The organism is Blastococcus mobilis (assembly GCF_900188025.1).
GTDB classification, from domain to species: domain Bacteria; phylum Actinomycetota; class Actinomycetes; order Mycobacteriales; family Geodermatophilaceae; genus Blastococcus_B; species Blastococcus_B mobilis.
Genome location: NZ_FZNO01000011.1, coordinates 1 through 166,534 on the forward strand (window position 1 = coordinate 1; position 166,534 = coordinate 166,534).

General features: G+C 72.0%; 156 protein-coding genes, 4 tRNA genes and 4 pseudogenes. 114 read left to right on the forward strand and 50 right to left on the reverse strand.

What is annotated here, in order from left to right; translation table 11 throughout:
- Both CHB94_RS11270 and CHB94_RS11275 read left to right on the forward strand, forming a co-directional pair.
- A partial coding sequence (locus tag CHB94_RS11270) for an HAD family hydrolase (RefSeq protein ID WP_497006391.1) occupies positions 1 to 273 on the forward strand: 273 nt, incomplete at its 5' end.
- Positions 274 to 316: 43 nt separating this feature from the next.
- A complete protein-coding gene (locus CHB94_RS11275) occupies positions 317 to 865 on the forward strand; it encodes a DUF421 domain-containing protein (RefSeq protein WP_089336675.1) in 549 nt (182 codons plus the stop codon).
- A gap of 71 nt (positions 866 to 936) precedes the next feature.
- Here the strand turns inward: CHB94_RS11275 and CHB94_RS11280 are convergent, their stop codons facing one another.
- The 4 genes from CHB94_RS11280 to CHB94_RS11295 form a co-directional block, all read right to left on the reverse strand.
- Complete coding sequence (locus CHB94_RS11280) at positions 937 to 1,608, reverse strand: haloacid dehalogenase type II (RefSeq protein WP_089336676.1); 672 nt, start codon at positions 1,606 to 1,608, stop codon at positions 937 to 939.
- Between the two features lie 179 nt (positions 1,609 to 1,787).
- Complete coding sequence (locus tag CHB94_RS11285) at positions 1,788 to 2,042, reverse strand: OsmC family protein (RefSeq protein ID WP_089336677.1); 255 nt, start codon at positions 2,040 to 2,042, stop codon at positions 1,788 to 1,790.
- Complete coding sequence (locus CHB94_RS11290; protein WP_254920581.1) at positions 2,043 to 2,267, reverse strand: hypothetical protein; 225 nt, start codon at positions 2,265 to 2,267, stop codon at positions 2,043 to 2,045. It lies immediately after the preceding gene.
- Positions 2,268 to 2,857: 590 nt separating this feature from the next.
- A complete protein-coding gene (locus tag CHB94_RS11295) occupies positions 2,858 to 3,622 on the reverse strand; it encodes an SDR family oxidoreductase (RefSeq protein WP_089336679.1) in 765 nt (254 codons plus the stop codon).
- Positions 3,623 to 3,765: 143 nt separating this feature from the next.
- On the opposite strand from CHB94_RS11295, the gene CHB94_RS11300 reads away from it, so the two are divergent.
- A complete protein-coding gene (locus tag CHB94_RS11300; protein WP_089336680.1) occupies positions 3,766 to 4,539 on the forward strand; it encodes an IclR family transcriptional regulator in 774 nt (257 codons plus the stop codon).
- On the opposite strand, the gene CHB94_RS11305 is transcribed toward CHB94_RS11300, so the two are convergent.
- The 5 genes and pseudogenes from CHB94_RS11305 to CHB94_RS26950 form a co-directional block, all read right to left on the reverse strand.
- Positions 4,470 to 5,441: an amidohydrolase family protein gene (locus tag CHB94_RS11305; protein WP_303395984.1), complete on the reverse strand. Its 972-nt coding sequence runs from the start codon at positions 5,439 to 5,441 to the stop codon at positions 4,470 to 4,472. The two genes, CHB94_RS11300 and CHB94_RS11305, sit on opposite strands and share 70 nt — an antisense overlap.
- A gap of 52 nt (positions 5,442 to 5,493) precedes the next feature.
- Entirely contained in the window at positions 5,494 to 7,482 is a 1,989-nt protein-coding gene (locus CHB94_RS11310; RefSeq protein WP_089336682.1) for an acetoacetate--CoA ligase, read from the reverse strand.
- A gap of 26 nt (positions 7,483 to 7,508) precedes the next feature.
- A complete protein-coding gene (locus CHB94_RS11315; protein WP_089336683.1) occupies positions 7,509 to 8,852 on the reverse strand; it encodes an MFS transporter in 1,344 nt (447 codons plus the stop codon).
- Positions 8,755 to 9,561 (reverse strand): annotated as a pseudogene (locus tag CHB94_RS11320) (hypothetical protein); the annotation flags it as partial. The pseudogene CHB94_RS11320 and the gene CHB94_RS11315, both read right to left, overlap by 98 nt.
- Before the next feature lie 109 nt (positions 9,562 to 9,670).
- Positions 9,671 to 9,776: pseudogene (locus CHB94_RS26950) on the reverse strand (IS5/IS1182 family transposase); the annotation flags it as partial.
- A gap of 214 nt (positions 9,777 to 9,990) precedes the next feature.
- Between CHB94_RS26950 and CHB94_RS25690 the strand changes: the two are divergent.
- From CHB94_RS25690 to CHB94_RS11335, 4 genes are read left to right on the forward strand one after another with little or no spacing between them, the layout of a single operon-like run.
- Complete coding sequence (locus CHB94_RS25690; protein WP_217899269.1) at positions 9,991 to 10,677, forward strand: nucleotide sugar dehydrogenase; 687 nt, start codon at positions 9,991 to 9,993, stop codon at positions 10,675 to 10,677.
- Positions 10,674 to 11,339 (forward strand): nucleotide sugar dehydrogenase, encoded by a 666-nt coding sequence (locus tag CHB94_RS25695; protein ID WP_217899270.1) that lies wholly within the window; start codon positions 10,674 to 10,676, stop codon positions 11,337 to 11,339. Before CHB94_RS25690 ends, CHB94_RS25695 begins: the two co-directional genes overlap by 4 nt.
- Positions 11,336 to 12,718, forward strand: a complete 1,383-nt coding sequence (locus CHB94_RS11330) for a glycosyltransferase (protein WP_089336685.1) — start codon at positions 11,336 to 11,338, stop codon at positions 12,716 to 12,718. Before CHB94_RS25695 ends, CHB94_RS11330 begins: the two co-directional genes overlap by 4 nt.
- Entirely contained in the window at positions 12,715 to 13,749 is a 1,035-nt protein-coding gene (locus CHB94_RS11335) for a polysaccharide deacetylase family protein (protein ID WP_089336686.1), read from the forward strand. Before CHB94_RS11330 ends, CHB94_RS11335 begins: the two co-directional genes overlap by 4 nt.
- A 306-nt stretch (positions 13,750 to 14,055) precedes the next feature.
- Here the strand turns inward: CHB94_RS11335 and CHB94_RS11340 are convergent, their stop codons facing one another.
- Together CHB94_RS11340 and CHB94_RS11345 are read right to left on the reverse strand one after the other, a co-directional pair.
- Entirely contained in the window at positions 14,056 to 15,189 is a 1,134-nt protein-coding gene (locus tag CHB94_RS11340) for a site-specific integrase (protein WP_089336687.1), read from the reverse strand.
- A 41-nt stretch (positions 15,190 to 15,230) separates the two neighbouring features.
- Positions 15,231 to 15,446, reverse strand: a complete 216-nt coding sequence (locus tag CHB94_RS11345; RefSeq protein ID WP_089336688.1) for an excisionase family DNA-binding protein — start codon at positions 15,444 to 15,446, stop codon at positions 15,231 to 15,233.
- Between the two features lie 81 nt (positions 15,447 to 15,527).
- Here CHB94_RS11345 and CHB94_RS11350 point away from each other — a divergent pair, with 81 nt between their 5' ends.
- The 3 genes from CHB94_RS11350 (at position 15,528) to CHB94_RS11360 (ending at position 17,539) form a co-directional block, all read left to right on the forward strand.
- Positions 15,528 to 15,779: a hypothetical protein gene (locus CHB94_RS11350; protein ID WP_141137464.1), complete on the forward strand. Its 252-nt coding sequence runs from the start codon at positions 15,528 to 15,530 to the stop codon at positions 15,777 to 15,779.
- On the forward strand, positions 15,776 to 16,189 hold the full coding sequence (locus CHB94_RS11355; RefSeq protein WP_089336690.1) for a type II toxin-antitoxin system VapC family toxin: 414 nt from the start codon (positions 15,776 to 15,778) through the stop codon (positions 16,187 to 16,189). Before CHB94_RS11350 ends, CHB94_RS11355 begins: the two co-directional genes overlap by 4 nt.
- 327 nt (positions 16,190 to 16,516) lie before the next feature.
- Positions 16,517 to 17,539 carry an IS110 family RNA-guided transposase gene (locus CHB94_RS11360; protein WP_217899271.1) on the forward strand — a complete coding sequence of 341 codons (1,023 nt, stop codon included), beginning with the start codon at positions 16,517 to 16,519 and terminating at the stop codon, positions 17,537 to 17,539.
- On the opposite strand, the pseudogene CHB94_RS26725 reads toward CHB94_RS11360, so the two are convergent.
- Positions 17,482 to 18,045, reverse strand: a pseudogene (locus CHB94_RS26725) (DUF4238 domain-containing protein); the annotation flags it as partial. The gene CHB94_RS11360 and the pseudogene CHB94_RS26725 sit on opposite strands and share 58 nt — an antisense overlap.
- Before the next feature lie 357 nt (positions 18,046 to 18,402).
- On the opposite strand from CHB94_RS26725, the gene CHB94_RS11370 reads away from it, so the two are divergent.
- The 4 genes from CHB94_RS11370 (at position 18,403) to CHB94_RS11385 (ending at position 25,380) form a co-directional block, all read left to right on the forward strand.
- Positions 18,403 to 19,632, forward strand: a complete 1,230-nt coding sequence (locus tag CHB94_RS11370) for a sensor domain-containing diguanylate cyclase (protein WP_176445514.1) — start codon at positions 18,403 to 18,405, stop codon at positions 19,630 to 19,632.
- A gap of 119 nt (positions 19,633 to 19,751) precedes the next feature.
- Positions 19,752 to 21,923 carry a putative bifunctional diguanylate cyclase/phosphodiesterase gene (locus tag CHB94_RS11375; protein ID WP_089336692.1) on the forward strand — a complete coding sequence of 724 codons (2,172 nt, stop codon included), beginning with the start codon at positions 19,752 to 19,754 and terminating at the stop codon, positions 21,921 to 21,923.
- Between the two features lie 494 nt (positions 21,924 to 22,417).
- The gene (locus CHB94_RS11380; RefSeq protein ID WP_089336693.1) at positions 22,418 to 23,590 is read left to right on the forward strand and encodes an HD domain-containing phosphohydrolase; all 1,173 of its coding nucleotides are present in this window, start codon (positions 22,418 to 22,420) and stop codon (positions 23,588 to 23,590) included.
- Between the two features lie 65 nt (positions 23,591 to 23,655).
- Positions 23,656 to 25,380 (forward strand): ATP-binding protein, encoded by a 1,725-nt coding sequence (locus CHB94_RS11385; RefSeq protein ID WP_089336694.1) that lies wholly within the window; start codon positions 23,656 to 23,658, stop codon positions 25,378 to 25,380.
- Positions 25,381 to 25,472: 92 nt separating this feature from the next.
- On the opposite strand, the gene CHB94_RS11390 is transcribed toward CHB94_RS11385, so the two are convergent.
- The 3 genes from CHB94_RS11390 to CHB94_RS11400 form a co-directional block, all read right to left on the reverse strand.
- Positions 25,473 to 28,070, reverse strand: a complete 2,598-nt coding sequence (locus CHB94_RS11390) for a putative bifunctional diguanylate cyclase/phosphodiesterase (protein WP_089336695.1) — start codon at positions 28,068 to 28,070, stop codon at positions 25,473 to 25,475.
- Between the two features lie 4 nt (positions 28,071 to 28,074).
- Positions 28,075 to 29,976, reverse strand: coding sequence for a S8 family serine peptidase (locus CHB94_RS11395; protein WP_141137465.1), 1,902 nt, complete (start codon positions 29,974 to 29,976; stop codon positions 28,075 to 28,077).
- Positions 29,977 to 30,360: 384 nt separating this feature from the next.
- Positions 30,361 to 30,434 (reverse strand) — tRNA-Gly (locus CHB94_RS11400).
- 121 nt (positions 30,435 to 30,555) lie between these two features.
- Here CHB94_RS11400 and CHB94_RS11405 point away from each other — a divergent pair.
- From CHB94_RS11405 to CHB94_RS11435, 7 genes are all read left to right on the forward strand, one after another.
- On the forward strand, positions 30,556 to 32,007 hold the full coding sequence (locus CHB94_RS11405) for an amidase (protein WP_217899272.1): 1,452 nt from the start codon (positions 30,556 to 30,558) through the stop codon (positions 32,005 to 32,007).
- Positions 32,008 to 32,101: 94 nt separating this feature from the next.
- A tRNA-Pro gene (locus CHB94_RS11410) sits at positions 32,102 to 32,175 on the forward strand.
- 95 nt (positions 32,176 to 32,270) lie between these two features.
- Positions 32,271 to 33,719, forward strand: a complete 1,449-nt coding sequence (gene tig / locus CHB94_RS11415) for a trigger factor (RefSeq protein WP_089336696.1) — start codon at positions 32,271 to 32,273, stop codon at positions 33,717 to 33,719.
- A gap of 245 nt (positions 33,720 to 33,964) precedes the next feature.
- A complete protein-coding gene (locus CHB94_RS11420) occupies positions 33,965 to 34,603 on the forward strand; it encodes an ATP-dependent Clp protease proteolytic subunit (protein WP_438264939.1) in 639 nt (212 codons plus the stop codon).
- A 20-nt stretch (positions 34,604 to 34,623) separates the two neighbouring features.
- Positions 34,624 to 35,253: an ATP-dependent Clp protease proteolytic subunit gene (locus tag CHB94_RS11425; RefSeq protein ID WP_089336697.1), complete on the forward strand. Its 630-nt coding sequence runs from the start codon at positions 34,624 to 34,626 to the stop codon at positions 35,251 to 35,253.
- A 310-nt stretch (positions 35,254 to 35,563) separates the two neighbouring features.
- Complete coding sequence (clpX, locus tag CHB94_RS11430) at positions 35,564 to 36,838, forward strand: ATP-dependent Clp protease ATP-binding subunit ClpX (RefSeq protein ID WP_089336698.1); 1,275 nt, start codon at positions 35,564 to 35,566, stop codon at positions 36,836 to 36,838.
- A gap of 188 nt (positions 36,839 to 37,026) precedes the next feature.
- Positions 37,027 to 37,950, forward strand: coding sequence for a DUF559 domain-containing protein (locus tag CHB94_RS11435; RefSeq protein ID WP_089336699.1), 924 nt, complete (start codon positions 37,027 to 37,029; stop codon positions 37,948 to 37,950).
- 42 nt (positions 37,951 to 37,992) lie between these two features.
- Here CHB94_RS11435 and valS read toward each other — a convergent pair whose 3' ends face one another.
- Positions 37,993 to 40,605: a valine--tRNA ligase gene (gene valS, locus CHB94_RS11440; protein ID WP_089336700.1), complete on the reverse strand. Its 2,613-nt coding sequence runs from the start codon at positions 40,603 to 40,605 to the stop codon at positions 37,993 to 37,995.
- Between the two features lie 105 nt (positions 40,606 to 40,710).
- Between valS and CHB94_RS11445 the strand changes: the two genes are divergently transcribed.
- From CHB94_RS11445 to CHB94_RS11505, 13 genes are all read left to right on the forward strand, one after another.
- Complete coding sequence (locus CHB94_RS11445; RefSeq protein WP_089336701.1) at positions 40,711 to 41,166, forward strand: YccF domain-containing protein; 456 nt, start codon at positions 40,711 to 40,713, stop codon at positions 41,164 to 41,166.
- A 22-nt stretch (positions 41,167 to 41,188) separates the two neighbouring features.
- On the forward strand, positions 41,189 to 42,556 hold the full coding sequence (locus tag CHB94_RS11450) for a bifunctional folylpolyglutamate synthase/dihydrofolate synthase (RefSeq protein ID WP_089336702.1): 1,368 nt from the start codon (positions 41,189 to 41,191) through the stop codon (positions 42,554 to 42,556).
- Positions 42,553 to 42,960 carry a DUF4233 domain-containing protein gene (locus CHB94_RS11455; RefSeq protein ID WP_089336703.1) on the forward strand — a complete coding sequence of 136 codons (408 nt, stop codon included), beginning with the start codon at positions 42,553 to 42,555 and terminating at the stop codon, positions 42,958 to 42,960. The genes CHB94_RS11450 and CHB94_RS11455 overlap by 4 nt, the downstream gene beginning before the upstream one ends.
- Before the next feature lie 11 nt (positions 42,961 to 42,971).
- Positions 42,972 to 43,382 (forward strand): nucleoside-diphosphate kinase, encoded by a 411-nt coding sequence (gene ndk, locus CHB94_RS11460; RefSeq protein ID WP_089336704.1) that lies wholly within the window; start codon positions 42,972 to 42,974, stop codon positions 43,380 to 43,382.
- 221 nt (positions 43,383 to 43,603) lie between these two features.
- The gene (locus tag CHB94_RS11465; protein WP_089336705.1) at positions 43,604 to 45,526 is read left to right on the forward strand and encodes a TIGR03960 family B12-binding radical SAM protein; all 1,923 of its coding nucleotides are present in this window, start codon (positions 43,604 to 43,606) and stop codon (positions 45,524 to 45,526) included.
- Positions 45,526 to 46,287, forward strand: a complete 762-nt coding sequence (locus tag CHB94_RS11470) for a TIGR03936 family radical SAM-associated protein (protein WP_089336706.1) — start codon at positions 45,526 to 45,528, stop codon at positions 46,285 to 46,287. The genes CHB94_RS11465 and CHB94_RS11470 overlap by 1 nt, the downstream gene beginning before the upstream one ends.
- A 362-nt stretch (positions 46,288 to 46,649) precedes the next feature.
- The gene (locus CHB94_RS11475; RefSeq protein ID WP_254920582.1) at positions 46,650 to 49,646 is read left to right on the forward strand and encodes an Rne/Rng family ribonuclease; all 2,997 of its coding nucleotides are present in this window, start codon (positions 46,650 to 46,652) and stop codon (positions 49,644 to 49,646) included.
- Between the two features lie 247 nt (positions 49,647 to 49,893).
- Positions 49,894 to 50,205 (forward strand): 50S ribosomal protein L21, encoded by a 312-nt coding sequence (rplU, locus tag CHB94_RS11480; protein ID WP_089336707.1) that lies wholly within the window; start codon positions 49,894 to 49,896, stop codon positions 50,203 to 50,205.
- A 7-nt stretch (positions 50,206 to 50,212) separates the two neighbouring features.
- Positions 50,213 to 50,470 carry a 50S ribosomal protein L27 gene (gene rpmA, locus CHB94_RS11485; protein WP_089336708.1) on the forward strand — a complete coding sequence of 86 codons (258 nt, stop codon included), beginning with the start codon at positions 50,213 to 50,215 and terminating at the stop codon, positions 50,468 to 50,470.
- 133 nt (positions 50,471 to 50,603) lie between these two features.
- Entirely contained in the window at positions 50,604 to 52,121 is a 1,518-nt protein-coding gene (obgE, locus tag CHB94_RS11490) for a GTPase ObgE (protein ID WP_089336709.1), read from the forward strand.
- Entirely contained in the window at positions 52,118 to 53,239 is a 1,122-nt protein-coding gene (proB, locus tag CHB94_RS11495) for a glutamate 5-kinase (RefSeq protein WP_089336710.1), read from the forward strand. Before obgE ends, proB begins: the two co-directional genes overlap by 4 nt.
- 24 nt (positions 53,240 to 53,263) lie before the next feature.
- A complete protein-coding gene (gene def / locus CHB94_RS11500; RefSeq protein ID WP_089336711.1) occupies positions 53,264 to 53,746 on the forward strand; it encodes a peptide deformylase in 483 nt (160 codons plus the stop codon).
- Position 53,747: 1 nt separating this feature from the next.
- Entirely contained in the window at positions 53,748 to 54,353 is a 606-nt protein-coding gene (locus CHB94_RS11505; RefSeq protein WP_089336712.1) for a GNAT family N-acetyltransferase, read from the forward strand.
- On the opposite strand, the gene CHB94_RS11510 is transcribed toward CHB94_RS11505, so the two are convergent.
- Positions 54,341 to 54,985 carry a maleylpyruvate isomerase family mycothiol-dependent enzyme gene (locus tag CHB94_RS11510; protein ID WP_176445515.1) on the reverse strand — a complete coding sequence of 215 codons (645 nt, stop codon included), beginning with the start codon at positions 54,983 to 54,985 and terminating at the stop codon, positions 54,341 to 54,343. The genes CHB94_RS11505 and CHB94_RS11510 overlap by 13 nt on opposite strands.
- A 72-nt stretch (positions 54,986 to 55,057) precedes the next feature.
- On the opposite strand from CHB94_RS11510, the gene CHB94_RS11515 reads away from it, so the two are divergent.
- Positions 55,058 to 55,504: a MarR family winged helix-turn-helix transcriptional regulator gene (locus CHB94_RS11515; RefSeq protein WP_089336714.1), complete on the forward strand. Its 447-nt coding sequence runs from the start codon at positions 55,058 to 55,060 to the stop codon at positions 55,502 to 55,504.
- On the opposite strand, the gene CHB94_RS11520 is transcribed toward CHB94_RS11515, so the two are convergent.
- From CHB94_RS11520 to CHB94_RS11535, 4 genes are read right to left on the reverse strand one after another with little or no spacing between them, the layout of a single operon-like run.
- Entirely contained in the window at positions 55,495 to 55,923 is a 429-nt protein-coding gene (locus CHB94_RS11520) for a Fur family transcriptional regulator (protein WP_089336715.1), read from the reverse strand. The two genes, CHB94_RS11515 and CHB94_RS11520, sit on opposite strands and share 10 nt — an antisense overlap.
- Entirely contained in the window at positions 55,920 to 56,948 is a 1,029-nt protein-coding gene (locus CHB94_RS11525) for a metal ABC transporter permease (RefSeq protein ID WP_089336716.1), read from the reverse strand. Before CHB94_RS11525 ends, CHB94_RS11520 begins: the two co-directional genes overlap by 4 nt.
- 1 nt (position 56,949) lies before the next feature.
- Positions 56,950 to 57,783, reverse strand: coding sequence for a metal ABC transporter ATP-binding protein (locus CHB94_RS11530; protein WP_089336717.1), 834 nt, complete (start codon positions 57,781 to 57,783; stop codon positions 56,950 to 56,952).
- Positions 57,780 to 58,760: a metal ABC transporter substrate-binding protein gene (locus tag CHB94_RS11535; RefSeq protein WP_089336718.1), complete on the reverse strand. Its 981-nt coding sequence runs from the start codon at positions 58,758 to 58,760 to the stop codon at positions 57,780 to 57,782. The genes CHB94_RS11530 and CHB94_RS11535 overlap by 4 nt, the downstream gene beginning before the upstream one ends.
- A gap of 85 nt (positions 58,761 to 58,845) precedes the next feature.
- Here CHB94_RS11535 and CHB94_RS11540 point away from each other — a divergent pair, with 85 nt between their 5' ends.
- The 10 genes and pseudogenes from CHB94_RS11540 to holA all read left to right on the forward strand — a co-directional run bounded on the left by CHB94_RS11540 (position 58,846) and on the right by holA (position 70,067).
- Positions 58,846 to 60,099 (forward strand): glutamate-5-semialdehyde dehydrogenase, encoded by a 1,254-nt coding sequence (locus tag CHB94_RS11540; RefSeq protein ID WP_089336719.1) that lies wholly within the window; start codon positions 58,846 to 58,848, stop codon positions 60,097 to 60,099.
- 127 nt (positions 60,100 to 60,226) lie between these two features.
- Positions 60,227 to 61,114 carry an AAA family ATPase gene (locus CHB94_RS11545; protein ID WP_089336720.1) on the forward strand — a complete coding sequence of 296 codons (888 nt, stop codon included), beginning with the start codon at positions 60,227 to 60,229 and terminating at the stop codon, positions 61,112 to 61,114.
- Positions 61,114 to 62,544 carry a vWA domain-containing protein gene (locus tag CHB94_RS11550; protein ID WP_089336721.1) on the forward strand — a complete coding sequence of 477 codons (1,431 nt, stop codon included), beginning with the start codon at positions 61,114 to 61,116 and terminating at the stop codon, positions 62,542 to 62,544. The genes CHB94_RS11545 and CHB94_RS11550 overlap by 1 nt, the downstream gene beginning before the upstream one ends.
- Before the next feature lie 326 nt (positions 62,545 to 62,870).
- Positions 62,871 to 63,539 carry a nicotinate-nucleotide adenylyltransferase gene (gene nadD, locus CHB94_RS11555; protein WP_254920583.1) on the forward strand — a complete coding sequence of 223 codons (669 nt, stop codon included), beginning with the start codon at positions 62,871 to 62,873 and terminating at the stop codon, positions 63,537 to 63,539.
- Complete coding sequence (rsfS, locus tag CHB94_RS11560; RefSeq protein WP_089336722.1) at positions 63,536 to 63,967, forward strand: ribosome silencing factor; 432 nt, start codon at positions 63,536 to 63,538, stop codon at positions 63,965 to 63,967. The genes nadD and rsfS overlap by 4 nt, the downstream gene beginning before the upstream one ends.
- Positions 63,964 to 64,686, forward strand: a complete 723-nt coding sequence (locus CHB94_RS11565) for a histidine phosphatase family protein (protein WP_089336723.1) — start codon at positions 63,964 to 63,966, stop codon at positions 64,684 to 64,686. The genes rsfS and CHB94_RS11565 overlap by 4 nt, the downstream gene beginning before the upstream one ends.
- Before the next feature lie 65 nt (positions 64,687 to 64,751).
- Positions 64,752 to 65,642, forward strand: coding sequence for a DegV family protein (locus tag CHB94_RS11570; RefSeq protein WP_089336724.1), 891 nt, complete (start codon positions 64,752 to 64,754; stop codon positions 65,640 to 65,642).
- 141 nt (positions 65,643 to 65,783) lie between these two features.
- Positions 65,784 to 66,644, forward strand: coding sequence for a ComEA family DNA-binding protein (locus tag CHB94_RS11575; RefSeq protein WP_089336725.1), 861 nt, complete (start codon positions 65,784 to 65,786; stop codon positions 66,642 to 66,644).
- A gap of 524 nt (positions 66,645 to 67,168) precedes the next feature.
- Positions 67,169 to 68,737: pseudogene (locus CHB94_RS26730) on the forward strand (ComEC/Rec2 family competence protein); the annotation flags it as partial.
- A gap of 370 nt (positions 68,738 to 69,107) precedes the next feature.
- Positions 69,108 to 70,067 carry a DNA polymerase III subunit delta gene (gene holA / locus CHB94_RS24510; RefSeq protein ID WP_368073859.1) on the forward strand — a complete coding sequence of 320 codons (960 nt, stop codon included), beginning with the start codon at positions 69,108 to 69,110 and terminating at the stop codon, positions 70,065 to 70,067.
- A gap of 109 nt (positions 70,068 to 70,176) precedes the next feature.
- On the opposite strand, the gene rpsT is transcribed toward holA, so the two are convergent.
- On the reverse strand, positions 70,177 to 70,437 hold the full coding sequence (gene rpsT / locus CHB94_RS11585; RefSeq protein ID WP_089336727.1) for a 30S ribosomal protein S20: 261 nt from the start codon (positions 70,435 to 70,437) through the stop codon (positions 70,177 to 70,179).
- Positions 70,438 to 70,657: 220 nt separating this feature from the next.
- Between rpsT and lepA the strand changes: the two genes are divergently transcribed.
- Both lepA and CHB94_RS11595 read left to right on the forward strand, forming a co-directional pair.
- Positions 70,658 to 72,502, forward strand: coding sequence for a translation elongation factor 4 (gene lepA, locus CHB94_RS11590; RefSeq protein WP_089336728.1), 1,845 nt, complete (start codon positions 70,658 to 70,660; stop codon positions 72,500 to 72,502).
- Positions 72,499 to 73,155 (forward strand): MOSC domain-containing protein, encoded by a 657-nt coding sequence (locus CHB94_RS11595; protein WP_089336729.1) that lies wholly within the window; start codon positions 72,499 to 72,501, stop codon positions 73,153 to 73,155. Before lepA ends, CHB94_RS11595 begins: the two co-directional genes overlap by 4 nt.
- Before the next feature lie 16 nt (positions 73,156 to 73,171).
- On the opposite strand, the gene CHB94_RS11600 is transcribed toward CHB94_RS11595, so the two are convergent.
- Entirely contained in the window at positions 73,172 to 73,582 is a 411-nt protein-coding gene (locus CHB94_RS11600) for a VOC family protein (RefSeq protein WP_089336810.1), read from the reverse strand.
- A 127-nt stretch (positions 73,583 to 73,709) separates the two neighbouring features.
- On the opposite strand from CHB94_RS11600, the gene CHB94_RS11605 reads away from it, so the two are divergent.
- Both CHB94_RS11605 and CHB94_RS11610 read left to right on the forward strand, forming a co-directional pair.
- The gene (locus tag CHB94_RS11605; protein WP_176445516.1) at positions 73,710 to 74,411 is read left to right on the forward strand and encodes an LppX_LprAFG lipoprotein; all 702 of its coding nucleotides are present in this window, start codon (positions 73,710 to 73,712) and stop codon (positions 74,409 to 74,411) included.
- Positions 74,380 to 76,167, forward strand: a complete 1,788-nt coding sequence (locus tag CHB94_RS11610; protein WP_089336731.1) for an MFS transporter — start codon at positions 74,380 to 74,382, stop codon at positions 76,165 to 76,167. Before CHB94_RS11605 ends, CHB94_RS11610 begins: the two co-directional genes overlap by 32 nt.
- Here CHB94_RS11610 and CHB94_RS11615 read toward each other — a convergent pair.
- The 3 genes from CHB94_RS11615 to CHB94_RS11625 form a co-directional block, all read right to left on the reverse strand.
- Positions 76,145 to 76,711, reverse strand: a complete 567-nt coding sequence (locus CHB94_RS11615; protein ID WP_089336732.1) for a Clp protease N-terminal domain-containing protein — start codon at positions 76,709 to 76,711, stop codon at positions 76,145 to 76,147. The genes CHB94_RS11610 and CHB94_RS11615 overlap by 23 nt on opposite strands.
- A 2-nt stretch (positions 76,712 to 76,713) precedes the next feature.
- The gene (locus CHB94_RS11620; RefSeq protein WP_089336733.1) at positions 76,714 to 76,947 is read right to left on the reverse strand and encodes a helix-turn-helix transcriptional regulator; all 234 of its coding nucleotides are present in this window, start codon (positions 76,945 to 76,947) and stop codon (positions 76,714 to 76,716) included.
- 175 nt (positions 76,948 to 77,122) lie between these two features.
- A complete protein-coding gene (locus tag CHB94_RS11625; RefSeq protein ID WP_089336734.1) occupies positions 77,123 to 78,088 on the reverse strand; it encodes a zinc-binding dehydrogenase in 966 nt (321 codons plus the stop codon).
- Between the two features lie 72 nt (positions 78,089 to 78,160).
- Here CHB94_RS11625 and CHB94_RS11630 point away from each other — a divergent pair, with 72 nt between their 5' ends.
- On the forward strand, positions 78,161 to 79,024 hold the full coding sequence (locus CHB94_RS11630) for a hypothetical protein (protein WP_217899273.1): 864 nt from the start codon (positions 78,161 to 78,163) through the stop codon (positions 79,022 to 79,024).
- Between the two features lie 29 nt (positions 79,025 to 79,053).
- Here the strand turns inward: CHB94_RS11630 and CHB94_RS11635 are convergent, their stop codons facing one another.
- The 3 genes from CHB94_RS11635 to CHB94_RS11645 form a co-directional block, all read right to left on the reverse strand.
- Positions 79,054 to 79,647 carry a hypothetical protein gene (locus tag CHB94_RS11635; protein ID WP_141137468.1) on the reverse strand — a complete coding sequence of 198 codons (594 nt, stop codon included), beginning with the start codon at positions 79,645 to 79,647 and terminating at the stop codon, positions 79,054 to 79,056.
- Between the two features lie 163 nt (positions 79,648 to 79,810).
- The gene (selD, locus tag CHB94_RS11640) at positions 79,811 to 80,818 is read right to left on the reverse strand and encodes a selenide, water dikinase SelD (RefSeq protein WP_089336737.1); all 1,008 of its coding nucleotides are present in this window, start codon (positions 80,816 to 80,818) and stop codon (positions 79,811 to 79,813) included.
- Positions 80,819 to 80,828: 10 nt separating this feature from the next.
- On the reverse strand, positions 80,829 to 81,410 hold the full coding sequence (locus CHB94_RS11645) for a helix-turn-helix transcriptional regulator (protein WP_176445517.1): 582 nt from the start codon (positions 81,408 to 81,410) through the stop codon (positions 80,829 to 80,831).
- Positions 81,411 to 81,523: 113 nt separating this feature from the next.
- On the opposite strand from CHB94_RS11645, the gene CHB94_RS25135 reads away from it, so the two are divergent.
- From CHB94_RS25135 to CHB94_RS11660, 4 genes are all read left to right on the forward strand, one after another.
- A tRNA-OTHER gene (locus CHB94_RS25135) sits at positions 81,524 to 81,619 on the forward strand.
- Positions 81,620 to 81,650: 31 nt separating this feature from the next.
- Positions 81,651 to 82,961: an L-seryl-tRNA(Sec) selenium transferase gene (gene selA, locus CHB94_RS11650; RefSeq protein WP_089336739.1), complete on the forward strand. Its 1,311-nt coding sequence runs from the start codon at positions 81,651 to 81,653 to the stop codon at positions 82,959 to 82,961.
- A complete protein-coding gene (gene selB, locus CHB94_RS11655; protein ID WP_254920585.1) occupies positions 82,958 to 84,724 on the forward strand; it encodes a selenocysteine-specific translation elongation factor in 1,767 nt (588 codons plus the stop codon). Before selA ends, selB begins: the two co-directional genes overlap by 4 nt.
- A gap of 40 nt (positions 84,725 to 84,764) precedes the next feature.
- Positions 84,765 to 85,139, forward strand: coding sequence for a PH domain-containing protein (locus tag CHB94_RS11660; RefSeq protein WP_089336740.1), 375 nt, complete (start codon positions 84,765 to 84,767; stop codon positions 85,137 to 85,139).
- Between the two features lie 63 nt (positions 85,140 to 85,202).
- Here CHB94_RS11660 and CHB94_RS11665 read toward each other — a convergent pair whose 3' ends face one another.
- Positions 85,203 to 85,970, reverse strand: coding sequence for an enoyl-CoA hydratase-related protein (locus CHB94_RS11665; RefSeq protein ID WP_089336812.1), 768 nt, complete (start codon positions 85,968 to 85,970; stop codon positions 85,203 to 85,205).
- Between the two features lie 48 nt (positions 85,971 to 86,018).
- Here CHB94_RS11665 and hemW point away from each other — a divergent pair, with 48 nt between their 5' ends.
- The 4 genes from hemW (at position 86,019) to CHB94_RS11680 (ending at position 89,306) form a co-directional block, all read left to right on the forward strand.
- Positions 86,019 to 87,257, forward strand: a complete 1,239-nt coding sequence (gene hemW, locus CHB94_RS11670) for a radical SAM family heme chaperone HemW (protein WP_089336741.1) — start codon at positions 86,019 to 86,021, stop codon at positions 87,255 to 87,257.
- 185 nt (positions 87,258 to 87,442) lie between these two features.
- The gene (locus CHB94_RS25140; protein ID WP_176445518.1) at positions 87,443 to 87,619 is read left to right on the forward strand and encodes a hypothetical protein; all 177 of its coding nucleotides are present in this window, start codon (positions 87,443 to 87,445) and stop codon (positions 87,617 to 87,619) included.
- Between the two features lie 84 nt (positions 87,620 to 87,703).
- On the forward strand, positions 87,704 to 88,024 hold the full coding sequence (locus tag CHB94_RS11675; protein WP_089336742.1) for a TraR/DksA family transcriptional regulator: 321 nt from the start codon (positions 87,704 to 87,706) through the stop codon (positions 88,022 to 88,024).
- A gap of 1 nt (position 88,025) precedes the next feature.
- On the forward strand, positions 88,026 to 89,306 hold the full coding sequence (locus CHB94_RS11680) for an NAD(P)/FAD-dependent oxidoreductase (RefSeq protein WP_089336743.1): 1,281 nt from the start codon (positions 88,026 to 88,028) through the stop codon (positions 89,304 to 89,306).
- Between the two features lie 14 nt (positions 89,307 to 89,320).
- Here CHB94_RS11680 and CHB94_RS11685 read toward each other — a convergent pair whose 3' ends face one another.
- Positions 89,321 to 89,698 (reverse strand): type II toxin-antitoxin system VapB family antitoxin, encoded by a 378-nt coding sequence (locus CHB94_RS11685; RefSeq protein WP_141137469.1) that lies wholly within the window; start codon positions 89,696 to 89,698, stop codon positions 89,321 to 89,323.
- Positions 89,699 to 89,917: 219 nt separating this feature from the next.
- On the opposite strand from CHB94_RS11685, the gene hrcA reads away from it, so the two are divergent.
- The 4 genes from hrcA (at position 89,918) to CHB94_RS11710 (ending at position 93,492) form a co-directional block, all read left to right on the forward strand.
- Positions 89,918 to 90,940 (forward strand): heat-inducible transcriptional repressor HrcA, encoded by a 1,023-nt coding sequence (hrcA, locus tag CHB94_RS11690; RefSeq protein ID WP_217899274.1) that lies wholly within the window; start codon positions 89,918 to 89,920, stop codon positions 90,938 to 90,940.
- A 15-nt stretch (positions 90,941 to 90,955) separates the two neighbouring features.
- Entirely contained in the window at positions 90,956 to 92,089 is a 1,134-nt protein-coding gene (dnaJ, locus tag CHB94_RS11695; protein ID WP_089336745.1) for a molecular chaperone DnaJ, read from the forward strand.
- Between the two features lies 1 nt (position 92,090).
- Positions 92,091 to 92,852, forward strand: a complete 762-nt coding sequence (locus CHB94_RS11700) for a 16S rRNA (uracil(1498)-N(3))-methyltransferase (RefSeq protein ID WP_089336746.1) — start codon at positions 92,091 to 92,093, stop codon at positions 92,850 to 92,852.
- 151 nt (positions 92,853 to 93,003) lie between these two features.
- On the forward strand, positions 93,004 to 93,492 hold the full coding sequence (locus CHB94_RS11710) for a hypothetical protein (protein WP_141137470.1): 489 nt from the start codon (positions 93,004 to 93,006) through the stop codon (positions 93,490 to 93,492).
- Between the two features lie 63 nt (positions 93,493 to 93,555).
- Here the strand turns inward: CHB94_RS11710 and CHB94_RS11715 are convergent, their stop codons facing one another.
- Together CHB94_RS11715 and CHB94_RS11720 are read right to left on the reverse strand one after the other, a co-directional pair.
- Positions 93,556 to 93,768, reverse strand: a complete 213-nt coding sequence (locus CHB94_RS11715) for a YbdD/YjiX family protein (RefSeq protein ID WP_089336749.1) — start codon at positions 93,766 to 93,768, stop codon at positions 93,556 to 93,558.
- Positions 93,765 to 96,008: a carbon starvation CstA family protein gene (locus CHB94_RS11720; protein ID WP_089336750.1), complete on the reverse strand. Its 2,244-nt coding sequence runs from the start codon at positions 96,006 to 96,008 to the stop codon at positions 93,765 to 93,767. The genes CHB94_RS11715 and CHB94_RS11720 overlap by 4 nt, the downstream gene beginning before the upstream one ends.
- 449 nt (positions 96,009 to 96,457) lie before the next feature.
- Here CHB94_RS11720 and CHB94_RS11725 point away from each other — a divergent pair, with 449 nt between their 5' ends.
- The 10 genes from CHB94_RS11725 (at position 96,458) to CHB94_RS11770 (ending at position 106,725) form a co-directional block, all read left to right on the forward strand.
- Entirely contained in the window at positions 96,458 to 97,633 is a 1,176-nt protein-coding gene (locus CHB94_RS11725; protein WP_089336751.1) for an ABC transporter substrate-binding protein, read from the forward strand.
- Positions 97,630 to 98,586 (forward strand): branched-chain amino acid ABC transporter permease, encoded by a 957-nt coding sequence (locus CHB94_RS11730; RefSeq protein WP_254920586.1) that lies wholly within the window; start codon positions 97,630 to 97,632, stop codon positions 98,584 to 98,586. The genes CHB94_RS11725 and CHB94_RS11730 overlap by 4 nt, the downstream gene beginning before the upstream one ends.
- Entirely contained in the window at positions 98,586 to 100,427 is a 1,842-nt protein-coding gene (locus tag CHB94_RS11735; protein ID WP_089336753.1) for a branched-chain amino acid ABC transporter ATP-binding protein/permease, read from the forward strand. Before CHB94_RS11730 ends, CHB94_RS11735 begins: the two co-directional genes overlap by 1 nt.
- The gene (locus tag CHB94_RS11740) at positions 100,424 to 101,173 is read left to right on the forward strand and encodes an ABC transporter ATP-binding protein (RefSeq protein WP_089336754.1); all 750 of its coding nucleotides are present in this window, start codon (positions 100,424 to 100,426) and stop codon (positions 101,171 to 101,173) included. The genes CHB94_RS11735 and CHB94_RS11740 overlap by 4 nt, the downstream gene beginning before the upstream one ends.
- Before the next feature lie 106 nt (positions 101,174 to 101,279).
- Positions 101,280 to 102,029, forward strand: a complete 750-nt coding sequence (locus CHB94_RS11745; RefSeq protein WP_089336755.1) for an SDR family NAD(P)-dependent oxidoreductase — start codon at positions 101,280 to 101,282, stop codon at positions 102,027 to 102,029.
- A 78-nt stretch (positions 102,030 to 102,107) separates the two neighbouring features.
- On the forward strand, positions 102,108 to 103,154 hold the full coding sequence (locus tag CHB94_RS11750; RefSeq protein ID WP_089336756.1) for a phosphotransferase family protein: 1,047 nt from the start codon (positions 102,108 to 102,110) through the stop codon (positions 103,152 to 103,154).
- Between the two features lie 95 nt (positions 103,155 to 103,249).
- Positions 103,250 to 104,230 carry a TIGR03617 family F420-dependent LLM class oxidoreductase gene (locus CHB94_RS11755; protein ID WP_089336757.1) on the forward strand — a complete coding sequence of 327 codons (981 nt, stop codon included), beginning with the start codon at positions 103,250 to 103,252 and terminating at the stop codon, positions 104,228 to 104,230.
- A complete protein-coding gene (locus tag CHB94_RS25700; protein ID WP_217899275.1) occupies positions 104,227 to 104,562 on the forward strand; it encodes a MaoC/PaaZ C-terminal domain-containing protein in 336 nt (111 codons plus the stop codon). The genes CHB94_RS11755 and CHB94_RS25700 overlap by 4 nt, the downstream gene beginning before the upstream one ends.
- Before the next feature lie 270 nt (positions 104,563 to 104,832).
- The gene (locus CHB94_RS11765; RefSeq protein ID WP_089336758.1) at positions 104,833 to 105,864 is read left to right on the forward strand and encodes an MBL fold metallo-hydrolase; all 1,032 of its coding nucleotides are present in this window, start codon (positions 104,833 to 104,835) and stop codon (positions 105,862 to 105,864) included.
- Between the two features lie 72 nt (positions 105,865 to 105,936).
- Positions 105,937 to 106,725, forward strand: coding sequence for an SDR family NAD(P)-dependent oxidoreductase (locus CHB94_RS11770; RefSeq protein WP_089336759.1), 789 nt, complete (start codon positions 105,937 to 105,939; stop codon positions 106,723 to 106,725).
- A gap of 31 nt (positions 106,726 to 106,756) precedes the next feature.
- On the opposite strand, the gene CHB94_RS11775 is transcribed toward CHB94_RS11770, so the two are convergent.
- Complete coding sequence (locus tag CHB94_RS11775) at positions 106,757 to 107,428, reverse strand: TetR/AcrR family transcriptional regulator (RefSeq protein WP_176445519.1); 672 nt, start codon at positions 107,426 to 107,428, stop codon at positions 106,757 to 106,759.
- Positions 107,429 to 107,527: 99 nt separating this feature from the next.
- On the opposite strand from CHB94_RS11775, the gene CHB94_RS11780 reads away from it, so the two are divergent.
- From CHB94_RS11780 to CHB94_RS11850, 16 genes are all read left to right on the forward strand, one after another.
- Positions 107,528 to 108,556, forward strand: coding sequence for an LLM class flavin-dependent oxidoreductase (locus CHB94_RS11780; protein ID WP_089336761.1), 1,029 nt, complete (start codon positions 107,528 to 107,530; stop codon positions 108,554 to 108,556).
- Positions 108,557 to 108,673: 117 nt separating this feature from the next.
- Entirely contained in the window at positions 108,674 to 109,489 is an 816-nt protein-coding gene (locus CHB94_RS11785; protein WP_217899276.1) for an ABC transporter ATP-binding protein, read from the forward strand.
- Positions 109,486 to 111,486: an AMP-dependent synthetase/ligase gene (locus CHB94_RS11790; RefSeq protein WP_089336763.1), complete on the forward strand. Its 2,001-nt coding sequence runs from the start codon at positions 109,486 to 109,488 to the stop codon at positions 111,484 to 111,486. The genes CHB94_RS11785 and CHB94_RS11790 overlap by 4 nt, the downstream gene beginning before the upstream one ends.
- A complete protein-coding gene (locus CHB94_RS11795) occupies positions 111,483 to 112,367 on the forward strand; it encodes a branched-chain amino acid ABC transporter permease (protein WP_089336764.1) in 885 nt (294 codons plus the stop codon). The genes CHB94_RS11790 and CHB94_RS11795 overlap by 4 nt, the downstream gene beginning before the upstream one ends.
- Positions 112,368 to 113,426, forward strand: coding sequence for a branched-chain amino acid ABC transporter permease (locus tag CHB94_RS11800; RefSeq protein WP_217899277.1), 1,059 nt, complete (start codon positions 112,368 to 112,370; stop codon positions 113,424 to 113,426).
- 66 nt (positions 113,427 to 113,492) lie between these two features.
- Positions 113,493 to 114,764: an ABC transporter substrate-binding protein gene (locus tag CHB94_RS11805; protein WP_089336765.1), complete on the forward strand. Its 1,272-nt coding sequence runs from the start codon at positions 113,493 to 113,495 to the stop codon at positions 114,762 to 114,764.
- Positions 114,758 to 115,648: an ABC transporter ATP-binding protein gene (locus CHB94_RS11810; protein ID WP_089336766.1), complete on the forward strand. Its 891-nt coding sequence runs from the start codon at positions 114,758 to 114,760 to the stop codon at positions 115,646 to 115,648. Before CHB94_RS11805 ends, CHB94_RS11810 begins: the two co-directional genes overlap by 7 nt.
- Positions 115,645 to 115,863 (forward strand): hypothetical protein, encoded by a 219-nt coding sequence (locus CHB94_RS25145; RefSeq protein ID WP_176445520.1) that lies wholly within the window; start codon positions 115,645 to 115,647, stop codon positions 115,861 to 115,863. Before CHB94_RS11810 ends, CHB94_RS25145 begins: the two co-directional genes overlap by 4 nt.
- A 35-nt stretch (positions 115,864 to 115,898) precedes the next feature.
- Entirely contained in the window at positions 115,899 to 116,156 is a 258-nt protein-coding gene (locus tag CHB94_RS25150) for a glycine/sarcosine/betaine reductase selenoprotein B family protein (RefSeq protein WP_176445521.1), read from the forward strand.
- 123 nt (positions 116,157 to 116,279) lie between these two features.
- Positions 116,280 to 116,567, forward strand: a complete 288-nt coding sequence (locus CHB94_RS11820) for a hypothetical protein (protein ID WP_141137471.1) — start codon at positions 116,280 to 116,282, stop codon at positions 116,565 to 116,567.
- A 117-nt stretch (positions 116,568 to 116,684) separates the two neighbouring features.
- Entirely contained in the window at positions 116,685 to 117,830 is a 1,146-nt protein-coding gene (locus tag CHB94_RS11825; RefSeq protein ID WP_089336769.1) for an acyl-CoA dehydrogenase family protein, read from the forward strand.
- Positions 117,827 to 118,585 (forward strand): SDR family NAD(P)-dependent oxidoreductase, encoded by a 759-nt coding sequence (locus tag CHB94_RS11830; RefSeq protein WP_176445522.1) that lies wholly within the window; start codon positions 117,827 to 117,829, stop codon positions 118,583 to 118,585. Before CHB94_RS11825 ends, CHB94_RS11830 begins: the two co-directional genes overlap by 4 nt.
- Before the next feature lie 24 nt (positions 118,586 to 118,609).
- Positions 118,610 to 119,815 (forward strand): thiolase family protein, encoded by a 1,206-nt coding sequence (locus CHB94_RS11835; RefSeq protein ID WP_089336771.1) that lies wholly within the window; start codon positions 118,610 to 118,612, stop codon positions 119,813 to 119,815.
- A 53-nt stretch (positions 119,816 to 119,868) separates the two neighbouring features.
- Positions 119,869 to 121,440, forward strand: coding sequence for a class I adenylate-forming enzyme family protein (locus tag CHB94_RS11840; protein ID WP_176445524.1), 1,572 nt, complete (start codon positions 119,869 to 119,871; stop codon positions 121,438 to 121,440).
- A gap of 1 nt (position 121,441) precedes the next feature.
- Positions 121,442 to 122,626 (forward strand): CaiB/BaiF CoA transferase family protein, encoded by a 1,185-nt coding sequence (locus CHB94_RS11845; RefSeq protein WP_089336773.1) that lies wholly within the window; start codon positions 121,442 to 121,444, stop codon positions 122,624 to 122,626.
- A 4-nt stretch (positions 122,627 to 122,630) separates the two neighbouring features.
- Positions 122,631 to 123,278, forward strand: coding sequence for a nitroreductase family protein (locus CHB94_RS11850; protein ID WP_089336814.1), 648 nt, complete (start codon positions 122,631 to 122,633; stop codon positions 123,276 to 123,278).
- A gap of 38 nt (positions 123,279 to 123,316) precedes the next feature.
- On the opposite strand, the gene CHB94_RS11855 is transcribed toward CHB94_RS11850, so the two are convergent.
- The 9 genes from CHB94_RS11855 to CHB94_RS11895 form a co-directional block, all read right to left on the reverse strand.
- A complete protein-coding gene (locus tag CHB94_RS11855; RefSeq protein WP_089336774.1) occupies positions 123,317 to 124,462 on the reverse strand; it encodes a thiolase family protein in 1,146 nt (381 codons plus the stop codon).
- 13 nt (positions 124,463 to 124,475) lie between these two features.
- Entirely contained in the window at positions 124,476 to 124,877 is a 402-nt protein-coding gene (locus CHB94_RS11860; RefSeq protein WP_089336775.1) for a Zn-ribbon domain-containing OB-fold protein, read from the reverse strand.
- A gap of 22 nt (positions 124,878 to 124,899) precedes the next feature.
- A complete protein-coding gene (locus tag CHB94_RS11865; RefSeq protein WP_089336776.1) occupies positions 124,900 to 125,667 on the reverse strand; it encodes an SDR family NAD(P)-dependent oxidoreductase in 768 nt (255 codons plus the stop codon).
- A gap of 52 nt (positions 125,668 to 125,719) precedes the next feature.
- A complete protein-coding gene (locus CHB94_RS11870) occupies positions 125,720 to 127,345 on the reverse strand; it encodes an AMP-binding protein (RefSeq protein ID WP_089336777.1) in 1,626 nt (541 codons plus the stop codon).
- Entirely contained in the window at positions 127,345 to 128,106 is a 762-nt protein-coding gene (locus tag CHB94_RS11875; protein WP_089336778.1) for an enoyl-CoA hydratase/isomerase family protein, read from the reverse strand. The genes CHB94_RS11870 and CHB94_RS11875 overlap by 1 nt, the downstream gene beginning before the upstream one ends.
- Positions 128,103 to 129,311 carry a phenylacetate--CoA ligase family protein gene (locus tag CHB94_RS11880; protein ID WP_089336779.1) on the reverse strand — a complete coding sequence of 403 codons (1,209 nt, stop codon included), beginning with the start codon at positions 129,309 to 129,311 and terminating at the stop codon, positions 128,103 to 128,105. The genes CHB94_RS11875 and CHB94_RS11880 overlap by 4 nt, the downstream gene beginning before the upstream one ends.
- Complete coding sequence (locus CHB94_RS11885) at positions 129,308 to 130,483, reverse strand: acyl-CoA dehydrogenase family protein (RefSeq protein WP_217899278.1); 1,176 nt, start codon at positions 130,481 to 130,483, stop codon at positions 129,308 to 129,310. The genes CHB94_RS11880 and CHB94_RS11885 overlap by 4 nt, the downstream gene beginning before the upstream one ends.
- 26 nt (positions 130,484 to 130,509) lie before the next feature.
- Positions 130,510 to 131,331, reverse strand: a complete 822-nt coding sequence (locus CHB94_RS11890; RefSeq protein WP_217899279.1) for an enoyl-CoA hydratase/isomerase family protein — start codon at positions 131,329 to 131,331, stop codon at positions 130,510 to 130,512.
- Between the two features lie 107 nt (positions 131,332 to 131,438).
- On the reverse strand, positions 131,439 to 132,596 hold the full coding sequence (locus CHB94_RS11895) for an acyl-CoA dehydrogenase family protein (RefSeq protein WP_089336780.1): 1,158 nt from the start codon (positions 132,594 to 132,596) through the stop codon (positions 131,439 to 131,441).
- 185 nt (positions 132,597 to 132,781) lie between these two features.
- Here CHB94_RS11895 and CHB94_RS11900 point away from each other — a divergent pair, with 185 nt between their 5' ends.
- The 9 genes from CHB94_RS11900 (at position 132,782) to CHB94_RS11940 (ending at position 141,150) form a co-directional block, all read left to right on the forward strand.
- Positions 132,782 to 133,141: an HIT domain-containing protein gene (locus CHB94_RS11900; RefSeq protein ID WP_089336781.1), complete on the forward strand. Its 360-nt coding sequence runs from the start codon at positions 132,782 to 132,784 to the stop codon at positions 133,139 to 133,141.
- A 59-nt stretch (positions 133,142 to 133,200) separates the two neighbouring features.
- Positions 133,201 to 134,019, forward strand: coding sequence for an enoyl-CoA hydratase/isomerase family protein (locus tag CHB94_RS11905; protein WP_089336782.1), 819 nt, complete (start codon positions 133,201 to 133,203; stop codon positions 134,017 to 134,019).
- Positions 134,020 to 134,303: 284 nt separating this feature from the next.
- Positions 134,304 to 136,358, forward strand: coding sequence for a PhoH family protein (locus tag CHB94_RS26955; protein ID WP_254920587.1), 2,055 nt, complete (start codon positions 134,304 to 134,306; stop codon positions 136,356 to 136,358).
- 5 nt (positions 136,359 to 136,363) lie between these two features.
- Positions 136,364 to 136,867 carry an rRNA maturation RNase YbeY gene (gene ybeY, locus CHB94_RS11915; protein ID WP_089336783.1) on the forward strand — a complete coding sequence of 168 codons (504 nt, stop codon included), beginning with the start codon at positions 136,364 to 136,366 and terminating at the stop codon, positions 136,865 to 136,867.
- Positions 136,864 to 138,222 (forward strand): hemolysin family protein, encoded by a 1,359-nt coding sequence (locus tag CHB94_RS11920; RefSeq protein ID WP_089336784.1) that lies wholly within the window; start codon positions 136,864 to 136,866, stop codon positions 138,220 to 138,222. The genes ybeY and CHB94_RS11920 overlap by 4 nt, the downstream gene beginning before the upstream one ends.
- A 15-nt stretch (positions 138,223 to 138,237) precedes the next feature.
- A complete protein-coding gene (locus CHB94_RS11925; protein WP_254920590.1) occupies positions 138,238 to 138,576 on the forward strand; it encodes a cytidine deaminase-like protein in 339 nt (112 codons plus the stop codon).
- A 149-nt stretch (positions 138,577 to 138,725) separates the two neighbouring features.
- Entirely contained in the window at positions 138,726 to 139,643 is a 918-nt protein-coding gene (gene era, locus CHB94_RS11930) for a GTPase Era (RefSeq protein ID WP_089336785.1), read from the forward strand.
- Complete coding sequence (gene recO, locus CHB94_RS11935) at positions 139,643 to 140,389, forward strand: DNA repair protein RecO (RefSeq protein WP_089336786.1); 747 nt, start codon at positions 139,643 to 139,645, stop codon at positions 140,387 to 140,389. The genes era and recO overlap by 1 nt, the downstream gene beginning before the upstream one ends.
- Positions 140,386 to 141,150 (forward strand): isoprenyl transferase, encoded by a 765-nt coding sequence (locus tag CHB94_RS11940; protein ID WP_089336787.1) that lies wholly within the window; start codon positions 140,386 to 140,388, stop codon positions 141,148 to 141,150. The genes recO and CHB94_RS11940 overlap by 4 nt, the downstream gene beginning before the upstream one ends.
- 85 nt (positions 141,151 to 141,235) lie before the next feature.
- Here CHB94_RS11940 and CHB94_RS11945 read toward each other — a convergent pair whose 3' ends face one another.
- Positions 141,236 to 141,661 (reverse strand): Fur family transcriptional regulator, encoded by a 426-nt coding sequence (locus CHB94_RS11945; protein ID WP_089336788.1) that lies wholly within the window; start codon positions 141,659 to 141,661, stop codon positions 141,236 to 141,238.
- Between the two features lie 64 nt (positions 141,662 to 141,725).
- Here CHB94_RS11945 and CHB94_RS11950 point away from each other — a divergent pair, with 64 nt between their 5' ends.
- The 9 genes from CHB94_RS11950 (at position 141,726) to CHB94_RS11990 (ending at position 151,955) form a co-directional block, all read left to right on the forward strand.
- Positions 141,726 to 142,031, forward strand: coding sequence for an antibiotic biosynthesis monooxygenase family protein (locus tag CHB94_RS11950; protein WP_089336789.1), 306 nt, complete (start codon positions 141,726 to 141,728; stop codon positions 142,029 to 142,031).
- 75 nt (positions 142,032 to 142,106) lie between these two features.
- Positions 142,107 to 142,541, forward strand: coding sequence for a hypothetical protein (locus CHB94_RS11955; RefSeq protein WP_089336790.1), 435 nt, complete (start codon positions 142,107 to 142,109; stop codon positions 142,539 to 142,541).
- Between the two features lie 106 nt (positions 142,542 to 142,647).
- Complete coding sequence (locus tag CHB94_RS11960) at positions 142,648 to 144,069, forward strand: glycine--tRNA ligase (protein ID WP_089336791.1); 1,422 nt, start codon at positions 142,648 to 142,650, stop codon at positions 144,067 to 144,069.
- A 136-nt stretch (positions 144,070 to 144,205) separates the two neighbouring features.
- Positions 144,206 to 145,366 carry a tRNA dihydrouridine synthase DusB gene (gene dusB, locus CHB94_RS11965; RefSeq protein WP_089336818.1) on the forward strand — a complete coding sequence of 387 codons (1,161 nt, stop codon included), beginning with the start codon at positions 144,206 to 144,208 and terminating at the stop codon, positions 145,364 to 145,366.
- On the forward strand, positions 145,363 to 145,806 hold the full coding sequence (locus tag CHB94_RS11970) for a hypothetical protein (protein WP_089336792.1): 444 nt from the start codon (positions 145,363 to 145,365) through the stop codon (positions 145,804 to 145,806). The genes dusB and CHB94_RS11970 overlap by 4 nt, the downstream gene beginning before the upstream one ends.
- A 166-nt stretch (positions 145,807 to 145,972) precedes the next feature.
- Positions 145,973 to 148,681, forward strand: coding sequence for a pyruvate, phosphate dikinase (ppdK, locus tag CHB94_RS11975; RefSeq protein WP_089336793.1), 2,709 nt, complete (start codon positions 145,973 to 145,975; stop codon positions 148,679 to 148,681).
- 167 nt (positions 148,682 to 148,848) lie between these two features.
- Positions 148,849 to 149,478, forward strand: coding sequence for a YdcF family protein (locus CHB94_RS11980; protein ID WP_176445525.1), 630 nt, complete (start codon positions 148,849 to 148,851; stop codon positions 149,476 to 149,478).
- Positions 149,479 to 149,493: 15 nt separating this feature from the next.
- Positions 149,494 to 151,383, forward strand: a complete 1,890-nt coding sequence (dnaG, locus tag CHB94_RS11985) for a DNA primase (RefSeq protein WP_089336795.1) — start codon at positions 149,494 to 149,496, stop codon at positions 151,381 to 151,383.
- A complete protein-coding gene (locus tag CHB94_RS11990; protein ID WP_089336796.1) occupies positions 151,380 to 151,955 on the forward strand; it encodes a hypothetical protein in 576 nt (191 codons plus the stop codon). The genes dnaG and CHB94_RS11990 overlap by 4 nt, the downstream gene beginning before the upstream one ends.
- A 28-nt stretch (positions 151,956 to 151,983) precedes the next feature.
- Here the strand turns inward: CHB94_RS11990 and CHB94_RS11995 are convergent, their stop codons facing one another.
- Positions 151,984 to 152,193, reverse strand: coding sequence for a hypothetical protein (locus CHB94_RS11995; protein ID WP_089336797.1), 210 nt, complete (start codon positions 152,191 to 152,193; stop codon positions 151,984 to 151,986).
- A 137-nt stretch (positions 152,194 to 152,330) separates the two neighbouring features.
- Between CHB94_RS11995 and CHB94_RS12000 the strand changes: the two genes are divergently transcribed.
- Together CHB94_RS12000 and CHB94_RS26140 are read left to right on the forward strand one after the other, a co-directional pair.
- A tRNA-Asn gene (locus CHB94_RS12000) sits at positions 152,331 to 152,403 on the forward strand.
- 110 nt (positions 152,404 to 152,513) lie between these two features.
- Positions 152,514 to 153,758: a tyrosine-type recombinase/integrase gene (locus CHB94_RS26140; protein ID WP_089336798.1), complete on the forward strand. Its 1,245-nt coding sequence runs from the start codon at positions 152,514 to 152,516 to the stop codon at positions 153,756 to 153,758.
- A 72-nt stretch (positions 153,759 to 153,830) separates the two neighbouring features.
- On the opposite strand, the gene mobF is transcribed toward CHB94_RS26140, so the two are convergent.
- Positions 153,831 to 157,436: a MobF family relaxase gene (gene mobF, locus CHB94_RS12010; protein ID WP_254920588.1), complete on the reverse strand. Its 3,606-nt coding sequence runs from the start codon at positions 157,434 to 157,436 to the stop codon at positions 153,831 to 153,833.
- A 386-nt stretch (positions 157,437 to 157,822) separates the two neighbouring features.
- Here mobF and CHB94_RS26735 point away from each other — a divergent pair, with 386 nt between their 5' ends.
- From CHB94_RS26735 to CHB94_RS12025, 4 genes are all read left to right on the forward strand, one after another.
- Positions 157,823 to 158,005 carry a helix-turn-helix domain-containing protein gene (locus CHB94_RS26735; RefSeq protein WP_368073858.1) on the forward strand — a complete coding sequence of 61 codons (183 nt, stop codon included), beginning with the start codon at positions 157,823 to 157,825 and terminating at the stop codon, positions 158,003 to 158,005.
- Complete coding sequence (locus CHB94_RS12015; RefSeq protein ID WP_141137473.1) at positions 158,002 to 158,535, forward strand: helix-turn-helix domain-containing protein; 534 nt, start codon at positions 158,002 to 158,004, stop codon at positions 158,533 to 158,535. The genes CHB94_RS26735 and CHB94_RS12015 overlap by 4 nt, the downstream gene beginning before the upstream one ends.
- 386 nt (positions 158,536 to 158,921) lie before the next feature.
- Positions 158,922 to 159,959: an SEC-C domain-containing protein gene (locus CHB94_RS24515; RefSeq protein ID WP_141137474.1), complete on the forward strand. Its 1,038-nt coding sequence runs from the start codon at positions 158,922 to 158,924 to the stop codon at positions 159,957 to 159,959.
- Positions 159,923 to 161,047, forward strand: coding sequence for a plasmid pRiA4b ORF-3 family protein (locus CHB94_RS12025; protein ID WP_254920589.1), 1,125 nt, complete (start codon positions 159,923 to 159,925; stop codon positions 161,045 to 161,047). The genes CHB94_RS24515 and CHB94_RS12025 overlap by 37 nt, the downstream gene beginning before the upstream one ends.
- Before the next feature lie 23 nt (positions 161,048 to 161,070).
- On the opposite strand, the gene CHB94_RS12030 is transcribed toward CHB94_RS12025, so the two are convergent.
- From CHB94_RS12030 to CHB94_RS12040, 3 genes are all read right to left on the reverse strand, one after another.
- A complete protein-coding gene (locus CHB94_RS12030; RefSeq protein WP_089336800.1) occupies positions 161,071 to 161,448 on the reverse strand; it encodes a PIN domain-containing protein in 378 nt (125 codons plus the stop codon).
- The gene (locus CHB94_RS12035; protein ID WP_089336822.1) at positions 161,445 to 161,690 is read right to left on the reverse strand and encodes a type II toxin-antitoxin system Phd/YefM family antitoxin; all 246 of its coding nucleotides are present in this window, start codon (positions 161,688 to 161,690) and stop codon (positions 161,445 to 161,447) included. Before CHB94_RS12035 ends, CHB94_RS12030 begins: the two co-directional genes overlap by 4 nt.
- Before the next feature lie 300 nt (positions 161,691 to 161,990).
- Positions 161,991 to 163,247, reverse strand: a complete 1,257-nt coding sequence (locus CHB94_RS12040; RefSeq protein WP_089336801.1) for an IS110 family RNA-guided transposase — start codon at positions 163,245 to 163,247, stop codon at positions 161,991 to 161,993.
- 792 nt (positions 163,248 to 164,039) lie between these two features.
- Between CHB94_RS12040 and CHB94_RS12045 the strand changes: the two genes are divergently transcribed.
- Both CHB94_RS12045 and ubiG read left to right on the forward strand, forming a co-directional pair.
- The gene (locus tag CHB94_RS12045; protein ID WP_089336802.1) at positions 164,040 to 164,486 is read left to right on the forward strand and encodes an SRPBCC family protein; all 447 of its coding nucleotides are present in this window, start codon (positions 164,040 to 164,042) and stop codon (positions 164,484 to 164,486) included.
- Between the two features lie 104 nt (positions 164,487 to 164,590).
- On the forward strand, positions 164,591 to 165,373 hold the full coding sequence (gene ubiG / locus CHB94_RS12050; protein WP_089336803.1) for a bifunctional 2-polyprenyl-6-hydroxyphenol methylase/3-demethylubiquinol 3-O-methyltransferase UbiG: 783 nt from the start codon (positions 164,591 to 164,593) through the stop codon (positions 165,371 to 165,373).
- A gap of 291 nt (positions 165,374 to 165,664) precedes the next feature.
- On the opposite strand, the gene CHB94_RS12055 is transcribed toward ubiG, so the two are convergent.
- Positions 165,665 to 166,054 (reverse strand): VOC family protein, encoded by a 390-nt coding sequence (locus tag CHB94_RS12055; protein ID WP_089336804.1) that lies wholly within the window; start codon positions 166,052 to 166,054, stop codon positions 165,665 to 165,667.
- Between the last annotated feature and the right edge of the window lie 480 nt (positions 166,055 to 166,534).

The window sequence follows — 166,534 nt, forward strand, 5'->3', positions numbered from 1 at the left end:
GCGCGACTCGTGGAGCCGGACGACGTGGTGACCAGCGGGCGGCTCCATGCCTACGAGCCGCACCCGGCGACCTACCGGAGAGCGCGGCAGGCAGGTGTCGACGTGCACGTGCCGGCCTCCGCGCGTGATACTCGCGGAGCACTCGAGGCGGGCATGTGCGTGGTGCGTGGGCGACGGCCGGGACACTCGGTGGACCCGGACGGCCCACAGCCGGGCCTGGAGATCCCCGACCCGGTCGGGCTGCCGAACGCGGTCGCCACGGTGGTGGGGTGACAGCGCCTGCGTGCGCCGGGGCATCGCAGCGAGGGAGGAACCGATGTCCTGGTTGACCAGTCCGTGGCCCGATCTCGCCGTCGTGGCCGCCAAGGCGGGACTGATGTACGTCACAGCGCTGGTGTGTCTGCGGCTCGCCCAGCGCAGGACCTTGGCGCAGTGGACGATCATCGACTTCGCCGCTGCCGTGGCGGTCGGTGCGATCGTGGGGCGTACCGCCATCGCGGAATCACAGTCCTATGCGACGGGAGCGGTGGCCCTCGTCTCGATCGTGGCGGCCCACCGAGTGGCGAGTCTGCTGCGGTTCCAGCCGCTGCTCGGCAAGCTGGCCGACTACCGCATCCGGGTGCTCGTGGCCGACGGGAAGGTCCGGCGGGGACAGCTGAGGTCGTGCGGGCTGACCGACAACGACCTGTACGCCGAGCTGCGCCAGCGAGGGGTCTTCGACATCGCTCAACTGCAGTACGTGCTGTACGAGGCGAAGGGTGGCCTCACCGTGGTTCCCCGCCAGACGACGTCGCCGGCCCCACTGGTCTCCGAAGGACTCAGGGCTTCGGTCGGCTATCAGAAGTTTCCGCCGTCCCGCGATTGACCCCGCGCGCCCGTCAGGCCCACCTGCACGTCCCAGCCGCCGATCGCGGGCCGGCCGGCCGCGCGGGCCGATCAGGCCAACCGGTCGACGAGATCCGTGAGCGACGGGACGGTCTGGGTGGGCGGGGTGAAGTAGTCGGGATACGGGGCGCCGGTGCGGTTGATCCAGACCGTTTCCATGCCGGCGCGTCCAGCCCCGTCGATGTCCCAGGGGTGCACGGCAACGAGCATCATGTCGGTGAGTTCCGCCTCGCAGACTCTGGCGGCGTACTCGTACGCTGCCCGCGCCGGTTTCCATGCTGCGGCGTCCTCGACCGACAGGAGCCGGTCGAAGCAGTCGCGGATGCCGGCGCTGGTCAACAGCTGGTCGGCCACCTGGCTCGCACCGTTGCTCAGGGTGACCAGCCGCAGCCCGGCGTCCCGCAGGCTCCTCGCGCCGTCAGCGACGTCGCCGTGGACCGGAAGCCGGCTGAAGCCCGTCAGGATGTGGTCGACGGCCGCGTCGAGGTCCTGCTCCAGGTCCAGGTCGCTGAAGAGTGTCCGCAGGGCTCCGGCCGCCAGCTTTGCGAACGGCTGTTGCGAGCGGGCAGCGGCCAGGGCGAACCCGTCTCGCAGCACCATGGTGAACCACAGCTTCGCGAGGTGTTCCGGCGCGCCGACGTCCGCGAAGCGCTGTGCCATGGGCTGCATGTCGGAGAGCGTCTCGTTGACGTCGAACACGACGGCGGACGGGCGACTGCTCATCGGTGCTCCTCCGGTCGCGGCGCCGGCACTTCAGGAAGGCCCGTCAGCGCGCCACCACTGCCCGCAGCAGTGCCCGCAGAGGCCAGGGACCAACCGCGGGAGAGGCGGCTGTGCCCCGTCGGCCGGCGCCACCACCGACTGGCCCTGCGCACCACCCGGTCCGGAAAGGTCCGGGTGGATCACCCGAGCTGCGTGGTGATGTCGATGGCACCTCTCAGGCTTCGTGCCACCGGACAGCCGTCGGCGTGGAACGCGAGCACCCGCTGCACCTTCTCGGCATCCTCCGCGGCGATGCTCAGGCCGGTATAGGTCACCTTGATGCGCTTGACCACCAGCACCTTGCCTTCGAGCTCCACCTCACCGCGCGCGTGCCCCACCAGACCGGTGGGGTCGATCCGCCGGGCCGCCAGGGCACCGGCGAACGTCCCGGTCAGCTAACCGAGGGCGGCTCCGACCAGGTGATCGATCGTGCTGGCATGACTGGGGCCCGTCCCTGGCTCCACCCCGTAGTGCTCGGCAATGGCCCCGTGCATGCCGTAGACCGTCGCCTCCTCCTCGCCCGGCAGGTACGCGGCGCGCAGTCGTCCACCCAGGCGCTCGACCCGGACTTCCGAGACGTAGGCGATGTCGGCCACCGGGTCCCTCCTGTCGTCGGTCACGGGCATCAGCTTCCCAGCCGATGCCGGTCACCACCACGCGGACGCTGGCGCAGGACGGTCCCGCTGTCGCGCGGGCGCGGTCCTCCACGCCCGCGTCAGTCGTTCACGTCCACCGGGGCGTCACCGAGTGCGAGGGCTGGCCGGCGCGTTCGACAGCGGCGCGTCGCAGCCCGCCCGAGGCCAGTCGCTTGACGAGTACGAGCAGCGCGGGTCCGCCCCGCTGCCCGCGGTGGGGCCCGGGCCAGCCGCAGGAGGGCGGCGGCCACGGCACCGACCCGGCGCCCCCGCCGTTCCGTACGACCCAGCGAACAGGCCTGGCACATCCTGAGCGCAGCTGACATCGATGGCTGGGCCGGGCCGCTGGTCCAGGAGGACAGACCCCCTGCGTCGTGCTGCCCCGACCCGACCGACCTACGGAGTGTAGGCTCCCCGAGAGGGGGCGAACAAGGGCCTCTACCTGGCCGTATCGAGCCGCCCGGCGTGACCAATCCATGACCAATGGAGCGGAAAAGCGCGTATTGACCAGCCGTTCGGGGTTGTCCGTGGCGGCGACCAGAAGAGCGCCGGGGCGACGCCGGGTCCAGCCGTTCTCACTGGGCTGCTCTGGAGTCCCCGTCGATCGGGAACGCCTGCCCGGAGATCGTGCGACCGTGTGGTCCGGCGAGGAAGATCGCGAGGGCCGCGATGTCCGCAGGGTCGACGAAGTCCCTGATGGCCTGGTTGGCCAGCGCCAGCTCGGTCTCCTCCTCCACCGTGCGTCCGGAGATCGCCGCTCGTCCCTGCATCACCTGTTCGATGCGCGGTCCCCGGACAGCTCCGGGATGGATCGTGTTCGCGGTGATGCCGTGGGGCCCCAGTTCCAGGGAGAGGGTCTTGGTGAAGCCGACCAGGCCCCACTTCGTGGTCGAGTAGGCGATGCGGTTGGGATAGCCGAAACGGCCGGCGATGGAACTCATGACGATGATCGAGCCCCGGCTGGACTGCTTGAGCAGCGGGATCGCCCGCTGCGTCACGAGAAGCGTGCCCGTCAGGTTGACGGAGAGCACCTGCTGCCACGCCTGCAGATCGAGCTCCTCCGCCGGCTGAGTCAGGCCGGCGATGCCGGCGTTGTTGACCAGGACGTCCAGGCCGCCCAGCGTCTCCTCGACGTCGGTGAACATCCGCTGGACGGCCTGCGGGTCACTGACGTCGCAGACGGACCCGCTGATGCTCTCCGATGCGGCGGTCGTCCGGCGCAGGGCATCGGCGTCGACGTCGCCGACGTGGACCCGGGCCCCGTCGGCAGCGAAGGCCTCGGCGATGGCCAGGCCGATTCCACTGGCTCCGGCGGTGACCAGGACTCGTTGCGCTGCCATGGTGGACGTCCTCTCTCGGGAATCGGGTTCGTGTTCGTCGGCGCAGGTCGAGCTGTCCTCGGAGACCGTGGTGACGGTGCACGGCTCCCTCGGAGGGTGCCATTCCATCCCGGGTGCTGGAATCGCCATGTCATCATTCCGGCATGCGGGACGCTCGTGAGACTGCTCCGCTCCAGTCGGTGGACCGGGCCCTGCACCTCGCGCTGATGCTGCGGGACGGTCGCCAGTTCTCCGTCCAGGAGGCCGGTGAGCTGCTGGGGACGGCGCCCTCCACCGCCCACCGCCTGCTCAGCGCTCTGGTGCGCCGTGGGTTCGCCGCCCAGGACCGGAACCGCCGGTACGTGGCCGGTCCGGTCTTCGTGCCGCAGGCTGCGCAGGTGAGCGCCGGCCTGCTCCGTCGGCTGGCGTATCCCGTGCTTCAGGGCCTGCACGAACGCCTGGGAGAGACGGTCCAGGTCATGGTGCTCAGCGGCAACAGCATCCTGTTCGTCGACGGTATCGAGGACGTGGAGCGGACGCTGCGGGTGGGCATGCGCATCGGGGACACGATGCCGGCCTACTGCTCGGCCGGTGGCAAGGCGATGCTGGCCGAGATGAGCAATCCCGACCTCGAGCACCTCTACCGAGGCGGGCTGACGCCCTGGCCTTTCGCTCGGTTCAGGACCCTGAATGCCCTCAAGCGCAACCTGGCCAGGGTGCGCCGGGTCGGCTACGGCACCAGCGTCGAGGAGACCGAACGCGGCGTGCACGGCTTGGGGGTCAGCGTGCACGCGCCCTCGGGCACCGCCGTGGCGGCGCTCACCACGGCGGTGCCGAGTGTGCGGTTCCGGCGCCAGGACGTCCCCGGTTATGTGGAGGCTCTGTCCGAGGCGAGGGCCTCGCTGGAGGAGCTGCTCGCCGCAGAGGCGCCCGGCTGAGTCGCAGGGAGGTCGTCGGACCGGGCGCCGGTGAGCTGGAGCAGCTCGATGGCGTTGTCCTTCATGATCCGGGGCCGGACCTCGGGCTTGATGTCCAGCTTCGCGAAGTCGGCGATCCAGCGGTCCGGGGGCAGCAGCGGGAAGTCGGAGCCGAAGAGGACCTTGTCCCGGAGCAGAGTGTTGGCGTATTGCACCAGGGACGGCGGGAAGTACTTCGGGGACCACCCGGACAGGTCGATGTAGACGTGGGTGTGCCGTGAAGCGACCGCCAGGGCCTCGTCCTGCCACGGAAACGAGGGGTGGGCCATGATGATCTTCAGGTCGGGGAAGTCGACGGCGACGTCGTCGAGGGCCAGAGGGTTGGAGTACTTCAGGCGTATCCCCCCGGAGCCGGGCATCCCGGCGCCGATTCCGCTCTGGCCGGTGTGGAACAGGGCGGGGACACCGAGCTCCTGGATCTGCTCGTAGAGCGGGTAGGCGACGCGGTCGTTCGGGAAGAAGGCCTGCAGGTTGGGGTGGAACTTGAAGCCCTTGACGCCGTGGTCCTCCACCAGGGTCCGCGCCTCCCGCACCGCCTCCTCCCCTCGGGCCGGGTCGAGGCTGGCGAAGGGGATGAGCACGTCGGCGTGCTCGGCCGCCTGGGCGGCGATGTCCCGGTTGGAGATGGGCGGGTGACCGGTGGTCGACTCGTGGTCGACGGTGAACACGACGGCGGCCATCCGGCGTTGCCGGTAGTGCTCGGCCACGGCCGTGACGTCCAGCGGCGTGTGCGCGGCGCCGAAGTGCCGTTGGGCCGCTTCCCGGAACTCGTCGGGCATGTCGGTGTGGCCGTGGCCGTCGGACTCGATGTGGACGTGCATGTCGACGGCCACGAGGGCGTCCAGGTCCATGGATCTGGTCATGACAGTGGATTCATCTCCGGTTCGGATCGTCGGGTGTTCGAAGGGGAGTGGCTCAGCCCGGTTGGAGCACTCGGCTCACCCGGCGGGCGGTCTCGAGGACATCCTCAGGGTGGACGACCACCCCGGAGTCGAGCACGTCCCCGGGTGCCGCTCCCCGGACGATGCGCTTGAGCGGGACCTCCAGGCGCTTGCCGTTCGGATTGCGGGGGATGCTGTCGACGAAGACGACGTGGTCGGGCACGTGCCGGGGGGACAGCTCGGTGCGCAGCGCCGTCCGGATGGCGGCCTCGAGTCGTGCGCGATCGACCGCCTCGTCGGCGGAGACGAGGAGGACCAGCTTCCCCATCCCGCTGCCGTCCTCGAAGTGCAGCACCATGCTGTCGTCGACCTGCGGCAGCCCGTCCAGGACGGCGTAGAACTCGGCCGTGCCCAGCCGCACCCCGCCGCGGTTCAGCGTGGCGTCGGAGCGCCCGGTGATGACCCAGGTGCCGCGCTCGGTGTGGGTCAGCCAGTCCCCGTGCCGCCACACCCCCTCGTAGACGTCGAAGTAGCTGGCGCGATAGCGCTCGCCGTCCTCGTCCCCCCAGAAGAAGACCGGCATCGAGGGCATCGGCGCGGTCGCCACGAGCTCGCCCGGCGCCCCGCGCAGCGGGCGCCCGTCGGTGTCCCAGGAGTCGACGGCCACGCCCAGCGGCCGGCACGCCATCTCCCCGGCGTGGACGGCGGTCAGGGGACTCGCCCCCAGGAAGGCGGCGCAGATGTCGGTGCCGCCTGAGGTGGGGGCGAGCACCAGGTCTGCGCCAACCTCGGTGTACACCCACCCCGCCACGTCGGCGGCCAGGGGGGATCCGGAGCACTGGATCTCCCGGAGCCGGCCGAGGTCCCAAGTTGCGCCCGGTCGCAGGCCGGCGTGTGCGCACGCCGCCAGGTACGCCGACCCGGTGACCAGGTAGGTGGCACCGGTCTCGGCGGCGATCGCCCACTGCGACCAGGGGCCGTCCAGGGTCGGCCAGTTGGGGTCGCCGTCCACGAGGATCAGCGCCGCGCCCGTCAGCAGGGAGGAGATGCTCAGGGTCCACACCATCCACCCCGTGGTGCTGAACCAGAAGGCGGTGTCGTCGGGCCCGAGGTCGAAGTGCAGGCCCACGGCCTTGAGGTGCTCCAGCAGCAGGCCCCCGTGCGAGTGCACGATGGCCTTGGGGCGGCCGGTGGTCCCCGATGAGAACAGCACGGTCAGCGGGTGGTCGAACGGCACCGCCTCGAAGCGGATCTCGCCCTGCTCGCAGGTGAACTCGGCGTAGGGCAGGGCGCCGTCGGGCGCGGCGCAGTCTTCGTCGAGGTAGGGCAGGAGCACGACCGGGACGCTGGGCAGCGCGGCACGGATCGCGGCCAGTTCCCCGGCGCGCGACAGGTCCTTGCTGCCCCACCGGTAACCGTCGACGGCCAGCAGCAGGGACGGTTCGAGCTGGCCGATGCGGTCGAGCACGCTCCGGGGCCCCATCTCGGGCGGCACGGCGCACCAGATGGCGCCCATGGCCGTGACGGCCAGGTAGGCGGCCAGGGTCTGGGGGGTGTTGGGCAGGTAACCGGCCACCCGGTCGCCCGGCTCGATCCCCTGGCGGCGCAACCCCTGCTGGATGCGGCCGATCTCCTCCAGCAGCCGGGCGCCGGTCCAGTCGATGCTCCCGTTGGTCTGGCTGCGGGACCGGATCATGACGTCGTCCGTGCGTTCCCGGAGCGTGCGGACGACGTGCTCGGTGTAGTTCAGTCGCGCCCCCGGGAACCACTGGGCGCCCGGCATGGTCCGCTCGCGCAGGACGGTCTCGTAGGGCGAGTGCGTGATGACCCCGAAGAAGTCCCACACCCGCCCCCAGAACTCCTCCAGGTGGTCGACCGACCACTGCCAGGCGGCCTCGTAGTCGGGGAAGACCTGTCCGGTCTCCTCCTCGATGCGCTGCAGGAACCGGCCCATGCGGGAGCGGGGCCAGTCCTCCTTGGCGGGGGCGGGCCGCAGCAGGGTGCCGGGATCGACGCGGTCCATGGTGCTTCCTCTCGCTGTGGTCTTGGTCAGTGCGTGGCCGCGGGCACGGGCTGGGGGACCACCGGCGACGGCGTGCGCTTCATCGAGGCGTTCAGGGCGACGATGCTCAGCGCCGCGGCCGCCAGGGGGACGGCGAACAGGAAGAAGATGCTCTGCGGCGCCAACCCACCGGAGATGAGGTAGCCCACCAGGATGGGGGCGACGATCGAGACCAGCCGTCCCAGACCGATCATCCAGCCCACCCCGGTGGCCCGGGCGCGAGCGGTGTAGACGCCGGGCGAGGTGGCGTAGAAGCCGGCGATGCCCGCGGTGGTCAGGATGCCCAGGAACAGGGCCAGGACCATGGCGAGGCCGATGAAGGAGAAGACCAGGCCGAAGACGACGTAGGCCAGGGCCGCACCGACCAGGGTGACCACCAGCAGCAGCTGGCTGCGGAGTTTGACGGCCAGGGCGCTGAAGATGAAGCACCCGATGATGCCGCCCGCGTTGGCGATGACCCCGGTGGTCACCCCGAGCGAGTCGTCGCCCGAGGCCGTGGCCATGATCTTCGGGGTCCAGGTGTTGGCGAAGTAATAGGCCGCCACCAGGCACGCGTAGCCGGTCCACAGCATCAGGGTCCGGAAGCGGACCGGGCGCGTGAGGACCTCCCGCACCGCTCCCTGCTCAGCGACCGCCGTCTCCACCGGGGGCAGGCTGTCCACCGGGGACTTGCCGATTCCCGTCAGGATCGCGTTGATCCTCTCCAGGGCCCGGGCCGGCCGGCGGGTGAGCAGGTAGTCCAGCGACTCGGGCAGGAACCGCCACGAGACGACGAGCATGAGGACGGTCAGCGCGGCCCCGATGGCGAAGACGGACTGCCAGCCGAACTGCGGGATGAGCGGGCCGGCCGCGAGGCCGCCGACCGTGGCGCCGATCGGGTACCCGGCGGTGTAGATGCCGATGATCGACCCGCGCCGCTTGTCCGAGGCGTACTCGGCCACCAGCACGTTGAGGTTGGCCATCATCCCGCCCACCCCCAGGCCGGTGAGCACGCGGAAGGCCATCAACTGGGCGACCCCGGTGCTGGTGACCGACAGCACCATGCCGGCGCTGATGATGACCAACGAGATGATCGTCAGCTTGCGGCGCCCGATCCGGTCCGCCAGCGGGGTCAGGAAGATCGACCCTGCGGCCATCCCGAAGAGGCTCGCGCTGAGCAGAAACCCGAGCGTGACCGGGTCGATGTCCCACTCCCGGGACAGGACCGGGGCCGCGTAGGCCATGACCGCGACGTCAAAGCCGTCGATCAGGATCAGAGCAAGGGCGATGGTCACCGCCACCACCTGGAACCGGCTCATCCGCGACTGGCGGATCTCCGAGAGAACGTCCATGTCCACTTCCTCGTCGCTCGTGGCGAGGAGGCCACCTCACGACCGTGACGCTAGTTACAAGGCGGGACGAGGAGAAAGGACTTTGTCCTTCATTCCGTTGTGCGGAATCGCGGTGGGGCCAGACCGCCGCCAAAGGGCGGGCGGATCGGACGTAGAAGTGCCTGGTCCACCGGTCGCTGCATCGGCCGGCAGGCTGTCTATTCCGCCCTGCGGAATGTCCTGCATAGGCGTCACACCCGCGGACGGGACCCGCTCCCGTATGGGGTACGGCGTCTCCCGCTCGGCGAGGGGATACCGGTTCGGCCATAGGACCTCGCCAGCCTCGGTGGAGGAGATCGCCCCGCGGATCGCCGCTACGCACGGACTCGAGCTCACCACGTGACCAGTGGTGGTCACGATGGAGGGCCCCGGAGGGGCGAACGGCGTCTCTCGCCTGGCCGTATCGAGCCGCCCGGCGTGACCGATTCATGGGGTCTTCGTCCGGCGTCTCGGTAGTTGCGCCGAGCATGGCGTCGAGGGCTCGGGCGATGTCGGCGTCGCGGTCGTCGGCGGCGTGCTGGTAGAGGGGCGCGGCGGCGGGGGAGGAGTGGCCCAGCCGGCGCATCAGCTCCTTGGTGGTCGCGCCGGTGGCCGCGGCCAGGGTGGCACCGGTGTGGCGCAGCTCGTGCGGCCGGACCGCGGGCAACCCGATGGCCTCAGCGGACCGGCGGAAAGTCTGGTTCCACTATCTGCGGGCCAGGTAACCGCCGGAGCTGGTGGCGAACCGGGGCGCTCTCGGAGGTTCGGGGACCTGCCGGTCGCGGTGATCCACCAGCACTGCGGCCGCGGACCCGCTTGCCGGCGTCATAGCCGATCGCTTCACCATCCCTCGGTGTTGCTGGCCGACTGGGAGTGCAGCACCGCCGACGAGGACTGAACGTCACGCCGTTACCTGCCCGGACCGCCGATCAGGCGAAGTCGGTCACCCACAGGCCGTAGCATTCGGTAACGCAGTGATTACCCCTCGTAAGGGCGGGCTATGTCGCCCTCGCCGCGTGGTCCCCCTCCGGTGGGCCACCGAAATGGCCGCGCGATCCCCGTTCGGCCGTGGCGACATCGCGGGCGCACCAGCCCGCCAGTGACGAGGAGCCGCTCTCGCATGTCCACTGCCGCGCCCCCCGACAGCCCGACCCTGAGCCACTCCGACCCACTGGCGGACCTGGCCACTGCCATCAGCGAGCGCACCGCGACCATCGCCGTCGTCGGTCTCGGATATGTCGGCCTGCCCCTCGCCCTGGCCGTAGCTCAGGCCGGTTTCGACGTGATCGGGATCGATGCCGTGCCGGACAAGGTTGCAGCACTACGGGCAGGCCGCAGCTACATCAGCGATCTGAGCGACGCCGACCTCGCTCCGCTGTCCACCGGCAGGTTCACGACCGACCCGGCTGCGGCAGGCGACGCCGACGTGGTCATCATCGCCGTTCCCACCCCCCTTCGGGACGGCGCCCCCGACCTGTCGCTGGTCGAGCAGGCCGGTGCCACCATCGGTCGGGTCCTGCGCCGCGGTGCGCTGGTCATCCTGGAGTCGACCACCTACCCGGGAACCACGGACGAGCTCCTGGTCCCGCTTCTCGAGCGTGGGGGGCTTCGCGCTGCTCGCGACTTCGCCGTCGCGTTCTCTCCTGAGCGGGTCGATCCCGGGTCGAGGCACACGCTGCGCGCCACGCCGAAGGTCGTCGGTGGGCTCACCCCCTCGTGCACCGGACTCGCGGCCGCCTTCTACGCGACCGTCGTGGACGAGGTCGTCACCACCCGTGGCCCGCGGGAGGCGGAGATGGCCAAGTGATCGAGAACACCTTCCGCCAAGTGAACATCGCCCTGGTCAACGAGCTGGCCACGATCGCTCCGGACCTCGGCGTGGACATCTGGGCAGCGCTCGACGCCGCGGCCACCAAGCCCTTCGGGTACATGCCGTTCTGGCCCGGTCCTGGCGTCGGCGGCCATTGCATCGCGGTGGATCCGAGCTACCTGTCGTGGCGGGCCGAGCAGCAGCTCGGCTACGGCATCGGGTTCATCGAGCATGCCCGCGCCGTCAACAACCGCATGCCGGCGCACGTCGTGAGTCGGGTCCGGGACGTGCTGGGCGAGGAGGGCAGAGCGCTGCGCCGGGCTCGGATCCACGTCCTCGGTGTGGCCTACAAGCCGGACGTGAACGACGCCCGTGAGTCTCCGGCGGTCAGCGTCGCCGAGCGGCTCCTACGCGGTGGTGCCGACGTGTCGTACACCGACGCCTACCTGCGCCAGATCGAGCTCGACGGCCGGATGTTCGTCTCCGTCGACGCCACCGCCGACCTGGTCGCCGGATGCGACCTCGTGGTGCTCCTGACTGCGCACCGCGGCCTCGACTACGACGCCCTCCTCGACGCGGCACCGCGGCTGCTGGACGTCACCGGCACTCTCCGGAACCGGACCGACGCAGTCGACGCCGGCCGGTTGGTGCTTCTGTGAAGCTCCTCAACGTCTCACTGGGCACGGTGCTGAGACTCGTGATCCTCGGCTATGCAGTCGCCATTCTCTACATGATCTGGATGGCCCGTGAGCTCACGATCGCGAGCCTGACGCGGGACCCCCTGTTCGCTACCTACTCCATCGCGGTGCTGTGCTACGTGCTCGGTCGCTTCGCGGTCGCGCTGTTCTACCGGCCGACGAAGGACATCGGATACCGCCGCTGGGTCAGCGTGATCATCCCCGCGTTCAACGAGGAGGAAGGCATCCTCGGCACGATCGAGTCGATCGTGCGCTCCGACTATCCCGCCGCGCAGGTCGAGGTGGTCGTCGTCAACGACGGGTCCACTGACGGCACCTGGTCGCAGATCCTGGCCGCCAAGGCGCGCTGGCCCCAGATCCGGGCGATCGATCTGAACGCGAACTACGGCAAGCGGGCGGCGATGGCCGAGGGCATCCGCCGGTCCGGCGGGGACGTCCTCGTTTTCGTGGACTCCGACTCCTACCTCCGTTCCGATGCGCTCGCCAATCTCGTCGCGCCGTTCACCGACGACCGGGTCGGTGGCGTGGTCGGCCACGCCGAGGTCAAGAACCGGCACGCAACATGGATCACCAAGATGCAGCAGGTCCGGTACTACGCCGCGTTTCGCATCATCAAGGGCACGGAGTCGCTGCTGTCCGGCACCGTCATCTGCGCCTCCGGATGTTGCGCCGCCTACCGCCGCGACGTGCTCACCCCGTTCCTGCACGAGTGGGAATTCCAGACGTTCCTCGGTCGGCCGGCGACGTTCGGCGACGACAGGGCGCTGACGAACCGGGTGCTGCAGACCCACCGAGTCGTCTACCAGTCGACGGCCCGCGCGGAGACGGTGGCTCCGGACACGCTGCGGCGTTTCCTGCGCCAGCAGCTGCGGTGGAAGAAGTCGTGGCTGCGCGAGTCGCTCTACGTGGTGCGGTACTTCTGGCGCAAGAACCCGCTGGCGGCGCTCTTCACGTACGCCAGCATCGGATTTCCGCTGTTCGCGCCGATCGTCGTGGTCCACGCCGTGTGGTCCGGGCTGTCCGGTGGCGCCGGCACGCTGTGGTTCTACGCCGTCGGGTCCTACGCGATGGCGGTCCTGTACTCCCTGTATTACGCCTTCGTGCGCCGCGACGGGTTGTGGTTTCACGGGATGACGTTCGTGGCCATCTACATGACCACGCTGGTGTTCCAGACGTACTGGGGCATGCTCACGATGCGCGACACCCGCTGGGGCACACGTGACTCCACGGTCGAGCACCGGCCGGTCGACCAGCAGCGGGTCACGGACCTGGCGCCAGGCACGACGCCCGTCCTCGACGTGACCGGCGGGGATCTCGACCTCGTGGAGACAGACGCATGAGCCGCTCTTCCCGGAGGGGCAGGGGCAAGCGTTCCCCCTTGCGCCAGGTCCTCGTCGGCGTGCTGGCGATCCCGCTCTCGATGCTCCCCATGGTCGCTTACGGGCAGTTCACCCCCGAAGGGCAGCTGTTGGCCGCGCAAGCGCGGGTGCAGATCGCGCCACCGTCCCTCCCACGGTTGACCGACGCGCAGACTGCCCGGTACGAGGAATCCGCGCCGTCCTGGTCCGGGAAGGCCGCCGTGCTCGTCTACCACGGCCTGGGCGCCGGCAACGGTGAGCAGCGGTTCAACGTCTCGGTGGAGGCGTTCGCCGAACAGCTCGCGGCGATGCGGGCCGCCGGCATGAACCCCATCACCGCTGCGGAGCTGGCCGCGGCCCGTCGTGGCGAACGGGAGCTGCCCCCGAATGCCGTGATGATCACGTTCGACGACGGCCGAACCGACGCCTTCGTGTGGGCGGACCCGGTCCTGGCCGACGCGGGCTGGCGGGCGACGATGTTCGTCATCACCGACGAGGCCTCCCGGCGCGGGCTGTACTACGAGGGCTGGGACACGATCGCTGACCTCGCTGCGACCGGCCGGTGGGACATCCAGTCGCACACCGCCGGTCTTCACCATGAGCAACCTGTCGCAGGAGGCGACCGGCTGCCCGCGCTCACCAGCCTGCGGCCGAACGAGACGCTGGCGGAGTACCGGGAGCGGGTCAGTGTCGACCTGGACGACTCGCGGCGGGCCATCGAGCGACACATCGGGGTGGAGCCGGTCGCGTTCGCCTACCCGTTCGGCGCCTACGGCGGGGACCGCACGAATGATCCGCGGGTCCAGGACGTGCTCGCCGAGGTGCTCGCCACCCGCTTCGACGTGGCGTTCCAGCAGGACGTCCAGGACGAGGTGCCGCTGGCCGGCTGCGGCGATTCGCCCCTGCTTACCCGCCGTGTCGAGGTGGGTGATTGGTCGGGCGCCCAGCTCTTGGAAAGACTGACGCAGATGGTCGCTGACACCGCACCTGGAGGGGACTGTCCGGCGGGCTGACGCGCATCGGCATGCGTTCCGAAAGGTCCGCTCTCGTCCCGAGCGGACCCGGCCCATGGTTGGCCTCGCCCGACCGCTCCGGACGCCGTCCGCTGCTGGCGGTAGCCGGTGCGGTCAGGCCCGGCGGCGTCGCAGTGCGCGTCCCGCCGTCGTTCTGCCGACCGACCTGCACAGCGGCAGGTCGGCGCAGACGCGCGCCGAACATCTGCTCCGCCGGCTGCGGGAGACGCCCGTCATGGCGCACGGGATCGACCTGAGCGGCGCTGCCAGCATCGGCGTGGCCCTGGCCCCGCTGCACGACCACCACTACTCCGGCCGCTCGTCGACGTGGTCGTCCGGTGCCTCCGTGATCGCGCCGAGCATGGCGTCGAGGGCGCGGGCGATGTCGGCGTCGCGGTCGTCGGCGGCGTGCTGGTAGAGGAGGGCGGTGGCGGGGGAGGGGTGGCCGAGCCGGCGCATGAGCTCCTTGGTGGTCGCGCCGGTCACCGCGGCGAGGGTGGCGCCGGTGTGGCGGAGCTCGTGGGGGCGGAACGCCGGTAGGCCGATGGCGCCGGCGGCTCGCCGGAACGTCGCGTTCCAGTTGCTGCGGGCGAGGTAGCCGCCGGAACTGGTGGAGAACAGGAGGGCGTCCGGAGCAACGGTGACGTGCTTCTCCAGGTGCTCCTCCAGTACGGCCGCGATGGCGGCCGGAAGGGTCACGGTCCGGTGTCCGGCGTCAATCTTGGGTTCGCCGACCACCCAGCGGCCGCCGACGCGCCGGACCGATCGCTCGACGCGTAGCAGGCCGCCGGGCAGGACGTCGGACCGGCGCAGCGCGGTCGCCTCACCGAACCGGAGCCCGCCGAAGGCGAGGACGAGCAGCAGCGCGCGGTAGCGCTCGGTCCTCCTGTCCCGCCCCAGTTGCTCTGCCAGCTGCAGAGCCTCGGCCGTGGTGAGTGCACGGGACGGCCGGGTGGCCTTCGGCGTGCCGGCACCGCGTAACCGGCACGGGTTCGAGGCGATGGCTTCGTCGGCGACCGCGACGTTGAGCATGGCGCGCAGGAGCCGGTAGGACTGCGCCAGCGCTGTCGGGCCCGTTGTTCGGCCGGCCTTGGCGTGCCAGGAGCGGACGGCGGCCGGGGTTACTTCGTCGACGGGGACGTCGGCCCATGGCTCGGCGAGGTGGTGACGCCACAGCCCCGCGTAGAGGACGCGGGTGCTCCCGCGGAGGTCGTTGCGGGCGAGGTAGTCCTCGGCGTACTCGCCGACGGTGCGGCTGCTGAGGTTCGGGGCTCGCCAGCTCTTGCGGAGGAGGTCGGTCTGCTGACTCGCCAGCCACGCCCAGGCGTCCGCCTTGGTGCCGAAGATTTTGGTGTGGCGTCGACCATCGGGGCCCAGGTACCGGGCCCGGTAGCGGCCACTCGGGAGCCGGTCGACCGAGCCGAACGTCCGCTTCGCCACGCGGCGACCCTGGCGGGAGTGTCAGCGGTTGTCCGCCGTCGTTACCGCTGACTGTGGATGCGGCCGGCGTCCGCAAACGCGTCTAGCGTCGTGCGCTCCAGGCGCACATACTTGCCGACTTTGACGTAGCCGATCCGGCGCTCGGTGATGAGTCGGCGGACGAACCGCTCGCCGGTGCCGAGGTACTCACCGGCCTGGGCGACGGTCAGCAGCGGGTCGCGGTCGAAATTCTGACCCTGTGCCGCACGCGTCGTCATGGGATCGAGCGTCGCAGGCGTCCTCCGGTGCTCCTCCGGTCGTCCTTCCTGTCACCGTCTCACCGTGTGATCATGGGCGCGATGAGCGCGGATGCGGGTTTCGAGGTCGTGGTGGGTGCTGACGGCGGCATCGCACCCGAGGAGCTGGCGCGCCACGGTGTCCGGCCGGGCGCGCACCTGACCATCGTGGCCCAGGTCGAACGCCCGCTGATCCGTCCGGTCTATGGCGTACTCCGGGGGCAGGTCCGTGAGGTGTCCTGGGAGGACTTCGAAGCCGCCAGCCGCCTGGCCGTGGAGGACGTCGAGTCAGGCCCGACCCCTGACGATCGGTGAGGATCGTCGGTGACACGCATGCACTCGTGTGGTTCCTAGAGGGCGACGAGCGCCTGAGTGCGCGAGCCCGGGAGGTACTCGAGCAAGCCCAGCAGGACCCCGACGACGGCATCGTCCTCTCGTTGGCGAGCCGCCTCGACCTGCACTATCTCCACCGGAAGGGTCGGTTGAGCTCGGACGACGTCCGGCGGATCTGGGCGGTGACAGAGGACCTGAGCTCGAACATCAGCTCGGGCCCGATCACGGCGCCAGTCGTGGCGCACTTCGACGCTGCCGAGTTGGCCGCGCTCCGCGACCCGTGGGACCGGCTGATCACCGCTACGGCGATCGACCTCGGGCTTCCGCTGGTCACCAAGGACCGCGCCATCACCACCATCGGAGAGGCCGGCGCAGTCGAGATCATCTGGTAGCCGCCGGCGGCTTCGAAGGTGGTCCGCACCGTGGGCCCAAGCGACTGCTGATCCGCCGTAGGCGGCTCGCTGGCACTCGTCACAACGAGTTCCCGACCCGGCGGTGCATGAGGTGTAACCGTTGGCGATCTTGAATCGCCGCACTTGGGGATGAGAATGCAGGGGCCGTCCGGTGACGTCGTTACACACTGGCGCGGGCGAGCCCGTTGAGGTGTATGGCGCGGGGTCCTCGGGTGCCCTTGATTGCTGCCGTCGAGCGCGTGGGTCTGTGTCCTGGCAGAGGTCCCTCCGGACGGTGTCCACCCGCTGTCGTAGGAGGTGATCGGGGTGGAGGTCCTGTTCGAGCGGGTCGCCGGGCTGGACATCGGCAAGGAGTCCTTGTGCGTCTGCGGGCGTACTCCCGGGCCGCGGGGCCGCCGGGTGAGCCAGACGCGGACGTTCAAGACGACCACTCGCTCGCTGGTGGTCATGCGGGACTGGTTGGTGGAGTCCGGGGTGACGATCGCGGCGATGGAGTCGACCTCGACCTACTGGAAGGCGCCGTTCTACTGCCTGGAGGAGGTACTGGAGGTCTGGCTGCTCAACGCTGCGCACATGAAGGCGGTGCCCGGACGTAAGACCGACGTCAAGGACGCGGAGTGGATCGCGCAGCTGCTCGAGCACGGGCTGCTGCGCCCCTCGTTCGTGCCTCCTCCAGAGATTCGCCGGTTGCGGATGCTGACCCGCTATCGGGAGCAGCTGATGGGCGACCGTACGCGGGAGGCGATGCGGCTGGAACTGATGCTCGAAGACGCCAGCATCAAGCTCTCCACCGTCGCCTCCAGCCTGACCACGGTCTCCGCGCGGGCGACGCTGACCGCACTCATCGAAGGGGAACGGGATCCGCGGGCGCTGGCGGACCTGGCCAAGGGCCGGATGCGGGTCAAGATCCCGGCGCTGACCGAGGCGCTGACCGGGCACTTCGACGCCGGCCACGCCCGGTTAGCCCGCTCCATCCTGAACCGACTCGACGCGGTCGAGGCCGCACTCGCCGAACTCGATGCGGTGATCGCCGAAGCCTGCGCCCCGTGGGCGCACCAGCTGGAGCTATTGCAGACCATCCCGGGAGTCGGGGAGAAGGTCGCCCAGGTCATCGTCGCCGAGACCGGCGCGGACATGCCCCACGTCACTGTTGGAGTCGAAGGGGTGGGGGGAGTGGGTGCCAGCACCAGGTATGGGAGCCAGTCCATCGAGGGGTGCGTGAACACCGCGTCGTCGGCCCCGCGGGCGAGGGTCTGGTTGACGACGTTCGCCAGGGGCGCGTCGAGTGAGCAGTTCGAAGCGCTGGCGAGTGGATGCTTCGCCGCGTAGAGCAGGTGCCGCGGGCTGACGCGCAGCATGAACGGCGATCCGGCGGGGAGAATGCCGTGCCGCCCTGTCGGTGCTGCGGTGAAGGTGGCCACGGGAGCGTCTGACGTGATGAGGACGTCGTCCGGTGACACCTGCAGGCTCCACACCCAGTCCGTGACCTCAACGACCAGTTCGTCGAACTTCCGGATCATCGTCCGCAGTCTCGCCCCGGGGTCGTTTCGAGTGACGCGCTGCCATGCGTCAGTCGCTGCCTGCTGCAGGAGCTCCATGTCGGTAGGTGACAACGAAGCGGGGTCGATCTCCTGGCGAACGAAGACGCCGTGAGCAAGGAGGAAGGGTCTCAGGTGGCTGGGCATCTGCTGCAGGTAGGACGCGACAGTGGCTGTGCGGAGAAGGCCCGCGACCGCCAACCGAGCAAGGGCAGGACGGTCCTCCGAGGTTGGCTGCTGCCCCTCGCATAGGCGCTGAAGAACCGGGCCAGCACTGTCTTCGACCTGTTTGTTGAGCCAGTCTTCGACTGCGTTCGAAGGCTCCCCCGACGCGTCGTGGAACGTGTAGAACCGTCGTGGAACGTGTAGAACTTCGTGCGGACCGTCGCGCCGCTGACGGGGACCTCCTGCACCAGCCCGTTCCTTCGTCGCATCGTCACGAAGCCGCGTTCATCGCTGAAGCCGCGCAGCAGCGTCCGGGGAACCGTGTGCTGGTGCCTCTTCAGCTTGTCTGCCATGGCGCTCGATCCTCCCCGGTGTCCCGCCCCGGGTCTGATGGAGTGGTCGGCCCCGGCTCCACTGAACCCGGGGCGGGACACTCCAGGGGGTGAGGAGGGCTCAAGTGCCCACGGAGTTCGGGCCGATGACCGGGGCATGTCCACTCCTCTGGCGCCGAACGTGGCCAGGGCCGTCGCCTATCCGGCGCGGCTGGCCGCGGTAGAGACGTACCGGCTGGCAGGTCATGCCGGTGACCCTGATTTGGACGCGGTGGTGGCCCACATGGCCCGGTTGCTGCGCGCCCCGATGGCGGTGATCAACCTGGTCGGCCCGGATCTGCAGTGCTATCCCGCCGAGCACGGGGTGGGCGCGCCCAGCACGTCGGTCCCCGACGCGCTGTCCTTCTGCGCTTACGTAGTGGCCGACCGGGCGCCGCTGACGGTTCCCGACGCCGCCGACCATCCGGTGTTCGCGGGCAATCCGCTGGTGGCCACGGGCGCGGTGGCGGCCTACCTGGGTGTGCCGCTGATCTATGAAGACGGCTTCGTCCTCGGTGCCCTGAGCGTCTTCGACACCGACCCCCGGCAGTTCACCGCGGACGATCAGGAAGCCCTGCAGACTCTGGCCGGTCTGGTCCGGGCGGTGCTGTCGTTGCGGCGGCGGGTGCTGCGGCAGGAGTGGGATGCCCGGCTGCTGGCCGTCCAGGGCCAGGTGCTGGAGGAAGTTGCCACCGGGGGGCCCTTGCTGCCGATCCTGGGCATGCTCGATGCCGCGGTGGCCGAGTTGTCCCCGGGCGCGGACCCGGCACGCCGGCAGGCGCTTGCTGACACCGTCGACCGGCTGACCGCGATCGCCACCGAGTCCGACACCTGGCGGTCGACGATCAGACGGATGGCCCACCACGACCCGCTCACCGGCCTGGTCAACCGTGCCCAGTTCCACCAGCAAGGCGCCGCAGCACTGGCGGCTGGCGGCGGTGCGGTGCTGTTCATCGACGTCGACCGGTTTAAAGACGTCAACGACCGAGGCGGCCACGCCGTCGGTGACCAACTGCTCGTCCAGCTGGCTGAAGAGCTGCGCAGCCGGCTCACCACCGCCGTCCCTGCAGCGGTCATCGGCCGGCTGGGCGGGGACGAGTTCGCTGCCGTCCTACCCGGCCTGGACCGCGAAGCGGCGACGGCGCTGGCCGCGGAGCTGGTGACCGCACTGACCGCTCAGGCGACGGTCGGGCGACGCACCGTGCAGGTGTCGGTGAGCATCGGGCTGGCAATGAGCCGCCCCGCGGCGGATTTCCACGACGTCCTCCACGCTGCCGACGAAGCCATGTACACCGCCAAGAGCAACGGCCGTGGACGCCTCCACTACGACGGGACCTTCGAGCCGTGAGCATCTTCCGAGGTCCTCGGCGACGGTCCTGCGCCGGATGTCACCGCATCGGGGGTCGTTCCTCACTCTGGCGGAGCAGGGCACCTGAAGATCGAGCAGGCGGGTGCCGATGCGTTGACATGGTCGAACAAACGGCCCCCGAGCCACCGCCGAGCGGTGTGTACGAGTCGATGTTTTTGCACGGCATCGACGGGTTCCTCTTCGCAACGGAGGACGGGCGCATCCTGCGGGCGAACCCGCGGGCGTGCGAGCTGCTCGGCCGGTCCGAGGCCGACCTGATCGAACACGGGCGCGACGGACTCACCGACCCTCGTGACCACCGCTGGGCCGAGGCCGTGGAGCGTCGGCGCCAGACGGGCGCCTTCCGCGGAGTACTGCGCCTCCTGCGCGGGGACGGATCGACCTTCTCCGCCGAGGTGAGCAGCGCCGTTCTCCCTGACGCCGCGGGTGTCTATGTCAGCTTCCGGGACCTGACGGCCGAGGAGGCCGAGGCCGCGAGGACGGCGGAGACGAGGCGGGCCGCGGCGGAGGTGATCGACAGCCTGGAGTCCATCAGCGACATGTACGTCGGCGTGGACGCCGACTGGCGGGTCACATACATCAACGCCCCGGCCGAGACCCGCGTCGGGGTCTGCCGCGAGGACGTCGTGGGCGGGGATCTGTGGGAACAGTTCCCGACGCTGGTCGGGTCGGTCTTCGAAGCCCCGTACCGGCGGGTGATGGACACCGGCGAGCCGGTGACGTTGGAGAACTTCTACGCCGCAGCCGACCTGTGGACCGAGGTGCGGGTCTATCCGCTGCGCCGCGGTGGCATCGGGATCTACTTCCGCGACATCGCGGAGCGCAAGGCCCTGGAGTTGGAGCGCGAGCAGCTGCTGCTGGCCGAGCAGGAGTCCCGGCGAGCTGCCGAGCAGGCGAGGGTGGAAGCCGCCTACCAGGCCGTGCACGACGAGCTGACCGGCCTGCTCAACCGAGCCGGGCTCATCCAACAGGTCGACTCGTACCTGGCGTGCTGGCCGGCATCGTCCCTGACCGTCCTGGTGATCGATCTGGATCGCTTCAAGGTGGTCAACGACAGCCTGGGTCACCGCACCGGAGACGAACTGCTCACCGTGTACGCCCAGCGCCTGGCGACTCTGGCCGGCCCCACCGACCTGGTGGCCCGGTTGGGCGGGGACGAGTTCGTCGTCGCGATGTTCGGCGCCTCGGCGGCTGAGGCCGATCGGATGGCCGAAGCGGTCCTCGCCGCTGCCCGCCAGCCGGTGGAGGTGGGGGCGTCCCTGCTGGTTACCGCTAGTGTCGGCCTGGCCGGCACCGCCGACGCCGGTGCGGCCGACCCGCCGGTCGTTTGGGACGTCCTGCTGCGCGAGGCCGACGCGGCGATGTACCGCGCCAAGGAGACCGGTCGGGACCAGGCTGTGTGGTTCGACGAGCAGATGTACCTCCAGTCGATGCGCCGTATGCAGACCGAGCATGACCTGCGGCTGGCACTGCAGCACGACGAGCTGTTCTTGGACTATCAGCCGGCCTTCGACCTGCGCTGCGAACGGATCGACCACGTCGAGGCACTGGTCCGCTGGCGTCACCCGACGCGTGGCCTCGTCCCGCCGCTGGACTTCATCCCCGTCGCCGAGGACAGCGGCCTGATCCACCAGTTGGGCGAGTGGGTCCTCGCACGCGCCGTGGAACAAGCCGAACGCTGGGCGCACATCCCGGACATGCGCGTTTGGATCAACGTCTCCCCGCAGCAACTGGCCCACTGCGGGTTCCCGGAGCTCATCGCCACCCACCTCAACCGCGTCGGCCTGCCCGGCTTCCACCTCGGGATCGAGGTCACCGAGTCCACGCTCGCCGACCGGGACAGTCTCACCACGGTGCTGCAGGAGATCCGCCAACTGGGGGTGGCGGTCGCCATCGACGACTTCGGCACCGGCTACAGCTCACTCGCCCGGCTCAGCACGTTCCCCGTCGACGTCATCAAGATCGACCGGTCCTTCGTCGCTGACGTGGAGACGCCCCGTGGCGAGACCGTCCTCGCCGGCATCGTCACCCTCGCCCACGCCACCGGCGCGCACGTCATCGCCGAAGGCGTCGAGACCGAGGCCCAACTCGCCGCCCTCAGCGCCCTGGGCGTGGACTCCGCCAGCGGCTATCTGCTGGCCAGGCCTGCGGCGCCCGAGCACCTGCCCCTCCCCGATGCCGGTCACTCCCCGCTCGAGCAGCGTCATGGCCTGCACCCGCGACTGCAGTATCTCCTGGGCGAGCTCGCCACCCCCAGGCCCGGAGAGTGAAGAGCGGTGGCGTCCGCGACCGACATAGCTAGCGAAGAGGCCCTATAAAAGAGGCCCTATAAACTGGGCATACGTGCTCTCCCGCCGGCGAGTTTCGGCCACGGGGCGCGGTCTTCGCAGGCCGCACGATGAAGTGATGCCGTGCTCGCTCGCACCATCTGCACGGCCTCAGCCCTGAACTGCGGGCTGAACCCCCACCGCTGCTCTGGCATGGACAGATCCTGCTCAAGGAGCGAGTCACTGTCCAAGATCGTTGGTACACCCCAGTCAGTCCCTCTCGATCTTGGCTGCTTTCGCAGTGGCTGTGGCGGCGCTTCGCTCGCGCCGCGGACCGCTGGGGAGAGGGGACTGGGCGGGGCGCTGGTCACCACTGCAGCCGGCTGGCCTCGGCAGGTGGAGAGACCCGGCTACGCCTTAAGTTGAGGCGTACTGCTGCCGAAACCGGTGGTGAGCTCCTGCCGAGGAGCCCAAAGCCGTGATCACCGGAGTGCCGCATGACTTCCTTCTCTGCCGCGCTGCCCAAGCCGGGCGGCGACCTTGCCTCGATCCTCCTCGTGGACGATGAGGTGGCGATCCTGGACGGCCTGCGCCGCCAGCTCCGGAAGCGGTTCACCGTCCACACGGCGAACAGCGGGGCCGCCGCGCTTGAGCTGCTGGAGACCACCCCCGTGGCCGTCGTCGTGTCCGACATGCGCATGCCGCAGATGGACGGCGCGACGTTCCTGGCGAAAGTGCGCGCGACGCACCCCGACGTCGTCCGCATACTTTTGACCGGCCAAGCGGACACGCAGTCCGCCATCAACGCGGTCAACCAGGGGCAGATCTACCGGTTCCTCACCAAACCCTGCCCACCGGACGTGCTACTGGACGAGATCGGCAGCGCGGTGGAGTTCAACCGCCTTGTGACCGCGGAGAAGGAACTGCTGCGGACGACGCTGCGCCGGACCGTCGAGGCGCTCATCGAGACGCTGTCACTGGCGCAGCCGGCCGCTTTCGCCCGCGCCCAGCGCGTCACCCGCACGGCCGCCGAGCTGGCCAGCGAGCTGGAGATGGAGGAGCCCTGGGAGGTCGAGATCACCGCCATGCTCGCCCATCTCGGCACGGTCACGCTTCCGCCGCGGCTGCTCGAAAAGCTTGAGGCCGGTCGCCCCCTCGACGAGGACGAGCGCGAGATGGAACGTCGCGTGCCCGGCTTCAGCCGCGACCTGGTTGCTGGCATCCCGCGGCTGGAGTCCGTGGCCGAGGCAATCGGCTGGCACCGTGCCCGCTACGACGGCACCGGGGCGGTCGGCGACGTCCCCCGCGGGGAGGACCTGCCCATCGCCGCCCGAGTCCTGCGCGTGGCGGTCGACTTCGACGCAGGCATGACCCAGCGTCCGTCGGTGCAGGACACCATCCAAGCGCTGCGTGCCGACGCCGGTGCCCATGACCCCGCCGTGCTCGACGCGCTGTCCCGCATCCACAACACAGAGGGGGCCGAGCCGGCCCCGAAGGCGCTGTCGATCGCGGACCTCGTGCCCGACATGGTCGTCTTCGACGACGTCTCGACCACCGATGGGCTGCTCCTCGTCGGCCGCGGCACAGTCGTCACCGAGGCGCTCATCCGCCGCCTCGAGAACTTCATCAGCCAGGACCGGGCGCGCGACGAGGTCTGGGTGCGCGGCTGATCACCCGTACCACCCTGGCCGCTCACCACCCGCACCGCCGCGCCCCGACGTCCGATAGGTAGGTCATGTCCATCCCCACGAAGACCCCGATCTCCCTCATGTCCTTCGAGGAGGCGAGCACCGCCGTCGTCGCCTTCCTCAAGGGCGCCGTGCCCCTGGGGCTCTGGTCGGTCACCAAGGCCGGCGACGGCCGTCAGACCTTACTGACCGTGGACGACGACGCCTACGGGCTCGAGGTGGGGGACTACGGCGCCTGGTCGGACTCCCTCTGCCAGCACATGGTCAACGGCGCGGCTCCGCAGATCGCCCCGGCGGCCATGGCCGTCCCTGCGTACGCGTCGGCGGAGGTTGCCCGACGCATGGAGATCGGCGCGTACGTGGGCGTCCCGATCCGGGACGGCGACGGGACCCTGTTCGGGACGCTGTGCGGGCTGGACCCGGCCGTGCAGTCCCCGCAGCTGCTGGAGCAGGCGCCGGTGCTCCGCCTGCTCGCCGACCTGCTCGGCCGTGTGCTGGAGGCCGAGCAGATGCGCGCCGACGCGGAGGAGCAGGCCGCCGAGCTGCGCCGGCGGAGCGGTGCACTGGCTCGCTCGGAAACCCTGCACCGCTTGCTGGCCGAGGGGAGCGCGGACGTCATCAGCCTGCACGCGCCCGACGGCCGGTTCCTCTACGTGTCGCAGGCGTCGCAGGACCTGGTGGGCACACCGCCGGAGGAGCTGCTGGGCACCTACCCGGCCGAACTCGTACACCCCGACGACCGAGCCGACCTATTCGGCGACGACGGCGGCGGTCCGAGCGAGGATGTGCCGGGCGAGCTGACCTTCCGGCTCCGTCACCGGGACGGCCACTGGGTTTGGGTAGAGGCGACGCAGTCAGTGGTACGTGACCCGTGGGGCGAGGTCAGCGAGGTCCAGATGGCCACCCGAGACATCACCCAGCGGCGTGCCCGGGAAGCCGAGAATCAGCGGGAATCCAAGCTCGAGTCGCTGGGACGGCTCTCCGCGGGGCTGGCCCACGAGATCAACACGCCCATCCAGTACGTCGGTGACAACGCGCGCTTCCTCGAGGAGGCATACCAGGAGCTCATCCGAGTCGTCGAGGTCTACCGCACCCTGCTGGACACGTCCAACCCGATCGGCTGGGCCGAGCGCCAGGAGCGGGTCCGCGAGGCCGAGGCCGGCATCGACTTCGAGTATCTCGAGGAGGAGATCCCGAGCGCTGTCGCGCAGACGCTGGAGGGGATCGACCGGGTTGCCACCATCGTCCGGGCCATGAAGACCTTCAGCCACCCCGGCCACCAGGAGCAGACGCCGGCCGACCTGAACGAGGCGCTGGCGGCCACGATCACCGTCACCCGCCACCAGGTCAATGACGTCGCCGACCTCAGCCTTGAGCTCGGCGAGCTCCCGCCGGTGCAGTGCAACATCGCCGACTTGAACCAGGTCTTCCTCAACCTCATCGTCAACGCGGCCGACGCGATCGAGGAGACCGGGCAGCGGGGCTCGATCAACGTCTCCACCGCCGTGGAAGACGGCGACGCGGTCGTCCGCATCACCGACACCGGTGACGGTATCCCGGAGGAGGTCCGTGCCCGGATGTTCGACCCGTTCTTCACCACCAAGGACGTGGGCCGGGGTAGTGGACAGGGCCTGCCTCTCGCACGCGGCGTCGTGCAGGAGGGCCACGGCGGCAGCCTGGTCTTCGACTCAGTCATGGGCGAGGGCACCACCTTCGTCATCCGTATCCCCGTCGGGGGTCGGGCGTCGGCGGCCGAGCACGTCCAAGCCTGACCACAAAGCGCTGGGCCCAGTGCCCGGCCGCGCACCACGAACGGGCCGCCGCCCGGGAGGACACCACCTCCCGTGCGGCGGCCCGTCCGCGGTCAGGCGGTGGGGACGACGACCCCCGCGGGCGCCGCCTCGCCGGTCATGACCGCGAGCACCGTCTCCGCGTCCACTGGGCGAGAGAACAGGTACCCCTGTGCCAGGTCGCAGCCGAGCTGGGCCACGTGCTCCTGCTGGTGCGCGGTCTCGATGCCCTCGGCCACCGTGAGCAGTCCGAGCGCGCCGGCCAGGTCGACGACGGCGCGGGTGACCACGTCGGCGTTGGCGTCCCGGCCGAGGCCGTCGACGAACTCGCGGGCAACCTTGAGCATGTCCAACGGGAAGGTGCACAGGTAGGCCAGCGAGGAGTAGCCGGTCCCGAAGTCGTCGATGGCGACGCGGACCCCGAGGGCCTTGAGATCGCGCAGGTTGCGGGTCGCGGCTTCTCGGTCCTGCATGAGCACCGTCTCGGTGATCTCCAAGACCAGCCGGTACGGGTCGAGTTTGGCCTCGGCGAGCGCGGCACGCACCTGCTCGACGGTCCGCGGGTCGGTGACCTCCTGGGCGGACAGGTTCACCGTGACCATGGGAGCGGGGCCGTCGTCGTCCGGGCGGGTCCACCGAGCGGCCTGCCGGCAGGCGTCGCGCAGCACGAAGGCGCCGATCTCGGCGATCAGGCCGGTGTCCTCGGCCAGCGGGATGAAGGTGTCCGGCGGGCGGAACCCGTCGGTCGGGTGCTCCCACCGGACCAGCGCCTCCGCGCCGGCCGCCCGCCCGGTGCGCAAGTCCACCAGCGGCTGATAGTGCACGGTGAACTCCCCGCGGGCCAGCCCGGCGGCCAGCTCGGCACCCGGGTCGGGCCGGGTCGACCCGTCCTCCCCGAGGCCGGGCTCGTAGAACCTGGAGATGCCGCGGCCGCCGCGCTTGGCCGCGTACATCGCGGCGTCGGCGTGCTGGACGAGGGTCCCCACGTCGATGGCGGCGTCGGCGATGGCCACGCCGATGCTCGCGCCGACGGTCGCGACGCGCCCGGCGCCGAGGTCGATCGGCAGGGTCAGCTCTGCGCGGATGCGATCGAGCACCCGCTGCACCCCGGACTCGTCGATCGGCCCGTGCAGCAGCACCGCGAACTCGTCGCCGCCCAGTCGGGCGGCGGTGTCGGCCGCCCGCAGGCAGCCGTGCAGCCTCTCGGCGAACGCGCGCAGCAGGACGTCGCCGGCCTCGTGACCGTGGGTGTCGTTCACCGGCTTGAACCCGTCGAGATCGATGTAGAGCACCGCTGGCCACAGGCCGTTGCGGCCGGCCAGGGCGAGGGCGTGCTCAGTCCGGTCCAGGAACAGGGTGCGGTTGGGCAACCCGGTCAGCGCGTCGTGCATCGCCTGGTGGCGCAGCTTTTCCTTGAGGTCGGTGACCTGGCGCAGGTCATGCTCCAGGCGGCCGCGCTCCAGGGACGTCGCCACATGACGGGCGAAGGTCTCCAGCAGCGCCAGGTCGTTCCGGTCGAAAGTGGCCACGTCACCGAGCCGGTCACCCACGAGCAGCAGGCCGTGCGTACGGCCCTCGGTCCCCAGCACCGACACCATCGCGTCCTTGAGGCCGCGGTCGGCCGCGTAGCGGTCGAGGGCCTGGCCGCCCGCGGCCCCCGTGCGGGTCGTCGAGGTCCCCGTGGCAGTCGCGCAGCAATCCACCAGTCGAGTGGCCTGCTCGGGGTCCTCGAGCGGGGCCAGCGCCACTGGCTCCTGACCGTCGCGGCTGCGGCTCAAGGTCGCCGAGCCGTCTTCGCCGAGCAGCACCAGCTCAGCGACCCCGGCGGCGAAGGCGTTGCGCACGGCGGCGAGGAACTGCCCCAGCGCAGTGTCCGCGTCACCGGTGTAGAGCAGCGACGTGGTCTCGTGCAGCACGCGCAGGTTCTCCTCCTGCTTTCGGGCCCGCGTGTAGGCCCGATAGGCCGCGAAGACCAGCCCGGTGGGCACCGCGAGCAGGGCGAGGGCCGCGGGGTCGTCCATGGCCGTCCGCTCCACGACGAGGCCGACCGCGCCGGCGCCCAAGCTGAAGGGGAGGGAGAGAGTCAACATGCCTGGCAGCCGACGCCAGTCGGCGCGCCCCTCGGACAGGCTGATCACGGCGAAGATGCACACGTCGGACGTCACGGTCAGCACCAGGACAGCGACCAGGGCAGCGAGCCAGTGCCACGGGTTGCTGCCCGCCTGCTCGTCGGTCAGTGCGGCGAACACGATGACCGCCAGAGTGCTACCCAGTAGGAGCGCGGCCGCGTTGAACGCCAGCTTGGTGCCCCGTTGCCGCCGGTACAACAACAGGGCGACACCGGCCCCCACGACCTGTGCCAGGACGAGGTCCGCCGGGGCAATGACGAGCATCCCGGCGGCGAGCAGCACGTCGCCGAGGGAGAAGGTGTGTGCCTCACGCTGGAAAGGCACGTGCACCACGATGACCTCGCTGATGGCAAAGGCCACTGCCCACCCGACCCAGGGCAGCGCGACCGTCGTCGCGGGAGTCGGCAACGGCTGGACGACGATGACGAACAGCGTCGCTGCGGCCGTGGCCAAGCTTGCCGTCAGCACCCAGACCCGCTGGACGGAGCCCATGCGGAACCTCCGGATGTCGGCGGCGAGGCCGCCGTTCGTCATCGTCGTCATGGGGTTACGCCCCCCAGGCAGCGGCCGACCAGGTCTTTGCCGACCAGGTCTTTGCTGACCAGGTCTTTGCTGACCAGGTCTTTGCTGACCAGGTCTTTGCTGACCAGGTCTTCGCTGACCAGGTCTTCGCCGACCAGGTCTTCGCCTCGAGCGTGCTGTCGCCGCCCTCGCTCCACGGCCCGATCCACTGCGTGCCGTCCCAGAACTGGCCGTAGAAGCCGTCGGAGTTCCAGGTGTGGCCGGTCCAGGCAGCCCCGTTCCAGGCGCCCGCCGTGAAGCCGGTGCTCTTCTTCTCCTCAACGACGGTGCCGCCCTGCCAGGTCCGGCCAGCCGCGGCGGCCGGCGCCCACGTGGCCGGCGACCAGGTCGTGCCCGTCGCGTCGGTCTCGCCGGCCAACTCGACGCCGTCGATGGCGATGTGCGCGCTGCCGCGGGCGGCCTCCAGGGAACCGGTGCCGGTGGCGCGGGGCCACGTCTGCACCGACTCGGGGGTGGCCGCGTCACGGGCGTTGACCAGGTCGAGCATCCCCTCGCCCTGGGCGATCCGGTCGGCGACCGGCAGCGTCTCGGCGGTGCTCATGAGCAACGCCTTCAGCTGGTCGGGCGTCATCTGGGGGCGCTGCTGGAACAGCAGGGCCGCTGCACCGGAGACGACGGCGGCCGCCTGTGAGGTGCCGCTGCCGCGGAAGAACCGCTCCCCCTGGCGCGCAGCGGGGTACTGGGTGTCCAAATAGGACCCCGGACTGCGCAAGCTCACGACCGACGCGCCAGGGGCGACCAGGTCGGGGTTGCGGGTGCCGTCACCGGTGCTCGACCACGACGGGACGACGTCGTCCTGCACGCCGTAGGTGCCGCGGCTGTCCGCGCCGCCGACGGCGATCAGGTACGGGTCGTAGGCCGGGTTGTTCAGCTTCGCCGTTCCGTACCCGCCGTTGCCGGCCGCGACGACGACGGCGATGCCGCTGCGCCAGGCCACCTCAGTGGCGTAAGTGAGCGGGTCCAGCTGGTAGGACTGCACGCCGTCGGTGCCGAATGAGAGGTTGAGCACCCGGATGTTCAACCCGTTGCGGTCTTTGTTCTGCACAACCCAGTCGATCGCGGCGATGACCTGGGAGACGTCGGTTGCACCCGTGGCGTCGGCGACCTTGACGCTGACGATGCGGGCATCCGGCGCCATGCCGGCGAAGGTGTCGGGGTTGCGGTAGCTGCGCGGATTCGCGTTCGAGTCCCGACCGGCGATGATGCCGGCCATGTTCGTGCCGTGACCGTAGGAGTCGAGGTTCTCCGCTGGGCCCGCGGTGCAGCCGGCTTCAGCGCAGACCTCGGCCTCGAAGGAGAGGTCCGGGCCGTAAACGACCTTGTCCTTGGTGTTCAGGCCTTCGACCGGCACGATGCCGGAGTCGATGACCGCGACATCGACGCCCCGGCCGGTGATACCCCGCTCCCAGAGGGCCGTGGCGCCGGTCACCTCATGGGTGATCCGGTACATCGACCCGGCCTGGCCAGTGGTTGCGGCGGTCTCGCTGCTGTGCAGCCGGACGGAGGCGTCCTCGGTGACCGAGGCGACGCCGGGCACCACGCGCAGCGCATCCAGTCGCGCGGCCGGGAGGGTGGCGCTGAAGCCGTTGATGATGCCGAGGGGCTCCCCGACGGTGCCGCCCAGTGCGGTGACCGCACCCTCAGGTGCGGTCGCGGCGCCCGGGACCTTTTGCACGATGACCTCGACCGGCTCGGCCGGGTGGTCCGTCGACGCCTGCGCGGCGGCCGGACCGGCCAGTCCCACGGCTACGGCCGCGGCGGTGGCGAGCGCGATGACCCGGTGGGAAATGTGGGACAGCCCGCCCCGCGTTCCTCCGGACGGGAGTCCGGCCAACAGCAGTCTCTTCGTTGTCGTGTTCCTGCGCATGGCTTTCCTCTCTGCCTGGGGTGCTTCAGCAGAGAGGTCGGCACGGAGCGGGACCGCCTTGAACGCCGGGCGCGGACGAGGGGCGTGCTTCACCCCCTAGTGGGAGACCATCCGGGACGGTGTTAGCGCGCCATCGCCCCGCCTTGCCCGGGGACCGGGAGACACTTGGCGGTCCGTGCCCGGCGCCGCTCGTGGGCTAGCGGCCCGTGCCCTACAGCTGCACGACGTCGAGGTTACTCACGGCCAGGGCGTGCCTTATCCGTGCCTTAAGCACCGGCCAAAGCCGGTGGTCAGCGGTCAGCAGGGGTCAGCACCCTTAAGGCACGAGAGCGGCGCCAAGGCCGCGCTGAGCTGCGCCGACGGGCATACGAGCTGGTCAGTAGGTGGAGCGGGTGACCGGGATCGAACCGGCATGGCCAGCTTGGAAGGCTGGGGCTCTACCATTGAGCTACACCCGCGAGGTGCTCCGACAGCCTAACGGGCAGAGCCCACCCGCCGTGCGTCACCCGCCGATCAGCGTGGCCGGCCGGTACCAAGCCGAGGCCCGTGGTCCTGCAGTCGCCGATACGGTGCCGTCCCGTGATCGACACCACATGGCTGGACGCGACGGCGCAGGCAGAGCTGGTCCGCAGCGGGGCGGTGACCCCTAAGGAGCTGGTCGAGGCCGCCATCGACCGCATCCAACGGGTCAACCCCGAGCTGAACGCCGTGGTCCGCGAGCGTTTCGACGCGGCCCGCACGGAGGCCGCCGGCGAGCTGACCGACGGCCCCTTCCGCGGGGTGCCCATGCTGCTGAAGGACCTCGGGTGCCACGTCGCGGGCGAGGAGACGCACTACGGGACGTCGTTCCTGCGTGAGATGTCCTGGCGATGGCCCACGGAGAGCTATCTGGCGCGGCACTTCCGCTCCGCCGGCCTGGTGTTCCTCGGTCGCACGAACGTGCCCGAGTTCGGCACCACCGTCACCGCCGAGCCCCTCGCGAACGGGCCGGCGCGCAATCCGTACGACCTCCGCCGCTCCACCGGTGGTTCCAGCGGAGGGTCGGCGGCTGCCGTGGCGGCCGGACTGGTACCGGTGGCGCACGCGAACGACGGCGGGGGATCGATCCGCATCCCGGCCAGCGAGTGCGGGCTCGTCGGCCTCAAGCCCACCCGGGCTCGCGTGAGCCAGGGTCCCGACATCGGCGAGAGCTGGGCGGGCGCCACGATCGACGGGGTCGTGACCCGGTCGGTCCGGGACACCGCAGCCGTGCTCGACGTGATCGGCCGCCCGATGCCCGGCGACCCGTACATCGCACCCCCGTTCGTCCGGCCGCTGGCCCAGGAGGTCGGCGCCGCGGTGGGGCCGCTGCGCGTCGGCGTGCTCGACACCGACCCGGGGGAGCCCTATCTGGACCACCCCCAGTGCCGGGTGGCGGTCGAGCGCGCCGGGCGACTGCTGGAGGAGATCGGCTGCATCGTCGAGACGGGCACCCCCGACGGCATGTTCGACTCCCAGTTCCCGCGCTTCTTCACCACCACCATCGCCGGCGACACCGCTCTGACGATCTCCGCCTTCGAGCGAGTCCTCGGCCGCCCCGTGCGCGACGACGAACTGGAACCGCGCAACGCGATGTACCGCGCGGTGGGCAAGCGGATGACCGCGGAGGACTACCTCGGGGCCAGGTTCATGCTCGGCTCATGGGTCCGGCGCATGGCGGCGTGGTGGGCTCCTCGCGAGCTCGACGGCCAGGGCTTCGACCTGCTGGTCACGCCGACCGTCGGTGCGCCGCCGCCCGAGCTGGGATGGTTCACCGAGGCGGGTCCCGAGCAGGAGGGCCGGCGGATCAACAGCTTCATCCCGTACACCGCCCAGTTCAACGTCACCGGACAGCCGGCGATCAGCCTGCCGCTGCACTGGACGGAGGAGGGGCTCCCAATCGGCGACCAACTGGTCGCCGCGTACGGCCGGGAGGACGTCCTGGTGCGGGTTGCCGCCGCCCTGGAGGAGGCGGCGCCATGGTCGGATCGGCGTTCCTCGGTCTCCGCCTGACCGGTCCGCCGAGCGGACAGCACGGCCGATTCCGACCGCCGGAGCCCCGCGCCCGTCAGGACCGGGTACGGACCGGCCTAGACTCGGGCGGCCACGGGGTGTGGCGCAGCTTGGTAGCGCACCCGCTTTGGGAGCGGGGGGCCGTGGGTTCAAATCCCGCCACCCCGACAGAGCCCGCGACGTCTCTAGACTCGTGGGTCCACCCGGCGTCGGCGATTCACCCAGGCGCCTAAGCCACTGTCTTACCGAGGAGCACTGCCGCTGTGAAGAGCACCATCGAGGAACTGGGCCCCACGCGGGTCCGGATGGCGATCGAGGTGCCTTGGGGGGACCTGGACCACGCCTTCGGCGAGGTCTACAAGGAGCTGGGCAAGCAGGTGCGCGTGCCCGGCTTCCGCCCGGGCAAGGTGCCCAATCGCGTGCTCGACCAGCGCATCGGGCGGCCGGTCGTCCTCGAGCAGGTCATCCAGCACGCGATCCCGGAGGTGTACTCCCAGGTCGTGCGCGAGAACCAGGTGCGCGTGCTCGGCCAGCCCGACATCGAGGTGACCCGCCTCGACGACAACGACACCCTCGCCTTCACCGCCGAGGTCGACGTCGCGCCGCAGCTGGAGCTGCCCCCGCTGGAGAACCTCGCCGTCACCGTGGAGGACGTCGAGGTCACCGACGAGGAGATCGACAAGCAGATCGACGTCATGCGCGAGCGCTTCGGCATGCTCACCGGCGTCGAGCGGCCCGCCCAGGACGGCGACTTCGTCTCCATCGACCTCGAGGCGAAGCTCGACGGCGAGGTGCTGGAGGACGGTTCGACCACCGGCATGTCCTACGAGGTGGGCTCCGGCAACCTCATGGCGGGCCTGGACGACGCGATCCGCGGGCTGTCCGCCGACGAGAGCAAGACGTTCACCACCGCGCTGCTGTCCGGGCCGAACGCGGGCCAGGACGCCGAGGTGACCGTCACGGTCCGCTCGGTGAAGACCAAGGACCTCCCCGAGCTCGACGACGAGTTCGCCCAGACGGCGAGCGAGTTCGACACCCTGGCCGAGCTGCGCGACGACGTCCGCACCCGGCTGGCTCGCACCAAGACGCTGGGCCAGGGCGCAGAGGCACGCGACAAGCTGGTCGACCACCTGATCGAGGTCGTCGAGGTCCCGATCCCGGAGAACCTCGTCGAGCGCGAGATCGAGTGGCGCAACCGCGCCTTCGAGCAGGAGCTGCAGCAGGCCGGCATGGACTGGGACAGCTTCCTGTCGATGTCCGGTGTCGAGAACCGCGAGGCCTACGACGCCGACCAGCGCACGACCGTCGAGCAGGCGGTGAAGACGCAGTTCATCCTCGACGCGATCGCCGACGCCCGTGAGGTCACCGTCGACAACGACGACCTCTCCGCGCAGATCATGGCGCAGGCCCAGCGCAGCCGGATGAGCCCGGAGCAGTACGCCCAGCAGCTGCAGCAGGGCGGCAACATCGCCGAGTTCGTCGCCGACGTCCGCCGCACCAAGACGCTGGCCCAGCTCCTGGAGGAGACGACGATCACCGACGCGTCGGGCAACGTCGTCGACCTCGAGGCGCTGCGCCCGCAGACCGTGCGGGCCGCCCAGCCCGCCGCCGACGAGACGACCGAGGACGCGGCCACCGAGGACCCGGCCACCGGGGACGCGGCCACCGAGGACGCGGCCACCGAGGAGTCCGGGGACGCGCCGAAGGCCTGACAGAAGACCCGTCCGACGACGCCGTCCTGCCCCGACCGGGGCGGGGCGGCGTCGCTCGTTTCCGCGACTTTCGCTGCGCCGTCGGCGAACACTGCCCCGAGCGGGAGTGTGTCGTCGGGGGTCCGCGTTAGGGTCGACAGGACTCAGGCGATCGCCGGGGGGTACCGCCTCCCGGGGGGCCGTTCAAGCCCGCACCACCCACCGAGACCGACCGCTCAGACAGTTCTACGGAGGTCACCGCACCCGTGAGCATTACCGACCCGAACCTGGCGGGCGCGCCCTTGATGCGCGGCGCCGGCGGAATGATGAACCTCGGCGACTCCGTCTACGAGCGCCTGCTGCGCGAGCGCATCATCTTCTTGGGCAGCCAGGTCGACGACGTCATCGCCAACCAGCTGGCCGCCCAGATGCTGCTGTTGTCCGCAGAGGACCCCAAGCGCGACATCCACCTGTACATCAACTCGCCCGGCGGTTCCGTGAGCGCCGGCATGGCGATCTACGACACGATGCAGTTCATCGACTGCGACGTCGCCACCTACGGCATGGGCCTGGCCGCCTCGATGGGCCAGTTCCTGCTCACCGCCGGCACGGCGGGCAAGCGCTACGCCCTGCCGCACGCGCGGATCATGATGCACCAGCCGTCCGCGGGCGTCGGTGGTACCGCCGCCGACATCGCCATCCAGGCCGACCTGTTCCGGCGGACGAAGACCGAGCTGAACGAGTTGCAGTCGCTGCACACCGGCCAGTCGGTCGAGCAGATCGAGAAGGACTCCGACCGCGACCGCTGGTTCACCGCCCAGGAGGCCCTCCAGTACGGCATGGTCGATCACGTGGTCAGCCGCGCGGCGATGACCGGCAGCGCCAACCCGGTCACGGACAACTGACGGTTCGGAGGAACTGACCCATGAGCTTCGAGATGCCCTCCAGCCGGTACATCCTGCCTTCCTTCGTGGAGCGCACGAGCTACGGCATGAAGGAGTCCAACCCCTACAACAAGCTCTTCGAGGAACGGATCATCTTCCTCGGCGTGCAGATCGACGACGCGTCGGCCAACGACGTGATGGCCCAGCTCATCACGCTGGAGTCCGCCGACCCCGACCGTGACATCACGATCTACATCAACTCGCCCGGTGGCTCGTTCACCTCGCTGATGGCGATCTACGACACGATGATGTTCGTCCGCCCGGACATCCAGACCGTCTGCATGGGGCAGGCCGCCTCGGCCGCCGCCGTCCTGCTCGCGGCCGGGACGCCGGGCAAGCGACTGGCCCTGCCGTACTCCCGCGTGCTCATCCACCAGCCCTCGGGCGAGGCGGGCGGCCAGGTGTCCGACCTGGAGATCCACGCCGCCGAGATCCAGCGCGTGCGCTCGCAGATGGAGGAGATTCTGGCGCGGCACACCGGCCGGTCGGTCGACCAGGTCCGTGCCGACATCGACCGCGACAAGATCCTCACCGCCCCGGAGGCGAAGGAGTACGGCATCGTCGACGAGGTCATCCAGAGCCGGAAGCTCAACGCCCTTCCCGCGCTCTGACCCGTCGGGACGGGTCGAGGCCGCGACACGCGCGGCCTCGGCCCGTACCGTCCTAGGAGCCGGGGATCGAGGGACAGAGGGCGCCTGGGGGACAGAAGTGGGACGGTCGCCGCAACCGGGTGAGTCATTGCCCGTCGACGTCGACAGTCGGGGTTACGGTCTTCGAGAGCCCGATCCCCGGCAGCGCAGTGCCGGGAGATGACCCTCGCGGGGCAGCCCGGACCATGAGGCCGATCAGGGGCAGAGCAGCCAGAATCAATCCGCAGGCTCCTGGGACCAGGACCAGCGATTCACAGGTGGAGGTCAGCAGGTGGCACGAATCGGTGAGAGTGGTGACCTGCTCAAGTGCTCGTTCTGCGGGAAGAGCCAGAAGCAGGTCAAGAAGCTCATCGCGGGCCCCGGGGTCTACATCTGCGACGAGTGCATCGACCTCTGCAACGAGATCATCGAGGAAGAGCTCTCGGAGTCCTCTGATCTGAAGTTCGACGAGCTGCCGAAGCCGAAGGAGATCCACGACTTCCTCGAGCAGTACGTCATCGGCCAGGACAAGGCCAAGCGGACCCTGTCGGTCGCCGTCTACAACCACTACAAGCGAATCCAGGCCGGTGGTGACCGCGCCTCCCGTGACGAGGGTGTGGAGCTGGCCAAGTCCAACATCCTGCTGATGGGGCCGACCGGGTGCGGCAAGACGCACCTGGCGCAGACCCTCGCCCGGATGCTGAACGTGCCCTTCGCGATCGCCGACGCCACGGCGCTGACCGAGGCCGGCTACGTGGGTGAGGACGTCGAGAACATCCTGCTGAAGCTGATCCAGGCCGCCGACTACGACGTCAAGCGGGCCGAGACCGGCATCATCTACATCGACGAGGTCGACAAGATCGCCCGCAAGAGCGAGAACCCGTCGATCACCCGCGACGTCTCCGGTGAGGGCGTGCAGCAGGCTCTGCTGAAGATCCTCGAGGGGACGACGGCGTCGGTGCCTCCGCAGGGTGGTCGCAAGCACCCGCACCAGGAGTTCATCCAGATCGACACGACGAACGTGCTGTTCATCGTGGGTGGCGCGTTCGCCGGCCTCGAGAAGGTCATCGAGCAGCGCACGAGCAAGCAGGGGATCGGCTTCGGTGCCGAGATCCGCGGCAAGGCAGAGATCGCCGAGGCCAACGCCTTCGCCGAGGTCATGCCGGAGGACCTGCTCAAGTTCGGCATGATCCCCGAGTTCATCGGCCGGCTCCCGGTCATCACCAGCGTGCAGAAGCTCGACCGTGAGGCGCTGATCAACATCCTCACCGAGCCGAAGAACGCACTGGTGCGCCAGTACCGGAAGCTCTTCGAGCTCGACGGCGTCGACCTGGAGTTCACCGACGACGCACTCGAGGCGGTCGCCGACCAGGCCATCCTCCGTGGCACCGGCGCCCGCGGCCTCCGCGCGATCATGGAGGAGGTGCTCCAGTCGGTGATGTACGACATCCCCAGCCGGGAGGACGTCGCCTCCGTGGTGATCAGCAAGGAGGTCGTCCTGGAGCACGTGAACCCGACGATCGTCCCGCGCAAGCCCACCCGCGAGCGCCGCGAGAAGTCCGCCTAGCCGTACGCGGCAAGCGAGCCCGTCCCCGGCCAGGGGGCGGGCTCGTTGCCTGTGTGGGTGCTGAGCGTGTGCGCTGACGCCCGGTTCGAGGGCCGAAAACCGGGCGGCAGCGCACACGCCGAGGTGGGGCTGTCCACAGATTCCGGCTGAAGCGGCCACCGGAGGCCACAGCTGGACACGCTCCGTCCGTGGCGCACGAGGTCGAGGCGGTCGTCGGGCCGGACGGGTGGATCACCTGGGACGCGCTGACCGCGCGGGTCGACCGGAAGACGGTGGCCAGTTGGGTCGGTGGTGGACGCCTCCATCGCATCCAGCCAGGCGTCTACGCCGTTCCCTCCGCCGCCGGTGATTGGCGGATCCGGTTGGCGGCCGCCGTCAGGGCCTGTGACGGCGTGGCCAGCCACCGGACCGCGCTGACGCTGTGGGACCTGCTGCCGCCCGAACCTCGGGCGCCGATCCATCTGACGGTGGCGCACAGCCGGAGCGGCCGCGGCACCAGTGGCGTCGCCCTGCACCGGACGCGCTGTCTCGACCAAGCGGTCCGCCGGGTCGACGGCCTCCCCGTCACGTGCGTCGAGCGAGCGGTGCTGGACTCGTGGGGTCGGCCCGCTGGCCTCACGCGGTCGGAAGTTCGCGCGGCCGCGATCGACGCCGTCCGTCGGCGACTGTGCTCCCCTCGGGACCTGCTGCGGGAGGTGGAGCGGAGGCCGTGCCTGCCCGGGCGCGCCGCGCTCGTCGACCTCGTCCGCCTGCTCGCCGAAGGATGCCGGAGCGAGCTGGAGATCTGGGGCTGCCTGCACGTGCTGCGCGGACCTGGCATGCCGGCGTTCACGCTGCAGCGGCCGGTCGAGGTAGCGGGGGAGCGGTTCGTGCTCGACGCCGCGTGCGATGAGGTGCTGCTCGCGGTGGAGATGGACGGCGCCAGCTTCCACGGCTCCCGTCAGCAGCGGGAACGGGACATCCGCCGGGACGCGCTCCTGGCCTCCGTCGGCTGGCAGACCCTCCGGTTCGGCTTCCGGCGCCTGACCGGCTCCCCGGACGCCTGCCGTCACGACATCCGGTCGACCTACCACGCCCGGCGACAGCTGCTGCGCCTGGACGGAGTGCGCTGACGCCCGGTTCTGAGCACCAGAACCGGGCGTCAGCGCACCCGCTCAGTCCGCGACCGGTGCCAGGACGACGTCGACCGTGAGCGGGCCGGTGCCGGCCACCACCGACAGCGTGGCGATGCGGCCTGCGTCGACCAGGTCCGACCGGGCGGCGTCCACGAGGGCGACCTGCGCCTCCGGGGCGATCACGGTCACCGTCTCGACGTCGGCCCGCATGGAGACCTTGGCGTCGGACTTCGCCTTGCGCACCCCGGCCAGCGCCTCGGCCGCCGCCGTCACCACGGCGGGGTCACCGCCGGTGGGCAGCTCGGAGGTCACCGGCCACGGCGCGCGGTGCACCGAACCCGCCTGCCACCACGACCACACCTCCTCGGTCACGAACGGCAGCACCGGCGCGAACAGGCGTAGCTGCACCGCGAGCGCCAGCGCGAGAGCCGCCTGAGCAGACTCCGCCGCCGCGTCGGACCGGTACGCCCGGGACTTCACCAGCTCGACGTAGTCGTCGCAGAACGACCAGAAGAACGTCTCGGTGACCTCGAGGGCGCGCGTGTAGTTGTAGGCGTCCATCGCGGCGGTCGCCTCGTCCACCACGGTGGCCAGCGACGCCAGCAGTCCCTGGTCGATGGGCTCGGTGATCTTCCCGGCGGCCGCCTGCAGGTCGACCGAGCCGGCGCCCAGCCCCAGCACGAACTTGCCGACGTTGAGGATCTTCATGGCCAGCCGCCGGCCGACCTTCATCTGCGCCTCGTCGAACGGCGAGTCCGCCCCCGGCCGGGCACCCGCGGCACGCCAGCGGACGGCGTCGGTGCCGTAGCGCTCGAGGACGTCGATCGGCGTGGTGGCGTTGCCCTTCGACTTCGACATCTTCTTGCGGTCCGGGTCGACCACGAAGCCGGAGATCGTGGCGTGCGTCCAGGGCACCGTGCCGTGCTCGAAGTGCGCGCGGACGACGGTGGAGAACAGCCAGGTCCGGATGATGTCGTGGGCCTGCGGCCGCTGGTCCATCGGGAAGACCTTCGCGAACAGCTCCGGGTCGGTGTCCCAGCCCGAGGCGACCTGCGGCGACAGCGACGACGTCGCCCAGGTGTCCATGACGTCGGGGTCGGCCATGAACCCGCCCGGCTTGCCGCGCTGGTCCTCGGTGTAGCCGTCCGGCACGTCGGACGACGGGTCGACCGGCAGCGCCGACTCGGGTGCCAGCAGCGGGTCGGAGTAGTCGGGCTCGCCCTCGGCGTCCAGCCGGTACCAGACCGGGAACGGCACCCCGAAGAAGCGCTGGCGGCTGATCAGCCAGTCGCCGTTGAGGCCCTCGACCCAGTTGTCGTAGCGGTGCCGCATGTGCTCGGGCACCCACTGGATCTCCCGGCCACGCGCGACGAGGGCGTCGCGCAGGTCGGCGTCCCGGCCGCCGTTGCGGATGTACCACTGGCGGGTGGTGACGATCTCGAGCGGGCGCTCGCCCTTCTCGAAGAACTTCACCGGGTGGGTGATCGGCTTCGGCTCACCCTCCAGGTCGCCGGACTCGCGCAGCATTTCCACGATCCGCTGCTGGGCACTGAAGACGGTCTTGCCCGCCAGCTCCGCGTAGGGCTGCGCGGGCACGTCGGCCGGCGGTTCGGCGAGGAGCCGGCCGTCCCAGCCGACGATCGCGCGGGTCGGCAGCTGCAGCTCCCGCCACCAGGTCACGTCGTTGAGGTCGCCGAAGGTGCAGATCATCGCGATGCCGGAGCCCTTGTCGGGCTCCGCGAGCCGGTGCGCGAGGACCGGCACCTCGACGTCGAACAGCGGCGTCCGCACCGTCTGACCGAACAGCGGCTGGTAGCGCTCGTCGTCGGGGTGGGCGACCAGGGCGACGCAGGCGGGGATCAGCTCGGGCCGGGTGGTCTCGATGAAGACCGGGCCGGAGGGGCCGGCGAAGGCGATCCGGTGGTAGGCGCCGGGGCGCTCGCGGTCCTCGAGCTCGGCCTGGGCCACGGCGGTCCGGAAGGTGATGTCCCAGAGGGTCGGCGCCTCCTGGGCGTAGGCCTCACCGCGGGCGAGGTTGTGCAGGAACATCCGCTGCGCCGTGGCCCGCGAGGACTCCGAGATCGTCCGGTACACGTTCGACCAGTCGACCGAGAGCCCGACCCGGCGCCAGAGCTTCTCGTACTCGGCCTCGTCCTCCTCGGTCAGCCGCATGCACAGCTCGACGAAGTTCCGCCGGGAGATCGGGAGCTGGTCCTTCGACGGCTTCTCCGGGGGCTCGAACGACGGGTCGTAGGGCAGCGCGGGGTCGCAGCGAACGCCGTAGTAGTTCTGCACCCGGCGCTCGGTCGGCAGCCCGTTGTCGTCCCAGCCCATCGGGTAGAAGACGTGCTTGCCGCGCATCCGCTGGTAGCGGGCGACGAAGTCGGTGTGGGTGTAGCTGAAGACGTGTCCCACGTGCAGCGAGCCGCTCGCCGTCGGCGGGGGAGTGTCGATGGAGTAGATCTGCTCGCGCGGCGTCGCGGGGTCCAGCGCCGCGGCCCGGTCGAAGGCGTAGGTGTCGTCGGACGCCCAGCGCTCGACCCACTTCTCCTCCAGCCCGTCGATCGACGGCTTCTCGGGTACGCCGACGGTCGCTCCCGGGTCGGCCGCAATCTCGACGGCACCTTCCGGGGTCGCGATGCGGGTATCCATGCCTCGCATCCTAGAAAGGCACGGCAACGCGATCGCCGTCGGCGCTGTGGCCCGACCCACGGCCCGGGTGGGAACCGCCGGGCACTCCCCGCGCGTGGAACTGGTGTGAACACGTTGCGGCTGCTGCTGAACGTCGTCTGGCTGGTGCTGCAGGGCTGGGTGCTGGCCCTGGCCTACGCCCTGGCCGGCGTGCTCGCCTGCCTCCTGGTCGTCACCATCCCGTTCGGGATCGCCGCGTTTCGCCTGGCGTTCTTCGTGCTCTGGCCGTTCGGGCGGACCACCGTGCGGGCCCCGGACGCCGGGGTCCCGTCGGCGCTGGGCAACCTGCTGTGGTTCCTGGTGGCCGGCTGGTGGCTGGCGCTGGTCCACATCGTCGCCGGCATCGGCTTCTGCCTGACGATCGTCGGGATCCCGTTCGGGATCGCCTCCTTCAAGCTCGCCGCCGTGGGGCTCTTCCCGCTCGGGAAGCGGGTGGTGGAGGCGGCTCCGCCGCGCGACTGGATGCACGCCGGCGGAACGGTCGTCCACGGCGGCGCCCGGGAGCCTGCGTTCGTCCGGTGACCGGGCTGGCATCCTGAGCAGGATGAGCAACAGCAGCACCGGTGACAGCTCCCGGGACATGGCCCGGGTGGAGAAGGAGCTGCTGGCCCGCTGGCCGGAGAGCCGGCTGGAGCCCTCGCTGACCCGGATCACCGCGCTGGTGGACCTCCTCGGCTCGCCGCACCGGGCGACCCCCGTCGTCCAGGTGGCCGGCACCAACGGCAAGACGACGACGGCGCGGATGATCGACGAGCTGCTGCGCGGGTTCGGTCTGCGGGTCGGCCGCTTCACCAGCCCGCACCTGCAGTCGATCCGGGAGCGGATCGTCCTGGACGGCGAGCCGGTGAACGCCGAGCGCTTCGTCGAAACCTACGACGACATCGCCCCGTACGTGCAGATGGTCGACGCGGCCGGCGAGCACCCGATGTCCTTCTTCGAGGTCATGGTGGGCATGGCGTACGCCCTGTTCGCCGACGCGCCGGTCGACGTCGCTGTCATCGAGGTCGGTATGGGCGGTACGTGGGACGCCACCAACGTGGCCGACGCCCGCGTCGCCGTCGTCACGCCGGTGGCCCTCGACCACGCGGAGTACCTCGGGCCCGACGTCGCGACGATCGCGGGGGAGAAGGCCGGGATCATCAAGGCCGACGCGATCGCGGTGCTCGCCCACCAGCAGCCGGGGGCGCTGGACGCCCTGGTCCGGCGGGCCGTCGACGTGGAGGCGGTCGTCGCGCGCGAGGGCACCGAGTTCGGCGTCCTGGAGCGGCGGGTCGCCGTCGGCGGGCAGCAGGTGCGCCTGCAGGGTCTCGGCGGGGAGTACGAGGAAATCTTCCTGCCGCTGTTCGGGGCCCACCAGGCGCAGAACGCCGTCACCGCCCTCGCGGCGGTCGAGGCCTTCCTCGGCGCGGGCGCGGCCACCGGCCCGATCGAGCAGGAGACGGTCCGCGCCGCCTTCGCCGGTGTCCGGTCCCCGGGCCGCCTGGAGCGGGTGCGCACGTCGCCGACAGTCCTCGTGGACGCCGCGCACAACCCGGCAGGCATGGCCGCGACCGTCGACGCGATCAAGGAGTCCTTCGACTTCACCCGGCTGGTCGGCGTCGTCGGCTGCGTGGCCGGCAAGGACGTCGCCGGGATGCTGACCGCGCTCGAGGACGTCTGCGCCGAGCTGGTCGTCACCCAGAACAGCTCCTCGCGGGCGATGCCCGCTGACGAGCTGGGCGCACTGGCCGTCGACGTCTTCGGCGCCGACCGGGTCAGCGTCTCGCCGCGGCTACCCGAAGCCCTGACGGAGGCGATGGAGCTGGCCGAGGCCGGTCCGGACGACGCTCTCGGCGGGTCGGGCGTGCTGGTGACCGGCAGCGTGATCACCGCGGGGGAGGCCCGCACGCTGATGGCGGGACCCCAGGCATGACCGCCCCGGATCCGGTCCGCGCCGGGCGGGCGCTGAACGGTGCCGCGGCCGGGATCCTCGTGCTCGAGGGCATCGCGGCACTGTTCGTCCCGCGCGGCATCGCGCAGAGCGGCGACGGGCTCACCAGCGGACGGCTCACCTACCTGCTCGTGCTGGCCGTCGTGCTGATCCTGGCCGCCGGCATCCAGCGTCGTCCGCGTGGGCTGGTGATCGGCACCGCGCTGCAGCTCCCGCTCCTGCTGACCGGTCTCTTCTCCGGCGTCATGTGGCTGGTCGCCGGCGCCTTCGTGCTGATCTGGCTCTACCTGCTGCAGGTGCGCAAGGAGCTCCTCGGCTCACCCTTCGGAGCCCCCCGGGTACCCGAGCATGGTCATGACGACGGCGGGCCGGCGACCACCCCGTAGGCTGCCGCCCCGTGACCGAACGCACTCTTGTCCTCGTCAAGCCGGATGGCGTCGCCCGTGGCCTGGTCGGCGAGGTGATCACCCGTCTCGAGCGCAAGGGCCTGCGCCTCGTCGCCGCCGAGCTGCGCACGCTCGACCGTGAGGTCGCGGAGACCCACTACGCCGAGCACCGCGAGCGGCCGTTCTTCGGTTCACTGGTCGAGTTCATCACCGGCGGCCCGCTGATGGCCCTGGTGGTCGAGGGCCCGCGCGCCATCGAGGCGTTCCGCGGCCTGGCCGGTGCCACCGACCCGGTGAAGGCCGGCCCCGGCACCATTCGCGGCGACTTCGCCCTCGAGGTGCAGAACAACATCGTGCACGGCTCGGACTCGCCGGAGTCCGCCGAGCGCGAGGTCAAGCTCTTCTTCCCCGACCTGGGCTGAGGCGCCGCGAACGAGTGAGCAGTTGTGGTCGCCGACACCGGCGGACACGCCGCGACGGAGGACCACAACTGCTCACTCGGCCGGGGGAAGTGGTTCCAGGACCCCCGGCTCAGCCAGTCCGCCGGGACGAACGGCCGGACCTCCACGGGTGCAGGCTAGGCGGGGGAGCCCGCTCGATCGATCGGATTGCCCGGCGACCCGGCGGCTACCCTGGACAGGTCATGACTGGTGAGACCCTGTACCCCCGCCTCGAGCCCCTGCTGGCTCAGATCCAGAAGCCGATCCAGTACGTCGGCGGTGAACTGAACTCGCAGGTGAAGCCCTGGGAGGACGCCGCGGTCCACTGGGCGCTGATGTACCCGGATGCCTACGAGGTGGGCCTGCCCAACCAGGGCCTCATGATCCTGTACGAGGTGCTCAACGAGCGCCCGGACGCCCTGGCCGAGCGCACCTACGCCGTCTGGCCGGACCTCGCGGCCCTCATGCGCGAGCACGGCGTCCCCCAGTTCACCGTCGACGGGCACCGCTCCGTCGCCGACTTCGACCTGCTCGGGGTCAGCTTCGCCACCGAGCTCGGCTACACCAACCTGCTCGAGGCGCTCGACCTCGCGGGCGTCCCCATCCACGCCGTCGACCGCGACGGGAGCCACCCGGTCGTCGTCGCCGGCGGGCACGCCGCGTTCAACCCCGAGCCGGTCGCCGACTTCGTCGACTGCGCCGTCCTCGGTGACGGCGAGCAGGTCGTCGGCGACATCACCGACGTCGTCAAGGCCTGGAAGGCGCAGGGGAGGCCCGGCGGCCGGATGGAGCTGCTGGCCCGCCTGGCCCGCGTCGAGGGTGTGTACGTCCCACGCTTCTACGCCGTCTCCTACGGCCCGGACGGCGCCATCGCCGGCGTGCAGCGCACGCGGGACGACGTCCCGGCCACGGTCGGCAAGCGCACCGTCATGGACCTCGACGAGTGGCCCTATCCGAAGACGCCGATCGTGCCGCTGGCCGAGTCGGTGCACGAGCGGATGAGCGTCGAGATCTTCCGCGGCTGCACCCGGGGCTGCCGCTTCTGCCAGGCCGGGATGATCACCCGCCCGGTGCGCGAGCGGACCATCACCGGCATCGGCTCGATGGTCGAGCAGGGGCTCAAGGCGACCGGCTACGAGGAGGTCGGCCTGCTGTCGTTGTCCAGCGCCGACCACTCGGAGATCGGGCAGCTCGCCAAGCAGCTCGCCGACCGCTACGAGGGCACCAACACCAGCCTGAGCCTGCCGAGCACCCGCGTGGACGCCTTCAACGTCACGCTGGCCAACGAGCTGTCCCGCAACGGACGGCGCTCCGGCCTCACGTTCGCCCCCGAGGGCGGCAGCGAGCGGATCCGGCGGGTGATCAACAAGACGGTGTCCAAGGAGGACCTGGTCCGCACGGTCACCACCGCGTACGCCAACGGCTGGCGCCAGGTGAAGCTGTACTTCATGTGCGGTCTGCCCACCGAGACCGACGAGGACGTGCTGGAGATCGCCGAGCTGGCGGTCGAGGTGATCCGGGCGGGCCGCGAGGCCAGCGGCTCCAAGGACATCCGCTGCACGGTCTCCATCGGCGGGTTCGTGCCCAAGCCGCACACGCCGTTCCAGTGGGCGAGCCAGGCCAGCGCCGAGACCATCGACCACCGGCTGCGGGTGCTGCGGGAGGCGATCAACGCCGACCGCCGCATCGGCCGCTCGATCGGCCTGCGCTACCACGACGGCAAGCCTGGCGTGATCGAAGGCCTGCTCTCCCGGGGCGACCGGCGTGTGGGCCGCGTCATCGAGCGGGTCTGGCGCGAGGGCGGGAAGTTCGACGGCTGGAGCGAGCACTTCTCCTACGACCGCTGGACGGCGGCCGCCGCCGAGGAGCTCGCCCCCTTCGGCGTCGACCTCGACTGGTACACCACCCGCGAGCGCACCGAGCACGAGATCCTGCCCTGGGACCACCTGGACTCCGGGCTGGACAAGGAGTGGCTCTGGGAGGACTGGCAGGAGGCCCTGTCCGAGGAGGAGGTCGCCGACTGCCGGTGGACCCCCTGCTACGACTGCGGTGTCTGCCCGACCATGGGCACCGAGATCCAGATCGGCCCCACCGGGCGCAGCCTGCTCCCGCTGACCGTCGTCTGATGGCCCGCCAGCCCGAGGGCCCGCCCCCGCCGCCCACCGTCCAGAAGCTGCGCCTCCGCTACGCCAAGCGGGGCCGGCTCCGGTTCGCCTCGCACCGCGACCTCGCCCGCACCCTGGAGCGGGCGCTGCGGCGGGCGCAGGTGCCGATGGCGTTCTCCGCCGGCTTCAGCCCGCACCCCAAGATCTCCTACCTCGGCGCTGCCCCTACCGGTGCGGCGAGCGAGGCGGAGTACGTCGAGATCGGCCTCTCCGTCCGGTGCGACCCGGAGGCCGTGCGGGCCGGGCTCGACGCCTCCCTGCCGGACGAGGTCGCGATCCTGGAGTGCGTGGAGGCGGGGGAGGGAACCGGCTCGCTGGCCGACCGGATCGACACCTCCGTCTGGCGCGTGGAGCTACCCGGGGTGACCCTGGCCGAGCTCCGGCCGGCGGTCGAGGAGTTCCTGTCCCGGGACGTCGTGACCGTCGCCAAGCGGACGAAGAACGGCCTCAAGGACATCGACGCCCGGGCCTCGGTCGCCAGCGCGTCGGCGGGCGAAGAGGCAGGTTGTGCCATACTGCACATGGTCGTCCGGCAGCTGACGCCCGCTGTACGACCTGACGACGTGTTGGCCGCCCTGGCTGCCGTCGCCGACCTGCACCCGCCGTTGCCCCCTCGGGCCGTGCGTGAGGCGCAGGGCCGGCTCGACGACACCGGGACCGTGGCCGATCCGCTCGGTCCCGACCGCGCGGCGCGCATCCCCCGGGAGCACGCGGCGATCTGACCGGCGGGTCCCCGGAGGCCTCGCGCCGTCGAGCGCCACGGCTGCCAGACGTGACGCAGACCGATCCGGGCCACCCGGCCCGGACCACGCAGACCCTCGCTCCACCGACAGACCAGCACCCCCACCAGACAGTACGAGAACGACCAGCACCACCGGACCGGCGTTCTGCGCCGGTCCGGGCACCGCCGGCATTCCGGTCTCCGCCGTGGCAACCGCCGCGCGGTGGCCGACATCAGACTTCCGCAGGACGAGCCACCTTCGCCGTACCCCGTGCGACGGCCCGTCCCGCCCTACCCGTGCTCCTGCGCGGCCGCCAGTCCTCACCGATCGGCGCCCGGGAGCACATGAGGAGACGAGCCCTCGTGGCCGATCACGACAGCACCAGTACCGACACCACCGACGCGACCCCGGAGGATTCCCGGCGGGCCGACTCCGGCGGCCGCCCGGATGGCGAGGTGGCCGAGGTTCCCGCCGTGTCCGAGGTTCCCGCCGTGTCCGAGGACTCCGCCGTTCCGGCGGACCCGGAGGAAGAGGAAGAGGTCGAGGCCTCCGCCGAGGAGGTCCCCGCAGGGGCCGAGCCCGAGGCTGAGGCCGAGCCGGAGCCCGCTCTGCCACGGTTCGCGACCGCGTTCAGCTCCCCCGAGCCCACCGCCGTGGTCGCCCGCCCTCGCCGGCGCGCCACCCGTTCGGTGATCGCGGCCGACCCCGACTCCGTCGAGGCGCCCGTCCCGGTGGCTCCGGCGATGCCGGCCTTCGTCAGCTTCGTGGCGCCCAGCGAGACCGACGCCTCGCCGCCCCGCCGCCGCAGCCGGCGCCCCGTCGAGGCCCCGGAGCCCGAGGTCGCGGACGAGGTCACCGCCGACGAGGACACCGAGGACGCCGCCGAGCCCGCCCGTCCCCGGCGCAGCCGCTCCCGCCGTCGTCCGGCCGAGCAGGCCGACGTGGTCGAGGACGCCGACGACATCGAGGACGTCGAGGCCGACGTCGAGGCCGACGACGAGGACGCCGAGTCCGCCGACGAGGGCACCACCGGCAGCCGGCGGCGCCGCCGCGGTCGCCGGGGGCGTGGCCGTGGCCGCACCGGCGAGGACAGCGGGGACGAGGACGTCGTCGACGAGACCGGCGAGGAGACCGGCGAGGCCGCCTCGGACGAGGACGACGAGGACGGCGAGTCCGCCCAGGACACGGCCGAGGCCGACACCGACGAGGCCGAGGGCGGTTCGAGCACCCGCCGCCGGCGCCGCCGTCGTCGCCGCAGCAGCGGTGGGGGCGGGGGCGACGCCGTCAGCGACGACTCCGACGACGACGACCGCCCCGAGCGGGCCGGACGCAACGGCCGGACCACCAGCGACGACGACGTCCGCGGGGTGGCCGGGTCGACCCGCCTGGAGGCCAAGCGCCAGCGCCGCCGCGACGGCCGGGACACCGGACGCCGCCGCACCCCGATCCTGACCGAGAGCGAGTTCCTCGCCCGCCGCGAGGCCGTGGACCGCAAGATGGTCATCCGCCAGCGCGGCGAGCGGACGCAGATCGCCGTCCTCGAGGACGACGTCCTCGTCGAGCACTACGTGACCCAGGCGTCGGCCACGTCGTTCGCCGGCAACGTCTACCTCGGCCGGGTGCAGAACGTCCTGCCGAGCATGGAGGCGGCGTTCGTCGACATCGGCAAGGGGCGCAACGCCGTCCTCTACGCCGGTGAGGTCAACTGGGACGCCGCCGGCCTGTCGGGCAAGCAGCGCTCCATCGAGACGGCCATGAAGTCCGGCGACAAGGTGCTGGTGCAGGTCACCAAGGACCCGATCGGCCACAAGGGTGCCCGCCTGACCCAGCAGATCAACCTGCCCGGCCGGTTCCTCGTCTTCGTGCCCGGCGGGTCGATGACCGGCATCAGCCGCAAGCTGCCCGACACCGAGCGCCAGCGGCTCAAGGACATCCTGAAGAAGATCGTCCCCGACGACGCCGGCGTGATCATCCGGACCGCGGCGGAGGGCGCCTCCGAGGAGGAGCTCACCCGCGACGTCAACCGGCTGACCGCCCAGTGGGACGTCATCCAGAAGAAGGCCGAGTCCCTCCAGAACGGCTCGGGGAACGCTCCCGCTCTCCTGTACGGCGAGCCCGATCTGGCGATCCGCGTCATCCGCGACGTCTTCAACGAGGACTTCAAGGAGCTCGTCGTCCAGGGCGACGACGCCTGGGACACCGTCGAGGCCTACGTCGCGCACGTCTCCCCGGAGCTGACCGGCCGCCTGACCCGGTTCACCGGCGAGGGCGACGTCTTCCGCGACCTGCGCATCGACGAGCAGCTGGCCAAGGCGCTCGACCGCAAGGTGTGGCTGCCCTCGGGCGGCTCGCTGGTCATCGACCGCACCGAGGCGATGACCGTGGTCGACGTCAACACCGGCAAGTTCGTCGGCTCGGGCGGCAACCTCGAGCAGACCGTCACGCGCAACAACATGGAGGCGGCGGAGGAGATCGTCCGCCAGCTCCGGCTGCGCGACATCGGCGGCATCATCGTCATCGACTTCATCGACATGGTCCTCGAGAGCAACCGGGACCTCGTGCTGCGGCGGCTCACCGAGTGCCTGGGCCGGGACCGCACCAAGCACCAGGTCGCCGAGGTCACCTCGCTGGGCCTGGTCCAGATGACCCGCAAGCGGGTGGGCCAGGGCCTGCTCGAGGTCTTCTCCGAGTCGTGCGAGCACTGCCGTGGCCGCGGCGTCATCGTCAGCACCGACCCGGTGGACGAGAAGCGTCGTGGGGGCGGCACCAGCGGCAGCAACGGCGGCGGCAACGGGAGTGGCGGCGGGGGTGGCGGCGGCAACAACCGCCGGGACCGCTCCGGCGGCTTCCGGGACAACGCCAAGGACGCTGACGCCGCGGCCACGGAGGTGGCCGAGGAGCCGGCGGCCGAGGTCGTCACCGGTGACGGCGAGCCCACCGAGGGCGCCCGCAGCGGTGGACGCCGCAACCGGGGCCGCCGCAGCCGCGGCCAGTCCGGGGAGGAGCGCGCGGCCGAGGACGCCGCCGTCCTCGCCGGAGTCGGTGCCCCGGCGGAGGGGATCGGGCCGACTCCTGCCCAGAGCAATGCCGTGCAGGTCCTCCCGGTCACGGACGAGCCGTCGGGCGACGAGTCCTCGATCGAGGCGGCACCGGGCGAGGCCGTCGCCGTCGAGGTGGCACCGGTCGAGTCGGCACCGACCGAGGTGGCACCGGCCGAGGCGGCGGCCGTCGAGGAGTCGGCCGCCGAGGCGCCGGCGGCGGAGGAGCAGGGCGTCGCGGCCCCCGCCGCGGCCGAGGCCACGACGCGGCCGCGCCGCCGCCGGGCGGCGAGCCGACCGGCGGGCCCGCCCGTCTCGTGACAGCGGACCCCGTCCTCCCCGCCACTCGCGCGCGTGCGGCGGTGCCCTGGACGGGGCCACGGTCGTCGGACCACGTTCGACCCGGCGTTGATGCTTCGGGTACGCTGGTCGGGTTGCATCGCCACCGCGCGGGCGCCTTCGGGTGCCGCCGGGTCAGGCGTCCGCAGCCCGTCCAGCACCCGGCGATCGCTCCGGTCTGTGCCGGAACACAGAGCTTGGACATTACGAGCGATACGAGGAGTCAGTGGTGTACGCAGTGGTGAAGGCCGGTGGCAGCCAGCACAAGGTGGCCGTGGGCGACACGTTCACGATCAACCGCCTGGCGGGTGCGGCGGGCGACACCGTCGCTCTCCCGGCCATCCTGCTGGTCGACGGCGACACCGTCACCAGCGACGCGGCGGCCCTGGCCAAGGTGACCGTGACGGGTGAGATCGTCGAGCACGGCAAGGGCCCGAAGATCCACATCCACAAGTTCAAGAACAAGACCGGTTACCACAAGCGGCAGGGGCACCGTCAGCCCCTGACCAGCGTCGTGGTCCGCGACATCTCGAAGGGCTGACGCCGACATGGCACACAAGAAGGGCGCCTCGTCGTCCCGCAACGGTCGCGACTCGAACGCTCAGCGCCTCGGCGTGAAGCGCTTCGGCGGCCAGGTCGTCAAGGCCGGCGAGATCATCGTGCGGCAGCGCGGCACTCACTTCCACCCGGGTCTCGGCGTCGGTCGCGGCAGCGACGACACGCTGTTCGCGCTCGCTCCGGGTGCGGTCACCTTCGGCACCCGGCGGGGACGGAAGACCGTCTCCATCGCCGCGGTCGAGGCCTGAGAAAGTAGAAGGACCCCGTCCTCCTCATCCCTCGCGAGCTCGGGACGAGCCTCGGGACGGGGCCGATCCGCGCACGAGCGCACGGGCATTCGCCCGTGCGCTCGTCGCGCTCGACAGGTAAGGGGCGGCGGAGATGGCCGCTTTCGTCGATCGAGTAGTCGTGCACGTGGCCGCCGGCAACGGCGGGCACGGCGTCTCGTCGATCCATCGGGAGAAGTTCAAGCCCCTCGGCGGTCCCGACGGGGGGAACGGCGGCGACGGCGGCGACGTCGTCCTCGAGGTCGATCCCAGCGTGCACACGCTGCTGGACTTCCACCACCGGCCGCACCAGAAGGCCGGCAACGGCCGGCCGGGTGAGGGCAGTAACCGGCACGGCGCCAAGGGCGAGGACCGGATCCTCAAGGTCCCGGCCGGCACGGTGGTCAGCACCCCCGACGGCCGGGTGATCGCCGATCTCGTCGGCGCCGGCACCCGCGTGGTGCTGGCCAGGGGCGGCAAGGGCGGGCTCGGGAACGCCGCGCTCGCCAACGCCCGCCGCAAGGCGCCCGGCTTCGCCCTGCTGGGCGAGGAGGGCGAGGCGTTCGACGCCGTCATCGAGCTCAAGAGCGTCGCCGACGTCGGCCTCGTCGGTTTCCCCTCGGCGGGGAAGTCGTCGCTGATCGCGGCGATGTCGGCGGCGCGTCCCAAGATCGCCGACTACCCGTTCACGACCCTGGTGCCCAACCTCGGGGTGATCCGGTCCGGCGACACCGTCTACACGATGGCCGACGTGCCGGGGCTGATCCCGGGCGCCTCCACCGGCAAGGGCCTCGGCCTGCAGTTCCTGCGGCACGTCGAGCGGTGCGCCGTCCTGGTGCACGTCGTCGACATGGCGACGATGGAGCCCGGCCGCGACCCGGAGAGCGACATCGAGGCGCTCGAGCACGAGCTGGCCGAGTACTCGGGAGCGGCGGTCGGCGGCGACGAGCTCGACCTCGTCAGCCGGCTGCGGATCGCCGTCCTCAACAAGATCGACGTTCCCGACGCCCGGGAGCTGGTCGACCTCGTCCGTGCCTCCCTGGAGAAGCGTGGACTGGACGTCTACCCGGTCAGCGCCGCCACCGGCGAGGGCCTCAAGGAGTTCGGCTTCGCCCTCGCCGCCGCCGTCGAGGAGCACCGGGCGGGCCTGCCGCCCATGGAGCCGGCCCGCGTCACCCTCACCCCGAAGGCCGTGGACGACTCCGGCTTCACCGTGGAGCGCGATCCGGAGGGGGCGGGCGGGGACGACGAGAGAGCGTTCATCGTGCGGGGTGTCCGGCCAGAGCGCTGGGTCCGCCAGACCGATTTCACCAACGACGAGGCCGTCGGCTTCCTCGCCGACCGGCTCAACCGGCTCGGGGTCGAGGAGCAGCTCGCCAAGGCCGGTGCGCGCGAGGGCGACGCCGTCACCATCGGTGGCGTGACCTTCGACTGGGAGCCCACGCTGCCGGCCGGGACGCTCACCGTCGAGGAGTCCGCGGGCCTCGGCGGTCGCGGCACCGACGCCCGCATCGACTCGCCGCACCGAGTGCGCGCCCAGGAGCGGCTGGCCGCCAAGAAGGCCCGCCGGACGCCCTACGAGCTCAGTGAGGACGGCTGGACGGACGACGAGATCCCGGACGACGTCGAGTGACCGCGCGTCCGCAGATCGCCGGAGCCCGCCGGGTCGTCGTCAAGGTCGGTTCCTCGTCACTGACCACGCTGCCCGGCGGGCTGGACGCCGAGCGGCTGTCGGCGCTGGTCGACGTCCTCGGCGCGGTGCGGTCCGCCGGCCGGGAGGTCGTCCTCGTCTCCTCGGGGGCGATCGCCGCGGGCCTGGCTCCGCTGCAGCTCGACGGCCGCCCGCGTGACCTCGCGACGGCGCAGGCCGCGGCCAGCGTCGGGCAGCTCCGGCTGGTGCAGACCTACGCCGACGCCTTCGCCCGGCACGACATCACCGTCGGCCAGGTCCTGCTGACCGCCGACGACCTGACCCGCCGCAGCCACTACCGCAACGCCCACCGGACGATGGAGCGGCTGCTGGCCCTCGGGGCCCTGCCGATCGTCAACGAGAACGACACCGTCGCCACCGAGGAGATCCGGTTCGGCGACAACGACCGGCTCGCCGCCCTGGTCGCGCACGTGGCGCAGGCCGACGCCCTGGTCCTGCTCTCCGACGTCGACGGCGTCTACGACGGCGATCCGCGCGTCGGCCCCGCCCAGCTGGTGGACACCGTCACCGGCCCGGCCGACCTCGCCGCCGTCACCCTCGGCACCGCCAAGCGCAACGGTGTCGGCACCGGTGGCATGGCGACCAAGGTCGAGGCCGCGTTCATCGCCGCCCACGCCGGTGTCCCGGTCGTCGTCACCTCGACCCCGCAGGGTGCCGCCGCGCTCGCGGGGGAGCGGGTGGGGACGCTGTTCACCCCCATGGGCCGCCGGCCCAGCGCCCGTCAGTTCTGGTTGCGGTACGCCAGCCGGCCGCGGGGGCGAGTCCTGCTGGACGAGGGGGCGGTCCGCGCCGTCCGCGAACGGCACGCCTCGCTGTTGGCCGCCGGGATCACCGGCGTCACCGGTGACTTCCTCGCCGACGACCCGGTCGAGCTGGTCGGACCCGACGGCGCCGTCGTCGCCCGCGGGCTGGTCGCCTACGACGCCCGGGAGATGCCGGCCCTCCTCGGCCGCAAGACCGGGGACCTCGCCCCCGAGTACCGCCGGGAGGTCGTCCACCGCGACGAAATGGTGCTGGTCGGCCGCCACGTCGGCCGCTGAACACCGGTTGAGAGACTGCACGGCGTGACGATCCGTCCCATCCGCGAAGTCGGTGACCCGGTGCTGCGCACCCCGGCCGACGAGGTGCGTGCCTTCGACCGCGACCTGGCCGCCCTGGTCCGCGACCTGCTGGAGACCGTCGACCACCCGGGCCGGGCCGGGCTGGCCGCGCCGCAGATCGGGGTCGGCCTGCGGGCGTTCTCCTACAACGTCGACGGCGTCATCGGGCACATGGTGAACCCGGTGATCGTCGAGCTGTCGGAGGAGACCCAGGACGGCGACGAGGGCTGCCTGTCCGTGCCCGGCATCTGGGCGCCGACGGTGCGCGCGATGCACGCAGCGGTCGAGGGCTTCGACGTCGACGGCAAGCCCCTGCGGCTGGAGGGCAGCGGACTCATGGCGCGCTGCCTGCAGCACGAGGTGGACCACCTCGACGGCAAGCTGTTCCTCGATCGGCTGACCGGCGAGGCACGCAAGACCGCGCTGCGCGCCCTCCGGTCCCGCTGAGGTGGCATTCCTCGAACCGGTGAGCCTGACCGGCGATCTGGTCTCCCTGGAGCCGCTGCGCCCCGACCACCACGACGAGCTGGTCGCTGCCGCCTCCGACGGGCAGCTCTGGGAGCTCTGGTACACGTTCGTGCCGTCACCCGCGGAGATGGCCGACGACGTCGCGGCCCGGCTGGCGCGGCAGGCGGCCGGGACGATGCTGCCGTTCGTCGTGCGCCGGTCCGCCGACGGAACGGTGGTCGGCTCGACCACCTACTGCAACGCGGACGCCGAGGCGCCGCGGCTGGAGATCGGCTACACCTGGACCGCGCAGTCGGCGCAGCGCACCGGCGTCAACGCCGAGAGCAAGCTGCTGCTGCTCACCCACGCCTTCGACGTGCTCGGCTGCCTGGCGGTGGAGTTCCGGACGCACTGGCACAACCTGCAGTCCCGGGCGGCGATCGAGCGGCTGGGGGCCAAGCAGGACGGCGTCCTGCGGCACCACCGGCGGATGCCGGACGGCACGCTGCGGGACACGGTCGTCTACTCGATCCTGCACGCCGAGTGGCCGGCCGTCCGCAACGGGCTGCGCGCGCGGCTCGGCAGGGAACCGGGTCAGTCGCGGTAGCTGCCGGCCGCGGCAAGCCGCAGGGTGTCGGCGCCGTCGCCGGTGAGCTGGTCGAGGGCAGTGCGGCGCCCGGTGACCAGCAGCAGGAGAGAGGCGATCGGGCCCTCCACCGCGGCCCCGGAGCCGACGGACCAGTCGGTGTCCGTGGCGGCGAGCCGGAACCCGGCCAACCGCCGCCGGGCGCGGAAGGGGAACCCCATGTCCCACACCCGCTGTGCGGCCGCGGCCGCGGCATCGGTGGGCATCGGTCGGGCCCGGCCCAGGGGCAGGGACATGTCCTGTCCGTGCACCAGCACGTCGATGAGCGGCTCCATGGGCGTGATGAAGGGTGCCGTGCGCCGGGAGCCCACCATGGTCCGCAGCCGCCGCGCGTACTCCTCACGGGGCAGGCCGGCGGCGCGCAGGGCGGTGTCCCGGATCATCCGGTCGAAGTCGCCCCTGGCCCGCACCGCGCCGACGACGGCCGCGCGGTAGCCCATGTGCGCGAGCGTGAGGTGGGCGGCGACGTCGCGCACCAGCCAGGCGTCGCACAACGACGGGGTCTGCCACTCGTCCGGGGACAGATCCTCGACGAGGTCCGCCACGCCGGCCCGCTCGGCGTCGATCGTTCGCCAGACGTCGTCGAGGTCCATCACGCCTCCCCACGGTTGGTACGATGCTCTGACCATTTTCGTCAGATCATCTGACCATTGTCAAGAGGTGGCATGACCGAGGATCCCGAGGAGCGGCAGAACCTGGCACTGCTCTGCTTCTATCCGGCCCGGGCCATGGAGGCCCGCCTGTACGCAGCGCTGGCCGCAGCCGGCTTCGACGACATGACCCCCGCCCAGGGCCGCATCGCCGCGCGCATCGGCCCCCACGGCACCCGGCTCACCGACCTCGCTGAGCAGGCGCTGGTCACCAAGCAGACCGCCGGTCACCTGGTCGACCAGTTGGAGCGCGCGGGCTACGTCCGCCGGGTGCCGGACCCGACCGACGGACGTGCGCGGCTGGTCCAGATGGCAGAGCGCGGGCGGGAGGTCGTCGCGCTGGCCCGGAAGATCGAACACGAGGTGGAGGCCGAATGGACGGCGCACCTCGGGGACAAGACCGCCGCCCAGCTGCGCGCCGCCCTCGAGCGACTGCGCGAGGTGACCGACCCCTACCGCTGAGGTTCGCGGGCGGCGGCGCAGGCGGCGCAGGTCCCGAAGACCTCGAGCTGGTGCTGCACGTCGGCGAACCCGTGCTGGTCGGCGACGCGGGCGGCCCAGCGCTCGACGGGGGAGTCGGCGAGCTCGACCGTGCGGCCGCAGGAGCGGCACATGAGGTGGTGGTGGTGCGCCGTGGAGCACCGGCGGTAGGTCGCCTCCCCGTCGGCATTGCGGACGACGTCGACCTGACCCTGGTCGGTCAGCGCCTGCAGGGTCCGGTAGACCGTGGCCAGGCCCACCCCGTCGCCCCGCGCGCGGAGCAGCGCGTGCAGCTCCTGCGCGCTCCGGAAGCCGTCGGTGTCGCTGAGGACCGCGAGCAACGCGCTGCGCTGGCGGGTGGGCCGGCGGCTCGCCGCCTCGGCCGGTTCCGGTCGCGTCACGGCCGGCTCGCCTCCTCGATGGGCGGCGTCGCCACCGCATGCGCGCCGTGCTCGTCGTAGTGCAGTCCGGCGCCGGTCCGGTGCGGGGCGTGGAGATGTCCGTCGTGGTCGTAGTCGACGTGGTCGCCGTGGGGCACCGGCACGTGCCCACAGCCCTGGCCGTGCTCGTGCGGATGCGCGGCATGCACGTCGGCCCGTCGGCGGTGCCGACGGCGGGCCGAGGTGTCCCGCACGGCCAGGGCGGCCGTCACCAGGAGGAACAGCGCGATGGCCAGCAGGACGATCGTGCCGCCCGAGGGGGTGCCCGCGTAGTAGGACGCGGTCGTGCCGGCCACGCTGACGACGACACCGATGGCGCAGGCCAGGTAGACCGTCGTCCGGAAGCTTCGGGCCACCAGTTGGGCGACGGCGCTGGGCACGATCATCAGCGCGCTGATCAGCAGCAGGCCGACGACCCGCATCGACAGCACGACGGTGCAGGCGACCAGCGTGGCCAGCACCATGTTGAGGGCGAGGACGGGGAGCCCGACGGCCCGGGCGTACTCCTCGTCGTCACTGACCGCGTACAGCCGTCGGCCGAGCAGTGCGACGACGCCGAGGACGATCAGGGTGATGACCAGGAAGACCGTGACGTCGGCGGTGCTCGTGGTGGTGATCGCGCCGAACAGGTACGCGTCGAGATTGGTCGCCTGGCCGCGCGGAGCGAGGCTGAGCAGGACGACGCCGCCGGCGATGCCGCCGTAGAACAGGACGGCGAGGGCGACGTCGCCGCTCGTCCGGCCCCGGGCGCGGACCAGCTCGATCAGGACCGCGCCCAGCACGGCGGCGACCAGCGCGGTCCCCACCGGAGCGGTCGCCGTCAGGACGCCCACGGCGACGCCGGTGAGGGCGACGTGCCCGAGCCCGTCGCCGAGGAGGGAGAGCCGGCGCTGGACGAGGAACACGCCGACGGCGGGAGCCACCAGGCCGACCATCAGGGAGGCGAGGAGTGCGCGCTGCATGAAGCCGTACTCGAGGATCTCCATGTCAGCTGCCTCCGAGGCGGGCGCGGGCGGCGTCCGGGGTCACCCGGAGCTGGTCCAGCCGGTAGCCACGGCCCTCCGGCTCGACGGGGTCGTCGGAGTGGTGGTGACCACCGGTGCCGGGTTCGGCGCCGGCGAGCGGACCGTCGTAGCTGATGCGTCCGTGGTCGACCACGACCGCCCGGCGGAGGACGCCGGCGAGGGGGCCGGTCTCGTGGGTCACGACGGCGAGCGTCGTGCCGGTCGCCGACACGTCGGCGAGGACGGCGGCGAGCGCTTCCTGGCTGGCGGCATCCACGCCCGCCGTCGGCTCGTCCATGATCAGCAGCTCCGGTTCGGCCGCCAGGGCCCGCGCCACGAGCACGCGGCGCTGCTGGCCTCCGGAGAGGGAGGCGACCGGGTCGTTCATCCGGTCGCTGAGCCCGACGGCGGCGACGGCGTCGGCGACGACGGACCGGTCGCCCGGGCCGAGCCGCCGGAAGAGGCCCAGCCGCGCGAGCCGGCCCACCCCGACGACCTCACGGACCGTCGCGGGGACCGCGCCGCTCACCGTGTGCCGCTGGGGGACGTATCCGACCCGGCCGCGCGGGCCGGGCAGCCGTCCGACCGGCGCGCCCAGCACCTCCACCTCGCCGTCCAGCACCGCGGCGAGACCGAGGAGACCGCGGGCGAGCGTCGTCTTGCCCGACCCGTTGGACCCGAGGACGGCCACGGCCTCGCCGTGCCCGACGGTCAGGTCGACGTGCGCCACGATCGACACGTCGCCGTAACCGATGCTCGCGTCGCGCAGCCGGATCGCGGGCCCGCGACCCGGCCCAGCGCCCTGCGTGCCGGTCATGGACAGGACTGCCCCTGCTGCAGGACGGCGAGATTGCTGCGCATCACCTCGAGGTAGTCCTCTCCCGCGGAATCGTCGGTCAGGCCTTCCAGGGGATCCAGCACCGCAGTCCGCACGCCGGCCTCGGCTGCCACGGTCTCGGCGACCGCGGGGTCGATGAGCGTCTCGGTGTACACCGTGGTGACCCCTCGATCGTTCACCAGCTCGGAGATCTCGGCGAGCTGCGCGGGGTCGGGTTCCTGCGACGGGCTGAGGCCGCTGATGCCGACCACCTCGAAACCGTAGCGGTCGGCGAGGTAGCCGAAGGCGTCGTGGCTGGTGACGAGGGTGTCCACCGCGCACCCGGTCAGGCCCGCCTGCATCTCGGCGTCCAGTTCCTCGAGGTCCGTCCGCAGGGCGGCGGCGTTGTCCCGGTAGGCGGCCGCACCGTCCGGGTCGATCTCGGCGAGTCGCCCGGCCAGTGCGTCGCCCACGGCGGCGAGCCGAGTCGGGTCGAGCCAGAAGTGCGGATCGGCGGCCTCGTCCGCTTCGTCCACGGAATGCGCTTCGTCCCCGGCGTGCGCTTCGTCCCCGTGCGCACCGTCCTCGTGCGCTTCCTCATCGTGGGCCGGGGCGGTGAGGGAGAGGTCCGCGGCCTGGCCGGCGTCCCAGGCCCGGTCCCCGGCCTCCGACCGGGCCGCTTCGTCGACGGCGGGCTGGAAGCCCTCGAGGAACACCACCAGGTCGGCCTCGGCGACGGCGGCCACGTCCTGGGGCGCCAGCTCGAGGTCGTGCGCCTCGGCGCCCGGCGGAGTCAGCGAGGACACGGTGACGGCATCCCCTCCCACCCGCGAGGCCACCCACTCCAGCGGGTAGAAGCCGGCGACGACCGTGACGCCGTCCTCCCCGCCGTCTTCGCCGTTCTGGCCCGCGCACCCCGCCAATAGGGTGGCGGCCGCGACGGCGGCAGCTACGGCATACCGCGTCTTAACGTTCATGAGAATCATTCTCGCACAGTTTCGGACGACGGCGGCGCCCGCCGAGGCGCCGGGGGAGCGCGCGCACCCGCGTACCCTCGCCTGCGTGTCCGACGTCACCGACCTGCCACTGATCGGCGCCGCAGCGCTCCGCGCGCGGTCGGCCGCCCGGGTGCTGCGCACCCTGCCGACGGACGTGAAGGACGCCGCTCTGGCGGCGATGGCCGACGCGCTCGTCGCCCGCAGCGACGAGGTGCTGGCCGCCAATGCCGCCGACATCGAGGCCGCCGCCGCTGCGGGAACGCCCGACTCGATCCTCGACCGTCTCCGCCTGGACGCCGGGCGGGTGGCCGGCGTGGCCGCCGCCTTGCGCGAGCTCGTGGCGCTGCCGGACCCGGTCGGCGACGTCGTCCGTGGCTCCCGGCTGCCCAACGGTCTCCAGTTGCGGCAGGTGCGGGTGCCGTTGGGCGTCGTCGGCATCGTCTACGAGGCCCGTCCGAACGTGACCGTCGACGCCGCCGGCCTCTGCTTGAAGAGCGGGAACGCAGCACTGCTGCGCGGCTCGGCGTCGGCCTTCCGCACCAACACCGCGCTGGTCGCCATCCTCACCGAGACGGCCGAGAAGTCCGGTCTGCCCGCCGGCTCCGTGGAGCTGCTGCCCGCCGACCGTGCGTCGGTCGGAGAGCTCCTCAACGCCCGCGGGCTGGTCGACGTGGTCATCCCGCGCGGTGGGGCCTCCCTCATCGAGCGCGTCGTCCGGGAGTCGACCGTGCCGGTCATCGAGACCGGGGTCGGCAACTGCCACGTGTACGTCGACGCCTCCGCCGACGCCGCGATGGCCGAGGCGATCGTGCTGAACTCCAAGACCCACCGTGTGAGCGTCTGCAACTCCGCGGAGACCCTGCTGGTGCACCGCGACGTCCCGTTCCTCCCGCGCCTGCTCGGCGCGCTGGCCGGGGCGGGCGTGGCCCTGCACGGGGACGAGTCGGCGCGGGCGGCCCACGAGGGCGTGGTCCCGGCGACCGACGAGGACTGGGCCACCGAGTACCTGTCGATGGACATGGCGGTGCGGGTCGTCGACGACCTGCCCGCCGCGCTGGAGCACATCGCCCGGTGGGGGAGCGGGCACAGCGAGGCGATCGTGGCCGACTCCGCGAGCGCGATCGCCGACTTCACCGCCGGTGTGGACGCCGCCGCGGTGCTGGTGAACGCATCGACCCGGTTCACCGACGGTGGCGAGTTCGGCTTCGGCGCCGAGATCGGCATCTCCACCCAGAAGCTGCACGCCCGCGGCCCGCTGGGCCTGCCGGAACTCACCTCCACCACCTACGTCGTGACCGGCAGCGGCCACACCCGCTGACCGCCGCCGCTGCGCCAGCCACCCCGCCGCCGCTGCGCCGGCCACCCACCCCGCCGCCGCTGCGCCAGCCACCCACCCCGCCGCCGCTGCGCCAGCCACCCACCCCGCCGCCCCAGCAAGGAGCCGCATGCCCCGCCCGCCGTCGCAGTCCCCGCAGTTCTCCTCGGTCGCGGACGTCAGCAAGCGGCTGTCCACGGCCGGGTACCTGCCCGACGCCCAGATCGCGACGACGGTGTTCCTGGCCGACCGGCTGGGCAAGCCGCTGCTGGTCGAGGGCCCGGCCGGCACCGGCAAGACCGAGCTGGCCAAGGCGCTGGCGACGGCGACGGGGTCCGGGCTCATCCGCCTGCAGTGCTACGAGGGCCTCGACGAGGCACGGGCGCTGTACGAGTGGAACTACAAGAAGCAGCTGTTGCGCATCCAGGCGTCCCAGGGCACCGACGGCGCGGACTGGAACACCGTCCACGACGACATCTTCGGCGAGGAGTTCCTGCTCTCCCGCCCGCTGCTGACCGCGATCCGGCGGACCGAGCCGACGGTCCTGCTCATCGACGAGACCGACAAGGCCGACGTCGAGGTCGAGGGCCTGCTCCTGGAGGTGCTGTCGGACTTCCAGGTGACCATCCCCGAGCTCGGCACGATGACCGCGACGCGTCGTCCGATGGTGGTGCTCACCTCGAACGCCACCCGCGAGCTGTCCGAGGCGCTCAAGCGGCGCTGCCTCTACCTGGCGCTGGACTACCCGTCGGCCGACCGGGAGCGGGAGATCGTGCTGTCCCGGGTGCCCGATCTCGCGCCCGGCCTGGCCGAGCAGCTGGTCCGGACGGTCCGGGCGCTGCGGGCTCTGGAACTGAAGAAGTCGCCGTCGATCTCCGAGACCCTCGACTGGGCCCAGACGCTGCTCGAGCTCGGCCTGGACACCCTCGACGAGTCGGCGATGCGGTCGACGCTGGGCGTGGTCCTCAAGCACGCCAGCGACCAGGACCGCGCCGCGGCCGAGCTCCGGCTGAACTGATGACCACCCCGGTCGCGGCCGGCGGGCTCGCCGGGCATCTCGACGGGTTCGTGCGCGCCGTGCGTGAGGCAGGCATCCCGGTCGGGATCAGCCAGGCCGTGGATGCCGCCGAGATCCTGACGGTGGTCGACCTGCTCGACCGGGAGCAGCTCCGGCACGGGCTGGCCGCGGTGCTGCTGCAGCGCGCAGCCCAGCGCCCCACCTACGACGTCCTCTTCGACCTGTGGTGGCCGCTGTCGGACCGCCCGCCGGCTGCGTCCGACGGGGAGGGGACGGACGGCAGCCCCGATGACGAGGCGGGGGAGTCGACCCTGGACGTGCCGGGGTCCGACGACGCCGACCTGGCCGCGCTCATGCGCGAGCGGCTGCTGCGGCTGCTGCTCGACGGGGACGAGGAGGCGCTGCGCCGGTTCGCGCGCGAGGCCGTCGAGCTGCTGGGGCGCGGTCAGCCCTCGCCCTCGGGGCAGTCGTACTTCAGCTACCGGGTGCTGCGCGCGCTGTCGCCGGACACGCTCGTCTCGCAATTGCTGGCCGGGCTGCTCGCCGAGGGCGATCGCGGCGGACTGGGCGAACAGGTGGCCCGCCAGACGATCCGCGAGCGGCTGTCGGCGCTGCGCTCCGCGATCGAGTCCGAGGTGCGCCGGCGGACGGCGGCGGAGAAGGGGCGGGACAAGGTCGCGAAGAACGCCGTCCGGCCGCTGGTGGACCAGGTGGACTTCCTCCGTGCGCAGTCGACCGACCTGGCCGAGCTGCGACGGGCCGTGGCGCCGCTGGCCCGCCGGCTGGCGGTACGGCTCTCCGCGCGCCGCCGGCTGGGGCGCGAGGGCCGGCTGGACTTCCGCAAGACGGTGCGGGCCTCGCTGGGCACGGGCGGCGTTCCGGTGGTCACCCACCACCGGCCGCGGAAGGTCCACAAGCCCGAGCTCGTCGTGCTCTGCGACGTGAGCGGATCGGTGGCGGGGTTCAGCCACTTCACGCTGATGCTGACCCAGGCCCTGCGGGAGCACTTCACCGGCGTGCGGGCCTTCGCGTTCGTCGACACCACCGACGAGGTGACCCGCTTCTTCAAGCCCGGTGCCGACGTCGTCGACGCGATCGCCCGGATCGGGCGCGAGGCCGACGTCGTGGGTTTCGACGGGCACAGCGACTACGGGACCGCCTTCGAGGTGTTCGCCGACCGCTGGGCGTCCGCGGTCGGCCCGAAGACGTCGCTGCTGGTCCTCGGCGACGGTCGGACGAACTACCGGCAACCGGGCCTGCCCGTGCTGGCCGACCTGGTCCGGCGGTCGCGGTCGGCGCACTGGCTCAATCCCGAGCCCCGGCGGTTGTGGGGCAGCGGTGACTCGGCCGCGAACCGTTACGGCGAGGTCATCGACATGGTGGAGTGCCGCAACGCTGCCCAGCTGTCGGAGTTCGTCACCACCCTCTGAGCGTCCCGGTGCGGCGCACTGTCGACGGGGCGACACGTCGGCCGGTCGACAGGTCGATCCGGCGCCTCGTCGCCTGCCGTCGCGACACGCCGGGGTTCCGGAGCGCCGCCGTAACCGATGTCGTCCCCGAGCGTTGGTCAGGGCGGCGCCGCACCAGGTGCGGACGTGCTCAATCGGGGCAGCGACGCACGGTGTCGATCGCGACCGGCTGCACGGGGGAGCCGGTCGCGGCGGTCGCGGGTTCTCCACCTCCGGGTGGGGCCCCGGCCGCGGCCGGCGCCGATCCTGACGGGGCCCGTCCCGGTGGTCCCCGATAGGCTCGTCCGGTGGCAGGTGGCCGGGTCGGGATCATGGGCGGGACGTTCGATCCCATTCACCACGGTCACCTCGTCGCCGCCAGCGAGGTCGCGGGCCTCTTCGGTCTGGACGAGGTCATCTTCGTGCCGACCGGCGAACCGTGGCAGAAGAGTGAGCGCGCGGTCAGCCCCGCGGAGGACCGCTACCTCATGACCGTGATCGCCACGGCGTCCAACCCGCGGTTCTCCGTCAGCCGGGTCGACATCGACCGGGGCGGCCCGACGTACACCATCGACACCCTCACCGATCTCCATCGGCAGCGGCCCGACGCCGAGCTGTTCTTCATCACCGGCGCCGATGCCCTGGCCCAGATCGTCAGCTGGCGGGAGAACCAGCAGTTGTTCGACCTGGCCCACTTCATCGGAGTCACCCGGCCGGGATTCCACCTCGCGGACTCCCACCTGCCCGAGGGCGTCGTCAGCCTCGTCGAGGTGCCCGCCCTGGCGATCAGCTCGACCGACTGCCGCGAACGGGTCGGCCGGGGCATGCCGGTCTGGTACCTCGTTCCCGACGGCGTCGTGCAGTACATCGACAAGCGCGACCTCTACCGCGAGGTGCCGCGTCGACCCGGCGCCGAGGTCATCCAGCACCCCGCTACCCAGCCCCCGACCGACCACCTCCAGGAGGTACCCCGATGACCGCCTCGGCCGAGGCGCGGGACACCGCGCTGCTCGCCGCTCAGGCGGCTGCGGACAAGCTCGCCACCGACGTCTCCATCGTCGACGTGAGCGACCGGCTCGCCATCACCGACGCCTTCGTCCTGGCCTCGGCGCCCAACGAGCGCCAGGTCCAGTCGATCGTCGACGAGGTGGAGGAGCGACTCCGCGAGCACGGCATCAAGCCCGTCCGTCGGGAGGGCGTCGCCGAGTCGAGGTGGGTCCTGCTCGACTTCGTGGACGTCGTGGTGCACGTCCAGCACGCCGAGGAGCGGGCGTACTACGCCCTCGAGCGGCTCTGGAAGGACTGCCCGACCATCCCGTTCGTCGACAACGCGAACCCTGCGCCGACCGGCGACACCGCGGCCGAGGGCGGCAGGTCCCCCGACGGGGAGACGTCCGGCCGGTGACGGGCAGAGCCCTGCCGGTGCCGCGGCTGGTCCTGTGGCGACACGGGCGGACCGAGTGGAACGCTGCCGGCCGTTTCCAGGGCCAGCTCGACCCGCCGCTGGACGACAGAGGCCGGCGACAGGCCGCCCAGGCGGCCCCGTACATCGCCGCCGGGCTGACGCCGGAGGACACCGTGGTGGTGTCCAGCGACCTCGTCCGGGCCACTGAGACCGCCCGGGCCCTGACGGCGGTGCTCGGAGTGCAGGTCCGGCTGGACGAGCGCCTGCGAGAGCACGGCATGGGCTCCTGGGAGGGGCTCACCCGGGCCGAGGTGGCCGACCGGTTCCCCGAGCAGTACGCCGCCTGGATGGCCGGTCGCCCGGTGCACGGCCGGGGCGGTGAGGACCCTTCGGCGGTCGCCGACCGTGCGCTGGAGGCCCTCGCGGACCTGCCCCCTGCCGGCGTGGCCGTGGTCGTGACCCATGGCGGCACCGCCGGACGGCTGATCGAGCGGCTCCTCGACCTGGGCCCGGAGCACCGCCGCATGTTCGGGCCTCTCGGCAACTGTGCGTGGAGCGAGCTGGTGGTGCAGGGCAGCCGCTGGCGGCTGCTGCGCCACAACAGCTCGGTGCTGCCCCAACCGGTGGGGCGTGTGGAGGGCGTGGGCCCGGGACCGACCGGAACGGTGGCGCCGGAGGGCGCACCGCCTCCCCCCGGCGACGCCGACGCCGTTCTGTAGGTCCGCTGGACACGGCCGGTGAGTACCGCCGATGGTCGGCGACAGTGGCGGGCTAGCCTCGCCGGGTGTCCGTCGCCGTAGTCACCGATTCGACGGCCTACCTCCCCGATGAACTCATCGAGGGCTACGGCATCCACGTCGTGCCCCTGTACGTGGTCCTCGCCGGGCATTCCGGCCGCGAAGGCTGGGACATCGGCCCGGGGGACGTCGCCCGGGCGCTGGCAGCCCGCGGGCACAGCGTCTCGACCTCTCGCCCGACGCCCGGGGACTTCGTGGCGGCCTACCGGCGTGCGCTGGCCGAGGGCGCCGACCGCCTCGTCTCCCTCCACCTGTCGTCGGAGCTGTCGGGGACGTGGGACGCCGCGCGGCTGGCCGCCTCCCAGGTCGGGGAGCACATCGTCACCGTCGTCGACACGCGGTCGGCGGCCATGGGAGCCGGGTTCGCCGTCCTCGCCGCTGCCCGGTCGGCCGCGGCAGGTGCCGACGCGGCGACCGTCGCGCGGACGGCGCAGGAAATCGCGGACGCGACGCGGACCTTCTTCGTCGTCGACACCCTGGAGCACCTGCGTCGCGGTGGGCGCATCGGGTCCGCGGCCGCCGTCCTGGGATCGGCGCTCGCCGTCAAGCCGGTGCTGCACGTGCAGGACGGCCGGGTCGTTCCGCTGGAGAAGGTGCGGACGACGACCCGAGCGCTGCACCGGCTGGTCCAGCGCGCGGTCGAGGCTGCCGGGCAGGGGCCGGTCTCGATCGCCGTCCACCACCTCGCCGCTCCGGAGAAGGCCGCACGGCTCGCCGCGGAGATCCGCGAGCGGCTGCCGCAGGTGCGCGAGCTCCACGTCAGCGAGCTCGGCGCAGCGATCGGGGCACACGTGGGCCCCGGCGCGGTCGGGATCGTCGTGGCGCCGTTCTGGCGGGAACCGGACGAGGAGACGCATTCGGAGCCACCGGAGGACTGAGGGCAGCACGTGGCTCGGCATGCGCGCCAGGCTGCCGCCGGCTGCCTCTGACGCGGCTGCGGTCGTCCACAACCCGCCTCAGCGTCCACAGATGTGTCGGGGGACCGGTCGAGCGGTTCCGCTCTCCCTAACGTCCGGTCGGTGCGCCTCCCCTCCCGCCGCAGCGACGACGCCGACGTCATCCGCCAGCGCCTGCGGCTGCTGCTGGACGAGCGCGACCGGCCGGGTGGGTGGATCCCCGATGACCTCGACGACGAGGAGCAGCGTTCCTCCGCCACGGGTCCGGGCTGGACCGGGGACGACACGGCCACCGCACCACTGGCGGATGACGAACCGGAGACCGGTGCGGGCCTTCCGGTGGGCGTCGGCCGGCACCGGGCGCCCGGTCCGGCGGCGCGCTGGGACCCAGGGCGGTACGGGGCGTCGTCCCTCTGGCTCGCGGGGCTGCTGGCCGCCCTCGTCCTGATCGGCTGGACGTGGCTGGACCGCCCGCGCGTGGCCGCGGTGGACGGCGCGCCCCCCGCGTCCACCGCGCCGCCGACCCCGCCGGTCGGTGAGGCCGCCGAGACCTCGGCGACAGTGGTGGTCGCCGTCGTCGGGCAGGTCGCCCACCCGGGACTGGTCACCCTCCCGTCCGGCTCGCGGGTGGCCGATGCGATCGCGGCCGCGGGCGGACTGCTGGCCGAGGCCGATCCCGCCGCGGTGAACCTGGCGGCGGTGGTCTCCGACGGGGAACAGGTGGCCGTCGGATCGTCCGCCGCGATCCCGGCGGGAGGGGCGCCGGCGGGCACCGGGGCGGCCGGTGGCGGCGGCCTGGTGGACCTCAACGCCGCCGGCGTCGCGGAACTGGATGCGCTGCCCGGCATCGGCCCCGTGCTGGCCCAGCGGATCGTCGACCATCGCAGCCGTCACGGGGCGTTCCGGAGCGTCGAGGAGCTCGACGACGTGCCGGGTATCGGTCCGGGGACTTCGGCGGAGCTGGCCGAGCTGGTGACCGTGTGAACGGTCCGCCCGCCCGATGGAGCTGGGTGGACCTCCGGCTGGCGCCACTTGCCGCGGCGGTGTGGCTCACCACCCTGCTGGCGCCGGTGACCGCGCCGTTCCTGCTGGGGTCGGCCGCCTGCGCGGCGTGCGTCCTCGCAGTCGCCCTCCACCGTCACCGAGGACCGGCCACGGCGCTCGTTCTCACCGTCCTGGCCGGCGTCGCGGTCGCCGCAGCGACGGGGGCGGTCCGCGGGGTTGCACGGGAGGGCTCGCCCCTGCGCGCGGTCGCCGAGGCGGACGGGACGGCGTCGGTCGTCCTGGAGCTGGACGGCGATCCCCGTCTGCTCCGCGGGGCCGGGCCGCCCCGCGTCGTCGCGGACGCGACCGTGACCGTGCTCGTCGACGGGTCCACCACGCACCGGCTCCGGGCCGAGGTGCTGTTCTTCGGTCCTGCCGAGGAGTGGCGTCGCGTGTCCCCGGGACAGCGGGTACGTGTCCGTGTCGGCCTCTCCCTCCCCGAGCGAGGGGACGACGTGGTCGCGGTGGTCTCGGCCCGTGGCCCGCCCGCGGTCGTCGGCGAGCCGGACGTCCCTCAGCGGCTGGCCGGCGCCCTGCGGGAGGGGTTGAGCGGGTCGGCTCGGCGCGTCCTGGAGCCGGGACCCGCGGGGCTGCTGCCGGGCCTCGTCGTCGGCGACACCCGGGCGATGGACCCGGTGCTCGAGGAGGACTTCCGCCGCGCCGGGCTGGCGCACCTGACCGCGGTGTCGGGAGCCAACGTCGCCATCGTGCTGGCCGGGGTGCTCGGGCCACTGCGCCGGCGGGCGGTGGACCGGAGGGTCCAGGCGGCCGTCGCCGGTCTGGCGCTCATGGGGTTCGTGGTTCTCGCCGGTCCCGGCCCGAGCGTCGTCCGCGCGGCGGCCATGGGCGCGGTGACCCTGCTGGCCCTGGCCTCCGGGCGCCCGCGGGCGGCTCTCCCGGCGCTGGGGGCCGCGGTGTGCGTGCTCCTGCTGGTCGACCCGGGGCTGGCCGGGGACCCCGGCTTCGCGCTCTCCGTCGCGGCCACCGCCGGCATCGTCCTGCTGGCGCCGGGCTGGTCCCGCCGGCTGCGGCAGCGGGGCTGCTGGGCGCCGCTGGCCGACGCGCTCGCCGTCAGCGCTGCGGCCGGAGTGGTCACCGCGCCGATCGTCGCGGGGCTCTCGGGGACGGTCAGCCTCGTCTCCCTCCCCGCCAATCTGCTCGCGGGGCCGGCGGTCCCGGCGGCCACCGTGCTCGGCTTGGCCGCGACCGTCCTGGCGGTGCTCGTGCCGCCGCTGGGCGATGCCCTGGTCTGGCTGGCCGGCTGGCCGACACGATGGCTCGTCCTGGTCGCCGAGAGCGCGGCGGCCGTACCGGACGGTGCCGCGGGGTGGCCGGCCGGAACCCCCGGCGCCGTCCTGCTGACCGTCCTCCTGCTCGCCGGCGGCTGGATGCTGTGGCGCTTCCGGCGACTGCGACCGCTGGCGGTGGCTGCGGTCGTCGGCCTCGTGGTCGTGGGCTGGCCCGTGCGCCAGGCGGTGCGGGGCTGGCCTCCGGCGGGAAGCGTGGCGGTCGCCTGCGACGTGGGGCAGGGCGACGCCTTCGTCCTTCCCGCCGGGCCTGGTGCGGGGGTGCTCCTCGATGCGGGGCCGGACGTCGGGGCCGTGGACCGCTGCCTGGACCGGCTCGGGATCGATGCGCTGCCTCTCGTTCTCATCTCGCACCTGGACGCCGACCACGTGGGTGGGCTGGCCGGGGCCCTCGGCGGCCGAGAGATCGGAGTGGTGGCGACGGGCACCCTGTCGCCTGCCGACGATCGGGCGCACGCGTTCGACGGACTGGTGCACCGTGCCGGCGGGACGCGGGCCGTCCTGGTCCCCGGCGACCGCCGCCGCACCGGCGGCGTCGCCGTGCAGGTGCTGGCGCCGGCACCGGAGCGGGCCACCGGGGCGGCCGAGGCCAACGACCTGTCACTCGTCGTCCGGGTGGAGGTGCGCGGCCTGCGGATCCTGTTCAGCGGCGACCTGGGCGCGGAGGCGGAGGCGCGGCTCGTCGCGGACGGAACCGATCTGCGCGCGGACGTGCTGAAGGTGCCGCACCACGGCAGCGGGGACGCCGACCCGGAGTTCCTCGCAGCCAGCGGCGCCCGCGTGGCCCTCATCTCCGTGGGTGCCGACAACACCTACGGTCATCCCGCCGACCGGCTGCTGACCTGGCTGGCGCGGGCGGGGATGCGGGTGCACCGCACCGACCGCGAGGGCGACCTGGCCGTGGTCGGTTCCGCCGATGGATGGGGTGTCGCCTCCCGGGAGGGGGACGGCGCGGCGGCGGCTCACCCCGGCGGCGTCGGTGGAGGCGCAGCGGGACGGCACCCGGCCGCGGCCGCCGGGCGTCGTCGGTCCTCCGTGACACGATGCAGACGTGCCGGCCCGACCAGTGGAACCCACCTCCCGGCTGCGCGTCGTGATGGGGGAGGAGGAGCTGCTGCGCGCGCGGGCGGTCAACGCCGTCCGCACCGCCGTGCTCGCCCGCCACCCCGACACCGAGGTGCACGAGCTCGCCGCCGCCGGCCTCCCGATCGGGCAGCTGGCCGACGTGCTGGCGCCGTCGCTGTTCGGCGGTCACCGGCTCGTGGTGGTCGTCGGCGTGCAGGAGGCCGCCGGCGCACTGTCGGACTCGTTGATCAGTTACGCCAAGGACCCCGACCCCGACCTCACCCTCGTCGTGGTCCACTTCGGGGGTAAGCGCAACGAGGCGCTGGTCAAGGCCTTCACCGCCGCAGGAGCGGCGGTGGACGAGTGCCCCAAGCTGAAGTCGCCCGGCGACCTGGCGGCGTTCGCCCGCAACGAGGTCCGTCAGTTCGGCGGGCGCATCACCGCGGACGCCGTGGCGGCCCTCGTCGACGCCATCGGCAACGATCTGCGGCAGCTCTCGGCCGCGGCGAGCCAGTTGGTGTCGGACTTCGGCGGCACGATCGACGGGGACGCCGTCGCCCGGTTCCATCGCGGTCAGGCGGAGGTCACCGGGTTCACCGTTGCCGAGCGGGTCCTGGTCGGTGACCGAGCGGGCTCCATCGAGATGCTGCGCTGGGCCCTCGAGCGCGGGGTGCCGCACGTGCTGATCGCCGACGCCATCGCCGACGGCGTCCGGACCGCGGCCCGGGTCGCCTCGTTGAGCTCCACGAACCCCGGCGAGCTCGCCCGCACGCTGAAGATGCCGCCCTGGAAGATCAAGAAGGCGCAGACCCAGAGCCGGGGCTGGAGCATCGACGGGCTCCAGCAGGCGATCGCTGTCGCCGCCGAACTCAACGCCCACGTGAAGGGTGCCGCGGCCAGCGCGGACTACGCCCTCGAGCGTGCGGTCCGCCGGATCGTCACGATCCGCGCTGAGACCGGCCGCGGCAGCCGGGCGCGCGCCGGCTACTGACCGCCCGTCGCGGACGGTGCGGCACCGTCACCGGCTCCGAGAACGCGACGAGCCCCGTCCCGGAGGGGAGGGGGCTCGTTCGGTCCGCGCCGGAGCGCGGCGCACCGGCTCAGAGGCCGGCGACCTGCTTGGCCAGACCCGACTTGCGGTTGGCCGCCTGGTTCTTGTGGATGACGCCCTTGCTGGCAGCCTTGTCGAGCGCCTTGGAGGCGGTCGCCAGAGCGGTGGCCGCGGCGGCGGCGTCCCCGGACTCGGCAGCCGTGCGGACGCGCCGGACGGCCGTCTTGAGGGCGGACTTGACGGCAACGTTGCGCTGGCGCGCCTTCTCGTTGGTCTTGATCCGCTTCATCTGGGACTTGATGTTCGCCACGCGTGAGCCTCGGTGTCTCGCAGGAGGGAGTACTTCTGACAGTGCGTCCGGGCGCAGAGCAGGAAAGGGCAGTACCTCAGCAGCGCCGCGCCGGCGGACCGGTCTGCCAAGATACCAGCGTCGTCCCGGAGACCCCAACCCGCCGTCCGATGCCCTCTCGGCACGGGGTGGCACGGCGGTCGCCCAGCCCACCCCGGTGCCGTGGGACGATGGCGGCACTGTGACGACTCCTGCCACCACTGATCCGGCCCGTATCCGGAACTTCTGCATCATCGCCCACATCGACCACGGCAAGTCGACGTTGGCCGACCGGATGCTCGAGGTCACCGGGATCATCGAGGCACGGCAGATGCGCGCCCAGTACCTCGACCGCATGGACATCGAGCGTGAGCGCGGCATCACCATCAAGGCGCAGAACGTGCGCCTGCCGTGGAAGCCGCGATCGGGCGAGCATGCCGGTGACGAGTACGTCCTCGACATGATCGACACCCCGGGGCACGTCGACTTCACCTACGAGGTGTCCCGGTCGCTGGCCGCCTGCGAGGGCGCGGTCCTCCTGGTGGACGCCGCGCAGGGGATCGAGGCCCAGACGCTGGCCAACCTCTACCTGGCGCTCGAGAACGACCTCACGATCATCCCGGTCCTCAACAAGATCGACCTGCCTGCAGCTCAGCCGGAGAAGTACGCCGCGGAGATCGCCCACATCATCGGCTGCGACCCCGACGACGTCCTGCGGGTCAGCGGCAAGACCGGTGAGGGCGTGCCGGAGCTGCTCGACCGGATCGTGCAGGAGATCCCCGCCCCGACCGGTGTGGCCGAGGGGCCCGCCCGGGCGATGATCTTCGACTCGGTCTACGACATCTACCGCGGTGTCATCACCTACGTGCGCGTGGTCGACGGCCGCATCTCCGCCCGCGACAAGATCAAGATGATGTCGACCGGCGCGACGCACGAGTTGCTCGAGATCGGCGTCATCTCGCCGGAGCCCAAGCCGGTGGAGAGCCTCGGGGTCGGGGAGGTCGGCTACTTCATCACGGGTGTGAAGGACGTCCGGCAGTCCCGGGTCGGCGACACCGTCACCCTGCAGCGCAAGCCGGCGGCGGAGTCGATCGGCGGCTACCGCGACCCGAAGCCGATGGTCTACTCCGGCCTCTACCCGATCGACGGCAGCGAGTACCCGTTGCTGCGCGAGGCGCTGGACAAGCTGCTGCTCAACGACGCCGCGCTGACCTACGAGCCCGAGACCTCGGCGGCGCTCGGGTTCGGCTTCCGTGTCGGCTTCCTCGGCCTGCTCCACCTGGAGATCGTCCGGGAGCGGCTCGAGCGCGAGGCCGGTATCAGCCTCATCTCCACCGCACCCAACGTGGTCTACCGCGTGGTCATGGAGGACGGCTCGGAGATCACCGTGACCAACCCCAGCGACTGGCCGATGGGGAAGATCTCCACGATCTACGAGCCGGTCGTCAACGCCACGATCATCGCGCCCAGCGACTACACCGGCGCGATCATGGAGCTCTGCCAGGGCCGCCGCGGCCAGCTGGGCGGCATGGACTACCTGTCGGAGTCCCGGGTCGAGCTGCGGTACACGCTGCCGCTCGGCGAGATCATCTTCGACTTCTTCGACGCCCTGAAGTCGCGCACCCGCGGCTACGCGTCCCTCGACTACTCCGAGGCCGGGGAGCAGGAGTCGTCGCTGGTGAAGGTCGACATCCTGCTCCAGGGCGAGGCCGTCGACGCGTTCAGCGCCATCGTGCACAAGGACAAGGCCTACAGCTACGGCGTCATGATGGCCGGCAAGCTGCGCGAGCTCATCCCGCGGCAGCAGTTCGAGGTGCCGATCCAGGCAGCCGTCGGCTCGCGGGTCATCGCCCGCGAGACCGTCCGCGCCATCCGCAAGGACGTCCTGGCCAAGTGCTACGGCGGTGACATCACCCGCAAGCGCAAGCTGCTGGAGAAGCAGAAGGAGGGCAAGAAGCGGATGAAGATGGTCGGCCGCGTCGAGGTCCCCCAGGAGGCGTTCGTCGCCGCCCTCTCCACCAACGAGTCGACCGCTTCCAAGAAGTGAGCGCGCGGCTGGAGGCCGTCTGCGTCTCCGGGGCCGAGCTGCTGCCGCTACCCGGCCGGAGGCCGAACCGCAGCGGGATCGACAAGAAGCCGGTGGCCGGACGCGTCGCCGTCCACCAGCTGGGCCTGGAGGGCGACGTCCAGGTCAACCGCAAGCACCACGGCGGCGAGGGCCAGGCGGTCTACGCCTACGCCCAGGAGGACGCCGATTTCTGGATCGCCGAGCTCGGCCGCGAGCTTCCGCCCGGCCGGTTCGGCGAGAACCTGCGGGCCAGCGGTCTGGACCTGACCGGCGCGCTGCTCGGGGAGCAGTGGCGGATCGGGACGGCGCTGTTCGAGGTGACCGCGCCGCGTATCCCGTGCGCGAACTTCGCCCGCTTCTGGGACGAGCCGCAGCTGGTCAAGCGCTTCAGCGACCGAGGCGCGACGGGCGCGTACCTGCGGGTCCTGGAGACCGGCGAGATCGGCGCGGGGGACGCGATCGATGTCGTCCACCGTCCGGACCACGCGGTCACGACCGGCCGCACGTTCCGGATCCTCACGACGCAGAAGTCCCGCGTGGCCGAGCTCGCCCCGGCCCTGCACCACCTCCCGGTGAAGGACCAGCCCAAGCTGCGGGCACGCATCGACGCGCGGACCGGCGTCAGCGCCTGAACGCGGGTGCTGAGCCTCAGTGGAGCCAGGGAGCGTGGGACAGGCCCACGATCAGTCCCTCCGCCGTCTGGAGCCGAGCGACCGTCTGTCCCCAGGGCTCGGTCCGCGCGCCGTGCAGCAGACGGAACCCGCCGCCCTCGAGCTCCGCAGCCCCCTCGGCCACGGCTTCCGGGTCGGCGAGCTCGAACTCGATGCTGACCTGGGGTACTGGTCGGTCGGGCGGCCAGGTGTCCGTACCGCAGCAGGCCCGTGCCGCCTCGGCGAGGGGCCAGACGCCGAAGTGCTTGCTCCCGTCGATCCGCTCGCTGGCGAAGTAGTCCCCGTCCAGCCGCTCGAGGGGGAGCCCGAGGGCCGACACGTACAGCTGTCTGCTCGTGGCCGGGTCCGGCGCGATGACGCTGACGCTGGCGATGAACTGCACGTCCACGACCCACAGACTGGCATCGATCCAGCGGGTTCGGCGTTCTCGCCGCCTCCGCCTGCTCGCGGCGGCGACGCGCTACTGTCCGCCGCGGTACGCCGGGGACCCCACCCGGCCCCACGGGAGGGTTCACATGCGCCGCACGGCCGCGCCACTGCTCGCGTTCGCGCTGTTCGTCGTCCCTGCGCTGTCGGCCTGTGGCGGAGCCGCCACCGAGACGGAGTCGCCCGCCGACCTGCTGGCGCACGCCAAGCACACCCTCGACGAGACCGAGAGCCTGCACTTCGTCCTGGACAGCGAGGGTGCGCCGGAGACCGGCACCGAACTCGTGGGCGGCGAAGGGGACATCGCCCGGCCGGCGTCCTTCGAAGGCACCCTGAAGGTGCTCGCGATGGGGTCCACCCTCGATCTGGCGGTGGTCTCGGTCGACGGGACCGTCTACGCCCAGCTGCCCTTCGCCTCCGGGTTCAGCGTCGTCGACCCGGCGCAGTTCGGTTTCGGTGACCCGGGCGTGCTGATCGACCCCGACACCGGCATCTCCCAGCTGCTGGCGGCAGCCGAGAACGCGGAGCTGGGGGAGGAGCGCCGGGTGGACGGCGAGGTCGTCCGTGAGGTGACCGCCGACCTGCCCGGTGAGCTGGTGGAGCAGATCCTCACCAGCGAGGACCCGGCGCGCGCCGTCCGCGCCCGTTTCTCCATCGCGGAGGAGAGCGGGGAGCTGCTCCGCGCCGAGCTGACCGGGCCGTTCTTCACCGCCGAGGAGGACGCCACGTACACCCTCGAGCTGAGCGATTTCGGGGCCGATGTCGAGATCACCGCACCGACCACCGGCTGAGCCGGCGCCGGGCGCGGTCCAGCGCTCCGCGCCCGGCCTCCCGGTCGTCGTCCTCGCGACCCTGGCGGTCCTGGTCACCGCGGCCGACACCTACGTCGTCGTCCTGGCGCTGCCCGACATCCTCACCGGTGTCGGCGTCGGGCTCGACGAGCTGCAGCGGGCCACCCCCATCGTCGGAGGCTTCCTGCTCGGCTACACCGCGACGCTGCCGCTGCTGGGACGGCTGGCCGACCTGCGCGGGCGGGCCCCCGTGCTGGTCGGTTGCCTGCTGCTGTTCGCGCTGGGGTCGCTGCTCACCGCCACGGCCGACGCGCTGGGTCCCGCCGTCCTCGGCCGGGGCCTGCAGGGCATCGGCGCCGGAGGCCTCGTGCCCGCGACGCTCGCGCTCGTCGCGGACCGTTGGCCGCCGGAGCGGCGGGCGCTGCCCCTCGGCGTCGTCGGCGCGGTGCAGGAGGCCGGCGCCGTGCTGGGGCCGCTGGCGGGCGCCGCCGTGCTGGCGTTCGCCGACTGGCGGGCGATCTTCTGGCTGAACCTGCTGCTGGGGCTCGGGCTGGCGGCCGGCGTCGCGGTGGCGGCGCGGACGCGGCGTCCCGACGTCGTGGGCCTGGCCCTGGCCGCCCTCTCCGGCCTGGCCGTGGGCCTCCAGCTGGCCGAGCCGGCGGTGCTGGCCGAGGACGTCACCCTCGGGCTGCTCTACGTGCCGCTGGCCGAGCCCTGGCCGTGGACGACGCCGCTGGTGCTGGTCGCGCTGGTCGCCGCCGCGGGCCTGGTGGCGCGCAGCCTCGCCCACCCGACCGGCGCACTCCTGCCGCTGCGAGGACTGGGCGGACGCGCGCGCGAGGTCGACGCGCTGGGGTCGGCGCTCGCGGTGGTGGCGCTGGGGTCGCTGGTGTGGGCGTTCGCCGCTGCGGACACCGCCACGCAGGTGGTCGCCCACGGCTGGCTGCTGCTGCCGGTGGCCGCCGTCGCGGCGCTGCTGTTCGTGCTGCAGGAGCGGCGGGCGGCCGACCCCGTGCTGCCGCTGGACGCGCTGCGCCCGGTGGGTGCCTGGGGTGCGCTGGTGGTGAACCTGCTGGTGGGCGTGGCGCTGGTGGCGGCGCTGGTGGACGTCCCGCTGTTCGCGCGTGCCACCACGACGCCGGGTGACCAGCTGGGCGCCGCGCTGGTGCTCCTGCGGCTGCTGATCGCCGTCCCGGTGGGCGCGGTCGCCGGCGGCTGGCTGTGCCGCCTGGTCGCGCCCAGGTGGGTCGCCGCGGGCGGGATGGCGCTGACGGCGGTGGCGTTCGTGGCGATGACCGGATGGGGGGAGCGCTCGCTCGACGGTGCGGGGTCGACCGTCGTCCTGCTCGCCGCCGGCCTGGGGTTCGGGCTGGCCATCGCGCCGGTCAACGCGGTGCTGCTGGCCGTGACCGCGTCCGCGGTGCACGGCAGCGCGAGCGCGCTGGCCGTGGTCGCGCGCACCGTCGGGATGCTGGTCGGGCTCTCCCTGCTGACCGCGGTCGCGCTGCGGCGGTTCACCGCGGCGATCGACGCGATCGGCTCGCCCTTCGAGCTGTGCCCGCAGACCCCTGCCGACTGCCCGGCCTACGACACCGCCACCGACGCGGCCCTGCTCACCCAGCTGCACACCGTCTTCGCCGGCGCGGCGATCGCGGCCGCGCTCGCCGCCGTCGCCGCCGTCGTGCTGCTCCGTGGCGCTGCGGTCGGGGCCGCGGCGGTCAGGGGCGCGGCGGTCAGGGGTTCAGCGCGAGCCTGAGCTCGGCACGGAGGGCGGGCAGGTCGACGCCGCGGTCGTGCAGCACCTTCATGGCCAGTCCCTCGCCGTCGCGGATCAGGCCGAGCAGGATGTGCCCGTCGGTGATGCTGCGCGACTTCATGGCCAGCGCCTCGCGCAGCGACAGCTCCAGCACCTTCTTCGCCCGGGGCGAGAAGGGGATGTGCCCGCCGCGCCTGCCACCCGGGCCACGCGCGCCGACGGAGCGGTCCTCCGAGCGCTTGTCCAGGGCGCCCGGGCCGAACGCCTCCTCGACCTTGTCCCGGATCGCGTCCAGGTCGATGCCCAGGCTGCCCAGCGCGTCGGCGTCCAGGTCGTCTCCCGTCACGAGGGTGCGCACCGCCTCCACCACCGCTGCGTGGCTGATGCCGTGGCCGCTGAGGGCCCGTGCCGTCGTCGCCCCCGGATGGGCCAGCATGCTCAGCAGGAGGTGCTCGGTGCCGATGCGGGGGTGCCGGAGTGCCCGTGCCTCCACCTGGGCCCCGATGACCACGTTCCGGGCCTCGTGCGTGAAGCGTTCGAACATCGTCAGTCCCTCCGTCGGAGCGGCCCTCGGCCGCGGGCGTACTTCTTGTGCACCGCCTGCCGGCTGACGCCGAGCTGCTCGGCGATCTGCTCCCAGGTCCAGCCCTGGTCGCGCGCGTTGTCGACCTGCAGCGCCTCCAGGCGCTCGACGAGGACGCGCAGCGACCGGACCGCCTTCAACCCGATCGACGGGTCGCGGCTCGCGGCGGCGGCGGCCACCTCTGCTGTGTCGACCATGGCTGTCAACCTAGGTTGCCTTCACGGGCTGGTGTCAACCGAAATTGACACCGGCAGTGGAAGACGCGCTGAGCGCCCTCATCCGGGCGGGTCGAGGGCGCTCAGCGTGTGTTGATCATGGAGCGGGTGGGCCGGGATCGGCGGCCGGGCTCAGGACCCGGGTGCAGCGCGACCCTCAGAGCGTGAAGACGATCTTCCCGGCGGTGCGGCCCTCGAGCATCCGCTCGAAGCCCTCGCGGGCCTGCGTCAGCGGCAGCTCGACATCGATCTGCGGCCGGATCCCGGTGGCGCTGCACAGCTGGATGAGCGACTCGAGCTCGGCACGGGTGCCCATGGTCGAGCCGATGACCGAGAGCTGGGTGAAGAAGATCCGGTTGAGCTCGGCACCCGGGTTGAAGCCGGTGGTCGCGCCGGAGATGACCAGCACGCCGCCGGGCTTGAGCGACTTGATGCTGTGGCTCCAGGTGGCCTCACCGACGGTCTCCATGACCCCGTCCACCCGCTCGGGCAGCCGGGCGCCGGTCTCGAACGCCTGGTCCGCGCCGAGGGCGAGGGCCGCGGCCCGCTTCTCCTCGCTGCGCCCGGTCACCCACATCCGGTAGCCGGCGGCCTTCCCGAGCACGATCAGCGCCGTCGCGACGCCGCCGCTGGCACCCTGCACGAGCACGGTCTGCCCAGGCCGCAGCCCCGAACGGACGAACAGCATCCGGTAGGCGGTGAGCCAGGCGGTCGGGAGACAGGCTGCCTCGGCGAAGGACAGGTCGGCGGGCTTGGGCAGCACGTTCCGCTTCGGGACGACGACCTTCTCGGCCATCGTGCCCTGATGCAGTTCGGAGAACAGCGTCCGCTTGGGGTCCAGCGTCTCGTCGCCGGTCCAGCCCGGGCTCGCGACCACGCCGTGGACGACGACCTCGTTGCCGTCCTCGTCGAGGCCGGCGGCGTCCGTGCCGAGGATCATCGGCATCCGCTCCTGCGGCAGGCCGATGCCCTGGAGGCTGAACAGGTCGTGGTGGTTGAGCGAGACGGCCCTGACCTGGATCGTCGTCCAGCCGTCGGGCGCCTCCGGCTCCGGTCGGTCACCGACCTCCAGGACGGAGAGCGGGTCCTTCGGGGCGGGCGTGGAGACGAAGGCAGCAAGCATGGTCGGACGCTAGCCGAGCGTGATCGCGACGGCGACGGGAGTTCCGGCCACCGCGTCCCTATGCTCCGCCGCGTGATCACGACGCGGGTGGCCGGGCGGGGCATCGACGCCGTGACCCGTGGCTGGGTCAGGCTGACCGGACGGCGGGTCGACCTCGGTCGCGAGGCGTGGCTGGCCGGCCCCACCGGCGACGTCGATCGGATCGGCGACGCCTGGCTGGAGCGCGAGATGGCCCGCTGCGACGGCCGGGGCGGCGAGCAGGCCGACGGTGCGGGCCTGCTCCCGTCCCTGTCGGTGCTCGACGGGATCGGGTTCGACGCCGCGGCACTGCGCCCGGAGGTCCGCGACTTCTACGAGCACACCTCCTGCTGGCGGCTGCAGGTCTGGGCGCAGTGGTCGTCGGCCGCCTGGCCGTTCGGCTGGCTCGTGTCGGCGGTCTTCGCCCGCCGGCTGGAACAGCTGAGCCTGCCGCTGCGCCCGCTCGACGTCGCCCACGGCATGAGCAGCGACGTCCGCACCGTGGTCGGTCCCGACGGCCGGCTGATCGGCACGTCGTGGCACCGCCGGCTGCGCTCGACCGGCGACACGGTGTTCAGCGGCTGGTACGGGACGGTCACCCCGCCCGGCGCCGCACGACCGAGCGTGCGGGTGATCTTCCCGCTGCCGCACGGGCGGCTCGTCGTCCTGCTGCGTCCGACGGCAACCGCCGACGGGGCGCTCCTGCTGACCTCGGGGCCCGGGGCCTGGGGTGAGGACGGCGCCTACCTGGTGGTGCAACCGCACGGAGGTGACCGCGCCTGGGCCCGCCGCATCCCCGTCCACGAGCGGTTCGACGTGCACGTCGACGGTGAGGGCGTGCTGCGCACCGACCATGCGATCACGCTCTGGCGGCTGCCGGTGCTCCGGCTGCACTACCGCCTGGACCGGGTGGACTGACGTCGCCCGGGCGTGGCCCAGAGCTGCCCTCAGCCGCGTGCCGGCGGGCAGATCCCTGTCACGTGGCGGAGCTCGCCCCGTTCGCCGGTCGCCTCCGCGTCGATCCTCAGCTCCGGGATGGTCACCTGGACGGTCCCGGTGACGGCGGCCTCGCGGGCGATGACGGACAGGAGGCAGCGCACCCCCGGCCCGGGCGGGATGACCTCGAAGCGCAGCGGTCCCTCGCCGTCCCAGACGACCCCCTCGACCACGGCCGTACCGGAGACGTCCGGCCCGGTGGGGGAGGAGCACGCCAGTGGCAGCGTGCCCGCCGTGGAGGCGAACGTGAGCGTCCGCACGGTGGCGGGGATGTTGTCCTCCTCGCCGGTCACGCACTCGTATCCCGCGACGAAGACCTCCAGGTCGGCGAACGGGGCACGATCCTCGGGAGCGAAGACATCGAGGAACACCGTCATGCCGGGCACCTCGGCCGAGGGCAGCGCCGCCAGCGCGTAGTCGTCGTTCGTCACGGTGACGCCACCGCCCGCGGGCGGGGTGGCGCCGGCCGTGGCAGCACCGCTCCACCCCAGCGCGGCCGCGACCACCCCGACGGTCATGACCCGGACCGCTCCTGTGCTCCTCATCGCAGGTCCCCCTTCCTCGGCGGGCGCACCGGCGCGCGCCCGCGGGAGCACCGTGGCACCCGCGCCCCGCGGCGTCATCCGGCCCCCGCGCTGCCGCGCTCCGCCGTCGGCGCGTCGGCCGGACACGCCGGATCATCCGCCCCGCGAAGACCCGCCGAGGACGTCAGCGGACGACGACGACGAACTCCTCGCGGGGGACGAACTCGCCGATCACCGGAGCTCCGGGCACCTCGCCGCCCAGCAGCAGCCCACCGGAGGTCTGGGCATCGGCCAGCAGCAGCGCCTCGTCCTCCGACACCGCGGACAGGTCGGTGTGCGGGCGGACCCAGTCGAGGTTGCGCCGCGTCCCACCGGACACGAACCCCGCGGCCAGCGCCTCCCGGGCCCCGGCCAGGTAGGGGACGGCGGCGGCGTCGACCACCGCGGTCACGCCGCTGGCCCGCGCCATCTTGTAGAGGTGCCCGAGCAGACCGAACCCCGTCACGTCGGTGCCGGCGCGGATCCCGGCGCCCACCGCGGCCTGCCCGGCGTCGCGGTTGAGCGCGGTCATGGACGCGACCGCCTCCTGCGAGACCTCCCCGGTCGCCTTCATCCGGCTGTTGAGGACGCCGACCCCCAGCGGCTTGGTCAGGGAGAGCGCCGTCCCGGCCACCGCGGCGTCGTTGCGGATGATCCGGTCGAGGTCCACCAGGCCGGTCACGGCCATCCCGTACTTGGGCTCGGGGTCGTCGATCGAGTGCCCGCCGCCGACGTGGCAGCCGGCGTCCTGCGCCACCTCCAGGCCGCCGCGCAGCACCTCGGCCGCGAGCTCGGCGGGCAGGACGTCGCGCGGCCAGCCCAGCAGGTTGACGGCGACGACCGGGGTGCCGCCCATCGCGTAGACGTCGGACAACGCGTTGGCCGCGGCGATCCGGCCGAAGGCGTACGCGTCGTCGACGACGGGGGTGAAGAAGTCGGTGGTGAGCACCAGCCCCTGGCCGGTCGCGATCCTGACCACTGCGGCGTCGTCGCCGTCGTCCAGGCCGACGACCAGTTCGGCGTTCGGTGACGTCGGGCCGGTGAAGGTGAGCCCGGCGACGACGGACTCGAGCTCGCCGGGCGGGATCTTGCAGGCGCAGCCGCCGCCGTGCGCGTACTGGGTGAGGCGGGTGTGGGTGGGGGCGGTAGTCACGTCCCTGAATCTAGGCGCGACCCCCGGGGAGGACGACCAGCCGGGCAGGCCTTGCCGCGGACGTCCTGCCCGGTGCCCGGTCCTCCGGGTGCGTGTCGACCGGCGGGCGGCCGAGATCGGTCACGTCCCGCCGCGGCGCCGTCTCGTCGGTGATCTCTGCGCTCTCGATGCGGTCCACGCGGAACCAGCGCAGCGCCTGCCGCTCCCGGCACCACGCCACCAGGAACCAGTGCCTGCCGCTCCGCGCCAGCAGGACCGGTTCGACCTGCCGGCGGGAGGCGCTGCCCCTGCTGTCCCGGTAGCGGAGGACCAGCACGCGGGAACGGGTCACGGCCCGCTCGACGACCGACCGGATCTCGGCGGAGTGGCCTGCCTCGGCGCTGACCCACAGGCTCGTGGCGAGCAACTGGGCGCGCCGGCCCGCGTCGGGCTCGAGCGCGTCGAGGACCTTCTCCAGCGCAGTCCTTCCGTCGGGGGCGTACGGGCCGTCGGGCTGGGCTGCGAGCGCGACGGCGACCGCTGCCGCCTCCTCGGGCGTGAGGGTGGCCGGCGGCAGGATCGCAGCGGGGTGGCGGGGCTCGGTACGGCTCACGTCGCGGATGCTGGCAGGGGCCTCCGACAGTTCTCGGCGGCGGCGGCGGCGGCGGCGACGGCGACCGGCGACCGACGCCTGGCGCCTGGAGGGCAGGCACGTAAGCTGCCCGCGGAGGCGTCAGGGTGTCTGGTGACCCCCGCGGCCTCTAAAGCCGACGTGACCGAGTACCTCGGTCAGGCGGGTTCGATTCCCGTCCGCCTCCGCCACATTCCCTTCCCGGACCTACGCTGCGGAGCGATGAGCGCCGATCCCCGCCGGCAGGTGCCGCGCACCGACACCCTGCTCGCCGACCCCCTGCTCGCCGCCGCCGGCGAGCGGCTGGGGCGCGGCCTGGTCAAGGGTGCCGTCCAGCAGGTGCAGCAGCGGATCCGGGACGGCGAGGTCGCGCCCCCCGACGCGGTCGGCGCGGTGCTCGCCTCGCTCCCGGGCACCGCGAGCAGCCTGCGCCCGGTCCTGAATGCGACGGGCGTGCTGGTGCACACCAACCTGGGCCGGTCGCCCCTGTCGGCCGCGGCCGTCGAGGCGATCACCGCGGCGGCCGGTACCACCGACGTCGAACTGGACCTGACCACGGGACGGCGCGGCCCGCGGGGCGAGGCCGCCATCGCCGCCCTGCTCGCCGCGGTACCGGCCGCCGAGGCCGCGATCGTGGTCAACAACTGCGCCGCCGCGCTCGCCCTGGTGGCCACCGCACTCGGGCAGGGACGCGAGCTCGTCCTGGCTCGGGGCGAGCTGGTCGAGATCGGCGACGGCTTCCGCATCCCCGAACTGCTGGCCTCCACCGGCGCCCGGCTGCGCGAGGTCGGGACGACGAACCGGGTCACGCTCGCCGACTACCGCAGCGCCCTCGGCCCCGACACCGGCGCCGTCCTCAAGGTGCACCCGTCGAACTTCGTCGTCCGCGGATTCACCCGGCAGGTCGAGGTCGCTGAACTCGCCGCCGCCCTGGCCGGCACCGGCACGCCACTGGTCGCCGACATCGGCTCCGGCCTCCTGCGCCCGCATCCGCTGCTGCCCGAGGAGCCGGACCTGCAGAGCACGCTCGCCGCAGGCGCGGACGCCGTCGTGGCCAGCGGCGACAAGCTGCTCGGTGGTCCCCAGGCGGGACTGGTCCTGGGCCGCGCCGAGCTGGTGCAGCGGCTGCGACGGCATCCGCTCTACCGCGCCCTACGGGTGGACAAGACCACCCTCGCGGCGCTCGAGGCGACGCTGCGCGGCCCGCTGCCGCCGGTCCAGGAGATGCTCGCCGCCGACCTCGACGGTCTGCGCTCGCGCGCCCGCTCTCTGGCGGCGCGCCTCACGACGGCGGGGATCGAGGCGGTGGCCGTGGACGCGGACGCCCGGGTCGGCGGGGGAGGCGCGCCGGAACAGCCGCTGCCGAGCGCGGCGGTCGCGCTGCCGGCGTCCTTCGCGGAGCGCCTGCGCCGCGGCGCCCCACCGGTGGTGGGCTACGTCGAGGGCGACCGCACGCTGCTGAACCTGCGCAGCGTTCCGCCGTCCGCCGACGACGACCTCGCCGCGGCCGTCCTGGCGGTGGCCGCGCCGTGAGCAGCGACGTCGACCACATGGACGTCATCGCGACCGCGGGGCACGTCGACCACGGCAAGTCCGCGCTGGTGCGTGCGCTCACCGGGATGGAGCCCGACCGCTGGGCGGAGGAGCGCCGCCGCGGGCTCACGATCGACCTCGGTTTCGCCTGGACGACGCTGCGGTCCGGGCGCCGGGTCGCGGTCGTCGACGTGCCCGGCCACGAGCGGTTCGTCGGCAACATGCTCGCCGGGGTGGGCCCGGTGCCCGCCGCGTTGCTGGTGGTGGCGGCCGACGACGGCTGGTCGGCGCAGACCGCGGAGCACGTCGCGGTCCTGGACGCGCTGGGGGTGCGGCACGCGCTGCTGGCGGTGACGAAGTGCGACCTCGCCGACCCCCGCCCGGTCATGGCGGACGTCCGCGAGCGGCTGGCCGCCACGTCCATGGGGGAGGTCCCCGCGGTCGCCGTGAGCGCCCTGACCGGTGCCGGCGTGCCCGGGCTCGATGCCGCGCTCGAGACACTGCTGGCCGCGCTGCCCCCCGCCGACCCCGCCGCGCCGGTGCGGTTGTGGATCGACCGGGCCTTCACCATCCGCGGCGCCGGCACCGTGGTGACCGGCACCCTGGCCGCCGGCAGCGTCGCCGGTGGGGACCGGTTGCTGCTCGGCGACCGCGAGGTCGTCGTCCGGCGGGTCCAGTCCCTCGGCGCGCCGGTCGAGCGGGCCTCGGCCACCGCCCGCGTGGCGCTCAACCTCCGGGACGTCGCGGTCGAGGAGCTGGCCCGCGGCGATGCCCTCCTGACCCCCGGCGCGTTCCGCCGGACCGAGGTCGTGGACGTCACCCTGACCGCCGAGCCGGAGGAGCGGCTGCCGGCCCAAGCGATGGTCCACGTCGGCTCGGCGACGGTCGGCGCCCGGCTGCGGCCGCTGGACGGTGCCGTGGTGCGGCTGCGCCTGCTGTCGCCCCTGCCCCTGCGGGTGGGGGACCGGTTGCTGCTGCGCGACCCGGGGGCCCGACGGGTCCTCGGCGCCGACGTCCGGGACGTCGATCCGCCAGAGCTGCGGCGGCGGGGGGCCGCCCGACAACGCGCAGCAGAGCTCGCCGCCCAGCCGGAGGGGGTGGCCGGCGCCGCGGCCGACCTGGCGCGGCGGCGAATCGTCCGGGCCGACGACTTCGCGGTCATGGGCTGGCCGGTGCCCTCCGACGCCACCCTGCACGGGCCCTGGCTGATGACGGCCGGGCTCGCCGACGAACTCGCGGCCCGCGTACCGGACGTCGTCACCCGTTACCGGAGGCTCCGTCCGCTCGAACCGGGTCCGCCGGTGGAGGTCGTGCGCCGGGCACTGGAACTGCCGGACGTCGAGCTGGTGAGCGCGGTCGTCCGACCGCCGCTCGTGCTCCGTGAGGGCCGGGTCGTCGACGGGACGGCGGGGCTGCCGGCGGAGGTGCAGCGCGCGGTCGACGGCATCCGGGCCCGCCTGGCCGAGGACCCGTTCGCGGCCCCCGAGGCGCCCGAACTGGTGGCCGCCGGGCTCGGGGTGCGGGAACTGGCGGCCGCCGCGCGCAGCGGACAGCTGGTGCGGATCGCCGACGGCGTCTATCTGGCGCCGGGGATCGCGGAGGAGGCGCGCAGACGGCTGGCGACGATCGCGCAGCCGTTCACCCTCAGCCAGGCCCGGCAGGCGTGGGGGACCAGCCGCCGGGTCGCCGTCCCGCTCGCGGAGTGGCTGGACGCCCAGGGCGTCACGGTCCGGCTGCCGGACAACACCCGCCGCCTGCGCTGACCCGGCGCGATAGCGTTTCGTGGTCGCTCAATGGCCTAGCGTGAGCGACTTCTCGAACGGCTCCGTCTTCAAGCTCAGTGCCATCCATCCGCAGGAGATCGGACCGGCCGTGGCACCGCTGATGATCCAGGGCGAGCAGATCGTCGCCTGCTTCAAGGCGATGCGGGACTTCGTCGTCTTCACCGACAAGCGCCTGATCGCGGTCAACGTGCAGGGCATGACCGGCAAGAAGCGGGACTTCACCTCGCTGCCGTACAGCAAGGTGCAGGCCTTCTCGATCGAGACGGCGGGAACGTTCGACCTGGACGCGGAGCTCGATCTCTGGTTCAGCGGCCTGGGCAAGGTCCGCCTGGAGTTCAAGGGCGACGCCGACATCCGGCAGCTCGGCCAGATGATCGCCACCTACGTCCTCTGACGGACCGGGTCCTCGCTGCGTCCCCGCCCACCGCAGCGGGCAGGGACGCAGCGCCGGCCGAGGTCAGTCGGCGGCGGGCACCCAGCGGGCGGGCCGCTTCTCGCGGAACGACGCGATGCCCTCCTGGCCCTCCTCGCTCGCGAAGAACCGCGCCGAGAGCTCGAGCAGGTCGTCGAAGTCGAGGCTGGAGCCGGCCCGCAGCAGGCGCTTGGTCTCGGCCAGCGCGGCGGGGGCGCCCGCGGCCAGCGCGGTGAGCTGACCGGCCAGGACGTCGTCCACCTCGTCGTCGGGCGCCATCAGGTCGATGAGCCCACCGGTGGCGGCCAGCTCCGCGCCGAACACCTCGCCGGTCAGCATCAGCCGGTGCGCCACGTGCGGCACCATCCGCGGCAGGACGACGGCGGAGATGACCGCCGGGACGATCCCGAGCCGGACCTCGGAGAAGGCGAACGTCGCCGAGGCGCCGGCGACGACGACGTCGCAGGCGGCCAGGAGCCCGACGCCGCCCGCCCGGGCCGGACCCCGGACGACGGCGACCACCGGCTTCCCGGACGACCAGATCAGCTCCAGCAGCTCGGGGAACTCGCGCACCCCCTGGTCCTCGGTGCTGCCACCCGCGGCCTCTGCGAGGTCCATGCCGGAGCAGAACACCCGGCCGGTGTGGTCGAGCACCACGACCCGCACCGCGTCGTCGGCGAACGCGTCGGCCAGCGCCGCCCGGAGCTGCGTGCGCATGGCGCGGGAGAGGGCGTTGCGGTTGGCGGGGGAGTCGAGGGTCAGCGTCGCGACTCCGCGCGCCACCTCCACGTGCACCACACGATCGGAAGTCACAGCGGCATCCTGCCGGTCGCCGGCGGCGGCGCGGCACACTGGGACCAGATGACCACCGTCCTGCCGCTGCTGCCGGCCCCAGGGCCGCCGGCCGGATCGCCCGGGCCCGACCGGCTACCCGAGAGCGCCCGCGAGCACCTGGCCACCACGCCCTTCGGCCTCTACGTGCACGTGCCGTTCTGCGCGACCCGCTGCGGCTACTGCGACTTCAACACCTACACCTCCGACGAGCTCGGGCTCGGCGCCAACCGCGCGGAGTACGCCGGAACGGCGATCGCCGAGCTGCGCCGCGCCGCCGAGACACTCGGGCCGGACCTGCCGACGGTCTCCACCGTGTTCGTGGGAGGGGGCACGCCGACCCTCCTGCCCGCGAACGACCTCGCCGCCGTCCTGGCCGAGATCCACCGGCTCTTCCCGGTCGCCGACGAGATCGAGGTGACGACGGAGGCCAATCCCGAGACCGTCGACCGCGCCTACCTGGGCCGACTGCGCGAGGCCGGCTTCACCCGCGTCAGTCTCGGCATGCAGTCCGCGGCCGAGCACGTGCTGGCGGTGCTCGACCGCCGGCACACCCCCGGCCGGGCGGTCGAGGCCGCGCGGGAGGCCCGCGCCGCGGGGTTCGAGCACGTCAACCTCGACCTCATCTACGGGACGCCGGGCGAGACCGACGCCGACTGGGCGGCCTCCCTGGATGCCGTGCTGGCCGGTCCGGTCGACCACGTGAGCGCCTATGCGCTCATCGTCGAGGAGGGCACCCGGCTGGCCCGCCGGATCAACCGCGGCGAGCTGCCGATGCCCGACGACGACGTGCTGGCCGACCGCTACGAGCAGGCCGATGCCACGCTGCGGACGGCCGGCTTCGAGTGGTACGAGGTGTCGAACTGGGCGACGTCCGACGCCGCCCGTTGCCGGCACAACGAGCTGTACTGGGCCAACGCCAACTGGTGGGGGGTGGGTCCGGGCGCGCACAGCCACGTCGGCGGGCTGCGCTGGTGGAACGTCAAGCACCCCGCCGCCTACGCCGACCGGCTGAGCGCGGGGCTCAGCCCGGCCCAGGACGCCGAGCTGCTCGACGACGCCGACCGTGCTCTCGAGACCGTCATGCTCGGACTGCGGCTGCGGGAGGGGCTCGCACTCGGGCTGCTGTCGGAGGCCGGCCGGGCACGGGCCGCGGACGCCGTCGCCCGGGGGTTGCTGGACCCGGTCGCGCACACCGCCGGGCGGGCCGTGCTCACCGACCGCGGACGGCTGCTCGCCGACGCGGTCGTCCGCGACCTCACCGACTGAGCAAGGTTCCCTCTGCCCCCCACATAGAAGGACCCCGTCCTCCTCACGGCTGTCAGCGGGCTGCCCGCGCGCACTGGCGACGGCGCGACGCCCCGCTCACCCGAAAGAGCCGCGTAAGCTGGCTCTTTCTGGGTTATGGTGCCCGTTCCGGCAACGGCGCCGGATCGGTGAGGGGGTGGTCGACGATGGACGCGTACGCGTTCCGCGATGCGGGCTCCCCGCCCGGCCCCCCTGCCGCTTCCGTCCCCGCCCTCTCCGGCGGGATGCTGCTCGCCCTGGCGATGAACCGGCGAGCACGTGGCCTCCGAGGACTCGACGTCCTCCGCCGCAGCCAGGACCGGGCCCCGCCGCAGTTCTCCTGACTCCCTCCCGGAGTCGCAACCGCCCGTCCTGACGCGCCACCAACCGGTGACCGCGTCTTCCCGTGTTGCCTGAAGGAGTTCCGCATGTCCACCAGCCTCGACACCCCTCTCACCCCGGCCGGCTCGCACGACCGCTTCCGCAGCCTGCTCGCGGAGCAGCGCGCCGACTGCGTCCGTGAGCGTGAGGCCGCTCTCGCCGAGTGCGCGCAGTCCGTCCCCGACCCGGTGGCGCAGCGCCGCAGCGCCGACCTGCTCCTGACCATCGAGCAGATCGACGCTGCCCTCGCTCGGATCGAGGCGGGCACCTACGGCCGCTGCACCGGCTGCCAGCGCCAGATCCCGGAGGAGCGCCTCGAGCTGCGCCCGTTCGCCGGCACCTGCGTGGCGTGCACCGCGGCACGCTGACATGTCCCCCCGTCGTCGCGCGCAGTACCCGTCGCCGGCACGGACGCCGCAGGACGTCGCCGTCATCGGCGCCGGGATGGTCGGGCTCGCCACCGCCTGGTTCCTGCAGGAGGGCGGTGCGCGCGTCACCGTCTACGAGCGGGACAGCGTGGCCGCCGGTGCCTCCTGGGGCAACGCCGGCTGGCTGACCCCCAGCCTGACGGCGCCGCTGCCCGAGCCCGCCGTGCTCCGGTACGGGCTGCGGGCCGTGCTCAGCCCGAGCTCGCCGGTCTACCTGCCGCTCCGGGCCGACCGTGGCCTGCTCCGTTTCCTCACCTCGTTCGTGCGGCACAGCACGCCTCGGCAGTGGCGGCGGGGGATGGCCGCCTACGTGCCGCTCAACGAACGGGCCCTGGACGCCTTCGACGTCCTGATCGCCAGTGGCGTCGAAGCGCAGACGCACCGCAGCGAGCCCTTCCTGGCCGTCTACCGCTCCGAGCGGGAGCGCGAGGGTCTGCTGGCGGAGCTGCGCGCGATACGGGAGACCGGTCAGCCGGACGTCCTCTTCGGGCCGATGACCGGCGAGGAGGCCCGCGCCCTGGAGCCGACGCTGACCGACGAGGCCGGCGCCGCCGTCCAGGTGTACGGGCAGCGTTACCTGCATCCCCCGGAGTTCGTGCGCTCGCTCGGGCTCGCGGTGCGGGCTCAGGGCGGTGCCGTGCTGGAGGGCGCCGGCGTCACCGGCCTGCGGGACACCGGCGCCGGCGTCGTCGTGACGACGGGTGCCGGTGAGCGGCGGCACGACGCGGTGGTCGTGGCGACCGGCGCGTGGCTCGACGCGCTGGTGCGGCAGTTCGGCGTCCGGCAGCCGGTCCAGGCCGGCCGCGGCTACAGCTTCAGCGTCCCGGTCGAGCGGTTGCCGGCCGGACCGCTGTACTTCCCGCAGCAGCGGGTGGCCTGCACGCCGTTGGGCAGCAGGCTGCGCGTCGCCGGGATGATGGAGTTCCGGCGGCCGGACGAGCCGCTGGATCCCCGCCGGATCACGGCCATCGTCGATGCCGTGCGGCCCTTCCTGGCCGGCGTCGACCTCGACGACCGGCAGAACGAGTGGGTCGGTTCCCGCCCGTGCACCGGTGACGGTCTGCCGCTGCTGGGGGGCACGCGCTCCCCGCGTGTCTTCGTCGCCGGCGGACACGGCATGTGGGGGATCGCGCTCGGCCCGATCACCGGCATGCTGATGGCGCAGGCGGTGCTCAAGGGCGAGGTCCCGGCGGAGCTGCGCCCCTTCGACCCGCTCCGCTGACCGGTGGGGACCGGCTAGACCTTGCGGGGGTTGGGCACCGGCGGCTGCGCGGGGATCGAGGCGGTCGCCGGGCCCGACGGCGCCTGCACGGGGGTGAGCGCGTCGAGGTCGAGCACGCGGACGTGGATGACGTTGCGCTGCTGCAGCGCGGCACGCAGCGCGCGGTGCAGCCCGTCCTCCAGGTACAGGTCGCCGTGCCACTGCACCGCGTGGGGGAACAGGTCTCCGTAGAAGGTCGAGTCGTCCGCGAGGAGCGCGTCGAGCGCCAGCTCCTTCTTGGTCGTCGTGAGCGTGTCCATCCGCACCTGGCGGGGCGGGATCATCGCCCAGTCCCGCGTGGACAAGCCGTGGTCGGGATACGGGCGACCGTCACGTACCGCTTTGAAGATCAGGGAACCGACCCTCCGCTCTCTGCCCCTGGACGAGGGCGCCGACGGCCCACCCTAGCCGCCGGGCACGCGGAGCGCCGCCGTCCAACGGTGGGGGTGGGACTGCCCGCGAGCCCCGCGACGCACTGGCACGACGGACGTATGCTGGTCTGGCACTCTGGCCGTGCGAGTGCCAGTCCGAGGCGCTGCGCGGCCCGTCGACCGGTACGGGGAGGTGGCACCGTGGCGCACGACGAACGCCGCCTGGAGGTCCTCCGGGCCATCGTCCAGGACTACGTCTCCACCAACGACCCGGTGGGCAGCAAGGCCCTGGCCGAGCGCCACGACCTCGGTGTGTCCCCGGCGACCATCCGCAACGACATGGCGGTGCTGGAGGAGCAGGGCTACATCACCCAGCCGCACACCAGTGCCGGCCGGGTGCCCACGGACAAGGGCTACCGCCTGTTCGTCGACCGGCTGTCGGCGGTCAAGCCGCTGTCGGTGGCCGAGCGGCGGGCGATCGAGCGCTTCCTCGACGGCGCCGTCGACCTGCACGACGTCCTCAGCCGCAGCGTCCGGTTGCTGGCTCAGCTGACCCGCCAGGTGGCGGTGGTGCAGTACCCCACGCTGTCCCGCAGCGCGGTGCGCCACCTCGAGGTCGTCCACCTGGCCGCGGCCCGACTGATGCTGGTGCTCATCACCGACACCGGCCGGGTCGAGCAGCGGGTCGTCGACAGTCCCGTGGACGTCGACGCCGAGGCCGTCGCCGAACTGCGCACACTGCTCAACTCCGCGTTCGGCGGCGCCAAGCTCGTCGAGGCCGGCGACAAGGTGCCGGACCTGCTGAACACCGCGCCGCCGCACCTGCGGGGCCTGATCGCCACGGTCAGCGCCACCCTGATGGAGACGCTCGTCGAGCCCAGCGAGGACCGGCTGGTCATCGGCGGGACGGCGAACCTGGCACGCGCCAATGCACTGGACTTTCCGGGCACCCTCCGGCCGTTGCTGGAGGCGCTGGAAGAACAGGTGGTCGTCCTGCGGTTGATGAGCCAGGTGGACGCGAGCACGGTGCTGGTGCGGATCGGTGAGGAGAACGCCCACGAGGCGCTCACCGGGGCGTCGTTCGTCTCCGTCGGCTACGGCTCGGGCGACCGAGCCCTGGGCGGGCTCGGGGTCGTCGGGCCCACGCGCATGGACTATCCGATGAACATGGCCGCGGTTCGCGCCGTGGCCCGCTACGTCGGCCACCTGCTGGCCGAGAGCTGAGGCTGAGACTTCTCGATGGCAACCGACTACTTCGGCGTGCTGGGCGTGTCCCGCGATGCCAGTGACAGCGACATCAAGCGCGCCTACCGGCGGCTGGCTCGGGATCTGCACCCCGACGTGAACGGGGATCCGGGCGCCAAGGAGCGCTTCCAGGAGGTCACCCGCGCCTACGAGGCGCTGACCGACCCCGACAAGCGCCGCATCGTCGACCTCGGCGGGGACCCGTTCGACCCGGGGAGTGGTGGCGGGGCCAGTGGCTTCGGCGGCGCCGGGTTCGGTGGTCTCGGCGACATCATGGACGCCTTCTTCGGCGGGGCGGCGACCCGCGGTCCGCGCAGCCGCACCCGTGCCGGGCGGGACGCGCTCATCCCGGTCGAGCTGGAGCTGGACGAGACGGTCTTCGGCACCACCAAGGACATCACCGTCGACACCGCCGTCCTGTGCACCGTGTGCACCGGTGCCGGCACGGCGCCCGGCACCCACCCGACGACCTGCACCACCTGTTCCGGCCGCGGCGAGGTGCAGAGCGTCCAGCGGGGCTTCCTCGGCCAGGTCGTCTCCAGCCGGGTCTGCCCGACCTGCTCCGGCACCGGCCAGGTCATCCCCGAGCCGTGCCGGGAGTGCGGTGGCGACGGGCGGGTCCGAGCGCGCCGCACCCTGCAGGTGAAGGTGCCCCCGGGCGTCGAGGACGGCATGCGGATCCGGCTCACCGGCCAGGGCGAGGTCGGCCCCGGCGGTGGCCCGGCCGGCGACCTGTACGTGGAGATCCACGAGCGGCCGCACGAGGTCTTCACCCGTGACGGCGAGGACCTGCACTGCCGGGTCACACTGCCGATGACCTCCGCCGCCCTCGGGACGACGCTCAGCCTCAAGACGCTGGACGGCGAGGAGGAGCTCGACATCCGGCCGGGCACCCAGTCCGGCAGCGTGCTCACCCTGCGGGCGCACGGCGCACCGCGGCTGCGGTCCACCGGGCGCGGCAATCTGGTCGTCCACGTGGAGGTCTCGACGCCGACCCGCCTGGACGCCGAACAGGAGAAGCTGCTCCGCGAGCTCGCGGCGCTGCGCGGGGAGGACCAGGCCGACTCGCACCGCGAGGCGCAGGGCGGGCTCTTCTCCCGGGTCCGCGACGCGTTCAACGGGCGCTGACGTGAGTGGCCCGGGCGTCGGCGTCCCGGAACTGGACGGCGCCCCGCTGTTCCTGCTGGAGACCCTGCCCGACACCGAGCAGCTGCTGGTCACCGGTGCAGAGGGCCGGCACGCGGTCGAGGTGCTGCGGCTGGCGCCCGGTGAGCGGGTGCGCGTGAGCGACGGTCAGGGCGCCGTCGCCGAGGGCGATGTCATGGCCGCCGGGTCCGAGGGGCTGCGGATCGCCGTCCGGGCCCGTTTCGAGGTCCCCGCGCCCAGCCCCGAGTTCGTCCTGGTACAGGCCCTGCCCAAGGGGGACCACGGGCCGCTGGCCGTCGACCTGGCCACCGAGCTGGGGGTGGACCGGATCGTGCCGTGGACGGCCGCCCGCTGCGTGACCCGCTGGCGGGAGAACCGCGTCGCCAAGGGCGTGGCCAAGTGGCGGTCGGCGGCCCGGGCGGCCAGCAAGCAGTCCCGGCGCCCCCGGGTCCCCGAGGTGACCGAGCCGATGACGACCCGCGAGGTCTGCGGGATGCTCGCCGACGTGGACCTCGCGGTGGTGCTGCACGAGCGGGCCCGCCGTCCGCTGGCCGAGCTGCAGATCCCGAGCGACGGCGTGATCGCCGTCATCGTCGGCCCGGAGGGCGGGCTCACCGACGGTGAGGTCGTCGCCTTCCGCGCCGCCGGCGCCGAGGCGGTCCGCCTGGGCCCGGAGGTGCTGCGCACGTCCACGGCCGGCGCCGCCACGCTGGCGGCGCTGTCCATGCGGACCCGCTGGGTCTGAGTTCTCTGCTCTGAGCCTCCTCGTCACCGGCCCCGCGGACCAGGAAGCGGACAGAGCAGCTCTCGCACCACCCCAGATGCGGCGCACCCTTGACCGGACCGGACCGGACCGGACCGGACCGGACCGGGTCCGTCTGTCCGGGAGGGCGTCCGTGGGTACCGAGCCGACGAGACGAGCCGCACGCGACGGCAAGGTGCTCCGACGGCGCACGCTGCTCATCGCCTGGATCACGATCGTTCTGGCCAGCCTGCACTTCATCGACCACGTCATCCGCGGCTACTACGTGATCGACCACGGGCTCGACCCGTCGTGGAACCACAGCGGCTGGCCCTTCCTGCCCGACGTCACTCCGTTCACCGCCAGCCTGGTCGGGGTCTACGGCCTGCTGGGCGTCGGGATCTGGCTCACCAGCCGCGACCGGGTGGGGGCCCGCTACTGGTTGACCGCGGCCGTGCTGCTCGCCGCTCTGGTGATCGTGGTGCACTTCGTCGGTCCCCGGGCGGAGACTCCGACGGTGATCTACCGGAGCTGGGACGACCCTGTCCTCGGCGTCCTGGCCGTCCTGGACACCGTCGCAATCATCGCGGCAGTACTCGCCATGGGCCTCAACGCCGTCCTGTGGGTGCGCCGATCGGGATGAGGGGCGGGAGGGGACCCGCGGCGCAGCGGGGGTCGATCGTGGAGCTCCTGGGTCCGGCCGGTTCTAGCAGCAGCGGCTGATCGGGTTCTTCTCCGCGGCGTCGGCCCGGGCGCGCTCGAACTCGCGCCGGCTCATGGGTGTGTGGCCGTGGGCGGTGCAGTGCACGAGGTAGTCGTCCCAGCGGGCTTCCCCGGTCAGTTCGCGCAGGTACCAGCGCACGTTCCGCAGGGCCCGGGCGATCGCGCGACCGCCTCGGGCGTAGGCGGTATCCGTCACGACCGCCCCCTGTCAGAGCCACTGTCGAAGGTGCCGTGGGTACCCGCGCCGGCGCCGACCAGCCGCTCGTGCTCGGCGATGGCCTGCTTCTCCTCGGCCGTCGGGAAGATGCCGGCGGGCTCCACGAGGTTCGACGGCACGGCCGGTTCCTCCGTCGTCGGCAGCTGTCCCACCCGGATCGCCCGCGTGATCACCACGGCGGCGTGCACGACCACGACCAGCACCAGCAGTGCGAAGAATGCCTGCAGGACGCCGTTGAGCGTGGAGTTGAAGATGATCTGGTCCATCTGCCCCTGGTCCTGCGCGGGAGCCAGGACCTCGCCGGCGTCCCGGGCCTCGCGGTACGTCTGGGCCTGGGTGAAGTAGCCGACCCTCGGGTCCCCGGAGAAGACCTTCTGGAAGCTCGCGGTCATGGTCACCACGAGGTCCCAGGCCAGCGGAATGGCGGTCACCCAGGCGTAGCGCAGCTTCCCGTGCTTGATCAGCAGCACCGTGCACAGCGTCAGCGCGATGGCGGCGAGCAGCTGGTTGGCGATGCCGAACAGCGGGAAGAGCTGGTTGACCCCGCCCAGCGGGTCGGTGACCCCGATGTAGAGGACCGAGCCCCAGAGGCCGACGACGATGGCGCTGGCGATGATGTTGCCCGGCCGCCACGACAGGTCGCCGAAGCGCTTCCAGACGTTGCCGATCGTGTCCTGCAGCATGAACCGGCCCACCCGGGTGCCGGCGTCGACGGCGGTGAGGATGAACAGCGCCTCGAACATGATCGCGAAGTGGTACCAGAAGGCCTGACCGCCGCCGCCGAAGGCCTGACTGAAGATCTGCGAGATGCCGACGGCCAGCGTCGGAGCACCGCCGGTGCGCGAGACCAGGGTGTCCTCCTGCACGGCCGCCGACGCCGCGGCGAGGGTCTGGGCGGAGGTGTCGAACCCCAGCCCGTTCACATAGGCGGCGGCGGACTCCGCGGTCCCCCCGGTGGCACCGGCCGGGCTGTTCATGGCGAAGTAGAGGCCCTGGTCGATGACGGCGGCGGCGATCAGCGCACTGATGGCCACGAAGGACTCCATCAGCATGCCGCCGTAGCCGATCAGGCGGACCTGGCTCTCCTTGGCCACCATCTTCGGGGTCGTCCCCGACGAGATGAGGGCGTGGAACCCGGACAACGCCCCGCAGGCGATGGTGATGAACACGAACGGGAAGAGCGAGCCGGCGAAGACGGGGCCGGTCCCCTCGCGCGCGAAGTCGGTGATGGCCTCGGCCTGCAGCACCGGCCGCGCGATGAGCAGGCCGAGCGCGAGCAGGACGATGACGCCGATCTTCATGAAGGTCGACAGGTAGTCGCGCGGCGTGAGCAGCAGCCAGACCGGCAGGACCGAGGCCACGAAGCCGTAGACCACCAGCGCCAGGACCAGCCACTCCTTGGACAGGGTCAGCGCGTCGCCGAGCCCGGTGTCCTGGATCCAGCCACCACCCACGATCGCCAGCAGCAGCAGGGCGACCCCGATGCCGGTGGCCTCGAGCACTCTTCCTGGTCGGATCGTGCGCAGGTAGATGCCCATGAAGATCGCGATGGGGATGGTCAGCGCGATCGAGAAGACACCCCAGGGGGACTCGGCCAGGGCGTTGACCACGATGAGGGCGAGCACCGCCAGGATGATGATCATGATCGCGAAGACGGCGATCAGGGCGGCGATCCCGCCGACGATCCCGATCTCCTCGCGGATCATCTGGCCGAGGCTCTTCCCGTTGCGGCGCATCGAGAAGAACATGACCGTCAGGTCCTGGACGGCCCCGGCGAAGATGACGCCGACGACGATCCAGATCGTCCCGGGCAGGTAGCCCATCTGGGCGGCGAGGACCGGACCGACGAGCGGGCCGGCGCCGGCGATGGCGGCGAAGTGGTGGCCGAAGAGGACCCGGCGGTCCGTGACGTCGAAGTCGACGCCGTTCTGCAGCCGCTCGGCAGGGGTGGCTCGCTTGTCGTCGGCCCGGAGCACCTTGTACGTGATGAACCGGGCGTAGAAGCGGTAGGCGATCGCATAGGAGCAGAGCGCGGCGAACAGCATCCACAGCGCCGATACCGTCTCGCCGCGGGCCAGGGCCAGCACCGTCCAGCAGACCGCGCCGACGGCGGCCACCGCCGTCCAGATCAGGACGGACTTCATCGATCCCCGGCCGCCGGTGGCCGGACCGGCCGACGAGCTCCCGCCGGAGTCCTCGGTGGTGATCGTTCCGGACATGAGCGCCCCCTCGCACTGCTGCCGGCGCCGGGTCGCGCCTGCCGGTTGGCAGCTTAGGGAGCGGGCACCGTTTCCGGCGCCTCGGGCGTCCCGACCGTTATGACCGTCAGCGGAGCGCGGAGCGGTCCCGCGCGCTGATCGGGGGAGGCGAACCGGTCGAGCATCCGGGAAGAGGGCGAGGAATCGCCACGATCAGGAGTCCGATCCTGAACGGCACGGTTGCCGAACCGGTGGCCGGGCGCCGGTGCGATCACGTTCTGGAAACGGTGGCCCCGTCCGGCGGCGAGGAGCCGAAGCCGTGTGCTTACTGTGACGCCTGCGACAGGCCGGCATCACCCGTCGGCCGCCAGCCATCCGCCGCCGGGCGGATGCCGGATCGTCGCCGGTCCCGGGCCCGTCGCGCGCCCGGTGGCCGAACACGGTCCGGGTGCCCTGACAACGGGAGAGACATGCGCACCAAGCTCACCACCGTCGCCGCGGCCACAGCGGCCACCGTCATCCTCGCCTCCTGTGGCTCCGGCGACGGAGACGGCGGAGGGGACGCCGCGGCCGAGCGGACCGGCGAGGGCACCGGCGACTCCTGCACCATCGAGGGTGCGGTGCCCATCGGGGCCGTCCTCAGCCTGACCGGCGCCGCAGCCAGCTACGGCGAGTCGCAGCAGCGCGGGCTGGAACTGGCGGCCGAACAGCTGGCCGAGAAGGGCGGCGTCACCTACGACCTCACGATCGAGGACGACCAGACCGACCCCCGTCAGGGCATCACGCTCTTCGACCAGTTCGTCTCCCAGGACGTCAGCCTGATCATCGGCCCGACGTTGTCCAACGCCGCGGTGCAGGCCGACCCGATCGCGCAGGAGGCGGGGGTCCCGGTCCTCGGCATCTCCAACACCGCCGCCGGTGTCACCGAGATCGGCGACTACATCTTCCGCAACTCGCTCACCGAGTCCGCGGTGATCCCGCAGACCATCGCCAAGGCCACCGAGGAGTACGGCCTGGAGAACGTCGTCGTCATGTACAGCAACGACGACGCGTTCACCGAGTCCGGCTACGAGGCCTTCGCCGACGCGCTCGAGGACGAGGGCGTCGAGGTGGCGGAGGAGATCAGGTTCTCCAAGTCCGACACCGACTTCCGCGCGCTCCTGACCCAGGCGCAGGAGAGCGATCCGGACGCGCTCGTCGTCTCGGCGCTGATCGAGGCCGCCATCCCGCTGGTCACGCAGGCCCGGGAGCTCGGCATCGACGTGCCCATCATCGGTGGCAACGGCTTCAATAACCCGCGGCTGATGGCCGACGCGGGCGACGCGGCCGAGGGCGTCGTCGTCGGCGCCGCCTGGAACTCCTCCTCGGACAACCCGGAGAACCAGGCGTTCCTGAAGGACTTCGAGGCCAAGTACGACGCCCGGCCCGACCAGTTCGCCGCGCAGGCGTACGCCGGTCTGATGCTCGTGGACCAGGCCGTGCGGGCGAACTGCTCGGCCGACCGTGAGGACATCAAGGCAGCGCTCGGCGAGCTCGAGGACATCCCGACCGTGCTCGGCGAGTTCTCCATCGACGAGAACCGCGACGCCGTCCACCCGGCCGTCGTGCAGGTCGTCCAGGACGGGGCGTTCGCCGTCCTGGAGTGACCCGGCGTCCGTGCCCGGCCGGGGAACCGGCCGGGCACGGCGCCTCGGCCTGCATCCACGACGAGTTAAGGACCGCTGTGCAGCAGCTGCTCAACGGCATCTTCATCGGTTCGATCTACGCGTTGTTCGCCATCGGGTTCACCCTGGTGTTCGGCATCCTGGACCGGCTGAACCTTGCCCATCCCGCCGTCTTCGCCGCCTCGGCGTTCGTGGGCATCGAGCTCGTCGAGCGGGGCGGGCTGTCGCTCTGGGCAGCACTTCCGATCGTGTTCGTGTTCGGCGCGGTGCTGGGTCTGCTCATCGAGCGGCTGGCGTTCCGCCCGCTGAAGGGCCGGGCCGACGCGCACTTCGCGGGGCTGATCTCGTCCATCGCCCTGGCCGGGATGGTCATCGCCCTGCTCCAGTGGCGGTACGGCCCCGACACCCGACGGTTCCCGGCCGGATCGTTCCCCGACACCCGGTACGAGGTGGCCGGCGCACAGGTGACCCTCGTGCAGGTGGTGATCCTGGGCGTGTCCCTCGCCCTGATGGTCGGCCTGACCTACATGGTCACGAGGAGCCGGCTGGGCCGCGGGATGCGGGCGGTGGCGGAGAACCCGACGGCGGCTCGCGTGCTCGGCGTGAACGTCGACCGGATCACCGCCGTCACCTTCGCCATCTCCTCGGCGCTGGGCGCGGTCGCCGGCGTCCTGTTCGCCATCAACGTCAACACCGCCCAACTGGGCATGGGCTCGGCGATCGAGCTCAAGGGGCTGGCCGTGATCATCGTCGGTGGCATGGGATCCCTGCCCGGCGCGCTCATCGGGGGCCTGGTGCTCGGGCTGGCCGAGGTCTTCGCGGTGCAGTACATCGGCTCGTCCTGGCGTGACGTGATCGCCTTCGGCCTGCTGTTCGTCATCCTGCTGCTGCGGCCCCAGGGCCTGCTGGGCGCCCGGAAGGTGCGGGAGGTCTGATGCTCCTCGAGTACGCGACCCCGCTGACCTTCATCGCCCTCGGGGCGATCTTCGCCTACTCCTTCTACGCCGTGCTGATCGCCGGCCAGCTCAGCCTCGGCCAGGCGGGCTTCGCCTCCGTGGCGGCGTTCTCCGCGGCAGCCCTCGCCCCCAGCGGCAACGACGTCGGGGAGGTGCCCGCCCTGCTGATCGCGGTCGCGATCGGCATGACGCTCGGGGCCCTGGCCGCCGTCGTGCTGGGTCTGCCGACGATGCACCTGCGCGGGGTCTTCCTCGCCATCGCGACCCTCGGGTTCGCCGAAGCCGTGCGTGTCGTGCTGCTCAACTCCGAGTGGACCGGCGGCGCCCAGGGGCTGGCGGTTCCCCGGATCCTCACCGTCGGCATGGCGTGGATCGCGCTCGCCGTCGTCGCGTACTGGTTCTGGCGGATGGGCCGCTCCCGCTACGGCCGGGCGCTCGAGGCCATCCGCGAGGACGAGCTCGCCGCCCGGTCCATGGGCATAGACGTGGGGCGCCACCGCCTCGCCGCGTTCGTCACCGCCGGTGCGGTCGCCGGCCTGTACGGGGTGCTGTTCGCCTACTACGTGCGCCTCATCGCACCGGGCGACTTCGACTTCGCCGCCGCCGTCGAGGGCCTGGTCACCGCTGTGGTCGGCGGTTCCACCATGTTCCTGGGCCCGCTGCTGGGCAGTGGCTTCCAGACGATGATCCCGGAACTCCAGCGGGCCGTCGGGGTCGAGGCCGGCTGGATCCGCCCCTTCCTGGCCAGCCTGCTCCTGCTCGTGGTGATCCTCTTCCTCCCCGGAGGACTGGCCAGCCTCCTCCCGCGGCGCACCCGCCTGCCGGCGGCGAGCGGCGACGGGAACGGCGCCGGGGACGGCAACCGGCCGTCGCACCTCGCCGCCCGCCGCCACCCCGCCGCCGGCGAGACCGTGGTCACCCTCGTGGGACTCGGCAAGGAGTACGGCGGGGTCCACGCCGTCCGGGACGTCGACCTGGAGGTCCGCAGCGGCGAGGTCGTCGGCCTGATCGGGCCCAACGGTGCCGGCAAGACCACGCTGGTCAACATGATCAGTGGGCTGGTGCCGCCGAGCTCCGGCCGCGCCACCGTGCTGGGCGTGCCGGTCGGTCGCACCCCGGTCCACAAGGTCGCGGCGGCCGGAGTGAGCCGCACCTTCCAGCACTCCAAGCTGTTCAACCGGCTGTCGGCGCTGGAGAACGTCCTGGTCGGGGCCCACCTGGTCAGCCGCCCGACCTTCCTGCGCCGGCTGCTGTGGCTGCCCTCGGCCCGCCGGGACGAGCAGGCCGCGCTGGAGCAGGCAGCCCGGTGCCTGCACCGGGTGGGGCTGGCCGATGCGGCCGGCACGCGGGCGTCGGCCCTGTCCTACGGCGACCAGCGGCGGCTGGAGATCGCCCGGGCGCTCGCATCGGAACCGTCCCTGCTCATCCTCGACGAGCCGGCCGCAGGCATGAACCACGTCGAGGCCTCGACCCTGTCGGCACTGATCAGGTCGCTGGCCGCGGACGGGCTGACGATCCTGTTCATCGAGCACAACGTCGGCATGGTGCTGGAGACCTGCACCCGGGTGGTCGTCCTCAACTTCGGTGAGGTGATCGCCAGCGGCACGCCGCAGGACATCGCCTCGGATCCCGCCGTCATCGAGGCCTACCTGGGCACCGAGGACGACGAGCCGGTCACCGGTTCGGTCGCCGAGGGAACCCTCGCCGACCCGACCGGGGGCAGCGCGGAGGTCATGGCGGCGGACTCCGTCGCCAACGTGCGCCCGGGCGCGGCCGACACGCTAGAGCCGCCGGACACGACCCCGAGGAATGCGTCATGAGCGACCCTATCCTCACCGTGACCGACCTGCGGGTCAGCTACGGGCGCGTCGAGGCCGTCCGCGGGGTCTCCTTCTCGGCCGAGCCGGGCTCACTGGTCACGCTGGTGGGCGCCAACGGCGCCGGGAAGTCCTCGGTCATCAACGCCGTATCGGGGATGCTGCGGCCGGCCGGCGGGCGGATCACCTTCGAGGGCTGCGACATCACCCGGACCCCGGCGCACAAGCTGGTGGCCCAGGGGCTGGTCCAGGTGCCGGAGGGCCGGCAGATCCTGGCCACCCTCACCATCGAGGACAACCTCCGGATGGGCGCGTGGCACACCGGCGGCACGGCGCAGCAGTCCATGGACGCGATGTACGAGCGCTTCCCGGTGCTGGCCCAGCGGCGCGCCCTGCCCGCCGGTGCGCTCTCCGGCGGTGAGCAGCAGATGCTCGCCATCGCCCGAGCCCTGGTGGCCAAGCCGACCGTGATGCTGATGGACGAGCCGTCGATGGGCCTGGCGCCCAAGATCGTCGACGAGGTGTTCCGGGTGATCGGGGAGATCCGGGCGTCCGGCACGACTGTGGTGCTCGTCGAGCAGAACGCCCGGCGGGCGCTGCGGGCGGCCGACCACGGGTACGTGCTGCAGAACGGGGCGGTCGTGCACTCCGGGCCGGCGGTCGGGCTGCTCGCCGACGAACGGATCGTCCAGGCCTACCTGGGCGTCGAGACGGGGCGGGCCGGCGAGGACGGCCGCGCCGGGCCCTAGCTAGCTAGGGGCTGCGGAAGCCGGCTCGGCCAGGCACCTCCGCAGCGGTTGACGTCGGTGTCATTTTCTCGGCAGTATCGCTCCCTTGTGACGAGGAAGGCATCTGATGGGCGGGTTGGCAGGCTTCACGGGCAAGGTCGCGCTCGTCACCGGCGGCAGCCGAGGTCTCGGTCGCGAGATCGCGCTGGCGTTGGCCGCAGCCGGGGCAGACGTGATCGTCGCCAGCCGGAACATGGACGCCTGCCGTGTCGTCGCCGACGAGGTGAAAACACTGGGCGGCTCCGCCCTCCCGTACGCATGCCACGTCGGGAGGTGGAATGACCTCGACGGTCTGGTGGAGGCCTCGTACGACCGTTTCGGCCGGGTCGACGTGCTAGTGAACAACGCCGGGAAGTCGCCGCCCTATCCATCGCTCACGGGAGTCACCGAGGCGATGTATGACAGCGTCGTCGGCCTCAACCTGAAGGGTCCCTTCCGGCTCTCGGTGCTGGTCGGCACCCGCATGTTCGAGGGCGCCGGCGGCACGATCGTGAACATCTCCAGCGTCGCGTCGCTCCGCCCCCGACCCGATGTCGTGCCGTACGCCGCGGCGAAGGCGGGGCTCAACGCGACGACGATCGCGCTGGCCCACGCCTTCGCCCCCAAGGTCCGGGTCAACGCGATCGTCCCCGGCGGCTTCCGCACCGACATCAGCAAGCACTGGACGCCGGAGTTCGCCGCTGACCTGGCCGGGCAGGCGGCGCTGGGACGGCTGGGCGAGCCGAGGGAGATCGTCGGCGCGGCGCTGTTCCTGGCGGGGGAGGCGTCCAGTTTCACCACCGGCGCGCTGCTCACCGTGGACGGCGGGACGGCGTGAGCCGGGCACGCCGGTCGCTCCCCCCGGCCGGCCGTCCCCGGCACCGGGCGGTCCGGGCGCCGGAGACGGAGGCCGCCGATGCCCGGGCCGCCTAGCACCCTGGACGCACGGGCGATCCAGCCTCTCCTCCAACGGTGGGCACGGGCCGTCGTCCGGCCGGACGCCCGCGTCGAGGCGGTCCGCCCGATGCCCGGCAACTCGGGCCTCAGCTTCGGGTTCACCGCGGTGGGGGACGCGGGCGGGGAGGAGTCCTTCGTCGTCCGGCTGGCGCCTCCCGGGGTGCGCCGTCGGGGCAACACGGACGTCCTCCGTCAGGTGCCGCTCCTCCGAGCCCTCCACGAGCACGCGGTGCCCATCGCCCCGGTGCGGTGGTGGACCGACGACCCGGAGTGGTTCGGGACGGATGCGCTCGTCCAGGAGTACGTCCCGGCGCTGCCGCTGCACATGACGGACGCCTCCCTCGGTGTCCGCGTGCCCGAGGCCGAGGTGCCCGTCCTGCTCGACCGCGCGGTGGACACGCTCGTCGCGATCCACCGGGTCCCGGTCGAGTCGCTGTCCGGCTGGGAGGCGCCCCGGTCCATCGACACGGAGCTCGCCTTCTGGGACGACGTGCTGCGGTCCGCCGACGACGCCGACTGGCTCGCGGCAGGCCGGGACCTGCGGGCGCACCTGGCCGACGCCGCACCGGCCGGCCCGCGGACGGGCCTGTTCCACGGGGACTACCAGACCAACAACGTCCTCTTCGACGAGCGCGCGCAGGTGGCCGCGGTGGTCGACTGGGAGATCGCGGGCCTCGGACCCCAGTGGCTCGACCTCGGGTGGCTGATGATGATGTGCGACCCGGCGTGCTGGCACCCGAGCTACCGGGGACGGATGCGCGTCGTGGCGCGGCCGCGGGACCTGCTGCGCCGGTACGAGGCCACGTCCGGCGCTCGGGTGGACCAGCCCCGCTGGTACCAGGCGCTCGCGTGCTACCGCTTCGGCGCGATCGCCGCCTTCAACTACCGCCTGCACCGGACGGGCCGGCGGGTCGACGAGTTGTACGCCGCCATGGCGCCCTCGGTCGGCGCCCTGTTCGAGCGGGGCGTGCACCTGCTGCGCGAGCCCGACGGCCAGGTGGACTGACCGGTGAGCCGCCGGTCGGACGTCCCCCGTCGACGGGGGCCAATCCTTCGGATCCGGAGCCCGCGGGCCCCGGTCCCTCACGCCTCGGAGGGCAGATGAAGGTCGACCTCAATCTCGTCACGGCGACGCTGGCCGAGATGCCGGAGCGCGTCGAGCAGGCGCGGTCGGCCGGCTACGACGGGCTCTTCGTCGCCGAGACGCGCCAGGATCCGTTCCCCGCCCTGGCCGTCGCGGGCAGCCGGGCGGACGACATCGATCTGGGCAGCTCGATCGCGCTCGCGTTCACGCGCAGCCCGATGACGACGGCGGTCACCGCGTGGGAGCTCCAGCGCGCCAACGGACGGTTCATCCTGGGATTGGGCAGTCAGGTCCGCAAGCACGTCGAGCGCCGCTTCTCGTGCGCCTACGACCCCCCGCTGCCTCGGCTCCGCGAGTACGTCGCCGCGGTGCGCCACATCTGGGAGGCCTTCCAGGGCGCGCACCCGCTGGACTTCCACGGCGAGTTCTACGAGCTGGACTTCCTGCCCGAGGCCGTCAACCCGGGGCCGATCGAGCACCCGCAGCCCAAGATCTACCTGGCCTCCCTCGGGCCGGGCATGTACCGGACGGCGGGGGCCGTGGCCGACGGCGCGTTCGTGCATCCCCTGCACACGGTGAACTACCTCAAGGACGTGGCCGAACCCGCGGTCGCCGAGGGGCTGGCGACGCAGGGCAGGGAGCGGGACGACTTCGCGCTGTCGGTCACCGTCTTCACGGTGGTGGGGTCCGGCGAACCGGCTGATCGCATGCGTGAGACGGTGCGCGGCCAACTGGCCTTCTACAGCTCGACACCCACGTACCGGCGCGTGCTGGAGCACGCGGGTTGGGAGAGGGTCGGGGAGCGGCTCCAGGGCCTGGTCAAGGCCGGTCGGCATGCCGAGATGCCGGCCGAGGTGCCCGACGACATGCTGGACGACTTCTGCATCGTCGCCGGGACGTGGCCGGAGGCGGCAGAGATCGCCCGCGCCCGGTACGCGGGTGTCGCGGATCGCATCTCGTTCTACAACCCTCCGGCGCCGGGGAAGGCCCTCACGTGAGCGGCGATCGGACTGCGGCCCCGGCCGGCCGCCCGCGGGACCTCTACGGGGAGGACCTCGAGGTGGGGGTCGATCTCCCGACGGGTGCGTACATCATGACCGCGGAGGAGATCGTCGAGTTCGCCAGCGCATGGGACCCGCAGTTCTTCCACGTCGACGCGGACGCCGCGGCAGACGGCTACTTCGGCGAGCTCATCGCGAGCGGGGTCCACACGCTGGCCGTCTTCCAGCGGCTCGCCGTCGATGCGCACTTCGCGCGCTGGAACATCATCGCGGGCCGGCGCATCCACGACCTGCGCTTTCTCGTGCCCTCCGCGCCGGAGACCGGCTGACCGGCCGTCTCGTCGTCGACTCCATCGAGCGGGACGGCCGCGGACGGGCCGCCCTGCAGATCCGCGGCGAGCTGACCAACCAGCACGGTCAGGCGGTGATGGGGCTGACCATGGACTCGCTCATCCTCACGAGGCCCGGGACGTCCTAGCCGGAGCCGGGCCACCGCCTCCGCCGAACGCGGCCCGCCGGGCTCTCGCGCACCCCAGGCAAAAACTGATACACATGTCAGCATGACTCCGGTGGTGGCCTCGGGCCTCGGTGCGTGACCCGTGACGGGACGCACCGGCAGGGACGGATGGGCGGACGAGGGCGTCTTCGAGGTGGCCTCCGGGGTGCACCGGATCCCGCTTCCGCTGCCCAGTGACGGACTGCGCGCGGTCAACGTCTACGTCGTCGCGGGGGACGACGGGCCCGTGCTGATCGACTCGGGCTGGGCGATCGCCGCCGCCCGCGAGCAACTCGGGAACGGCCTGCGCGAGCTCGGCTACGAGCTGCCGGACGTCCGCCGGTTCCTGGTCACCCACGCCCACCGCGACCACTACGAGCAGGCGGTGCACCTCCGCCGGGAGTTCGGCGCGTCGGTCAGCCTGGGTGCCGGTGAGCAGCCGTCGCTGGAGCTGCTCCAGCGCGCGGACGGCCACCCCTTCGACCCGCAGCTGCGGCTGCTCACCGCCCTGGGCGCCGCATCGCTCGCCGAGACCATCGCCGCCCAGGTGGTCGACGTGGGGGCCGACCCCGAGGACTGGCAGTCGCCGGACACCTGGCTCCAGGACGGCGACATCGCGATCGCAGGGGACCGCGCGCTGACGGTCGTCCCGACGCCCGGCCACACCACGGGTCACGTCGTCTTCCACGACCGGGCGGACGCGCTGCTGTTCACCGGTGACCACGTCCTCCCCACCATCACCCCGTCGGTGGGCTTCGAACCGGTGCTGTCCCCGACCGCGCTGAGCGACTTCCTGGGGTCCCTGGCCCGGGTCCGTCAGTTGCCGGACGCCCTCCTGCTCCCGGCGCACGGGCCGGTGTCGCCGAGCGTCCACGCGCGGGTCGACGAGCTGCTCGAGCACCACGACGTCCGGCTGGCGCAGACGCTCGGGTACGTCGGGGCCGGTGCCGACACCGGCCTCGACGTCGCGAGCTCCCTCCGGTGGACCCGTCACGAGCGCCGGCTGGACGAGCTGAACCCGTTCAACCAGCTGCTCGCCCTGGCGGAGACCGCTGCCCACCTCGACCTGCTCGTCGCACAGGGCCGCGTGACCTGCGCGATCGAGGACGGCGTCCGCCACTACCAGGCGGCGTGACGACTCCTCCTCGGTGGAGCACGGCCGCACCACACACGTCACCGCCCGGTGGCTTCTCGGAAGGGGCACCGCATGTCGGATCTGTTGGACCTCAAGGGGCGGGTGGCCATGGTCACCGGCGCCGGTCAAGGCGTCGGCAGGCAGGTCGCGCTCGACCTCGCCGCCCACAACGCCGGCGTCGTCGTCGTCAACGACTTCTTCCCTGATCGGGCGGCGGCCGTCGCCGAGGAGATCAGGGAGGCCGGGACCAAGGCCGTCCCGGTCGCGTTCGACGTGACCGACCACGACGCGGTGCAGGCGGGCATCGCCGCGGCGGCCGCGGAGGCCGGCTCCGTCGACATCCTGGTCAACAACGCCGGCAACGCCGGGCCCGAGCACTCGATCTCCGATGCCCGGCCGTTCTGGGAGACCGGACCCGAGGAATGGGCCCCGTGGATCGGCTCCAACTTCTTCGGTGTCCTCAACTGCGCCCGAGCGGTGGTCCCCGACATGGTGTCCCGGGGATACGGGCGGATCGTCACGGTCATCTCCGACGCGGGCCGCGTCGGCGAGCCGAATCTCGTCGTCTACTCCGGCGCAAAGGCCGGTGCGGCCGGCTTCACGCGGGGGCTGGCCAAGGCCGTCGGGCGGCACGGGATCACGGCCAACGGCATCGCCCTCTCGGCGATGCGCACCCCAGCCAGCGAGCCGCTGCTCGGCGACCCGGAGATGGTGCGCAAGATGCTGCGCAACTACGTGGTCAAACGGCTCGGCGAGCCCTCGGACGCCTCCGCGATGGCGCTGTTCCTCGCCTCCGACGCGGCGTCGTGGATCACCGGTCAGACGTACCCGGTCAACGGTGGGTACGCCTTCGCGCAGTGAGGGTCCCGGTCCTTCCTGTCGCCCGGGGGCGCTAGTCCGCCAGGGCTCCGGCAGGACCGGCCGGGACCCCGTTGGACAGGTACCCCACCGCGCGGCCCCACACGGTCACGATGTTGTCGACCATGACGTCCTGCGGCCACGTGCGGCCCCTCAGGAACCGTGCGGTGCAGGCCTCGTCCACCATGCCGGCGAGGAGCTCGGCCACGATCTCCGGCTCCATGCCGTCCATCCGGGCGTGGGCCCCCGAGCTCTCGATCCCGCGCTGGATCTTGTGGACGAACTGCCGTCGGTAGTCGTCACGGAGCCGGGTGAAGCGCGGATTGGACGCCGACATCTGATCGAGCAGCAGCCACAGGTCCACGTTCTCGGCGAAGCCGGACACGTACCGGGCGACGGTGGCGTGGACGCTCTCGAGGGGGGTATCGCGCCGCCAGACGCTGCGCGACTGCTCCTTGAGATCGGCCCACATGTTCTCGAGCAGGGTCGAGTAGATGTCTTCCTTGTTGTCGAAGTAGAGGTAGAACGTGCCGTGCGCGCGGCCCGCGGCGCGAGCGATCTGGGCGACGGTCGCGCGCGCGTAGCCGTGCTCGCTGAGGACCGCCCGCGCGGCCGCCAGCAGCGCCCGCCTGGTCGCCTCCGTGCGTCGCTGCTGGCCCGTCGGCGGTGGCCGCTCCGTCAGGCTCGCGCCTGGCCGAGATGTCATCGCGTTCCCAATCCTCGTGAAACCTGAGCTGTTTCGCTCGCGGTCACGTCCCATCCCGGCGGGGCCGCCCCCACCCACCAACGATGACAGAGGTTACTGATGTTGCAGAGTCCAGCGCGGGCCGGCATCACCCTCGGGGTGCAGAACGGCCTCCGGGTGGAGCACCTTCCCGAGGTCGCCAGGCAGGCGGAGGCCCTCGGGTACACCGAGCTCTGGAGCGAGGAGGCCGGGGGCGGCGATGCGGTGACGGGCCTCGCCGCGGCCGCGGTGACCACGCGCTCGGTGGGCCTCGGCACCGGGATCATCCCCGTGTTCGGGCGGGCGCCGGCGGTCGTCGCCATGGAGGCGGCGAGCCTCCAACTGCTCTCCGGCGGGCGGTTCCGGCTCGGTCTCGGTGCGTCCACGCCCACGATCGCCACCTCCTGGCGCGGTGAGGCCTACGAGCGTCCGCTCGAGCGGCTCGTCGAGTACGTGGACGTCGTCCGGCGGCTGTTGGCGGGCGAGAAGGTGACCCACCACGGGCAAGTCCACCTCGACGGGTACCGACTGCAGCTGCCCGCCCCGCTGCCCCCGGTGCCACCGGTGTACCTGGCGGCGCTGGGGGAGCGGGCGCTCACCCTCGCCGGCCGGCATGCCGACGGCGTGATCCTCGGGAACATGACGCCGCGGGGCGTGGCCCAGAGCGTGGAGACGGTGCGCAACGCGGCCGCCGACAGCGGTCGGACACCGGAGGCCGTCGACATCATCGGCCGGGTCACCGTGCTCGTCGAGGAGGATCTCGACCTCGCCCGCGCGACGGTGGGCCGCATCGCCGGGTTCTACCTCAGCACCGACGTCTACCGCCGGTCGCTCACCCGGCAGGGGTTCGGCGCCGAGGTGGACCGCTTCGCGGCGACGTGGGACGGCGGCGAGCGGGCCGCGGCGGTGGAGCAGCTGAGCGACGAGATCCTCAACGCCTTCGCCGTGTTCGGGGACGAGCAGACGGTCACGCGCGGGATCGCCCGGTTCCGGGAGGCGGGGCTGCAGGCGCCCATCCTCTACCCGATCGTCCAGGGCGCGACGCCCGCCGACGGGGACGGTGCCGTGGAACGGCTGGTCGCGGTAGCCTCCCGGCTCCGTGCCTCGTGACGTGGCGAGGGTTACGAGATGGCCTCGTTTCGAGCCGACGGACCCAAACTCTTGACACGCATGTCAGTTGTGCCAGAGCCTCCTGTGAGCCACCTCACCCGACAGGGGGATCGCTTCGTGCAGCCAGCCACCGCGAGCCAGCCGATCGCCGCCGACCGCCCACCGCCGCCCGCCCTGAGTGCCGAGGGGCTCTCGCTCTCCTTCGGCGGTGTGAAGGCCCTGCAGGACGTCACGATGGAGCTCCGGAAGAGCGAGCTGCTCGCCGTCATCGGGCCGAACGGAGCGGGGAAGACCTCCCTGCTGAACTGCCTCACCGGGTTCTACCGGCCTCAGCAGGGCCGGGTCGTCCTCGACGGCGCGAAGGTGATCTCCGGCCTGCCGACGCACAAGATCGCGCGGCTGGGCGTGAGCCGGACGTTCCAGGGGACGCACCTGTTCACCGGCATGACGGTCCTGGACAACATCATGATCGGCCGCTACGCCCACATGCGGACGAACCTGGCGCAGGCGTTCCTCTACGTGCCGTGGACGCGCCGCGAGGAGGTGCAGCACCGCGAGTTCGTCGAGGACATCATCGACTTCCTCGAGATCACCACGGTGCGCAAGCGGGTTGTCGGTGAGCTGGGCTACGGCCTGCGGAAGCGGGTGGACCTCGCCCGGGCACTCGCGATGGAGCCCTCGGTCCTCCTGATGGACGAGCCGATGGCCGGCATGAACCTCGAGGAGAAGGAAGACCTCGCCCGGTTCATCCTCGACGTCCGCGAGGCACGCGGCATCCCCATCGTCATCGTCGAGCACGACATGGCCGTGGTCATGGACATCGCCGACCGGATCGTCGTCCTCGACTTCGGCCGCAAGATCAGCGAGGGCACTCCTGCCGAGGTCAGCGGCGACCCGGTCGTCATCAAGGCCTACCTCGGGGAGGCGCATTGAACGCGCACGGCTCGACCGCGACGGCCACCGCCGCCGAGACCGGGACCGAGGCCGCGGTCCGCACCCTGCCGCAGATCCTGCTCGAGCAGGCGCGCCGCCGGCCGACGGAGGTCGCGCAGCGCGAGAAGGACTTCGGGCTGTGGCGTCCCTACACCTGGTCGGAGGTCGTGTCCCAGGTCCGGAATCTCGCCCTGGGCCTCCGGGAACTGGGGCTCCGGCGGGGCGAGACCGTCGGGATCATCGGCGAGAACGAGGTCGAGCACTTCTGGACCGAGTACGCGGTCCAGGCCCTCGGCGGCAAGGTCGTCTCGATGTACCCCGACCTCACGTCGGAGGAAGCCAAGTTCCTGCTCGAGGACTCCGAGGCCGTCGTCGTGGTCGCGGAGGACCAGGAGCAGGTGGACAAGATCCTCGAGATCCTCGACGAGCTGCCGGCGGTCCGCGCGGTCGTCTACTGGGACGACCGCGGCATGTGGGCCTACCGCGACGCGCGGCTGCGGACCCTCCAGCAGGTCCAGGCCGCGGGGGAGAAGGTGCACGAGGCGCAGCCCGAGCTCTTCGAGAGCATCGTCGGCGAGGGCGACCCCGGCGACGTCGCCGTCCTCAGCTACACGTCGGGCACCACCGGCCGCCCCAAGGGCGTCGTGACCACCCACCGGATGCTCCTGGACAACGCGTACCGGGTGCTCGACGCCATCCCGCTCAAGCCTGGGAGCGAGTACCTCAGCTACATCTCCCCGGCGTGGGCGACCGAGCAGATCTTCGGCGTCACGATGGGGCTGGTCGTTCCCTTCGTCCTCAACTTCCCCGAGGAGCCGGAGACCGTCCGGGAGAACATCCGCGAGCTGGCCGTTGACGCGCTCGTCTTCAGCCCTCGGCAGTGGGAGAGCCTCGCCGCCTCCGTGCAGGGGAAGATGGCCGAGGCCGGCCGGGTGCGCCGGGCGATCTACGGATGGGGTCTGAAGGCCGGGCACACCTACAAGGTCGCCCGCCTCGAAGGCCGGCAGCCGGGTGTGTTGGCGCGGCTGAACCACGCGCTCGCCCACCGGGTCGTGCTCCGTCCCGTCCTGGACCAGCTGGGCCTGATCAAGGCCCGCTTCGCCGTCTCCGGCGGCTCCTCCATGGCGCCGGACGTCTTCCGCTTCTTCCACGCCCTGGGCGTCCCCCTGCGCAACATCTACGGCACCAGCGAGATGGGGCTGTTCACCCTGCACCAGGGCGACACCTACAACGTGGAGACGGTCGGCCACTGGATGAAGACGCGGCCCGCCATCGGGCCGCCGCTGGAGTCGCGCATCAGCGAGGAGGGCGAGCTCCAGGTGCGCGGCGGCGCAGGCTTCTCCGGCTACTACAACCAGCCGGAGAAGAGCGCGGCGAAGTACACGCCGGACGGCTGGTTCCAGACCGGCGACGCGGTCACCGTCACCGACGACGGCGAACTGGTCTTCCTCGAGCGGCTGGAGGACATGCGCCGGCTGGCCACCGGCGTGCCGTTCCCGCCCCAGTTCATCGAGATCCGGCTCCGCTTCAGTCCCTACATCCGGGACGTGATGGTGCTCGGTGACGAGACCCGCGACTTCGTGGCGGCGCTGGTCAACATCGACGGCGAGATGATCGGCAACTGGGCCGAGGAGCGGGGGATCGGCTACACGACCTTCCAGGACCTCTCCCAGAAGCCCCAGGTCCGGGAGCTGATCCGCCGCGAGATCGACCGGATCAGCGAACTGCTGCCCGAGGGCAGTCGAGTACGGCGCTTCATCAACCTGCCCAAGGAACTCGACGCCGACGAGGGCGAGCTGACCCGCACCCGCAAGCTCCGCCGCGACTTCCTGGAGGTCCGCTACAAGGACCTCATCGAAGGCATCTACGACGGGAGCTCCACCGTCGACGTCGAGATCCCCATCACCTACCAAGACGGGCGCAAGGGCGTGCTCCGCGCGAAGACCGTCGCTACCGACGTCGACCAGCCCGTTCCGGGCGGAGAGGAGGTCCGGTGATCCAGCTCATCGAGTACGCGCTGAACGGGGCGCTGCTAGGCCTGTTGTACGCGCTCATCGCCATGGGCTTCGTGGTGATCTACCGAGCATCGAAGGTCTTCAACTTCGCCCAGGGCGAGCTGGTGGTGGTCGGCGCCTTCCTCGTCTGGTTCTTCACCCTCGACCTCGGCCTGCCGCTCTACGTGGGCCTGGCGCTGGCGCTCGCGGGCGCGGCGATCTTCGGGCTCGTCATCGAGCCCCTGCTGTTCCGGCGCCTGGTGGGGCAGTCCACCTTCGCGATGGTCATGGTGACGATCGGCCTGCTGATCCTGCTGCGCGGGCTGGTCCTCGTGATCTTCGGGCCGTCGGTCCGTCCCTTCCCGGCACTCATCTCCACGAGCCCGGTGAACATCGGGGACATCACGCTCAACCGGGGCCTGCTCTTCGGCGGGATCTTCACGATCGTGCTCGCGATCGGCGTCTCCCTGTACTTCTCGCGGACCCGGCCCGGACTGCGCATGACGGTGGTCGCGGAGGACCACCAGATCGCCCAGTCCATGGGCATCTCCGTCCGGCGGTCCATCGCCTACGCCTGGGCCATGGGCATGGTGCTCTCGACGTTGGCCGCCGTGTTCTACCTGAACGGCAAATCGGTCACCTTCCTGGTCTCCGAGATCGGTTTCGCGGCGCTCCCCGTGGCGCTGCTGGCCGGCCTGGAGTCGGTGGGTGGCCTTATCCCGGCCGGGATCATCGTCGGGGTGGCCCAGGGGCTCGCCGCCGGCTACATCGACCCGCTCATCGGCGGGAGTTTCTCGGCCGTCTTCCCGTACCTCGTCATGGTGACCATTCTTTTCCTCCGGCCGTCGGGTCTCTTCGGCTGGCGGATCGTCGAGAGGGTGTAGATGTCCATGCAGCCGGCGGGCGTCTTCGCCCAGAGCTACGTGCGGGACATGGCGATATTCCGCACCTGGAAGCAGGGACTCGCCCTGGGCATCTTCCTGCTGGCACTGCTCCTCGTCCCCGCAGTGCTCGGTGCCCGCTACGTCGCCATCGCCAACATCATGCTGATCACCGCGGTCGTGGTCCTCGGACTGCAGATCACGACCGGCTTCGCGGGGCAGGTGAACCTGGGTCAGGCGGCATTCATGGGAATGGGTGCCTACACGGCCGGGGCGTTGTCCTCCGGGCAGCAGTGGCCGTTCCTGGTCACGGTCCCGATCGCGGGCATCGTGGCGGCCCTGTTCGGCGCCATCTTCGGACTGGCGGCCGTCCGGATCCGCGGCTTCTACCTCGCGTTGACGACCATCGCCGCGCAGTTCATCTTCGTGTTCGCCGTCCTGAACCTGCCCACGTCCTGGACCGGCGGGGCGCAGGGCCTGCGCGTCGAGACGGCGTCGATCTTCGGCTTCGTGTTCAACACCGACAACCGCATGTACTACCTGATCCTCGCGATCACGGCGATCATGACGATCGGGGCCTACGGGATCGTGCGGAGCCGGCACGGGCGCGCCTTCGTCGCCGTCCGGGACGACGACCTGGCGGCCGGCTTCACCGGCGTGAACGTGGTGGGCACGAAGGCGACGGCGTTCTTCGTCGGAGCGTTCTACGCCGGCGTCGGTGGTGCGCTCTGGGCCTACTACATCCGGTTCGTCTCCGCCGACCAGTTCACCTTGTTCAACTCGGTCTACTACATGGGAATGGTCATCGTCGGCGGCCTGGGTTCCATCGCGGGCGCATTCGTGGGCGTGTTCCTGATCCGCGCCGCCCAGGAGATCCTCACCGCCGTCGGCCCCTCGATCGCCGACGTGTTCCCGGCGCTCGGCAGCAGCGTCGTCTTCGCCAGCGTGAACATCGTCCTGGGCGCGGCGATCGCACTGATGCTCATCCTCGAACCCCGCGGCGTGATGCACCGCTACAACGTCCTCAAACGCGCCTACCGATTGTGGCCCTATCCGCATTAGCCGGGCCCACCTGTCCGTCGCTCCTCCGATCCGCATCCTGGCTACCTCCTAGAGATGGAGAAAGAAATGGCGAGCAAGAGAAACGGCCGTGTCCTCGCGGCCTCCGTGGCGGCGGCAACCCTGCTCACCGCCTGCGGCGGCGACGACGAGGGCGGTGGCGGCGGTGGCGGCGGCGAGGGGGCGTCGGGGGGCGCGACCTACAACCAGGCGTGGCTGGTCGACTTCTCCGGGCCGTACGCCGACGTCTACGACGAACTGCAGGCGGCCCGCGAGGCGACCAACGAGTGGTGGAACGACCAGGTGGGCAGCGAGATCGGCGTCCAGCTGTCGGGCGAGGTGTACGACCACCGCTACGACGCCGCCCAGGTCGCGAGCCTCTGGCCGGGCATCCTCTCCGAGATCCAGCCGATCATGGCGATGGGCGTCGGCGGTCCCGACGTCGCCGCCCTCCAGCAGCGGCTGCCCAGCGACAAGGTGCCGATGCTGATGAACACGGCCGGCTACGGCTACGCCTGGGAGCCCGACCAGTGGGTGTTCAACCCACGGGCCACCTACGTCCACGAGGCCGCCGGTTTCGTCGACTGGTTCAAGGAGGCCCAGAAGATCGACGGGCCGGTGAAGGTCGCCATGATCTCCTCCGAGGCGTCCCCCGCCTACGTGGACATGGTCGACGGCATCGAGGGCTTCGCGGAGGCCAACCCGGACGTGGCCGAGGTGGTCGCGGTCGAGTTCGCCGAGGTGCAGCCGGCCGACCTGAGCAGCCAGGTGCGCCGGATCGTGGGCGCCGAGGCGGACGTGATCCTCATCCAGACCAACACCACGCAGGCCGTCGTCACCATGCAGGCCCTCGAGTCGCTCAACCAGGACATCCCGATCATGTTGAGCTCGCACAACAGCCTGCAGGCCACGGCCGACGCCGCCGGTGGGCTGGAGAAGCTCGAGGGCGACTTCGAGTCGTTCGGCTTCGTCGTCCCCGCCGAGGAAGAGGGCGAGGCGTACGAGTTCTACAAGATGCTGACCGAGGACTACGGCCTCGAGGCGGAGTGGACGGTGCCGACGGTCCAGGGCATCGCGCACCAGCTGTACGCCAACCGGGTCGTCGAGCAGGCGGTCGAGATGGTGGGTGCCGAGAACCTCACCGGCCAGGCCATCTACGACGCGATCCTCGAGGTCCAGCTGACCTCCGAGGACCTGTTCGGGTTCCTGCCCGACCTCGACTGGACGCCGGAGGCGCCGTTCCCGACCAGCGGGCTCACCACCAGCATCGGGACGGTGGCCGACGGCACGTACGCGCGCGCCGAGCTCAACCACGAGATCCCGGAGCTCGAGAAGTGGTAGCAGGTCCCGCGGCACGGTCCGGGGGTGCCCTCGCCGAGGGCGCCCCCGGGTCGGCCCCGTCCACGGCTGACCAGGGCGGCCCCGGCGGGTCGCCGCTCCTCGAGCTCAGCAACGTCGAGGTGACCTACAGCGGGGTCATCCTGGTCCTCAAGGGCATCAACATCACGGTGCCCCAGCGGGGCTGCGTGGCGCTCCTGGGCCCCAACGGCGCCGGCAAGAGCACCACCCTCAAGGCGGTCTCGGGCGTGCTCAAGACCGAGGAGGGCCTCGTCAGCGCCGGCCAGGTGCGCTTCGCCGGCGAGCGGATCGACACGCTGGCGGCCGAGCGGACCGTCCGCAAGGGCATCCTGCACGTGATGGAGGGCCGCAAGGTCCTCGAGCACATGACGGTCGAGCAGAACCTCGTGGCCGGTGGGCACCTGCAGCGGAGCAAGGACGCCAAGGAGTCGCTCGAGCTGACCTACGAGTACTTCCCGCGGCTGGCCGACCTGCGCGGCCGGACGTCCGGTTACCTCTCCGGCGGCGAGCAGCAGATGCTCGTCATCGGCCGCGCGCTCATGGCCAGGCCGAAGCTCATGATGATCGACGAGCCGTCCCTCGGCCTGGCGCCGCTCATGGTCGAGGAGATCTTCTCGATCCTGCACCGGCTCCGGCAGGAGGACCTGGCGCTGGTGATCGTGGAGCAGAACACCGCCGCGGCTCTGGCGCTGGCCGACTACGGGTACGTCCTGGACAACGGCCGCATCGTGCTGGACGGCACGGCCGAGAGCCTGCGGTCCAACGAGGACATCCGCGAGTTCTACCTGGGCCTCGGCGCCACGGGGGAGCGCAAGAGCTTCCGCGACATCAAGCACTACCGCCGCCGGAAGCGGTGGCTGGGGTGAGCCGCGACGGCGGGGCCGGCGGCGACCGGGATCCGATCGACTACATCGCCCGCACGCGGGACACGTACACCAAGCTGGGCTACCAGCCCTATGCGTGGGTGCACAGCGACGAGGACCCGCCCATGGCGGAGCTTTCGAAGCCGCTGTCGGAGTGCCGGCTCGGCCTCGCCTCCTCTGGTGGCGTGTACCGCGTCGGTCAGGTGGCCTTCCACTAAAGGACGACACGTCCTTCCGGGCGATCGACACGTCGGTGCCGACCTCGGAGCTCCGGGTCACGCACTTCGCGTACGACACGACGGATGCGCGCCGCGATCCCAACTGCGTCCTGCCGCTGGACCCGCTGCGGGACCTCGTGTCGGAGGGGCGGATCGGAGCGCTCGCGCCCACCGCGTTCGGTTGCATGGGCGGCGTCTACTCCGCGCGCCGGGTGCGGGAGCAGCTCGCTCCCGAGCTCGCCCGGCACATGCTGGCGGAGGGGATCGACGCCGCCCTGCTGGTGCCCGTCTAGCCGGTGTGCCATCAGTCAGTTGGACTGATCGCGCGTCATCTGGAGGCCGCGGGCCTCCCCACGGTCACGCTGTCGAGCGCGCGGACGATCACCGCCGCCGTCCGTCCGCCGCGGAGCGTGTTCGTGGACTTCCCCCTCGGCCACACGGCGGGACCGCCCGGCGACCCCGCCGCGCAGGCGGCCGTCGTGAGTGCGGCGCTGGACTGCCTGGAGACGGCCGCGAAGCCGGGGACGATCGTCGATCTCGACCTGACCTGGCCCGGTGGTCCGGGCTGGAAGCGCGAGGACGCCGGCGAGACCCGGAAGCCCCGCGACGACACACCGCAGTACCAGCACGACGACGACCGGGTGGCCGCCGAGGCTGCGCACCGGGCCGGACGCTGCCGCGCCTGCATCGGCATCGACGGCTGACCCCGCGGACGCCCCCGGGGAGGCGCGGGGCTATTGACTGCCCGGTCGCGCGTCGGCAAAACTGATACGAACGTCAGAAGCGCTGTTTCCGCAGACCTCACGAATGGTCAGGTGAGCATGGACGCCACGTCGTACGAGAGCTTCAGGACCGGCCTGTTCGAGGCGATCTGGCGGGATCTCGACCCGCTCGAGGAAGAGATCGAGAACACCGAGAGCCTGCCGTACGACCGGCTGATGCCGCTGCTGCGCGGGATGCGGGCGTTCGGGCTGACCATCCCGGAGGAGTACGGCGGCGTCGGGCTGTCGATGTCGCAGTACCTGCCGGTGCTCGGCGAGTTCGCGAAGGTCCAGGGCGGCATCCGCGTCGTCGTCCACGTCCACAACTCCATGGCGCACGCCCTCTGGGAACTGGGCAACGAGGAGCAGCGGAAGGCGGTCCTCCCCGGCTGCGTCGACGGCACGAACTCGGTGGCCTTCGCCCTGACCGAGCCCGACCACGGCAGCGGGGCGGACCTCGGCACGACGATCGTGCGCGACGGCGACGACTACGTGATCAACGGCCGCAAGTGGCTGATCACCAACTCCGACTTCGCCACCCACTTCATCGTGTTCGGCAAGACCGACCCCACCGGCGGCGAGGAGGCGGTCAGCGCCGTCCTCGTGGAGCGGGACACCCCGGGATTCACCATCGAGGCGCTGCCGGAGACCATGGGCTGCAAGGGCGGGCAGCACGGTCTGCTGACCTTCGTCGACGTCCGCGTGCCGGTGGCCAACCTCCTCGGCGAGGAGGGGCGGGGCCTGGCGCAGATGGAGCAGGCGCTGGAGATCAGCCGGGTCTTCATCGCGGCCACGTCGCTGGGCACCGCCGAGCGGTCGCTGGAGCTCGCGCTGCAGCACGCGAAGGAACGGGTGACCTTCGGCAAGCCCCTCGCCGCCCGGCAGGGCATCCAGCGCTACCTGGCCGAGATGGCCACGGACGTCTACGCGCTCCGGAACATGATCAGCGACGCCGCCGAGAAGTGGGACCGGGGGCTGCGCATCCCCGCCGAGGCATCGATGTGCAAGCTGTTCGGTCTCGAGGCCGTGGGGCGGGTGACCGACCGGGCTCTCCTGGTGTTCGGGGGCATCGGCTACACCCGCAAGCACCCGATCGAACGGCTGTACCGCGACGCGCGGCTGAACTGGCTGGAGGAGGGGCCGCCCACCATCCAGTACATGGTCGCCGCGGGCGCGCTGCTGAACGGTTACGAATGGGACCGGTGACGGGCTCGTGCGCCGGCAAGGTGGTGCTCGTCGTGGGCGGCACCCGGGGGATCGGGCGCGCCTGCTGCCTGGACCTCGCCCGCGCCGGCGCGACGGTCGTGGTGTCGGGCCGTTCGGAGAAGAATGCCGAGGAGGTCGCCCAGGCGGTCCGTGACCTCGGCGCCGAGGCGAGCGCGGCCATCCACGACGTCAGTGACGTCGACGCGACCACGGCGGTGGTCGACGACGTGCACCGGCAGTACGGGCGGATCGACGGGCTGGTGGCCAACGCCGGCATGAACCCGTACTTCATCCGCGCGGAGAAGCTGACCCCCGAGGAGTGGGACGATTCCATGGCGGTCAACCTCCGGGGCCTGTTCTTCGCGATCCAGGCCGTCGGCAGGCACATGCTGGCGGCGGGCCGCGGGTCGATCGTCACCATGTCGTCGGTCACCGCGCAGCGCGGGGTCCTGCGCGGTCTGCCGTACGTGGCCGCGAAGGGTGGCCTCGATGCCATGACGCGCACGCTCGCCGTCGAGTGGGCCGACCGTGGGGTGCGCGTCAACGGTGTGGCCCCGGGCTACATCGAGACGGACCTGACCGAGGGCGTGCGGCAGAACGACAGCCTCCGGGACATGGTCCTGCGCAAGGTGCCCGCCGCCCGGTTCGGCGCGGCGGACGAGGTGGCCGCGCTGGCCACCTTCCTGGTCTCCGACGCGGCCGCGTACATGACCGGCCAGGTCGTCACCGTGGACGGCGGCTACGCCGTCTCCTAGCAGCACCGGATGAGGGAGCGCACCATGAGAGACGTCTTCGTCGGCGGCGTGGGCATGACCGCCTTCGGCAAGTTCCCCGACCGCACGGTGGGGGCGCTCGCGACCGACGCGACCACCGGCGCACTCCAGGACGCGGGCCTCGGCGTCCCCGACGTCGAGACGGTCTTCTACGCGAACGCGACGGCCGGGCTGATGACCGGTCAGGAGATGGTCCGCGGCCAGATCGCCCTGCGCGAGACGGGGCTGCTCGGCAAGCCGATCGTCAACGTGGAGAACGCCTGCGCGTCCGCGTCGACGGCGGCCAACCTGGCGTGGCTGTCCGTCGCGTCCGGGCAGGTCGACATCGCCCTCGCCGTGGGCGCCGAGAAACTGTCGCACCCCGACAAGACCCGGGCGTTCACCGCGCTGGCCGCGGCGGTCGACCAGGAGCGGCTGGACGAGCTGAAGGCCGCGCTCTACAACGAGCAGGCCGATCCCGCCGCGACGGGTGACCGGTCGTTCTTCATGGACGTGTACGCCGACATGGCGCAGAAGTACATGGCGCGCAGCGGTGCGACGGCCGAGGACTTCGCCGCCGTGGCGGTCAAGAGCCACCGGCACGCCGCGCTCAACCCCCGGGCGCAGTACCGCAACCAGGTGACCGTGGAGGAGGTGCTCGGGAGCCGCCGGATCAGCGGTCCGCTCACCCTGCTCATGTGCTCGCCCATCGGTGACGGGGCGGCGGCGATCGTGTTCTGCTCCGAGGAGGTGGCGTCCCGGCTGGAGACGCCCAAGGTGCGCGTCCGCGCGTCGTCGCTGGTGTCCGGCCGCGAGGGCCACTCGTCCGAGACGGCCGCCGAGCGCGCCGCCCAGCGAGCCTACGAGGTGGCCGGCCTCGGGCCGGAGGACGTCGACGTCGCGGAGGTCCACGACGCGGCCGCCCCGGCGGAGCTGATTATCTACGAGGAGCTCGGGCTGTGCGCGCCCGGCGAGGGGCCGAAGCTGCTGGCCTCCGGTGACACGGCGCTCGGCGGCCGGATCCCGGTCAACACCAGCGGCGGGCTGATCAGCAAGGGGCACCCGGTCGGCGCCACGGGCCTCGCGCAGCTCGTCGAGCTCACCGAGCAGCTCCGCGGGACCCTGGGGGAGCGGCAGGTCGAGGGCGCGCGGGTCGCCATCGCCGAGAACGGCGGCGGCTACCTGGGGCCCGACCCGGCCGCGGTGTGCGTGACGATCCTGTCCCGGGACTGATGGGCGCCGGCGGGCCCGCGGTGGGAGCGCCGCGGCCGGTTCCCAGCGTCACGGTGGCCGACCTCCTGCGGCGGAGCTACGAGCAGTTCTCGGCCCGCTCCGCCGTCGTCCAGGACGACCGGGTGGTCACGTACGGGGAGCTGGGCGCGCGCGCCCTGCGGGTCGCGGCCGCGCTGCGCGCCCACGGGCTCGTCCACGGTGACCGGGTCGTGCTGCTGACCTCGAACCGCGCCGAGTTCTTCGAGGTCGAGCACGCGGCCTTCCGGGGCGGGTTCGTCCGGCTGGCGCTGAGCCCCCGGCTGCACCCCAAGGAGGTCGCGCACATCCTGCGCGACGCGGGGGCGCGTGCCCTGTTCGTCGACCCGGAGTGGGCGGCCCGGATCGGCGACGTCCTGGCCGGCTGTCCCGACGTCACCCTGGCGGTCGGGTTCGGGGAGCCGCCCCCGGACGCGCCCCTGCACCTGTCCTACGGCGAGCTCCTCGCCCGGTCACCGGATGCCGAGCCGGTGCCCTGGCTGGTGGAGCCGGAGGACATCGCCGCGCTGCTGTACACGTCGGGCACCACCGGCCTGCCGAAGGGCGCCGCGCTCAGCCACCGCAACTGGGCGGCCATGATGCGCAACTGCCTGGTGGAGATGCCCCCGCTCGACGAGTCGGACCTGCTGCTGCACGTCGCGCCGCTGAGCCACTTCTCCGGGTACACCGCCAGCCCCTGCTTCGTGCGGGGAGCGGGGAACCTGGTGCTGCCCCGGTTCGACCCGCGGGAGACGCTCCAGGCGCTGCGCGACCACCCGGTCACGATCCTCCCCATGGTCCCCACCATGATCAACATGGTGACCGCCGCGGCGGAGGACGAGGGCGCCGAGGTCCGGACGTCGCTGCGGGCGGTCATCTACGGCGGCGCCGCCATCGCCCCCGACCGGCTCCGCCGGGCGACGCGCGTCTTCGGGGACGTGTTCCTCCAGTTCTACGGGCTGTCCGAGACGCCCATGCCGCTGACCTCGCTGTCCCGGGCGGCGCACGTGTTCGACCCGGCCGGACCGGTGCCCGAGCGGCTGGCCTCGGCCGGCCGGGTCAACCCCTTCGTCGAGCTGCGGCTGGTGGGGGACGACGGCGCGGACTCGCCGCCGGGCGAGGTGGGGGAGATCGTCGTCCGCGGGGACACCGTCATGCGCGGCTACTGGGACAAGCCCGACGAGACCGCGCAGATGATCGACGGAGAGGGCTGGGCCGCCACCGGTGACCTGGGGCGGATGGACGCCGAGGGCTACCTCTACGTCGTCGACCGCAAGAAGGACATGATCGTCACCGGCGGCTACAACGTCTACCCGACCGAGGTCGAGAACGCGATCTCCACGCTGCCCGGCGTCGCCGAGGTGGCCGTCGTCGGTGCCCCGGACGAGCGCTTCGGCGAGTGCATCGTGGCGGTCGTCGCCCCGCGCCCCGGCCACACGGTCACCGACCGGGACGTCGTCGGTGTCTGCACCGACCAGCTCGCCGACTACAAGAAGCCCCGCAGGGTCCTGTTCGTGGACGAACTGCCCAAGACGGGCTCGGGGAAGATCCAGCGCAAGCGAATCCGGGAGCCGCTGTGGGCGGCGGAGACACGACGGGTGGGCGGTTGACGTGACGGGCACGGACACGGGCGGGCGTGGTCCCCTCAGCGGGATCGTCGTCCTGAGCCTCGCGGAGCAGTACCCCGGGCCCTACGCCACGTTGCTCATGGCGGACATGGGCGCCGACGTGATCCTCGTCGAGCGCCCCGCAGGGGGAGATCCGGCCCGGCAGTTCCCGGCGTTCCACGAGGCGCTGAACCGCAACAAGCGGTCGGTGACGCTCGACCTGAAGTCGTCCGAGGGGCGGGAGGCCCTGGTGCGGCTCGCGCGCACCGCCGACGTGCTGCTCGAGGGGTACCGGCCGGGGACGATGGGCCGGCTCGGACTCGGCCCGGACGTGCTGCACGAGGCGAACCCACGGCTGGTGATCGCCTCCATCAGCGGGTTCGGGCAGGACGGCCCCTACCGCGACCGGCCCGCGCACGACCTGTCGTACCTGGCGACCGCCGGCATGCTCCACGAGTACGTGTCGGGGGACCGCACCGGGCCGGTCGGCCAGCTCGCCATCGGCGACCTGGCGAGCGCCATGTTCGCCACGGTGGGGGTCCTCGCGGCGCTGCTGCAGCGCGCCACCACCGGCTCGGGCGCCCACGTCGACGTGTCCATGACCGACGGCCTGGTCTCCTGGATGAGCACCCAGCTGGTCCCCGTGCTCAACGGCGAGCCGCTGGCCGGCATCGAGCACGAACCGGGGTACGGCCTCTACCGCACCTCCGACGGCCTGATCACCCTGAGCGTCGCCCACGAGGACTGGTTCTGGCGGCCGCTGTGCGACGTGCTCGGGATGCAGGACGTGGCCGCCCTCACCGGGCCGGAGCGGATCGCCCGCGAGGACGAGCTGCGGGAGCGGATCGGCACGGAGCTGGCCACGCGGACCCGCGACGAGTGGGTGGCGGTGCTGGACGCGGCCGGGGTGCCGGTCGGGCCAGTGCACACCCTCGAGGAGGTCGGCGACGACCCGCACGTGCGGGCACGGGGGCTGCTGGTCGACATCCCGGCCGACGGCGTCCGACCGCGGCGCCAGCACGTCCGCCAGCCGTTGCTGTTCGACGGGGTGGCCCCGGCGCCGACGCGGCACGTCCCGGCTCTCGGGGAGCACACCGAGGAGGTGCTGGCCGCCGTCGCCGAGGAGGTCGCCGGCGCGCACGGGCCGGGCACGCCGGACGGTGCCCTCCGACCGGTGGCGGGGAGCTGACGGCATGGAGCTCTACGAGGTCATGCGGACCGCCCGGACCGCCCGGTCCTTCGATCCGCGTCCCGTCCCCGACGAGGTGCTGCACCGCATGCTCGACAACGCGCGGTTCGCCCCCAGCGGCGGCAACCGGCAGGGCTGGCGCGTCGTCGTCGTCCGGGACCAGGAGCGCAGGACCGCGCTGAAGGACCTGTACATGGGGCCGTGGCGGGCCTACAGCGGCAAGGCGCGGGCGCTCGCGGGCAACCCGGACGCCGACGCCCTCTACGACCGTGCCGACCGGTTCGCCGAACGCCTCGACCGGGCGCCGGTGCACGTCCTGGTCTTCGTGCGGCTCAACGCCCTCGCCATCGCCGACGCGGACCTGGACCGGCCGAGCATCGTCGGCGGCGGCTCGATCTACCCGTTCGTGCAGAACTTCCTGCTCGCCTGCCGCGAGGAGGGCCTGGGGGCCTCGCTGACCACGATCCTGTGCATGGTGGAGCCGGAGGTGCTCGCCATGCTCGGGGCCCCGGAGGGCCTGGCGCTGGCCGGGTTCATCGCCGTCGGCTACCCCCCGCCCGGGTTCACCGGCAAGCCGCTGAAGCGGAACCCGGTCGAGGACTTCGCCTTCTCGGAGACGTTCGCCGAGCCCTTCGTCGTCCCCGCCTCGTAGCGGAGAGCCGGCCGGCTGGGGCCGGCCGGCTCCTCGCGCTACACGGTGAGGATGTGGACGCTCGCCGCCCCGGCGTCGAGCCCGGTCGCGGCGCCGCCGAGCATCTGCGCCAGGCCGACCCGGGCGCCGGGCACCTGCCGGTCGCCGGCGCGGCCGCGGAGCTGATCGGTGAGCTCGCAGATGATCCGGACCCCGGAGGCGGCCAGCGGGTGGCCCAGGGAGAGCAGCCCGCCGCTGGGGTTGACCGGGATGCGGCCACCCAGGGACGTCGCGCCGGAGCGCAGCAGGCCCACCGACTCGCCGCGCGGGCACAGCCCCAGGTCCTCGTAGTGCACGAGCTCCTCGGTGGCGAAGGCGTCGTGCAGCTCGACCACGTCCACGTCCTCCGGACCGATGCCCGCCTGCTCGTACGCGGCGGCAGCGGCCTGGACGCCGAGCGGCATCGTCGTGAGGTCGGCCCGCTTGAAGTCGTAGTCGCCGGAGATCAGCGACGACCCGGTGATCCGGACCGGCTTCTCGGTGTACTTGCGGGCGAAGTCCGCGGATGCGAGTACCACGGCAGCGGCGCCGTCCGTGTTCGGGCAGCACTGCAGGAGGGTGATGGGGTCCGCGATCATCCGCGAGCCCAGCACCTCCTCGACGGTGAACCGCTTGCGGTACTGCGCCTTGGGGTTGAGCGCGCCGAACTCGTGCGCCTTCACCGAGACCTGCGCGAAGTCCTCCTCCTTGGCCCCGTGGGTCTCCATGAGCCGCTTGGCCTGCAGGGCGAACAGCACCGGCATCGACAGGCCCATCTGGCCGTCCAGGTCGTACCTGTCCGGCGGGATGAGCTTGCCGGCGACCGGGCTGGTGGTCATCGACTCCACCCCGATGGCGATGCCGACGTCGACGTAGCCGGCGGCGATGTCCTTGTACAGGCTGCGGACGGCGGTGGACCCGCCGGCGCAGGCGTTCTCGACATTGACCATCTCGATCCCGGTGACCCCGAGATCCTTGAGGATGGTCTGGCTGGTGATCATGGCCTCGTACACGCGGGAGGAGAACGCCGCCTGCAGGTCACCCGGGTCGATGCCGGCATCGGCGATGGCGGTGCGGGCAGCGGCGCCGCCCATCTCCGCGATGCCGCGCTCCGGGAACTTGCCGAACTCGCTCTGGCCCACGCCGAGGACGACGACGTCATGCATGGTGGAACCCCTCTCAGGCCGGGACGAAGCGGTAGGCGAGCACGTCGGCGTCGTCCTCCCGCCACAGCGGGGCGATCTCGAGCTCCATGGGCATCCCCGACCGGAACGGCTTGTCCTCGACCGGCCGCAGCTGGGTGAAGATGCGCACGCCCCCGGGCAGCACCACGAACCCGACGGCGTGCCCGGGCGGGAAGTGCCGGTTGGGCATGTGGACGGTCGTCGCGCACAGGAGCTCCGCCTCGCCGCCCAGTTCGACCGTCTCGAGCTCCCGGCCCCGGCAGTCGAGGCACATGTCGGGGGCCGGGAACGAGACGCGACCGCAGCGCGTGCAGCGGCCCGCGAGCAGGGCCGGCCCGTCGGGGCCCTCCCGGAAGAGGCCCTCGCGGAACGGGGTGGAGGTGGTGGACGTGGTCATGGCCGCTCTTCTCGGGAGGGGATCACGACGGGCTGAGGATCATGCCGCCGTCGAGGCGGATGGTCCGGCCGTTGTGCATGGGGTTGCGCACGATCTCCTCGACGAGCATGGCGAACTCGTCGGGGTGGCCCATGCGCTTCGGGAAGAGGGACTGGGCGATCAGGCCCTCCTTTACCGAGGGCGGGACCTGTGCGTACATGGGTGTGTCGAAGGCGCCCGGGGCGATGGTCATGACGCGGATGCCGTGCGCCGCCAGCTCCCTGCTGAGCGGCAACGTCATACCGACCAGGGCCGCCTTGGAGGCGCTGTAGGAGACCTGGCCGATCTGCCCCTCCCACGCGGCACCGGACGACACGTTGATGATGACGCCGCGCTCGCCGTCCTCCTGCGGCTCGTTCTCCGCCATCCCCGGAACGGCGGCCCGCATCACGTGCACCGGGCCGTAGAGGTTGACCTTGATCCCCTTGTCGAAGGTCTCCAGCGGGATCGGGCCCTTGCGGCTGAGCAGCTTCGCCGGAGCGGCGATGGCCGCGGCGTTGACCACGATCCGGATCTCGCCGATCTCCCGGGCGTCGGCCAGGACGGCCTCGACCTCCTCGGGGTCGGTGATGTCGGTCCGGGCGAACCGGTAGCGGTCGCCCAGTTCCGCGGTGAGGTCCTTGCCCCGCTCGGCGTTCACGTCCAGGGCGACGACCGCCCGGGCGCCGCGGTCGAGCAGGCGACGGGCGGTCGCCTCCCCGAGCCCCGACGCGCCACCGGTCACGACGGCGACCGAGTCCTCGATCCTCACGGCTGTCTCCTTCCGGTGCGGGGCCGGCCGGCCCCGCGGGTCCAGGGCGTGGTCACGGCGAGCTGCCGGGCGGCCGCGGGGCGGCCGTGCCGCCGGTCGGCGCGACCTGCGGGACGTCGAGGGCGCGCAGCTTCTTCTTGTCGATCTTCCCGACCAGCGTCATCGGGAGGGCGTCGAGGACGACGACGTCCTTCGGCGTCTGGTGCGCGCCCTTGGCGCGCTTCACCAGGTCCTTGAGCTCCTCGCCGTCGAGTTCGGCCCCCGGCCGGGGGACGACGTACGCCGTGACGGCCTCGCCCCACTTCGGGTCTGGCCGCCCGACCACCGCCACCGAGGCCACGTCGAGGTGACCGCTCAGGACGTTCTCGATCTCCTTGGGGAAGACGTTGAAGCCACCGGTGATGATCATGTCCTTCTTGCGGTCGACGATGTGGAGGAAGCCCTCCTCGTCGCGGATGCCGATGTCGCCGGTGTGCAGCCACCCGTCGCGCAGGGTCTCGGCGGTCAGGTCGGGCAGCTTCCAGTAGCCGGACATCACCGCCTGCGAGCGGACGCAGATCTCGCCGGGGGTCCCGGGCGGCACCTCGCGGTCGGACTCGTCGAGGACGGCGACCTTCGTGCCCAGCGCCGGCCGCCCGCAGGAGGTGAGCAGCTCCGGCCGGTCGACCGGGTCGTGCTCCTCCCGCAGCAGGCTGGTCGTGATCCCGGCGCACTCGGTCTGCCCGTACAGCTGCACCAGCTTCCGGCCGAACCGCTCCAGCGCCTCGGAGAGGCGGCCCGGCGCGATCGGCGCGGCGCCGTAGAGCATCACCTCGAGCGAGCTGAGGTCGTGCTCGCCGGGCGCGGTGTGGTCCAGGAGCGCGTAGATCATGGTGGGCACCACGAGCGTGACGTTGACCCGTTCCTGCTCGATGGTCCGGAGGAAGGACGCCGGTTCGAAGCCCTGCAGCAGGACGACGGTGCCGCCGCGGGCCAGCGTCGGGAACAGCGGCATCACACCGGCGTGGGTGATCGGGGGCGCCACCAGGTACCGGGGGTGGGTGGGCAGCTGCCATGCCGACAGCCCCGCGCGGGCGAGCTCCACCATGGCGCGCTGGGGGAGCATGACGCCTTTCGGCCGGCCGGTCGTCCCGCCGGTGTACTGCAGCCACGCGATGTCCTCCGGGCCCGCCGGCCCGGGCTCCAGCGGCCTCGGTTCGTGGCGCGACATGGCCGCGGAGAGGTCCTCGCCCACCTCGGACTCGCCGAAAACGAGGAGGTGCCGGACGGTGCTGGCCCGCTCCAGGATCTGCCGGCCGGCCGCGGCGAAGTGCGGGTGGACGACGAGGACCTCGATCTCGGCGTCGTCGCAGATCCACACGTGGTCGTCGACCGAACCCAGGGGATGCAGCCCGGTGTACCGCCCGCCGAGCAGGTACGTGGCGGCCTGGGTGAGCCACACCTCGGGCAGGTTGACGCTCAGCGCACCGACCGCCCCGCCGTGCCCGATCCCGAGCTCCGCGAGGACCTGCTGGATCCGGCTCATGGACGCCGCGCCCTCGGCGAACGTCATCCGCCGGTCGCCGAGGACGAACGCCTCCCGCTCGGGGAACCGCTGGAAGGCCTCGACGATCGCCGCGCTGTAGACCGCGCCGCCGGTGTAGAGGTCGGATCGGCCGTCCGCGGGGGAGGTGACCATCAGCGCGGGCCTCCCGCCAGGAAGGCGCGGACGCGCTCGGCGACGGCCGGGGCCGCGGCCAGCGACGTGAGCGACCGGATCTCCTCGGAGAGGTGCGGCTCCAGGGCGTTGGTCGAGTCGATCAGCGCGCGGCTGGCGACGGCGGCCTCTCGCGGGGCCCTCCCCAGCGAGGCGGCGAGCGCCCTCGCCGCCTCGAGCACCGTGCCCTCCGGTGCGATCTCGTCCACCAGGCCCCACGCCAGGGCCCGGTCGACGTCGATGCCGGCCGGGTCCAGCAGCAGCCGCAGTGCCCGCGACCGGCCGACGGTGCGGGGGAGGAAGTACGACGTCGCCGTGTCCGGTGACAGCCCGAGCGCCGCGAAGCCTCCGACGAACCGCACGCCGGGCGCGCTGATGCGCACGTCGCAGCTGAGCGCGAGACCGAGACCGGCACCCGCCACCGTGCCGTTCACCGCGGCGACGACCGGCGGGCCGGCGTGCAGGACGCGCACGGCCTCGGCCGCCGCGTGCGCCGTCTCCGACAGCGTCTCCAGCACGAGGGTGTCGCCGTCGACGAAGCTGCCCAGGTCACCGCCGCCGCAGAACAGCCGCCCCTCGCCGGTGAGCACGATCGCCCGCGCGGAGCCGACGGAGCGCAGGGTCTCGGCCAGCGCCTCGCAGGTCGCGGTGTCGACCGCGTTGGCGGGCGGGTGGTCGAGCCGGACGACGGCGACCTCGTCGGTGCCGACCTCGGCGTGGACGAGGCCGGCCACGGCGGTCATGGCTGCCGCCGGTCGACCACGAGGGGCTCGTCGGCCGGGATGGCGCCCGGCGCCTCGCAGCGGACCTCGTCGGGACGCATCCGCGACAGCGCGAGGAAGGCCTGCGACGCCTGCTCGACCAGTCCGGGCGCCGCCTCTTGGGTCTCGAGCCGGAGCAGGACGTGGTCCCGCGAGCCGTTCCGGGTCACGACGACCTGGGCCCGGTCGACCCCCGCGAGCCGCAGCCCGGTCTCCTCCGCCTGGCGCGGGTAGATGAAGATCTCCTTCGCCTTGACCGCCTGGCCGACGCGTCCCTGCAGGGGTGCCAGCCGCATGGCGGGGTCGCCGCAGGAGCACGGCGGCAGCGCGTAGGAGACGTCGCCGGTGCCGAAGCGGACGAGTGGGTACGCGCGGTTCGACGTGGTCACCACCACCTCGCCGCGCTCGCCGTCGGGCAGCGGCTCGCCGCTGGTCGGGTCGCAGACCTGGACGACCAGGTTGTCCCCGACGTGGTAGCCCTCCTGCGCCGCGCACTCGTAGCCGATGAGGCCGACGTCTCCGGTCGCGTAGGCCGACGACGTCGTCAGGCCGTACTGCTGCTCCAGCCGCTTGCGCTTGGCCATCCAGTCGCCGAACTCGCCACCGAGGAAGGCCAGGCGCACCTTCCACTCGTCGGGCAGCCGGTGTCCCCGTCCCGTCAGCGTCTCGGCCAGGGTGATGAAGAACTGGGTGCTGCCCAGGACGACGGTCACCCCGAGCTTCAGGATGAGCTCGGCCTGCGTCTCGCTGTTGCCGACGCCGCCGGGGACGACCGTGGCGCCCACGTCGAGGAGCGCCTCGTCCATGACCAGCCCGGCTGGCACCAGGTGGTAGGACCACGTGTTCAGCACGATGTCACCGGGGCCGACGCCCGCCGCCCGGAAGGCCCGCTGGAAGCCCAACCCGAGCTCGTCGGGGCCCTGCGGGTCGAACAGGGGACCGGGGGAGACGAAGACGTGGCGGAGCTCCGCCGGGGGCACGGCGAGGAACCCGCCGAACGGCGGATCGGCGTGCTGCAGCTCGAGCAGCCGGTCCTTGGTGGTGACCGGGATGCGGACCAGGTCGTCGGTGGTGCGGATGTCCTCCGGCGCGACGGGCACCTGATCCATGAGCCGCCGTACCGCCGGCGCGTTGTCGTAGGCGTGCCGGAGCTGGGCGGGCAGCCACTCCGGCAGACCGGCGGTCATGCCGTCGCCTTGGGGGCGCCGTAGGGAAGGTACTCGCGGCCGAACATCTCTCGGGCGACGATCATCTTCTGGATCTGCGGGGTGCCGTCGCCGATCTCCAGGCCGCTCACGTCGCGGAGCATCTGCTGGAGGGGGAGGTCCTCGGAGTACGCGACGTGGCCGTGCAGCACGATGCAGTCGTGGATGGCCCGTACCGCCGTCTGCGGGCCCCACCACTTGATCATCGCGGCCTCCTTGGTGTGCGGTCGTCCGGCCATGCGCAGGGCCAGCGCGTGGTAGGACAGCCACTTCACGCCCTCGAGGTAGGTGGCGTGCTCGGCGAGGGGGAAGGACACCCCCTGAAACCGGCCGATGGGCTGCCCGAACGCCGTGCGCTGCTTGGCGTAGGCCACGGTCATGTCGATGGCGGCCTGGGCGCTGCCGTAGCAGATGAGCCCGAGCAGCGATCGGGTGTAGTCGAACTCGCCCATGACCATCTGGAAGCCGCGACCGATCTCGCCCATCACGTTCTCGTCGGGGACGAAGACGTCCTCGAAGGCCACGGCGGCGCGCCCGATGGGCTTGAAGCCGATGTCGTTGAGGGCGTGGCGGCTGATCCCGGGCGTGTCCAGGGGGACGAAGAACGCGGTGACGGAGCGGGTTCCGCCGTCCGGGGACGTCTTGGCGAACACGACCAGGCCGTGCGCGTGGGCGGCGAGGCTCGACGACGTCTTCTCGCCGTTGAGCAGCCAGCCGCCCTCCACCTTGGCCGCCCGCATGTGCATGGCCTGCGCGTCGGACCCGCTCTCCGGCTCGGTCAGCGCCAGGCCGGTGAGCAGCTCGCCGCTGATCACCCCTGGCAGCCACTTCTCACGCAGCCCCGGCTGGAGGTTCTTCTCCAGCATCCCGCCGGCCACCGAGGCGTTGAACACGGTGAACGCGGCGTTGTAGTCGGCGGCGGCCGTCTCCTCGCAGGCGATCCCGACGGTGATGAGGTCGGCGCCCTGGCCGCCGTTCTCCTCCGAGACGCCCAGGCCGAGCAACCCGTGCCGGCCCAGCTCTCGGTAGGTGTCCCAGAAGAAGTCCGAGGACGTGGCCCGTGCCATGTACCCCGGGGCCAGCTGGCTCTGGCTGAAGCTCCGGACGGAGGCCCGGAAGTCCTCGTGCTCGTCGGTGAACAGGAAGTTCGACACGTCTACCTCTCGGCGGGGGGGTGTGGTCAGCGGCCGGAGAACTGCGGCGAGCGCTTCTCCTCGAAGGCCCGGAGTCCCTCGGTCATGTCCTCGGAGTGCTGGTGGAGTGCGGAGGCGAGCAGTTCCAGTCGCAGGCCGGTGTCCACCGGCTGTTCGAGCCCGTCGTTGACCAGGTGCTTGGCGCGGCGCATGGCCAGGGGGCTGCGGGTGGCGAGCTTGTCGGTCAGCACGGTGACGGCCTGGTCGAGTTCACCGTCGGGCACCACGGTGTTGATCAGCCCGGCCCAGGTGGGGTCGGTCGCCGGCAGGAAGTCACCGGTGAAGATGAGTTGCTTGGCGCGGTTGACGCCGATCTTGCGGGGCAGCCGGATGGACGCCCCGCCGCCGGGCAGCAGCCCGTAGTTGGCGTGCGCGTCGCCGAGCTGCGCGCCCGCCGCGGCGACGACGATGTCGCAGCAGAGCACGGTCTCGAGCCCACCTGCCAGTGCCAGCCCGTTGACCGCGGCGATGACCGGCTTGGGGAACGACTCGATGCGGCTGAGCAGGACGCCGACCCGTTCGAGGAAGCGGTTCTGCTCGTCGCCGGAGCCGTTCCCGGCCCGGCGGACGAACTTCAGGTCCGCACCGGCGCAGAACGCCCGGCCCGTCCCCGTCAGGACGACGCAGCGGATGGCCGTGTCGGACTCGGCGCGGTCGAGACCCTGCTCGAGGCCGGCGACGACGTCCGGGTTGAGGGAGTTCAGCGCGTCGGGCCGGTTGATGCGGAGCCACGCCGCGGCCCCGCGCTGCTCGACGACCACCGCCCCCGTTCCGGCGCCCGCCTGGTCCAGTGCCACGCCTTCAGTCACGGATCCTCCGCCCACGCCGGAATACTGATACCGGTGTCATCTTTACTCGCTCCGGGTCGGCAAGTCGAGAGCGGGACGCGCCCCGATGTGCGTCCGACCGGCGCGGCTCAACTCGTCCGCGCCCGTCGGACCAGGTCGCGGCCGATCAGCAGGCGCTGCACGTTCTGCGCCCCGTCCGCCATCGTCAGGAACTGCGCGCCGGCCAGGATCCGGGGCAGGCCGCGGTCGGTGCGGATGCCGCGGGCCCCCATGACGCGGGCGCACACGACGGCGGCGTCCACCGCGGCGTCGGTGGCGAACCGCTTGGCGTGGGCCGCCGCCAGGGCGCCCTCCCGCGTGCCCACGAGCTCGGCGGCATGCCGGTACATCAGCCTGCTGGCGTGGGCGTTCGTCTCGACGTCGGCGAGGGGGAAGAGGTTGCCCTGCAGCTCCAGGAGGCCGGATCCGAACAGCCGCCGGCCCGCGGCGTCCGGCAGGGCCGCCCGGAGGGCGGCCGTGCACAGCCCGGTCGCCCCCGAGGCGACGTGCACGCGCGCCATGTCGAGGGTGGCCATCACCGCGGCGAAGCCCTGCCCGGGCAGGGCGAGGACGCGGCCCTCGTCCAGGTGGACGTCGTCGAAGACGACGTCGGCGACCGGCATGAACGACGCCGAGGACTTCTCGTACACCGGGCCGACGGTGACGCCGGAATCGTCGGCCTGGACCAGCACCACCATCATGTCGTCGGTGCCGGTGGTCGCGTCCCCGCTGCGGCAGAGGACGACGTAGACGTCGGCCTGGCCGGCGAAGGTGGCCCACGCCTTCGTGCCCGACAACCGCCACCCGCTGCCGTCGCGGACCGCGCGGGTCGTCATCTGCCCCGCGACGTCCGAGCCGCCGCTCTCCTCCGTGATCAGGATGCCGGCCAGCGCCCGCCCCGCGGCGAGCTCCTCGATCCAGGCCTCCGCCGACGAGCCGGGGGAGGCCAGTGAGACGGCGCGGGTGGCGAAGTTGTGCACGGACAGGCACAGCGCGTAGAAGCCGTCGGCCTGGCTCAGGACTTCGAAGATCGGGGCGACGTCGGCGCACGACAGGTCCTGGCCGCCGTACCTGCGCGGGACGTAGTAGCCGGCCAGGCCGAGCTCGCCGGCGGCCCGGAGGGCGTCCCGGGGGAAGACGTCGGACCGGTGCCACGCGTCGGCCGCTGGCAGCACGGTGTCCCGCGCGTGCACGCGGGCCGCCTCGACGATCGGGGTCTCGGTGAGGGTGGGTGCGGCAGTCGGCATGGACGTCACCTTCCGGAGGTCGGACGTGCGGCGCCCGGACGGTTTCCGGCGCCGGCCGGACAAACTGATGCCTGTGTCATCTTTGTCGACGGGGGCGCCCACGTCGAGTGCCGACGCTCCGGGGGAGAGGTGGGCCGGGCGGTTGCCCACGCCCGCCGGACGGAGGGGTGGCTAGGGTCGGCCGGGTGAGTGAGTGCCTCTTCTGCCGCCTGGGCTCCGGGGAGATCCCGGCGGACGTCGTGTGGGAGACCGATCGCGTCCTCGCGTTCCGCGACATCGACCCCCAGGCCCCGGTGCACGTGCTCGTCATCCCGCGGGAGCACCACGCCACGCTGGGTGCGCTGGCGACAAGCGATCCCGGACTGCTCGGCGACGTCATGGCCGGTGCGCACGCCGTGGCCCGCCAGGAGGGCCTCGTCGGGGCCGACGGTGCGGAGCCGGGCTGGCGGTTGGTGGTCAACACCGGCCCCGCCGGCGGTCAGGTCGTCCACCACGTGCACCTGCACGTGCTCGGCGGTCGGTGGATGAGCTGGCCGCCCGGCTGAGCGCCCGGCCACGGTGGTCACGGTGGCCGCCGGGTGGTGTGGGTGACAGGCTCGCGGGCATGAGCGATACCGCACCGGTCCGGATCGAGCCGGACGGCGACCTCGCCGTCGTCGTCCTGGACAACCCGCCGCTGAACCTGTTCGACCAGTCCGTCTTCGACGCGCTGGAGGCGGTGGCCGGCGAGCTGGTCGGGCTCACCGACCCGGCGAACCCCGACCGGGCGCGCGCGGTGCTCGTCGAGGCCCGGGGCAAGGTGGTCTCGGGTGGGGTGGACGTGACCTTCTTCCGCGACATCGCCGAGGGGCCCGAGCCGGAGCAGCGGGGGGCCGAGCTCTGGGCGCGGCTGCTGGAGGTCGCGCACACGTTCGAGGACCTCCCCGTCCCGACCGTCTTCGCCGCCCACGGGCTCACGCTCACCGCGGCGTTCGAGCTCTCGCTGGCCTGCGACATCCTCCTGGCCGCCGAGAAGGCCAGCTTCGGGCTGGTCGAGATCGTCGTCGGACTCACGCCGTCGATGGGCGGGCCGCAACGGCTGGCGGAGCGGGCCGGACCGGCGCGGGCCCGGGAACTGATCTTCACCGGCGAGCGCTACCCGGCCGCCGTCCTGGAGCGCTGGAACGTGGTCAACAGGGTGCTTCCGGACGAGGGCTTCGCCGCCGCCGCCCGCGAGTACGCCCACCGGGTCGCCGCCGGGCCCACCGTTGCGCATGCGGCCACCAAGCAACTGGTGGCCGCGACCGTCCGCGACGGTGCCCGCGCGGCCGACGCCCTGGTGCCGACGGTCTCGGGCGCGCTGTTCGCCACCGACGACCTCCGCGGCGCAGTCGCGTCGTTCCTCACCGACGGACCGGGGAAGGCGACCTACGCCGGACGGTGACCGACCGCACCCGGGAGGAGGTACGAGCTGGGGGAGAAGCAGGGATTCGGGGGTGCCGACGCGGGTAGACTCGACCGGTCCGCTTCTCACTCTCAGGAAGGCAGGGTCGAGGGTTCTTGCCCGACACCTCCCCAGGCGTTCCCGCGCCGGGTGCCCACACGTCTCGTGAGGCCTCCGCGCAGGCCGCCGCCGCGGACGTCGCCCGAGTCGGTTCGCCCGCTCCGTCAGCCCGGTCGGCGCCACCGCCGGTCCGGACCACCATCACCGTTCCCGACTCGGTCTCGATGGTCGCCCTCCTCGGGTCGGCCGACGAGCTGCTCCGCCTGATCGAGGCCGAGGTCGACGCCGACGTGCACGTGCGCGGCAACGAGATCGCCGTGACCGGGCAGCCCGCCGACAACGCGTTCGCCGTCAGCGTCTTCGACGAGCTCATCGCCCTGCTCGGCACCGGCCAGGCGCTGCGGCCGGACTCCGTCCGCCGGGTCATCGGCATGCTCCGCAGCGGCGGCTCCGAGCGTCCGGCCGACGTCCTCAGCCTGGACATCATCAGCCGTCGCGGCCGCACGATCCGGCCCAAGACGCTGAACCAGAAGCGTTACGTCGACGCGATCGACGCGCACACGATCGTCTTCGGCATCGGCCCGGCCGGCACCGGCAAGACCTACCTCGCGATGGCGAAGGCCGTGCAGGCGCTCCAGACCAAGCAGGTCAACCGGATCATCCTCACCCGGCCGGCGGTCGAGGCCGGCGAGCGGCTGGGCTACCTGCCCGGCACGCTCTCGGAGAAGATCGACCCCTACCTGCGGCCGCTGTACGACGCACTGCACGACATGGTCGACCCCGAGTCGATCCCGCGGCTCATGGCGTCGGGCACGATCGAGGTGGCGCCGCTGGCCTACATGCGCGGGCGCGCGCAGCCGTACTCCGCGCCGGTGCTCACCCCCAACGGCTTCATGCCGATCGGCACCGTGCAGGTCGGCGAGCTGGTCATCGGGTCCGACGGCACGCCTACTCCCGTGCTCGGCGTGTACCCGCAGGGCAGGAAGCAGGTCTATCGCGTCACCACGCAGGACGGCGCATCGACCTTGGCCTGCGGGGAGCACCTCTGGACTGTGACCACGCCCGAGGACCGTCGCCGCGGGACGACGCGCACACTGGAGACGCAGGAGATGATCGGCCGCCTGCGGAGGGCTCATGCGCACCGGTACGAGCTCCCGCTGGTCGACGCGGTCCAGTTCGAGCCGCAGGAGGTGCCGCTCGATCCCTACGCACTCGGACTCCTGCTCGGCGACGGTTGTCTGACGACGTCGACGACCCCGTCGTTCGCGACCGCCGATCCTGAACTGGCCGTCGCCCTCGAGTCCGCCCTCGACGGCATCGCCGTGCAGCACAAGGCCGGGCCCGATTACGTGCTTCGTCACGTGGATGGCGGGCGTGGTGGCCTGCGTGTCGCGAACCCGGTCACCGAGGCGATCCGTGAACTGGGACTGGCGGGTACGCGGTCGGAGACCAAGTTCGTGCCCTGGGTTTACACGCACAATTCGCCGGAGGTTCGCATCGCGCTGTTGCAGGGCCTGCTCGACAGCGACGGGGGACCGGTGTCCCAGCATGGACGGCGGTGCCGGGTGCAGTACGCGACGACGTCGGCGCGCCTACGTGATGACGTGACGTTCCTGGTGCGATCCCTCGGCGGGGTGGTCTACACCCGCACGCGAGCGGCTGCGGGCCGCCGTCCCGGTCGCGTTCTCGGGCGGCCCGTCCACCACCGGAACGATGCCCATGTGCTCGACCTCCGCCTGCCCGCCGGCCTGCAGCCGTTCCGCCTCGAGCGGAAGCGCAGGGCTTACGACGCTGCCGGTGGCGGTCGACCGATGCGCTTCATCGACCGCATCGAGCCGGTCGGGGAGCAGGAGACCATCTGCATCGAGGTTGCCGCTCAAGATTCCCTCTACGTGACCGACGACTTCCTGGTCACGCACAACACGCTCAACGACGCGTTCGTGATCCTCGACGAGGCGCAGAACACCACCGCCGAGCAGATGAAGATGTTCCTCACCCGGCTCGGCTTCGGGTCCAAGATCGTGGTCACCGGCGACGTGACCCAGGTGGACCTGCCCGGTGGCGCGCAGAGCGGGCTGAAGATCGTCCGCGAGATCCTCGACGGGATCGACGACGTGCACTTCGCCAACCTGACCAGCTCCGATGTCGTCCGGCACCGCCTGGTCGGCAACATCGTCGACGCGTACGAGCGCTGGGATGCCACCCGGCAGCCCCCAGCGGCCCGACCGGGTGCCGGCGCACCGGTCCGGACGTCCCGACCGCGCCGTCAAGGGAGTTGACCGGCGTGCCCGTCGAGGTGGCCAACGAGTCCGAGATCGCGGTCGACGAGGCCGAACTGGCCGGTGTCTGCCGGTTCGTGCTCGGGGAGATGCAGGTCAATCCGCTCGCCGAGCTGTCGGTGCTGTGCGTCGACGTCGAGTACATGAGCAGCCTGCACGAGCGCTGGATGGGGGAGAAGGGGCCGACCGACGTCCTGGCCTTCCCCATGGACGAGTTGGACACCGCCCGTCCCGACGACCCCGAGCCCGGCCCGGCGCTGCTCGGTGACGTCGTCCTGTGCCCGGCGGTGGCCGTCCGCCAGGCGCGGGCCGCCGGCCACTCGATGGACGACGAGCTGATCCTGCTCGCCACGCACGGCGTGCTGCACCTGCTCGGGTACGACCACATGGAGCCCGACGAGGAGAAGGAGATGTTCGGTCTCCAGCAGAAGCTCATCGAGGGCTGGCGTGCCGCGCCGAGGGAGCCGGTGACCGGGGCCGCGGCCCGCGGGGAGTCGGGCACCCGATGAACTCCGGGGCGATCACCTTGCTGGTGGTCGCGATCTGCCTCGTCGCGCTCGCCGGGCTGTTCGCGGCCATGGACGCGGCGCTGCAGCGGGTCTCCAAGGCGCGGGTCGAGGAGCTGCGCCGGGACGGGGTCCAGCGCGCCGGTGCGCTGGAGGAGGTGACCGTCGAGCGGGCGCGGCACGTGGCCCTCCTGCTGCTGTTGCGGGTCGTGTGCGAGATGGTCGCGGCGGTGCTGGTCACGGTCGTCCTCTACGACCTCTGGGGCGGCGGCTGGCAGACCTTCCTGACCGCCGCCGGGGTGATGACCGTGGTGAGCTACGTGCTCGTCGGCGTCGGCCCGCGCACGCTCGGCCGCCAGCACGCCTACGGGGTGGCGCTGGCCACCGCCGGCGTCGTCCGGCTGCTCGGGCGGGTGCTCGGCCCGGTGGCGACGCTGCTGATCCTGATCGGCAACATGATCACCCCCGGCCGCGGCTTCCGTGACGGCCCGTTCTCCTCCGAGGTGGAGCTCCGCGAACTGGTCGACATGGCCGAGGAGCGCGGCGTCGTGGAGTCCGGCGAGCGCAACATGATCCACTCGGTCTTCGAGCTGGGCGACACGATCGCCCGCGAGGTCATGGTTCCCCGGACCGACGTCGTCTGGATAGAGCGCACCAAGACCGTGCGGCAGGCCCTGGCCCTCGCCCTGCGCAGCGGGTTCAGTCGTATCCCGGTCATCGGCGAGAACGTCGACGACGTCGTCGGGGTCGTCTACCTCAAGGACCTGGTCCGCCGGTCGCAGGGCAACAACGACTCCCGTGGCGGCCCCAAGGTCGAGGAGCTGATGCGGCCGCCGACGTTCGTGCCGGAGTCCAAGCCCGTCGATGAGCTGCTGCGGGACATGCAGGCCGCCCGCATCCACATCGCGGTCGTGGTCGACGAGTACGGCGGTTTCGCCGGGCTGGTCACCATCGAGGACATCCTCGAGGAGATCGTCGGTGAGATCGCCGACGAGCACGACGCCTTCCAGCGGCCGCCGGTGGAGGAACTGCCCGACGGATCGGCGCGGGTCACCGCGCGGCTGTCGGTCGACGATCTCGCCGAGCTGTTCGACGTCGAACTGCCCGAGGACGACGACGTGGAGACCGTCGGGGGTCTGCTCGCCCGCGAGCTGGGGCGGGTGCCGATCGAGGGCGCCTCTGCCGAGGTCGGCGGGCTGCGGCTGGTCGCCGAGAGCACCGGGGGACGGCGCAACCGGATCGACACGCTGCTGGTCTGCCGCGTGGAGGAGGCGTCGGAGGACGAGGGCGAGGAGCTGCGCGCACCGTCGGGGCGGGGGGCCACCCGCTGGGAGGAGCCGGCCCCCGTGGAAGGCTGACGCTCCGTGCCCGCCATGGATGTGCCCGACCTGCAGCCCGAGGACGCCAAGCTCGTCATCCTCGCCCGTTCCGCCCGTGGCCGGACCGGCGCGCCGGAGGGTGCGGCCGTCCGCGACACCGACGGGCGCACCTACCTCGCCGCGACGGTGTCCCTGCCCTCGCTGAAGCTGTCGGCGCTGCAGGCTGCGGTCGCCGCCGCCGTCTCCAGCGGCGTGGAGGGCCTGGAGGCGGCCGCGATCGTCTCGGCAGCCGACGCCGTGGAGACCGACGGGCTGTCCGCCGTGCGCGACCTCACGCCGTCCGCGCCCGTGCACCTCGCCGGCCCCGACGGGGCGCTGCGCACCACCGTCTGAGCTCGCTCCTCGGCGCCTTGCGGCTGTTGTTCCAGCATTGCGGCCGCAGTAGCGCCGGCAATCCGGGAACGACGTCCGCAATGGGGCCATGCGGCACACCCGTCACCCGGACCTGAGGTCACGTCGGACCCCGGTGGGAGACTGGACCCGTGAGCAGCCCCGAGCAGACGCCGCACCGCAGCGGCTTCGCCGCCCTGGTCGGCCGCCCCAACGCCGGGAAGACCACGCTGACCAACGCGCTGGTCGGCGAGAAGGTCGGCATCGTCAGCAACCGCCCGCAGACCACGCGGCACGCCATCCGCGGGGTGGTGCACCGGCCGGGCGGGCAGATCGTCCTCGTCGACACCCCCGGCCTGCACAAGCCCAAGAGCCTGCTGGGCAAGCGGCTCAACGACGTCGTCCGCGACACCCTGTCCGACGTCGACGTCATCCTGTTCTGCGTCCCGGCCGACCAGCCCGTGGGCACCGGTGACGCGTTCATCGCCCGCCAGCTGCGCGAGGTGAAGGCGCCGGTCGTCGTCGTCGTCACCAAGACCGATGCCGCCTCGAAGAAGCAGGTCGCCGAGCAGCTGATGGCCGCCAGCCAGCTGGTCGAGGCCGCCGAGGTGGTGCCGGTCAGCGCGGTGAACGGTGACCAGGTGGAGCTGCTCGAGGACCTCCTGGTCGGGCTGCTGCCCGAGGGGCCGCCGCTGTACCCGGAGGAGCAGACCACCGACGAGGACACCGAGCGCCAGATCGCCGAGCTGATCCGCGAGGCGGCGCTGGAGAAGGTCCGCCAGGAGGTGCCGTACTCCCTCGCCGTCACCGTGGAGGAGATGAGCCGTCGTCCCGACCCGAAGCGCCCGGACGGCGAACTGGTCGAGGTGCACGCCCTGCTGCACGTCGAGCGGCCGAGCCAGAAGCCGATGCTGCTGGGCAGGGGCGGGTCGATCATCAAGCAGATCGGCACCGAGGCCCGGACAGGGATGGAGACCCTGCTCGGGGCACGGGTCCACCTGGAGCTGCACGTCACCGTGCTCGGGGAGTGGCAGGACGACCCGAAGAAGCTGAACCGGCTGGGCTACTGATGGCCCATACGCCGAAGGCGCTGTACCGGGACGAGGGGATCGTGCTGCGCACCCAGAAGCTGGGGGAGGCCGACCGGATCGTCACGGTGCTGACCCGCCGGCACGGCAAGGTGCGCGCGGTGGCCAAGGGGGTGCGGCGGACCAAGAGCAAGTTCGGCTCGCGGCTGGAGCCCTTCAGCCACGTCGACCTGCAGCTCTACACCGGCCGCAACCTCGACATCGTCAGCCAGGCGGAGTCCATCCGCTCCTACGGCAACGACGTCGTCGACGACTATCCGGCCTACACCGCCGGGACCGCCGTCCTGGAGACCGCCGACCGGCTCACCTCGGAGGAGAAGGAGCCCTCGCTCCGGCTGTTCCTGCTGGTCGTCGGGGCACTCCGGTCGCTGGCCGACCGCACCCATCCGGCCGGTCTGGTCCTGGACGCGTTCCTGCTGCGGGCGATGTCGGTCGCGGGGTGGGAGCCGGCGCTGACCGACTGCGCGCGCTGCGCCGAGCCCGGCCCGCACCGGCACTTCTCCATCCCGGCCGGAGGGATGGTCTGCCCCGCCTGCCGGCCCACCGGCTCGGCGATGCCGAACCCGGTGACCATCGAGCTGATGGACGCGCTGCTGACCGGTGACTGGGACCGGGCCGAGGCCTCGCAGGGCACCAACCGGCGGGAGGGCAGCGGCCTGGTCGCGGCCCTGCTGCAGTGGCACCTGGAGCGCGGCCTGCGTTCCCTCGCACTGGTGGACCGTTCGTGAACCGCGAGGTCAAGGCGCCCGATCCGCATCCCTCGGGCGCCCGCCCGCCGCAGATCCCGGCGGACAAGGTGCCGCGGCACGTCGCGATCGTCATGGACGGCAACGGCCGCTGGGCCAAGCAGCGCGACCTGCCCCGGACGGCGGGGCACGAGGCGGGGGAGTCCTCGCTGTTCGACTGCGTCGAGGGCGCCATCGAGCTGGGCATCACGGCGATCAGCGCCTACGCGTTCTCCACCGAGAACTGGCGGCGCAGCCCGGAGGAGGTCCGCTTCCTCATGGGCTTCAACCGCGACGTCATCCGCCGGCGGCGCGACGAGATGCACGAGCTCGGGGTGCGGGTGCGCTGGGCAGGCCGTCGTCCCCGGTTGTGGCGCAGCGTCATCAAGGAGCTCGAGGTCGCGGAGGAGCTGACCCGCGACAACGACGTCCTCACCCTCACCATGTGCGTGAACTACGGCGGGCGGGCCGAGATCGCCGACGCCGCCGCGGCCATCGGCCGCGAGGTGGCGGCCGGCCGGCTCAACCCCGACAAGATCGACGAGTCGACGATCGCCCGGTACCTCGACGAGCCGGACATGCCCGACGTCGACCTGTTCGTGCGCAGCTCGGGGGAGAACCGCACCAGCAACTTCCTGCTGTGGCAGTCGGCCTACGCCGAGTTCGTCTTCCTCGACACGCTCTGGCCGGACTTCGACCGGCGGCACCTGTGGGCCGCCTGCGAGGAGTACGCGTCCCGGCAGCGGCGGTTCGGCAGCGCCTGAGCCGCAGCCACGGTGCCGTCACCCGTTCACGCTGCTGGTCCACGTGCGGGAGGACCTGACGGTCCGCGACGTCCGCTGAGCCGGCTCAGGCGGACGTGCGCTCCGACGGTGCGTCCGCCTGGGGCGTTCCGGCGTTCCGGCATGCGGCGCAGGTGCCGAAGATCTCGAGCGTGTGGCTGACGTCGGCGAAGCCGTGATCGCCGGCGATCCGGTCGGCCCACTGCTCCACCGCCGGACCGGCCACCTCCACGGTCAGTCCGCAGCCACGGCAGACCAGGTGGTGGTGGTGCTGGGGGCTGCACCGCCGGTAGAGCGCCTCGCCCGTGTCCGTGCGGATGGAGTCGAGCTCGCCGTCGTCGGCGAGGGACTGCACCGCCCGGTAGACGGTGGACAAGCCGACCGGGTCGCCGCCCTCCCGCAGCCGGGCATGCACCTCCTGGGCGCTGTGGAAGCCGTCGAGGTCCTGGAAGACCGCTCGGACGGCGGCGCGCTGTCGGGTGGTGCGGGCCATGACGCCATGGTGACAGGCGGGCATGGCATCGTCTGCGGCCGCAGACCACGGACGGGAGAGCACGATGTTCGCAGTGACGCGGCTACGGGCGACAGGTGAGGACGGCGAGACCCTCGCCGCCGTGGTCGCCCCGCTGCTGGCGGCCATGGCGGCGCGCCCCGGCTTCCGGGACGGCGAACTGGGCCGGTCGGCGGACGACCCCCGGCTCTGGGCCCTGGTGACCCGCTGGGACGGCGTCGGCTCCTACCGCAGGGCGCTGTCGGCCGCCGAGGTGAAGAGCACCGGCGCCCCGGTCTGGGTGTACGCCCTCGACGAACCCGGGGTGTACCTGCCGGCCGATGAGCTGGGGAATCCGCGCGGCGAAGCGTGATCGAGCGCCCGTGGGCACGGTCCGGCTCGGGCCGAGCCGGTCACGAGCCCGGCCGACGACGACGGAGGAACCGCGATGACCGAGCCAGCGCCCGACGAGCCGGCCGGAAAGGCGCCGTCGGCGTCGGTCGACCCCACCCTCAAGGTGGCCCGGCCACCGGTTCCGGGTCGGGCGGTACGGGCGGACGTCGCGGCAGGGCGCCTCGCCGCGCCCCCCGTCCACCACGACGAACCGACCGTGACGCTCACCGGCCAGGCTCCGGCGGCGCCCCACCGCACCCTGGAGTTCGGCGTTCCCGCGCCGGTCGAGGTCACGGTCGCGCCGCGTCGGAAGCCCAGGCGCAGGTACCGCACCTGGCCGTGGATCGTCGCGGTAGTGCTGGCGCTGGTCGTCCTGGGCACCATACTGCTGGTCATGCTCCTGCGCGGGGGCACCATCGACGGCAACACCGACCTGATCGGCTCCGACCGCGACCCTGCGTCCGCGACGGCGCCACCCTTGGTTGCCTGACTCGCGACCCACCCGGTCCAGCCGGCAGGCCGCGCACCCGGGACGGCGGACCGGCCAACTACCGTGGGCGGGTCAACCGCCGACCGCCAGCCGGATGGAGCCCCCTGTGGCAGCGCCCGAGAACACCGCCGACTCGACCGCGAAGCGCGACCCGCAGCGCCTCGACAAGGTCGTCAACCTCTGCAAGCGACGGGGCTTCGTCTTCCCGTCCGGGGAGATCTACGGCGGCACCCGCTCCGCCTGGGACTACGGGCCCCTCGGGGTGGAGCTCAAGGAGAACATCAAGAAGCAGTGGTGGCGGACCGTCGTCCAGAGCCGGGACGACATCGTCGGCCTGGACTCGTCGGTGATCCTGCCGCGCCAGGTGTGGGTCGCCTCCGGCCACGTCGGCGTCTTCACCGACCCGTTGACGGAGTGCCAGAGCTGCCACAAGCGCTTCCGGGCCGACCACCTCGAGGAGGCCTTCGAGGAGAAGAAGGGCCGGCTGCCGGAGAACGGGCTGGCCGACATCAGCTGCCCGAACTGCGGCACCAAGGGCGCGTGGACCGAGCCGCGCGACTTCAACATGATGCTCAAGACCTACCTCGGGCCCGTCGAGGACGAGTCGGGGCTGCACTACCTGCGCCCGGAGACCGCCCAGGGCATCTTCGTCAACTTCGCCAACGTCATGGGAGCGGCGCGGAAGAAGCCGCCGTTCGGCATCGGGCAGATCGGCAAGTCCTTCCGCAACGAGATCACCCCCGGCAACTTCATCTTCCGGACCCGTGAGTTCGAGCAGATGGAGATGGAGTTCTTCGTCGAGCCCGGAACCGACGAGGAATGGCACCAGTACTGGATCGACCAGCGCACCAGCTGGTACACCGGCCTCGGCATCGACCGGGAGAATCTGCGGCACTTCGAGCACCCGAAGGAGAAGCTGTCGCACTACTCGAAGCGCACCGTCGACATCGAGTACCGCTTCGGCTTCCAGGGCTCGGAGTGGGGCGAGCTGGAGGGCATCGCCAACCGCACCGACTTCGACCTGTCCACGCACACCGAGCACTCGGGCACGGACCTCTCCTACTTCGACCAGGCCACGAACACCCGCTGGACGCCGTACGTCATCGAGCCGGCGGCCGGCCTCACCCGTTCGCTGATGGCCTTCCTCATCGAGGCCTACACCGAGGACGAGGCGCCCAACGCCAAGGGCGGCGTCGACACCCGCACGGTGCTCAGGCTCGACCCGCGCCTGGCCCCGGTGAAGGCCGCCGTCCTGCCGCTGTCGCGCAACGCCGACCTCTCGCCCAAGGCACGTGACCTCGCCGCGGTGCTGCGGAGGAACTGGAACGTCGATTTCGACGACGCGGGGGCCATCGGCCGCCGCTACCGTCGTCAGGACGAGGTCGGGACGCCGTTCTGCATCACCGTCGACTTCGACACCCTCGAGGACCAGGCGGTGACCATCCGCGAGCGGGACACCATGAGCCAGGAGCGGGTCGGGCTGGACGCGGTGGAGGCCTACCTCGCCGCCCGCCTCCCCGGCTGCTGAGACGGGTTCGCGCAGGGGCTTGGCCGACTGAGGAGTTGTGGTCGCCGACACGGCGGGACACGCCGGTGGCGACGACCACAACTCCTCACTCGGGCGGACGGCGTGGGCCCGGACCTCGCCGCCTACCCTGGGTGGCGTGACCAGCGCGCTCGAGCCGACGACGGCGCCGCTGCCGCCGCTCAAGCTCGGTGCCCTCGCGGTCGACCCCGCCGTGGTGCTCGCGCCGATGGCCGGCATCACCAACCCGGCCTTCCGCACGCTGTGCCGCGAGTTCGGGGCGGGGCTCTACGTCTGCGAGATGATCACCACGCGCGCGCTGGTCGAGCGCAACGAGAAGACCCTGCGGATGGTGCGGGCGACCGCCGACGAGAAGGACGCGTTCTCCGTCCAGCTCTACGGGGTCGACCCGGCCACCGTCGGTCGAGCGGTCGAGATGCTCGTCGACGAGGGCGTCGCCGGCACCCGTCCGGCGCACATCGACCTGAACTTCGGCTGCCCGGTGCCCAAGGTGACCCGCAAGGGCGGGGGATCGGCACTGCCCTGGCGGCGGGTGCTCTTCCGAGACATCGTGCGGTCGGCCGTCCGCGCTGCCAAGGACGTCCCGGTCACCGTCAAGACCCGTATCGGCATCGACGCCGACCACGTCACCTACCTCGACGCCGGCCGGACGGCGCAGGACGAGGGCGCCGCCGCGATCACCCTGCACGGGCGCACCGCCGACCAGCTCTACAGCGGCACCGCCGACTGGTCCTCCATCGCCCGCCTGGTCGAGGCCGTCGACATCCCCGTGCTCGGCAACGGCGACATCTGGGAGGCCGACGACGCCCTGCGCATGGTCGCCGAGACCGGCTGCGCGGGCGTCGTCATCGGGCGGGGCTGCCTCGGCCGGCCCTGGCTGTTCGGTGACCTCGCCGCCGCCTTCGGAGGGGCGCCGCGCCGCGCGCTCCCGACCATGGCCGAGGTCGCGGCGATCATGCATCGCCACGCCACCCTGCTGTCGGAGGAACAGGGCGAGCTGCACGGCTGCACCGACTTCCGCAAGCACGTCGCCTGGTACCTCAAGGGCTTCTCCGTGGGTTCCGACGTCCGCCGGGCGCTGGCGATGGTGAGCGGCCTCGACGAGCTGGCCGAGCTGCTGGCCGGCATCCCCGACCAGCCCTACCCGGCCGCCGTCCTCGGTGCCCCGCGTGGGCGGACCAGCACCCCGCGGCCGGTCGCCCTGCCCGAGGGCTGGCTGGCCGACCGCGACGACCCTCGGCCGCCGGCCGGGGCTGAGCTCGAGGTGAGTGGCGGATGAGCAGCACCCAGGGCCCCTATCTGTACGACGACGGCCCGGCTCCGCTGCACACCGGCACGCCGCGTCGCGCCAACGGCCTTCTCCTCTGGATCTTCGGGGGCACGGCCGCCTTCGCCGTCCTCATGGTGGTGCTGACCCTCGTCCTGAAGGGGACGGGCGAGGAGCAGGCCCAGGAGGTCACCGGCGTCTTCCTGGCCGCGCTCGCCCAGGACGACACGGAGACCGCCCACCAGCTCCTCTGCCAGGACGAGCGCATCCGGCTCTCACCCGAGGAGGTCGCCGGTGCCTACCTCGGCGAGGGTGCCGGAGACGTCGGCACCACTCGTGAGGTCGACGGCGAGCGGCGCGTCACCGTCGAGTGGTCGGACGGGGCGACCAGCGAGCTGGCCGTCATCGGCGAGGACGGTCCCCGGATCTGCGGGGTCACCCAGGCCCGGTAGACGCCGAATCGCGCCGCCCCGCCCCCTGCGTCAAGATCCTCCCAGTCGCCGGTCGGCATGGCACGACCATGCGCCGCAGTTGGCTGGGAGGGGAGACCGGACGCGTCCGGTGCGGCACCATCTCGGCTAAGCGGGGGACCGGCTCCCGAACGCGGAGGTGTCAACGGTGACCAGCGCTTCGTCCACCAAGTGGATCTACGACTTCAGCGAGGGCAACAAGGACCAGAAGGATCTGCTGGGCGGCAAGGGCGCCAACCTGGCGGAGATGACCAATCTGGGGCTGCCCGTCCCGCCCGGCTTCACCATCACCACCGACGCCTGCCGCTACTACCTGGAGCACGGCGACACCCCGCCCGAGCTCGACCAGCAGGTCATCGAGCACCTGACCGCGCTCGAGAAGGCCATGGGCAAGACGCTGGGCGACCCGGACGACCCGCTGCTGGTGTCCGTGCGCTCGGGCGCGGCGGCGTCCATGCCCGGGATGATGGAGACCGTTCTCAACGTCGGGCTCAACGACGAGTCGGTCCAGGGGCTGGCGCGGCAGTCGGGCAGCGAGCGGTTCGCCTGGGATTCCTACCGCCGGCTGATCCAGATGTTCGGCAAGACCGTGCTGGACATCGATGGCGAGCTGTTCGAGCACGCCCTCGACGAAGTCAAGCGCGAGCAGGGCACGGACCTCGACCTCGACCTGGACGCCGAGCACCTGAAGGACGTCGTCGCGCGGTTCAAGGCGATCGTGCGGGACGAGACCGGCCAGGACTTCCCGCAGGACCCGCGCGCGCAGATGGACATGGCGATCAACGCCGTCTTCGACTCGTGGAACTCCGACCGGGCGATCATCTACCGCCGCCGGGAGCGGATCCCGAGCGACGCCGGCACCGCGGTCAACGTCTGCTCGATGGTCTTCGGCAACCTCGGCTCCGACTCCGGGACCGGCGTCGCCTTCACCCGTGACCCCGGCAGTGGCGCGCAGGGCGTCTATGGCGACTACCTGCAGAACGCCCAGGGGGAGGACGTCGTCGCCGGCATCCGCAACACCGTGCCACTGGCCGACCTCGAGAACATCGACAAGCACGCCTACGACGAGCTGATGACGACGATGTCGCGTCTGGAGTCGCACTACCGCGACCTCTGCGACATCGAGTTCACCATCGAGCGCAACAAGCTGTGGATGCTCCAGACCCGCGTCGGCAAGCGCACCGCCGCGGCGGCCTTCGTCATCGCCACCCAGCTGGTCGACGAGGGCCTGATCGACATGGACGAGGCCGTGCGCCGGGTGACCGGGGACCAGCTGGCACAGCTCATGTTCCCGCGGTTCGTCTCGGGCGGGGACGCCAAGCAGCTCACCCAGGGCATGAACGCCTCCCCGGGCGCGGCCGTGGGCAAGGCGGTCTTCTCCTCCGAGGTCGCCGTCCAGTGGGCGGACCGCGGGGAGAAGGTCGTGCTGGTCCGCCGGGAGACCAACCCCGACGACCTCTCCGGCATGATCGCGGCCGAGGGCGTGCTCACCAGCCGCGGCGGCAAGACCTCGCACGCGGCCGTCGTCGCCCGTGGCATGGGCAAGACCTGCGTCTGCGGTGCCGAGGAGCTGCAGGTCGACACCAAGGCCAAGAAGTTCACCGCGCCCGACGGCACCGAGGTCAACGAGGGCGACGTCATCTCCATCGACGGGTCGACCGGCCGGGTCTGGCTCGGCGAGGTCCCGGTGGAGCCCTCGTCGGTGGTCCGCTACTTCGAGGGCGAGATCGATCCCGAGTCCGACGAGGCCGACGACCTGGTGCGCAGCGTGCACCGCATCCTGGCCCACGCCGACGAGCAGCGGCGCCTCGACGTCCGTACCAACGCCGACACTCCCGAGGACTCCGCCCGGGCCCGGCGCTTCGGCGCCCGGGGCATCGGCCTCTGCCGGACCGAGCACATGTTCCTGGGCGACCGCCGGCAGCTGGTGGAGAAGCTGATCCTGGCCGACGGCGACGAGGAGCGGCAGGCTGCCCTCGACGCCCTTGAGCCGCTGCAGAGGCAGGACTTCCTGGAGATCTTCGAGGCGATGGACGGGCTGCCGGTGACCGTGCGACTGCTCGACCCGCCGCTGCACGAGTTCCTGCCCGACCTCACCGAGCTGTCGGTCCGCGTCGCGCTCGCCGAGGAGCGCGGCGAGCCCGACGAGGGGAACCTGCGGCTGCTCGCAGCCGTGCGGGGCATGCACGAGTCGAATCCCATGCTGGGGCTGCGCGGCGTGCGGCTGGGCCTGGTCGTCCCGGGGCTGTTCGCGATGCAGGTGCGGGCGATCGCCGAGGCCGCCTGCGAGCGGCGCAGGGCCGGCGGCGACCCGCGGCCGGAGATCATGATCCCGCTGGTCGGGGCCGTGCAGGAGCTCGAGGCGATCCGCGAGGAGTCGGAGAAGGTGCTCCGCGAGGTGTGCGAGCGCGCCGACGTGGCGATCGACGCGCTGATCGGCACCATGATCGAGGTACCCCGGGCGGCGCTGACGGCGGGGGAGATAGCCGGGTCGGCGGAGTTCTTCTCCTTCGGCACCAACGACCTCACGCAGATGACCTGGGGCTTCTCCCGGGACGACGTCGAGGCGGCGTTCTTCCACCAGTACCTGGACAAGGGGATCTTCGGCGTCTCGCCGTTCGAGTCGCTGGACCGCGAGGGCGTGGGGACGCTCGTGGAGCTCGCCGTCGAGGCCGGCCGCGCGGCGCGTCCTGACCTCAAGCTGGGCATCTGCGGCGAGCACGGCGGCGACCCGGACTCTGTCCACTTCTTCCACGAGGTCGGGCTGGACTACGTGTCCTGCTCGCCGTTCCGGGTGCCGGTGGCCCGGCTGGAGGCCGGCCGCGCTGCGCTGGGTGGCGCTCGCGCCGGCTCGTGACAGGGGGCCCCAGAAGGACCCGTCCCCCTCGCCGCTCGTCCGCTCGCGCCGAGCCTCGGGACGGGGCCGTCGACCTCGCACGCTCGGGGCGGTGCCCTGGACGGGGCCGAACGCACCACTGCCCCCAGGGGTCTCGTCTCGTCAGCTGCGCGTGGTACCCATGACCCGTGGGGGTGCGCATCGGGAACCTGTTGAACCGGGTCGCCGGCGCCGCCGTCCTCGCGTTCGTCCTGCTGGTGGCCTCGACGGGACTGGCCATCTGGTGGAACGCCCGGCAGGACTCGCGGCCTGCCTCCGACGCGATCGTCGTGCTGGGCTCTGCCCAGTACAACGGCGTCCCGTCCTCGATCTTCGAGGCCCGGCTGGAGCACGCGATCACCCTGTACGAGGACGGCGTGGCCCCGGTGATCGTGACCGTGGGCGGTCGGGCGGCAGGCGACGCGTTCACCGAGGCGGAGGCCGGCCGCGAGTACCTGGCGAGCTCCGGGGTGCCGGCCGGCGCCCTGCTGGCCGTGCCCGAGGGCGTGGACACCCTGGAGAGCATGCGGGCGGTGTCCGCGGCCTTCGGTGAGCGCGGCTGGCACCACGCCGTCGTGGTCACCGACCCGTGGCACGCCCTGCGTGCCGAGCGGATGGCCGAGGACGCCGGCATCGAGGCGGAGAGCTCGCCGACCCGGCAGGGCCCGGCCGTGCAGACCCGCGGCACCCAGCTCCGCTACATCCTGCGGGAGACTGCTGCCTATCTGCTGTACCGCGCGACCGGCGAGAGCGTCGCCGGGGCACCCGGGATCGGCTGAGGAGGAGGATCACCCATGGCCGGGCGGGGACGCATCCGGGCCGCGGACATCGCGCTGGTCCGTGAGCGGTCCAAGATCGACGAGATCGTCGGTGAGCACCTGCAGCTGAAGCGTGCCGGCGGCGGCAGCCTCAAGGGGCTCTGTCCATTCCACGACGAGAAGTCACCGTCGTTCCAGGTCACCCCGTCGCGCGGACTCTGGCACTGCTTCGGGTGCGGGATGGGCGGTGATGTCATCAGCTTCGTGCAGCAGATCGACCACCTCTCCTTTTCCGAGGCGGTCGAGCTGCTGGCCGGGCGGGCGAACGTCGAGCTGCGCTACGAGGACGACAGCGGCCGGGCCACCGGCGCCCCCGACCGCGCCAACGTCGGCCAGCGCGCCCGGCTGGTCGCGGCCAACACCGCGGCCGCGGCGTTCTACGTCGAGCAGCTCGGGACGCCGGACGCCGCGCCCGCGCGTCAGTTCCTCGCCGAGCGGGGCTTCGACCGCCAGGTGGCCCTGGACTTCGGCTGCGGATTCGCCCCGGGCGGGTGGGACGCGCTGACCCGTCACCTGCGGGGCAAGGGCTTCTCTCAGGCCGAGCTGGTGACGGCGGGGCTGGCCAAGGAGTCCTCCCGCGGCACGCTCATCGACCGCTTCCACCGGCGGCTGATCTGGCCGATCCGCGACATCACCGGCGACGTCATCGGCTTCGGCGCCCGCAAGCTGATGGACGACGACCCGGGACCGAAGTACCTCAACACCCCGGAGACGCCGCTCTACAAGAAGAGCACCGTGCTCTACGGGATCGAGCGGGCCAAGCGGGACATCGCCAAGCGGCACCAGGCGGTCGTGGTCGAGGGCTACACCGACGTGATGGCCTGCCACCTGGCCGGCGTGACCACGGCGGTCGCCTCGTGTGGCACGGCCTTCGGCGGGGAGCACATCAGCGTGCTGCGCCGGCTGCTGATGGACCAGGACGAGTTCCGCGGCGAGGTCGTCTACACCTTCGACGGCGACGCCGCGGGCCAGGCGGCGGCGATGAAGACCTTTGCCGAGGACCAGCGCTTTGTGGGGCAGACGTTCGTTGCCGTCGAGCCCAACGGCAACGACCCTTGTGAGCTCCGCCAGGAGCACGGCGACGCCGCGGTCCGCGATCTCATCGCCCGGCGAACGCCGCTGATCGAGTTCGTGCTGAAGACGACGCTGGCCGGCTACGACCTCGACACCGTCGAGGGCCGCGTCGCCGCGCTGGAGAAGACCGCCCCGCTGCTGGCCCAGATCAAGGACCACGCGCTGCGCCCGGCCTACGCCCGCCGGCTCGCCGGGCTGCTCGGCCTGCCCGACGAGTCCGACGTCATGGATCGGCTCCGGCGGCTGACCGGTGGCGACGGCGATGCCGGGCGCGGCAAGCCCCGGGCACGCGCTCCGCAGAAGAGCCCGGACGACGTGGCGGTCGAGGTGGAGCGAGAGGCGGTCAAGGCGGCGCTGCAGTGCCCCGAGATCGCCGGCCCGTCCTTCGACAGCGTCACCCCCGCGGAGTACACGCACCCGGACTACGCCGCCGTTGCCGCGGCGATCGCCGCGGCCGGGGGAGCCGCGGCGGCGACCACGACCGGGGCGGCGTGGATCGAGGCGGTCGCGCAGCACTGCGACCGGGAGAGTGCGCGGGCGCAGCTCACTGCTCTGGCCGTCGAGCCCCTGCTGGCGGTCGGGGAGAACGACGTCACCTACATCAACGCGCTGATGGCTCGGCTCCAGGAGATGTCCGCCGTCCGGCGGATCACCGCCCTCAAGGGACGGCTGCAGCGGATGAACCCGGTCGAGGCGGCCGACGACTACATGAAGGCGTTCAAGCAGCTGATGGATCTCGAACAGCTGGCGATCTCGCTGCGCAAACGGGCGACGGGCGGACTGACGCCGTGAACCTCCTGGACCACGTGAAGCGGCGGTTCGCACGGCCGCCGGAGCCGGTGCGGGTCGCCGTCCTGGCATCGACCGATCCGGACGAGCGGGTGCTGGCCTGGGGCACGCTCGCCCGCGACGAGGGGTGGTTGGTCGCCACCTCTCGCGGGCTGCGGAGGGTGCCGGCGGAGATCCCGTCCGTCGCCGATGCCGAAGTGCTGCCCTGGCACGAGGTCGCCGAGGCTCGCTGGTCGGCCACCAAGGACGGTGGGGGCTCCTTCCGGGTGACCGCTCTCCGGGAGGTCGAGCCCGGGGTGCAGGCCAGGCAGCCCGAGCAGCGCCATGTGCTCATCGACGCCGGTGACCTACCGGCCGTCGTACGTCGCCGGGTGAATCAGACCGTGGTGGCCAGTCAGCGGTCGCCGCTGCCCGGTGGGGGAGGGGTGCTGCTCGTCGCGCGCCGGGTCCCCGGGCAGGCCGTGCGGGAGTGGACCGTCGTCTTCGACGACGACGAGCGGCGCACCGACCCCGTGGCCCGCGAGGCGGCGCGGCAGAAGCTCGCCGATCTGGTCGCCGCCGACCAGCCGGACTGAGCCTTTCGGCTCAGCCCCGGAACCCAGCTCAGTGCGGCGTCTCGCTGCCCATCCGGGCGCGGAGCGAGGACAGGGCGTCGTCGGCCTTGGCCTGGGCGACACCGGCGATGCTCTGCAGGCGCGGGTCGTCCTTGGCGTGCTCCCAGCCGCGGCGGATCTGCTCGTAGCGCTCGCGACCGGCCTTGGAGCCGAGCACGTAGCCGGCGCCGAATCCGGCGAGAAAGGACAGCTTGGCCACGAGAACCTCCACGTCGGTCGATCAGGGCGGGATCACGCTACCTGTGTTGTGCGCAACGCGAGACGGTGGGCGAGCCGGGCGGAGAGCGGCTGCGCGTGTGCGGTAGTCTCGTCGGGCCAGCGGGTCGCACCCGCTCGTCCCCCGTAGCTCAATTGGCAGAGCATGCGACTGTTAATCGCAGGGTTATTGGTTCGAGTCCAATCGGGGGAGCAAAACAAGCCCCTGACCAGCGGAGACGCCGGTCAGGGGCTTTTTGCTTGTCTTCGGCGGAGCGGTGAGGCACTCTAAAGGCACTCTTTACCGGATGCCGGAGGTGCCCCGTGGGACGTCCGCCGCTGCCGCTGGGCACCTCCGGCAAGGTGCTCTATTTCGCCCAGCCGGGCGGGCAGGTCAAGGCCCGGGTCAAGTTCCGCGACTACGACGGCCGGGTCCGGCTGGTGTCCAAGACCGGGGCATCCCGGGCCGCCGCCGAGCGGGCCCTCAAGGCCGAGCTGACCACCCGCCGCGCTCCGGGCGGCACCGCGGCGCTCACTTCGGGGTCGCGGATGACAGCTCTGGCCGACGCGTGGCTGGCGGCCGATCACGGCTGGTCGACCGGCACCGAGCGCACCTACCGCTCGGTGGTGAGGACGCAGGTGAAGCCGGCCTTCGGCCAGCTGTGCCTGCGCGAGGTCACCCCCGGCGTGGTGGGCCGGGCGCTGTCGGCGATCGCGAAGAACAGCGGCCCCGGCGCGGCCAAGACGGCGCGGGCCTGCCTGTCGGGCATGTTCGCGCTGGCCGTTGCCGACGGCGCCGTCGCGGTCAACCCGGTCCGGGACGCGCCGTCGCGGCTGAACACGGCCACGAAGAAGGCCCCGCGGGCCCTCACCCGCAGCGAGACCGCCCGGCTGGTCGAGCTGTTCCACAGCAGTTCCCACGCGGCCGAGCTCGATCTTCCGGACCTCGTCGACTGGATGCTGGCCACCGGCTGCCGGATCGGCGAGGCGCTGGCGCTGCGCTACGGCATCAACGGCGACGGCCGACCGCTGCTGGATGCGGGCGCCGGCACGTGGGAGGTCAACGCCACCGTGGTCCGCGTCCCCGGGGCGGGACTGACCATCCAGCCGCGGCCGAAGACCGCCGCGGGCTGGCGGGTGATCGCTTTGCCGGACTTCGCGGTGCGGATGCTCCAGCGACGGCGCGCCGCGGCCGGCGACACCGCGGGTGAGCTCGTGTTCGCCGCGCCGCTGGCCCGGGGCCTGCGCGATCCGGTGAACGTCTCCGGGCATCTGCGTCAGCTGCTGGACTCCTTCGACTGCGAACGGTGCGCGGGGACCGGCTATCAGCTCGCCCCCGGTGGCGGGACGGCAGGCGCTCGACAGCGGAATCGCTGTGCCGAGGGGCCGTGGTCCTGGGTCACCTCGCACACCTTCCGCAAGACCGTGGCCACACGGCTGGACGAGGCCGGGCTGGCCCCGCGGCAGGTTGCCGACCAGCTCGGGCACGCCAATCCCTCGATGACCCTCGACGTCTACTTCGGCCGTCAGGTCGTCAGCGCCGACGTCGCTCGTGTGCTGGACCGCTGAACCGACCCGACAGCGATCTGGGGGTCCTTCGGTGCGGCGCCGACGAAACGCATATCTCATGCCGCTGCATCCTCACCGTCCCATCCGCGGACCGCGGCCGGGACGGTGCCCCAGGGATGGCGGCGGTGGCGGCGGCACCGGGAGGGCCGGTTCCGGCGCTCCCGACGGCTTCGCGGCTGTGCGGCCTGCGACCCGCTCGGCGTCAGCGCGGGCGCGCCAGGCGCCGCGTTCCTGGGTGAGCCGGTCGGCGGGCCGGGCGAGCAGGGCCGGCTCGGCCTCGAGCGTCGCGATGCGCGCCCGGGCGTCGGTGAGCTCCTGGTGGGTGGCGGCGATGTCGCGCTCAAGGTCGGCGAGCCGGCCGGCGGGCTCCGGGGTCCAGGCCACGGGTCCGAAGCGGTCGAGCCGTTCGTCGCGCTGGCGGCGCGCCTCGGCCAGGGCGCGCCGGCCCCGTTCATGATCCTTGTGGGCCGTCTCGGCGGCGGCGCGCAGCTGGGCGTGTTCGGGGTGGGCCTGTTCGGCGGCGCGCCGGGCTGCCGCGTCGAACGCTCTCCACAGCGCGGGTCGGTCGTCGAACCAGCTGGCAACGCCCGCGAGGTCTTTCGTGTCGGTGGGCAGTCCCGGCAGGTGCTGGCGCCACCCGTGGGCCCAGTCGGTGAGCTGCTCGCCGGCCCGGGCGACCGCGCCCTGCCGCAGCCGGAGCCGGCCGGGCCCGTGGAGCACGACCGTCGCGGCCGCGTGCGCGGCGTCGCGTTCGCCGTCCCAGCGACGCAGCAACGCGTCGCGGAGCCGGTCGGCCTCTGCGGCGATCACCGCCGCGCTGGTCTCGACCCGTCGCGCTGCCTGCGCCGCGGCGGTGGCCGCCTGCTCACCGGCGGCCTCCAGCCTGGCCAGTTCGCCGGCGTGCGGAGCCTCCTGCGTGACCAGCTCACGCAGGAGGTCGCGCTGGGGCCGACTGAAGGCGAGCCGGTCCAGGCAGCGCCGCTCGACGGTCCACGCGGCACGCAGTTCGGCCAGCACCTGCTCCAGCGGGCGGGGGAGGGCGTACCGGGAGGCCTCGTCACCGGCCAGCCTGGCGGCGTGGGCGGGGCCGAGGTCGGCGCGGTCGCGGGCGAAGACGCCGAGCCACTGCTCCCGCGCCTCGGCGGCATCGGTGCCGATGAGGTGGGCGGTGTTCGCGTGGCGGCCGCGGGTCATGCCGACGTAGGCCGACGCGGCGCCGGTGTGCTCGCCGACCACCAGGTGCGCCGTTCCGACGGTCTCGCCCTGGGCGCCGTGCGCGGTGGTGGCGTACGCGAGTTCCACGTGCTCGCTGACGTAGTCGGCGGGCAGCACCCGCTGTCCCGGACCGGCCGGGGTGACAGCGGGGGCGACGAGCAGGCCGCCCCGGCGGCCGACGGCGGCGACGACCCAGGTGTCCCGGTTGGCGACATCCAGGTCGCGGTCGTTGCGGCGGGTGGCGACCCGGTCGCCGGCACCGATCCGTTCCCCGGCCCGGGTCACCACCACGTGCCGGTCGTCTACCCGCCCGGCGGCCACCAGCCGGTCTCGGATGGCGGCGTTGAGCTCGGCGGCCTGCTCGCCGGTGTCCACGACCACCGCGACGCGGCCCCCCGCTGCGTCCGATGCTGCGGCGGTCGCGGCGAGCGCCTCCCGCAGCGCGGCGGCGTCGGGGTGCAGCCGGACCTGGCCGCGCGCGAGCAGCGCGCCGAAGACCGCGCCGGGGTCGTCCCCGGAGCGCATGGCCAGGGTCAGGTCCGCGTAGCCGGTGTCAGGTGTCGTGCGACCGGCGGCGTCGGTGCGCACGAAGCGGTGCACAGCGACCAGAGTCAGGTACGCCTGGGCGTTGACCTGTCCGACGGCGAGGTCGAGCACGCCGCCGCGGCCGACCGCGGGCAGCTGGTGGCGGTCGCCGAGCAACGCCACGCGTGCCTGACTCTGATCCGCCACCGTCAGCAGCGCCAGGGTGGTGACCTGGTCGGCCATCCCGGCCTCATCGACGACGAGGAGGTCTCCCGGTAGCAGCTGGGCTGCCGGGTCCGGGCCGCTGTAGGCGCGGCCGGTGGCCGGGTCGGGATCGCCGACGGCGAGGCGGGTCCAGCGGCCGTCGTCGTCCCAGCGCCAGCCGTGCTGGTGGGCCAGCCACGCCGCCGATCCCGCCGCCGCACCCACCTCGGCGGCGGCGACCCTGGCAGCCTTCAGCGTGGGGGTGACAACGACGAGACGGCGACCTGACAGGTCGAGCAGGTCGCGGGTGGCGGCGAGGGTGGTGGTCTTGCCGGCACCGGCTGCGCCCTCCACCACGACCAGCGGGCGGTCTCCGGCGAGCGCGGCGACCACCGCGGTCTGCCCGGCGTCCAGCCGCTCCGCGGTTCTCGTGGCGGCAGCCAGGAGTGTCGGGTCGGTGTGAGGGGCGCCAGCAGTGGCGCGGGCGGCGAAGCGAGTGGTCAGCTCGGCCTCGACGGAGAGCACCGGCGTGGAGGTCCAGGCCCGGATGTGCTCGGGCACGCCGTCGCGGTCCAGCAGCGGGACGCAACGCCTCATGGCGCGGGCGGTGAGGTCCTCGGCCAGCTCGAGGCGCACGGCAGGCTCGACCACGACTCCGGCGGCGGTGATCAGCCGCTCCACCTCGCCGCGCACGTCGGCGGGGTTCCACGCTGACCTTCCGGCGGCCAGCCGGGCCAGCGCGCGTTCCACCAGCTGGTCCCGGTGAAGGGTGCCCACCGGGGTGGGCGTCACCGGGACCGGCTTGCCCGGGGCGCGGAAGCCGAGGTGGTACAGCTCGGTCCGCCACCGTTCGTCCAGGCTCGTCCCGGGCTGCGGGGTGACCTTGTCGGGGCGGTCCTCCGCCCAGGCCCGGTGGTGCCAGGCGCGGCGCAGAGCCGGGCCGGGGACTTCACCGGGGTGCGCCTGAGTCCATTCCCGTTCGTAGCGGTTCATGTTGCGTCCGATTTGCGCCGCACGGCCACTCATGGGGCCCACGTACTCGGTGAGCTGCTGTATCTCTCCGGTACTGCTCTTGGTGTAGCCGTTTGCCGCGAACGCCGCATTCAATTCCGGGTCGCAGGCCATCGCGGCGTGCCCCATTCCGTTGAGCGCGTTGATCACGTCGCGGACGCCGACGGTGTGTAGACCGCGCCATTTCCCGGCGGCGAACACCCGGGACAGGAACTGTAGGTGCAGATGCCGGTGCGGGTCGTTCGCGCGGGAGGTGTGGTGCCGAATCGTGGCCGCCTCCAGCACCTGAAGCGGCACCTGCACTTGCCCTCCGCGCGGGCCGACCCGGGTGGTGGCGTGTTCCGAGAGCCAGGCGATGATCTGCTCCGCGGCGCGGTCCTGCGCCGCGTCGTACGCCTTCGCGATGTCCGGGTGTAGTGCGGCCGCCAGCGACCAGGTCTTCGGGCCGTTGACGACCACCTCGACGAACCGGACCGCGTGGTCGTCGTGGCGCAGCCGGCCGCGCGGCTCCCCGGTGGCCGGGTCCCGGCCGGCCACCCACCCCTCGTACGTCTCGCCGGTCAGCGGCGCGAGCTCCACCACCCGACGGTCGGTGGCGGTGAAGCGGCGGGCCACGCCGGCCCCTTCGGTCAGGTAGTAGTCATCGGCCCGGCCCCGGTCGGCCTCCACGTAGTGCCGCGCGGCCGCCGGTGTGCCGGCGTAGACCTTGAGCCCGCCGTGCACTTATCAACGCCACCCAACAATGACCAACACGTCACCCCTAGAAACGACGATGGGGTCCGCGAAGCGGAGCCCGATCTACCTCTATTGGTAGCACCCGTCCCGTTCTTGGGAAAGGGCTTCCGCGGGGTCCGAGTAGATCACTTTCCGGGATCGCGCGAAGTGTCGCGATTGAGTCGTTGGAATGTGCTTGATAATGGTTGGGTATTCGAGCCGGGGAAACGTTGAGCGGCTGCGGGCGCGCACGCTGATCGGGGCGCCAGGGCGCAGCGTGTCGACTCGCGGAGCGACGGATGATTATGTGATTTGGGCTCGAGCACGCAGCGCCCGACGTCGCGCGTGGAGGGGCCTGGGTGTCGGGCCCGGCGCGAAGGTCGCCAGACTGGGGCATGAGGCAAGGCGGTGGAGGAGAGCTGGAGCGGGTTCGGGCGCTGCGGCAGCGGGGGTTGTCTCCGAAGGAGATCGCCCGCGCGCTGGGGCTGCCGCCGTCGCGGGTCACGCGGCTGTCAGGGCGGTGGCAGCGGAGGAGACCACCGACCCGACCCGGAGTCCGGTGGTGGAGTGCTGGGTGAGTTCCGGCTGGAGCGCCGGGCTGACCGTCACCGGTCACCCCGAATGGCTCGACGAGCCGGGGGACGACGACGCCTCCTCCGGGCTGGTCGGGGTGCTGGTGGCCCGAGAGGCCGGCCGGAGCCGGGTCAGCGTCTGTGCCTGGCTGGTCGACGTCTACTGCCTGGGGGTCAAGAACGATCTGGGCCCCACGGTGACCTATCGCGCCGACCTGCCCCAGATCGTCCACAGCTTCTTCGCCGTGTTCGGGAGGCGGCGGGTGCCGGCGCCGCTGGAGCTGGCGCAGCACCTGGTGCTCGGGGCCGTGGACTACGCCGGCAGCCTGGGCTTCGAACCCGCCGCGGAGGCCGACTTCGCCGACACCCGCGGCCACCTCGGCCCGTGGGAGGGGTCGAGCCCGATCCGGTTCGGCCGAGATGGCAAGCCGTTCTTCATCTCCGGCCCGAACGACAATCCGCCCCGCATCCTCAAGCAACTCGAGCGCTCGGTGGGTGGGGGCAACTTCGACTACATGATCGGCGTGCCGGAGTAGCAGGGGCGCACCGGACACCCGCCATCAGGAGGTCGCGGCCGCCTCGGTCAAGGTCAGCAGGTACGGGACTCCCTAGCGGTGTGCTCGTCGGTCATGGCTGGACCACCCGGCCGAGCCGAGCAGGGTGGCCGAGCCGGGAGGGGACCTGCCGGCTCGGCCATGGGCGCCGACCACGAGTGGTCGCCGCGCCTGCGTCCCAGCCTGGTGGCGCTTCCTCCGGGTCCTCTCCGGTCCCGCGCCAGCCAGTGTCCAGTTACCGGCGTTCGACAACCGCAGCAGAACAGGAGAAGCGCGGAAGGAAAACAGGAGGACTCCCGACAAGGACAGTCTGACTCCCACATCTCTGCCGCGGCTGCCCGCGGCGTCGGGTCGGCGACGATGGCGCCGTGCATGTGGACGAGCTGGACCGTGTTGACCGCGAGGTCAGGGAGGCGGCGGCTGGGCCGCCGGAGGCGTACGCGCGGGTGCTGGAGCGGGCGCTCGCGGCGTGCGACGCCGACCCGGCCGCGGCGGAGTACCTCGACGTGCTGGAGCTGCACGACGAGCTCGCCGACGCCTACGACCGGCTGGGCCGGGTGGAGGACGCGCTGCGGCACGCGGACGTGCTGGTCGAACAGGGCTATCGGTGTGAGCCGGATCCGCGCTGCCGGCGGGCGGAGATCCTGACCCGCCACGGGCAGCTGCAGGAGGCGGCGGCGATCTGGGACGAGGTCGCGCGCGACACGCCGGAGGACGTGTGGCTCTACAACAACGCCGGGCTGGAGTACGCGGCGATCGGGGAGCACGAGCTCGCGCTCGGCTGGCTGACGAAGGGACTCGAGCTGGCGGTGCGCACCGGGGACCCGGAGCGGCTGGTGGGTCAGCTGCGGCAACTGCGGGCGGAGAGCCTGGCCGTGCTGGGGCTGGAGCCGGACCGGCTGCAGTCCGTTGGGCCTCGGCCGGTGGCGCGCACGTCGGCGCGCCGCCCGGGACCCGCGAGGGCGCCGGCTGGGGGAACGCGCGGCCACGCCGGGCAGCCGCCAGTGGCCTGGGCGTGGCTGCCCGCCGACGAGTACGCGGACCTGGAACGGCGCTGGCCCGACATCGCCCACGGTCCGGCCGCGCGCGACGACGACGGTGGCGTCGTCGAGCATGCGACGTACTGCCGCCGGATGGAGGGTCGGCTGCGCCAGGCGCGGGAGGCCGGGATGACCGCGGTGCGCATCGCGCCGCTGCGGTGGGCGGAGTACCTGGCGTGGCGGGATGCGAACCGGGATGAGGATGGCGATCCGGCGCAGCTGCGCGCCCGGTACGCGGCCGACCTCTGCCGCGACCCGACGAGGGTGATCGCCTGGCCGCCCGCTCGCAACGAGCGGTGCTGGTGCGGCTCGGGGCGCAAGTACAAGAAGTGCTGCGCCGCGCCCGGCCCGGCCGCGGCGCGGTGAAGACCACCCGGCTGCGGGTGACCTTGGCCGAGGTAAGCCCGACGGTGCGGCGGGTGATCGACGTCCCGGCCGCGATCACCCTGGACGAGCTGCACGACGTGCTGCAGGTCGCGCTCGGCTGGACCGACTCGCACCTGCACCAATACCGCACCAGCGCGGCCGTCTACTCGATCGCGAGCGACGACTGGGACGACGAGGGCGAGACCGACGAACGGGGCGTGCGGCTGTCCGCGCTGCCCCCACGGTTCACCTACCTCTACGACTTCGGCGACGGCTGGACCCACGACGTGCAGGTGCTCGGCTCCGGCGGCGACGTCGCCGGCTGTGTCGACGGTGAGGGCGCCTGCCCACCGGAGGACTGCGGCGGCCCGCCCGGCTACGCCGAGCTACTGACGGCGGTGACCGACCCTCGGCACCCGGAGCGCCAGGCGATGCGCGAGTGGGCCGGGGAACGGCTGCGCCCGTTCGACCAGCAGACGGCCGACCGGCGGGTGCGCGACGCCGTGGGCAGTGTGCCGGAGAGCGTCCGGCTGCTGCTCGGTCTGCTGGCCGACGGCGCCAAGCTGACCCCGGGCGGTCGGCTGCCGCGCGTGGTCGTGCGCGCCGTCCAGCAGCGGCGCCCGGACTGGTATCCGCTCGGCCGTCCGGCGTCGATCGAGGAGGACCTGCTGCCGCTGGCCGCGCTGCACGACGTCCTCCGCCACGTCGGCCTGCTGCGGCTGGCGGGCGGCGTGCTCCGCCCGACGAAGGCCGCCGGCGATGAGGTCGAGACCGTCCGCCGGCTGCGCACCTGGTTCCCGCCACGGGAATTCCACACGCTCGTCGCCGAACGGGCGATGGCTCTGGTCGCCGCACGCGGACCGCTGAAGGTGCCGGACCTGGCTGCCGAGGTCTTCGCAATGCTCGGTCAGGGCTGGCGCCGCGGGAACGACCCGATCACGGTCACCGACGTCCAACACGACCTGTACCGCCTGGCGCACCAGCTGGCGGCGGTGGACATGCTCGCGGCCATCTCGCCGGCGTGGACCGCGGGACCGTCGGCCCGCTCCCTGCTCCCCGGCGTGGCGCTTCTCGCCGACCTTGTCTGAATCGCGTCCTCCCTGATGGCTGCTCAGGGCTGCCGAGCATCAACCAGGTCCTTGATGATCTCGAAGTCGGCAAGGTTGTGCGTGAGGAGGGGAACCTTCTCTACGGTCGCGGTTGCCGCTATCGCGAGGTCGATCTGCCGACGCCGAGGGTTGCCGCCCCGTTGTGTGACCGCTGCCGCAAGCCGACCCCACGCCCGCGCCACCTCGACGCTGATGGGGAGCGGGTCGAACGCCGCCTCGATCGCGGCCAAACGGTCCATGCGGCGGGCCCGCTCGTCGTCATCCTCAGCTACGAGAACACCGAAGTGCAGCTCGGTGATCGAAGCAACGCTGATCGCCGCCTCGACGTGGGCCGGCGCGTCCGCGCCGATGAGGACCGAGGTGTCGAGCACCGCCTTCATCGGCAGAACGGGTCGCTCAGCTCAGCGCCGAGCTGAGTCAGGTCGTCGTCCAGACACCGCGGCGGCGGCCCGTGCCAGATCCCGGCGAGCGCAGGACCGCTGACCCAACGGCGCCGGTGTGCCGGTCGTAGCTCTGCCACGGGGCGGCCGGCGACGGTCACGGTGAACGTCTCGCCGGCTTCCACGCGACGCAGCACATCGCCCACCTGGTTGCGAAGCTGCTTCTGCGGGATCGTGTCCACCACGCCATAGTAGCACTTCTGCTACCCACGTTCGAGCGAGATCCGCTACCGCAGCGCAGCTGGGCACCCCAGACGGTCAAAAGGCAGTCGCTCGACTGGTCGGACCTCGGCCTCCCGCCGGAGCGGACAGGCCGCTCGTACGGGCCGCTTGTTCGAGGCGCCCGCTATGGTCGAGATCCAACTGACCGTGGTTGACGCGCTGTCCCAGAAGGCGGCTAATCCGAAAATTACTGGTGGATGGGCGGGCGGCAGCGTCCCGGAGCGCAGCCGGGATGGTCGTTGCGAGCGGGCGGGAGGAGATCAGGCCGCGGGGTTGAGGGTCACGCTGTAGCCCAAGGACTGCAGTTCTCGGATGTGCTGGCGGACCTTGCGTTCGGGGTTGGTGCGGGAGGCGTAGTAGTCCGGGCCGAGGTCGACGAACTGGGCTTCGTCGTCGGAGAGCAGGGCCCAGATGATGACCAGGATCGAGCGGCCGACCGCGACGATCGCCCGCTTCTTGCCGCGGCGGCGGGCGATCCGCCGATACCGCTCGCCGAGGAAGGTGTCGGTGCGGGCGGCGCTGACTGCTGCCTCGCCGACCACCCGCGCCAGATAGCGGTTGCCCTTCCCCGTCCCCGCCTTGCCCTTCGGGCGACCGGCGGACTCACTCACCCCTGGCGCGAAGCGCGCCCACGAGGTCAGGTGCGCCGGCGTCGGAAAACGGCCCATGTCGGTGCCGATCTCGGCGAGGATCATCTGCGCGGCGACCGGCCCCAGCCCAGGAATGGCGTCCAGGCGGACCACGGCGGGCGCGAGCTCGCCGATCTGGGCGTCGATTCGGGCCTGCACGGTGGCGATGTCGGCGGTGACCGCGTCGACCCGCTGCAGCATCTGGGTCAGCAGGAAGGCGTGGTGGTCGGTGAACCGGCCGGTCAGCGCCTCGGTTAGCCGGGCGGTCTTGGACCGCAGGCTGCCCCGGGCCAGCGCGGCGAGCACGGCTGGGTCACGCTCGCCGGCGATGAGCGCGGCCATCATCGCCCGACCGGAGGCGCCGAACGGGTCGCTGACCACGACCGAGAGCTTGATCAGCGCATCCTCGAGCAGCTTCTCCACGCGCTGCTTCTCCGCGGTGCGCACGGCGAGCAGATCGACCCGGTAGCGGGTCAGGTCGCGCAGCTCCCGGATCGCCGGCGGCGGCACGAAGCTGGGCCGCAGCATCTGCCGCTCGGCGACCTTGCACAGCCACACCGCGTCCAGCCGGTCGGTCTTGGGCCGCCCGGGCAGGTGCTTGACGTCCTTGGCGTTGACCAGCCACGTCTCGAAGCGGTCCTCCAGCAGGTAGAACGGCGCCCGCCAGTAGTCGCTGGTCGCCTCCATCACCACCCGGGTCACTCCCAGGCCGGCCAGCCAGTCGCCCAGCCCCAGGAGCGCGGCGGTCATCGTGGAAACGGTGCGAATCTCCTGCATCCGCTGCCCGCGCGGACCGGGCACCCGCGCGCAGCACACCACTTCGCCCTTGCTGACATCCAGCGCCGCGATCCGTTCGATGATCTCGGGCTCGTCGGTCTCGATCTGCATCGCTGTCGCCTCCTCGGTCCAACCAGAGGCGGCCACCCGTAGGAGCTGCAGGGAACGGCGAATCTAATCCTCGTGCTCGAAGCACACGCAACGGCCCATAGCACAGCTCCCGGCGCCCGACTTCAGAACGGCCTCGCGCGACCATGCCACCACGACGTCAACGGGCAGCCGCGCACCATTTTCAGCCCGGAACGGCGCTCCCCGACAGGGGACAAGCAGGACTTCAGAGACAGTTGCCGTCAAATGCAGCTATGACCTGGGTCCACGCCGATCTGTCCTGCGCGGCATGCGAACTGCCGCCGTTCGTGCAGGCCGCTCGGAACCTGCTGTCCACGGCGGCGACGGCGCGGGATGCTGGCGTTGACGTCCCTCGCCCACGGGTGGTGCGTGATGCCCGATCGACGCTCCGGCCGATTCCTCATGGCGGTCATCGATGGAGGTGGCACGCTTCCACCGGCCATGGGGCTGGCCGCTGAGCTGGTCCGGCGCGGTCACTCCGTCGAGGTCATCGCGGATCGCCCGATGGGTGTCGGGCCGGTGGACACTGCGCTTTCAGGCGGCCGTCCTCTGAGGAGCGTCATGAGGAGCAGGTGCCGGGGTCTGCGCGCCGCCGTTGATGGCGTCCCGCTGCCGCTGAGGGCGTCCCGCTGCCTCCCCAGCTTCCACCTGTCAGCGCCCTGGCGGTCCAGGCATGGCTGCCCGCCGACACGCCAGCCGAGTGGGCGTCATCCACCGAAGTCCCCCCGCCCCGCTAGGACACCTCGAGTGAGAAAAGGGTAAGGAGTGCGATCAGTGGACGGGTCCGCCGTCTTCCCACTACGCCCCGAGGAAACCTGGGACCTCCTGTTCGGTGATCGACTGCGGCACGTAGTGCAGTTCTCGCCGACGGTCGCCGCTGTCGAGAACTATGAGATGCGCCCGGACGGGACACCCCGGTACACGATGGTCAACAAGCTCGGCCCCTTCCGGAAGCGGAGCATATCGGACTACTTCATCTACGAACGCCCGGCTCGTTCCGCCAATCGGGTTCTCGGCCTCCCGTTGCGTGGTGCGTTGTACATGACGTTCGAACCCGTCTCGGGAGGAACGCGCGTGAGCGCGCATTGGCAGGTGCACTCACGGCATCGGCTGGCCAGCATGCTGGGGCTCGTGATGCACCCGTTGTTGACCTGGTATCTCCAGCGCGAACTGGACGCCTGGGCCAGAGGTGCGGGACGCGGGGATGAGAGGAGACCGTGACTCGTTACATCCACACCCCCTGTCGACCGGAGGCGCTCCGGGCCTGCAGGGCGACGAACCTGCACGTCATCCCTTCTGCATTCACTGGATGAGGAGGAGTTTCCATGGCCATCGACAACGACGTCTACAACCGGCACGCGGCCAACTGGTGGGACGAGGACGAGCCACTCAACTTGCTCCATGGCAGCGTCACGCCCGCGCGCTTCGGGTACTTCGTTGCCGTGCTACAGAGGCTCGGACGCGATCCGTCCGGACTTCGCGCTCTGGACATCGGCTGCGGGGGTGGCTTTCTGGCGGAGGAGTTCGCCCGGCTGGGATGTGGGGTGGTGGGCGTCGACCCCTCCGCGCCCTCGCTGGACACCGCTCGCCGCCACGCGGAAGGGTGTGGACTTGAGATCGACTATCGCGTCGGCTCCGGTGAGGATCTTCCGGTGCAGGACGAGGAGTTCGACTTCGCCTACTGCTGCGACGTCCTGGAACACGTTACCGATCTGAATCAGGTGATTCGCGAGACAGCTCGTGTTCTGAAGCCTGGCGGGATCTACTTTTTCGACACTGTGAACCGCACACTCCTCAGCAAGGTCCTGGCCATAAAGGTCATGCAGGAGTGGCGCATGACCCGTGCTTTCGACACTCCTGTGCACGAGTGGGACATGTTCATCAAGCCGGAGGAACTCGGCTCCACGATGGCTCACCACGGGCTGCGCCTGCACGAGACGGTGGGCCTGGGGCCACGGGCAAAGAACCCAGCGACCGTCCTCGGTTTCGTGCGGGCCAGGCGGGGACGGATGTCCTACGGGGAGTTGAGCCGCAGACTCGACTTCGGGCAGACGAGGAGCCTGTCAATGTCCTACATGGGCTACGCGACACGGGAAGACACCGCCTGAGACTGAGGGTGAGACCAACGCCGGCGGCCAACGCCCACCTCGATAGAACCAGGAAGCAGTGATTGCGCGCGTGTGGGGCTGAGCCCGGTCGGCGGCGTGGGCGGTCGACGTGGGCTGCGATCTCCACGGACGTCTCCTCGGGGGGAGATAGTCGGCCACCGCCTTCTTCCGCCCAGCCAGGCTCAGCCATGGTCGAGAGCCTGACTCATTCACCGCTGCAGATATCCCATAATGGGCCGCTCGGGGACACCGGCAGCAGTGTGGGTGCGCACATCCTCCGCAGGACAGTCCCTAGGCGGGCGGAGCAAAGAACTCGAGCGGAAGGCCATCCGGGTCCCGGAACGAGAGGCCGAAGCCGTAGCTGGCCTCCTCGATACCGCCGTGCCGGATCCCGAGCTCGTCGAGTCGGGCGGCCCACTGCGCCAGTTCGGCCCGGTCGGCGCATGCGAAGGAGAGGTGGTCGAGGCCCGGACGCCGCTCGTCGAACCGGACGTCGTCGAGGCCGTCCGGGAACTCGTGCAGGCCGACCAGCGTGTCGCCCAGCGACCATACGACGTGCCGGAACGGACCGGTGTCCTCGTCCAGGACTGGTTCAGCGCCGAACAGCTGCCGGTACCAGGGAACGCTCCGCTCGAGATCGGCGACCGTGAGCGCGACATGGGCGATGCGGGGAAATGACATGGTGAAACCCCTCCAAGGTGGAACCCGTCGGCGAGGGTCGTCCTGCATCGTGTGCGGACCAGGCCGACGCGTCAAGGGCCGCGCCCGGCCGGACCCGGACCCTCCGCCGGGACCCGCTGCTCGACCGCAGACGGCCCTCTGGGTCCTCGGGTCGGGCCGTGCGACCGCCACAGCGAACAGGACCCACCGGCGGCATCGTGCGATTGCTCTGCTGGACGAGGGCTGACACCGCTCTGGCGGGAACCGCAGTGAGAGATCGGGGGTTGTGGAGGTCGCTGGAGCGTTCGGGACGACTGGACCTGCTGTGTGGCCGCTCTGTCTTCGCACGGGGTGACGCGGCCCGTTGACATTCTGGTATCGCGCTTCTGTCCCTTAAGTGGGCCGTTTAGAGCTGCCGCCAGTAGGTGCGGTCGCGGCGTTCGGCGTGGCTGATCGTCATGGGCAGGCACGAGCGCCACGCTCGCGAAGGTGCTAACGCTC

What these genes read in the sequence shown, in the direction of transcription:
- CHB94_RS11275 (WP_089336675.1), top strand. Translation starts at nt 317, where the DNA reads ATGTCCTGGTTGACCAGTCCGTGGCCCGATCTCGCCGTCGTGGCCGCC.
- CHB94_RS11280 (WP_089336676.1), bottom strand. Translation starts at nt 1,608, where the DNA reads ATGAGCAGTCGCCCGTCCGCCGTCGTGTTCGACGTCAACGAGACGCTC.
- CHB94_RS11295 (WP_089336679.1), bottom strand. Translation starts at nt 3,622, where the DNA reads ATGGCAGCGCAACGAGTCCTGGTCACCGCCGGAGCCAGTGGAATCGGC.
- CHB94_RS11300 (WP_089336680.1), top strand. Translation starts at nt 3,766, where the DNA reads ATGCGGGACGCTCGTGAGACTGCTCCGCTCCAGTCGGTGGACCGGGCC.
- CHB94_RS11305 (WP_303395984.1), bottom strand. Translation starts at nt 5,441, where the DNA reads ATGACCAGATCCATGGACCTGGACGCCCTCGTGGCCGTCGACATGCAC.
- CHB94_RS11310 (WP_089336682.1), bottom strand. Translation starts at nt 7,482, where the DNA reads ATGGACCGCGTCGATCCCGGCACCCTGCTGCGGCCCGCCCCCGCCAAG.
- CHB94_RS11315 (WP_089336683.1), bottom strand. Translation starts at nt 8,852, where the DNA reads ATGGACGTTCTCTCGGAGATCCGCCAGTCGCGGATGAGCCGGTTCCAG.
- CHB94_RS25690 (WP_217899269.1), top strand. Translation starts at nt 9,991, where the DNA reads ATGTCCACTGCCGCGCCCCCCGACAGCCCGACCCTGAGCCACTCCGAC.
- CHB94_RS11335 (WP_089336686.1), top strand. Translation starts at nt 12,715, where the DNA reads ATGAGCCGCTCTTCCCGGAGGGGCAGGGGCAAGCGTTCCCCCTTGCGC.
- CHB94_RS11345 (WP_089336688.1), bottom strand. Translation starts at nt 15,446, where the DNA reads ATGACGACGCGTGCGGCACAGGGTCAGAATTTCGACCGCGACCCGCTG.
- CHB94_RS11350 (WP_141137464.1), top strand. Translation starts at nt 15,528, where the DNA reads ATGAGCGCGGATGCGGGTTTCGAGGTCGTGGTGGGTGCTGACGGCGGC.
- CHB94_RS11370 (WP_176445514.1), top strand. Translation starts at nt 18,403, where the DNA reads ATGTCCACTCCTCTGGCGCCGAACGTGGCCAGGGCCGTCGCCTATCCG.
- CHB94_RS11375 (WP_089336692.1), top strand. Translation starts at nt 19,752, where the DNA reads ATGGTCGAACAAACGGCCCCCGAGCCACCGCCGAGCGGTGTGTACGAG.
- CHB94_RS11380 (WP_089336693.1), top strand. Translation starts at nt 22,418, where the DNA reads ATGACTTCCTTCTCTGCCGCGCTGCCCAAGCCGGGCGGCGACCTTGCC.
- CHB94_RS11385 (WP_089336694.1), top strand. Translation starts at nt 23,656, where the DNA reads ATGTCCATCCCCACGAAGACCCCGATCTCCCTCATGTCCTTCGAGGAG.
- CHB94_RS11390 (WP_089336695.1), bottom strand. Translation starts at nt 28,070, where the DNA reads ATGACGACGATGACGAACGGCGGCCTCGCCGCCGACATCCGGAGGTTC.
- CHB94_RS11395 (WP_141137465.1), bottom strand. Translation starts at nt 29,976, where the DNA reads ATGCGCAGGAACACGACAACGAAGAGACTGCTGTTGGCCGGACTCCCG.
- CHB94_RS11425 (WP_089336697.1), top strand. Translation starts at nt 34,624, where the DNA reads ATGAGCTTCGAGATGCCCTCCAGCCGGTACATCCTGCCTTCCTTCGTG.
- valS (WP_089336700.1), bottom strand. Translation starts at nt 40,605, where the DNA reads ATGGATACCCGCATCGCGACCCCGGAAGGTGCCGTCGAGATTGCGGCC.
- CHB94_RS11450 (WP_089336702.1), top strand. Translation starts at nt 41,189, where the DNA reads ATGAGCAACAGCAGCACCGGTGACAGCTCCCGGGACATGGCCCGGGTG.
- CHB94_RS11455 (WP_089336703.1), top strand. Translation starts at nt 42,553, where the DNA reads ATGACCGCCCCGGATCCGGTCCGCGCCGGGCGGGCGCTGAACGGTGCC.
- CHB94_RS11465 (WP_089336705.1), top strand. Translation starts at nt 43,604, where the DNA reads ATGACTGGTGAGACCCTGTACCCCCGCCTCGAGCCCCTGCTGGCTCAG.
- CHB94_RS11470 (WP_089336706.1), top strand. Translation starts at nt 45,526, where the DNA reads ATGGCCCGCCAGCCCGAGGGCCCGCCCCCGCCGCCCACCGTCCAGAAG.
- rpmA (WP_089336708.1), top strand. Translation starts at nt 50,213, where the DNA reads ATGGCACACAAGAAGGGCGCCTCGTCGTCCCGCAACGGTCGCGACTCG.
- obgE (WP_089336709.1), top strand. Translation starts at nt 50,604, where the DNA reads ATGGCCGCTTTCGTCGATCGAGTAGTCGTGCACGTGGCCGCCGGCAAC.
- CHB94_RS11510 (WP_176445515.1), bottom strand. Translation starts at nt 54,985, where the DNA reads ATGGACCTCGACGACGTCTGGCGAACGATCGACGCCGAGCGGGCCGGC.
- CHB94_RS11515 (WP_089336714.1), top strand. Translation starts at nt 55,058, where the DNA reads ATGACCGAGGATCCCGAGGAGCGGCAGAACCTGGCACTGCTCTGCTTC.
- CHB94_RS11525 (WP_089336716.1), bottom strand. Translation starts at nt 56,948, where the DNA reads ATGGAGATCCTCGAGTACGGCTTCATGCAGCGCGCACTCCTCGCCTCC.
- CHB94_RS11530 (WP_089336717.1), bottom strand. Translation starts at nt 57,783, where the DNA reads ATGACCGGCACGCAGGGCGCTGGGCCGGGTCGCGGGCCCGCGATCCGG.
- CHB94_RS11535 (WP_089336718.1), bottom strand. Translation starts at nt 58,760, where the DNA reads ATGAACGTTAAGACGCGGTATGCCGTAGCTGCCGCCGTCGCGGCCGCC.
- CHB94_RS11545 (WP_089336720.1), top strand. Translation starts at nt 60,227, where the DNA reads ATGCCCCGCCCGCCGTCGCAGTCCCCGCAGTTCTCCTCGGTCGCGGAC.
- CHB94_RS11550 (WP_089336721.1), top strand. Translation starts at nt 61,114, where the DNA reads ATGACCACCCCGGTCGCGGCCGGCGGGCTCGCCGGGCATCTCGACGGG.
- rsfS (WP_089336722.1), top strand. Translation starts at nt 63,536, where the DNA reads ATGACCGCCTCGGCCGAGGCGCGGGACACCGCGCTGCTCGCCGCTCAG.
- holA (WP_368073859.1), top strand. Translation starts at nt 69,108, where the DNA reads ATGGGGGAGGAGGAGCTGCTGCGCGCGCGGGCGGTCAACGCCGTCCGC.
- CHB94_RS11605 (WP_176445516.1), top strand. Translation starts at nt 73,710, where the DNA reads ATGCGCCGCACGGCCGCGCCACTGCTCGCGTTCGCGCTGTTCGTCGTC.
- CHB94_RS11610 (WP_089336731.1), top strand. Translation starts at nt 74,380, where the DNA reads ATGTCGAGATCACCGCACCGACCACCGGCTGAGCCGGCGCCGGGCGCG.
- CHB94_RS11615 (WP_089336732.1), bottom strand. Translation starts at nt 76,711, where the DNA reads ATGTTCGAACGCTTCACGCACGAGGCCCGGAACGTGGTCATCGGGGCC.
- CHB94_RS11620 (WP_089336733.1), bottom strand. Translation starts at nt 76,947, where the DNA reads ATGGTCGACACAGCAGAGGTGGCCGCCGCCGCCGCGAGCCGCGACCCG.
- CHB94_RS11625 (WP_089336734.1), bottom strand. Translation starts at nt 78,088, where the DNA reads ATGCTTGCTGCCTTCGTCTCCACGCCCGCCCCGAAGGACCCGCTCTCC.
- CHB94_RS11635 (WP_141137468.1), bottom strand. Translation starts at nt 79,647, where the DNA reads ATGAGGAGCACAGGAGCGGTCCGGGTCATGACCGTCGGGGTGGTCGCG.
- selA (WP_089336739.1), top strand. Translation starts at nt 81,651, where the DNA reads ATGAGCGCCGATCCCCGCCGGCAGGTGCCGCGCACCGACACCCTGCTC.
- hemW (WP_089336741.1), top strand. Translation starts at nt 86,019, where the DNA reads ATGACCACCGTCCTGCCGCTGCTGCCGGCCCCAGGGCCGCCGGCCGGA.
- CHB94_RS25140 (WP_176445518.1), top strand. Translation starts at nt 87,443, where the DNA reads ATGGACGCGTACGCGTTCCGCGATGCGGGCTCCCCGCCCGGCCCCCCT.
- CHB94_RS11675 (WP_089336742.1), top strand. Translation starts at nt 87,704, where the DNA reads ATGTCCACCAGCCTCGACACCCCTCTCACCCCGGCCGGCTCGCACGAC.
- CHB94_RS11680 (WP_089336743.1), top strand. Translation starts at nt 88,026, where the DNA reads ATGTCCCCCCGTCGTCGCGCGCAGTACCCGTCGCCGGCACGGACGCCG.
- dnaJ (WP_089336745.1), top strand. Translation starts at nt 90,956, where the DNA reads ATGGCAACCGACTACTTCGGCGTGCTGGGCGTGTCCCGCGATGCCAGT.
- CHB94_RS11720 (WP_089336750.1), bottom strand. Translation starts at nt 96,008, where the DNA reads ATGTCCGGAACGATCACCACCGAGGACTCCGGCGGGAGCTCGTCGGCC.
- CHB94_RS11725 (WP_089336751.1), top strand. Translation starts at nt 96,458, where the DNA reads ATGCGCACCAAGCTCACCACCGTCGCCGCGGCCACAGCGGCCACCGTC.
- CHB94_RS11735 (WP_089336753.1), top strand. Translation starts at nt 98,586, where the DNA reads ATGCTCCTCGAGTACGCGACCCCGCTGACCTTCATCGCCCTCGGGGCG.
- CHB94_RS11740 (WP_089336754.1), top strand. Translation starts at nt 100,424, where the DNA reads ATGAGCGACCCTATCCTCACCGTGACCGACCTGCGGGTCAGCTACGGG.
- CHB94_RS11745 (WP_089336755.1), top strand. Translation starts at nt 101,280, where the DNA reads ATGGGCGGGTTGGCAGGCTTCACGGGCAAGGTCGCGCTCGTCACCGGC.
- CHB94_RS11750 (WP_089336756.1), top strand. Translation starts at nt 102,108, where the DNA reads ATGCCCGGGCCGCCTAGCACCCTGGACGCACGGGCGATCCAGCCTCTC.
- CHB94_RS11755 (WP_089336757.1), top strand. Translation starts at nt 103,250, where the DNA reads ATGAAGGTCGACCTCAATCTCGTCACGGCGACGCTGGCCGAGATGCCG.
- CHB94_RS11770 (WP_089336759.1), top strand. Translation starts at nt 105,937, where the DNA reads ATGTCGGATCTGTTGGACCTCAAGGGGCGGGTGGCCATGGTCACCGGC.
- CHB94_RS11775 (WP_176445519.1), bottom strand. Translation starts at nt 107,428, where the DNA reads ATGACATCTCGGCCAGGCGCGAGCCTGACGGAGCGGCCACCGCCGACG.
- CHB94_RS11780 (WP_089336761.1), top strand. Translation starts at nt 107,528, where the DNA reads ATGTTGCAGAGTCCAGCGCGGGCCGGCATCACCCTCGGGGTGCAGAAC.
- CHB94_RS11800 (WP_217899277.1), top strand. Translation starts at nt 112,368, where the DNA reads ATGTCCATGCAGCCGGCGGGCGTCTTCGCCCAGAGCTACGTGCGGGAC.
- CHB94_RS11805 (WP_089336765.1), top strand. Translation starts at nt 113,493, where the DNA reads ATGGCGAGCAAGAGAAACGGCCGTGTCCTCGCGGCCTCCGTGGCGGCG.
- CHB94_RS11825 (WP_089336769.1), top strand. Translation starts at nt 116,685, where the DNA reads ATGGACGCCACGTCGTACGAGAGCTTCAGGACCGGCCTGTTCGAGGCG.
- CHB94_RS11835 (WP_089336771.1), top strand. Translation starts at nt 118,610, where the DNA reads ATGAGAGACGTCTTCGTCGGCGGCGTGGGCATGACCGCCTTCGGCAAG.
- CHB94_RS11850 (WP_089336814.1), top strand. Translation starts at nt 122,631, where the DNA reads ATGGAGCTCTACGAGGTCATGCGGACCGCCCGGACCGCCCGGTCCTTC.
- CHB94_RS11855 (WP_089336774.1), bottom strand. Translation starts at nt 124,462, where the DNA reads ATGCATGACGTCGTCGTCCTCGGCGTGGGCCAGAGCGAGTTCGGCAAG.
- CHB94_RS11860 (WP_089336775.1), bottom strand. Translation starts at nt 124,877, where the DNA reads ATGACCACGTCCACCACCTCCACCCCGTTCCGCGAGGGCCTCTTCCGG.
- CHB94_RS11870 (WP_089336777.1), bottom strand. Translation starts at nt 127,345, where the DNA reads ATGGTCACCTCCCCCGCGGACGGCCGATCCGACCTCTACACCGGCGGC.
- CHB94_RS11875 (WP_089336778.1), bottom strand. Translation starts at nt 128,106, where the DNA reads ATGACCGCCGTGGCCGGCCTCGTCCACGCCGAGGTCGGCACCGACGAG.
- CHB94_RS11880 (WP_089336779.1), bottom strand. Translation starts at nt 129,311, where the DNA reads ATGACCGCCGGTCTGCCGGAGTGGCTGCCCGCCCAGCTCCGGCACGCC.
- CHB94_RS11895 (WP_089336780.1), bottom strand. Translation starts at nt 132,596, where the DNA reads ATGCCGACTGCCGCACCCACCCTCACCGAGACCCCGATCGTCGAGGCG.
- CHB94_RS11905 (WP_089336782.1), top strand. Translation starts at nt 133,201, where the DNA reads ATGAGCGATACCGCACCGGTCCGGATCGAGCCGGACGGCGACCTCGCC.
- CHB94_RS26955 (WP_254920587.1), top strand. Translation starts at nt 134,304, where the DNA reads ATGGTCGCCCTCCTCGGGTCGGCCGACGAGCTGCTCCGCCTGATCGAG.
- CHB94_RS11920 (WP_089336784.1), top strand. Translation starts at nt 136,864, where the DNA reads ATGAACTCCGGGGCGATCACCTTGCTGGTGGTCGCGATCTGCCTCGTC.
- CHB94_RS11925 (WP_254920590.1), top strand. Translation starts at nt 138,238, where the DNA reads ATGGATGTGCCCGACCTGCAGCCCGAGGACGCCAAGCTCGTCATCCTC.
- recO (WP_089336786.1), top strand. Translation starts at nt 139,643, where the DNA reads ATGGCCCATACGCCGAAGGCGCTGTACCGGGACGAGGGGATCGTGCTG.
- CHB94_RS11945 (WP_089336788.1), bottom strand. Translation starts at nt 141,661, where the DNA reads ATGGCCCGCACCACCCGACAGCGCGCCGCCGTCCGAGCGGTCTTCCAG.
- CHB94_RS11950 (WP_089336789.1), top strand. Translation starts at nt 141,726, where the DNA reads ATGTTCGCAGTGACGCGGCTACGGGCGACAGGTGAGGACGGCGAGACC.
- CHB94_RS11955 (WP_089336790.1), top strand. Translation starts at nt 142,107, where the DNA reads ATGACCGAGCCAGCGCCCGACGAGCCGGCCGGAAAGGCGCCGTCGGCG.
- CHB94_RS11970 (WP_089336792.1), top strand. Translation starts at nt 145,363, where the DNA reads ATGAGCAGCACCCAGGGCCCCTATCTGTACGACGACGGCCCGGCTCCG.
- dnaG (WP_089336795.1), top strand. Translation starts at nt 149,494, where the DNA reads ATGGCCGGGCGGGGACGCATCCGGGCCGCGGACATCGCGCTGGTCCGT.
- CHB94_RS26735 (WP_368073858.1), top strand. Translation starts at nt 157,823, where the DNA reads ATGAGGCAAGGCGGTGGAGGAGAGCTGGAGCGGGTTCGGGCGCTGCGG.
- CHB94_RS12030 (WP_089336800.1), bottom strand. Translation starts at nt 161,448, where the DNA reads ATGAAGGCGGTGCTCGACACCTCGGTCCTCATCGGCGCGGACGCGCCG.
- CHB94_RS12040 (WP_089336801.1), bottom strand. Translation starts at nt 163,247, where the DNA reads ATGCAGATCGAGACCGACGAGCCCGAGATCATCGAACGGATCGCGGCG.
- ubiG (WP_089336803.1), top strand. Translation starts at nt 164,591, where the DNA reads ATGGCCATCGACAACGACGTCTACAACCGGCACGCGGCCAACTGGTGG.
- CHB94_RS12055 (WP_089336804.1), bottom strand. Translation starts at nt 166,054, where the DNA reads ATGTCATTTCCCCGCATCGCCCATGTCGCGCTCACGGTCGCCGATCTC.